Consider the following 230,686-nt stretch of genomic DNA (forward strand, 5'->3'; position numbering starts at 1 on the left):
GATAGCCCGGGACAACCGGGCGTTCCTGTCACGAGTCGTCGAGCTTCTCGCGCGTCAAGGCGTGCGGCAGTTCCTCGACATCGGGTCGGGGCTGCCGACGCAGGACAACGTGCACCAGGTCGTCCATCGCGTCGCGCCGGAGAGCCGGGTCGTCTACGTCGACAACGACCCCATCGTCATGGTGCACGGTCGCGCGCTCCTGGAGGACAACGTCTTCACCTCGGTCGTCCAGGCGGACATGCGAGAACCCGAGAGGCTCCTGGCGCACCCGCAGATCGAGGGCGCCCTCGACTTCACCCGGCCCGTCGCCGTGTTGATGATCTCGATGCTGCACTTCATCCCGGACGAGGATCTGGTCACCCGCATCATGGCCGTGATACGCGAACGGCTTGTCCCGGGTAGCTACCTGGTCATCACGCACGCCTTCGCGGCCGACGTCAGCCCCGACTCGTACGAGGCCGGACAGGAGGTCTACCGTTCGACCAGCGCCGGAGCGCTCACCTCGCGTGGCCCGGAACGGTTGGCCGAGCTGATGAGGGGATCCGAACTGCTGGAGCCCGGGGTCGTTCCCGTGGAGGCGTGGCGGCCCGAAGGCAAGGAGGTCACCGCCGACTTCACCAAGGCCGGCATCCTCGGCGTCGTCGGGCGGCTCTGACCGTCCCCGTCGGCTCCGATCCGGCCTTGTTCGTCCCGGTCCCGCCCACCTCGACGGCGTCATGGTCCGGCGGAGAGGATCCGTGATCATGATCTTGATGGCCCCGTTCCGGTAAGGCCCTTCTCGCTTTCGCACGCCGGGCACGTGTCGGAGGGGTGAAACCTTCGCCCGCCGCGCTGGACGCGATCGACTCCGGCCGCGATCCCTGAGTCCGGTCGTGATCCCGGCCGTGATCCCGGTTCCGCCCGCGTCGTCTGACGTCGTCTGATGTCGTCCGCGACTCCCGGGCCGCGTTCCTGCCTCCTGCCTCCTGCCTCCTGCCTCCGGTCCCGACCCTCGTCCCGGCACGTGTCCGGTGTTCCCGGTCGTGACAGCTTCGCGCAACAGGTGCTCGTCTTGGAACAGGACGGTCATCAGCCGACCCGATAGTGATAGATAGATCTCAAAAGATGTTCTATTGACACCAACTGTAACCTGATGTTCAAATGGCAACACTCAAAGGCAAGGTAAGCCCCCCGCTTGCCATTTCTCATCAGGAGCGGCGCGATGAAGTCCCAACCCCTCGCAGCTGGTGTCTCCGCACTACTTCTTGCCGTCGCCCTGACCGCCTGTTCCGGTGGAAGTTCCGAATCGGACAGTACGACCGGTTCCGGTGATGCCCCCGTCACACTTACGTACTGGGCGAGCAACCAGGGTGCGAGCCTGGAGAACGACAAGGAGATCCTGACGCCGGAGCTGGCCAAGTTCACCCAGCAGACCGGGATCAAGGTCAACCTGGAGGTCGTTCCGTGGAGCGACCTCACCAACAACACCCTCGCCGCGGCGGTGAGCGGGCAGGGGCCCGATGTCCTCAACATCGGGAACACCAACGCGACGACGTTCCAGTCGACCGGTGCCTTCCACCCCTTCGACGACGCCGCGCTGCAGAAGATCGGCGGCAAGGACCGCTTCGTCGAGAGCGCCTTCGCCACGGCGGGCCCGCCCGGAGCGGCCCCCACCTCGATCCCGCTGTACAGCCAGGTGTACGCGCTGTACTACAACAAGAAGACCTTCGCCGACGCCGGGTTGCAGCCCCCCACGACCTGGGAGGAGCTGGTCTCGGCCGCCCAGAAGCTGACCGACCCCGCGAAGAAGAAGTACGGCATCGTCATCCCCGGCGGCACCGTCAACGTGAGCATGCACTTCTCCTACATCTTCAGTGAGCAGTACGGCGGCTCGGCCTTCGACCAGGCGGGCAAGCCGTCCTTCACCTCCCCCGGGATGATCAACGGCGTCAAGCAGTACGTCGACCTGATCGGCAAGCACCACGTCGTGAACCCGAGCGCCGCGCAGTACACCGACTCCGCGCAGGCCGCCGGAGACTTCGCCCGGGGCGACGCGGCCATGTACATGGCGCAGACCTCCGGGATCAACGTCCTAAAGCAGAACGGCATGGAGCCCGACCAGTACGGCATCGTGCCGATCCCGGCGCCCGCGAGCGGCACCAAGATCTCAAGCTTCGTCGCGGGGACCAACCTCTCCGTCTTCAAGAACACCAAGCACCTCGACGCCGCGCTGCAGTTCGTGAAGTTCATGACCAGCGACGAGGAACAGCAGATCCTCAACAAGGCGTACACCACCCAGCCCGCGGTCAAGGGCGCGTCCGCCGCGTTCACCGACGACCAGGAGAAGCTGGACGCCTTCACGAAGATCCTGGCCGAGCAGGCGAAGCCGTTGCCGCTCATCCCGGGGATCCAGGCGTTCCAGGCCAACGTGGGTGGCGAGGTCGTCGGGCTCATCGCGAAGGCGGCGACCGGGGCCACCATCGGTGACGCCGAGATCAAGGCCGCGCTGGAGCAGGCCCAGCAGAAGATGGGCGCCAGCTGAGTCCCGTCCGGCACGACAGACTCCGGCACAACCGACAGAACTGACAGCACCCACCGAACCACGGGTTGGCATCGTCCCACGTCAGCCCAGCACCCGGGACGATGTCACCCGAGGAGAACGAAATGGCAGTGACGTTCCCCAGGAGCTCCGCGCAGGGGCCACCGGGCGAGCAGGAGCCGGACACCGACCAGCCGCAGCGCACGAGAAGGTTCAGCTGGGCGCAGGCCGCGCCCTACCTGCTGATCCTCCCGGCGGTCGCGTTCGAACTGCTCGTCCACGTCATCCCGATGGTCGTCGGGATCTTCATGAGCTTCATCCAGCTCACCCAGCTCTACATCACCAACTGGTCGGCGGCGCCGTTCGCCGGTGCGGGCAACTACGGCGTCGCGCTGGACTTCTCCGGCCCGCTCGGCTGGCAACTGCTGCGGTCCTTCGGCATCACCCTCGGCTTCACGGTGCTCGTCGTCGGCATCTCGTTCGTCTTCGGGATGTCGGCGGCGCTCGTGCTGCACCGCCTGGGACGCGGCCGGGGTTTCCTGCGCACCCTGTTCCTCATCCCGTACGCGCTGCCCGCCTACGCGGGCATCATCATCTGGAAGTTCATCCTCCAGCGGGACAACGGGCTGCTCAACCAGCTGCTCGTCGACGGTCTGCACCTCGCGAACGAACGGCCGTTCTGGCTCATCGGCGGCAACGCGTTCGTCTCTGTCGTGGTGGTGTCGATCTGGCAGCAGTGGCCCTTCGCGTTCCTGATGTCGATGGCCGGTATGCAGGTGATTCCCGAGGAGCTCTACCAGGCCGCCGCGATCGACGGGGCGAGCACCTGGCAGCAGGTCCGCCACATCACGCTGCGCATGATGCGCCCCATCAACGCCGTCCTGCTACTGCTGCTGTTCCTGTGGACGTTCCGCGAGTTCAACACCCCGTACGTGCTGTTCGGGCCGACCCCGCCGGAATCCGCGGACCTGCTGACCGTGCACATCTATTCGAGCTCGTTCATCACCTGGAACTTCGGCCTGGGTTCGGCGATGTCGGTGCTGCTGATGCTCTTCCTCGTCGTCGTCGCCAGTCTGTGGGCCCTGTGGAACAGGAGAGTGAACCGCGATGCGTGAGCAACTGTCGTTCCGCGTTTTCCGCTGGGTGGTGCTGGTCCCCCTCGCCGTGTTCACGGCCGTCCCGCTCTATGTGATGGTCACGTCGTCGCTCAAGCCGCTGCGGGACGTGCAGGGTGAGTTCCAGTGGTGGCCGACGAACCTGACGTTCGACCCCTTCGTCGACATGTGGACGACCGTTCCGCTGGCCGACTACTTCGTGAACAGCCTGCTGGTCACCAGCGTCGCGACACTGTTCAGCGTCGTCATCGCGATCTTCGCGTCGTACGCCATCTCGCGCTACCGGTTCCGCGGCAGGGGCGCCTTCTCCGGGGTCGTCCTGTCGACGCAGATGTTTCCCGGCGTGCTCTTCCTGCTGCCGTTGTTCATCATTTTCGTCAACATCGACAGAAGCCTCGGGATCCCGTTTCTCTACCAGACCAGGATCGGGCTGATCGTCACCTACCTGACGTTCACCCTGCCATTCTCCATCTGGATGCTGGCCAGCTATATGGACGGCATACCGCGCGCCCTCGACGAGGCCGCGAAGGTGGACGGCACCACGGCACTCGGCGCGCTTTTCCGGGTCATCCTGCCCGCCGCGCGACCGGGAATCATCGCGGTCGCCGTCTATTCCTTCATGACCGGCTGGGGGGAAATCCTTTTCGCCTCGCAGCTGACCAACAGCGCCACCCGCACCCTCTCGGTCGGCATGCAGAGCTACGCCACCGAGACGAATGTCTACTGGAACCAGGTCATGGCCGCGGCCCTTGTCGTGAGCGTGCCGATCGTCGCCGGATTCCTGGTCCTGCAGCGATATCTGGTCACCGGCCTCACGGCCGGAGCGGTAAAGTAGGGGCGCGGGAAATGACATTGGATGTCATCTGCGTCGGAGTTGTCACCGTTGACACGATCGCCATGGTCGAGCGCATGCCCGCCGAAGACGACCGCGTGCTCGGCGAGCCCTTCGTGGTCGCCGGGGGCGGTCCCGCCGCGACCGCGGCGGTCACCCTCGCCCGGCTGGGCGCCTCGGTCGGTTTCTGCGGTGTGGTCGGCGACGACGCCGCCGGAGAGCTCAGCCGACGTCTCCTGGACGAGGAGGGCGTCGACACCCGCTGGCTGCGGACGCGCCCCGGCGTACGGACGCCGCAGAGCATGATCGTGGTGTCCCGCGCGTCCGGTTCCCGGTCCATCGTCACGTCGCCCTCGGTGCCCCCCGATCCCGGTTCCGTACCGGTACGCGCCTCCCGGTGGCTGCACGTCGACCAGACCGGATACGGCAGCGCGCGGGCCGCGCTGCGGGGCGAGACGGACGCGGCCTCGCTGAGCGTCGACGGCGGCAATCCGATCCCCGGGCTCGACCTCGAAGACGTCACACTGTACGCGCCGACCGTCGGCGCGTTGCGTGACGCCTTCCCGGCCGAGGACGTGCCCGGAAGCCTGCGGGCCGCCGCCTCGGCGGGTGCCCGCCAGGTGGTGGCGACCGAGGGTGGCGACGGATGCCAGGTGCTCGTGGACGGCCGGGCCGTGCGCGTCCCGCCGGTGGTCGTCGACCCGGTGTCCACCATGGGAGCGGGCGACGTCTTCCACGGCGCCCTGCTCGCGGGGCTGGTCGAGGGCATGTCCCCGGTGGAGGCGGCCTGGCGGGCCAACGTGGTGGCGGCGCTTTCCTGTCGTTCCCTCGACGGCAGAAGCGGCATCCCCGACGCCGCCGAGACCGGAAAATACCTATCCACGATGCGACCCGCATCGCGGATTGATGAATACAGGTGAACGGAGAGAGATGTCTGGGAACCGTGTGGCCCCGGATGGTCAAGCGATAGACGAGCTGGTGGCGCCGCTGAGGTCGGCCGAGGGCGGTTTCGCCATGCTCGCGCTGGACCAGCGGGAGTCACTGCGCCAGATGTTCCCGCTCGTGGACGGCGACGAGGTCGGTGACGACTCGCTGCGCCGTTTCAAAGACATGGCGACACGGGTGCTGTCACCGCTGGCCTCCGCGGTCCTGCTCGACCGCCCCTACGCGGTCACCGACGCCCGGCCCGCCGGCCTCGCCCCCTCGAAGAGCCTGATCCTCGCCGCGGACGTCCTGGACCAGCCACGGGGGCAGGGGGTGATCACCACGACCCTCGACCCCGCCGTCACCCCCGAGTTCGTCCGGCGGGTCGGAGCCGCCGCGGTGAAACTCCTGGTCATCTGGCGGCCGGACGAGGGCGGGGAGGAGAGGACACGGCTGGTCCTGTCGTTCCTGGACGTCGCCCGCGCCGCCGGGGTGCCGAGCCTGGTGGAGGCCGTCGTACGGCCCGCGATCGGCGGGGAGTGGGACGGCCCCGACGCCCGCCACGAGGCGATCCTCCAGGCGGCGCGCGAGGTCTCGACCCTCGGCGGGACGATCTACAAGGCGGAGCTGCCCGGCTACCTGCCCGGGGACGTCTCACGCGTCAGGGAGCACGCCGAACGCATGTCCGCCATCGTCCCCGTCCCCTGGGTGGTGCTGTCCAACGGCGTCGACCGGCCCGACTTCGCGCCGGGCGTCCGGGAGGCGTGCCTCGGCGGTGCCGAGGGTTTCCTCGCCGGGCGCGCCATCTGGGGGGACACCGTCGCCGACCCCGACACGTTCGGCGCGCTGTCCCAGCGATCGGTGGACAGGCTGCGCGCGCTGACCGCCATCGTGGCCGAGTCCTCGCGGTCAAGGGGCCCGCGAGGCCAGGCCCTCCAGGCTCCGGGATCGGACGCGGAAGCGGAGGGGGTACGGAGATGACCGAGGAGAACTTCAGATACACCTCGGCACCGGAGCGCCGCGAGCGGCTGGTGCAGTTCATCTCCGAGCAGGGGTACTGCACGATCACGGAGCTGTCGAACGCCTTCGCCGTCTCCGAGATGACGATCCGGCGCGACGTGCTGCGGCTCGCCGAGCAGGGCAAGGTACGGGCCTTCCGCGGCGGTGTCGGCTCGCTGTCCAAGCAGGAGATGGAGGGCAGCGACTACCGCCTGCGGGACATGAAGATGGCCGACGCCAAGCGGGCCATCGCCCTCAAGGCGATCGGCATGGTGGGCATCGGCTCGGTGGTGGCCATCGACGCCGGGACGACGGGTCACCAGGTGGCCGAGCTGCTGCCACCGGACCGCAACGTGACGGTCGTCACCCACTCCTTCCCCGTGGTGTCCAGCCTGATCGGCCGTACCGGCACGGAGGTGATGTGCCTGGGCGGCCTGCTGCACCCGGAGTCGCTGTCCTTCGACGGACCGGCCGCCCTCGCGGCCATCTCCAACCTCAGGGTGGAGACGTTCTTCCTCGCCGCGAGTGGCATCGGGGAGCGGGGCGCCTTCTGCGGCAACGGTTTCGACGCCATCACCAAGCGCGCGCTGATCGAGGTCGCGGAGCGGGTGGTGCTGCTCGCGGACTCCTCCAAGTTCTACGCCTCGGCGATGGTGAAGATCTGTGACTGGGAGGTCATCGACCGGATCATCATCGACGACGGCATCTCCGAGGAGCAGAGGCAGGTGCTCGAACAGCAGGACGTGGACGTGGTGACGGTCACCGCCACCCCGCAGGACATCGGCTCCACCGCGGACGCCGCCTCGTGAACGGTGTGAGTGGTACGAGCCGTCACTTGGATGCGGTCATCGCGGGTGCCGCCTCATGAGCGGCGCGAGTGGTGTGAGCGGTGTGAGCCGTCATCGGGTCGCGGTCATCGCGGGCGACGGCATCGGCCAGGAGGTGATGCCGGCCGCCATCGACTGCCTCGACCTGGTGGCCGGTCTGCACGGGCTCGACCTCGACTGGCACCACCTGGACTGGGGCTCCGACCACTACCGTGCCCACGGCCGGATGCTCCCGGTCGACGGTCTGGACATCCTGGCCGAGCATGACGCCATCTTCCTCGGCGCGGTCGGAGTCCCGGACATCCCGGACGTGGAGACCCTGTGGGGCCTGCTGATCCCGATCCGCCGCCGCTTCGAGCAGTACGTCAACCTCCGGCCGGTGAGGACCCTGCCGGGCGTGCGCCCGCCCCTCGCCGACTCCGGCCCGATCGACCTGGTCGTCGTCCGCGAGAACAACGAGGGCGAGTACTCGGAGATCGGCGGGCGGATGTACCGCGGCCTGCCCGAGGAGTTCGCGGTGCAGGAGGCGGTGTTCACCCGGCGCGGTGTGGAGCGGGTGGCGCGGTACGCCGCGCGGCTCGCCGCGAGCCGGGGCGGGCGCCTCACCTCGGCCACCAAGAGCAACGGGATCGTGCACACGATGCCGTTCTGGGACGAGGTCGTCAGGGAGGCGCTCGCCGACTTCCCCGAGGTCGAGCTGCGCAGCGAGCTCATCGACGCGCTCGCCGCGAGCCTGGTGCTGCACCCGGCCCGGTACGACGTGATCGTGGCGTCCAACCTGTTCGGCGACATCCTCTCCGACCTGGCCGGTGCGATCACCGGATCCATCGGGGTCGCGCCCAGCGCCAACCTGAATCCCGAGGGCCGCCACCCGTCGATGTTCGAACCCGTCCACGGGTCGGCACCCGACATCGCCGGGCAGGGCGTGGCCAATCCCGTCGGCCAGATCTGGAGCGGGGCGATGATGCTCGACGCCCTGGGACATCCCGCCGCCGCCGCGCACCTGGTGGCGGCCTTCGAGGCCGCGCTGGCGGGAGGGACCCGCACCCGCGACCTGGGCGGGCGGGCCTCGACGACCGCGTTCACCGAGGCGGTACGCGGGCACGTCGAGGACCTCGCGAGGACCGGGGAACACGCCGGCCCCGCGGACCCGGGCGGGAGCTAGCACGATGGAGAACACGTCGGCACCGGAGATCCGGTCGGGAGCCGGAGCGGGGGCCGTGACGAACGCGTCGGCACCGGAGACGCGGGCGGGGGCCGGAGCGGGAGCCGGAACCGTGACGAACGCGTCGGCACCGGGTATCCGGCCGGAGGTCGGCGCCATGAGGAACACAGCGGAACACATCGGCGTCGGAGACGCGGGCGGGAGCCGGAGCGTGGTGAGTCGCGACCAGTCGCTGTACATCGACGGGGCCTGGGTCGAGGGCGCGGGCTCGCGTCCGGTCCGGGACCGCTGGACGGGCGAGCGGATCGGCACGGTCGCGGAGGGCCGGGGCGAGCACGCCGTCCGCGCCGTCGACGCGGCCGAGCGGGCCATGGCGCGGGGGCTGCCCGTGCCGGAACGCGCCCGCGTGCTGGCGACCGCCGCACGGCTCGTCGAGGAACGCGGCGAGGAGTTCGCCCGGTCCATCACGGCGGAGACCGGGAAGCCGATCACCGCGGCGCGCGGCGAGGTGGGCCGCGCGGTGCAGACGCTCGGCTGGGCGGCGGAGGAGACCAGGCGGCTCACCGGTGAGACGGTCCCGCTGGACGCCGTCGAGTCGGGCGCGGGCACCATCGCGCTGACGGTGCCCGAGGCGCGCGGCATCGCCGCGGCCGTCACCCCGTTCAACTTCCCGCTCAACCTGGTGCTGCACAAGGTCGCTCCGGCACTCGCGGCGGGGTGTGCCGTGGTGCTCAAGCCGTCCGACAAGGCGGTGCTGGTCGCGGGCCTGCTGGTGGAGGTGTTCGCGGAGGCGGGCCTTCCCGCCGGGTGGCTCAACCTAGTGACCGGCACACCCGCCGACGTCGTGGAGCCGTGGATCGACGACCCCCGGGTCGCGGTGATCAGCTTCACCGGATCGAGCCGGGTGGGCTGGGACCTCAAGGCGAGGTCACCGCGCAAGCTGCACGTGCTGGAGCTGGGGTCCAACACCGCGATGGTCGTCACCGGCAACGCCGACCTGGAGCGTGCCGCCGCCGACGCGGTGACCTCCGCCCTGGCCAACTCGGGCCAGGCCTGCGTCTCGCTGCAGCGGGTGTACGTGACCCGCGGGGTGGCCGACCGGTTCGTCACCCTGCTGGGCGAGGCGTTCGGGGCGGTGAGGTACGGCGATCCGCGCGACGACGCCACCGTGGTCGGGCCGCTCGTCACCACCGAGGCGACGGAGGGTCTGAAACGCTCGATCGACGCCGCGGTGGCCGGTGGCGCGCGGCTGCTCGCGGGCGGCGAGGTGGTCGGCGGGGTGCTGGAGCCCACCCTGCTGGCCGAGGTCGATCCTGACAGCGCGCTGGTCTGTGAGGAGGCGTTCGGCCCCGTCGCGAGCGTGCTCGTCGTCGACGACCTGGACGAGGCGATCCGCGGTGTGAACTCCTCCGCGTACGCGCTCAACTCGTCGATCTACACCGGTGACCTCGGCGAGGCCATGGAGTACGCGGCTCGCGCGCAGGCGGGCAGCGTGCTGGTGAACATGCCCCCGTCCTACCGCGCCGACCACATGCCGTACGGCGGGGTCAAGGACTCCGGGCAGGGCACCGAGGGCGTGAGGTACGCGGTCCACGAGCTGCTGCACCACAAGCTGGTGGTTCTCAAGCCGTAGCCGGTGCCGCTCGAAGCGTGGCCCCGGCCGGGAGGCATGGTCCCGGCCGGGGCCATGCCTTTTCTTCGTCTTTCCGTCTCTTCCCGGGCGTCGGCCCCGGGCGGGATCCCAGCACGTCGGGCCCGGCTGGGATCCAGCCGGGCCCGGTTGGGGTTCCAGCGCCTCAGGTCGTTCCAGCGCCTCAGGTCTGGGTGAAGGCCGTGTCGAAGCGGGCGTGGGGCTGCTCCCAGAGCAGCGACCGCACGAGCGCGAGCGCCCTCGGCGCTCCGTGCATCCGGCTCATCCCCGCGTCCTCCCACTCGATGGATATCGGCCCGGCGTACCCGATCGACTCCAGGGCGCGGAAGGCGTCCTCGAAGGGGACGTCGCCGTGGCCCGCGGAGACGAAGTCCCAGCCGCGCCGGGGGTCTCCCCAGGGGAGGTGGGAGCCGAGCCGCCCCGCCCGGCCGTCCTTCGCGCGGATCCGGGTGTCCTTGCAGTCGACGTGGTAGATCCGGTCGGCGAAGTCGACGATGAAGTTGGCGGGGTTGATGTCCTGCCACATCATGTGGCTCGGATCCCAGTTGATCCCGAAGGCGTCCCGGCGGTCGATGGCCTCCAGGGTCCGCGCCGTCGTCCAGTAGTCGTAGGCGATCTCGCTCGGGTGGACCTCCAGGGCGAACCGCACCCCTTCCCCGTCGAAGACATCCATGATCGGGTTCCAGCGGGCGGCGAAGTCGGCGTAGCCGTCGTCGATCACCTCCTGGGACACCGGTGGGTACATCGCGACGTACCGCCAGATCTTCGACCCGGTGAACCCGGTGACCACCGAGGCGCCGAGCTTGCGCGCCAGGATGGCGGTCTTCTTGACCTGCTCGGAGGCGCGGGCGCGGACCCCGTCCGGGTCGCCGTCCCCCCAGGTGCGCGAGCCGACGATCGCCTGGTGGCGGAAGTCGAGCGGGTCGTCGCAGACGACCTGGCCCTGCGCGTGGTTCGACAGGGCCCAGACGCCGAGTCCGTAGCGGTCCAGGATCTCCCGCCGGGAGTCGAGATAGCCCTCGTCCTCAAGCGCCCGGTCCACGTCCAGGTGCTGTGACTTGCAGGCGATCTCCAGGCCGTCGAACCCCCACTCGGAGGCCAGCCGGGCCACCTCCTCGAAGGGCAGGTCTGCCCACTGCGCGGTGAACAGCGTTACGGGGCGGGTTGACATGGGATCTCCTTCACCTGGGGGCGGCTCCGCTCAGGGATCGGCCTGCAGGAATTCGAGCTGGTTGCCGAAGCAGTCGTAGGTGTGGAAACGGCGATGTCCGGGGAAGCGGTCGTCGGTCTCGACGACGGCGCCGTGCCCGGCCAGCCGGGCGGCGAGCGCGTCCAGGTCGTCGACCAGGATCGCCGGGTGGCCGAGCCGGTTCGGCCGGAAGTCCTCGTCGGGCAACCCGTGGATCTCCACGCCGCCGGTGCCGAACCAGCAGCCGACCGGCCGCATGGTCGCCGGCTTGGGCACCTCCGTCATGCCGAGCACGCCGCCGTAGAAGGCGCGGGCGCGGTCCTCCTCGCCGACCGGCATGGTGAAGGTGGCGTGGTGCAGGCGTAGGAAGGCGACGGGGTTCCCGGTGTACGGGGCGCTTGTCCCGGCGTCTGAGGCGCTTGTCCCGGTGTCCGGGCGTGCGGTCGTGTGTTGACCTGCTTGTCGTTCGTCCGGGGTGGTCACGTGCTGACCGGGGTGGCGTGCACGCGGGCGATCGCGTCTCCGAGGATCCGGGGCAGGTCGCGTTCCGGGATGGTGAACGACGTCTCGTCGTCGATGGCCAGGGGGGCGCCGAAGACCACGACGCCCGCGCCGATGGCCGGGCAGCCGACCGCCTGGTCGATGGAGAGCCCCCCGACCGCCTGCACCGGGACGGTCGTCGCGGCGACGATGCCGGGCAGGTCCGTGAGCGGGGACAGCTTGAGCTCCCGGTGCATGTTGCGGTGGTCGTGGCCGATGTGGTGGATGACCATGCCGACCCCGAGGTCCTCCAGCCGCTTCGCCTCGGCCACCCGGTCGTCGGCTCCCATGTCGTCGCCCATCACCAGGACGCCGAACTCCTCGCCCGCCTCGCAGACGCGCTGTACCGTCGCGTCGTGGGCGCGGCCCATCACGACCACGGCGTCCGCTCCGGCCTCGGCGAACATGCGGGTCTCGCCGTAGCCGCCGTCCATGACCTTCAGGTCGGCCACCAGCGGATGGTCCGGATACTCCTCGCGGAGGGTGCGTACGGCGCGGAGGCCCTCCGCCATCACCAGCGGGGTGCCGATCTCCAGCCAGTCGGCACCGGCCTCGACCGCGATCGCGGCCATCCGCAGCGCGTCGTCGAGGGTCTTCAGATCGAGCGAGACCTGCACGATGCCATGAGTCAGATCGGATCGCCGCAGACCTCGGATCGATGGGCTCATGTCGTGTTCCTCCTGCTTGGGGTGTTCCCCGGCTCTGGTTCCGGGTGTTCCTCATCGGGCGCGCGGGCCCGGCGGTTCGGCGCCGTACGCGGGCGTACGGCCGGTGGTTCAGCCGCTGTGCCCGGCCGCGTTCCTGGCGACGTCGTGGCTGCGCACCCGGACCGCCGTCGATCCGCCGAACCAGCGGTCGCGCGCCATGCGCAGGAAGTCGGCCGAGGCGCGCAGCTCGTCGAGGCCGTTGACCCCGTCCTCGATGCTGATCCAGCCGTCGTAACCGGCCTCCACCAGGATCGGGAAGATGCGGTCGTAGTCGTTGAGGCCCTGCCCGATGACGCCGTGCTTGAGGGCCGGTGAGTATCCGATGGTGCCGTCCGCCTGGCGCAGGTCCTCCAGGGTCGTACCGGCCTGCAGATAGCGGTCGGACGCCTGCATGGTGACCACCCGGTCGACCACGCGCCGCAGGAACTCGGCCGAGTCGACACCCGCGACGATCGCGTTGGAGGGGTCGTACTGCACCCCGAAGTTGACGCGGTCGGTGATGCTGTCGACCAGCGAGAGGAAGACGTCGGGCGACTGCGCCAGCTCCGGATACGTCCAGGTGGTGGCCTTGTAGTGGTTCTCGATGGCGAGGGTGACCCCCAGCTCGGCGGCGAGCGGGAGGAGGGACTCGATCGCCTCGGCCGCCCATTGGACGCCCTGCTCGACGGGAACCTGCGGGTAGGCCTGCCCGCTGAGCACGCGGCAGGTGGCTCCCGGGCCGCCGAGCGCGGCGGTGACGCGGACGAACTCGGCCTGACGGTCGATCTCCCGCGCGCGTACCTCGGGGTCGGGGTGGGTGAAGTCGGGGGAGGCGCACATCATCGGCATCTGGAATCCGGCGTCCGCGAGGGCGTCGCCGATCCGCCGGATCTCGTCCTCGGCGGTGGACCAGAAGAAGCCGGTGTGGAGTTCGAGTCCCTCGACACCGAGCGTGCGGGCCTCGTCGATCCACTCGAAGACGGACTTGGTGCGCCGGACCACCATCTCTTCGAGGTAGCCCTTTGGGAACGCTGCGATCCTCACGTCCGCTCCTCACCGACTCAGCAGGTGAATCGATACGTTAGCACCAAAGTATGGGAGATAGCATACAGACTTTGAGCGGATTCTGAACTACTGTTGGTGTGGAGCGAGCATTTCTTGAACCCGCCGCACCCTGGGAGCTCGTCCCGGGTGCTCCGGAAGCCCCCGCTCGGTCGAGAAAACTACGAGCTGGAGGAACGCTGTTGAAAGCGTTGGTCAAGTACGCGGACGCCGACGGCGCGCTGGAGGTGCGCGACGTTCCCGAGCCGGTGGCCGGGCCGGGAACGGTCCTCGTCCGGGTACACACGGTCGGCGTGTGTGGATCCGACATCCACATGTGGCACAACACGCAGAGCAAGAGTTCCAAGGGCGTGTTGCCGATCACCCTCGGGCACGAGTCCGCCGGTGTCGTCGCCGCCGTCGGTGACGGCGTGACCGGCTGGTCCGTCGGAGATCGCGTGGTGTGCGAGACCGCCGCGTCGATCTGCGGCGTGTGCGGCCTGTGCCGCAGCGGACGCTACAACCTGTGCCCGTGGCGCGAGGGCTACGGGCTCAAGCGCGACGGCGCGATGGCCGAGTACGTGGTGGCCGAGCCCCGCGTGCTGCACAGGATTCCGGACAACGTCAGCTTCGAGACCGCGTCGATGACCGAGCCCTACGCGGTCGCGTACAACGCGGTGGTGGAGCGCGCGCCGGTGAGCCCCGGTGACCTGGTGGTCGTCCAGGGGGCCGGGACGATCGGGATCCTCGCCCTCCAGATGGCGATCCTCCGCGGTGCCGCCACGACGGTCGTGCTCGGTACCGAGATCGACACCCACCGGCTGGAGAAAGCCAAGCGACTCGGCGCCGACCACGTCGTCGACATCTCCCGGCAGGACCCGGCCGAGGTGGTCTCGGGGCTGCACGACGGGCTCGGCGCGGACCTCGTGGTCGACGCGACCGGAGTGAGCGCCGCGCTGAGGCAGAGCATGGAGCTCGTCCGCCCCGCCGGGGCGATCGCGAAGGTGGGCTGGGGGCCGCAGCCCCTCGGCTTCACCCTGGACCCGCTGGTCAAGAAGGCCGTGACGCTCTACGGGTGCTACTCGCACACCTGGAACACCTGGGAGAACGTGCTGCGCCTGTTCAGCCAGGGCAAGTTCCGTCCGGAGCTGATCCTGGGCGGGGTCTACGCCATCGAGCGGTGGGAGGAGGCGTTCTCCGCGATGCAGCGGGGAGACAACGTCAAGTCCGCGCTGCGGATGCCCTTCGGGTTCGAGGACAGCGGGCCCCTGGGCGGCGAGTCCCACAGCGGCGGGTCTCTGGACAGCGGGTCTCCGATCAGGGGATCCCTGAGTGACGAATCCCTGAGCGGTGGATCCCCGGCCGCTGGGTTTCGGGCCGCTGGGTTCCGGACCGGCGAAACGACGAGCTGAAAGGTCAACGGCGTGTCCCCCTCACCCATCCGTCTGGGGATCCTCGGGCTCGGTGCGGTCGCCCAGGCGGTCCACCTGCCGCTCCTGGCGAAGCGGCCGGAGCTGTACACCGTCGCCGGTATCTGTGACCTCTCCCCCGAGGTCACCGACGCCATGGGCCGACGGTACGGCATCCCCCAATCCCGGCGGTTCTCCCATTTCGACGACCTGCTCGACGCGGGCGGTCTCGACGCCGTGATGATCCTCTCCCGGGGGTCGCACACCTCGGCGGTCCGCGCCGCCTTCGCCCGGCGGCTGCCGGTGTTCTGCGAGAAGCCGCTCGCCTACACCACGGCCGAGGTGGACGACCTGATCGCCGCCGAACCCGACCTCGGGCACCCGGCGATCCTGCTCGGCTACATGAAGCAGTACGACCCCGCGGTCATCGAGGCGGCGAGACTGCTGGAGGACGTCGACGACGTCCGCAGCATCGAGGCGAGCGTGCTGCATCCCACCGGAGCCTCCCAGCTGGCCCTCGCCCGGCTGGTCGGGCCGAGCGGGCCGCCACCGCCGCACGTACAGGCCGAGGCCGACGCCGAGGACCTCGCGCTGTGGCGTACCGCGGTGGGCGACGCCGACGAGGCGCTGTGGCGCACCTACCGCGGCGCGCTGGTCAGCAGCCTCGCGCACGACCTGTCGATCATGAGGAGCTTCGGCTCGCCGCCCGCCACCGTGGACTTCGCCGACATCTGGCGGCAGAGTTCCCGGTACGCCCGGCGGGACGTGGGGCGCGACAGGAAGTCCTTCGGCGAGCACCCCCCGTCGATCTCCGCCACGGGCACCCTCGCCGGTGGCGGCCGGTTCGGCCTCTCCTGGCACTACCTGCCCGACTTCCCGGCCTACCGGGAGATGGTACGGGTGGTGCACGGCCGGGGCACGGTGGAGCTGACCTTCCCCTCCCCGTACCTCCTGCACGCGCCGACGGAACTCGTCGTCACCTCCCTCGACGGCGACGCGGAGCGCAGGGTGCAGCGCCGTAGTGTGACCGAGGCGTTCGAGACCCAGCTGGAGGCGTTCCACGCGATGGTCCGCGAGGGGATCGAGCCCCGGTCGGGGCTGGACGCCGGGAGGGCCGACATCCTCGACTGCCAGCGGATCGTGGCGAGCTTCGCCGCCAGGACCGGGACCCCGGTGGGCGGCGAGGTGGGCCGTCTCGTCGGCGGGCCGGCGGGCGTGCCGATCCCATGACACCAGAAAGTACGGCCGATTCGATGACATCCGGAAGCGCCGATCCGGCGACCTCCGCACCGATCCGTACCGCGATCGTGGGATACGGCCTGGCGGGCAGCGTCTTCCACGCGCCGCTGATCAGCGCCGACCCCGCGTACGCCCTGCGCGGCATCGTCACCGGCGATCGGGAGAGGGCGCGGGCCGCGACCGAACGCTACCCCGGCGTCCGTGTCCTCCCCAGTGTCGAGCACCTGCTCGCGACGGACGAGTACGACCTCGTGGTGATCGCCTCCCCGACCCCGAGCCACGTCGAACTCGCGGAGCGGACGCTGGAGCTGGGCCTGGCGACCGTGGTCGACAAGCCGCTGGCCGTCAGGTCCGCCGACGCGGAGCGGCTCATCGCACTCGCGGACAGCCGGGGGGCGGCCCTGACCGTGTTCCAGAACCGGCGGTGGGACGGCGACTTCCTCACCGTCCAGCGGCTCGTCGAGGAGGGCACGCTCGGGGAGGTACGGCGCTTCGAGTCCCGGTTCGAATGGCTCAACCCCCGGCCCCGGCCGGCCTGGAAGAGCGGCACCACCGGCCGCGACGGCGGCGGCATCGCCTACGACCTGGGCTCCCACCTCATCGACCAGGCCGTACGACTGTTCGGGCCGGTCGAGGAGGTGTACGGAGAGCTGGACCGTCGCGGGGCGAACGCCGTCAACGACGACGACAGCTTCATCGCCCTCACCCACACCTCGGGCGTCCGGTCACACCTGGGGATGAGCAGCCTCGTCGCGCGGCGCGGATTCCGCTTCCGGGTGCTCGGTTCGGCGTCCGCGTACACCAAGTGGGGTCTGGACCCGCAGGAGTCGCAGCTCGCGGCCGGGATGTCCCCCCTGGACGAGGGCTTCGGCGTGGAGCGGGCCGAGTCCTACGGGCGGCTCGGGCGCGACGAGGACGACAGGCCGGTACCGACCGAGCGCGGCGGCTACCGGCGGTTCTACGCGATGCTGGCCGAGGCGCTGGCCGGTCGCGGCCCGCTCCCGGTGGACCCCCGGGACGCGCTCACGGCGATCCGCGTCGTCGAGACGTTGCAGGCTCAGCAGGGCGGCTGATCCGGCGCGGGACTCCAGGTTCCCGCGGAACGGAGAACATGGACGGCGCCCGCCATATGGCGGGCGCCGTCCGTGTTGTCTCGCGGTGTTCCGTGGCCTTCTCGGATGAACTCCGGGGGTTCCCCGGGCTTCTTCTCAGAGGGTCCGTGCGTAGGGATCCCAGTCCTCGGTGACCGGCTTCGTCTCCGGGGCCGAACTCCGTACGGGCACGACCTCCCCGCGCTCGATCGACTCCGAGACCGCGGCCATCGTGTCCAGCACGTGGTAGGCCAGCTGCCCGGAGGCCCGGTGCGGTGTCCCGGCCCGTACGGCGCGGGCGATGTCCAGCGTGCCGAGCCCGCGGCCTCCCACCGGGCCTGCGGCCGGTACGGTCGTCCAGTCGTCGTCACCGGCGCGCCGGATGTGGAGGTCCCCGTCGAAGTGGTTCGGGTCCGGGACGGACAGCGTCGCCTCGGAACCCACGATCTCCACGTGACCCACGCGGCGATGCGGGGAGTCCCAGCTCAGCACGGTCGTCGAGGACTGCCCGGCCTCGAACTCGGCGAGGACGCCGACGTGCGTCGGGACCTGCACGGTGATCTCCTGTCCGGCCTTGGGGCCGACGCGCAGGACGCGGGTGGGCCGCGCGATCCGCCCGGTCGCCACCACCGAGCGGAACGAGCCGAAGAACTGGGCCAGCGCGGTCAGGTAGTACGGTCCCATGTCCCACAGCGGGCCCGCGCCGCGCGAGAGCAGCACCTCCAGGTTGCGGTGGTCGTCCACCGGGCCGGGCACCTCGAACAGGGTGAGCCCGGTGAGTGGCACGCCGATGTCACCCCGCTCGATCATCCGCCTCGCCGTCTGCAGCCCGGCACCGAGGAAGGTGTCGGGCGCCCCGCCGATCCGGAGACCCGCGCCCTCCGCCTTCTCCAGCAGCTGCAGGCCGGTGGCACGATCCAGGGTGAACGGCTTCTCGGTCCACACGTGCTTACCCGCGCCGAGCGCCGCCATGGACACCTCGGCGTGCGCGGCCGGGATCGTCAGGTTGACGATGATCTCCACATCGGGATGCTCCAGCGCCTGTTCCGGGGTGCCCGACTCCGGCACCCCGTACGCCGCGGCCTGCTCGGCGGCCCGGTCCGGATAGAGGTCCGTGACGATGCGGACGTCCAGGTCCGGGAAGCGGGTGAGGTTCTCCAGGTACTGCTCGCTGATCTTCCCGGCGCCGATGACGCCGACCCCCATCGGGCCGGAACCGCTCACGCCGCTCACCTTTCGACCTTCGGGTTCAGGTAGGCGAAGCTCGCGGCGATCGCCTCGAAGACGTCCCCGCTGTAGTCGTCGAACTCGACCGCCCCGGCCTCCAGGTGCGGCACCGCGTCGAGGATCTCGGGCCAGGGCAGCTTGCCCTGACCGGCGGGCAACTGTTGGGTGTTCTCCCGGTTGACGGGGCCGTCCTTCAGGTGCAGGAAGCGCACGCGGTCGCTCACGCGGCCCAGCAGGCCCAGCACGTCCTCGCCTCCCACCGCGACCCAGTAGGCGTCGACCTCCAGCACCACCTCCGGCCGGAGCCGGTCGGCCAGGGTCTCCAGCGCGGTGCGGCCGGAGAACCGCCGCTCAAGCTCCCACCAGTGGTTGTGGTATCCGACCCGCAGGCCGTAGTCCGCGGCCTTCACCGCCGCGGCGTTCAAATGGCCGGCGATGCGGGTGACGTCGTCGTCGGTGGTCCAGAACTCCTCCGGGATGAACGTGTCCACCACCGTGTTCGCCCCCAGCCTGTTCGCCGCCGAGAAGATCGCGTCCAGGTCGACGTCGATCAGCGAAGAGGTCATCGTGGGGGAGACGAAGCCGTTGGCGGTGACCGCGTCGAGGAACTCGGGACCGCGGGAGTACAGCTTGTACGAGGACTCGATCTGCCGGTAGCCGATCGCGGCGACCCTGGCGAGCGTGCCCGGCAGGTCCTCGTCGATGGCATGCCGGACGCTGTAGAGCTGGAGGGACAGCGATCGGAGAGGCACGGTGAACCCTTCGCCGGTTGAGGCGCGCCGTCCACCCGTCATGCTCGATACCGATCATCGGGGGGTCGCGTACGCCATATCTGTTACTAAAGTAACGAATATATGTGAACTACACATCATGTCAAGAGCGTTACGCGCGCATTCCAGACGTCTCCCGAACAGTTCGCCGCAGGGTGCTCGGGTCCGTCACCCGGAGGTGGGAGGTGGGAGACGGTCTGGCGATCCGCGTTAGCCGGGATCCACGTCCGTGACGGTTGTGGGCGCGGTTGTGTCGGAAGTGGGGAGGTCGGAGGTGGGGAGGGAGGCGAGGAAGGCCGTGACGGCGGGGCGGTGGCCGGTACACCCTGCTCGCCGTCGTCCCCGGCGGGCCGGGCCGGGTGGTCGCGGAGCACGACTTCGCGACCGGTGGCGGGGGAAGGGAGCACTTCACCTACGACTGCGCCGTGTCGGAGAACCGCTTCACCGACTGCGTCGGCCGCTATGTCGGCTGACGCGTGACGTCGCGGGCACGGCCACGTTCGAAGGATCGATCCGTCGGCCCAGGGAAAACCCGATGGTCGTTCTGTCGGGAAAAAGACCGGTGGATGATTTCGTGCGGGGAAAGCGGTTCCACGGTGAGAACGCTCATCCCGGCGAAGCCGGTGGGCCGTTATCGCGAACGCGGGGATGCGCCGGGACGACCGGGCAGGAACGGGACGTCGAACCGGACGGCGAGGGCGAATCCACAGGTTGTCGAATTGCCGGGGCGGGTAAACGGGGAAGGCTCACCCCAATCGGCCCGGTGGCGAAGGCGAATGTTTCTCGCAGCCCGATCGCGCACCCCCTACGGCGAGAGAGATCGTCAGGCAGCCGGACACCCATTACCGGACCGTCCCCGAACAGTTGTGCGGACCGAAAAGGTGAATGGCTTTTCAATCTTATCCGGGGGTGTTTTCCCGGAAAACCGTGAACATTGGCGGTGGCAATTCTCATATGGTCGTCGTGATGGTGAGAACCGTGACCCTCGCCATCCGGATCCGGTGATTCCGACCTTGGAGGATGGGTGACACGGCGTGCGGTACGGACCGAATCCCTGGGGATGGTCGACGAGGCGACGGCGCAACGCCACGACCGGGCGCTGGCGGTCGTGCAGCGGCTTCTGATCGAGCGGGGAATCCGCGCCCACCGCCACCACCCGATCAGCCTGGGGGTCTTCGCCACCCAGCCGGGTGCTCCCGCTCAGCCGGGCGTCACTGCCCAGCCGGGTGCCCCCGCTCAGTCGGACGCTTCCACTCAGCCGGGCGCTCCCGCCCGGCCCGGGGGGCCCGTCTTCCGCTCGCGGGCCGATCGGCATCCGCCCGAGCTGGCCGTGATCGCCCAGGGTCGGCGCGCCGCCACGGTGACCATAGGTCCCCGCTCCGGCTGCTACCTGGTGTCCGTCCGCCGTGGCGGCCCCAACCTGCACGCCGTCGGGCGGGAGCGGCCCCACCGGGTCGTGGAGCTGATCGTCACGGACCGGCTGGACGAACGGCCGTGATCGCCGGTCTGCGGCTCGTCCCGTTCCGGGAAGGGCTCAGCACTCCTCGGCGACCATGGTCTCCAGGACGGGCAACGCGGCGGCGAGCGTCGCGCGCTGCTCGGGGCTGAGCCGGGCGAGCCGCGCGTCGAGCAGCGCCGCGCGCCGCGAACGCACCTCGGCGAGCACGCGGACCCCCTCGGGCGACAGCGCCACCCGGACGGAGCGCGCGTCCTCGGCGTCGATCGTACGGACGATCAGGCCCCGATGGCCGAGCGCCATGAGGACGCGGCTCATGGTCGGCGCGGTGACGGCCTCGCGCTGGGCCAGCTCACCCAGGCGCAGCGGGCCGTGGTTCTCGATCGAGACCAGGGTGGACAGCTGCAGGGGAGGCACGTCGTTGGTGGCGATCCGGACGCGCCGGTGCAGCCGGCCGACGGCGAGGCTCAACCGGCTCGCGAGGTGCGCGTCGCCGGACACCGTTGCGCTCATCGTTTTTCCCATCCCTCGTGAATTTCCTCGTGGATGTAGAGATCACCGCGGAACAGCGAGACCACGGCCCCCACGGCCGCCAGGACGGCGGCGAGGACGAAGACCACGACCAGGCCCTGATGGAACGGCCCGGACAGCAGCATCGGCAGGAAGGTCCTGCTGGTCAGCGTCGTCACGGTCGAGGCGGGCAGCTCGTGCAGCACACCGGCCGCGTTCAGCAGCGAGGAGAGCGGGTTGCTGCCGAGGAACGCGGCGAACATCATCCCGACCGGGGGGATGACGGAGACCGCGTTCACCGCGTGCGCGGGCACGCTCTGGGCGGTCAGGCCCGCGTGCAGCGCGCCGGGCAGCGACTGGGACAGCCCGGTGACCAGGAGCGAGAAGAACACGCCGATGGACAGCACCATCCCGGCGTTCTGGAAGGTGGCCCTGATGCCGGAGGCCACGCCGCGCTGGTCGGCGGGCACCGAGTTCATCACCGCCGTGGTGTTCGGCGCGGAGAACAGCCCGGAGCCGATGCCGTTGAACAGCAGCAGGAGCGCGAAGGCCGGATAGCCGAAGACGACCGGCAGCGCCAGCAGGCCCAGGAAGGTCACGGCCATGAGGAGAAGGCCACCGGTGGCCAGGAGCTTCGCCCCGTACCGGTCGGACAGGTAGCCGGAGACCGGCCCGGCGACGAGGAAGCCGAGGGTGAGCGGGCCCAGGTAGATGCCCGCCCACAGCGGGGTCTCCGCGAAGTCGTAACCGTGCAGGGGCAGCCAGATGCCCTGAAGCCAGATGATCAGTATGAACTGCAGCCCGCCTCGGGCCGTCGCGTTGAGCAGCGCGGCCGCGTTCCCGGCCCAGAACGCCTGGATGCGGAAGAGCCCGAGGTGGAACATCGGCTGCGCCACCCGCGTCTCCACCGCGCAGAACACGGCCATCAGGACGAGGCCGCCGACCAGCCCCGCGATGACCAGCGGGTTGGTCCAGCCCTCGGTGTGGCCGCCGTAGGGCTGGATGCCGTACGTGATCGCGGCCAGCGACACGGTCAGGCCGAGGGCGAAGGTCAGGTTGCCCCACCAGTCGATCCGCAGGTCGTGGCGGCGCGCCGCCGTCTCGTGCAGGTTGCGGTACGCCCACCAGGTGCCCACCAGGCCGATGGCCGCGCTGACCCAGAAGATCGACTGCCAGTGCCACGCGGACAGCAGCCCGCCCGCCATCAGCCCGATGAAGGTGCCGGCGAGCCCGGCGACCTGGTTGACGCCCAGCGCCGTGCCGCGCTGGCGGGCCGGGAACGCGTCCGTGATGATCGCCGCGGAGTTCGCCATCAGCATGGCGCCGCCGACCCCCTGCACCAGCCGCCAGCCGATCAGCCACAGCGCGCCCGCCCGGCCGCCCGCCGGGACGAGCGCGAGTGCCACCGAGGCGACCGTGAACACGGCGAAACCGGCACTGTAGACGCGCACCCGGCCGTACATGTCTCCCAGCCGTCCCAGCGTGACCACCAGCACCGCCGTCACCAGCATGTATCCCATGAGCAGCCACAGCAGGTAACTCACGTTCGCCGGTGCCAGCGGGTCGAGACGGATGCTGGTGAAGATGGCCGGCAGCGAGATGATCAGGATGGAGGCGTTCACCGTGGCCATGAGCATGCCCAGCGTCGTGTTGGACAGCACCGACCACTTGTAGGGAAGGCGCCCGCGCGGGCGGGATGGTGGCCGGGCCTGGACGATGATGACGGGGCTGCGCATGAACCCTCCAGATCGGCGAATCTGGCGGAAAGTTACTTGACGCATGCTAAGTATACGTGCCGCGATTCCCGTTCCAGACGTCGCGCCCCAGGTCAGAGGTGGTACGCGCCGACGCGACGGCCGTTTCCTCGACCGTGGGAACCGGCCTGGGGACCGGCTGTGGAAACCGGCTGTGGGAGCCTGCCTGGAACCGGATGGGTGCCGATCGCGGGAACCGGCCTGGGAAGTGATCGCGAGAATCAGTCTGGGAACCGGCCTGCGCGCCGACTGAGGGAACCGGTCTGGGGATCGGCGTGAGTGCCGGCTGCGGGAACCGGCCCGGGAACCGGCCGTGGGATGTCGCCGCAGCCGTACCGCACCGCCCGGGAGATCAGAAAAGGCAGCCGACGTGTGCGAGGGCCTGCTTCAGCAGGACACCCTGTCCGCCGAGCATCTCCTGCTGTACCAGGGGGGACGAGGCTTCCTCGGGGGTGAACCAGACGAGGTCGAGGGCGTCCTGCCGGGGGCGGCAGTCACCCGCGACCGGGACGACGTAGGCGAGGGACACCGCGTGCTGCCGGGGATCGTGGTAGGGCGTGATGCCCTGGGTCGGGAAGTACTCGGCGATGGTGAACGGCTGCGGAGAGGCGGGGACGCGGGGCAGTGCCGTCGGGCCGAGGTCCTTCTCCAGGTGGCGCATGAGCGCGTCCCGGACACGCTCGTGGTGAAGCACGCGGCCGGAGACGAGGGCGCGGCTGACCGCTCCGTCCGATCCGATGCGCAGCAGCAGGCCGACATGCGTGACCACTCCTGTCTCGTCGACCCGTACCGGTACGGCGTCGACGTAGAGGATCGGCATCCGCGCGCGGGCCGACTCCAGTTCTTCGGGAGCGAGCCAGCCGGGCGTGGTTTCGGTCATTTCGGTCATTGACCGATCGTACTTCGCGGTTGGCTTGGAAACGCGTTCCCTCCCGGCAACCGGCCCATGGAACTCATGGAACTCACGAAACCTACGGGACTCGTGGCCTTCATGGACCTCGCGGGACTCACGAAATTCACAGGCTTCATGGAGCTCGCGGAACTCAAGGACTCGCGGGGCTCGGAGAGAGGGGCGGTGGAGGGCGAGCTTCCGGAGGGGGCACCTTCGAAGGGCCTCAGGGGGCCGGTGAGAAGAACGGCCGGTGAGAAGAACGAAGGGCTCCGCGCGGCGCTGTCCGCCGCGTGGAGCCCGCCGATCATGGCCGCGCTGGAGGTCTGGATGTGCTGGAGGTCTAGACGTAGAGCGTGTCGGGTTCGAGCCCGCACAGGATCCGGCCGTACAGCTCGGCGTTGGTGTCGGGGTGCATGAGGGCGTGCAGGTTGACGGCGGCGATGTCGCGGGCGATCCGCTGGATCGGCACGTCGCTGTAGATCGAGGAGCCGCCGCTGGCCTGGGCCAGGATGTCCACGGCCGCCTTGCCGCGCCGGACCACGCCGCCCATCTCGGCCCGCGCCCTCACCCGCTCCGCGACGCTCCACGGCTCGCCCCGCCCGGCCTTGCCGTCCACGAGCTCGGCCAGGCGGTGGGCGTGGAACTCGGCCTCGTCGATCTTCATGGCCGCCTCGGCGACCTGGAGGTGGGTACGCGGTGCCGCAGCCTGGCTCTCGTACCCCGTGTACGTGATCTTCCGGTTGGGCAGCCGCTCCAGGAACGCCTCCATGGCGCCCCTGGCCATGCCCAGGACCGAGCCGACGGACGAGGCGGAGGCGACCGGCAGCAGCGGGGCGCGGTAGATCGAGGCGCCTGCGTTGGCCTGCGAGGCCGACTGGCCGCCGAGGATCGCACCCAGCGGCAGCACGCGGTCGGCGGGGACGAACACGTCCTGCGCCACCGTGCTGACGCTGCCGGTGCCCCTCAGCCCCGAGGTGTCCCAGTCGTCCACGATCCGCAGGTCGGCCATGGGGACCAGCGCGAGGATCGGCATGGGCGTACCCTCGGCGTCCACCTGGATGGCCACGATCTCCTGCCACTGGCTGTGCCAGGCACCGCTGATGAACCCCCACTTGCCGTTGACGATCACGCCGCCGTCGGCGGGGGCGGCCATGGCGGAGGGGCTGAGCGTGCCGCACACGCGTACGTCCGGGGTCGAGAACACCTCGTCCTGGACGTGGTCGGGGAACAGCCCGACCATCCACGTCGGGATCCAGTAGACCGACGCGGTCCAGGCGGTGGAGCCGTCGATCCGGCCCAGCTCGGCGGCCACGTCGACGATCGTGCGGGTGTCGGCCTCGTAGCCGCCGAAACGGGTCGGCACGCGCAGCTTGAAGATCCCCGCACCCGCGAGCGCGTCGATCGTCTCGTCGTGGAGACGGTTGTTCTGCTCCGCCCACGCGGCGTTCCCGCGAATGACGGGCGCCAGGTCGGACACACGACGAACAAGTTCTTCCCGCGTCGGAATTTCGGTCGTCAGCACCATTTTCCTCCTCGTCGCCGGTCGACGAGACACCACGGTTCACGCAGGTGCTCATCTCGACATGAGAATCACATCCACGCCGTGCCCGCCGCACCTTTGTGGTTGCTTAGTCAGGACGTCGCGGGCGGGATGTTCTGGTTGACCCGGAAGACGTTGCCCGGGTCGTAAACGGCCTTGATCGCCGCCAGCCGTTCGTAGGCGCCGCCCGGGTAGGCCACCCGGACCCGCTCGTCGCCCTCGTCGGCGAGGAAGTTCACGTACGCCCCCTGGTCGTCCTGCCGGACGGCGGCGGCGAACTCCGCCACCCACGCCCGGTGGAGCGGGGACTCGGCGGGGTCCTCGTAGATGGCCGCCAGATTGACCATGATCCTGCTCTGGCGGTGCGGGAAGGCCGTGGCGTCGGCGGGGATCCGCGCCATCGCGCCGCCGAGCACGCGGAGCTGGGCCGCGGGCAGGGTCGCGGTCGAGGTGTTCAGGTAGTGGACGATCGTGGTGGCGGTGTCGTGGTCGACCCGGTCGATGAACATGTTGGTGAAGTCGGAGATCGGGTGGAGTTCGTCCTCCGGGGGGTACATCCCGGCGTACGGCATCTCCCCCAGCAGGTCGGCGAGGGGCGGGGCGATCGCGCGGAAGCGGTCCATGACCCGCGGGCCCTCCTCGGCCGGGCCCGCGTGACACATCATCGCCATGATGACGGGCCTGCCGTGGTGTTCTTCGGGGACGAACGGCATGGGTGGTGCGGGCATGATGTTCGCGATCGTCGAGAGTTCCTCGGGGGCGGCCTGTGCTTCGGTGACGAAGGAGACGATCGCCTCGGGGGTGGCGGGCAGGATCAGGAGGCCGCCGTAGACGCGGTCCAGTTCGTGCAGGCGGAATCTGAGGCGGGTGGCGACCCCGAAGTTGCCGCCGCCGCCGCGGATGGCCCAGAACAGGTCGGGGTGGTGGTCTGCGTCGGTGTGCAGGATCGCGCCGTCGGCGGTGACGATCTCGGCGGCCAGCAGGTCGTCGACGGTGAGCCCGTGCTTGCGGACGAGGTAGCCGACGCCCCCGCCGAGAGTGATACCGCCGATACCGACGGAGGCCGTGTCACCGAACCCGGTGACCAGGCCGTGGGCGCCCACGGCCGCGAGATACTCGCCGCAGGTCAGGCCCGTCTCGGCCCACGCGGTACGGCCTTCGACGTCGATGTCGATGCCCTTCATCGCGCTCAGGTCGAGGACCAGGCCGTCGCAGACGCCGTGCCCGGCGTTGCTGTGCCCGCCGCCGCGTACCGCGAGGGGGAGGCCGGTCTCCCGCGCGACGGCGATGACCCGCGCGACCTGCTCCGCGTTCGCCGGGCGGAGGATGGCCGTCGGCCGGCGGTCGGCCGTTCCGCCGTACACCACCGCGCGCGCCTCGTCGTATCCGCTGTCGCCCGGCGCGACGACCCGGCCGTCGAACTCCCGGCGCAGCGCGCGTACGAGGGCGGTGGTGCGGTCGATGGACATCGTCACGGGCGGACTCCTTAGCGGTCTTCCGGGAGTCGCGGGTGGACTCCTCGGTGGTCTTCCGGGAGTCACGGCTGGACTCCTTGATGGGTATTCGGGAGTCGTGGGCGGACTCCTTGATGGGTTTCCGGGAGTCATGGGTGGACTCCTCGGTGGTCTTCCGGAAGTCGCGAGTGGACTCCTTGGCGGGTTTCCGGGAGTCGCGGCCGGATCGGCGGCATCCCCGGTCCGGATGCGGGGATCACCCCCGATCCTCGGCCGGGGCCGCCCGCCGGACATCTTCGACGGTGCCCTCCGCGAGATTCCGCCGTTGATTTTCACACCGCGCGGCGGCCCTTTCTTCTCCCGCCGTGCGCACTGTTCTTCCGCCGTGCGTACCGCTTCGCAGCCCCGCGCACCGTGGGAATCGCTCAGCATTTCCAGAGATGCGTGGTGGTCCGGCGCGGCCGAAGCTTGCCGCATGAGCGAATTCGCGGGCATGACCGTTTTAATCACCGGTGGCGGGAGCGGCATCGGATTGGCGACGGCCCGGCGCCTCGTGGAGGGCGGCGGCGAGGTGGTGCTGGCCGGGCGCGACGCCGCCCGGCTGGAGGCGGCGGCGCGGGAGCTGGACGGCGGCGACCGGGTGCTGACCGTACGGGCGGACGTCTCCCGGGTCGCCGACCTGGACGGGCTGACGGACGAGATCGGCCGGCGCTACGGCCGCCTGACCGGCGTGTTCGCCAACGCGGGGGTGCCGCACGCGGGCCGGGTCGCCGACGTCACGGAGGACGACTACGAGACGGTGGTGGGCGCCAACCTCAAGGGCACGTTCTTCACCGTCCAGAAGGCGCTGCCGCTCATGGAGGACGGCGGGTCGGTGGTGCTGAACGGGTCGTGGCTGGCGCACCGGGGCGCGGCCATGGGCTCGCTGTACGCCGCCAGCAAGGCGGCCGTGCTGAGCCTCGCCCAGACTCTCGCCCCCGACCTGGCCGAACGCGGCATCCGCGTCAACGCCATCACGCCCGGCCACGTCCAGACGCCGATGCTCGACACGGTGACGATGGGCAGCGACCAGGTGCGTGAGTTCTTCCGCAGCCAGGTCGCGCTCGGCCGGATCGGGGACCCGGCGGAGATCGCGGAGACCGTGATCTTCCTGCTGTCCAAGCGCGCGTCGTACATCACCGGCCAGGAGTTCATCGTCGACGGCGGCCTCGTCAACTCCATCCCCGCCTGACGGCGCGGGCCGGGACCCTGGCCACGACGTCCCGTACCCCGCCCCCGAGCGCCCTGTACCCCGCGAGCGTCCTGTACCCCGCCCCGAGCGTCAGCCGACCGGTCACCCGCAGGGCCCGGCCGCGGGGCTCGACAGTCATCACACTGGAGGAAACATGTCACCGTCCACCACCACCGTCGACGACGCGGCCGTCCGCGAGGTCCCCCAGCGCGTCATCAGCGCCTGGGCGGACAACGACCCCGACGCCTTCGCCGCGGTCTTCGCCGCGGACGCCACCATGGTCCTGTCGGGCGGCGTGTTCGCGGCCGGTCGCGACCAGATCCGCGCCTTCATGGCCTCCGCCTTCGAGGGCCCGTACCGGGGCACCCGCGTGACCGGCCAGCCCATCTCGGCGCGCTTCGTCACCCCCGACACGGCCGTCCTGGTCACCAAGGGCGGCGTGCTGGTCCCCGGAGAGACCGAGGTCGCGCCGGAGCGCGCCATCCGCGCCACCTGGGTGCTGGCCAAGCAGGACGGCGAGTGGCTGCTGACCGCGTACCAGAACACCCCCATCGGCGCCTGAGCCCGGGTGCTCCCGCGGGAGGTCACGGGGTCGCCGTCGTCACGCCTTGAAGGTCCGGCCTCGGACGGGGCCCGGACACCCCCAGTGCGGAAGGAGGGCGCATGGAACGGCCCAGGACGCGTCCGATGAACGGCGCCGAGTATGTCGAGAGCCTGCGCGACGATCGCGAGATCTACCTGTACGGCGAGCGCGTCAAGGACGTCACCTCGCATCCGGCCTTCCACAATCCGGTGCGGATGACCGCGCGGCTGTACGACGCGTTGCACGATCCGGAGCGCAACAGGGAGCTGATCGCCCCGACCGACAGCGGGGGCGACGGGTACACGCACGCCTTCTTCACCACGCCCCGCTCGGCCGAGGACCTGGTCGCCCACCAGCGGGCCATCGCGGCCTGGGCCAGGATGAGCTACGGGTGGATGGGCCGCAGCCCCGACTACAAGGCGTCCTTCCTCGGCACGCTGGGCGCCAACGCCGACTTCTACGAGCCCTTCGGCGACAACGCGCGCCGCTGGTACCGGGAGTCGCAGGAGAAGGTCCTGTTCTGGAACCACGCGATCGTGCATCCGCCCGTGGACCGCAACCGGCCTCCCGACGAGGTGGCCGACGTCTTCGTCCACGTGGAGCGGGAGACCGACGCGGGCCTGGTGGTGAGCGGGGCCAAGGTCGTGGCGACGGGGTCGGCGCTGACCCACTACAACTTCATCGCCCACTACGGCCTGCCGATCAAGGACAAGAAGTTCGCGCTGGTGGCGACCATCCCCATGGGCACGCCGGGGCTGAAGCTGATCTGCCGCCCCTCCTACAGCGCCGCGGCGACGGTGATGGGCAGCCCGTTCGACTACCCGCTCTCCTCCCGGCTGGACGAGAACGACACCATCCTCGTGCTGGACAAGGTGTTCATCCCGTGGGAGAACGTCTTCATCTACGGGCACATCGGCAAGGTCCAGATGTTCACCGGCCGCTCCGGCTTCCCCGAGCGTTTCACCTTCCACGGCTGCACCCGCCTGGCGGTCAAGCTGGAGTTCATCGCCGGCCTGCTCGCCAAGGCCGTGGAGATCACCGGGACGAAGGATTTCCGCGGGGTGCAGAGCAGGCTGGGTGAGGTGCTCGCCTGGCGCAACCTGTTCTGGGCTCTCTCCGACGCCGCCGCGCGCAACCCGGTCCCGTGGGTCAACGGCGCGGTCCTGCCCAACCCGCAGTACGGCCTGGCGTACCGGTGGTTCATGCAGATCGGCTATCCCCGCGTCAAGGAGATCATCGAACAGGACATCGCGAGCGGCCTGATCTACGTCAACTCCAGCGCCGACGATTTCAAGAACCCCGAGATCCGCCCCTACCTGGACAGGTTCCTGCGCGGGTCCAACGGCGTCGACGCGGTCGAGCGGATCAAGGTGATGAAACTGCTGTGGGACTCCGTGGGCACGGAGTTCGGCGGACGACACGAGCTGTACGAGCGCAACTACGCGGGCAACCACGAGAACACCCGGGTCGAACTGCTGTCCGCGCAGCTGGCCGGCGGACAGGTCGACGGCTACAAGAGGTTCGTGGACGAGTGCCTGGACGAGTACGACCTGGACGGCTGGCGGGTGCCCGACCTGGCCTCCTTCGACGAGTTGCGGCAGCTCAGGAACGGCCTGTTCAGCGGCCAGGACCTGGCGGGCCGGGATTGAGTCTCGTCCCACCCTCCAGGCCGCACGGGTGTTCAGGACGAGGATGGATCGGTCCCGTTCGACGGCGCCTTCGACGGCGCCGAGGAGGACTGGGCGCCGTACCCGGGAATCTCGATGGGGAGGTCGATGCCGTCGAGGGCCCTCGTGCACTCGCAGGTGCGTTCGGCAGGAAGCCGCGCGACCGTCGACAGCACGAGCGCGCGCAGGCGGGGGAGGTTCGCGTCGAAGATCTGGAAGACCTCGTCCTGCCGCACGCCCGACCCTATGCCCAGACCCGCGTCCAGGTCGGTGACGAGCGCGATGGGGACATAACACATCGCCAGCTCGCGTGCGAGCGCCGCCTCCGGATACCCGGTCATGTTGATGAGCGCCCAGCCCTGCGCGGCGTACCACTGGGACTCGGCGCGGGTGGAGAAGCGCGGTCCCTCGATCACCACCATGGTTCCGCCGTCGACGCAGTCCTCTCCCGCCTCGGCGGCTCCCCGGAGCACGACGTCCCGCCCGATCTGGCAGTAGGGGTCGGCGAAGGGGACATGGACCGCGGAGACGTCGAAATAGGTCTGGGCGCGCCCGCTGGTCCTGTCCACCAGCTGATCGGGTACGACCACCATGCCGGGCCCCAGTTCGGGCCGGAGCGATCCAACGGCGCAGGGCGCGAGGATCTGCCGGACCCCGAGGGAACGCAGCGCCCACAGGTTCGCCCGGTAGTTGATCCGGTGCGGCGGATGGCGGTGATCGCGCCCGTGCCGTGGGATGAAGGCGACTTTCCGGTCGGCGATATCGGCGAGGACGATCGGGTCGGACGGCTCGCCGTACGGTGTGGAGAGCGTGACCTCCTGAGCGCCGTCGATGAGCGAGTAGAACCCGCTGCCTCCGATGATCCCGATCTCCGCGCTGGGTTCAGCCATGATCAATCCTTCGTGGTGGTCAGAGTGGCTGTGGCCTGAATGGGTTGCCTTCATCGTGTGGAAGGCCGGCCGTACCGGCGTCCCCGCGGTCACGGAGGGCGACGCCCGGGGCCGCCACCATCCTCGGCCCGCGTCGCAGGTTCGGCCTCATCACTGGATCATCACGTCCGTCGCGCTGGCCGGTTGGTGCCAGAACGGCCGGACGGGCCGTCATCGTCCCCCCGGCTCGCCGTTCGCCGCGTAGGCTCAGCGGTCACCGAATTACACGGCCCGGTTCTCGGTGGGGTCGGGGAATCCGGGAGACGTGTATTCGGAGAACAGGACGTCGATGACGACCCTCGCCTCGGGCACGGCGCGATCCTTTCCGGAAAAACCTGTCAGCCCGGCCGCAAACTACCACGACCGGGCTCACAATGGACGAAACTGCTCGAAAAGCCAATTCTTCCAGCTCTACCGAAAAAAGACATCTCTTAGGTTGCTCAATAAGGAGCACATCCGGAGATGCCGAGGGTGCTCCCGCGCGGGCACGCTTGTCACAGTCGGCGGGGGACGACGAGGCCGTCTCGCCCCGATCCGCGAGCTTCACGGGGACGTCCATGCCCGGTGGCGGGGTCACCGGCCATGCCGGGGCAGGTCGTTCGGGTCGCACCCACGCTTTCCGTGCATCGGGGTCCGGAGTCGCACCCACACTTTCCGTCATATCAGGGTTCGGAGTCGCACTCACGCCTTCCGATGTATCAGGGTCCGAGTCATATATACCCGTACCGCTCGCCGTGTCAGGTCGTTCGAGTCGTGCCCGCGCTTCTCGCCGCGTCAGGGTTCGAGTCGTGTCCACGCCCCCGCCGAAAAGTCGTGTCCACGCCCCCCGCCGAAAAGGAGTCAGTCTCGTGACGACGTTCATCGACCGCGTGCCCGCCGCGATCGACCGGCTCGACCCCGGCCTTCACGGCCTGATCATCATGCCCGGCGATCCCGGGTACGACGCGGCGCGCGCCGTCCACGCCGGTGGTGTCGATCACCGGCCCGCGGTCGTCATCAGGCCCGGCGACGCGACACAGGTCGCGCGGGTCGTGACCCTCGCCAGGGAGACCGGGCTGGAGCTCTCGATCCGGAGTGGCGGGCACAGCGGTGTCGGCCACGGCGTCTCCAACGGCGGCATCTGCCTGGACCTGGCGGGCATGAGGAACCTGGAGATCGACGTCGAGGGCCGGACGGCCTGGGTGGAGACCGGCATGAAGGCCGGTGAACACGCCATCGCGACCTCGGCCCACGGCCTGGTCACCGGGTTCGGTGACACGGCCTCGGTGGGTATCGGCGGTATCACTCTCGGCGGGGGTGTCGGCTACCTCGTCCGCAAGCACGGGCTCACCGTCGACGACCTGCTGGCCGCCGAGATCGTCACCGCCGACGGCGCGATCCTGTACGCCGACGAGGACCACCACCCCGACCTGTTCTGGGCCATCCGCGGCGGCGGCGGCAACTTCGGCGTCGCCACCCGCCTCAGATTCCGCCTGCACCAACTGGACCGCGTCTACGGCGGCCTCCTGATCCTGCCCGCCACCCCCGAGGCGATCGTCTCCTTCGTCACCGAAGCACAGGCCGCCCCCGAGGAACTCTCGACGATCGCGAACATCATGCCCGCACCACCCATGCCCTTCGTCCCCGAAGAACACCACGGCAGGCCCGTCATCATGGCCACGATGTGCTACGCGGGCCCGGCGGAGGCCGGTGAGCGGGCCCTCGCGCCGTTCCGGGCGATCGCCCGGCCGCTCGCCGACCTGGTCCGGGCCGTGCCGTACCCGGGCATGTATCCGCCGGGGGGCTCCGGGGCGCGCTCCATGGCCGCCGCCACCACCATGTTCGTCGACCGCGTCGACCTCGCGGTGGCCGGGAACATCCTGGGGCGCATGGAGTCCTCCACCGCGGCGATGACCGTGACACAGCTGCGCGTGCTGGGCGGGGCCATGGCGCGGGTGCCCGTCACGGCCACCGCGTTCGCCCATCGCAGGAGCCGCGTCATGGTCAACCTGACCGCCGTCCACGCGGACCCCGCGGAAGCCGGTGAGCACGCCGCCTGGGTCGCCGCCTTCGCCGCCTCGCTCAGGCAGGACGACCCGGGCGTCTACGTGAACTTCATGCTCAACGAGGGCGAGGAGCGGATCAGGGCGGCCTACCCCGGCGGCGCCTACGAGCGGCTGGCGCGGATCAAGGCGAGGTACGACCCGGAGAACCTGTTCCGCCTCAACCAGAACATCCCGCCCGCGACCGGCTGAGACCCCGAACGGCAGGGGACACGCGCGCCCGTCTGCGCGCCGTGGCTCACACCGCGTGGCTCACGTGTGGGGACGTCGAAAGACTGCGAGGGACGGCGAGGGACGGCCAGGGACGCGCCCGTTCAGCCGCGTGGTTTGCGCGCGGCGACGATCACGTAGCCGACCTGGTCCCGGCGGGGGGCGAAGAAGCCGAGGTGCCTGCTGGCGAACTCGCCGAGCGCCTCCTCGCCGAACTTGGCCAGGAGCTCCTGTCTCCGGCTCATCGCGGCCTTGACGTACTTCGACCTGCGCCCGAACACCCGAGGGCCGCACTGGGTGTACTCCTCGACCTCGAACCCGGCGTCCCCGGCGTACTCCAGCCACTCCCGCAGCGTGGGCAGCCGTGGCAGCTTCAGCGCGGACATGAAGGTGGCCAGCCGCTTCGGCTCGGCCGAGGACTCCAGGCTGAAGTCGGAGAAGGCGATCCGGCCGCCGGGGCGGAGCACCCGGAAGAACTCGGCGAAGACCCGGACGGGATCGGGGGCGTTCTGCAGCGACTCCAGCGCCAGCACGGCGTCGAAGGAGCCGTCGGGAAACGGGAGCTCCATGTAGTCGCCGTACTGGAAGCGCGCGAGCTCCTCCATGCCGTTCGACGCGGCCCGCTCGTTGGCCCGCTCGATCTCGTAGGCGCTGAGGGTGATCCCGGTGACCCGCGCGCCGTACCGCCTGGCGAGGAAGACCCCGGTCTCGCCGGGGCCGCAGCCCGCGTCCAGCAGCCGCTCGCCGGAGCGGAGCCCGAGCGTGTCGGTGACCTTCCGGGTGATCCGGCGGACGGCCTCCGTCAGCGTCGCCTCGTCCTGCTCGTCGTACCAGTACCACATGTGCACCTGGCCGTCGCGCAGTTCGTCCGCGATCGGAGAACGCTCGTCGTAGTGCGTGCCGATATTCGCCGCGCCAATACTTTCCACGGTCCTGAATTAGTTCCCGGAATCGCCGCCGCCGCAACTCCCCGCTTGCTGACTGGTACGCACGCAGAAAGATGCCGTGGAAAAACACGGATGTGAGGATGAGGCACCTGGACGTTTCCCGAGAGGAATCCATGACATGAGCGTTTCCACCGCGCGCACCAGTGACGCCGGGCTGGTCGTGGAGTTCGTCACGGCGCCGCCCGGCCTGGTCGAGGAGAGGTACCGGCGGCTGGTTGACGAGTTGTGGCACGAGGGCGTCGCCACCGACCTGGCCCTGCCCGCGGTGCCCGAGCTCGTGGCGGCGATGGGACGCGCCGACGAGGACAGGCAGGGCTATCTGGCCATCCTGCTGGGACTGCTCGCCGAGTCCGAGTATCCCGTCGTCGACGACCCGCTCTCCTCCGCCGTACGGCAGGGTATGGACCTCTACCTGGACCTGCTGGCCGAGGGCGGCGAACGGCGGCCGCGCACACTCGCCCTGCTCTACCTGCTCTCGCACTTCCCCGACGACCGCGACCGGATCATGGCCGCCGTCGAGCCGCTCGGCCTGGACGAGGACGACCTGAGCAGGCTCGACCGGAACCTGCGGGACCTGGACCCGAAGGATCCCGGCCTGGGCCGGGTGTGGCCGTCGCCGTCGGTGTGGAAGCTCACCGAGGAGGAGCTCCGGTACGACAGGGAGCGCATCAAGGGCCTCACCACCCGGCAGATCATCACGAACTGGGAGAACGACACCCGGACCATCCTCGGGTACTCGGGGGCCAAGGCGTATTGGGCCGTCCGGCACGGCACGCCGGCCCCGCTCCCGCCGGAACCCGGCTCCTACGACCCGCCCGCCGCCCCCGAACTGGGCCTGGAGGCCTTCACCCGGCACGCGGACCTGCTGCTCTGCCCGGCCTGTCACGGCGGCCTGACGTTCCGGACCGGCCACGGCCGATGCGACGCCTGCTCCGTGACCTACCCCGTCGCGCGGGGCATCCTCGACCTCTCGGCGGGCGTCAAGGACACCACCTTCGGCGCGGAGGCCGCGTCGGACGAGGCGACGGCGGACCTGCTCCAGAAGCTGTCGGAGATGCCCAGCATGGGCCTGTACTACGAGGCCGTGCTCCGCCCGGCCTTCCTGCGGATCGCCGGTGCGAACTGGGGCGACGCGATGACGCCGGAGGACGAGGACGACCACATCACCCGGCACCTGTCCGGTACGGAGGGGCCGGTGCTCGACCTGGCCGCGGGCGCGGGCAGGTGGACCGCGGTGGTGGCCAAGGTGGTCGGCGCCGACCGGCTGATCGCGCTGGACATGGGACTGCCGATGCTGACCGTGTTGCGCGGCAGGCTGCCCGAGGTGCCCGCGGTCCGGGCCAGCGCGCTGCGGCTGCCCTTCGAGGACGCCTCGATGGGCGCGGTGAACTGCTGGAACGCCCTGCAGGCCTTCCCCGACGACGCCGCGAAGGCGATCGCGGAGGTGGGCCGCGTCCTGCGCCCCGGCGGGATCCTCACGATGATGACCTACCTCTTCGACCCCGACCCCGTCGCCCGGCACTTCCAGGCCTCCCACTTCTTCCCCAGCCGCCCCGAGGGGATGCTGCTCTTCGAGCGCGAGGAGATCCGGGGCTGGCTGGCCGAGGCGGGCATGAGGGTCCGGCACATGTCCGGGCCGGGCACCTTCGTCCTCGTCACGGCCGAACGGGAGGGCTGAGTCACGGCGCCACGCGCGACGGCACCTTCGTCGCTTCCGCCGTGGGTTTCTTCGTCGTGACCTCCGTTGCCGTACCTCCGCCGCCGTGACCTCCAGCGGCGTGACTTTCGCCGTTGTGGCTTCGCCGCGTGAGAAAGACCGAGGGGTGTCTCTTTTGTTGCGCCGCTTTTCCGGGAATTCGGCAAAGCATTTCCAGAGATGCGCCACCGGGCGCCGGAGCCGGACGATAAGCGCGATCGCGGTTCGGGAAAACGCGAAAAGACATTCGGCCGCCGACCCCGCTTTCCTGAGAGGATCGCACGTGAGCAGGCCAGTCCAAGAATTGGTGGAGCCGCACGCCAGGGAGCGGCCGGAGACGGTCGCGGTGGACGAGGGCGGCACCCGCCTCTCGTACCGCGAGCTCGGCATCCGGTCGGCCGCCGTCGCCCGCGCGTTGCGCGCGGTGGAGGGCAGGCCGGTGGCGGTGCGAATGCCGCGAGGGGCGGGACAGGCCGTCGCGGTGCTCGGGGCGCTGAGGGCCGGCGCGTACGTGGTCTGCCTGGGCGCGGGCGACGTGGGTGACCGGGGCAGGGCGATGCTCGGCGAGCTCGGGCCCGCCGCCCTGGTGGGAGCCGACGACGCGCTGGCCCGGTGGTTCCGGGACGAACTGGGCGGCAGGGTCGTCGACCCGGCCGACCTGGTCGAGGCTTCGGTGGTGTCGGCCGGGCGTGGCTCGGTGGACCTGGCCGAGGCTTTGGCGGTGTCGACTGGGCGTGGTTCAGTCCACCCGGCTGAGGCTTCGGTGGTGTCGGCCGGGCGTGGCTCGGTGGACCTGGTCGAGGCTTTGGCGGTGTCGACTGGGCGTGGTTCAGTCCACCCGGCTGAGGCTTCGGCGGTGTCGGCCGGGCGTGGCTCGGTGGACATGGTCGAGGCTTCGGCGGCGCCGATCGGGCGTGGCCCGGCCGACCGTGCCTACGTCGCCTACACCTCGGGGACGACCGGCAGGCCCAAGGGCATCCCGCACACCCACGGGACCCTCTCCCAGTTCGTCACCTGGTTCGCCGGGGAGTTCGGCATCGGCCCCGGGGCCCGGGTGGCGCAGTGGGCGATGCCCGGGTACGACGCGAACCTCATGGAGATCTTCGCCGCCCTCGCGGCGGGGGCGACCCTCTGCCCGGTGCCCGAACGGACCAGGACCAGCCCGGAGCGGATCGTCGACTGGCTCGCGGCCGAGCGGATCACCCACTTCCAGACGGTTCCCAGCTTCGCCCGTACCTGCCGCCACGTCCTGCGGGAACTCCCCGATCTCGGCCACCTGCTGCTCGCGGGGGAGCCGCTGAGCGGGGAACTGGCGGGCGAGCTGCGCGCGCTCCTGCCCGCCGTACGCCTGGTCAACCTCTACGGCCCGACCGAGTCGATCCTGGCCACCTGGTTCGAGGTGGACGGACCGGTGCGGGGGACGGTACCGATCGGCGGGCCCGTCCCCGGACGGCGGGTGCTGGTGGTGGACGGGGACGACGGGCCCTGCCCGCCGGGTGTCACCGGGGAGATCGTCGTCCTCGGTCCGCACGTCACGCCCGGCTACGTGGGGGCGTCGGCAAAGGAGCGCTCCGCCTTCCGGCCGCTCGCCGGTCTGCCGCTTCCGACCTATCGGACCGGCGACCGCGGCCGGTGGCGGGAGGACGGGGTGCTGGAGTTCCTCGGGCGCGGGGACTCCCAGGTCAAGTTCAACGGCAGCCGCCTGGAACTGGCCGACCTGGAGGAGACCCTGGCGGCCCAGGGTTCGGTGGCCGAGTGCGCCGTGCGCGCCGAGGTCGACGCCGACGGGCTGGTGACCCGGCTGGTGGCCTACGTCGTACCGCGCGATCCGGGGGCGGCGCGGGCCGCCTGGCGGGGCGCGGTGCGCCGGACCTTCGGCGACGCCATGCCGCCGCTGGTTTTCAAGATCTTCAAGGAGCTGCCGCGCAACGCCGGTGGCAAGGTGGACCGCTCACGATTGGAAAAGAACGGTGACCCTGCTCGAAACTGAACGGACAGTCGACTTCGACGGTGAGACCCTGGACATCGCCGGGGTCCAGCGGGTCGCCGAGGAGGCCCCCTGCGTGGTGGCGCCGTCGGCGCTCGCCAAGGCCGCCGCCAGCAGGACGCTCTTCGAGGAGACGGTGCGGCAGGGCATCCCCGTCTACGGCGTGACCACGGGCTACGGCGAGATGATCTACATGATGGTGGACGTCTCGAAGGAGGTGGAGCTGCAGACCAACCTGGTCCGCAGCCACGCCGCCGGCGTCGGCCCGCTGTTCGGCGTGGACGAGGCCAGGGCGATCCTCGCCGCCCGGCTGAACGCCCTGGCCAAGGGCTACTCGGCGGTTCGCCCCGAGCTGCTGGAGCGCCTGGCGCTCTACCTCAACCTGGGCATCACGCCGGCCATCCCCGAGATCGGCTCCCTCGGCGCCAGCGGTGACCTGGCGACGCTCGCGCACATCGCCGTCACCGTGATCGGCGAGGGCTACGTCCTGCGGGACGGCCAGGCGGTGCCGACCGGCCGGGTGCTCAGGGAGATGGGCATCGAGCCGCTGGAGCTCCGGTTCAAGGAGGGCCTGGCGCTGATCAACGGAACCTCCGGGATGACCGGCCTGGGCTCCCTGGTGGTCGGCCGCGCCCTGGACCAGGTACGGCAGGCGGAGCTGGTGACCGCGCTGGTCGTGGAGACCATGCGCGGCTCGACCAGCCCGTTCCTGGCCGAGGGGCACGACATCGCGCGACCGCACCGGGGGCAGATCGACACGGCCGCCAACATGCGCGCGCTGCTCACCGGCAGCGGCCTGTCCGTCGAGCACGCGGAGCTGCGCAAGCAGGCACAGGCCCAGAAGACCAACGGCGGGGTCTCCCGCACCGGTGTCTACATGCAGAAGGCCTACACGCTGCGGGCCATCCCCCAGGTCGTGGGCGCGGTCCGCGACGTGCTGTACAACGCGCGGCAGACGCTGGAGACGGAGCTGAACTCCGCCAACGACAACCCGCTCTTCTTCGAGGGCAAGGAGGTCTTCCACGGCGCCAACTTCCACGGCCAGCCGGTCGCCTTCGCCATGGACTCGGTGACCATCGCGCTGACCCAGCTCGGCGTCTTCTCCGAGCGGCGTACCAACCGCCTGCTCAACCGGCACCTCAGCGGCCTGGCGGAGTTCCTCGTCGCCGACGAGCCCGGCCTCAACAGCGGCTTCGCCGGTGCGCAGTACCCGGCGACCGCGCTGGTGGCCGAGAACCGGACCATCGGCCCGGCGAGCACGCAGAGCGTGCCGTCCAACGGCGACAACCAGGACGTGGTCAGCATGGGCCTGATCGCGGCCCGCAACGCCCGCCGCGTACTGCGGAACAACTACGACATCCTGGCCGTGGAGTTCCTCTCCGCCGCGCAGGCGGTCGACCTGTCCGACAGGTACGACGGGCTCAGCCCCGCGGGCAAGACCACCTACGACACGGTGCGCGAGCTGGTCCCGACGCTGCACCACGACCGGTACATGGCCGACGACATTGCGGCGATCTCGGACGCGCTGTCGCGCGGGCGGTTCCTCAAGGGGATCGAGCTGCGCTGACGAGTCCTCAAAGAACCCCAGAGGACCCCGGGGGATTCCAAGGGATTCCAGGGACTCCGGGGACTCCGGGGATGGAGCCGCGCCGATGGTCTCTCGGCGAAACCGCGTGAATCCCCAGGGCGGCGACCCCGTGAGGGGGCGGGCCGCGCCGACGAACCCTCACGGGATCGAGCCGCGTGAACGGAGCGCCCTCGCTCGACCCCGATCACCCCGATCATCCCGATCACCCAGGAAGGAAACAGGAGGACACCGGACATGAGCCTCGGATTCCCGGAGCATCTGAGCTTCCCCGAGATCCAGAAGAAGGTCGAGGAGATCTGGACGGGGGTGCTGGGCGTGCCGGAGGGACAGGAAGGTGCCCCCTTCTTCGAGCTGGGCGGCGAGTCGGTGGGCGCCGCCAGGATCGTCGCACGCGTGGAGGACGAACTCGGCGTGTGGATCGAGGTCGGCGACATCTTCGAGGACGACCCGACCATGGCGGAGTTCGTCCGCACGGTCGCGGCACGAGCCAACGTGGCACAGCTTTGAGCGGGGCTTCGGGCGAGGCTCCGGGTGGGGCGCCGACGACCGGCCTGACCCGGGTGAGGCCCGACGCCGACCTGGACGACGTCGTCGGCATCCTGACGCGCGACGGAGCCGTGATCGTCGAGGAGCTCGTGAACGACGAGACGCTCGCGCGGCTGTGGGACGACCTCGGCCCCGCCCTGGACGCCCACGACTTCAGCGGGGACTGGTACAACGGCAAGCGGACCAGGCGCGTCTCCTCGCTGTTCGCCAGGACCACCCGGCTGACGCCGGTGGTGACGCACCCCCTCTACCTGGGCGCGGCTCGCAGGATCATGCAGGAGCCGACGCACATGTGGATAGGGAGGGCCAGGGTGGAGATGGTCCCGAGCATCCAGATCAGCGGCACCCAGCTGATCCAGATCCATCCCGGCCAGGGCAAGCAGCCGCTCCACCGCGACGACGCGCTGCACCTGCGCCGCCATCCCGGCCCGACCAGCCGGGTCCAGCTGATGCTGGCCATGAGCGAGTTCACCGCGGCGAACGGCGGGACCATGGTCATCCCCGGCAGCCACCACTGGGACGACGAGCGTGCCCCGCGCGCGGAGGAGGCCCTGCCCACGGAGATGCCCGCGGGTTCCGGTCTCATCTGGCTGGGCGGGGTCTACCACGGCGGTGGCCACAACGCCGCCGACACCCCGCGCACCGGCCTGACCATCGCGCTGGACCTGGGCAACCTGCGCCAGGAGGAGAACCAGTATCTCGCCGTGCCCATGGAGGCGGTGCTGGCCTACCCGGAGGAGGTACGGCGGCTGCTCGGCTACGACCGCTGCTCGCCGGGCCTCGGCTGGTACGAGATGGAGGATCCGTACGTCCTCCTTGAGCGGGCGGAGGCCGCCACGAAGTCCGGGTGAGTCGCTCGTAGCCACCCGGTCGCGAGCCACCCGGTCGTAGCCACCCGGTCGTGAGCCGCGCGCCGGTGACCCGCGAGCGGCTGCGGACCGCGCGCCGGTGACCCGCGAGCGGCTGCGGACCGCGCGCCGGTGGCTCACGAACGGTCATGAGCCGCGTACCGATGACCCACGAATCGAAGGAACGGGCCGGATGATGAAGGGAATCGTTCTCGCCGGCGGCAACGGTACTCGACTGTTCCCGCTGACCTCGGTGACCTCCAAGCAACTGCTCGCCGTCTACAACAAGCCGATGGCCTACTACCCGCTCTCCGTGCTGATGCTGGCCGGAGTCCGGGACATTCTGATCATCTCCACGCCGTCCACCGTGCCGGTCATGCGGAACCTGCTCGGCGACGGGTCGCAGCTCGGCCTGAACCTGTCCTACGCGGTGCAGCAGGAGCCGCGCGGCATCGCCGAGGCGTTCCTGATCGGTGCCGACCACATCGGCGACGACAGCTCGGCGCTGATCCTCGGGGACAACGTCTTCCACGGTCCCGGGTTCGCGGAGCTGCTGCGCGAGGCCAGGGAGTCGCTCGACGGCTGCACCCTGTTCGGCTACCCCGTACCCGACCCGGACCGGTACGGCATCGGCGAGGTCGACCGCGCGGGCAGGCTCGTCTCCATCGAGGAGAAGCCGCCGCGCCCGCGTTCCAACACCGCGATCACCGGCCTGTACCTCTACGACAACGAGGTCGTCGAGATCGCCCGGGGGCTCGCCCCCTCGCCCCGAGGCGAACTGGAGATCACCGACGTCAACCTCGAATACCTCCGACGGGGCCGGGCGAAACTCATCGGGCTGAGCCGTGGCCACACCTGGTTCGACTGCGGCACCCACGACTCCCTGCTGGCCGCCGGCCAGTACGTGCGGTTCGTCGAGAAATACCGGGGCGAGCGGGTGGCCTGCCTTGAAGAGATCGCCCTGCGGATGGGCTTCATCGACGCCGAGGCCTGCTACCGGCTCGGCGCCGGCATGCGGCACTCGACCTACGGGCGGCACCTGACAGAGATCGCCTACGCGCTGGACTGAGCCGTTCCGTCCCGTGCGCGGCGCGGCGACGGGCACGTCACCCGGCACGGCAGCCATCACCGACCATCGAAACGGAGAACCCCGATGCGGATCCTGTTCGCGACCCTCCCCTTCCGAGCACACCTGTACGGACTGGTGCCGCTGGCGTGGGCGCTGCGCAGCGCCGGACACGAGGTGTGCGTCGCCGGATCGCCCGACATCATCGACGACATCGCGCAGATCGGACTGTCCGGCGTATCGGTCGGCGACAGGATCTCCCTCAAGGAGAGGATGGCGAAGGTACCGATCGAGTGGCCGATGAAGATGGGGCGGCCCGCGTCGGCCGACGAGTCGCCGGGGCCGTGCGACCCCAGGGGGCAGCGCACCGGGAAGTCGCTGCAGAGCGACTACGGCTGGGGCGATCCGCACGTCGAGCTGGAAGACGTCATCGCGGGCATCAGCTCGACGTTCTTCTCCGACGCCTCGTTCGACGACCTGGTGGCCTTCGCCCGCGTGTGGCGGCCCGACCTGGTGATCACCGACATCAGCGCCTTCCCCGGCGCGGTGGCGGCTCAGGTCGTCGGCGCGGCGCACGCCCGGCTCTCGCTCGCCGTGGACAGGATGGCGCAGCTGCGCGCGGCCTGCCGGGCCCGGTTCGACACCGAGGGTGACCCGGTGCGGGACTGGCTGCGGCCGATCCTGGAACGGTACGGCCACGACTTCGACGAGACGACGGCGCTCGGGCAGTGGACCATCTCCGCCACGCCGCCGTGGATCTGGCAGCCGGAGGGTGTGCACTACCTGCCGATGCGCAACGTGCCGTTCAACGGTCCCTCGACGACGCCGAGGTGGGTGTACGAGGAGCCCGCCCGCAGGCGCGTCTGCATCTCGCAGGGCATCTCGCATCGGGACGTCACCCTTACCGGCGGGTCGTCGTCCCGTGATCTTCTTGAGGCGGTGGCCGACCTCGACGTCGAGGTGATCGCGACCCTCAACGCCGACCAGCTCGGGTCGGTGACGCTCCCGGACAACGTTCGCGCCGTGGACTTCGTCCCGTTCACCGAACTGCTGCCCACGTGCTCGGCGATCGTCCACGAGGGCGGCGCCGGGAGCTTCGCGTCGGCGCTCGAACACGCCGTCCCGCAGGTCATCGTGCCCGGCGACTTCAAGACCGAGAAGTGGTGGGCTCCGGTGACCATCGCGAACGGGCTGGAGGACCGCGGCGCCGGGGTGTACGCGGGCAACGCCAGCACCTTCACCGCCGACGTGCTGCGCGACAGCCTCAAGCGGGTCCTGGAGGACCCGTCGTACGCGAGGAACGCCGCCCGGCTGCGCACCGAGGTGAGGGCGATGCCGAGTCCGAACGATCTCGTGCCGACGCTGGAGAGGCTCACCGCCGAACACCGCGCCTCGCGTCGTTGACCCCCTTGACCCCGTTGACCCCGGAACGCCGTGGCGGGCGGCTCATGCGCATGTTGGGAGATGCGCCGCCGTCCCCGCGAGAACAGGCTGGGGCGATGGACCCCCGGACGGTGTTCCCCGAGCGGCCGGCGACGGCCGACGCCACTCCCACCCGCGACCACACGGAGGAAAACATGACCGAAGAGCAGCGGTTCCGCCCCGAAACGGGGGGTTTCTGATCATGGATGGGCTCTCGCCGGTCTACTCTCACGCCGAGGTGTACGACGCCTTCTACGAGGGGCGCGACAGGCCGTACGAGGCCGAGGAGGCGTCACGCTCCCGGATGATGGCCAAGCACGTCAAGGAGCGCAACGCCTCCGCGTCCTCGCTGCTGGACGTGGCCTGTGGCACCGGGAGGAACCTCGGCTACTTCGCGGAGGCGTTCGAGCACGTGGAGGGCATGGACCTGTCCGAGGACATGCTCCGGGTCGCAGGGAAGAGGCTGCCCGGGGTGCCGCTGCACCGGGGCGACATGCAGGACTTCCACCTCGACCGGCGGTTCGACGCGATCACCTGCCTGTTCAGCTCGATCGCCTACCTGGACGACGCCGAGCAGCTGAACACGGCGATGCGCTGTTTCGGCCGGCATCTCAACCCGGGCGGGGTCATCGTCCTCGAGCCCTGGTACCTCCCGGAGAAGGTGCAGGCCGGGCGCGTCACCAGTGACGTCGTCACGATCAACGGGCAGACCATCGCCCGGGTCTCCCACACGGTGCTGGAGGGCCGGGTCTTCCGTATGGACGCGCACTTCGTGGTGGCCGACTCCGAGACCGGCATCCAGCACTTCACCGACCTCCACCTGCTGACGATGTTCACCCGGCAGGAGTACGAGACGGCCGTCGCCGAGGCGGGCGTCGCCTCCGTGGAGTTCGTCGAGACCGGCCAGGGCGGCCCGGGTCTCTTCATCGGCGTCAAGCCCTCCTGAGGCGGGGCACCGGCGCGTGCCCGGCGGACGCCTCCGGAGGAGGCCGTATCCGGTGGGACGCGTGCGGGTGCCGCCTGGGAAACGAGGGGCGGGAGTGGCCCGAACGGAATTCGTTCGCGCATTCCAAAAGATGCGGCGAAGGCGATTCGGATAAGACGCTGAGGTGGCACTGAATCCCGCCGGGGGAGGGTTCGACAATGTTCTGTGCATTCGAGCAGGAGGTCAGACATGACGGAGACGGATCTCGGCGCTCCGGATCGCCGGGCCGGTGAGCCGGTGGAACCCGGTGCGGAAACCCCCGCGCCGGGCACCCGGCCGAGACGGCAGCTCAGCAATTATCTGCTTGTGCCAACGGTGGCCTTCGCCGTTGTGTTCCTCATCTTCCAGCTCCCGAAGTACTCCGCCCTCGACCCGAACCAGGCGCAGCGCCCCCTGGAGTCGGTGACGCAGTACTGGCTGCTCGTGGGACACGTCGCGGCCGGTACGTTGTCGCTGGTGACGGTCGTCCTGCAGCTCTGGCCGTGGCTTCGAAGGCGCTACCCGGCCTTCCACCGGTGGTCCGGCAGGATCTACGTGTTCGTCGGGGCGATCCCGACCTCGATCTTCGTCCTCCTCATGCTTCCCGTGTCCATCCCGGCCGGCAAGGTCGGCGGCGCCGTGGCGGCCATCCTGTGGACGGCCACGGCGTTGATCGGGTGGGTCAAGCTGCGCCAAGGCCGGTACGCCGAGCACCGGCGCTGGATGATCTACAGCTTCGCGATCCTGTGGGGCACGCCCGTCTGGGGGTTCTTCATCGGAATGGGCTGGATCTGGTGGTCCCCGTGGGTCGAGCAGATCGACTTCAACTACATCCTGGAGGGGATCAGCTGGGGCGGCTGGATAATCAACCTGTTCATCGTCCAGTGGTGGATCGAGAAGACCTCCGGGCAAAAGCTCAAGCTGCCCCGCGGGGAAATGGCCGGGATGGGGCGCCGCGCGTAGGGGGCGCGGGAAGAACGGGTACCGAGAAAAAGACCGTCCGCTCGCACACCCGCGATCGGACGGTCATCCAGGACTCCACGGTGACCACGCCGACCGCTTCACGTGAAAGCCCGACGAGGGCAAACGAGAAGAAGCGGGCTCCCGGCGTGGTCACTAGGGTTGGAATGGATATGCGGGCTCAGTGCCGGCATGTTCTGAAATCGAAATTCCGGCTCCGGCGACGAGAAATCCAGAAAGGACGGTGCGATGACCGAGTCATCGTCTCCCCCCGAGATCAGGGTCACCCGCACGTTCAACGCTCCCCGCGAGAAGGTGTACGAGGCCTGGACCGAGCCCGAGCGCTACCGCCAGTGGTGGGGCACCCCCGACTCCATGGAGGTGAAGATGGACGTCCGCCCGGGCGGACGGTGGAGTGCCCCCATCGAGTACGAGGGCGACGAGATGCCGTTCCACGGGTACTACTTCGAGGTGGAGAAGTACGAGCGGCTGGTGTTCTCCCTCTCCAACGACCCTGACTTCGAGGCGAAGCAGGCGGCGGACGCGAGCCAGGAGTCGCTCAGCGTCGAGTTCACCGCCGTGGGCGACAAGACCGAGATGACGTTCATCCAGAAGTCGTACCTCCCCGAGGACCAGGTCGAGGAGGTCAAGGCCGGATGGAACGGCTGGTTCGACGCGCTTGAGGAGTATCTCGCGAAGGCTTAACGAAGGCTCCGGCTGTCGAGCGGGCGAGGCGGTCTCGCCCGTGCCCGCTCGACGCTCGCCGAACGTGCGGCGTCGTCTCCACCGAGACGACGCCGTTTTGGTTTTGCCATCCGCTGCCAGGCCCGGTCCGGTCTGGTCCGGCCAGGCCAGGTCTGGCCAGGTCTGGTGTCCGGTCCGGTGCCGGGTGACGGGCCGGACGTGGAACGGCGGCGCAGCACTGTCGCCCAGCCCGGCCGCCTTGACGCCCGGCCCCTCGACGCCCTGCCGCCCCGACGTCCCGCCGTCTTGACGATCCACCGCTTCGACGTCCCGCCGTCTTGACGATCCGTCGTCTCGACGACCCGTCGGCCGAGAGCCGCGATGTCACCCCGGCCCACGCGCGCACCGTGTCGTCGTCGCACACGTGACGCTCGTGACCGAGCACGGCCCGCGGCGCGGCCCCCAGGGTGAAGATGCCGTCGACGGGCTCGCCGCGACCGGGCGGGCAGAAGGCGGTTCTGACACCCTCGCCGACGCCGAGGAACGCCAAGGAACATCGTTCCACCTCTGTCCGCGTCCAGGTCGTCGCGCGGCTCCGGGACGACATCCCGGCCCTCGGTGGCCAGGGCGGGGGACCGGCTGCCCTCGGAGCGGGAGCCGGTCGCGCGACACGAGGTGTCGCGGGACGCACTGTGGGCCGGTCCGGTCGTCGCGCTGTTCGAGATACGGCGACCGCGTTTCCTCGGCGGCCTCGTCGTCGTACCGGAGCACGGCCGGGTGCCGTCGCCGGAGTCCCGCGCCGACCGCACCGGCCTCGCCGCCCCGCCACTCCACGCGCCCCTGTGAGGCTTTGCCGCTATTCCACCACCGGCCCGCGGTGGCAGGTCGCGACGGAGAAGCCCCGTGCCCGGTGAGGGGATCCCCTCACCGGGCACGGGGCCGGTCGTCCGAGCGCGCGATGGGCTCACTGGCTCGGCGCGGGCGCGCTCGCCTCCTTACCCGCCTCGGCGGTCTTCCCCGCCTCGGCGGGAGCGTCGTCGGCCTGCCCCGCCTCGGGGACCTCCCCGGCGTCGGTCGGGCCGATGTGCCGGAGCATGGTCAGGACGAAGACGATGACGACCACCAGCAGGGCCGCGCTGACGATCGCGGTGACGTGCATGCCCTCGATGAACGCCGTACGGGCCGGGTTCAGGAGCGCGGCCGCGAACTGGGGCAGCTGCTCGGCGACGGTGACCGCGCCGACGAGGGTCTCCTTCGCGGTCTCCGCGGCGGCCGCGGGGAGCCCCGGGGGGATGAAGCCGGCTACCTGAGCGCTGTAAGCGGCGGTGCCCACCGTACCCAGCACCGCGATGCCGAGCGCGCCCGCGACCTCTCCGGTGGTCTCCGCCATGGAGGCCGCCGACCCCGCCCTCTCCATCGGGGCCGAGCTGATGACCAGGCCGTAGCCGACCGCCATGAGCGGGCTCATCCCGAACCCGACCAGGGCGTGGGCGGCGATCATCGGGGGGATGCCGCCGGTGACCCTGGCCATCAGCACGAGGCCGACCAGCGAGATCACCAGCCCGCCCGCGATGAGATAGGCCGGGCGGATCCGCCGTGCGATGACGGGGGCCAGCATCGTGCCGCCGATCATCACCAGCGCGTTGGGCAGCACCCACAGGCCGGTCATCAGCGGGGTCAGCCCCTCGATGGTCTGCAGGTACTGCACCACGAACAGCCCGATCGCGGACACCGCCATGAAGCCGAGCAGCATGCTGCACAGCGACACGCTGAAGGCCCGGGTGCCGAAGAGGCGCATGTCCAGCAGCGGATCGGCGAGCCGCCGTTGGCGGAGCACGAAGGCCACCCCGACGGCCAGGCCGACGACGAGGAGCAGCATCGGCACCGGCTCCAGGCCGACCTTCGGCAGCTCCTTGATCGCGTAGATGGACGCCAGGATGGCGACGAGCGACAGGGCGACGCTGGCCAGGTCCGGGCGACCGGCGTCCGGGTTGCGGTACTCCGGCAGCAGCCTCGGCGCGACGGCGACCAGCAGCAGCATGATCGGCACGTTCACCAGGAACACCGAACCCCACCAGAAGGTGGTGAGCAGTGCCCCTCCGAAGAGCGGTCCGACGGCGGCACCGGCCATGAAGCAGCTCATCCAGATCCCGATGGCCGTGCCCATCTGCTTGGGATCCTTGAACATGTTGCTGATCAGCGCGAGGGTCGACGGCATCAGCGTGGCGCCGGCCATCCCCATCACCGCCCGCGCGACGATGAGCATCTCCGGTGAGGTGGAGTAGGCCGCGAACACCGACGCGACACCGAACGCCGCGGCGCCGATCATGAGCAGGCGGCGGCGGCCGATTCGGTCGCCCAGGTTGCCCATCGTGATCAGGAAGCCCGCGATGAGGAACCCGTAGACGTCCAGGATCCACAACTGCTGGGTGCTGGACGGCGCGAGCTCCGCGGTCAGCTGTGGCAGGGCCAGGTAGAGCACGGTGAGGTCGATCGACAGCAAGAAGGTGGGCAGGGCCAGTACCGTGAGCCCCAGCCACTCCCGTCGTCCGGCTCGGACCCCCGAACCGGCTTCGGTACCCGCGTCCATGGAAACTCCTTTCCGACTTGGGATATGCAGGTCACGAGCGCGGCACAATGAATGGGCCGAGACCGCGTAAACCCTTCCTACCAGCAGGACGTTCGGCGCTCCTTCTTCTCGATTGCGCATCGATCGCGCGGCGGGATCGGCCCGACGCGGTGTTTACTCGCTTTGTGACACGGAGTTAATTCGAGTCTGACTCGGCCTTCTCCGTTACCTGGAAGCACCCGGAACCACCCGGAACGTGAATTCTCGTCACCGCGTCCTTTCCATGAATAAGCGAGCACCGGGGGAGAGGGCAACATGCCTTCGCACGGGCGAAGATGCGCACGCAGGCGGTGGGTGCGACCGTCGGTAGGGGCGCGACCGGCGGGGTGAGGCGCCCCCTCCCGCACGGGCGACCCGCTCCCCCCACGGACGACCCGCGCGCCGGGCGCGGTGACGGTTCCACCCGAGCCCCACGTGAATGGCGCGCGTGCTCCCCGGCGAGGTCCACGCGGGACGTACGGGCCGGGGCGCGGGTGGCGTCGGCGCCGTGGCGGAGGACGCGCATCACCACCGGACACACGCGGACACACGGAGGAACGAGACATGAGTGGTCAAGCGGCACCGACGTCCGAGGAAACCAACAGGTTCTACGAACTGACCAACCAGGTCCTCCTCGACATCTGGGGCGAGGATTTCCACCACGGGTACTGGCCCTCCGAGGAGGACCAGAGCACGATCCCCGAGGCGACCGACCGCCTCACGCGGCTGCTCATCGACAAGACGGACTTCGAGCACGCCACCACGATGCTGGACATCGGCTGCGGCATCGGCACACCGGCCTTCCGCGTCGCCGGGGTGGCGGACGTGAGGATCGTCGGCGTCTCGAACAACCAGGAGCAGCTCGACGAGGCGAACCGCAAGGCCGCCGAGAAGGGCCTGGCGGAGCGCGTGAGGTTCGAGTACGCCGACGCGATCGACCTGCCCTATCCCCGCGACGCGTTCGACGTCGTCTGGGTCTTCGAGGCGATCATGCACATGGACCGGGCACGGCTCCTCCGCGAAGCCCTCCGCGTGCTGCGCCCGGGAGGCCAGCTGATCGTCACCGACCACCTGCGGACCGGGCCGATGAGCGAGGCCGACGACGAGCTGGTGCGCCATCACATGGAGGCCATGCACGCCGGTCCGGTGCTCGACGCGGACGAGTACCGCGCGCTGGTGCGGGAGTCGGGCCTTGAGCTCACGGAGCTCCTGGACGTCAGCGAGCACACGCAGCAGACCGCCCGCCGGGTGATCGCGACCGTGGACAGGCGGTTCGACGAGCTGGTGGCGCGGTACGGCGAGGAGGTCATCCCGGTCCTGAAGGTTTTCAACAGCCCGGTGGCCTACGTACGGGAACTGGGATATCTCGTCGCCGTCGCCCGTAAGCCCGTCTCCGGGTAGGCGTGCCGCCGGAGACGCGACAACGACAACACCGTCCATCCCTGGGGGATGGACGGTGTTTCTCTGCTCCCACCCGGTTCGGCGGCCTACGCCGCGGCCGGTTCGACCACCACCGGCACCCCGTTGAACACCGCGTTGCCCGACGCCGGATCCACGACCGTGTCATCGGTGAGGGCGTTGGCGTTCACCCCCGGGTGTCCCGCGGCGACCCCCTGGGTCGTCCCGGCGTGTCCCCACCCGTGGGGGAGGCTGACCACGCCCGGCATGATGGACTCGGTCGGCTCGACGTCGGCCACGACCTCCCCGGCCGCCGACCGGACGAGCGCCCGGTCGCCGAGACCGAGCCTGGCCACGTCGGCGGGGTTGACGTGGAGCGTGCACCGGTTGCTGCCGCCGGTCAGCGTGGGGACGTTGTGCAGCCAGCTGTTGTTGGAGCGGAGCTGGCGCCTGCCGATCAGCACCATGTCGGCGGCCGGTTCGCCGAGCCGCTCGCGCAGCCGTACGACCTCGTCGGCCAGCGGCAGGGGGGCGAGCCGCACGCGGCCGGACTCGGTGCACAGGAGCTCGTCCAGCCGGGGCTTGAGCGCGCCCAGGTCGATGCCGTGCGGCCGTGCCCGCAACTCGGCCAGGGACAGCCCGTACGGGGCCAGCCTGAGCATGGCGTCCAGGATCCGCTCCTCGGGGCACTCGCCGTCGAGCGAGGCCCGCAACTCCGTCGCGTCCTGGCCCTCGTACGGGGATCCGGGGGTCGTGACGGCGGCGGTGAGCATCCCGCCGAGCATCGCCTCGCTCAGCGCCTCCGGATCGGCGTCCGGGCCCTGTCCCGACACGATCTGGACCAGCCTCGCCATGATCTCCCCCTCGGAGGGACGTCCCGGCTCGAGCGGCAGGATCGCGGGGGAGAACCTCGCGTAGTTGCGCACGGTCACCGTGAGCAGCAGGAAGTCGTAGTGCGGCATCTGCAGCATGCGGGGCGGCGGGAGGATGACGTCCGCGTGCCGGGTGGTCTCGTTGAGATAGGGGTCCACGCAGACCATGAACTCCAGGTCCCGCAGCGCGCGCTCCAGCCGGGTCCCGTTGGGCGCCGACAGCACCGGGTTGCCGGCCACCGTCACGAGGGCCCTGACCTGCCCGTCTCCCGGGGTTTCGATCTCCTCGGCCAGGACGGCGAGGGGGAGTTCGCCGAGCGCCTCGGGCAGTCCCCGCACCCGGCTGCGCCACCGTCCCATCGCGAAGGGCTCACCCGTCCGCCACGGTTCGGCCGTGGCGGGCCTGGTGAACATCACCCCGCCGGGCCGGTCGAAGTTGCCGGTCAGGATGTTGATCGCGTCGACCAGCCACTGGATCACGGTCCCGAACTCGGTGGTGCAGGTCCCCACCCGGGTGTAGACCGCGGCCGAGGGCGCCGATGCCAGCTCGCGCGCCAGCCGTACGATCACGTCGCCGGCGACGCCGCACACCGGGGCGACGACGTGCGGCGGGAAGTCTATGGCGAGCCGGCGCAGCTCGTCCAGGCCCTCCACGTCGAGGTCGACGGTGACGAGGTCCTCGGCGAAGAGCGCGTGCACGATGCCGAACAGCAGGTGGGCGTCCGTGCCCGGCCTGACGAACAGGTGCTCGTCGGCGACGGCGGCGGTGCGGGTGCGGCGCGGGTCGACCACGACCAGCCTGCCGCCGCGCTCGCGCAGCGCCCGGAGCCGTCCGGGGAAGTCGGGGGCCGCGCAGAGCGAACCGTGCGACTCCACCGGGTTGGCGCCGAGGACGAGCAGGTAGTCCGTACGGTCGAGGTCGGGAACGGCGATCGACATGGCGTCGCCGAGCATCAGGCCGCAGGCCACGTGCTTGGGAAGCTGGTCGATGGAGCTGGCGCTGAAGACGTTCGGGGTGCCGAGGGCCTGCGCGAGCGGGCCGCGGAAGAGGATGCCGGCCATGGTGTGGAAGGTCGGGTTGCCGAAGTAGGCGGCCGTCGCCTGGCGGCCGTGGGACTCGATGACCCGGGTGAGCCCCCGGTCGACCGTCGCGAACGCCTCCTCCCAGGTGACCTCGTGCCACTCGCCGTCCTTGCGCACCATCGGGGCCCTGAGCCGGTCCGGGTCCTCGTCCAGCTGCCCCAGGCTCGCCCCCTTGGGGCAGATGTACCCCTTGCCGAAGGGGTCCTCGGTGTCGCCCCGCACGGACGCGACCTTCCCGGTGCCGTCGAGGGTGAGGCGCAGGCCGCAGACGGCATCGCAAATGGGGCACGTCCGGTACGCGGTTCTCGTGGGTTCCGCGCTCCCTGTTTTCCACGTAGCCGTTTCGGTCATCCTCGCCCCGTTTCCCTGCCGCCATTTGGATTCGCGTCGAGCTTAAATGCGGAGTGTCCTCGTGACTTCCGCGTTCATGCGCAATCGAGCGCGGCTCGATAAGCGCGAAAAGCGCCGGGGCGACGGCTCGCGGCCCACCCGGCTTCGTGTTCTCGCAGTTCAAGGGGGTGAGGGACGGCCATCCGCCCATCCCGGTTTCGCGAGCGGAGTATCCCCCGATTGCCTCCGGAATTCTTATCGCATATTGCCGGGTTTCTCGTCCGCCGCGACGGATATCGCAACTCCGGAGATGTCGGGCCACGGCCTTCCCTGTGAGGCTACCCATCATGACCAATCAGGGTTGAGGGGGCCAACGATGACTCTTGCCACGGATGCCCGAGCCCAGGGTTTTCCCGATCCGCCCGAGCCGGATCTGCGGCCCGCCGATGTCGTCAAAAGGGCCGAGTCCATCGCCCGGGAACTGGTGGGACGCCAGGCGGAAACCGAGGAACGCACGTTCTACGCCGCGGACATTCACGACCGGTTCGTGAAGTCCGGCTTTTATCGAATTCTGGTGCCGCGCCGTTACGGCGGTTACGAGTTCGGCATCGAGACCTTCATGCGGGTCACGCTGGCGCTGACGCGCGGGTGCCCGTCGACGGGCTGGATGTACTGCCTGGGGCACGCGCACGCCCACGCCGTGGCCACCCTGTTCGGCAGGCGGGCCCAGGACGAGCTGCTGTCGCAGGGGGACTTCATCTGCCCGGCCACGGTCGTGCCGTCCGGTACCGCGGAGCGCGTGGACGGGGGCTGGGCGCTCAACGGGACCTGGGGTTACTGCTCCGGCTCCCCCTACGCCGGTCATTTCATGGGCCACACCCTCGTCGAGGGCGAGCCCATGCTGTTCGTGGCCCCCCGCAGCGAGTGGGAGCGCCTGGACGACTGGGGGGCGCAGCTCGGCCTCAAGGGCAGCGGGTCGCACAGCATCGCCGTGTCCGGCTTCGTGCCCGACCACCTCACCCTCGGCAAGCACCTCAGCCAGCTCACCGTCACCGACGGCACACCCGGTCTGGAACTGCACGGCAACCCCGAGTACGGCGGGGGACCGCTCAGCTTCATGGTCCTGGAGGACGCGGTGCTCGCCCTGGGGATGGCCCAGGGGGCGCTGGACGCCTACGAGGAGCTGATGCGCACCCGCACGACCGGCTTCCCGCCGATCGTCCCCCGGACGGAGGACCCCGACTTCCAGCGCTGGTACGGCGAGGCGACGGCGCTGATCGCGACCGCCGAGGCGGCCTTCTGGAACGCCGTCGACCAGTGGCGGGACACGTGCGCGCGGGGGCCGGAGGCGTTCACCACCGAGCGCGAGATGCGCATCGCCCTGATCTGCCGCGAGGTCGTCGAGCTCTGCTGGAGGGCGGTCGAGGGACACCTGTTCCCCACCGCCGGATCGAGCTCCGTGCGCCGTGGCGAGCGCATCGAGCGCGTGTGGCGCGACCTGTCGACGCTGCACAGTCACGCGGGTGTCGCGGTCTTCCTCACCGCCATCGCGAAACGCGAGTACGCCAGGGCGCGGTTCGGCGTCGAATAACGAAACTGTGGAGGTAGCCGAAAAATGGGTGACACGACTGGGACCCGCGCGGTTGTGCTGGGCGGAAGCCTGGCGGGACTGTTCGCGGCGCGGGTGCTCTCCGACGCGTACGACGAGGTGCTGGTCGTCGACCGCGACGAGCTGCTCGGCGTGGACGGCATGCGGCGGGGCTGCCCGCAGGCCCGACACATCAACGGCCTGCTCGCCCGCGGCCAGCTGGCCATGGAGGAGCTGTACCCCGGCATCACGGAGGAGATCTTCGCGGACGGCGTGCCGACCGGGGACCTCGCCGGCGACGTGCGGTGGTACTTCAACGGCAAACGGCTCAGGCAGCAGCACGCCGGGCTGGTCTGCGTGGCGGCGAGCCGCCCGATGCTGGAGAAGCACATCCGCGAGCGGACGAGCGCCATCCCCAACATCTCCTTCGCCGAGCGCCACGACATCCTCGGCCTGGAGACGACGCCCGACCGCAGCCGCGTCAACGGCGTGCGCGTGCAGCCGCACGGCCGTGACGAGTCCGAGGTGATAACGGCCGACCTGGTGGTCGACGCCACCGGCAGGGGGTCGCGGACCCCGATCTGGCTGGAGGACCTCGGCTACCCGCGGGTCAGGGAGGAGCGCAAGAAGATCGGCCTCTGCTACGTGACCCAGCACTACCGGCTGACCAAGGACCCCTACCACGGCGACCTGTCGATCAACCCGGTCGCGTCGCCCGCCCTGCCCAGAGGCGCGATCTTCACCAAGACGGACGGCGGACGCGTCGAGCTGACCACGTACGGCCTGCTCGGCGACCACCCGCCCACCGACCAGGAGGGCTTCTACCGGTGGATCGAGTCGCTGGCGGTCCCGGACATCCATGACGCCCTGCAGCACGCCGAGCCGCTCGACGAGCCGGTGGCGTTCCAGTTCCCGACCACGTTGCGGCGCCACTACCAGGAGATGACGCGCTTCCCCGACGGGCTCCTCGTCACCGGCGACGCCGTCTGCTGCTTCAACCCGGTCTACGCCCAGGGGATGACGGTCGCCGCGCTGGGCGCCCTGACGATGCGCGACCACCTGCACACCGGCTCCGCCCCGCAGCCGCGCCAGTTCTTCCAGGACCTCGCCCGGGACGTCATCGACGCGCCCTGGGAGATGACGAACATCGTCGACCTCAGCTTCCCCGGGGTGGCGGGCGAGCGGACCCCGCAGGTGCGGGTCGCCCAGGCGTTCCTGAAGCTGGTGCAGATCGCGGCCACCCGGGACGGCAAGGTGACCGCCGCGTACATGCGGACGGCCGGGCTCGTGGAGCGGCCGGAGTCCCTGCAGCGGCCCGGCATGATCCTCCGGGTGCTGTGGAACGCGCTCCCGCGCCTCAAGGGTTCCAACGGCCGCGCCGCCGCGTCCGGATCGGCGAAGCGGGGCAAGGTCGCGGTCCGGTGAGAGCCCGACGAGCCCTCGACGAGAGCTCGATGAGTTTTCGATGAGCCCCGGCGGGAGCTCGATGAGCCCCGACGAGAGGCCGATGAGCCCCCGACGAGCCCCCGATGAGTCCCCGCCCGGAGCCGCGCCGGTTCGCCACATCCGAAGGAAGGTCAGGCAAGTGAGCACCGAGACCACGACCGAGCGCGTCACGCTCTCGTTCAACCAGGAATTCCTCTGCATGTTCGACAGGGGCGACGAGGAGGGGCCGTTCGGCCCGGAGTACATCATCGTCTGCGGCTGGCGGGTCCACGGCGCCGTCGACCCCGAGAAGCTGCGGGGCGCGCTGGACGACCTGGTCGAGCGGCACGAGTCGCTGCGCACGCTGGTCGTCCGCGACGGCGAGACCCGCTACCAGAAGGTCCTCCCGCCGGGATCGCCGCACCTTGAGGTACGCGACCTGCCGCCCACCGAGCCCGCCGAGCGCGAGCGGCGCGCGGAGGAACTCCTCATCGAGATGGAGTCCGGGGCGTACGGGGTCTCCGAGCCGCCCCTGATCCGGGCGGTGCTCGCGCGGTTCGACGCGGAGGACGCGGTCCTCGTGCTCATCGCCCACCACTCGGCGGTCGACGAGTGGTCGACGCAGCTGATGATCCGCGATCTGGCCGCGTTCTACGCCGAGCGGAGCGGGCACGGGCCGAGGGAGCTGCCGGAGACCGTGCAGTACCCGGAGTACGCCGTCTGGGAGCGGGCGAACTCCGAGACCGAGGCGACGGCGAAGGCCCGCCTGTACTGGCGGGAGAAGCTGCGCGGGGCGCGGATCTTCCCGATGCGCACCGACCACCTCCGCTCCGAGGGCCTCCCGAAGGGGACCTCGGCCCACCGCTTCCTGATCGACAAGGACCTGACGACGCGGGCCCTGGCGATCGCCAGGTCGATGCGGAGTTCGCCGTTCATCTTCATGCTCGCGGTCTACAAGGTCCTGCTGAGGGAGATGTTCGGCAGCACCGACATCACGGTCCCGACCCTGACCCTGGGCCGGGGCAAGGCGCGGTTCCACGAGACCGTGGGGTCGTTCTTCAACTACGTCCCCCTCAGGACCGACCTGGAGGGCTGCGAGAACTTCCGCGACGTGCTCGCGCGGACCCGGAAGACCTGCGTCGAGGCGTACTCCAACGACATCCCGTTCGCCCAGATCGTGGCGGAGGCGCCGGACATCACCGAGACCTTCGTCGGCGACGACCGGGCGGTGTTCGCCTTCCAGGTCCACCAGTTCCCGTTCGTGATGGAGCGGGAGCGCATCGGCGACCTGGAGTACTCCGACCTGCGCAGGCGGGTGCTGTCCCAGGAGGTCAGCACCGACATCCCCGACGGCGCGCTGTGGACGCTGGGCGTCGACCCCTCCGGCGAGATCATCGGGAACCTGGGGTTCAACAACAACCTGTTCGACGAGAGCACGGTCGTCGAGATCGCGCAGAAGTACTGCCGGCTGTTGCGCGAGCTGGTCGACGACCCGGATTCGTCCCTGAAGAAGATCTGACCCGAGGAGACATCCGTGAATGAACGCTGCCCGTTCGTACTCGACGTGACGGGGCGGGAGGTCCACGACCAGGAGGCCCGCGTGCGTGAGCGCGGACCCGCGACGATGGTCGAACTGCCCGGCGGTGTCGCCGCCTGGTGGGTGAACGGCTACCAGGTCTCCCGGGCGCTGCTGACCGACCCCCGGATCACCAAGAGCGCCCGAGCCCACTGGCCCGCCTTCAGGAACGGGGAGATCCCCCCCGACTGGGAGCTGATCAGCTGGGTGGCGATGGACAACATCTCCACCGTGCACGGCAAGGACCACATGCGTCTGCGCAGGCTCGTCGGCAAGGCCTTCACGCCCCGCCGCGTCGAGGCCATGCGGCCGCGCGTCGTGGAGATCACGAAGGACCTCATCGAGGACATCGCCACCGCCGCGCCCGGCGAGGTGGTGGACCTGAAGAGCAGGTTCGCCAAGCCGCTGCCCGCCCGGCTGGTGGCGCACCTGATCGGCCTGCCGGAGGAGGCGCTCCCGGGGGTCATCGAGGTCATCGACATGATGGCGGACACCACGGTCAGCCCCGCGCAGGCGCAGGCGATCCTCGCCGGCTGGCGGGGCGCGATGGAGGAGTTCGTCGCGTCCAAGCGGCAGAACCCCGGCGAGGACATCACGAGCTACCTGATCACGGCGAGTGACGACGAGGACGGCTCACGGCTGAGCGAGTCGGAGCTCACCGACACCGTCTTCGCGATCCTCGGGGCGGGGTCGGAGACGACGATCAACTTCCTGGACAACGCCATCACCGCGCTGCTGACCCACCCGGAACAGCGGGCGATGGTCGTCGGCGGCGAGGCGTCCTGGGACGACGTCATCGAGGAGACGCTGAGGGTGCAGGCGCCGCTGGCCAGCCTGCCCCTCCGCTTCGCCGCCGAGGACGTCGAGCTGGACGGCGTCACCATCCGCCAGGGGGACCCGGTTCTGATCAACTACCACGCCCTGGGACGCGATCCCGCGCTCCACGGCGACCCCGAGCGGTTCGACGTCACCCGCGCCGACAAGGAGAACATCTCGTTCGGGTACGGCCCGCACTTCTGCCTCGGTGCCGGTGTCGCGCGGCTGATCGGCCAGGTCAGCCTGTCGATGCTGTTCGACCGCTTCCCCGAGATGGCGCTGACCGTGGAGCCGGACGAGCTGGAGCCGATGCCGACGTTCATCATGAACGGGCACCGGAGCCTGCCGGTCCGCCTCACCGCCCCGGTGGCGGCCGCGGCCTGACCGCCCGACCCGCGAGGAGGGACCCGCCGTGCCCGGCACGGCGGGTCCCTCCTTTCTCGCGTCACCTCTCGTGTCATCGAGGTTCGTGCGTTCGTGAAGCGGGCCGGTCTGATCCGGTTCCGGGGGTCCGGCCGTCCTGGCGGATCGCGGCACCGTTCACGTTCCGGAGGGAACGGGCGAGGACACCGGCCGACCACGACGTGTGGCCCCGCCGAAGACGGGGCCACACGTCGTGTGCCGGGGTTCCCGGCTTTCCGGGAAGGGTTCAGTGGTTCAGCGGTTCGCCTTCACGGCTTTCTCGAGGTCCGCCGCCGTGTAGTCGCGCCCGGCCATGGCCGCCGCGAAGTACTCCACGAAGTGGCTGGTGTGCGGACGCGGGCCGCCTCGGAGGGCGTAGGCGTTGTAGCCGTCGAGCAGCCGCTGGGCCTCGGCGTCGGCCTCCGCGAACCGGGTGCGCGGATCCGCTCCCAGCGCGAGCACGTCCCCCATGGCACGTGTCATGACGTCCTGGTTTCCCGCGAAGTCCCCGAACAGGGCGCCCACCGACGGCGGCACGCCGTTCGCCCGCCGCTGTTCGGCCGGTACGCCGCTCGGGTACCGGCTGACGTGGTTGACGGCCACCCGGTGGTAGGGGTGCAGGTCGAACCAGCCCTCGCGTTCCAGCAGTTCCAGCGACGCGTGGGTGATCGGGACGAAGCTGTTGGCCTTGTGCCGCTCGGCGGCCATCCGAGGGCTGTGCAGGAACATCAGGAACGCCAGCGCGGCGTCCCGGGTGGCCTCGTCGAGGCCGTTCGCCAGCCAGATGGAGGTGCCGGCGACGGCGTTGCCCGCGTAGGGGACCTTGTCGTTGTAGGGGAAGATGCCCACCTCGATGCCGAACCCGTTCGCCTTCGCCCCCCGGACCATGTAGTTCACGTCGTTGGAGGACGAGATCCGCACCGCGACCCGCTGCTCGGTGAACGCCCGCAGGGTCCCCGCCCAGTCCGGGATGGAGCCCGTGTAGAGGTAGTGGCCCCTGCCGTGGAGGCGTCGCCACCATTCGGCCCAGGCCAGCATCTCGCCGGACGCCAGGTTGCTGCGCTCGGCCCGTCCGGCCCGGCCGTTCTCCTGACCGACCAGGTGCCCGCCCTGCACGGCCACCGCCTGCTGGAAGAACGTGCCGTGGTTCGACCAGGTGATCGCGTGGTCGGGGCCGCCCGGCAGGGCGGCGATCGCCTCGCACACCGAGTCCACCTCGTCCCAGGTCGTCGGGAGCTCGGTGACGCCCGCGGCCCGGAGCAGGTCGGTGTTCGCGTACAGGAGGCTCGTCGTGCCCACCGACGGCATGGACGTGAGGTCGCCGTCGAGGCTGTAGTACTCCCGGAAGACCGGGAGCACGTCGTCGATCACGACGGGCTCGCCGAGGATCTCCGACCGGCCGCCGATCGCCTTCTCCACCGAGGTGAACAGCGGGGAGCCGTCACGGGCCCGTTCGTCCCTGGCCACCTGCCCCATGTAGAAGTAGTACTCCGCGAGCGCGGGCGCGCGTCCCTCCGCCGCGGCCTTGGAGACCTCCAGCGGGAACGTCCAGAAATCCTTCCCCTGGACCCTCACCGTGCATCCCGGATGCGCCGCCTCGAACTCCGCCGCCTGCTGGTGCCACCGATCCATCCACCCGGGGAAGGTGAGATCGGGCACCCAGACATCGACGACGACCTCTTTCTTCATACTCTTGCTCCTCCAGTCGTTTTGACAGCGCGACAGCGCGACGGCGGGGCGGGCCACGGGGCGCGTTCTCCGCGCACCGGATCTCCTGCCGCCCGGGTGGCCGCGATCACGTTTCCCGCCGGTCCGCGGTGGTCGCGGCCGCGTTCCCGCCGGTCCGCGATGGTCGTGGCCGCGTTCCCGTCGGCCTGCGGCGGTCGCGACCCCGTTCCGGCCGGTCCGCCGGTGGTCGCGCTCGCGTTCCCTTCGGCCCGCAGTGGACGTCAGCGTTCCGCGGCCAGTTTCTCCAGGTCGGGGACGATGTCGGCGGGGCTCGGCTTGGACAGCCACTCGCGGTGCAGGGCGGCCGCGCCCTCGCGGTAGGAGGGCCCGTCCAGCACCTCGGCGATCTGCGCCCGCATCTCCTCGACCGACTGCGTCTGGTGGTCCAGGCGCAGCCCGGCTCCACGGTCGACGACGAACTTCGAGGAGATCCACGAGTCGGGGGCCCGCTCCGTGACCTTCTCCTCCGCGTTGTCGGCCTGGGCGCGGGCCGCCGTGGTCTTGTTCTCCGCGTTGTCGAGGTCCAGGCGATGGCGGTCGCCGGTGTCGGTGATGAGCTGCGGTATGTTCGCCGCTATCGACGCCCAGAGGCTGCCGCTGGAGCCGTGGCTGATCACCGCGGAACACGTGGGGAGCAGCTGGGACAGCGGCAGGTAGTCGACCGTGCGGACGTTGCCGGGGATCCGGTCGATCCCGACGAGCTGGTCGCTGTTCAGGGTGGCGACGACCTCCACGTCCAGGCCGGACACGGCCTCGAAGATCTTGGGGGTACGCCACTCGCCCTGGTCGAACGCGCGGGTCGAGACCCCCACGGTGAACGCCAGCCGAGGCCGTTCGGGCCGGCCGTGGAGCCACGAGGGCTTGGCCATGCCGCCGTTGTAGGGGATCCAGCGGACGGGGATGTCCGAGGGGCCGGTGGTCAGCCGCAGCTCCGGCGTGAGCGGGTCGATCGTCCGCTGGCCGTTCAGCAGCTCGTCGTCGACGTCGAAGCCGTAACGGTTGGCCAGCCGCGCCACCGTCGACGGGTAGGGGTTCTCCAGCGACGCCGCGCCCGCCCGGCGCTGCCGCTCGGCGAACCTCTCGGCGCTCCACATCCCGTAGTCCGGTCCTATCACCACGCGGGCGTGCGCCGCGCCACAGGCCCGCGCCGCCACCGCGCCCGCCGGGAACCAGGACTCCCAGAGCACCAGGTCCGGCTTCCAGGCGCGGGCGAAGTCGACAAGCTCCTCGATGTCCTTGCGGGGCTTGCGCGGGATGTAGAACCGCGTCGCGAAGACGAAGAACTGGTAGAAGACCTCCCAGTGGTCGCGGTCCGCGGCGTTGTGGAAGCCCAGCTCCTCCGCGAGGCGGTCCATCTCGTCCAGGTCGGGGGCCTCCATCGCCGCCCAGGTGTCCACGTCCACCTCCTCGGCCCTGCCGGTGGTCACGGCGGTCAGCCCGGCCGAGGTGATCAGGTCCTCGACGCCGCCGGGGCACGCGACGCACACCTCGTGGCCCGCGTTCTGCAGCGCCTGGGCGTACGGCACGAGCGGATAGATATGCGTCGGTTGCGGGAAGCCGGTAATCAGGACACGCATTAACGATCTCCTTTGACGGCGTTTTTCCCGAAAATGGCATCGGGCGGGGAATCGGCCCCGCGACCATCGTCATCCGCCCGTCACACGGGTGCATCTCCAAGGGTGCGGATTTGGCGGGGAAACATCCGGGCCGCTGCGATCGCAAAAGCCGGCAGGGAAAAGCCGGGGAGGTCGTCGGATGTGGCTTTGTCCGACGTTCCGCGTCATTCAGCGGACGGGGAACCCGAAATCGGTGTCCGGGCCGGAAACGCTGTCCAGGCAGAGAAGCAGGGTTCTGGCCTCGATGCCGAGATAGTAGCTGTGCCGTTGTAGCGCGTGGAGTTGTTCGACGGAGATCCAGGCGAAGTCCGGAGGGGCCGACAGCGGGAAGTCGTCGGTGGCCTCGACGATGAGATAGCGCGTCCGGGCGTGGCGGAAGCGCCCGCCCTCCTCGGACTGCACGACGTCGTAGCGGACGCTGTGGCGCGGCGCCGACAGCAGGTGGTCGAGGAACTCCGGGCGGTGCTCCGCCGGGGTGGTGGGATGGTCGGTCATCATGAACCGCACGGTGGGGCCGAGTTCGATGGTGTCGCGGTAGCCGGGCAGGGCCTCGGCGCGGACCAGGGCGTGCAGCCGCCCGTTCATCCGCCGGACGACCAGCCCGGCCAGGGTGAGGCCGTGCGGCGCGAGCAGCGGCTGTTTCCAGCTGGTGACCTCGCGGGTCTGCGCGCGGACGCTGACGCCGACGATGCTGAAGGCGCCGCCGTCGTCGCGGGCGATCCTCTCGTCGTCGCGGCGCCACCCCACCAGGCGGTTCAGCGGAACCAGCCGGGCGGACAGGTGCTGGCGGCTCTTGTGGCCGGTGAACCAGCTGAGGATCTCCGTCATGGTGTGGACGCCGACGGGCTCCGAGACGGTGCCGGGCAGGCATCCCACGACCGTCCTGGTGTCCATGTTGACGACGTTGGGCCGGTGGAGCAGCCGGTGGATCTGCCCGAGCGTCAGCCAGCAGAAGTCGTGGTGGACGGGTACGTCGCCGGTGACCTCGATGACGATGTTGCGGTTGCGTTTGTGGTGGAACCAGGCGCCCTGCTCCGACTGCAGGGTGTCGACCAGGACCCTGCCCCGGCCCGGCTGGGTGAAGTACTCCACGTAGCGGGCGGCCCTGCCGCGGTGCACCTGGGTGTAGTTGCTGGAGGTGGCCTGGACCGTGGGCGACAGCTGCACCATGTCGATGTTGCCGGGCTCCATCTTGGCCTGCAGCAGGAAGTGCAGGACGCCGTTGAACTCCTTGGCGATGATGCCGAGGATGGCGATGTCCCGCTGGACCAGGATGGGCTGCCACCACTCGGCGGGGTGACCGCGTTCGGCGGTGACGTGGAGCCCTTCCACGGTGAAGAACCGGCCACTTTCGTGGTGCAGGTTCCCGGTGTCGGGGGCGAAGCGCCATCCCGGTGACCGGGTCAGTTCCTCCAGCGTGATGTCCGCGCTCTCGAACGGCTGCCGCCTCTTTCCCCGGAGCCAGTCGTCGATCTCGGGACTCATCGGAGACGAGGTCATCCGCGCCGAGGCGGCGATACGGGAGGCGAGGTCGACGGGCATGACCATGTCCAGCTGATTCAATCGCGCAGGCACCGCAGGGCTCCCCTTTTGAGGTCGGATGACTGCGTGCATCGTGCTACGACCGGATGGGCGACGCACCTTCGGGAATGCGGCACGAAATCGTCCGGATGGCAATGGCATAACAGGAGATGCGCCTCGAACGCGTCGATTGGCACGCTGTTCATGCGCCGCCCCGTTACATCCGGAAAGTGGGTGACCCATGAAATTCTTGCCTGATCAGGGAAATGCCTCCGCCGCGGTCATTGGAATGGGTTATGTGGGATCGACCGTGGCGGCGGTCCTCGCCGGCGAGGGCGTGGACGTCGTGGGAATCGACGTCGATCCGGAGCTGGTCACCCGGATGGAGCGGCGCCGTCACCGGCTCGCCGAGCCGGGACTGCCCGAGTTGCTGTACGGCGGCCTGGACTCGGGCCGGCTGCGGGTCACCACCGACTACGACCCGGTCTCCGACGCGGACGTGGTGATCATCGCCGTGGGGACGCCGGTCAAGGACACCGAGCTCGTGGACGTGTACCTGCGGGCCGCGTGCACGGAACTGGGCAAACGCCTGCGCGCGGGCCAGCTCGTCATCCTCAAGAGCACGGTGCCCCCGGGCGTGGCGAGGAAGGTCGTCGCCCCGCTGCTGGAGAGCGGCGGGCTGACGGTGGGCGAGGACTTCGGGCTGGCCTTCTGCCCCGAGAGGCTGTCGGAAGGGCAGGCGCTGCGCGAGCTGAGGGCGTTCCCGATCGTCGTCGGCGGCTGGTGCCCCGACAGCGCGGCCGCCGCCTCGGCGTTCTGGCGGCGGACGATCGGCGCCGAGATCATCGACTGCACGTCGCTGGAGAGCGCCGAGGTGGTGAAGCTGGCGAGCAACTGGTGGATCGACCACAACATCGCGATGGCGAACGACCTGGCCAAGCTGTGCGACGTGCTGGACGTCGACGTGCTGGAGGTGATCGCCGCGGCGAACACGATCCCCAAGGGCACCGGGAACGTCAACATCCTGCTGCCGAGTGTGGGCGTCGGCGGGTCGTGCCTGACCAAGGACCCGTGGATGGTGTGGCGGGCGGCCCGCGACCGTGACCTCGAACTGGACACGATTCCCGTCGCGCGGGAGGTCAACGACTCCATGCCCGCGTACACCGCCGCCCTGATCGTCGAGGAGCTGGCCAGGCTCGGCAGGCGGCCGGAGCGGGCGAGGGTCGCGGTGCTCGGCGTGGGGTTCAAGAACAACACCGGCGACCTCCGCGCGACGCCGGTCCTGCCGGTCGTGGCCGGGCTGCGACGGGACGGGGCCGAGGTCGTCCTCCACGATCCGCTCGCCGACCCCGGCGAGGTCGAGAAGACCTTCGGGCTGGCGCCGGTGGAGACGGCGCGGGAGGCGCTGGCCGGTGCCGACTGCGTCGCCGTGCTGGCGCGGCACGACGAGTTCGCCGAGATCGACCTCGTCGCGTTCCGGGAGGTCGTGGCGCCCTCGTGCGTCATCGTCGACGGCCGCGCCTACTACTCGCGCGAGACCATCGACCGGTTCCGGCGGCACGGTTACGCCTACCGGGGGATTGGCAGGTAGCGGTCGCCGTGCCACAGTGCGGTGCGGCCTCCCGCGCCGGGTCCGGGATCTCGCGCGAGGCGGTCCGAGGCATCGACGACGGTCGGCGAGAGGAACGGTGGTCCCCCGATGATCCAGCCCGAGGAGCCCCTGCCCGGCACCATCCGGACGGTCTCCTCCCGCGAGGTGTACCGCAACCCGTGGCTGTCGCTGCGCGAGGACGTCGTGGAGCGCCCGGACGGCACCCGGGGCATCTACTCGGTGGTCGACCGGCCAGACTACGCCGTGGTGATCGCCGCCGACCGCGACGGGTTCCACCTGGTCGAGCAGTACCGGTACCCGACCCGCGGCCGGTACTGGGAGTTCCCGCAGGGCTGCTTCCCCCAGGGCCGCACCGGCACCGCGGAGGAGCTGGGCCGCGCCGAACTGGCCGAGGAGACCGGGCTGAGCGCGGCGTCGTGGACCGCGCTCGGCACGCTGTACGGCTGGCACGGCGCCAGCGGGCAGTCGTTCACCGTGTTCCTCGCCACCGGCCTGATCACGGGCGTTCCCCGGCGCGAGCACGAGGAGCAGGACATGCGCCAGCGCTGGGTCCCGCGCGCGGAGTTCGAGCGGATGATCCGGGCGGGCGAGGTCCGCGACGACTCCACCGTCGCCGCCTACCTCCTGCTGCTGATGCACGAGCGGGCGACCGGGTAACGCTTCGACCGCACGGCCGCATTCTGCGAGATGCGCGGCCCACGCGCCGATGCGACGGTTGGGGCGGCGTCCTGCCGTGCCCGGAGATGCTGAGCCAACGCCAAGGAGTTCCCATGGAACACGTGATCAACGTCGTGCAGCCGTCACTGGGCGAGCGCGAGCTCGCGGCGGTGCGGGAGGTGTTCGAGAGCAACTGGGTCGGCCGAGGCGCCCGCACCAGCGAGTTCGAGGCGGCCTTCGCCCGGCACCTCGGTGTCGGCCGCGAACACGTCACGGCGACGAACTCGTGTTCCTCGGCCACGTTCATCGCGATCGAACTGCTCGGGATCGGTCCCGGAGACGAGGTCGTGCTGCCGACGGTGAGTTTCGTGGCCGTCGGCAACGCGATCGCCGCGCGCGGCGCGCGGCCGGTCTTCTGCGACGTCGACGAGGCCACGCTCAACCCGAGCGTGGCCGACATCGAGGCGGTGCTGACCGAGCGCACCAGGGCCGTGGTGATCCTGCACTACGGCGGCTACCCCGGCGCGGTCGCCGAGATCGCCGAGCTGTGCCGTGAGCGCGGCATCCGCCTGATCGAGGACGCCGCCCTCGCCGTCGCGTCCACGGTGAACGGGCGCGCCTGCGGCACCTTCGGCGACATGGGCCTGTGGAGTTTCGACCACGCCAAGGTCGTGGTCACCGTGGACGGCGGCATGCTGTACGTACGCGACCCGGAGCTCGCCGCCCGCGCACCCAAGATCGCCTACCTCGGGCTGGAGCAGCGCGCCCCCGGCCGGTCCGGGTCGGCGTCCTTCCACAGCGGCTACGACCAGGCACTGCGCTCGAAGACCCGCTGGTGGGACTACGACGTCTCGTCGTTCTCCGGCCGTTCCACCACCAACGACGTGCTCTCCGCCATCGGCATCGTCCAGCTGAGCAGGCTCGGCGAGTCCATCGCCCGCCGCCACGAGGTCGCGCGGGCCTACGACGCGGGCCTCGCCGACGTGGCCGGGCTGCATGTGCCGCCGCCGCTGCCCGCCGGTCACACGTCCTCGTACTTCATGTACTGGCTGCGGTTCGAGAACGGCATCCGCGACCAGGTCGCGCGCGACCTCTACGAGCGCGGCATCTACACGACCTTCAGGTACCCCCCGCTGCACCAGGTCGAGGCGTACGGCTCGGACGCCGTGCTGCCCCGGGCCGAGGCCGCCGCGGCGAACACGCTGCTCCTGCCGATCCACCAGTCGCTCTCCGACGCCGACGTCGACCGGGTCATCACCGAGGTACGCGACCGCACCGCCGCGCGGCTCGGCGAGACCCGGGCGGCCTGACCCGGGGCCGCGCGACACACCGGAAAGGACCCGCGCGGGAGGCCGCGCGGGTCCTTTCCGGGTGCCGGGGCCCGGCCGCTAGATCCGGTGGGCGGTCTCGTCGATGTGGGCGACCAGTTCGGCGGTGCGGACGACCGTCGCCGACCACTCCCGGTGGCCCGGGTCGTGGCCGTGGGCGCGGGCGGCGTCGACCGCGGCCACGAAGGCGCCCACGGACGCGCTGAACTGGTGCTCGGCGGGCAGGGTGAGCTCCTCGACCCGGTCCTGCGACACGACGCGCAGGGTCGGCGCGTACCAGGAGGGCGGCAGGAAGGCCCGCTCGACGGTGAGCTGACCGGTGCCGCCCCAGAGCCGGTAGCGGGAGCCGAAGCCGTGCTCGAAACCGAAGTCACCGGTGGCGATCACGCCGTCCGGCGAGCAGGCGACGAAGCTGCCCGAGACGTCCACGCCGGAGACCGGGTCACGCCGCAGCACGGCGCCCACCACGGTCAGGTCGTCGCCGAGGAAGAACTGCGTCGCCCGCAGCGGGTAGACGCCGAGATCGAGCAGGGCGCCGCCGCCCAGCTCGGACCGGTACCTGACGTCGTCCTCCGGCAGGGGAGGAAAGCAGTAGGAGCTCGTGAAGTGCCGCAGCGGGCCGATGCGGCCCTCGGCCACCAGGGACCGCACGCGCCGGTGCTGGCCGTGGTGCAGGAAGCCGAAGTTCTCCCGCAGCACCAGGCCGCGGGCGGCGGCGGTCCGGGCCAGCTCGACGGTGTCCCGGACCGTGGTGGTGAGGGGCTTCTCCCCCAGGACGTGCTTGCCGCACTCCAGCGCCGCCAGCGCCATCTCGTGGTGCAGCGCGTTGGGGAGCGCGATGTAGACGGCGTCGATGTCGTCACGGGAGAGCAGGTTCTCGTACCCCACCACGGGGTCGCAGCCGAACCTCCCGGCGAAGGCCGCCGCCCTGTCGCGGTCCCGGCTGGCGACGGCGGCCAGGTGCGCGGCGGGGGTGTCCCGGATGGCGGGGAGCATGGTGCGCGCGCCGAACGACGAACAGCCGATCACGCCGATGCGCAGGGCGCTCACCGGGCCGCCGCCGGGGAGCCGCCGGATCCGCCGGGCGGGCTGACGGGGAAACCGGGCGGGCTGACGGAGAAGCCAGGCGGGCCGACGGAGAAGCCAGGCGGGCTGACGGGGAAACCGGGCGGGCTGGTGGGGAAGGTGTGCGCGGGCACCGCCGCTCCTGTTCTCTGGGGGGTGAGCCTTCTCTGGGGGTGAGCCGGGTCAGGCCGCCGAGACGGACGGCAGCGGGAAGACCATCTTCCCGCCCCCCGCCAGGAACTCCCCCTCCCGCTCGACGAACCCGTTGCGGTGCACCCACGGGAGCACCAGCAACTGGTCGGGGCGGCGCGCCTTGGCATCCTCCTCGGAGACGATGGGGATGCCGGTCCCCGGCGTGAAGCAGCCGTGCTTGCCCGGACTGACCTCGCCGATGCACGGCAGGTCCCCGGAGTCGATCCCGCAGTACTGCAGGACCACGTTGCCCTTGGTCGACGCCCCGTACCCCAGGGTCAGCTTCCCTGCCGCCCGCGAGTCGTCGAGGAACGCGCGCAGCTCGTCGCGGTGCTCGCGGACGCGGCGGGCGAAGGTCTCGTACGGGGCCATGGTGTCCAGTTCGAGATCGGTCTCCCGGCGGCGCATCCGGTCGATCGAGGCGGCGTCGACCTTGTGCCGGGCCGGGTCCTTGACCAGGGTGAGGCACAGGCTGCCGCCGTTGGCGTCGGTGTGCTCGGCGGACGTCAGGGTGAGACCGACGCGTTCGGCCATCCACTCGATCTGGCCCAGCGCGTAGTACTCCAGGTGCTCCTGGCACACCGCGTCGTAGGCGAGCGTCCCGAGCATGGAGGCCAGGTCGCTCATCTCGACCATCCACACGCCGTCGTCGGTGAGGATGTCGCGCACGTCGGCCATGAACCCGACCGGGTCGGGCAGGTCGTAGAACATCGCGATCGAGGTGACGATCTTGGCCTTGCGGTCGCCGTACCGCTCGGCGAAGACCGCCTTCGAGAAGAAGTCCGGGATCAGCTCGATGTGGCCGGGGTAGTACTCGCGCCACTTCTCGCCGGTGGGGTCGATGCCCACCAGGGTGGGGCCGTCGGCCGGATACCCCCGCAGCAGGGTGGAGTCGTTGCTGCCGATGTCGAGGACCAGGTCGGAGCTGCCGAGGTCGACCATGCCGGTGAGCCTCGCGACCTTGCCGTGCAAGTGGTTGATCATGTAAGGCCGGATGCCCGAGCGGTACCCGTAGTTGTCGCCGTACATGAGGGAGAGGTCGGCGGTGTGCCGCAGCTGCACCAGCCCGCAGCCGTCCGGGGAGCACTTGACGAGCTCCAGCGGGGCGGTCGGCACGACCTGGTCGAGGCTGGCGGGGAAAACGCCGGTCAGCGCCTGGGTGCCCAGGTCGAGTACCGGCAGCAGGGTGCGGTTGCCGCAGATGCGGCACTCGGTGCACTCGGTGATCTTCATACGCCTTCCCCTCGGTTGTCGTTCGGGTCGGGCGTGAGGCGCGGAGCCCCGCGTCCCGGGAATCCGGCGGCGTACGCCCGCCGGCCACCGCCCGCGTCGGTGGACACCTCCCCGGCCGGCGTGACACGCCGTCAGAACCCCGCGGAAGGCGGATCCACACGCGCCACCCAGTGTGCCGCCGGGCCTCGCCGCGAACGTCTTCCAAATTGCCCACCTGCCCCCGTGGCCGTCCGGAGACGATCGGCCAAGGCCGTCCCCATTCCGGAAACGCGCACGACGGAAGAACCCCGCGATTCCCTCCGGAGCTATCCTCGGAGGAACTTTCGCCAGACAGATCACCGGTTAGATCATCGGAGATGGAAGTCCAGGTCGAATGGTGGATGGTCTGACGTTCCACGGACCGGCGCGCATTCCGGCCGCCGACATTCGAACGGAGCCGTCCCATGCGCCGAATTCGCATTTCCAAATCCAAGCCGAAGAGCGCGAGCATACCTCCTGACCTGCGCACTCCGTCGGGCCGCCGACTGCCCTACTAGAAGGCCCCCGTACCCCGCCTCCCATTCCGGTCCCGCGGACCGTCCCGAAAAGATCGCCGATATCGCCACCGCGCCGACGGTGCGGTGAAACCCCGGCGACCGCGTGATTTCCCGCCGAACTCAGCAATATCGAAGATGCGTCGCGCGAACCGTCACAGGACCCTGATCCAGGGAGGTTCGCGATGACCACACAGACAACGACATCACGTGGCTGGCTGACGACACTCAACACCCGGCACCACAGGACGGCACTCAACGTCTACCTGGCGCTGGTGGTGGCGCACTGGGCCGAGCACATCCTCCAGGCGATCCAGATCTACGCACTGGGCTGGCCGCTGAAGGAGGCGCGCGGGGCCCTCGGCGTGCCCTTCCCCTGGCTCGTCACCTCCGAGTGGATGCACTACGGCTACGCGCTGCTGATGCTGGTCGGCCTGATCCTGCTGAGGCCCGGGTTCGTCGGCAGGTCCCGGGTGTGGTGGAACATCTCGTTGGGTATCCAGGTCTGGCACCACCTGGAGCATCTGCTGCTGCTCATCCAGGCGCTCGCCGGCGCCAACCTGCTCGGCAGGCCGGTCCCGACGAGCATCATCCAGCTTGTCGTGCCGCGAGTGGAGCTGCACCTGTTCTACAACGCCCTCGTCTTCGCGCCCATGGTCGTGGCGATGGTCCTGCACCGGCGGGCCCGTCAGGACGAGCGCGCCCGCATGCGCTGCACCTGCGCGCTGTCCCCCGCCTGATGACCGCGGGCAGGGGGCGCTCGCCCGCCTTCACCGTCGTGCTCACCCTCTTCGCCGGTCTCCTCGTCTACCTGGCCGTTCCCAACATGGGTACGGTCATCCGCGCCGCGCGAGCCGACGGGACGCCCGGCGTGTTCGTCCCGCGCGAGCTGTTCTGCGTGCAACACCCGGGACACGAGTCCTGCGTCTGGACGGGCGAGTTCCGCTCGGCCGACGGCATGACCCGCCGGGACGAGGTCGAGATGTACGGCAGCGATCGCGTCTCACACCGGGAGGGCGAACCGGCACCGGCCGTGGACGTCGGCGCCGCCAGCCGCGTCTACGGCCCGGGAGGGTCGAACGAGTGGGTCTTCACCGCGCTGCTGTTCGCGGCGGCGCTGGCGATCGTCTGGTTCCTGTACGGCGGGCCGCTGCGCCGGGCGCTCGGTCAGCGGTCCCGCCCGGCGATGCGCGCCAGGAGGTCGGCGAGCGGTCCCGGCACCGACACCATGGGCCAGTAACCGGCGTCCAGGGTGTGGAAGTCCCAGGTCGGAACCGCTCGCATCGCCGCGACGTCGGCCGCGACGCAGCCGTTGACGTGGTCCCTGGAACAGATGACGTAGCTGGCCCGCTGCCGGGCCAGCGGCCCCTCCAGCACGACGGGCTCCGTGACGGTGCGGCCGGGGTGGCCGACGAGGCGTTCGGCCAGCCGGCGCGCCTGGGTCCGGGTGAGGTCCTGTCCGTCGCCCACCACCGTGTGGTCGGGAGCGGGCCAGCGGCCCCCGTTGGCGTCGATGAGCCGGAGTTCGAGCGCGCGCTGGCGTTCGGGGAAGGCATGCAGCATGGAGCGCCCGTGGTGGGGCAGGAACGCCTCGACGAACACCGTGTGCGCGACGCGGTCACGCGCCCGATCGGCCACGAGACCGGCCACCAGGCCGGAGTAGCTGTGCCCGACGATGACCATCTCGTGGAGGTCCTCGGCCCGCAGGAGGGCGAGAACGTCGTTCACATGGGTCTCCAGGCCGACACCGGAGACGTCGGTCAGGTCGGTGCACAGCCCGCGCAGCGTGACGGCCCGAGCCGGGAAGCCGCGCCGGCGCAGGCGCCGCACCACCGGCTCCCAGATCCACGCGCCCGACCAGGCGCCGGGGAGGAGAAGGAGCCCTCTCTTCACGACGACTACCCTCGCACGGCCGGCGACGGGACGGCGCCGGGAACGGCCGCCACGCGGGACTCCACGACCCTGAGGGCCGGACCGGTGGAGATCACCGCCAGCGCGGCCACGTAGCCGCGGCCGGGCTCCAGGGACCGGAGCCGCACGTGGCCGGGAGGGATGTCGAGCGGCCAGCCGAGCAGCTCGGGATCGTCCGAGGGACCGCTCACCTCCACCCCGCCCGGCGGGACGCGCAGCCCGTGCCCGGTCGCCTTGAGAGCCGCCTCCTTGCGGACCCAGACCGTGGCGAAGGCCTCGTACCTCTCCTTCGGCGGCAGCGCCTCCACCGCGGACCGCTCGTCCTCGGTGAGGGCGGACCAGGCCGGGCCGTCCACCGGCGAGGAGGGCACGGCCTCCACGTCCACGCCGAGCGGCCCCTCGGCGGTGAGGGCCACCACGACCCGGTCGCCCGAGTGCGACACCGAGACGTGCAGCGGAGGGCCGTCTGTTTTGATCCGGGGTTTGCCGTGGTACCGGGTGCAGTCGGGGCAGGACCTGTCCACCACGACGTCCCCGGGACCGATCCCGAGCCGGGCGGCGACCACGGTACGCAGCAGCCAGGACCCGGTGAGGAAGCGGCGGCGGTCGGGCTCGCGGCGGAACAGCGCCGCCCGCTCCAGCTCGCGCTCGCCGAGCACCGGGACCAGGCTCTCGACCGGCCGGTCCCCCGGGGCGGCCCACCACACGTGGCACTCGCCGCTTGACATCATCATTGGAACTCCCTTGGCGGTGTCGAAGGCGGTGTCGAATGGCGATGGTGCCGGATCCGGTTTCCGCGCGAGCCGGGTGCGGCGGGGACTCGCACCGGTGCCGTCGGCGGGACCGGGACACGCGGAAACCCCGCAGGAGGTGCCTGCGGGGTTTCCGAGGGCTGCCAGGGCCCCGTACGGGACAACGGGGTCAGGTGGCGGTGCTGGATCCGGGAGTGCCGGTTTCCTCGGGGACGCCGGGGGAGATGTACAGCTCCGAGGTGCCCATCGTTTCCTCCTCGGGTTCTGCCGGTTGTCTCCAGTTAATGATCGGCGGCCGTTCCGTGTCACCTCCTGCAGTGCTTCACCGGATGACCCGCCCGGCGCCGCACCGGCCGTGCCCCGGTGGCGGCGTGCCACGCGAGGGCCGGACCGCTGTCAACGCGCGACCGACGCCCAACGCGATCGGTGCTCATCACGCGATCACTGTCCGGTACGTGATCGGCTGTCCGGTGTGTGATCCGCCGCTCAGCGCGCGGTCCGGGCGAACTGTCCGGGTCGCCGACCGGCCCCCGCCGGTCCCCGGTACGCCTGGGCGATGTCCAGCCAGCGGTCCGCCTCCTCGCCGACGGCCGTCACCGCCACGTCGGCGCGGTGCCGCCGCCGGGTCACCAGGAGGCAGAAGTCCTCCGCCGGCCCGCGGACCTGCTGGGGGGAGTCCTCCGGCCCGTAGGCCCACAGCTCGCCGGAGGGGCCGGTGATCTCGAAGCGGAACTCGGCCGGCGGCGGGGTCAGCCCGCGCGAGAGATAGCCGAAGTCGCGGGTGAGGACGGCGAACACGACCAGGTGCCTGAGCCGGTCGGTGCGCTCCGGCGTCACGCCCAGCGCGTCGGCGATGTCCTGCCCGTGCGCGAACTGCTCCATGATCCCGGCACACGCCAGCACGATCGGCGGCAGCGGGTTGACCAGCCACGGCACTGTCTGGCCCGCGGGCACGGCCGCCAGACCGGCGATCGCCGCCTTGCGCTCGGCCCGCCACTTGGCCAGCAGCTCGTCGGGGGTGTCGTTCGCGTAGGGCTTGAGCGCGGCGTTCACCGCGCCGTCGAAGTTCTGCTGCGCCCCCGCCGTCATCGCCTGGAACCCCTCGGGGTCGGTGGCGGACGTGGCGGCCAGGCGGAAGATGAAGATCAGGTGGGCGATCTGGTCGGCGATCGTCCAGCCGGTCGCGGGCGTGGGCAGGCGCCACCGCTCGGCGTCCAGGTCCGCCACCATCCGGTCCAGCTGGTCGCCGTCCGCGGCCAGGTCGTCGAGCACAACCTCAATCTCGCTCACGTGCGCGTCCTTTCACTTGGAGATCGGTTCTGTCTGCGATGGCTCGGGCGGACCACGTGCCCACCCGGCGGGCGGCCGTCAGGCTCGCCCAGGCGGTGACCTCGACGAGCGCCCGCTCGTCGGGTGTCGTGCGAAGGAACTCCTCGACCGCCTCCCGGTCCACCTGGTAGGAGGCCAGCGCCACCAGCAGGGCGAGGCGGGCGGCCGGGCGGTCCGCCTCGGGCAGCCCGGCGACGGCCCGCGCCGCCCAGTCGCGGCCGAGACCCGGCGGTTCGCCCTCCCAGGCGGCCACCCGGTCGGCGACCAGCGCGCGGACCCGTCCCGGCAGCGAGCGCCGCCCGCACTCCTCGACCGCGGCGGCGGCCCTGGCGAACGCCCCGGCCAGGTGGGGCACACCGGCAGCCCAGGACAGGTCGGCGGGCAGCGGCGCGACGGGCAGCAGGCCGAGCGAGGCCCCGGGGACGGCGGCCCGCCGCGCGGCCGGCCGCATGAGCGCGCCGAACAGCCGCATCGCGGGCCCGCGCGCGCCCCGGGGCAGCTCCGGCGGCAACGGCGAGTCTCCGAGGAACACGTTGACCATGCGGTTCAGGTACTGGAAGGTCACCGCGACCGCGACGAGCTCCGCGGCCCCGGACCCGCCGTCCCCGGCCGGTGGCTCGTCCCACGCCGTCGCGGCGGTCCCGCTCGCCCGCGCCCAGGCGGCCAGCGGCGCGAGCCGAGGATCCCGCGCCGCGCCCAGGCCGCGCAGCGTCGCGCCGTGCACGTCCACGCAGTACGGGCACGTGTTGCCCGCCGACACCTCGGCCGCCACCGTCTCCTTGGCCGCCCGCCCGGCGGTTCCCGGCACGAGCAGCGACTCGCGCAGGATGCTCCAGCTCGCCGCGAGGGCGGACGGCGCGGGCGAGTGCAGGATCACGGGCGGGGCGAGCATGCCGAAGTCCCGCGCGGCCTGCGCGTACACCTCGGCCACCAGCCCGTGCGCGGCGGCGGGCCGCACCGGGGAGACGTGGCGGACCTGGGCGAGCACCCCGGGCGCGGTGATCCGGCTGAGCATCCCGCTCACGGCGCGTTCCCCTAGTCCCGCAGCAGGGTGGGCACGAGGGGAGCGGTGGCCCGGCGACCGGCGGTGGAGCCGTCCGGCGCGGGTGCCCCGTACGTGACCCGGACGCCCCGCTCCCGGGCGGCCCGCACGATCCCGGGTACGGCCCGCTCGGCCAGCGCGGAGATGGTCATGGCCGGGTTGACGGTGAGCGCGCCCGGCACGGCCGAGCCGTCCGTGACGAAGATCCCCGGATGGCCGCGCAGCTCGTGCAGGTCGTCGAGGGCCGAGGTGTACGGGTCGTCGCCGATGCGGCAGGAGGCGAGCGGGTGCACCGTGTACGCGCCGACGAGGTCGTTCGTCCAGGGCGTCACGGTGGCGAGCCCGTCGCGTTCGAGGATGTCCTTGCACTCGGCGTCCGCCAGCGCCCAGGCCCCCAGCGTGTTGGCGGTCGGCTTGTAGCTGAGCCTGCCGACGCCGAGCATCTGCTGCGAGATCCGGTCGGCGTTGCCGCGCGCGGGCGGCGGGCCGAACACGCCCTCGTTGTCGTCCTCGATCATCTGGAAGATGATCAGCCAGGACCGCCAGTGCCGCAGCATCTCCTTCTTGTCGAGGCCGAACCACGTCGGGTCGGTCCCCCCGGCCAGCGCGAGGATGGTGCCCAGGCCGGGCGGGAAGTAGAGCTGCTCCAGTGAGTAGCGGGTGTACTCGGGCAGCGACCCGTCGAGCCGGTCCCAGTTGGCCACGGTCGGGCCCTTGCCGATCTGGTTGGCGGCGTAGGCCAGGCCGTCGCCCCGGTCCAGGCCGAGCACCTCGCGTACCCGGTCCTCGTTGAGCACCGCGGTGTTGAGCCGCTCGCCGTTGCCGGAGAAGTAGCGGCCCACCGCGTGCGGCATCGGCCCGAGCGCGGCCTCGCTGCGCTGCAGGATGACCGGGGTGGCGGCGCTCCCGGCGGCGAGCACGACCACCTTGGCGTCGATCGTCCCCTCGCCCGTCGTCAGCCGGTAGTCCTCGTCGTGCACGGTCTTGTAGTGCACGCGGTAGCCGCCGTCGTCGGTCCTAGTGATGCTCTGCACCTCGTGCAGCGGCCTGATCTCCGCGCCGTGCGCCACGGCCGCGGGCAGGTAGTTGAACAGCAGCGACTCCTTGGCGTCGAAGCGGCACCCGGCCATCATCCAGTTGCAGTTGACGCAGGCGCTGGTGTCCACCGCGGCGGGCACGGGGTTGGCGGTACGGCCCGCGTGGTGGCAGGCCGCCGCCCACAGGCCACCGGCGTAGGACACGTCCTCCCAGCCCTGCTGGGTGATGGGGATGGACTCGGCCACCCGGTCGTACCAGGGGTCGAGCGTGTCGCGGGTGATCGAGGACGGCCACATGCGCCGGTGGATGCTGCCGCGTCGCTCGAAGACGAAGCGGGGCGCGCGCGGCATGGCGGCGAAGTAGACGACGCTGCCGCCGCCCACGCAGTTGCCGCCCAGCACGCTCATCCCGTCGCCCACCACGAAGTCGAAGATGCGCGTGTAGGAGGAGCCCAGCTTGAAGTCGTGCTCGTACTCGTCGGTGGTGAGGTGCGGGCCGCGTTCGAGCACGACGACCCGCGCGCCACCGGCGGCCAGGTGGTAGGCGGGGATCGCGCCGCCGAAGCCGCTGCCGATCACCACGACGTCGGTGCGTTCGACGCTGTTCATGCGGGGCTCCCTGAGGGTGTGGTGTCGGGGCGCGGCCGGGCGAGCGGGCGGCCGTAGGACCAGGCGGAGAAGCGCAACAGACCGTCGGCGTCGGGGCGGGCCAGGCCCATCGCGGTCAGGCCGGGGTGCCCGGCGGCGACGGCGTCGGCGGTGTGCAGGTGCGCGGCGGAGTCGTAGGCCATGTAGCAGAACAGCGCCAGCAGCACCCACAGCGCCTTCTCCGGGTGGCCGGGCGCGGTCAGCACGCGGACCAGGGCGGTGCGCTCCTCGAACGGCAGGCCGACGAACGCCGGTACCTTCTCGTCGACGAGCAGCCCGCACCGGTCGGCGTGGACGTGGGCGTGGCCGTTCAGCGAGCGGGCGTAGTCGTCCAGGCCGTCGGTGAGGCCGGTGGCGTCCCATTCGAGGAGGTCGACGGCGCCGGCCGCGACCGCGCCACCGGTCGGGCTCATGTCCGCCACGGCCAGGTCTTGGGGGGAGCGTCTGTTCCCGGGCACGATGGTGTCCGCGAACGCCTCCAGGGTCACCCTGCTTGTCTCGTCCAGCATGTGTCTTCCCTCGTTGCCGTGTCCTCGCAGGGCCCCTCGCGGGTCTCCTGCGTTTCGAGCGCGGACCGCAGGATGCTCAGCGCCCTTACGGTCTGGCTCCGCACCGTGGACGACTCGTTGCCCATGACGCGGGCGGTGTCCTCGACGCTGCGGTCCTCCCAGAACCGGAGGAAGATCGTGGCCCGCTGCCGAGGCCCGAGAGTGGCCAGCGCGTCCATCAGCACCATGCGCTCGTTCACCAGCGCGCAGGGGTCCAGCGCCGAGGTGGGGTCGGGCGGCGCTCCGATGAGCACCTCGCGGGACCAGCGCATCGCCCTGCGGTCGCTGATGAGCAGGCGCCGCATGATCTGGCGCGCGTACGCCTGGATGTGGTCGCGACGGTCGAGACCGTCCCAGTGCCGGTGCAGTGCCAGAAGGGCGCGCTGGACGAGATCGTCGGCCTCGTACCAGTCCCCGGAAAGCCGGAACGCGATACGACGCAGCATTGGCCTGGCCTCTCGCGCGAAATGCGCGAATTCCTGTTCAGGCGCGTCAGATATAATCCACCCCCGGGGTTCCGAAAATTTCTCTCCACCTTCCCGGTGCGCGCAGCACTGAATGCCCCGGTACGCACAGAATTGAATGGCAGGGGTCGTTGTAACAACCCCTAGTGACCGCGTGTGCGCCCTTATTTGACTGGGTCGGTCAAGAAAGGCAAGAATTCGGTGGTGCTGTGACGCCGGAGTTTATTGGGGCGAATGAGATCGGATGGCCGGGAGGGGTTCGGGAGGGGGGGCGTTCACCGGCGGGTGAGCGGGCGTCGCCGGTGCGCGGTTTCCTCGGCCGGGTGAACGCACCGGCCGAGGGGTTCCGGGCCGCCGTCCGGGGCCGGGATCGTCCCCGGTGGGGAGCTCCGGGGCACAGGGTCCGACCTGCGCCTTCGCCGACGCGCGGACCCGCCGGACATCTGCCGGGGACGTGCGCCGGTCCGCTCCCGGGATTCCGCGCCGTGCCGTGGTACGCCCCCTATTCCGGACCCCCGAACCCCAGTTAACGTGCCTGGCGGCTGTCCGGAACGCTCCCGCCTGCATACGGTCGCGGCATGAGCATGACTGGGGCTCTGCTGGCCACCAGCGATCTCCATGTCGGGTTCGCCGAGGACAGGGCGATGGTGGTGGGCCCGCGCCCTCGCACGGCGGCCGACGCCGTCCGGCGGTCCGGCACGTTCGAACGAGTACCGGTACCCCTCGAACCGGTACCCCTCACGCTGACACCCCTAAAGTCGACACCCCTGAAGCCGGCACCCCTCGGGTCGGCACACCCTGGGGCGGCGCCGCTCAAACCGGCACATCTCATGGCGGAACCGCCCAGGTCGACACCCCTCAGGTCGGCCTCCCTCCCGTCGGCATTTCTCCTGCCGGAACCATCCGGGCCCGTATCTCCCAAGGGGCGTTTCGCCACCGTGGTCCGGGCGCCGGAAACCCGTGGGGCCTGGACCGTTCCCGGTGATCCCGAGTCGCGCGGCGACGAGCCGGCATGACGGGGTGCGGTCCGAGGAGGTGTCCTCGGCCACCCGCGCGAGCGGCGCTCGCACCCCCGGCCGGGCGGGCCGTCAGGGTGGCCCCCGCCGCCGTACCGGGAATGGGCCCGATAATTCCGCACTCTCGGATAAATGTGAAGATTTTCAAATTCTGTGGCATTTCGTGCAGCACCGGGCGCCCCTGAAGGCGTGTAGCAGATGGCAACGAAAGGCATTTTACCCAGGGTGTCCGAGGAAAGGTCGCAAACTCGAAGAGGCAATTATCACTCGGGTTTGCCCGACCGGGTCCTCCGGATTCCGGGAGGCCAAATGTATGACGTCATCGAACGAGCGGTCACGCGGGTCATCGAGAGCATGCACGAGAACCACGGCGAGCAACTCACCATCGACGACATGGCGCGCACCGCGATGTTCAGCAAGTTCCACTTCTCGCGCGTCTTCCAGCGGGTGACCGGACTGTCCCCCGGCCGGTTCCTGTCGGCCGTGCGGGTACGCGAGGCCAAGCGGCTGCTCGCGTCCACCTCGCTGAGCATCACGCACATCAGCCACCAGGTCGGCTACTCCAGCGTCGGCACGTTCAGCTCGCGCTTCACCCAGAGCGTGGGCCTGTCGCCCAGCAGGTACCGCCAGGTCATGAGCATCACCGCGCAGGACCTCACGGACGGGGGGAATCCGGTGCCCACGTGGCCGACGGTGACCCTGCACGGCACCGTCACCTCCCCGCTGCCGGACCGGCCGATCTTCGCCGGTATCTTCCCCCGTCCCATCCTCGAAGGCCGCCCGGCCAGCTTCACCCTGATCAGGCGGCCCGGCCCGTACGTGATGAGGAACGTGCCCGAGGGGCACTGGTACCTGATCGCGCAGTCCGTGGCCGAGTCTCGCGAGGACGCCATCCACTACCCGCCCGGCGGCGACGCGGCGCTGTGCATCGCCCGGCAGGGGCCGATCGCGATCGGCCCCGAGGGGGGCTCGCAGCGCGCCGACATCCGGCTCAAGCCGATGAGCCTCCTCGACCCGCCGGTGCTGCTCGCACTCCGCGACCCGCTCTCCTCCTGGAGCGCCGGGGCGGACGCAGGCGCCGACGAGCGATGAGCGGGGAGCCCCCGCACCGGTGAGGGATGAGCCTCGGCACCGGGAGGGATGAGCCCCGGCACCGGTGAGCGGCGGATCCCGCCGCTCACCGGCAGGGTGCCGACCGGCTCACCGCTCACCGGCAGGGTGCCCTCCGGCTCACCGCTCACCGGCGCGGTGTCAGGCCGGGCTCACGGTCGTCGGCGGTCATCGGCGCGATGTCAGGCTCACCGTCATCGGCAACCCGCCGCGTACCCGCAGCGACAACATGGGCTCCGGCACCGCCCGGCGCCCCGGCAGGCCGGTGAGCCGCAGGTCGCGGGTGACCATGGCCAGCACGAACGTCGCCTCCATCATCCCCAGGTGGTTGCCCACGCAGAAGCGCGGGCCCGCCCCGAACGGGATGTAGGCGTACCTCGGCCGGTCGGCCGACGCCTCGGGGGCGAACCGCTCCGGCCGGAACCGATCCGGCTCCCGCCAGTAGGCCGGGTGCCGGTGCAGGGTGTACGGGCTGATCAGCACGTCCGCCCCCGCGGGCACCCGGTAACCGCCCACCTCGTCCTCGCGTTCGGCCACCCGCGTCAGCGCCCACACCGGAGGGTAGAGGCGCATGACCTCCTCCAGCACCATCGTCGTGTAGGTGAGCCGGTGCAGGTCCTGGTAGACCGGCGGCCGGTCGCCCAGCACCGAGATGGCCTCCGCCCGCACCCGCTCACGTACCTCCGGGTGCCGGTCGAGGAGGTGGAAGGCCCACGACAGGGTGCTGGCGGTGGTCTCGTGCCCCGCCAGCAACACGGTGATCAGCTCCCCGCGCAACCGGTCACGAGCCTCACCGTCAGCTGAGTGGCCGGTACGACCGCCGTCCGCGAGACCGGTGCTGGCGATCAGGCGGGACAGCAGGTCGTTGCCGTCGGTCGGATCGCGGCGGCGCCCCGCCACGAGGCGGTCGACGATCCGGTGCAGTTCCCCCCGGGCGCGGCGAAAGCGCAGGTGCAGCGGCAGCGGCAGCCACAGCGGCACCATGGCCAGCGTGACCATCTCGAACATCGCCTGGTCCTGGACGCCCTCGAAGGCGTGCCCGAGCGAGGAGTGCTCTTCGAGGTCCGCGTCCAGCAGGGTGCGGCCCAGCACGCCGAGCGCCAGGCCGGTCATCTCCTTGGACACGTCCACCGGCCCGCCGCCCGCGTGGGCCCGCAGCCGCTCCACCAGCCGCCCCGCCTCATCGGCGATGACCGAGTCCAGCAGGGCGAGGCGCTTGTTCTGGAACAGCGGCTGGATGGTCGTGCGCTGCTGCCGCCACACCTCGCCGTGGCTGGTCAGCAGTCCGTCGCCGATCACCCGCCGTGCCTCGGTCAGCCCGATGCCCTTGCGGTAGTCGCCGCTGTGGTCGGCCAGGACGTGCTTGGCGTGGTCGGGGTGGTTGAACAGGTAGATCGCCTTGGGGCCGATGGTCATCCGCACGGCGTCGCCGTACCGGGCGGTGGCCCGGGTCAGCAGTGTCAGCCGGTCGGCCACCAGCCGGCGGTAGAGGGCGGGGGCGGCCCAGGGGGGCGGGCCGGGCGGCACGGCGCCCCGCCCGGTCCGCCGGGGGCGGTCGCCGACCGCGCTCACGCCGGCACCTCGCGCAGCTCGAAGGAGATCTTCGCGAACCGGCCCCGGTAGAACAGCAGCGCGCCGCAGTCGTTCAGCCGGCTCAGCGACACGACCTGGCCGACGAATATCGTGTGATCTCCTCCTTCGTAGATCCGCCAGACGTCGCACTCGAAGCAGGCCGCGGCACCGGCGACGAGCGGCACGCCGGTGGCACCGCCCGGCACCACCTCGATGTCGGCGAACTGGGCCGGGCCGATCGCGCGGTAGCGGTCGGCGAAGTGACGCGCCGTGGCCTCCTGGTGCGCGCCCAGCACGGACACCCCGAACGACTTCGCCGCGCTGAGACACTGGTGCATCACCGCCCCCTTGCTGACGCAGACCAGGATCAGCGGCGGGTCGAGGGACACCGACGTGAAGGAGTTGGCCGTCATCGCGTGGGGAACGGCGCCGCCCGTCGTGATCACGGTGACGCCGGTGGCGAAGGTCCCGAACGCGCGACGCAACGCCTTGGAGTCGTCGACTCCCAGCGACGGGGTTGATGGTGGGACTTGCACGCTGGCCTCCTGGATCCGCGTCTAGGACACGTACGGTTCGAGCGCCCTGACCAGGGACTCGGGAACCCTCGCGGGCACGGTCTTGGTGTTCGGCCCGCGCATGCAGGCCACCCGCTGCCTGCCCCGGGCGATGAGGTTCTCGGTCCCGTCGGGGTTGACCCGCACGTAGTCGAAGCCGAACTCCAGCTGGGTCTGCGCCAGCTCCAGCAGGCGCATCCTGATGGACAGTTCGTCGAAGGCCGTGATCTCCGCGAAGAGTTCGCAGTCCACCCTGAGGGTGAACAGCTTGAGGCCCTCCTGCAGCTCGGTGAGCACGTCGCGGGCCCGCTCCTTGAGGAACATCTCCCGGCATCGTCCCTGCCAGCGCAGGTAGTTGACGTAGTAGATGTTCCCCATGATCGAGGTTTCCTCGAAGCCCACCGTGTGGAGATACTCGTAGTACGTGCTCATGGGCTATGCCCTTCCTTCGGTGAGGATGGCGACGACCACGGGGCCCTGGACGTCGCGCACGGTGGTGGCCAGGGTGGCCACCGGCAGCCCGGCCGCGGACAGGACCACCCAGCCGTCCGTCGCGGCCCGCAGAAGCGTCGGCGGCTCCTCCGCGACGACCCCGGCACGCCGGGCGCAGGCCACGGCCGCCTGGATCCTGGCGGTGGAGGTGGACGGGTTCTCCGCCGCCTGCGCGGCGATCGCCTCGGTGAGCGCGTCCTGCGGTCCGGGCGGCCGGGCCGTGACCGGCACGATCGCGCAGCCCACGGCGCCGTCGGCGGCGACGCAGAGCGTCAGCCCCGGCACCCCGGCGCTCATGTGCCGGGCCGCGTGTTCGGTGCCCAGGCGGCGCAGGGCCGTCTCCTCCCGGCCGTCTCCCGGCTCGACGGCGACCGCGACCCGGGCGCCCGTCAGGTCCTCCAGCGTCCGCTCCAGGTACGGGCCGAGCAGCGGCGGCCACCACGGCCCGTGCCCGCCGATCTTGCGTACCGCCTGAAGGCGCAGCCCGTCCCAGCGTTCGACGACCTCGCCGTCCGCGGTGCGCACCGCGATGTCGTAGATGTAGGCGTCGCCGTCCCTGCCGCGTTCGGTGGCGCGGTAGCGCACCTCGCCCGCGCCGGCCAGCGCGGGGCCGCCGGGGTGGACGCGTTCGACACCGGTCGGCAGCAGTGTGGCGTCCGGTACGCACACCTGGTTGCCGTGCATCAGCGCGTCGCGCATGCCGGGGTCGCCCAGCAGCAGTTCCCCGGGCAGGAAGCCGGCGAACCAGTCGCCCTCCTCCACCACCCCGAGGTCGGCGTCCACGTCGCGGGCGGCCGCCCGGTGGTAGCGGCGCAGCCGGTGGAAGCGCCTGCCCTGGAAGAGCATCTCGCCGTACATCTGGGTGGCCGGGTCGAGCGTCACCGGCGGCACGTCGCCGTCACCCTGCTCGGGCGGACCGGCGGGCACGGGCTCGCCGGACAGGTTCAGCACGGCCGTGAAGTGGTCGACGTCGAAGCCGGTCTCCTGACTGCGGATGGCCACCGCCAGCGTGTCGTCGCCGGTGACGGTCGCCGCGATCCGCAGCCTGGTGCTCCCGTCGGGCGGCACGATGATCGGCCGCACGAACTCGGCCCGCTCGATGACCGGCGTCTCGTCGCGGCCGGTGGCGGCTCGGGCCACCTGGGCCATCGCCTCCATGCCGAACACGGCGGGGAAGAGCAGGTTGCCGTCCAGCAGGTGATCGGCCAGGTACAGGTCGGTCCCGGCGTGCACCTCGACCTCGCTGACCAGCTCCACGCCGTGGTAGCGGACCAGCGGCCTGCCGACGAAACGCAGCAGCGGCAGCTCCGGCAGGTCGCGGCGCACGGTGTGGATGCCCTCGGTACGCCCGCTGACGACCACGACGCCCGGGGTGTCGGGGTCACGCACCAGACGGCGCATGATCTCCACCCCCTCGGCCGCGGGGATCGGCGCGATGCCCTGTTCGGCCAGCCGGTCCACGACCGACAGCCGCTCGCCCATGCCGACCTCGGACCAGACCGACCACTCCACGCAGAGGCTCCGGCAGCCGGGGTGCCGCTCGCCGACCTCGCGGGTCAGGTCGGCGAGCCACTCGTTGGCGGTGGCGTAGTGCGCCTCGCCGTGCAGCCCGGCCCGGCCGATGATGCTGCCGAACGTCACCAGCAGCCGCAGCCGCCCCGGCTCCACGGCCGCCAGCACGTTCCGCAGGCCGTCGATCTTCGGTGCGAACGTACGGCGGAAGGCGGCCGGGTCGAGCCCGGCGATGCCCTCGGGCTCGTTGCGTCCGGCACCGTGCAACACCGCGGTCACCGGCCCCAGCGCCCGCTCGGCCTCCGACACCGCCCGCCGTACCTGGTCGGCGTCGGTGACGTCGGCCCTGGCGTAGTGGACGGTGAGTCCCAGGTCGGCCATCCGCCGCAGGTTGGCGGCGAGCTCCGGGTCGTCGGCCGGGTCGGAGCGGCCGAGGACGGCCAGCTTGGCCGCGCCCGCCGTCACCATGGCGCACTCGGCCGTGATGCCCTTGCCGCCCCCGGTGACCAGCAGGACGTCGGAGCCGGACAGCGGCTCCTCCTCCCGGGCGGGCCGCACCGGCAGCGCCCGCAGCGTGGGCACCCGCCGCACGCCGCGCGCGTCGTAGTGGACCTCGGTGAAGTCGGCGGTGGCCGCCGCCTCCGCCGCCACCCATCCGGCCGCCTCGGGGACGTCGGGCACGTGCGCGACGGTGGTGCGCAGCCCGGACTCCAGGTGGAGCGTCTTGGCCAGCCCGGCCGCGCCCCGCCCGTGCTGGACCAGCACGAACCGGGTGCCCGGCCCCTGCGCGAGGGCGGCCTTGGCGCCGAGCAGCGCCCGCTCCAGGTCGTCCGCCGGGCATTCCGGGGGCAGGCAGACCAGGACACCGGGTCCGATCCGTTCGCGTTCGAGTGCCTCGCGGAGCGGTTCGGCGAGGCCGGACCCGGCGGGCGCGTACACCTCCCACCGCCCGGCCCGTTCCTGGTCCGCGCGCCGGGGCCGGGGCAGCTCGTCCAGGTCCACGGCGAACGCGCGCACCCAGGGCGCGGCTCCCGCCACACCGCGTGCCGCCTGGCCGCGCGGTTCGGCGGCGAGCCGGTCCAGCGCCTCGCCCAGCTCGCGCAGGTTCGCCGTGGCCACGTTGGCCGGCGCCTGCCCGGCCGGTACGCCGAGTCGCTGGATGGCCTGGTCGATGATGTGCATCACGGTGACCGAGCTGAGGTGCAGTTCGTCCAGCGGCTTGCTGTCCTCGGTCACCATGTCCAGCGGCAGCTCGGCGCGTTCCGCGGCCAGGCGGCGCAGCAGTTCGACGGTGGACTCGCCCGGCTGCCCGGCCTGCCCCTCGGGGGCGACGGGCTGCTCGGGGGTCGCGGGCCGTTCGGCGGGGACCACCGCGGCCCTGTCCTTGATCCGCACCTGCGGGGCCTGTTCGGCCGGGCTGGTGAAGAAGGAGAACTCCGCGCCGATCTCCAGCGGCCGGATCAGCCGGCCGTGGAACAGCTCCTCGTGCGTGATCGGCACGCCCGCGACGTGGGCGGCGCCGGCCACGCCCAGGAGGCTCACCAGCGACTCGTCGTCGGTGTCCAGCGAGACGGCGGGCACGTCGGTCAGCTCCGCCGCCAGCCTGCCGAGTACCCGCCCGGGGCCCACCTCGACGAGCAGGTCCACGTCCTTGGCGACCGTCTCCATGGCCTGGGTGAACAGCACGGGGGCGGTGATCTGCCGGTGCAGCAGCGCGGCGACGTCGGTGCCGGGCGTGAGCGCCGTCCCCGTGACGGTGGAGACCACGCGCCGCCCGACCGGGCCGAACCGCTCCTCCCGCAGGTGACCGGCGAGGGCGGTGGCCGCGGGGGCGACCAGCGGGGAGTGGAAGGCGTGCGAGACGTTCAGCCGGGTCCAGCCCAGCCCGGCCCGGGTGGCCGCGCGCCCGAGTTCCTCGACGGCCTCGACGGGCCCGGCCACGACGGTCTGGTTCGGCGCGTTGTACCCGGCGATCACCACGGGCAGGTCGCCGACCAGCTCCAGCACGGTGTCGGGCGCGGCGCGGACTCCGGCCATGGTGCCCGAGGCGCTGTGCTCCTCCATGGCCAGGCCCCGCTTGGCGGCCACCCGCAGCAGCGCGGCCTCGTCCAGCGCGCCCGCCCAGTGCAGGGCCGAGATCTCGCCCAGGCTGTGCCCGACCGCGACGTCCGCCTCGACACCGAGCAGCGACAGCGCCCGCAGCCCCGCCAGGGACCCGGTGACGATGCGCGGCTGGGCGACCGAGGTGGCCACCATGTCCCCGGTGGCCGGCAGGTTCGCCGTGGCGTAGACCTCGGCGACGTCGGCGAGGCGCCGGCGCAGCGCGCCGCCGCCGGTCCCGCGCCCCGACCCCTGGCCGGGGAAGAGGTAGCCGATCCTGGGCTGGGTGGCGGCGTGCCCCAGGAACACCCTGCCGTCGTTGCCGGGGAGCCGGACCTCCTCCGACTCCAGCGCCGTCAGCAGGCGGGTGAGCCGGAGCTCGGCGTCGTCCGGCGAGGACACGACGGCCGCCGCTCGGTACGGCAGCCCGCGCAGCCGCCCGCGCAACGTGGCGGCCAGGTCGGCGAGCTGCCCGTACGAGAGCTTTGGCACGAAGCCGGTCAGCTCGGCCACCAGCTCCCGCACCTCGCCCCACGAGGCGCCGTCGATCAGCAGCAGCTCGGCGTCCTGGTACGACGCCGCGAGCAGCCTGGTCCGGCTGGACATCCGCCGCCGGGGCCCGGCGCCCTCGACCACGACGTGGGTGTTGATGCCGCCGAAGCCCATCGCGGTCACGCCCGCCCGCAGTTCGGCCCCCTCGGGCCACGGCTCGGCCACCCGCAGCGCCCGCAGCGCCGCGGGCTCCTCCGTGAGCACCTGGTGCGGCTCGACGCAGCCGATCGTGGGCGGCAGCACCTGCTCGTGCACGGCCATCGCCGCCTTGATGAGACCGGCCACGCCGGCCGCCGCCTTGGTGTGGCCGATCATGCCCTTGACCGAGGTGACGGCGGCGGGCGGCGCGGCGGGGTCGGCCTCCGCCCTGGCCCGCGACAGGGCGGTCAGCTCGGTCGCGTCGCCGAGTGCCGTGCCGGTGCCGTGGCCCTCGAAGAGCGCCACGGTGTCGATGCCGAACCCGGCCCGCTCGTACGCGCGGCGCAGGGCGAGCCGGTAGCCGCCGATCTCCGGGCGGGTGATGCTGCCCCTGCCGTCGGAGGAGACGCCCCACCCGGGGATGGTGGCGTAGATCCGGCGACCGGCGGCCAGCGCGTCGGACTCGCGCATCAGCACCACGATGCCGCAGCCCTCGCCGGGCCAGAAGCCGTTGGAGTGCCGGTCGTACAGCCGGAAGTCGCTCTTGGCCAGCGCCCCGGTCTTGGCGAAGCCGATCACCTCGAACGGGTCGATGGACAGGTCCACCCCACCGGCGATCGCCACGTCCAGGTCGTGGTCGGCGAGCGCCTTGCCGGCCGTCACCACCGACAGCAGCGACGAGGAGCAGGCCCCGTCCACGATGTAGCCGCCGCCGTTGAGGTCGAAGTGGTTGCAGATGCGCCCGGCGATCGTGTTGGCCAGCCCGCCGGCGAGGGTGTCCTCGTCCACCGGGGGGAAGGCGCTCTTGTAGGAGTCCTCGTAACCGGCGAGGAACTCCGCCACCCGGTCCTCGTCCCAGCCCTCCTCCCCGAGCGCCGCCGCGAGGGTGCGCCGCACGTACGGCCAGCGCAGCCGCAGCGTGTTCGCCCGGGTGAACTCGCCGGTGAGGGTGTTGCCCACGACGACGCCGGTGCGCTCGCGCGGCAGCCCGTCCCCGTCGGGGAACCCGGCGTCGGTGAGGGCGAGCCCGGCGACGTCCAGGGCGAGCCAGTGGGTCAGGTCGGTGGACCGGTAGGTGCTGCCCGGGATCCTGTGGGCGAGCCGGTCGAAGGCGTAGCCCTCGATGACCGCGGCGGTCCGCGTGTAGAAGCGGTCGGGAGTGGCCGGGTCGGGGTCCCAGTAGTCCTCCAGCCGCATGCGCTCGTCGGGCAGGCGGCGGAAGGCCCGGCGGCCCGCGACGGCGTTCTCCCACAGCTCGCGCGGTGAGGTGGCCTCCGGGTACCGGCAGGCCATACCGACAATCGCTATCTTCGTCATGCCTTCGCGACCTCTTGCTGGGCGGACTTGAGGGCCTCGTCGGCCGCGGCGCTGACCTTGGCGGCGTCGATCTCGCGCGCTTTGGCCACGAAGTGCAGCGACCAGAGGAAGCCACCGCGGATCAGGCAGACGATCGCGGTGGCGAAGAAGATGCCGTAGGGGATGTTCATCCCCATGAGCAGGCCGTACACCACGGCCACGCCGCCGCCGAAGGCGATCTGCGACAGCGGTTTGGACGGGGTCGTGCCCGGGTCGGTGATCATGTAGTTGGTGAACAGGATGAACGCCACCCCGGTCATGATGGCGAGGCCGCCGAGGATCGAGATGTCGTCGATGAAGATCCCGCGGAACACCGCCTGAAGGGCGAAGACCCCCACCCACCCGGCGATGAGCCACATCCGGCCGGTCAGCATGCCGTTGATCATGCTGCCGCCGAGGATGATGACGGCCGGGATGATCCAGTCGATCGGGTTGGTGACGTGCTCGGTGAAGTGGTACGGCGGCGCGATGCTGGCCCACGGGAACAGCAGCAGGATCACCGTGATCCCGAAGTTGGACGGGTTCATGAAGTGCCGCAGCCGGCCGCGTACGGGCGCCCTGAGCACCCACTTGGCGCCCACGGACACGATGACGCCGAACATCATGACCAGGACCTGGTCGTTGACGTAGATCAGCATGTTCAGGGCGAGGGAGGTGATGTGGGCGGGGAAGAGGAACTCGATCACCCCGCGCGGGCCGTTCCCCAGGAACCGGGGCGCGCGGCCCTCCGCGCGGGCCCCGATCAGCTCCAGGACGATCTCCGTGGTGTAGCCGGTGGCCAGCGCCACGAACGGCCAGGACCACGGCTGCTCGAACCCGAACAGGGTGTATCCGAGGAGGTTGAACACGGTGATCGAGATGGCGAACCTGCGCAGCGCCGTGATCACCTTTGGATCGTGACGTGGCGGAGTAGGTGCTTTGGGAGCCATGTCGTCACTTCTCCTTCGCTTGGGAGCCGAGCTGGAGGGTGTGCCAGCCGGGGGTGAGCTGGAGATCCTGCCGTCGCTGCTGTCCGGTCCGGTCGCGCCAGCTCACCTGCACCCGCAGGGGACCGGTCACGTTCTGGCCGAGACCGATGTGGACGGCGTGCGCGCGCTTGCCCGAGTGGCCGCTGCCGCCGTCCACCCGGCCGATGTAGCTGCGTCCGGCGGGGGTGGTCACCGTCACCTGCGCGCCGATCACCGGCGACCCGGCGGCGAGCGGTGATCCGGTGGTGGTGGAAGCGGTGGCGGGGGAGGCGGCGGGTGTGTCGTGCACGAGCCGCAGCCCCAGGAAGGAGCCGGGCGACGTGCTGGTGTTCAAGTAGAAGATCGGCGCGTCGAACTGGCGGGCCACCGCGAAGTCGATCAGGCCGTCGCCGTTGGCGTCACCGGTCGCGATGCCGCGCGTGGGGATGGGCGCGTCCAGGCCGAGCTGCTCCGACAGGTTGGCGTAGCGTCCGTCGGGCCCCTTGGAGAAGAAGGCGAGCGGCTGGCTGCCCGCGATGTCGCCACCCTCGGTGACGTTGGGCCAGGACTTGGGGTTGCTGGTCACGCCGTCGTTGGAGGCCGCCAGCTCCTGCAGCGTCGGCCAGCGGTTGACGTCGCCCTTGACGAACCCGATCGCCTGGACGATCTCCAGCTCGCCGTTGTTGTCGAAGTCCTCGATCTTGGGGTCCCAGCCCCACCCGGACCAGGCGGTGCGCAACTCGGCGCTCATGTCCTTCCAGGGCGCCTCGCCGTCGCGCAGCTTGGCCCGCAGTTCGGCGCGGTCCTTCGCGGTGGACAGGAAGTGGAAGTTGCTCTCCTGGATGCCGTACGGCGTGGTGATGTTGCTGACGAAGAAGTCGTAGATGCCGTCGTGGTTGAAGTCGCCCGCGTCCGACCCCATGCCCTTGAAGGAGTCGTCGCCGAGAATCTTGGACTTCGGGACGTCGGCGCTGCGGACCCCGCCGACGCGCGAGAACGCGATCTTCCCGGGCGACGAGGTGTTGTAGAGCAGGTGGTCGGCCCCGAAGTCGTTGTTCAGCATCAGCTCGGGCAGCGCGTCCCCGTCGAGGTCCACCGAGGTCGCGCCGAGCTCCCAGCCCGTGGAGATCTCGCCGGGCAGCACGTTGTCGACCCTGGTGAACGCGCCCCCGCCGGTCCCCCGGAAGAAGTAGTTCCGGCCGCCGTTGACCGCCTTCGACAGCGAGTCGTTCATCTCCACGCCGCCGTCGACGCGGTGGTCGAGGATCGGGCTGCCGTCGGGGAAGTAGTTGCCGACGAAGATGTCCTGCTTGCCGTCACCGTCGAAGTCGGCGACGGTCGCCACGTTGCTGTTCCACCGCTCGCCCTCGTAGGAGGAGCCGCCGGAGTTGGGCACGAGCTCGGTCGCCTCGAACGCGGCGGCGTCCAGCTTGGCCGCGTCCGGGCGCTGCAGGTGCAGGGTGGGCGTACGGCCCCACCAGTAGACGAGCAGGTCGACGCGGCCGTCGTCGTCGTAGTCGCCGGGCACCGCCCCCATGGGTGCCATGGCCTCCTTCACTGGCAGCGCGCCGTAGGTCAGCGCGAACGGCTGGTACCGCGCCGGCCCGCCCGGCACCGGGGTGACGACCACCTGGTCGGTGCGGGGGTCGACGACGACCAGGTCGTCGTCCCTGCCGTTGCCGTCCAGGTCGTTCATCGCGATCGCGGCGCCCACCGAGGAGATCCACGCGTCGATGTGCTTGAAGGCCTGGTTCACCTTGCGTACGGTCTGCTGCGGGCTCCCGCCCGGCAGCGCGATGCTCATCGGCGTGAAGCCGTACGAGCGAGCCAGCTCCGTCCTTTTCGCCTCGGAGGCGAACGTCGGGCTGCTCACCACGAACATGGCGATCACCAGCGCGAGGGCGACGACTCCCGCCATCTGCCTGCGCAGCCATGCGGCTACCGTGGTCACGAGGCAACACCTCCATGGAAGACGAACGTGTCGGCGATCCGGCGCCGCCACACCTCGTAGGCGGGCGACGGGCCGGGTTCCGTCCCGGTGGGACGGGTCTCGCGGCTGATCTCGGCCGCGCGCTCCGCCGTGGTGTCGCAGAGCACCTGGGCGGCAGACTCGGTGTGCGGGAAGAGCAGTCCGGCGCGGATCCTGGCCTCGGCCGCGAAAGCGCTGCCCTGGGCGAGCTGGGGACGGTGGGCACCGGCGCGGTCGCACAGCTCCCGCAACTCGGACTCGTCGGCGCCACCCGCGTAGGTGGCGGCCAGGCCGACGCCGCCGTAGAGGTCGGCGCGGCGCGCCTCGGGGAACCGCTCGACCAGCTGGACGACCCGGTCCACGTCGGTGCCGCCGACGAACCACAGGGCCCGGCCGACGCCCTGGTCGATGGCGCGGGCGGCGTAGGCGTCCTGGCCCGCGGGCCAGGAGAAGCGGTCCTCGCGGGCCTGCCGGTGCACGTACCGCTCGGTGTGGAAGTACGCCTGGTGGAAGCCGTACCCGTCGTGGACCAGCCACAGCAGCAGCGGGTCGAGCGACTCGCTCCTCGGCCACAGGAAGCGGGGCAGCCGGGCCATCGCCCAGCCGACTCCCACGTAGACCATGTAGTTGTGACGGCCGCCGCGTCCCCCCAGGAAGGTCTTCACCCGGCGCAGGCCGCTGAAGGTCATGCCGTCCAGGACGGCGAAGCCCATGCCCGCGCCCTCGTAGGCGAAGCCGCGGAACCTCGCGGGGACCTCCTCCAGCCGCGTCTCCGCCTCGGCCGGAGTGCGCGACTCCACGGCGTGGGCGTAACCGGTGAGGAAGTACTCGCCGACCGTCTCCAGCAGCTGGGCGGACGCCGCGTCCTTCTCCTGGAAGCCGCGCTTCTTGAGTTTCGTCTCCCCTATGTCCGGCACGAGAATTCTGCGCCTCAATAACCGCAACGCGCTAGACAAATCAGCCTCCGCCGCTGATAGCCAATAATTCTTGTCCTATTTACGCATGTCACGCTGTGACCGAACAACTTCGGCTTTGCTCAGCTGGGAGGCCCTTTTCGGGCAGGCCAAAGCGAAATGCGGGTGCTTTTGGGGTGTGGCGGGTGGGACTAATTCACCTGGGGGCATGGCGAGTGGTGGGACCAATTCGCCGAGGGGATGACGGGTGGTTAGGGCTAATTCGCCAGGGGTGTGACGGGGGTGGGGCTAATTCGCCGGTGGTGGGGCTGATTTCCGCTACTTCACCTCTACCGCGAAATGGGCGCGCACCCGCCCCCGCCAGATCTCGTACGCCGGAACCGGCCCGGAGGCGCCGGGCTCGACCGCGGTGCCGTCGGCAAGCGCCACCGCGCCCGCCACGGACAACCCGGTGAGCGCCGTCCCCGCGGCCTCGGAGTGCGCCGGGACGAACCCCGAGTAGTGCCGCGCCTTCGTGGCGAAGACCGAGCCCTGGGCCAGCTCGGCGCGGTACTCCCCGGCCTCCTCGCGCAGCGCGGCGGCCGCGCCGCCCTCACCGCCCCCGGCGAACGTCGCGGCGAGCCCGACGCCGCTCCACAGGTCCGCCTGCCGGTGCGTGGCGAACGCCCGCACCGCCGCCGACACGTCGGCCACCCGCCCGCCGTGGATGAACCACAGCGCCCGCCCGATCCCCTGGTCGACCGCGCGCGAGAAGTAGCCCATGTCCCCCTGCCACGAGTAGGCCACGGGCACCCGCTGCTCGCCGACCCAGCGCGGGGTGTGGAAGTAGGCCAGGTCGAAGCCGTACCCGTCCACCGCGAGCCAGCTCATCGTGGGATGGTAGGGCGTGCCGTCCAGGTCGGGCAGCACCTTCTTCCACAGCGGCCTGGGCAGGCGGGCCATGGCGAAGCCGATGCCGATGTAGGCGAGGAAGATGTGCGGCTGGCCGGGCCCCAGGAGCAGCTCGCGGGTGCGGTGCCCGCGCCCGCCTGCCATCGCGTCGAGCACGGTGAAGGCCATCGTCGCGCCCTCGTAGGCGAAGCCCCGCAGCTCGGTGTCCACCAGGGCCAGCCTGCGCTCGACCTCCCACTGGTCGCGGGCGTCGATCCCCCACTCGAAGCCGCACACCACGGCCTGCGGGATCGCCTCCAGCCGCTCGGTCAGCGCGGACGGGACCACCGTGAAACCGCGCCCGGCGAACGTCACGTCGGCCAGGGACGGCGCCAGCACGAGCCGGCGAAGGGAACCGAGAGCTGTGGACATCCGAACTCCGCTCAAGACCAGACCGATGACGAGGAGCAGACCGATGACGGGAACCGGACCGATGATGGGAACCGGACCGATGACGAGGACCGGACCGATGACAGGAACCGGACCGCCCGGACGCCCGCCCGCCGGTCGTCGCGATCGCACGGAAGCGGTCCACGGACGTGACCGGGCGATCCCATCCGCCAACCGGTGTGCCGACCGGGCGATCCCGTCTGCCGGTCGTCGTGATCGCACAGAAGCGGCCCGAGGACATGAGCGGACGGATCACACCAAGCCAACTCAGTCCAAGACGACTCAGAACGAGACGACTTAGACCAGGTCAACTCAGGCCGGGCCAACTCAGACCGGGCCGACGGCGCGTGCCTCTCCGCCCGGGTCACCCGCTGGGCGATCGCCGCGGCGATCGTCCCCGGTTCCTCTGCGGTCGCGTGCCCCCGGACCACGACGAGTTCCATGCTCCGACCCTCGCCCGCGCTCGCGGGCACACGCAACTCCGTGGATGCCCGATCACGACTCCGCCTGGTCGTCGAACTCCAGCACCAGCGGCAGGTCGGCGCGCCGGCTGATGTTCAGCTTCCGGTACGTGCGGGTCAGGTGCTGCTCGACCGTGCTGATCGTGATGTAGAGCTTGGCCGCGATCTCGCGGTTGGCGTAGCCCGCCGCCGCCAGCGCCGCCACCCGCCGCTCGGCGCCGCTCAGCACGCCGAGCAGCTCGCCGGACAGCGGCGCGGGCATGGCCTCGGCGGTCGTGGCCCGGCTCAGCACGCCCGCCATGGGTTCGGCCCTGCACTCCCAGGCCGCCGCCTGCGCCCGGCCCGCGACCGTCCTGGCCCGCCGGTACTCGCCCACCGCGTCGTAGGCCTCGACGAGGTCGAACAGCGCCCTGGCCAGCTCGTACTTGTCCCCGGCGAGCTGCAGGAACTCGGTGGCCTGGCGCAGCAGCGCCGGGCGGCGCGCCGGGTCGGAGATGGCCGCCTTCAGCCGCATGCCGATGCCCCGCCCCCGGTACGCGTCCGGGCCGCAGGCGTCCAGGTGGGCCATGATGAGCTGCCTGGCCTCCTTGATCCGGCCCATCCGCAGGCACGCCTCCCCGGCGTCGGCCTGCCACGGGATCAGCGCCGGGTTGTCCAGGCCCCAGGCGGCCATCAGCTCGCCGCAGCGCAGGAAGTCGTGCATCGCCAGCGCGAACGACTCCTCGGCCATGTGGTGGCGGCCTCGTGCGTAGAGATAGTGCAGGCCGTACCGGGTCTGGAACATCGCCTCGTCCACCGGCCGGTCCAGCGGCTCGCGTACGGCCTCGTACCGTCCCATCGCGGTCAGCGCGATGATCAGACTGGCCAGCGGGCCGCCGATGGCCACGCCCCAGCTGCTCATCGGGATCGTGTCAAGGGCGACGCGAGCGTGCTGCTCGGCGGCGGGCATGTCGCCCTGCCGGATCGCGATCTCCGCGCGGATGGCCGCCAGCCGGGCCAGCCTGCTGGGCGCCCGCCGGGTCGACGCCTCGGCGCTGAACACGTCGCACAGCGGGGCCGCCCGCTCGCACCGCCCCGCGTACGTGAGGGCCAGCAGGGAGTTCTCCACCACGTCCAGGGACATCTCGTCGAGCCTGGCGTTCTCCAGGATGCGTTCGACGGCGTCGAGGCTCGGCTCGCGCGGCCCCCGCGTGAGCACCTCCGCCAGCGCGAGCGTGGCCTCCAGCCGCCTGCTGACCGCGACCGACACCATGGAGGCCAGGATGTGCTCCCTGGGCCGGTTCCCGGCGTGGGCCATCAGCGGCGGGTGGGTGACACGGAGCCAGAGCTGGGCCACGACCAGCTCGGCGATCGTCTCGTGGTCGGAGGCCTCCCGGTTGAGCCGCTCCAGCACGTCGCGGGCGTCCTCGAAGCGGCCGTGCCACAGCAGCGCCCGTGCCAGCACGACCGCGTCGGTGCCGCGCAGGCTGCCCCGCCGCATGGCCTCGGTGAGCTGGTCCAGGTGCCCGGTGGAGGCGGCGGGGTTGATCCGCCACTCCGCCCGCACGAGCATCGTCATGATCTTCGTACGGCGCTGCTCGTCCGCGCACTCCCGCCAGGCCATCTTGAGATAGGCCACCGCCGACTCCACCTCGCCCCTGCGCAGCGCGGTCCGCGCGGCCTCCTCCAGCGTGGGCACCACCCAGGGCGCCTCCACCTTGGTGGCCTGCAGCAGCCAGTCGGCCACCACGCGGGGCGACATGCCCCTGGTGTAGGCCAGCTCGGCCGCGCGGCGGTACAGCTCCCTGCGCTCCGGCAGGTCCATCCCGGCCAGGACGGCCGACCGCACGGCCTCGTGCCGGTACGCGCCCGCGTTCAGCAGCCCCGCCGCGCCGATCGTGATCAGCTCCCTGCTGACGTCCACGGCCGGGAGCTCCAGCATCTCCTCAAGCCCGTCGGGCCCGCCGAGGACGGCGAGGCCGTGCGCCACCCGCATCGTCCGCGGGTAGCCGCGCCGGAGGCTCTCCTGGACCGCCCGTACGAACCGGTCGCCGACGACGACCTCGCGGGGCGGCTCCTCCGCGGTACGCAGGAACTGCCGGTAGTCCGCGGCCAGCTCACCGGCGAGCAGCGGATTGCCGCCGCTGATCGCGTACCAGTCCTCGGCGAAACGCTCGGCGGCCCCGAGCCCCACCCGCGCGGCCACCAGCGCCGCCACGCCCTTGCGCGACAGCGGCGCGAGCCGCAGGCGGCGGCAGTGCGGCAGGCGCAGCAGGTCCGTCTCGAAGTGGTCGTCGGTGTCGTACCGGTCGTCGTGCGCGAACACGGCCACGACGCGGGCGTTGCGGACCCGCCGCGCCAGGTAGGACAGGCACAGCAGCGAGGTCCGGTCGGCGTGGTGCACGTCGTCGACCACGATCACCAGCGGATAGCGTTCGGACAGCCGCAGCAGCACCGTGACGAGCGCGTGCACGACCTGCGCGTCGATCGGCTCGGCACCGGCGCTCGCGGCCGTCGCGGCCCGTACGCCCTCCTCCAGCGTGTCGCGCTCCTCCTGCGCCAGCGGGGCGTCCTGGATGAGCTGGCGCAGCACGCCGAGTTGCAGATGCCGCTCCGCCCGCGATCCGGTGGCGGTCACCGACAGCGCGCCCAGCTCGATGGCCTGCTCGGAAAGGGTGCGCAGCAGAGCGCTCTTCCCCGTCCCGACCGGTCCGCCGACCAGCGCGACCCTTCCCCGGCCGAGGATGGCGTTGGCGACGAGCGACTCGAGACAGGAGGTCTCCTTCTGCCGTTCGATGAGGGCCATGGTCGTTCTCCCGATCGGTGACCGTATGGCACTCACGCTAGGCCGGGGCGGTATTCGCCACCTATCGTCGCGCTGTCGGTCCCATGCTCCCGCCCATGGCCGGGCGATGTCCCGCCTCCCGAGGGGAGCGCGGTAGCGGAACCGCGCGTCGCGGCCCTGGTCACGGCCGAGCCGACGGCCGCCAGCGCCGCCTCGGCGACATCGTCCCCCACCCCGACCCCCCAGACCGTGCCGCCGCCGTTGTCGCCGCCACGGTCGCTGTCGCCGCCGTTCAGCTCGCACTCCGCGTAGACGACCACCCGGCCGCCGGGCGCCTCCGCCGCTTCTGCTGCTTCCGTCGCCTCGTCGATGCGACGCACCACCCGGATGCGTACGTCGCCGCGCTGGAAGGCCGCGCGCAGCGCGGCGACCGCCCGCGTCCAGCCCGGCCCCTCGCCGTGGCCGTCGATGTGGAGCGTGACGACCACCGCGCCCGGTACGTCGAAGGGCGGCGCGGCGCGGCGGAGGTACTCCTCCTCGAACACCTCCCTGATCCGCTCCGGCGCGATCTCCCCCCGGCCGCCCTCGGTCAGCGCCTGGACGACCCGGGCGAACTCGATCTGCAGCCCCCTGGGCAGGTCGAACCCGTACCGGCTGCTCAGCAGGTACGCCGGGCCCGCCTTGCCCGACTGGCTGGTGACCCGCACCACCGCCTCGTAGGTCCGCCCGATGTCGTGCGGGTCCACCGGCAGGTACGGCACCTCCCACGGCAGCAGCGCGTGGTCGGTCCCGGTGCGGGCCGCCTCCCGGCCCATGGCGTCGAACGCCTTCTTGATCGCGTCCTGGTGGCCCCCGGAGAACGCGGTGAAGACCAGGTCGCCCCCGTACGGATGCCGTGGCGGGACCGGCAGCCCGGTGCACTCCTCGACGACGCGGCGGACCCGGTCGAGGTCGGTGAAGTCGATGCCGGGGTCGATGCCCTGGGCGGCCAGGTTCAGCCCCAGCGTGACCAGGCAAACGTTGCCCGCCCGTTCCCCGTTGCCGAACAGGCAGCCCTCGACCCGCTCGGCGCCCGCCAGCACCGCCAGCTCCGCCGCCGCCACCCCGGTGCCGCGGTCGTTGTGCGGGTGCACCGACAGGCACAGGTGCTCCCGGCGGGACAGGTTGCGGTGCATCCACTCGATCTGGTCGGCGAAGACGTTGGGCGTCGAGCGCTCGACCGTGGTGGGGAAGTTCAGGATGATCGGCCGGTCGGGCCCCGGCTGCCAGACGTCCATGACGGCCTCGCAGAGCTCCAGGGAGAAGTCGGGCTCGGTGTCCTGGAAGTGCTCGGGGGAGTACTGGAAGCGGAGGTCGCAGCCGTCCAGCAGCCTGCCGGCGTGCTCGACGACCAGGCGGGCGCCGCGGACGGCCAGGTCCCTGCACTCGTCGCGGTCCATCCCGAACACCAGCCTGCGCATGACGGGCGAGGTCGCGCTGTAGAGGTGCAGCAGGGCCCGGGGCGCGCCGCGCAGGCTCGCCACCGTCCGCTCGATCAGCTCGTCGCGGGCCTGCGTCAGCACCGAGACGCACACGTCGTCGGGGATGCGCTCCCGTTCGATGAGGAACCGGACGAAGTCGTGGTCGTCCTGGCTGGCGGCGGGGAAGCCGATCTCGATCTCCTTGTAGCCCATGGCGACCAGCAGCTCGAAGAGCACCAGCTTGCGATCGAGGTCCATCGGCCGGGGCATGGCCTGGTTGCCGTCGCGCAGGTCCGTGGACAACCAGCGCGGTGGCGCGCCGACAGCGGCGTTCGGCCATCGGCGGTCGTCGAGCGGCACCAGAGGAAAGGCCGGATAGCGGCTGATCTTCATGGCGGACCTCACTTGTCTGCACTCGTCTGCGCGCGGGACCTCTGGCTGAGCGGGTCTGGCCAGGCACGCCGGACCCCTGGCTGAGCGGGCCGGGTGCGGCGCGCGGGACCCCTGTCGGGGCGGGCCGGACCTGGCACGCCGGACCTCCGGCTGAGCGGGCCTGGCCAGGCATGCCGGATCTTGCGCCTGACCTCTGGTTGAGCGGGCCGGACCTGGCACGCCGGGCCCCTGTCGGGCGAGCCGGATCCGCCGCGCGGGCCTCTAGCTGAGCGAACCGAAATAGGCGGAGAACGAGTGCGGCGAGAGGAGCACGAGGATGTTGCCCACGGCGGTCTCGTCGAGCACGCGGAACGTGACAACTATTTCGGGGTAGGCGGCCCTCAGCCCGAGGCCGACGAAATAGGGGTCGGTGCCGAATACGATCCGGTACATCCCGCGGTCGAGCTTGCGGTCGCACCACTGGTTCACCGCTCCGTCGTGGTCGGTCTGCGCCTCGGCGTCGAGCGTCCATCGTCCGTCGTCGGTGTGTTCGAGGCGTACGTGGAGGCTGGCGGCCCCCCGGCCGTAAACGGTGTCCTGCGCCTGTACCGCGATACCCATCTCACCTCACCTGACACGATTGTCTGCAGGGGCATGGCCACCCGGGTGACCACGACCCTCGCTCGTGCCACCCGGGCTTGTACGCCAGCCTCCCGCCCTTTCCTATCTATGGGCCTTCGGCCCGCTATCGGCCTGCTACCGATGCCTGATAGGAACCCGACAGCCGCTATTCCTGCGCTTTCCGAGCGTCGGCGCGGTCCGGGCGCGCGGCGTTTGACGTGCACTGATGGTGGACGAAAAGAATCGCGATACTAGGTCAATTGCGCACCGTGTGAGCATCCTTGGCGAGCGGGAAAAACAAAGCCGCCGACGCCCACACGGAGGTAGATCGAATGAACGTCAGCCTCATCCGTAAGACGGCTCACATCCGTATCTCCATCACCATCGCGCTCGGCACGATCCTGGGCGTGTGCGTCGCCGCCACTCTTCCTTCCGCCGCCCACGCGACCACTGTCGCGCAGGATGCGCGGCAGCCGGCTCTGTCCGCTATCCACGATTTCCCCTGGGGATATCACACGCCCCTCGCGCCCCTGGCACCCCTCGCGCATCACGCGTACCACGCGTACCACGCGGACTTTCCCTGGAGCTGACTCCGGTGAACTAACGGCTCACAGGTCACACGACACCGGGCCGATCGGAATCTGGTCAGTGATCCACTGGCGATGTAGTCTCCATATGAACCGCGACAGAACGTCATCAAACTAGACAGAACGCCGCAGGGGGTCAGCGCAAGTCCAGGCCTTCACCATGGCATTCACGCCCCGAACGCTGCCTATCAGAGCTGCCTATCAGAAGAGAGATTCTTGACCACGGGCAATGATTTCTTCGAGGAGATGCTTGTGGAGTTTCGTGTACTGGGCGCACTTGAGGTCACCGCGAGCGGACGACAACTCGATCTCGGAGGATCACGGCAGCAGATCGTCCTCGCCGTCCTGATCCTGAATGCCAATCACTCGGTCACACTGGACCGCCTCGTGGAGGCGATCTACGACGACGACCCGCCCGCCACGTCCCGGGCGCAGGTACAGATATGCATCTCCGCGCTACGACGCCTGTTCAGCGCGCACGGCCACCCCGAGATGATCGTCACGACCCGGCAGGGCTACGTGTTGCGCGTCACCGCCGACGCGATCGACGCGCGCCGTTTCGAGAGCCTGGTGAGCCGGGCGCGCAAGGCCAGGAACGGCCGCTGCTACCAGGAGGCCATCCAGCACTACCGCGACGCCCTCGCCCTGTGGCGCGGCCCCGCCCTCGAAGGCATCGAGAGCAGGCTCGTGCGATCCCTCGCGAGCTGGACCGCCGAACAGCGGATCACCGCGAACGAGGACTGCGTCCAGCTCGAACTCGACCTCGGCCGCCACCACGAGCTGGTCGGCGAACTGGTCAGGCTCGTACGGGAACACCCGCTGCGCGAAGGGCTCATCGGGCAGCTCATGCTGGCGCTGTACCGCTCGGGCCGGCAGGCGGAGGCGCTCCAGGCGTACCGCGACGCGCGGCAGCTCATCGTCGAGGAGCTGGGGATCGAGCCCAACGAGCGGCTGCAGCAGCTCGAAGCCGCGATCCTCACCTCCGAGGAACTCCTCGACCCGCACCCGCCGCCCGCGGAGGTGCCGGTCGAGACACGCGCGCGGGCGCCGTCGGTGCCGGGCATGCTCCCCGCCGACATCGCCGACTTCATCGGCCGCCAGGAGCAGATCGACGTCATCAGACGGCGGCTGACCGTACCGCTGGAGGGCGCGGGCCGCTTCGCCGTACCCATCGTCACCGTCGCCGGCCGGGCGGGCATCGGCAAGACCACCGTCGCCGTCCACGCCGCGCACAGCATCGCCTCCCACTTCCCCGACGGGCAGCTCTACGCCGACCTGCACGGCGGCGTCTCCCGTCCGGTGAACCCCATGCAGGTGCTCGACCGTTTCCTGCGGGCCTTCGGCGTACCGGGAACGGCGCTGCCGGAGACCCTGGCCGAGCGGGCGGAGATGTACCGCATGCTGCTCGCCGACCGCAGGGTGCTGATCGTCCTCGACGACGCGGCCTCCGAGAGCCAGGTGCTGCCGCTCCTGCCGGGCAGCCCGACCTCCGCCGTCATCGCCACCAGCCGAGGCCGCCTGGGCGGCCTGGCCGGCGCGACCACCGTCGACGTCGGTCTCTTCGACTCCGCCCAGTCGATCGAGATGCTCTCCCGCATCGCCGGCGCCGAACGCGTACGGTCCGAGCCGGAGTCCGCCGCCGCGCTCGCCGAGCTGTGCTGCTACCTCCCGCTGGCCCTGCGCATCGCGGGCGCGCGCCTGGCCGCGCGCCCCCACTGGACCGTGGAACAGCTGGTGGACCGGCTCGCCGACGAGGCCCGCAGGCTCGACGAGCTCAAACACGGAGGCATGGGCATCCGGGCCAGCCTCGCGCTCACGTACGAGGGCATCAGCGAGCAGGCCCGCTGCCTGTTCCGCCGTCTGGCGATCCTCCACTCGCACATCTTCTCCGCCTGGACCGGCACCGCCCTGCTGGACCAGCCGCTCGCCGACGCGCAGGACCTCCTCGACGACCTGGCCGACGCCCAGCTCGTCGAGGTCGTGGGCATCGGCAGGAACGTCGGCGTGCAGTACCGCTTCCACGACCTCATCCGCGTGTACGCCCGCGAGCGCCTGGCCGAGGAGGAACCGCCCGCCGAGCGCACCGCCGCGCTCGCCCGCGTACTGCGTTCGCTGCACTGCCTGACCCAGGCGGCGCGCAACCGCGAGTACGGCCCGCCCACCGGCCCCCACCCGCTGCCCGAGATCACGTCGCCGCTCCCGGCCGAACTGGTCGAACGGCTGGTCGCCGAGCCGATCGCCTGGTTCGAACGGGAACGCCCCGTCCTGCTGGCCGGTATCCGCCAGGCGGCGCAGGCGGGGTTCGCGGAGCTGTGCTGGCGGATGGCGATGAACGCGGAGGCGTTCTTCGAGCTCCGCGTCTACCTGGACGACTGGCGCGAGACCAACGAGATAGCTCTGGAGGCCGCACGCAACGGCGGCGACGAGCGCGGCCAGGCCGAGATGCTGTGCGTGCGGGGCGCGCTGGCCCAGACCGAGCAGCGCTTCGACGACGCGCGACGCGACTACCTGGCCGCCCTCCCCCTCTTCGAGAGGACCGGCGACGTGCTCCAGGTCGCCCGTTCCCGGCGCAACCTGGCCTTCCTCGAACGCATGAACGGCGAGCTCGAAGCCGCCGCCGGCCACCTGAAGCAGGCACTGGCCATCTTCGTCGAGATAGGCGACCAGATCTCGGCCGCGCACACGCTGGACAACCTCGCCGCGATCCGCGCCGAGTGCGGTGACATCGACGACGCCAAGATCATGCTGGCCGAGGCGCTGGTCCGCGGCAAGAGCGGCGGCAGCAGACGGGTGATCTCCCAGGTCCTGCACCGGATGGGACGCGTGCACCTGCAGGCGGAGGAGTTCGCCCTCGCCGCGGGCGCCTTCGAGGAGGCGCTGACCCTCGTCGAGGAGATGGGCGACGGCATCGGCGAGTCCTTCGCCCTGCACGGCCTGGGCATCGCCCAGCTGCGGCGCGGCAAACCGGCCGAGGCCGAGTCCCTGCTACGGCGTGCGCTCACCACGGCCGAGAGCTCGCAGCACCGGCTCGCCGAGGCCCACGCCCTGTCGGGACTGGGCGAACTGGCCATCGCGACGGAGCAGTCCGGCGACGCCGTCGGCCGCCTGCGCAAGGCCGTCACGCTGTTCCGGCAGGTGCGCGTCCCGCTCTCCGAGGCGCAGACGCTCATCATGCTGAGCGAGGTGCTGCAGGCACTCGGCGACGACTCGGCGGCGGACCGGGCGCTGGCGCGCGTGCACGAGCTCGCCGACGAGGTGGACGACTGGGCGGGACGGTCGCTGCGCAAGCACCTGGAGTCGATCGGCGGCTACGCCCGCCCGGCATCCGCCGTCCCCCTTTCCGGGGGTGCCGGATGACGTTTCCCGGGGGTGCCGGATGATAGGGCGGGCCACCCGCTCCGGCCCGGCGCCCCCGGACCGCGCGGGGACCGACCGGTACGTGCCGCCCGTGGCCGGGCGACACGCGGGTGGAGGTGAAGGACCCTGATCGGGCACCGCCGTGACGGACGACCGGTCTCGTCGCGGCGTGGGTGCGGTCAGCGGCGCCGTGCGCTACTTCGGCCTGTAGCGGCGCGGTACGCGAGCGCTACTTCGGCTCGTAGGAGCGCGGTGCACGAGCGTCACCTCGGCTCGTGGCGGCGCCGTGCGCGAGCGTTACTTCGGTTCGTAGACGAGCACGATGATGCCCGAGGCGAAGGTGGTGGACTTCACCAGCCCCAGGTGGGTCGTGTCGATCCCGTCGAAGATCCGCTGGCCGCTTCCGGCGATGACGGGGAACATCCAGAAGTGGTACTCGTCCACCAGCTTGTGCTCAAGGAGCAGCCGGTCGAGCTCGCCGGTCCCGTACTTCAGGATGTTCTGACCGGGCTGCTCCTTCAGCTTCGTGATCCCCTGGGCGACGTCACCCTCGATGATCGTGGCGTTCCAGGTGGCCTCCTTCAGGGTGGTGGAGGCGACGTACTTGGGAAGGGCGTTCATCCGGCCGGCGTCCTCGTCCCCGGCCTCCTCCATCTTCGGCCAGACCTGTGCGAACGCCTCGTAGGTCACGCGACCCAGCAGGAGGGCGTCGGACGCGGCGAAGAGGGACTCACCGTACGCGGCGTGCTCCTTGTCCCAGTACGGTGAGCCCCACTTCTCCGGCGACCCGATAACTCCGTCCAGCGTCACGAACGTCGACTCGATGAGCTTTCGCATTCATCCTGCCCTTCATCCCGGTAGGTCCATTGCGGCGAGTGTCCACTCGTCCCGTGCTCAGGGTAATAAACTTTCTGGACACTTCACGCGGCTTTTGACACCCTCTTCCCCTATCCGGCCAGAGAATGCGCCGAGCGTCCCGAACCCGCTTCGCGGCGCGGGCGCCGAGCCATGGACGAACGCCGGGCGGACGACCGGGCACCGAAGGTGCCGGCGATTCATCGACGCAGGTCACAGTGCTGACGGACGGTTATCCAGCGCGAATCCCGAAACCCCGAGCCCGGATCTCCCAGCGAACCGCCCCGCTTTCCCCCGGCTCACCGATGTTCTCGGAGACCCCCGACACGCGCCTTGACCCACCCGCCTGACTGACCGGCACCCACGGAGTCCTCAAGACGCCCCAAAAACGGTCAGTAAACAAAAAACATGGACACTCAGGGACACTCGTACTATTCCACGCAGTTATCACGTGCACGCGTCTTGTCAAGCAACGGACACGGCCAGGCCGAGCCGCACCGGGAAATCCGGGTGATTCAGACGGTCCTCGGCCACTTCCGGTTCACCGGCATTGCCGCGTCCGCAGTCCTCTCGGTTCCGATCGGTATCCGGGTCAACCACATCGGCACTGCCTCCCACGTGTGATCGCCGCCGGCCTCGTGGGCCGGTGGCGATCACGTGCGGGTCAGCCCGTGAAGGTCACCAGGCCGAACTGGTAGTTCGTGGTGCCGTTCTCGTCACCGGAGTGGCTCCGCCCGGTCATGACCTCGCCGGAGCGGGCCTGCACGTTGTGGCTGCTCTCCTTGACTCCGCCACTCCAGCGAAGCGAGGTGATCCGGACCTGGCGGCCCTGCCAGTAGAGGGCCGCCGTGCGGTAGCGGGTGAGGCCCCTCTCGTCACCCTGGTGCCAGCGGCCGACCAGCACCTGGTCGAGCGGGGCGATGAAGGTCGATCGGTTCTCGTTCACCCCGGTGGACCAGTCGCCCCAGTGCACCTGAACCTGAACGCCGTCGATCAGCACGCGGCTGCACCAATAGGTGGTCGGGTTGTTCTCGTCGCCGGTGTGGGCGCGCCCCGTCATCACCATGCCCTCGGGGCAGCTGAACTGGCCGCCGCTCTCCGGTACGGTCCGGCTGTAGATCTGCTCGACCACGACCGTGGCCGCGGAGGCCGGGGACGTCACGGCCAGCGTCGCCAGCCCGGCCACCACTGCGGCCGCCGCAGCGATCTTCTTCATGTCTTCGCTTCCCCTTCTCTGTTTTCGGGTACGGCGAGACGCGTGAGGATCTCCATCGAAAGCCCCGTCGCCTCGCGTTCGAAGTGCTGATCAGCCTTCGGCGTACAGGACCGCCGTCTGGTAGCGGGTCGTGCCGTTCTCGTCCCCCTGGTGCGAGCGCCCGATCATGACGTGGTTGGCAGGGGCGTGGAAGACGTGCTTGCTCTCCTTGAGACCTACCGACCAGCCCTGCGTGTAGACCGTCACCTGCTGCCCCCGCCACCACAGCGAGGCCGGCCGGTAGCGGGTCTGGCCGTTCTCGTCGCCCTCGTGCGCCCGACCCACGAGCACCCGGCCAGGTGGCGCGGTGTAGTTGGACTTGCTCTCCTTCTGGCTGGAGCTCCACGGTTCGAGCCCCACCATGGCCTGCTCCTCGTTGATGAAGACGAAGCCGCAGTGGTAGGTCGTCCACCCCCCTTCGTCCCCCCAGTGCTCCCGCCCGGTGAGGACCATGTTCGTCGGGCAGGTGAACTCCGACAAGAATTCGGGAACCGCCTCGGAGTAAGCGAGCTGGACCCTGATAGCCGCGGCCTGCGCCGGGACGCTCACGGTCGTGACCGCGAGCACCGCCGCCAATGCGACGGACAGAACTTTCCGCATCCTTTTACGGTTCCTTTCGTCCGGAAAAACGAGCGATACGCGGAACCAAGTCTGTGAGGACGGGAAAAGCCTGTCGTCAGCCTGACAGCGGAGTGCCCCTCATGCCCGTGGCTGACGCCGGACTCCACCGGAATGGGGACGGGCGTACGGAATTCCAAGGTCAGCGGGCGTGCGCGGTACCGATTTCCGCCCTTCGGGTCGGCGCCGCCGAAAAGCGTTCCGTTCGGCATGACGTCGATGAGATGGGCGTGGCCGAAACCGTCCCCGTACCTCTCCCGAACAATCCGGCGACCTCTTTGGACAATTCCGCCCTCCAGGAAAGGCCGTCCTCGATCACGACGACATGGTCGTCGGTCCGCCGGGTCTCGAAGCCGGTCTCCGAACCGAAGATCCAGCGCGCCGCGTCCAGGCCGGCGAGCAGGGCGTCGTGCACGGCGATCTGGAACAGCGGCTCGTGCTCGCAACCTGTTTTGGACCGCTGGGGTTCAGAGCCAGTTCCAGTCGACTTTCGCGGTGGCGCGTCGCATGGTCATGTATGCGGTGAAGGCGGCCCGGCCGGCGGCGGCCAGCGTCGCCTGGTTCGGCTCGGCGGGGTGCCGGCGTCGCACGACGCCGAACAGGAACGCCTCCCCGAACGGCAGGGGCCCCACGCAGGCGCCCTGGCCCGCTGTCCGCAGGGGTTCAGGCAGTTCCACGGCAGTACGGTCGGCCACGTGCACCGCCAGGTCGGCGGACGGCTCGCTGATCGCCGAGGTGAGCGCGGCGACGGGATCGGGATGCTCGGCCAGCAGGGCCAGTGCGTCACCCGGTCCCACAGCCCAGACGGCGGCGACCCGGTCGAAGTCCGCTGTGTGAGCGGCGAAGTGGGCCGCGGCGAGCTCGGCCTCTTTGCGTGCTCGGAACCTGCCGGAACGGGCGAGCGAGTAGATGTGGTTCTCGTAGGCTTGCGTGGTCAGGCCGACCTCGTCCAGCCAGTGGCGCATGTCCTCGGCGTTGTGCAGGCCGCGGCGGCGGCGGAAGCCGTCGGAGGCGCTCTGCAGCTCCGCCTGGGTGGGGTCGGGCTCGTGCCGGGTTTCCAGCAGGAGCACGCAGTAGTCGATCAGGTCATCAAGGAGGAGGCGGTGCCGTTCAGCGTAGGAGCGCATGGACAGCAGCGCGGTGGGGATCTGCAGCTCCTGGCCGTCGACGGTGAGCACGGTGCCCGCTGCCCAGTGGTGGGAGTGGTCGATCGCCCAGGGTACGCCGTCGTCGGCGGGTGCGGAGATCGCGATGGTGCCGCCGTCGGGGTGGTCGAGCAGCAGGTCGTAGTCGACTATGGGGGTGCCGGGCCGGACGTCCACGACGAGCTGCGCGCCGCTGCCGGGGTGATCGGCGATCCATCCTGTGGCCGTGCTGCGCGCGTCCCTTACAGAGTCGCGGTTGCGTGGCAGGCCGCGCAGCAGTTCGACGGCAGAGGCTAGAGTCTGGGGGTAGTCCTTCATGCGCGGGCTCGTTCGGTGGTGGGGTGCTCGTTGACGGCCAGCCAGTCGGCGATCGCCGCGGCGATGGGAAGGCCGGTCAGTTCCTCGACCCAGGCCCACTGACCGGCTGGGTTCAGTTCCAGGTACACGTACTCGCCGTCCGGGGTGAGGATCACGTCGATGCAGCCGAAGGCCAGGCCCAGCGAGCTGACAAGTTTGACGCAGCGCTCTGCCACCCGCGCCGGAAGCTCGTAGGCCGAGTAGCCTGTGAGGCTGCTTTGATGGCGGACGTCGTCGCGGGTCGTCCGCGAGTCCCCGGAAGTGATCGCGGCCGTGAACACCTGGTCACCGACGACGGTGACGCGCAGCTCGACGGCCTTGTCGATCCTGGGCTGAAGGATCATCGGCGAGTGCGCGAGCCGGTGACGGCTGGTGAGGTGCCGGCGGGTCACCGAGGTGGTGTAGAAGGCATGATCTTCACCGTTGACCTGATAGGGCACCAGTTCGACCTCCTTGGCGATGAACTGGCCGTCTGTCCGCTCCCATGCGACGGCCAGTTCCCCCGGGTCGTTGGTGACGGTCGTCTGTGGCACGGTGAAGCCGACCCGGACTGCCGCAGCGAGGTTGACCAGCTTGTTCTGGGTGAGGCGGAGCGCTTCGGCGCGTGCGGGGAACCAGCGGGCGTCCAGGGTGTGCTGCCAGCCGGTCATGAGGATCTGCCCGGTCCGGGTGACGAAGTCACGGTAGGCCGGGTCGGTCACGCTCGACGCGGCCTGCGGCTCGCCTGGGCGGCGCAGCCAGATGCTGCCGACGGTGGCCGAGTCGATCTCGGCGTCGGGTGTCACCAGGGTGTGCCGCCAGGAGGAGCCGGTCAGCCGGGAGGTGAAGCGGGCGGACGCGGGGTAGTCAGCTGGGTCCCACCGGTAGACCTCGAACCCGCGCTGGAGCAGTTTCGGAATGACGAGGTCGACGGAGGGGTCATTTCTGTTGGTGAGGATGAGGATCATCAAGGTCTCCAGATGACAGGGCGGCGCCCCGCGGTGGCCCCGCGGTAGCCCCGAGGTGCCCCGAGGCGGCCCCGCGGTGGCGCCGTGGTGGCGCCGCCCTCTCGATCAGCGCGTCAACCGGCGCGGTTTAGTACCACGGGTCCCAGCACTTCGGCGGGTTACTGGCGGTGCAGACCTTCATGCTGGGGGGCGTCATGGGCGGCCGGCCGCCGACGACCGTATCCAGCGTCTCCTCAGGCAGCTCAGCGCTTTCGGACAGGTCGTCGATACGAATCCTCATGGCGCCTCCTTTCTCTCGTTGTGTTTCCTGGTTCGTGGTGGGAGGCCCGAACGCCACATGGTCACGCCCCGCCTTCCCGGCCACGTCACGAAATCTTGAGGCAGCCGTCTTGCAGGGGACTGCCGGATGGCTTGGACCTTGCTGTGGTGGCCCCAAACAGTGAGTCGCGCGAACTCCGCCATACGGGGCGCATGGCCCGTGGCAGGCCTCTCCGCCAGAGGTGGTTGGCCGGCGGCCGCAGCCGATCACAAGCCCGTTGAAAGAGCGCGGCCTTAGCGTTCCCCCGGGACCTGCGCTCAAGTTCGGCCACCGGAGTAAGAAGGGCCATGTCGAAGATCTCGGAAGGCGACTCCGACGACGCCACCCGCTACGCGACCCTGTGAGCTACTGCGCCCCACGTCGGAGAAGGTCTCACCCTGTCCGTGAGTCCCCGTGATTTCCCCTTGTTCCCCGGCCTTACCGGCATGCGAATGGCACGGCCTGAGAACCGTGCGGACACACACGCCTCCCTTGCCGGGAAGATCCGGCCCCCAGTCACTACGAACCTGGCTCTTGCTCCTGGCGATCATCCTGGGGCCGGAGTGCCCCCGCCGGAGGCTCTTGCTTTTTTTCTCGCTGTTCGATGATGGCCAGGGCAAGCGCGCCAAGCATCAGGCCGATGCCGACCAGGGCGAAAACGATGGGCCGTCCAGGGGCGTATCTTCCGGCGCTGCCTGCGGCTTGGCACCCGCCGATGAGAAGCGCGAGTGAACCCAGTATCAGAAAAATTCGGGGGCCAAACATGGTGAGCGACTGTAAGCCATGAGGGCGGTAGGACACTAGACGGAAGCGGAGCGAAAGAAAAGACTATCGCCGAAATCGACGCGCCGACCGGTGAGGACAACGAGATTGAGCCGCTGCCCAGGGAAGAGGCTCAAGACCTCTTGGCCGTGGTCAAGGATCGCCGGAACGGTACGCGCTGGTCGGTGGCGCTGGCGCTGGGACTTCGGCAATCGGAGTCGCTGGGTCTGCGGTGGAAGTACGTGGATCTGGACAGGGGCGTGATCCGGGTGTTCTGGCAGATCAAGCGGCTTCGCTACCGGCACGGTTGTAAGGACCCGCACACCTGCGCTGTCCGCCTCCACCGCTACCCCTGCCCGAAGGACTGCCCCAAGGCCAAGCGCACCTCTGACCGTCGGCACGTCTGCCTCACCGCGTGTCACAAGAACTGCACCAAGCACGAGGGCGCGTGTCCGAAGTTCTGCGCCGCTGACTACGCCAAGCACGCTCTTGCCTGCCCGGACCGTGCCGAGGGCTGGACGTTCACCAAACCGAAGGGCAAGGGCAAACGGTCCCATCGCCCTACCTCCTCCCCTGATCGTTCTCCTCAAGCTCCACGAGGCACAGAGGCTCGAACGGGAAGCGGCGGGGGACAGGTGGCGGGAGTGGGATCCCGTCTGGTGCACGCCGGACGGAAACCCGATCGACGCCGGGGACGACTGGAAACAGCTGCTGCAACTCGCCGAGAGCGACAAGGACGCCCGCGTTCACGACGCGCACCACACCGCCGCGACGCTCCTGCTCGAACAGGGGGTGGACATCCGGGTGATTCAGACGGTCCTCGGACACTCCCAGCTCACCACGACCAAGCGGTACACCCACATCACGAGGACGCTCGCGACCGAGGCGGCGGCCCGGACGAGGCGGGCACTGCGGGACGGCTGACGGCAATGGCCTCGGCCATAACCGCAACTGGAAACGCGACCGGACAGACTCCCCGATCACGAAAAAGGGAGAGTCCGCCCAGGTCTTTGAGGTAGGGCGCCTGGGACTCGAACCCAGAACCTACGGATCAAAAGATCGGCTTCGCGCTGTTCCGAACAGTTCTATGCAGGTCAGCGGACGTGTTCGGTCCATCCTGAACGGCTCTGAACGCCCCTGTATCGCAACCCAAAGTGCAACTCCGGCGTCCCTTGGCCGTCCAACGGACAGGATGTCCCGGCTATCGTGCACGGAGCGGACGCGGAACCAAATCAAGGAGCGAACCGGTGAACAGGGAGCTGGCGACCAACCCGGCAGCGCTCCAAAGCGCCGTGAATGATGAGCTGGCAAGCACGGCAGGAGCATGGGCCGGCGGGGCTACCTCCGTGGAAGGGTTCCTCCGGCGGGTTGTCGTCGGTCTCGACCGGATGCCGTCGTTGAGCGTCTACCACGCCGAGTTTCGGCATTACAGCTCTGGATATGCGTCCTACATCGATGTCTTCATCACCAAGCGCGACGGTTCGATGCGTCGTTCCGTGGACGGCTGGACGTACGTCGAAGGATTGTCTCTGGCACTGTGTCGGCTTGCTCCATTGGCATCGCTCTTCGAGCCCAGCATCCGATCTTCGGGGCCTGACGGTACCGGTAGTTATGGTCTGCCTGAGCTGTCGCGGGTCGCGGATGCCAATCTTCCAGGATGGGAGGAGGAGTGTCGGCAGATTGGCCAGCTGCTTGATCAGCACGGCATCGTCTTACTCGGTTCGCAAGTCCTCAGCTTGCCGTTGGAGGCTGGACTTCAAGTAAAAACGATCATTGGCAATCCGCCGTACAGCGTGTTCGATGCCTGGTTCCACTGGATGGATTGATACATTGATTCCCCGCCATCAGTTTGAGAAATCTCTATCGCACCTGGTCGCTGGGCTGGGAAGATGCTGACCCGCGGGGAAATGGGTCGAGGGACCGTGATTCCCTGTGAGTCCCCCTTGATCACCCTCCTGACGGGCATGCGAGGGGCACGGGGAACGTCTGCACCTTCGTCGCCCTGGTGCTCGGTGGGTCGAGGATGAGGAACGAACCTCCGGACCGTCGATCGCCTCCAACCTTGATCGGAGACCAGCCGTCATCAGGCGATCGTCGGGCGCAACCATCCCAGACCTGACCTTGATCTTTTGCTCGTGCATTGTTGGCGAACTATCCCCGGCACCGATGAGGAGACATGGGGAGCAGGCTGGACTATGCCTCGGGCTCCGCTTCAGCTCGAAGATATCGGCCCCAGATCTGGGCCTTGCGGTAAGGCCCGCAACCGTCGCTGTCGTATTGAGGCGCATCGAAGGTGACCCAGTACGTCAACTCCCCAGGAGATGCGTGTGGATGCTGAACGGGCTCAGGCGCGCCCATGGCGTCGATCGTCCCCAGAAACTCGCTCTGCCACGGCCCGTCCATGACCGGGTCACGCAGTACCGTGACCCGATTTCCTGGGACCAGGGCACCCGTCGGCCATGACCGATTCAGTGAACGGCCGAGAAGGTGTTCGACGGCTTTCCGGTCTCGTGTGCTCGCCGAATCATCAAAAGCGGGGGTGGAGGTCACATGCTCATCCTCCCCGCACGACTCCTTCGACTCCAGTGGCTCAAGAAGTGGGTCTAGTGGCTCAAGAAGTGGGAACGCGAAAGGTCAACGCTGACGGTCGATTCTCGGGGGGCGGTGCGGTCCCGGTACGGCGGCCGATGGGCTGGTACGGCGGGCGGGTGGTGCGTGGGCGGCCCATGGTCCCGCCGCGCCGCCGCTTGATTACCCATAAGAACAATTCGGCAAGTTACTCGCTATGCTCGGTGGCCTTGCGCGCCTCGGTGATGAGTTCAATGAGATCAACGAGGATTTTGGGGCTCGCCGCGATGGTGGCTGCGGAGTTCATGGTGTGTGGGCTGCCGTCCAGGTCGACGACGGTGGCGCCGGCCTCGCGAGCGATGAGTACTCCCGCGGCGGTGTCCCACGGTTTGTTGCTCATCATGATGAGGGCGTCGACCTTGCCTTCCGCCACCCAGGCGAGATCGATCGAAGCTGCTCCGAACATCCGGATGCGTTGCACGCGGGTGACGAGTTCGTGGGTGAGTGCCAGGCGGAGACGGTTTTTCGTTTGCGCGTCGCTGCCTACGGCGTAATCACCCATGGCGATCACGGCGGCGTGAAGGTCGTCGGTTTCGCTCGCGTGGATCTTGTGTCCGGTAGCGTGGGCTCCGTGTCCTTCGGCTGCGCTGTAGCGGGAGCCGAGGAAGGGCAGGTCGATCACGCCGAGGGTTGGCATGTCCTTGTCGACCAGGCCGAGGGAGACACCGCACAACGGGAGGCCGTGCAGGAAGTTGGCGGTCCCGTCGACCGGGTCGAGTACCCACTTGAGGCCGCTTTCGACAGCGGCCGTGGCCCCCTCCTCCTCGCCCACGAACCCGATCTCGGGTGTCTCACGACTCAAGAAGTCACGGACCGCGTGCTCTACGGCGTAGTCCACTTCGGTGGCCATGTCGCGGTCGCCTTTGGCGGTGACGGCTCCGGGAAGGCGGGTCTTCACGATCTCGCTGGCGATGGTGACGGCCTGCTCGGCGATCGGCAGGAGTGCGCGGGTGTCGACGGTCATACGGGGCTGCTCCGCTCCCACATTGAGGTGAACACCTGGTCGAAGACGGGGAACAGCCCATCGGCGGCCGTGTTGTCATTGATCACGATGGTAGGTGAGTCGACTCCACGAGCGTGTGGGAGGTAGGGCTGGACCACGCATGTGGTCCCGTCCACGATGAGGATGTTGAAGCGGATCGTCTCGTCATAGACACGCAGCTCAAGCAGCTCGGCCGCTTCCGGAGTGAGCTTTTCCTTGAGGCGGTTCAGCATGCTGATGTTGAGGGCGGTCAGCGTGGTGAGTGTGCCGTCTGTGTAGCGTTCCTCGTCTTCGCGGGCGCGGATCGCCTTCCCCTGGGGGTCGAGGAACAGGCATCGAATCCTGGTCCCGCTTTCGAGGAGTTGCTTGAGCCGGTGGTCGGGGTAGTTCTGGCAGAGCACGTTGAGTGACAACCCGGCGGCATTGATCTCTTTGGCCGTGTCGAACAGAGCCGAAGGCGGATAGGCGGATGCGAAGGCCGACCGGCTACTGAACACGGCTGCCACGTCAGCCATCTGGGATGTAGGACAGCTCTCGGTGACGTGGCCACCGCTCTTTGTCGGCTCGGCTGTGACCAGCGGCGCGGGAATCCCGCCATCGCTCAGGGAGAACAGCTCTTCGACGGACCGGCCGGGAAACATCGCTTCCAGGACTCGGCAGTGATCGGAGTACGGCAGACCTTTGAGTTCTCCGGAAAGCCAGCGGTGAAGCTGAGCACGACTCGGCCACCTTCCTTGCAGTGTTGAATCAACCACTTTGGCGGCTTTATCGTACTCCTTGCAGAAAGTCTTACATGTCTGCCAATGGCGTTGCTGTAACAGTGTCTTCAGCACGATCTGTCGACCAGTCATGATCAACGCCTTGAGGAGGAAGGAACTCTTAACGCCAGGCTATCCGTGAATGCGAAGCGATAGGAGACATAGAAGAGACAAAACGAAACGCCATGATCGAAGACGACACATGAACGCTGTCGAGACGTGACGCGGCCTCGGGAAATCCTGGCGTCATGGCTGAGCAGTGCATTTCGTGCGGCGGACGAGGTTGGAAGTGCGTGAGCTCTCGACGTGGGCTGCTCGCCGGTTCCGGCGAGACCGCGTCCCCGTTCCGTGTTCGTGATCGGTGCTCGATGTGCTGGGGGCCGCGTTCCGTTTCCGGCGCGTTGCACGGGCAGCGGGCATGAGGGAGGTGGCCGGGCCTTCTGAGCCGCTGATTCCCACGGGTATGTCTCCGCTGGAGACGGCGGAAACTCTTCGGGCCCGGCTAGCTGATCGGGAGATCGCCTGTGATGTCCATGATGGGTACGGGCTGGCATTGGTGTCGGTCTGGGTGGGCCTGGTGGTCTGGTGCGACGGTGACCGGTTCTGGTGGCGTACCGGCTGGAGCGTCCAGCGTGGTCGCTTCGTCTACGCCTGGCATCCGGCCACCGAACCCGAACAGGCCGCGCATCGCGTCGCGCTTATGTACGCGGATCTTCGGGAGCGGCACATGCCGTCCTGGCTGGTCCCGGAGAGCGTGGAGGTTCATCATGGGCCGCGCTGAGTGTCAGGCGCCGCCGGATGCCGGACCTTCCGAGGTGTGCCGGGCCGATGAGTTGCGGGGCGGGGAGTATCTGGCTTTCACCTACGGGCCTGCGGGGGGTCCGCCGGGGTTCGGGATGGCTCCTGTCCGGGGTGGCGACCACGGGCGCGAAGGTCTGGCGCGGGGGTGGGTGTGGGGGAGGGTCGCCGAGGTTGGCGAGCAGTTGTGGCATGGTTCGCCGCTGATGGGGACACGCAAGGTCTGGGTGCTGTGTGAGTTCGGCGATCAGTCGTCGATCATCACGACCGTTCCTCACGGGGACATGATCGTAGTGCGCCGGTTGCCCACATAGAGCCGGTTGCCCACATAGACGGGTGCGGCGGCGTTCGGCGGTCGAGGTCCGGGAGGGAAACCTCGACACTGGCCAGTGCCGCCGCACCCCCTCGCAAGGAGCAAGGAGGGGTGCGGCATGCAAGCTGGGCACGGATGTCCATGCTGACGGTGAGTCGAGCGTCGTATGGGCTTCGCCGTCCCCGGAATCGTTCCGCGAGCTTCCGGAACGCTCGTGCTGACCTGGGGAAACGCCGGTGGTCCCATTCCGCGTATATTCCGGGACCACTGGCAGACGGCTGCGTCCAGCTGCATGGACGGTGTAAGATCAACAAGAGCAAAGGCCCAGGTCAGAGCCTAAGTTCCTGGTCGGGAGTGGTAGGGCGCCTGGGACTCGAACCCAGAACCTACGGATTAAAAGTCCGCAGCTCTAACCATTGAGCTAACGCCCCGCAGGTGACAGCGTACCGAGGATAGTGTCCACTAACGTCCGTCGCCAGGCCCATTCATGGTCATCTGTTTGCGGAACACCCGGTGGGGGGCGGGAGCGGCTCCTAGAGTGGCAGGCATGACGAGCTCGGGGCTTGAGCCCGCCCTCTCCTCCCATGTCTCCATGCGCCCAGGGTATGTCGTGGTCGACGTGGAGACCACAGGTTTCTCGCCGTCGAGGGGAGACCGGATCTGCGAGATCGCGCTCGTCTCGCTGGACGCCCGCGGCGAGACGGTGGACGAGTGGCACTCGCTGGTCAACCCCCGGCGCGGCACCGGGGCGGTCCACGTCCACGGCATCACCAACGCGATGGTCCAGGACGCGCCGGTGATCGAGGAAGTGCTGGACGAGATCTGGCGGCGGGTCGCCGGGCGGGTCCTGGTGGCCCACAACGCCTCCTTCGACCTGCGCTTCCTGCGGAGCCTTCCCGGCAGCGAGTGGGTGACCGAGACCCTGTGCACGCAGCGGCTGGCGCCCGCCTTCATCCCCGACGGCAGGTGGACCCTCGCCGCGTGCTGCGAGCGCGCCGGAATCCCGCTCCTCGGGGCCCACGCCGCGCTGGCCGACGCCCGCGCCGGAGCCGAGCTGCTCCGCTTCTACCTGCGTACGGGCGTCTCCTGGGAGGAGGAGCTGGGCAGGGCGGCCCAGGCCCCCGAGTGGCGTCCCTCCGGGCTTCCCCAGCGGCACCCCCGCCGGAGATGAACCCCGGAGCGGGTCAGCGGTAGGCGGGGATACCGGTCAGGGCCTCGCCGAGCACGAGCGTATGAATCTCCTCGGTCCCCTCGTAGGTCAGGACGCTCTCCAGGTTGTTCATGTGCCGGATCACCGGATATTCCAGCGTGATGCCGTTGCCGCCCAGGATGGAGCGTGCCTGGCGGGCGATGTCCAGGGCGGCCCGGACGTTGGCGAGCTTGCCGAAGCTGACCTGGCGCGGGGTGAGGGTTCCCGCGTCCTTGAGGCGGCCCAGGTGGAGGGCGGTGAGCTGCGACTGCCCCACGCCGACGTACATCCAGGCGAGTTTCTCCTGGGTCAGCTGGAAACCGCCGATCGGCCTGCCGAACTGGACGCGGGAGGCGGAGTAGTCGACGGCCGACTCCAGGCAGGCGCGGGCGGCGCCCACCACGCCCCACACGATGCCGAAACGGGCCTCGGACAGGCACGACAGCGGCCCCTTCAGGCCACGCACCTCCGGCAGTACGGCGGACGCGGGCAGGCGGACGTCGTCGAAGTACAGCGACGAGGTCACCGAGGCCCGCAGGGACATCTTCCGGTGGATCTCCGGGGCGCTGAAGCCCGGGGTGTCCGCGGGCACCACGAAGCCGCGGACGCCGTCCTCGGTCTGCGCCCAGACCACGGCGACGTCGGCGACGGAGCCGTTGGTGATCCACATCTTGGAGCCGTTGAGGATCCAGTCGCCCGAGGGGTCCTGTTTGGCGTGGGTGCGCATGCCCGAGGGGTCGGAGCCCTGGTCGGGCTCGGTCAGGCCGAAGCAGCCGATCGCCTCGCCCGCGGCCATCCGGGGGAGCCACTCCTCCTTCTGCTCCGCGGAGCCGTACTTCCAGATCGGGAACATCGCGAGCGAGCCCTGCACGGACACGAACGACCGCAGCCCGGAGTCCCCCGCCTCCAGCTCGCGGCAGGCCACGCCGTACGAGACGGCGTCGAGGCCCGCGCAGCCGTACCCCTCCAGGTGCATGCCCAGCACGCCGAGCGAGCCGAGGGCCGGGGCGAGCTCGCGGGCGGGGAAGACGGCCTCCTCGAACCAGTCGCCGACGCGGGGGAGGATCCGGTCCGCGACGAACTCCCGTACGGTGTCGCGGATGAGGCGCTGCTCCGCCCCGAGCGTGTCGTCGACGCGCAGGAGATCGTCCATGAGATTCCCTCTCTCTTCGCCCCTGTCAGGGTATTACCGGTGCGGGTGGGACGGAGGTCAGGGTCGCGTACGGTCGCGGGAGGGTACAGGTCAGGGTCGTGCCAGGGGGAATCCCGATGTGAGGAAGGCGCGCCCTCGGGCAGTCTGAGGACATGAACGAAAACGACTTCACCGGCGTCAAGAAGCTCCAGCGGACCAGGGACGGGCGCATCATCGCGGGTGTGGCCTCCGGCATCGGACGCTACATCGGGGTGGACCCCAACATCATCCGCGCGGCCCTCGCCGTCGCCACCTTCTTCGGTGGCCTCGGGGTGGCGGTCTACGCGATCGGCTGGGTGCTCCTGCCCGACGAGCACAAGGACAGGTCGGTCCTTCAGGACGTGATCGACAAGAACAAGGACAACCCGATCTGGGTGGACGCCCGAGCCAAGGCCGAGCAGGGCTGGGCCAAGGCGACCAACCGGCACAGCGCGTCGCACGGGCCGACGACCCCGACGACCCCGGAGTACCCCACCCACCAGGCTCCCTTCCCGCCCGCCGCCCCCCAGGCCCCGTACGGCACGGTGCCGAGGCAGGACGACGACACCCGCCCCCAGGCGTGAGTCAGGAGGTCGCCTCCGCGCGTACCCTCTCGATGATCTCCCTGCGGGATTTTCTCCACAGCACGGCCGGTACGGCCGCCACGACGAGCCCGGTGGCACCGGCCAGCGCCACCACCAGTTCGGGGCCGAGGTGGTCGGCCGCGGCCCCGCCGACCAGGATGCCGACGCCCTGGGAGGCCAGCAGGCCGGACTGGACCAGGCCGAAGGCCTGTCCTCGCTGTTCGGCGGGGACGCACTGCACGAACGCGGCGTTGGCCGCGAGCTGGTAGGCCCCGCCCAGGCCCGAGACGAACCACAACAGCAGCACCACAGGAAGCGGTGGCTGCGCGGCGCACAGGATCAGCGGCGCGCAGGTCAGCATCGCCATCCAGCCCATCGACCGCAACCGGTTCGATGGGCTGACGTAGCGGCTGTACAGGAACGCGCCGACGACCGTACCGGTGGGCATGGCGCCCATCAGCAGGCCGGTGACCAGCGAGAGCCGCTGGGGATCCCCGGTCAGCTCGGCGGCGTAGGGGGTCGCGATCCCCTCGGGCAGCACGTAGAAGCCACAGAGCCAGGCGAAGAGCACCAGCGTACGCAGCCGGGGGTCGCCGAAGACCAGCCTGGCGCCGGTGCGGGTCATCGTCCACATCGAGGGACGGCTCTCGTCGGCGGGGACGGGGGCGGGACGCCGCCGTACCCCCGAGACGATGATGAGCGCGGAGGCCAGGAAGGTCGCCGAGTCCAGCGCCAGCGCGCGGTACGGCCCCATTCCCATGATCAGGACGCCTCCGAGGGCGAAGCCGAGCATCTGCGCGCCCTGGTTGGTCATGTTCTGCAGGGCGGAGCCCGCCACGTAGCGGTCGCCCTGGAGCAGATCGGGCAGCAGGGCCGCCCGCGCAGCGGAGAACGGCGCGCTGAGCAGCACCACGCAGAAGACCAGCACGCACAGCATGGCGAACGAGACGCCGGGAATCGCCATGAGCGCGACCAGGGCGGCCCGGAGCAGGTCACAGGCGATCATGATGCGCCGGCGGGCGTAGCGGTCGGCGAGCCCCGCGAGGAGCGGCCCGCCGATGATCGGCGGCAGGTAGGTCAGGGCATAGACCGAGGCCGTCGCCAGGGGCGAGTCCGTCCGCTCGAAGACCAGGACGGAAAGCGCCACTCGTGAGAGCTGGTCGCCGAGGAGGGAAAGCCCCTGGCCGAGCCAGAGCGCGCGGAACTCCCCGATGGCGATGACCTCGCCGTAGGTCGCTTGGCGTTCCGCCGGACGGCGGTGCCGCCCGGGTAGTCGGCCGGACTTTGTCGCCGCCATAGGACTCCGCTGAGCTCGCAGGCACACTGACTGTGGGTGTTCACTGTGTAACCTACGGTGCCTGCTGTACGGCCTACGCGCAACCGAAAGCAATCAAGCGCATGCAAACTGTAATGATAAGCCGCGACATTCCGGAAAGAAGGTCTTTGACGTGCTCTGCGGGGCTACTTACCAGCCCAGCTCGTGCAACCGGTCATCATCGATACCGAAATGGTGGGCGATCTCATGGATAACCGTTATCTGCACCTCTTCGATGACCTGCTCCTCGGTCTCGCAGATCGAGCAGATCGGCTTGCGGTAGATCTCGATCCGGTCGGGTAGCACTCCTGCGTACCACTCGCCCCGCTCGGTGAGCGGAATACCCGTGTAGAGACCTAGAAGATCCGGTTCGGGGGGATCGTCGACGACGACGAGCACCACGTTGTCCATGACTTTCGTCAGCTCGGGGGGAATGGTGTCCAGAGCCTCGGCCACGAGTTCCTCGAACTTCTCCCGCGAGATCTCGATCACACCCGTCATTCTGCCCCGTGACCCCGGGTAGAGGTGGAGGCGCATGAAATTCGCTGATTGGACCCAGGGTGCCCGTCGTCTCGCCACCGGGCGCGTCGCCCTCGGCGTGACCGTCGCCGCCGTCGCCCTCGCCGGCGCGTGGCTCGGCATCATGCTCGGCGGGGCCGTACGATCCAACGTCGGCCCGGTGGAGCTCGGCATGTCGGCGGAGCCCTCGTGGGCCGGGGAGACCGTCGTCGACGCTCACCCTTTCGGCACACTTCTGTTCGACACCCACGACGCCCCCGTCAGCCTCAGGGTGACCCTGGAGAACATCAACCCCGACCGGGCCCGCGGATTCCTGGACGACCCGAGGTTCTCCGCCGACCGGCTCCCCGCCCTCCTCGAGGAGGAGCTGGGCACCGGCGTCAGGACGCTGGTCCTGCGCGCCGCGCTCTGCGGCCTGGTGGGCGCCCTGGTCACGTCCCTGATCGTCTTCCGCCGTCCGGGACCGGCCCTGGCGGGCCTGCTGGGCATCACCGTCGCGATCGCCGGTACGGGCGCCGCCATCGCCCTGACCTTCCGGCCCGACTCCGTGGTGGAACCCAAGTACACCGGCCTGCTGGCCGGCGCGCCGTCCCTCGTCGGCGACGCCGAGTCGATCGTGACCAGGTTCGAGTCCTACCGGATCCAGCTCGCCAAGCTCGTCAACAACGTCTCCCAGCTCTACGACGTCGTCTCCGCCCTGCCGGTCTACGACGCCGACCCCACCTCGATCCGGGTGCTGCACGTCTCCGACATCCACCTCAGCCCCATCGCCTGGAACCTCATCCGCTCGGTCACCGCCCAGTTCAAGATCGACGCGATCATCGACACCGGCGACCTGACCGACCACGGCACGGGCCCCGAGGACAGGTTCACCGAGGAGATCGGCACCTTCGGCGTCCCGTACGTCTTCGTCAGGGGCAACCACGACTCCATGACCACCCAGCGGGCCGTGGCCAGGCAGAAGAACGCGGTCGTCCTCGACGGCGAGGCCAAGACCGTCGCGGGGCTGCGCATCTACGGCATGGGCGACCCCCGGTTCACCCCGGACAAGTCCGTCTCCGTCGACTCCAACCTCGAATCGCTCGACGCCCTCGGCCGCGCACGCGCCGCCGAGCTGGCGCGGATGCCCAAGCAGGTCGACCTGGTCGCCGTCCACGACCCGACGATCGCGAAGGGGTTCTCGGGCGCGGTCCCGATGGTCCTCACGGGCCACTCCCACGAGCGATCCACCGAGCTGCTGCCCTCGGGCACCCGTCTCCTGGTCCAGGGATCCACCGGCGGAGCCGGTCTCCGGGCCCTCGAACACGACGAACCCACCCCCGTCGCCGCCTCCGTTCTGTACTTCGACGCCGACACGCACCGCCTGCGGGCCTGGGACGACATCACCCTGGGAGGGCTCGGTGAGCAGTCGGTTCAGATCCAGCGTCACGTGGAGACCGACCCTGGCCGTACAATTTCTCCTGTGCCGACGATCGACCCGTCTCCAACGGCGTCTGTCACCGTCACACCGACGCCGTAAGCCGCAAACCGCTTTGGCATCGGGGGCAAAAGTCCCCTATGCTTCAGAGGTCTCCAGCGGAAGACGGCAACGGAACGAGACGAGAGTCTTGAGCCCCCATCGTCTAGTGGCCTAGGACACCGCCCTTTCAAGGCGGCGACACGGGTTCGAATCCCGTTGGGGGCACGGCCGAGCCAAGGCTCGCCAGGGAAACGGCAGGTCGAAGACCTCCGGAAAACTGGTAGGCTAAGCGAGGCAAGAACGACCGGGACAAAAGCCCCGGAAGCAAGGTCCTGTAGAGCAGTTTGGAGTGCTCGCCACCCTGTCAAGGTGGAGGTCGCGGGTTCAAGTCCCGTCAGGACCGCTCTGGTAGGTGTTCGATCCACCACCGAGGTCAGGTAGCTCAGTTGGTACGAGCGTCCGCCTGAAAAGCGGAAGGTCGGCGGTTCGACCCCGCCCCTGACCACAGCAACTGAGCAGCACAAACGCCCCGAGCCAATCACGGCCCGGGGCTTTTTGATGTCCGGTGACAGCAACGTCATTCGATTACCGGTGAGCGTGAGACACGTGGATGATGTCCAGCTGAAATTCCTGCTGACTGACGCGGATGGGCAAATCTGTGGCTCCTGTCTTGATGCCGAACGCGTCTTCGTCGAGGCACCGGAGGACGATGAACGTGGGACCGTCGACATCCTGGGATGCCTTCCCTCCCAGCGACTGCGCGACTACCTCAACGAGTCCAAGCGCCACCGCCGGAGGAATCCGCTGGGGCCGGGTGCGCTCCGGATGCTCGATACGGCAGGGAATCCGCTCGCGGAGTTCTGGATGGGCGAGATCCTCGACTGGCGGCCCTCACCGCTTGGCCGTGAACGGGTGGACCTGGTCGCCCACTGCGAGGATTACGTCCCCTCTTCTCATACGCGGCATGTCTGGGAGCGTTGGCGTACGGCCAGGCCCGACCGGATCAACCAGTGGGCCGGTTACGTGGGGGCGGACAGAGAAGAGTGGCTGACCGTCGTCTTCCACAACAGTCGCTGGCGGTCATCACACCTTGATCGCCCAGCGAGGCGCACCTACGATCTCGACGGAACGCACGTCACCGACAAGGCGAGCTTCTACCTGGCGATCGGGGAAGCGGTCAACGGGCCCGGTGGTTACTTCGGTTGGAATCTCGACGCGCTGAGCGACTGTCTGGGTGGGCATTCCGGGGCAGAGGCACCTTTCACGCTGGTCTGGCACTGTTCGCATATTGCTCGGGAATCTCTCGCCTTCTCAATCGAGGGAGCGGGTGCCAACTCGACCTACTTCGATGTCATCCGTACCGTCTTCGAGGAGAAGGGGGTAGATGTCGTGCTGAGGTGATCCTCTGCAGCCCAGATGTTCATCACTCTACGGGCCGATCCGAGATTGCCGTCTAACGGCGTGATGTCCCGTCCTGATTTAAGGACAGGACATCAACGGTCGGTTGATTCAACCTAGGGTGTCTCCGAGCTTCCCAAAGGCGTTGCGCTTGTCGTCGAGGGAGACACGGGCGTAGATGGTCATGGTCACCTCGATATCGCCGTGGCCGACGATGTCTCGGACGACCTGGGGCGGCACGCCGAGGTTGAGCGCAGGTGTGGCGGAGATCGTGAAAGCGCATGTCCCCTAGGCCGGCGGCCTTGCGGATCGCTCCCCAGCTTCGCCGGAGGTTGTCCGGCTCCATGGGTGTCCCGCGCCGGGACGGGAAGACCAGGCCGTGTTCCTCCCAGTCGTCCCAGCGGTCGGAGCGTTCGGCGATTCGACGACCGGCAAGAACGATCAACGAATCTCTGTTAAGAATCAGATAGTCTGATTTCATGAAGGTGATGACTGCTACCGAGGCATCTCGAAGCTTCGCGGTCGTTCTGGACGAGGCGGAGCGGGGGGAGACGATCGTGGTTACCCGGGGGGGGAAGCGGATCGCGGTGATCGGTCCCGCGCCCACGGCGCCGGGACGTATGGTCAAGGCCTTCCTGGCCAGAGCCGCGGGAACGCTGGACGCCGATTTCGAGGCTGATGTCACGGCAGCCCGGGAAGCGGTCGACGACGAGATGAGGGACACGTGGCCCGACGCCTGATCCTGGACACCGGCGTGCTGATCGCGGCGGAGCGGGGCAGGGCCTCCGTGGACGCGGTGATCGGAGATGCCGACGACGTGGCGATCGCCGCGATCACCGTGGCCGAGCTGCTCGTCGGCGTGGAGCTGGCGGACGCGGCGCGCCGTCCCGGGCGACAGGCCTTCGTGGATGAAGTCTTGGCGTTGATTCCGGTTGAGGAGTACACGGTGGACGTTGCCAGGGTTCACGCTCGTCTCCTCGCGCATGTGCGCCGGTCGGGAAAGACACGGGGAGCGTACGATCTGCTGATCGCCGCGACGGCGGCCACCACCGCCAGAATCGTGATCACGATGGATTCGTCCGCCGCGTTCGACGACCTGCCGGGGGTTCGGGCGCAGGTCGTTCCCCGTTGAACGCCGACGACAACGGTGACGACAACGTCGACCACCGCGAGCACACGTCGGCAGCCGTCCACGGCCTTCTGACCTCGCGCCCGTCGAGAGGGGCAGAGTGATTGGTCCGTCTGAAAAGCGGAAGGTCGGCGGTTCGACCCCGCCCCTGACCACAACAACTGAGCAGCACAAACGCCCCGAGCCGATTATGGCCGGGGCGCTTTTCGTTGTGTGTGACGACAACGCGCTTTTCATCAAAAGGGTGAGTAATGGGCTGGCGGCTCCTGAACCGCGGTGCGCTATCGGATGGACTGCGAGGGTTCATCGAGATACGCGCCACGACGCACATTGTGCGCCGGGAGGCGCAGGGTGAGGGTTTCGGCGACCCGATCGGCCGAATCGACCGCATAAGAATGATCATCGATATCTGCCACACCCTTCCGGCCAACTTCAGACCGACTCCAGGCCGACTTCAGGCTGGGAAGTGATCGGGAGCGAGAGCGGCGAGCGGTTGAGAGCCTGCGGTTTCACTGACGGGAGCTTGAGCCTGATGATCATGGGGCTCAATAGGTGCACACAGAGTTGGATCATCTCGGGGGCTGCCCTCCTCCCAGAGAACGTAAGGGCGCGGCTCGCGCAACAGTGAACGCCCGGAACGGATAGTCCCGGGCGTTTCTGTACCCCTTCCCGAAGAGCGCACGTACTTTTTCTACACTCCAACTCGGTCGGCGAGTTCCCGCAGCTCAGGCGAGGGTGGGTCTTGCATGGTCAGCAAATCGGACACCAGCTGGTAGGTGATTCGGTGGTTCCTTATCTGCTCCGGTGTGATGGCCTCGGCTTCCAGTAGTGCGGACACGGCCTCTTCGACCTGACGACGTTGGGCGTGCGCGCGGGCAAGGTCTATCTGGAGCCGAGCGCGTCGCTCACTCGAAAGCGGCGAGGTGTCGACCGCCGTTCCGACCCGGAGTGCGTGACCGGCGTCTCCCAGTTCGACCGCCACCGCCACCTCGTGAAGCGCGACGTTGGCCGGACCGAACTCGGTGTTGTAGTCGTTGCGCCCCTCTCCCAGCCGCTCCGCGACCTCCCGAGCCCGCGCCAGGTGCTGGTACGCGGTGTCCGCCTCGTTCAGCCGAGAAGCGGCCACGGCCCGCTGCAGGGTAAGCCCACCCCACAGCGACATGGCCTCGGGCTTGCCCTCGTCGACCATGAACCACAGAGCCTCGGCGGCCGTACTAGCCGTCTCCTCCACCTGGTCGAAGTGACGCGCGCCCAGGAAGACGAAGCCGAGCCGGAAGGCGCCGGCCGCCATCATCAGTGGGTTGCCCGCCCGTTCCGCGGCGACGATCGCCCGATCGGCGGCGATCCACGCGGCCTCTGGTTCGCCGAGCTTGGCGAGCGCGGCCGAGCACGCCTGGTAGGTCACCGCGAGCAGTTCGAACAGCTCCGCCCGCCGCTCCTCGGGAGCCGATCGGGCAGCGGTCTCCAGCGCGGGTATCAAACCCCGCAGCAGATCGGCCAGCTCTACGTACCGGCTCTCGTGCGTCAGCTCCCAGGCCCGATCAACCCGCGGCTTGATCTCCGCCGTGGCCGGGACGGGTGCCGAGTGCAGCATGGCCCGCAGTGAGTGAGCCCCCGACAGCACCAGGCGCAGACCGGCCGTTCCCGGGATCTCCTCGGCGGAGGCGGCGACCACCGGTGCCTCTGCGGCCAGTTCTGAGAGCGGTATGTCGAGGGCCTCGGCGACCTTCTCCAGGACCGACATGCGATCGACTTTGCGGACCCCGCGTTCCACCTGCGAGATCCACGCCACCGACCGATCGACCAGCCGCGCCAGCTCCGGCTGTGACAGGCCGCGCCGCTTACGTTCCTGGGCGATGCGCCGTCCCAGGGCTCTCTGGTATTCGGTGCTCACCCTGCCGTTCCCTTACCGGTCTGGAGGGTCAGCCAGTCGACCTCGGTCGAGGCCAGCAGTGCTTCCCGAGCGGCCAGGAACCGCCGGGTGTGCTCCTGCTCTTCGTGGGTGTCGAAGGCCGCGCGGTCCCGGTAGAGCTCGTAGAAGATCCGCTGGAGCGGCTGGCCGTCGACCCGGTGCGATGCGTACACCAGCGTTCCCGGCTCACCGTCGCGGATCTTCTCGATGGTCTCGCCGACCAGCTGATCGAACGCCTCGGCGGTTGCCTCGTCCTTACAGGTGAATCGGACCATCAGACCGAACATGGGTGCCCTCCTTCGTCGGAGCCTCTACGAGATCAGTACTTATTGTGCGGTGCAAGTACCCCAAGTGGCTTGCACTACCTGTTCTCTTCTGATGTGGGTGTCTCGCGACGAAGTGCTTTCGTGAGGTGGCATTTTGCAACAGCTCGGGCTTTTCGACCTGGACAATATTCTCGTCAACCTGGACTAGGATTTCAAATATGGGTTGAGAATTTTCCAAGAAGCACGATTTAGGCTGCGAAGCGGTTGACTGGATAATAGCTCTCAACCAAGCTGGCTATTCACGCAGTGAGGTCATCTTCACTAAAGTGTGTGACCATTTTGCCCTACCCGAATTGGTTAGTAAACTGTGGAGCCGCTGCCACCAGCACATGCCGTACCTCGTTCACTGTCGCCCCGAGATGATGGACAGCTATCTCGACTCCGCGCATCGGGCTGAAAAGTGGTGATCGTCACCAATGGGACCGTAGGCAACCACTTCGGAAGGTCCGGCAGGTAGGGTTTGCCGAAGCCGTTGACGCTTACGCGCTTTCCTGGGGCTTAGGCGTCCGTAAACCCGACATCGGTCTTGTAGCCCAGCACTGCGATTCTCCCCGATGGGGATGGGCGGTCGTTGACAACCTTGTTGCCGATATCGGCGGAGGACATGCAGGTGTTCTGCGCACGATCTGAGTCGACCGAAGCACGTGGGTCAGCCACGAGCACGGTCTTGACTTGTTGGAGCATCCGTGATCCGTCGCGCAAGGATGGCGCCTGGTGGGACGGTGATCGCCGCAGGCCGTACGCGTTCCGCGAGGAATATCCAGTACGGCGATGCGCCGCCACTATGGTGTTGCTGGGCAGGCATCTGAGACCGGCGAGAGTGGGGGTGCGTAGCGATGCATGACGCCTTCGCGGCACCCCTGGCGAAGGGATCCACCTTCAAACGGAGCTCGGCTATTACCGTAGCGCACATGTTTAACTACAGTATTTCGTTCCGTATGCCGTGCGGCATAGGGAAGACGGCGATGCTTGCTTACTTCTTTCTGTCTGCTAATGCTAGTGCGGCCCGGGTGGCTCCCCGGCGGAAAGACGAGTGTCGTCGCTGTGGTGAAAGCAACGACCTGGAGTCCCTCCTCGGCGAATTCCGACGAAGTGTTGTTCCGGCCGTCTGGCAATCGCGATCTCTGCTTCTTCTCAAGGGGCGCGACCCACTTCAAGGGACCGAATCTTCGGCAAGGAATCACGTATGGGGCGTCGGGCCTCTGATTCATGATAGCGCTGAGAGCAATCTCGTCCTCGCAGCTATCGGAGAGCTTCCTCAACTCGTCTCGTCGGTTCAATGCGTCAGCAAGGTGAAGCCCCTACTGTTATTTCAGATACTTCATTGCGATCATGAGGCGGCACTATTCCGCTTCTTGGGTAGAATCCTAAAGACTTTTCGCCTGTTGCTTGCGATCGTACTCGCGCTTCTATCTCACATGGCCGATGTGCCGACGTTCGGGCTCGTCATAATGGCCGTGTATATGAGGTATGGGCGCCGTCAAGACTCCGGAGATAACCGTTCATTGCTTCTTCGTCGACATCAAAACTCGGCGGGGAGAGTGGCGGCCGCCTGGTAATGCGCACTCCCCGCTTCCTGCGGAAGATGGGAATGCGTCTATATGGAGACCCTGCTTCGTTTCCTGGTGGAGATGGTTCCGGCAGTGGGGTGGATCGGCATATTCGTGGCGGCGGTAGTTGCCATGTTTGTGCTTTACGTGGGGATCGCGATGGTCGCTACTCTAGTGACACGCGATCAGAAGCGCATCAGGGTTCGGTATCAGGTCTTCCGCGAACTACTGTGCCTATTCCACCGGAGTCGCAGATGAGCGAGATCGGCTCTCGCCAGGCGTCGCCGGATTCCCGACAGCGAGGACGTCCACCGTCCTGCCCGCCTGAAGTTCTCAAACAGATCATCCTGCTGCGTCTGCGCGGGCTCAGTCTGTCGGCGATCAGTGCGGCACTCAACGCCGAGGGGACTCGAACTCCGGGAGGCTGCCCACGATGGCAAAAGTCCTACGTGGACCGATTGCTGCACACACGCCACGCTCAAAAGATGATCAATGAGCTTGTGGCCACGTCAGCAGATCGATCATGAAAGCCACAAAAGACATGATCGAGGGCGGCTCGGCAGAGGTGGGGGTGGTACCGCCCGCATGATCACACCGTGATGGGAGCAACATCATCGGGAGCGCTGCGTTAGACCGGAAACTACATCTTGTGTCGCATGCTCCGTGAAGGACTACATCTTGTGGGCACAGCTTGCCTTCATGGTACGGCCGTGCTCTACTTGGATCACTAAAAGATCAGGCCCCATGCTGGGGCCATGACAAGAGGTCAGGGCTGCCCAGCGATGGGGCCTAGATGCGTTGCTACCGCTCTAGGACCATACATCGGAACGCTCGTCTCCCCAAGACGGAGCTTCCAGGTTGTGTAGCCTCACCTCGGAGGGTGAGAAGAAATGGCAGGTCAGGCCAACTCTCGCGATGTTGTACAGCGAGATGACGGGACCTGGGCGGTTACAAAGCCTAATGCCGCGCGTGTGAGCGCAACGGCAGAGACTCAGGCGCATGCGATCCAGCGCGCAACCGAGATCCTTACCAGGGATGGTGGAGGAGAGCTGCGTATTCACGGTACGAACGGACAAGTGCGCGATCAGCGGACCATCGCACCGGGGAACGACCCTCACCCGCCCACGGGCTGAGCCACGACAGCCTGACGACTGGGGCCGCTTCTACATCGGGTGGAAGCGGCCCCCTTCGTATTCTTCCGGCAAGCGCGACACTGCAGCAGGGACGCGACAGCCCTTGCGAGAAGGATGATCGGATCACGATCGTCCGGCACACCTACCGCACCTCGGTCCCGCGCGGCGTGCTGCCCCTCTACCGAGACATCGCGCTCAAGGACGGAGGGAGGCCCTCTCCGGCAGGTGACGACGAAGGGGTGTACTGCTTCAGCAAGTCCGTCGAAGGAAGGGGCACTGAACTCTCGGTGGGTTTGTGGATTCGACAGCAGAGGGGTACGGCGACGACTGCGAAGTGCTCGTGAGCACTTCCGCAGTCGGTTGGAGCATGGAGTCTTTAACCTTCAGTGCCAGTTACGGGGTGCGGGGCTGACGACAACGGTGACGACAACGTCGGCCACCGCGAGCACACATCGGCAACCGTCCACCGCCTTCTGACCTCGTGTCCGTCGAGAGGAGCAGGGTGATCGCTCCGTCTGAAAAGCGGAAGGTCGGCGGTTCGACCCCGCCCCTGACCGCAGCAACTGAGCAGCACAAACGCCCCGAGCGATTATCGTTCGGGGCTTTTTTGGTCTTCGGTGACAGCAACGTCGATCGCTGGATCGAGGCATCTTCACTGCCGCGCGCAAGATTTGACGCGTAGATTCGCACGCAACGTGAGTCTTGCGTGTTCGCATGCAACATGGTTCGCGCTCGGGCTACGCTAAGTACCTGCAAGTCGGAAGCGGTACCGATTCCGACGGCAGAGAAGGGGCCCGACCTGATGAAAGCCAGGCCGGACCCCGGGCTACATGGGATGGTCCGTCCGCTAGCTCCTGAGAGCTAGTACAGCCGCCGCCAAGGGCATCACTCTCGATGCGACGTCTAGGACGGGCCACACCCACGCCCACGATTGCGGACGTCGGTGTCTTCCAGCCACACGTATCACCTCCCTCGCTCTCGGAGTCCTGAAACAGACACTCGATTGCAAGGCGTAGGGAAGTGACATGAATTGCTGTCCCACTTGATGCAGCCGTCTCAGCCTAGAGGAACGGACCATGCCGCATCCTGGTATGTGTCGAACTCCTGAAAGGCCGTGGTCGGTCAACATAATTGCCTCGGCCGAGGGCGGCCGAGGCGATCTGAGACCTTGCTTTAACCGAGGGCATCGCCGAATTTGCCGAGGGCATTGCGTTTATCGTCTAGGGAGACGTGGGCGTAGATGGTCATGGTCACCTCGATGTCGCTGTGGCCGACGATGTCGCGGACGACCTGGGGCGGTACGCCGAGGTTGAGCAGCAGGGTCACGCAGGTGTGGCGGAGATCGTGAAAGCGCATGTCCCCGAGGCTGGCGGCCTTGCGGATGGCTCCCCAGCTTCGCCGGAGGTTGTCCGGCTCCATCGGAGTTACCGCGCCGGGACGGGAAGACGAGGCCGTGTTCTTCCCAGTCGTCCCAGAGGTCGGAGCGTTCGGCGAACTGCTGCTTACGATGCGCTCGGAGCGCTTCGACGCAGATGGAGGGGAGCGGGACGGTTCGCTCGGAGTCGTTGGTCTTGGGCCGGACGAACTGGAGACGGCCCTCGACACGCTGAAGGGTCTGGATCACTTCGAGTTTCGCGCCGTCGAGGTCGATGTCCACCCAGCGGAGCCCGAGCAGCTCCCCGCGTCGCAGCCCGAGGCAGAGCGCCAGGACGTAGAGGGCCGACAGCCGGTGCTCGTGAGCGGCCTTGAGGACCAAGCGAGACTGAGGGACGGTCAGGCCGCGGTTGACCTTGTACTTGGGCACCGGGACCTTGACGAGCTTCGCCGCGTTACGCGGAATGATCTCCTCACGTACCGCAGACTCCAGGGCGTTGCGGAGTACGGCGTGCACGGACTGAACCATGCGGGTCGACGGCCGGGACTCGCAGGATCGAGGCAGCGGCTATGAGCACCATGAGGGCCGCGAGAACGATACGTCGGTTGCTGAGCACGGCCGTGATGACGTGGTCCAAGCCGTCGGGGTCGGCAAGTTCGTCCAGCGAGATGATCAGCTTTGGCGGGTGCCGTCGAGGGTCTCGCGGATGATGTCCGCGTGTCCGCCGTGGCGCGCAGTCTCTTCGATCATGTGGAACAGAACATAGCGCACATTGCACTCGATGATGTCTTTGCGCGCACAGGGACTGTCAAGATCCATCGAAGCCGCGATAGCGCGGGACTCCTCGATCTGCTCCCGGTAATACGAGACCCAGTGCTCCACCGTGTCGTTCTCGTCGACCATCATGTCGGCGTCGTGAGGATCGGTTTTGACGGCGGGCCAGTTCTCGGGAAGCTCGCGTCCGGCCATGATGACTTGGAACCAGCGGCGCTCCCAGGTCGCGGCGTGCTTAATCAGCCCTAGCAGCGACAACGAACTCGCGGTCGGTGCCTTTCGCGCCGCGGCGTCGTCGAGCCCTTCGATCGTCAGGAGCAACCCCTCGCGTTGGTAGTCGAGGAAGCCTTCCAGAGCCTCGCGCTCCGAGGTGTACGCAAATATCGCACCCTTGTCATCTGACATGCGTGGATGCTAACAGCGGCGAGGGCTGCGGAGGTGCCGCGCGGCCACTACTACGATCACGATGACCTTCCCATGCCTGCCTCACCTACGGGAAATCGTCATCCGCCGGTGTGCGGTGGTGCGGCGGGTAGTCGCACCGTGACGCGGAGCCCGCCAGCGGGGCGGGGGGTGAGTGTGAGGGTTCCGTCGTGTGCTTGGGCGATGCTTTTGACGATTGCCAGGCCGAGGCCGATACCTGCGTGGTCGGCGCGTATGCGTTCGGTGCCGCGCTGAAACGGCTCGACAAGCGTGGAAACCAATTGTGGGGCGAGCTTCTCGCCGGTGTTCTCGACAGTGAGCACCACAGTCTCGGGGTGAACGGTGGTCGTGACCCACACGGTGCCCTGTTCAGGCAGGTTGTGGACGATCGCGTTGTGCAGGAGGTTCGTAGTCATCTGCAGCAGGAGCGCGTGTGAACCGATGGTGGGGGTGATGCCGCCGGAGGTCTCGATGGTGAGGCCGCGTTTTTCCGCGAGGGGGAGGAGCGTTTCAGTGGCTTCTTCCGCTATCAGGGACAGGTCGACGTGTACTCGGGTGTAGGACCGTTGGTCGGCGCGGCTGAGCAGGAGCAATGCTTCAGTGAGGTCGATCGCTCGGGTGTTGACGGCGTGGAGGCGGTCGACAAGTTCGCCGGTGTCGCGGTTCAGGTCGTTGCGGGCCACGTCGAGAAGTGTTCGCGTGATCGCCAGTGGGGTGCGCAGTTCGTGGGAGGCGTTGGCTGCGAATCTCTGCTGTTCGGCGACGTGTGCTTCGAGCCGTACGAGCATGGTGTCGAAGGCGTCGGCGAGTTCGCGGAACTCATCTCGGCGGCCCTGTAACCGGATTCGGTGGGAGAGTGATCCGTTGGCGGCCCTGCGTGTGGCGTCTGTGATGCGAGTCAGAGGGGTGAGCATGCGGCCGGCGAGAATCCACCCTCCCGCGAGACCGAACACCAGCAGGAACGCGAAGACCGCGGCTGCCGTCGGAGCGAAAGCGTGCAGGGGGTCGGGCCGGTTGGCAACAAAACGACCGGGGGTGAAGAGCACACCGTCGGACACATAACGCCGAAGGAACACCCACACGGCCGCGAGTAGCAAGGCACCTGCAAGCGTGACGAACCCGGCATAGCTGAGGGCGAGTTTGAGACGAACGCTCAAACCAGGCGCCCTATCCACGGTTCCCTCCCTCACGTCCGGTGCCGGGTGCTGTGTCGACGCGGTAGCCGACGCCGGCCACGGTGGCGATGATCCCGGGTTCGCCGAGCCGTTTGCGCAGTGCCGAGACAGTGATGCGCACGGCATTGGTGAAGGGGTCGGCGTTCTCATCCCACGCCCGCTCCAAGAGTTCTTCGGCGCTGACGGCACCGCCCTCGGCAGCGACGAGGACTTCGAGCACGGCGAACTGTTTCCGGGTGAGCGCGACGTAGCGGCCGTCGCGGTAGACCTCGCGGCGGAACGGATCCAGACGCAGCCCTGCGATCTCTCGCACGGGTGGTCTGCTGTGGGCGCGCCTGCGGTCGAGTGCTCTGAGACGGAGCACGAGTTCTCGGAGTTCGAAGGGTTTTGTGAGGTAGTCGTCGGCGCCGAGTTCGAACCCGGAGGCCTTGTCGTCGAGCCGGTCGGCAGCGGTGAGCATGAGGATCGGCATGCCGCTGCCGGAGGCGACGATGCGTTTGGCGATCTCGTCGCCGGAGGGGCCGGGGATGTCTCGGTCGAGGACGGCGATGTCGTAGGCGTTGATGCTCAGCAGTTCCAGAGCGGTGTCACCGTCACCGGCGATGTCGGCGGCGATCGCTTCCAGGCGTAGGCCATCGCGGATGGCTTCTGCCAGGTAGGGTTCGTCCTCGACGATCAACACACGCATGCTCTCGATGCTAGGAGCCGGAGCATATCGTCGGCATATCGAAAACCACATACGTGCTGACAACACCACGCTGCCTTGACTGGCGGCATGACGACCACCACCCGGCAAGCCACTCAGGAGTCCGTGGCCGCAAGCGCGCGGGGCCTGACCAAGACGTACGGCAAAGGCGATGCCCAGGTGCATGCCCTGCGGGGCATCGACCTCGACCTCCCACGAGGCGGGTTCGCCGCGATCATGGGGCCGAGTGGGTCGGGCAAGTCCACGCTGATGCACTGCCTGGCCGGACTCGACCAGCCCAGCGGCGGCACCGTCACCGTGGCCGGCACCGACCTCGGATCACTCGATGACGACGCGCTCACGATCTTCCGCCGCGAGCACATCGGCTTCGTGTTCCAGTCGTTCAACCTGCTGCCGATGCTCACCGCGGGCGAGAACATCGTGCTCCCGCTTGAGCTGGGTGGTCGCCGGATCGACGACGCGGCACGGGAGCGCGCGCGCATGCTCGCCGATGTCCTCGGCGTGACCGACAGGCTCGGCCATCGGCCCGCGGAGCTGTCCGGCGGTCAGCAGCAGCGGGTCGCGATCGCCCGAGCCCTGATCACCCAGCCGGACCTGCTGTTCGCCGACGAGCCCACCGGAAACCTGGACAGCACCACGTCGGCGGAGGTGCTGGATCACCTGAGCCAGTCGGCGCGTGAGCTCGGCCAGACCGTCGTGATGGTCACCCACGAGCGGGACGCGGCGGCGTACGCCGACTACGTGGTCACCATGCAGGACGGGCGGATCGTCTGATGCGTACCGTTTTCCTCGCGTCGCTGCGCACCCACGTCCGCAGGTACGTCGCAGCGGCGATCACGGTCGCCGTCGCAGTCGCCTTCGTCGTCGTGGTCGGCGTGCTCACGTCCGGGGCACATAGCGGACTCATGAATGGCCTGGGGGCGCCGTACCGCGATGCCGACCACGTGGTCTCGGCGGCGAGGTGGCCATCGTCCGAGCTGGACCCGAAGGCCGCGATCGCATTCACCGAGCGACACGGTGAGAACGCGGCCGCGACCGGCCGGGCAACGCTGCCGGGGCGCGCGAACGGCCGGCGGCTCTCCGAAACGACCGTGGGGCCGATCGCCACCTTGGAGGAGTGGCGCTGGCAGCCGCTCAGCTCGGGTCGCTTCCCAGCCCGCACGGGCGAGGCCGCGGTGGACGTGTATTTCGCCCTGGCCGAGAATATCGCGGTCGGCGATCGGGTTCGGATCGGCGAGGGCGCCGCCGCGACCGACGTACGAGTGGTCGGCCTCGTGGAATCGCCCTCGCCCCCGGCCCAGGCCTCGATGTACGTCACCTGGCCGCAGTTGCTGCGGTGGCGCGACCGCATCCATCTGAACGCGGTGGCGGTGCGCGGGGAGGTAGGTCGGCTCCCGGAAGGCGCGAAGGCGCAGTCGCCGGAGGGGTTCGCCGCGGAGCGGCTGACCTATGTCCAGAACAGGGTGAACAGCTTGTCGGTGATGTTGCTGTTGTTCGCCGGCATCGCGCTCTTTGTCTCGGTCCTGGTCATCGCGAACACGTTCTCCATCCTGTTCGCGCGACGACTCCGCGACTTCGCACTGCTGCGCTGCATCGGCGCGACCCGGCGGCAGGTGGTGCGTTCGGTACGCCGCGAGGCGGCCGTCGTCGGGGTGCTCGCGTCGCTGACCGGGACACTGGTCGGCGTCGGTCTCGGCTACGGGCTGATCGCCCTGATCGACGCCCTCACACCCACCGTCCCGATGGGCGCCGCCGAGTTGCCCACGCTCTGGCTGCTGGGGGGGTTCGCCGTCGGCCTGGTGGTCACCGTGGTCGCGTCCTGGTTGCCGACCCGGCGTGTGGTCCGGGTGAGCCCGCTGGCGGCGCTGCGCCCGGATGCCGCGGTCGACGTACACACGGCCACCGGCCTGGTGCGGCTGGTGCTCGCTGCGATCCTCCTGGTCACCGGGCTGGCCCTGCTCGGGGTGGCGATGGTCCAGGGCAGTACGGCGCTCATGGTGGCAGGCGGAGGATCGGTGTTCGCCGGTGTACTCCTCTTCGGGCCGGTGCTCGTTCCCCGCCTGGTTCGGATCACCGGCGCGCTGCTCGGCCCCGCCGGGCGGCTGGCGACCAAGAACGCTGTGCGCAATCCGCGGCGGACCGCCACCACCACTGCCTCCCTGCTGGTCGGCGTCACCCTGACGACCGCCGTACTCACCGGGATGGCCGCGTGGAGTTCGTCGTTGGATGAGCAGATCGGTAGGGACCACCCCATCGATGTCGCGCTCACCTCGCCCAAGGAGCCGGTCACCACCGGCCTCCTCAACCGGGTACGTCACACTCCCGGTGTGGAGCAGGCCATTCCGGTGGACGGCGCCGTGGCCCGAGTGGCCGGGCTCGACAAACCGATCCCGGTTGTCACCGCGCCGGCCGCGGTGCAAGTGGCTCGCGACGGCGGGGCGTTCGCCCGGGTCGAGCCGGGGAAGATCAGAATCGATTCCGAGGCCTTCGGCAAGAACCTGAGTCTCCGGCCCGGTGACCGGGTCACGGTGCGCGTCGGCGACCGGCGAGCCCAGTTGCGGGTCGCCGTCGGCACCGGCTGGGGCCCGGCGGGCGTGGTCGCGCCCGAGACGCTGGCGACGCTCACCGACGTCCCCGAGCCGCATGCCATCTGGATCCGCGCCTCTTCCGGCGCCGACCCGGCTCAACTCGGCAGTGACCTGGACGGGCTGGCGGATCCGGTTGGCGCGACGATCGAGAACGGGTTGCGGACCTGGGAGTCGCTGAACCAACAGCTGGGAATCTACACCTGGTCAGCGCTCGGCCTGCTCAGCATCGCCGTCGTGATCGCCCTGATCGGGATCGCGAACACCCTGGGACTCTCCGTACTCGAACGCGCCCGCGAACACGCGATGCTGCGCGCGCTCGGGCTTACCCGCGGGCAGCTGCGGCGGATGCTGGCGACCGAGGCAGTGCTGCTGTCGGTGGTGGCCACCCTGCTCGGCACCGTGATCGGCGTCGGGTTCGCCTGGGTCGGCTACGAGACGATTGTGAAGCGGGCTCTCAGCGACGCCACCATGCAGGTCCCCTGGCTATCACTCGGCGTCGTCGTCCTCATCGCCGCCCTGGCCGGACTCCTCGCCGCTGTTCTCCCGGCACGCCGGGCCGCCCGGGTGACTCCGGCCGCAGGGCTATCTCTCGACTGATACCTTCATCAATCGCTTGGCCGGCGGCTGATGAAGTCCGCCAGCCAAGCGCGGCACTGTGTACGCGACGTGTCCATGCTCGGGTGCACAGGCGAGTCCCTTTTGGAGAAGAAGGTCCCGTGCCCGCCCAAGTGACGTTGGAGTCCTCCCCAGACGGCGGCGACCTCTGAAGACCGGCTCGGGCCGTCGCCATCATGGGCCAGCCGCCCACAAGTAGTCTCGCTGTGAGCGCTTCCAGTCACGCCGCCCCATGACCAAACCTCAACCGCGGCGATGACCCGTATGGGCGAACCACCTATGCCCGTTGTGTCAGTCGCTGCTGAGAGCATGACGAGATGATCACAAACCCTGCCGACTACACCTGGCTCGTCGAAGCGGTGGACGGCGCCTGTCTCACCTATGTTCACGGCCTGACACCCGAGGAAGTGATATCCCGGCGCGGTGGCCGGCCGGAAGACTTCACGCCCATGTCGTACTGGGACCTGGGCGGCGCCGTCGAGTCCGGCGTGTCCCTCGGCGTGACGACGATCGGCGACTGGGTATTGACCATCGAGCCTGGTTGGAACGGCATCGCCGAAGAAGTGATCATGCCGTTGTCGGCGGGCACCCGCGTCGTGTCCCACTACTTTCTCAGTATCAAGGACCTCGACCACTTCTACTGGATCGAGGACGGCGAGCTCCGGTTCTGCTTCATCGCCCAGGAGGGTTACAGCGAGGAGGTGCCGGATGAGCTCGTGGAGACCATGGAGCGGATCGATTCCCTCTATCCCTCGCTTCCTGACCCCCACAGCGGGCCGATGTTCCTTCTGGCTGAGCGCCTCACCGGGATCACGCTGACAGCACAACTACTGGAAGAGCCCACATACCTGGGTGGAGCCGTTCCTAAACCCCGGTCCTGGAGGATGCCCTGGCCGCAATGAGCCGGACGCGGCAGCGCGGCGTTGACCGTGTCTTTCTTGGACGAGGTGCCGAGCAACTTCGCGGCCTCGGCCAGGGCCTCGTCATCGAGGTCGATCAGGGTCTTGGTCATGGCGCCCTCGCCTGTATATACGAATTGAGATTCGTATATCAACGATGTTGATCTGGAGACGCTGTTCGCAATCTGAACGCGCGAAAAAGAGGATCAGGTTCTTGCTATGAGGGCGTCGGCCAGGTGGGGCGGGGATGAGACGACGACCGAGCTGTTGATGCCGGCCATGTGCTTGCGGCTTTCACGCAGGCCGGCGATGCCGATCGCCTGGGTGCCGAGGTCCTCCGCGATCATCATCGCCTGGACGGAGGCGCCGACCACCGTACATTCGGCGGGGTTCACGGCCAGCGCCTTTCTCGCCTGACGTACGAGGACGGCTCCCATCGGTCTGCTCGAAGGGCGGCGGTGTTGGTACCCGATGACCGGTCCTACCAGCTGCCGTAATTTGTGGTGGTTCAGGGAGGACTCGATGGTGGCGGAGTAGCGGCTGCCCACTACGGCGACGCTTCTGCCGCCCGCCTGGCAGGCCAGCAGAGCCTGGCGTACCCCGGGTACGGGAACGGCTGTCATGGCCGCGGCCATCTCGGCCGCGCGCAGGATGTCCTCCGCCTCGTCGCCGTAGGCGGCGCTGATCTCGTGGGCGTAGGCCACCATCCACAGCGGGTTGGTGGCCATGAGGAAGGCGGTACCGGCCAACAGCATCGAAGGATGTGGGGGTGGGAGGCGCGCGCGGATGTCGTCGGTGATCGCCGACGTGTCCACACCGGCGAACAGGTCGCAGATGACGCTGTCGAAGACGAACACCATGGCGCGGGTGCGTTCCAGCACCCGCGCGACATGGGGACGTACGCGCGTGGCGGACAAGCGGGAACCTCCTGGCCATGATGTCGCGACTGTCCTGACGCGGCGCCGTACGAACCGGGTTTTCTTCCTGTGAAGTGCCCTGCCCTTGCCGGGGTCAGGAAGGCACGGGGAAAGCGGCGGGGCTGCGGTGTCCAGCTTTGTCGACGGCCTGTACACCGAAGAAGACATTGTCCTTGGACAGGTCGATACGTACTTCGGTGACGTCGCCGACCGGGATGACGTGGGTCCAGTCGGGGCTGGTGGTCTCGCGCCAGACGATTTCGTAGCCGGCGAGGTCGGGTTCGGTGCCGCGGGTCCAGACGAGGTCGGTGTCGTTGGTGAGCTGGTTGGTGCGGATCCTGACGTCCTTGGGCGTGCCGGGGGCCTGGGCGAGTGACCAGAGGGTCGCGGCGTTGACGCGGGCGACGCGGGCGATGTAGGGGAAGTCGCAGAATTCGGGGAGGTCGCCGAATTGCTTACCGTTCTCGACGCGTACGTCCTGGTGCTGGTGGTCGAAGTTCTCGTTGGGTTCGGTGAAGCGGGCGGCGGGATAGCCCTGTTCGAGGAAGCCGATGTGGTCTCCGCCGCGCAGGTAACGGTCACGGCGGTAGATGATCCGGACGTTCATGCCAGTGGCCTCGTTGTCGGCGACGTTCGTGACGAAGCGGGCGAGCTGGCGGGCGGGCGAGTCGTTCTCGCCGCCGACCGAGCGGCGGGTGTTCGCCTGAGCGGGGGTCTCGGCAGTGGGCACGCCCTCGGCGAAGAGCCGGACGGTGCGGGGATCGCGGGTGCCGTCGTCGGCGGTGCTGCTGCCGACGATGTCGTTGGTGAACATCGCCTGCACATCGGCCGCCGCGGCCTTGTACTGCCCGGCCATGTACCTCGCGCCGTACAGGTTTTGCTCCTCCCCCGCGACGGCCGCGAAGACGATGGTGGCCTCGGGCCGGCGGGTGGCCATGACGCGGGCGAGTTCCATGGCGACGGCCACGCCGGAGGCGTCGTCGTTGGCGCCCGGCGCGTCCGCGGTGGCGTTCATGATGTCGGTGACCCGTGAGTCATAGTGGCCTGACACCACGTATATCCGGTCAGGGGTGACGGAGCCGCGCAGGGTGGCGACGACGTTGGTGATGGTGGTGGCGGTGGGGATCCGGGTGGCGGGCTGCTGGATGTAGGACTGCAGCTCGACGGTCATACGCCCGCCGGACGCCGCGGCGTACTTCTTCATCTCGGCGAAGATCCAGTCGCGGGCGGCACCGATACCGCGGTGCGGATCGTCCTGGGCGGAGAGGGTGTGCCTGGTGCCGAAGCTCACGAGCTTGCGGATGGTGGCCTCGACGCGTCGCTCGTCGATGTCTCGTAGCAGAGCGCGCAGTTCGGCGTCGGGGCGCTGCTTGGTGACGGGCCTGCCGGGACCGGCTGGGCGAGCCGAGCCCGCTGCCGCCGCTGGGCCTCCGTCGAGGGTCACCCCTGCGGTTACCGCCGCGGTCGCGGAGATGGAGAGGAAGGTACGACGGCTGGCTTTACTGGGGAGTTGAGAATCTTTGTCATCCACATAGTGGGTCTATCCGGACATAGGAACTTTGTCCATGGCCAATATGCCGTGCTTCTGGCGGCACTGGGGGCCGCACCGAGGGGAGGTGCCGGCGAACGGCCCCGGTTCGGCACTCACTTCCCTGGTAAAGATCAGACAGCCTGATTTCGTGAAGGTGGTGACCGCTACCGAGGCATCTCGGAGCTTCGCGGTCGTCCTGGAGGAGGCGGAGCGGGGGGAGATGATCGTGGTTACTCGGGGGGAGGGGGGAGGCGGATCGCGGTGATCGGTCCCGCGCTCGCCGAGCGGGGACGAGCCACGTGCGCCGTGCGGCTCGATGTGATGGGAACGCGGCTCGTTAGGTCGAAAACGATCTACTAAGGATCTCCCTGACGTACACAGCAGTCTCTTTCGAGATACATACCCTTAAGTGGTTGTTCGACGTTCGGGCGGGTCGGACAGGTGGGAGGTAAGGGGGACCGCCGTGACAGCCAGCGACGACCTGGGGTACTGGGCGAGGTACGGGTTCAGCGAGGAACTCGTCAGAGCCCTGTTCCAGGGGCTGCGCGTGGGTCTGTACGTGGTCGACCATATGGGGAAGATCCTCCTGGTCAATCCGTATGCCGAGAGCCTGCTCGATCGTCCCGCACAGCAGTTGATCGGGGTCGACCCTCACGACCTGCTGCACCGCAACGCCGACGGTAGCTCGATCCCCCGCGAGGACTGCCAGATTCTGGCCGCGTTCTCCGAGGGGGTGTACGTCCGCAGCGAGGAGGCGTGGTTCACGCGCGGATCCGGAGGCCTGGTCCCGGTGGGGGTGATGGCGGCCCCGCTTCCGTTGGACGGCGGGAAGAACATGGGCGCGGTGGTCCTGTTCTACGACCTGTCGCGGCACAAGGCCGTGGAACATGAGCAGGCGGCCGCCCTCGCGGCACTGGAGAAGCTGACCGACCGGTTGTCGCTGATGGCCGAGACCAGTACCGTGCTGGCCTCCCCCCTGAAGGTGGATGAGGCGCTGCGGCGGCTGTCTCGTCTGGTGGTGCCCCGGCTGGCCGACTGGGCGATGATCGACCTGCTCGGCCCCAGCGGCGACGGGGTGGACAGGGTGGCGGTCGTGGTCAAGCAGGGCCGGGACGGTGTCGAGTGCAAGCAGTGGGAGGGACCGCTTCCGGCGTTTCCAGAGGCCTCCCAGGCACCGGTGGCGCGGGTGCTGCGCGGCGGCCCCGCGGTGCTGTTCGGCCCTGAGGACCTGGCTGAGCGAATCGACCAGGAGGAGGACAGCGTACAGCGGCGGCCGTACGAGGAGTTGGGTGCCCATTCGGTCATCGTCGCGCCGCTGCGTACGCCGCGCCGGGTGCTGGGGGCGCTCACCCTGGCTCGTTACGAGACCTCCCCGGCATACGACTCAGCCGATCTATCCCTTATCGATGACATTGCCAGCCGGGCCGGGCTCGCTGTGGACAACGCGGACATGTTCGAGGAGCAACGTCGGTTCGCCTCCTCCACCTCTCACGAGCTCAGAACGCCGCTTTCCGGTCTCCGCGCCCGGCTCGAGGAGGCGGTGCTCTACCCCGCCGACATCGACCCGTACGAGACCATCAGGAAGGCGCTGGCGGTCACCGATCGGCTGGAGACGATCGTCGACGATCTGTTGGTGTCGGCTCGGCTCCGTGCCGGAGAGCCGGTCGCGTACGAGCCGATCGACGTCGGCGCGCTGGTGGTGAAGGAGGTGGCGGCCATAGTGGGGGGCGTGCCGGTCCACGTCGACGCTGGCCGGGATGTGAACGTTCTGGGCAACCGGATCCAGCTGATCCGGGTCATCGACAACCTCCTGGTCAACGCCCGGCGGCACGCGGACAAAGAGGTCGAGGTCACCGTGGGACGAGTGGAGGACTCGGCTGTCGTCACCGTGTGCGACGACGGTGCCGGAATCGCGCCGCAGGACCGGGAGCACGTCTTCGAGCGCTTCGTCCGACTGGAGGAGGGGCGGCGCAGGGAGCCGGGAGGCAGCGGGCTCGGCCTGGCCATCTCGCGCGACATCGCCCGTGCCCACAGCGGGACCCTCACGATCGAGAACTCGCTGTGTGGTGCCCGGTTCGTCCTCCGGCTTCCGCTGACGGACAGGCGTCCGTAGCCTTCGCGGACCTCGAACCCCAAGCGGCACCCGCCTGCGCGGCCGCCTTCCAATCCGCCGTTCCAGTCTCGACATTCATCATGATTCCCATTGGTCAACTGAATCGGCAGGGCGCTTAGGGGTGCTACGGAACGGTGTTTCCTGCGTTGTCCAAAAGGAAGAAGTGCGGCTCGCGGCGCCTTTGTTGATCGCCCCAATGGGAATCCCATTCAAGGATCTTGATTCGCAAATCTTGACAATGGTTCACCGGCTCGGCAATATCTCCAGTGCGGGCGGTTTATCGTCAAGCCGCGATTGCGGGATTCTGGGCCACGGTCTGTCTTTTCGGACACCACAGGGAGAATTTCTGTATGTCGGAGTTCATCAACGTCCTCATCGCCATCGACGCGGAAACCATTATCGGAAAATACGGCAAGAACACCGATCCGAACAGTCCCACGTCGATCTCCGACAGTAGCGGCTTGATCTACATGACGACCCGGCAGAACCAGCTCGGGAGTACTCCGGGCAGCGAGTTGACGGTCAACGCCTCCCCTATGGACATCATCAGGTGGCGTGAGACGACACTGTCCCTGAACTCCGAGTACACCAGCGTCCTCTACAGATTCAACGCCCTGTCCGGACAGAATCTGATCAGCACCCCCGTACCGAGGTCGGTGGCCCTCAACGAGCCGCAGCCGAACGGTCAGGACCCGTTGAATCCCACCATCCAGAAAACCAACAGCTACTACTGGGAGTCCGAGGTCCTGGACACGGGGACGGTCACCTACAATTTCAGCTTTATGATCCTGAACCACAAAGGCGAAAAGCAGGGTTACTACTACTGGGACCCCTACATCAATATTCAGGATTGACGGAGCGGGTGCGCCGATTCGCCGGTCCGTGTCCGGTGATATTTCGCCGTGAGAAAACGACGACGGCGACAGCGGCGCTCACCTGACTGAAGCGATGGTGGCTTCATGCCGCCGACGCGCGATGGCTGCCGACCACATGGCTGCCGATTACCTCGTGTGCCACGGATGACCGGCCTCGCCTTGTCCACGCCTCTGGTCGTCCGTCGGTACGAGGATACGGCACAGCACGCCTGAATCGCCCTTCGGGGCCTACTTGAGCCGTGTTCGGAGAGGATTCGCCCGTACGGTTTCGAGGGCCCGCCGCAGCGATGCGGCGGGCCCGCCTGTGTTTGTCACGTGGAGCGGACGCACCCTTCACGCTGGTCCGGCACCGGTCGCACATCATTCGGGAATCTCTCGCCTTCCCACTCGAGGGAGCGGGCGCCGACGCGACCCACCTCGAGGTCATCCACGCCACCTTCGAGGAGCACGGGATGGACCTCGTGCCGGGAGGTGATCCTCTGCCGCCCGGATGCTTACCACCTCGCGGGCCGGTTCGAGATCGCGGTTCGGAGGCCAGGGCGTCGTGACGTAGGGCGGTTTCGGGTTCGCCCTGCCAGGTCTTTCGGTCTGTGCGGCGGGTGCGGTGTGCCGCCTGTCGTGGCGCCGGGCAAGGGATCAGGCGGGATATGCGGGCATTCGAGGAGCGGTCGGCGGTGAGGTGTGGTCCCGACGCCTGTCAAGACGCTGAGAACCTCGCTGATTCGCCCTTTTATGTCCTACCTGAGTGATCTTGTCACGCTCCAATGCGGACGTTTGGATCGAGGGAGTGATCTTCCGCGGCGCGTCACAGGCGGCGGGTTCTGGATATGTCACCCGTGTCGCTGCCTGTCCTGTCCGGCCCGATCCTCTCGCGGTGAGCGGGTCGTCGGCCCGCGCCGCCCTCCACGAGAAGGAGTCGTGACCATGACCATGCTGACCTACACCGTTCTCACCAACCCGGGACCTCTGGAGGCGTCGGCATCTGGACGGCCCCCGTCCACGGGGACGGTGTATCTGCTCGTCACCAACACCGGGCCGCAGACGGCGTACTGGTCCACGATCACGGTGGAGGTGCCCGTTGGCAACGGTGCCGGTGATCTCACCTCGAACTTCGGCACGATCGGTCCCAGGGGTGAGTACGTCACGCGGTCGGGCGCCCGGTCGCCGGTGAACGTCCAGCCTGGGTCAGGGGGTTCCAACTCCTTCCAGATCACCGCCTCCGGCGGCAGAGCAGCTTTCGTCCCCGGTGACCACCTGGTGCTGACGCTGGAGAACGTCACCGTCGCCGCTGCCGCCGGGCTGGCCGTGCTGAGGGTGACCGAGAACACCGGCAGAACCAAGACCGGGCGCCTGACCACCGGCTTCGCGGCGGTGGCGCTGGTGAAGACCGCTTCGAAGGAGATTCCGGCGCCGCGTGACTTCCGCCCGGACAACGCCATGGTGGACGCCGGAACAACGATCACGCTGAGCTGGGAGGGGTCCGACGACTTCGAGTACAGGATCCTGTTCCCGGGTGGGCAGGAGACCGTCCCCCAGGGGGCGCGCTCCTGGTCGCCGACCGCGGGTCCGAGGCGGGCCACCACCTACACCCTCGCCGCCGCGTCTCGCAGCACTCCCGGGCGGGAGCACTTCCTCACCACGACCGTCCAGGTGCGCAATCCCGTCCTGGAAGCCCTCACCGTCACCAACGGTGTCACCACCCCGTGGGTGCAAGGGGTGAACGGCAGCGACGGAACCATCGCCTTCTCCCAGGGCGCGGTGAACGTGTGGAGCGCGCACGGCTCCCAGGAACGGGGGACGGTGTTCGCCGGAAAGGCTGATCTCACCGGGGTGAACACCGAGTGGGTGCAGGGGAGGAGCACTGATGACGGGTGGATCAGTTTTCCCAAGGAGGGGGTGAACGTGCGCAATGGGGGCGGGGCGTGGGGGACGGTGTTCGCCGAGAAGGCTGATCTCACCGGGGTGAACACCGAGTGGGTGCAGGGGAGGAGCACTGATGACGGGTGGATCAGTTTTCCCAAGGAGGGGGTGAACGTGCGCAACGGGGGCGGGGCGTGGGGGACGGTGTTCGCCGAGAAGGCCGACCTCACCGGGGTGAACACCCGATGGGTGCAGGGGAGAAGCACCGAAGACGGGTGGATCAGCTTCCCCAGGTTCGGGATCCAGGTATCCCGGGGCGGGACGGACAGTGCCAAGGACGGCGTTGTGTACACGGATAGCATCTACGCGAACGACAGGGACGACAGTTCGTTCGTCAACCTCCACGAACAGGGGATAACCGTGTACTCGCCCAACGGGAGGAACCGGATCGGGAGCGTGACGGCGCGCATCGACGGGCAGCCGTGATCGAGGTGTGAGACGCGGGCGCGCGGATCGCCGCACCCGGCGCCGAAACCCGCGCGCCCGCACGCCTGTGCTCCCAGCGTTCCCGCCGTCCCGCCGTCCCGGTGTCCCCGGTGTCCCCGGTGTCCCCGATGTCCCCGATGTCCCCGGTGTTCCCGTTGGTCCCGCGCGTCTGCGGCTCGCATACCTGAGGGTCAAGGAGGCGGGCGGCGTTTCTCAGTCGAAGGCGGCGTGCGGTGCGCCGGTGCCCTGTGGCACGCGGAGCGGGCCGGACGCGCTGGGACGGACGTCGAAGTCGAAGATCGCGGTTGGCAGGTAGACGGTGGCGCAGGAGTTGGGGATGTCCACCACCCCCGACAGCCGGCCCTCGATCGGCGCGGCGCCGAGCAGCAGATACGCCTGCTCGGGGCTGTAGCCGAACGCTGTCAGGTAGTCGATCGCGTGCAGGCAGGCACGCCGGTAGGCCAGTTGCGAGTCGAGATAGCGCTGCTCGCCGTCCAGGGTGACGGACACCCCGGAGAAGGCGAGCCACTCGCTGTACTGAGGGCCGGTGCGGCCCGGCATGAAGATGGCGTTTTCGCCGACGCGGTACGTCCGCATGCCCTCCTTGATGACTTCGACCCGCAGGTCGATGAAGCCGCCCATCTCGATGGCACCGCAAAAGGTGATCTCGCCGTCGCCCTGCGAGAAGTGCAGGTCGCCGACCGACAGGTTCGCGCCGGGTACGTACACCGGGTAGAAAACTCGGGAGCCCCGGGTGAGGTTCTTGATGTCCTGGTTGCCGCCGTTCTCTCGTGGCGGCGCGGTGCGGGCCGCCTCGGCCGCGATCCGGTCGAACTCGGACGGGGGGACAGAGCCGAGGACGGCGTCGCGGGGCTCGGGAGGCAGGGCCAGCGGCGGCACTCTTCGCGGGTCCGTGGCTATCAGCGCCGACTCCCGCGCGTTCCATTTCGACAGCAGCGCCGCCGACGGCGCGGTGCCCATGAGCCCGGGGTGGGTGATTCCGGTGAACGACACCGCTGGGATATGGCGTGATGTGGCAATCTGACCGGAGAAGTCCCAGATTGCTTTGTAGGCGTCGGGGAACTGCTCGGTGAGAAACCCGCCGCCGTTCCTGGTGGGGAAGATCCCGGTGTAGCCCCAGCCCTGACCGGCCAGCGGGCCGCTGTCCTCCTGGGGGACGGGCCCCAGGTCGAGGATGTCCACGACCAGCAGGTCGCCCGGCTCGGCCCCCTCGACCGCGAACGGGCCGCTGAGCGCGTGCACCGTCGTCAACGGGGCGTCACGGATGTCCTCGGCGGAGTCGTCGTTGTGGATCGCGCCGTCGAACCACTCCCGGCAGTGGACCCGGAAGCTGTCGCCGGGCTTGACCCATGCCACAGGCGGGATCTCGGGGTGCCAGCGGTTGTGACCGATCTTGACCTGGTCGGTGAACTTCCGCTTCGAGTCGAGCGGGAAAATCAACTCCGGCACGGCTGGGTTCCTTTCGGCGCTGAGAGGCTGAGAGGTTGAAAGACGGTCACGGTCGGGGCAGGCGGCGGGTGGCGGGATGGACGGCCGCCGTGACTCCGGTACGGCGCCGCGGCAGGGACGTGACGACTTCGGGCTCGGAGGCGCTGCGCTCCGCGCGCCGCAACCGAGCGGACACGGCGGCCGGGGTACGCGCCAGCATCGGCGCTGAGAACGCCCGAACCGAGGCCGCGCCACAGTCGGGGCACGGCACCGCGGCGGGCGCGGTGCCGATCGGAAAAGCGATCTCAATTTCAAAGCAGTACTGACACCGATAGGCATATATCGCCATAGTGCACGCCCTTCGAGCGCGTTCGAATCGGGTTTCCCGGCCGTGACCCTCTCTGTCGACGTGATCTCGGGAAATGGTCTCAAAGTCGGATGTATCCGCAATTTAACGCGTGAAGGAAACGTGATCCATCTCGCTTCCGCCAACTTGTTGCATGATGCGGTAGATCACTCGCTTCATAGGCTGATATAAGAAGAAATGTCGCTTGATGCATAAAATATGCGCTGTTTGTCGACTTCGCCCTGCTGAAGCGGGTGCCTCGGGCTCGGACACTCCTCGTGAGGTGGGTGGTCACCGAGCCTCTCGCGCTCCTGATCGCAGCGGCTGAGCGGTACGAAAGCCCCGAGACGATCAAGGATCGGGGATTTTTGGTGTTCTGTGTGACGGCAACGTCGGTTCTGACGTGCCGAGGCGCTGATACGGGAATCGCTGCCAATCTTTTGTGTCCGGTCAAACCGGGCTCGTACAGTCGACTCCCCTTTAGAGTGCGACCGGCTTGGGTTACAGCTGACGCAGCACCCGCATGGCGTCCCTCTCGATGCGCGAGAGATCGTGGAGGATGGCGCCGGCCTGTTCGAGGTACCCCGCTTCGCCGCTCTCGCCAGCCTTCGCGATCAAGGTGGACACCTCCGTCCACCGGTCGGCGGCCTCGGCGTACAGCCTGTGACCGGTACGGAGGTCGCCGTCGTCGATCAGCCGGGTGCACTCGTCGAGGAAGTCGCGATAGAGGGCGCGAAACAGGGCACCGCCGGTGCCGCCCTTCTCCATGAGGAGAGCTGCCTGCGGCAGGTCCCGCCGCGGCTCACCGGCGCGTAGCAGCCACCTGGGCACCTGTTCGCCGGCTTTCTCGATGCCGCGGTGGCCCAGGTTCGCGATGGGAGCGGCGAGGAAGGCGTCGGCGCAGTCTTTGATGGCGGGGATGACCTGGTCCTGCCAAGAAAGCGGGCGAGTCGGCAGGGTGATGGTGAAGGACCGGTTCCTGGCGGTCATCGGGCCGCGTTCGGCGCGCGCCGTGGCGAGACCGGCGCGGCTGGTGCGCACCGCCCCTCCCTGCTGGTCGGTGTCCACAAGGTAGGCGTCGTGCTCGTCGTAGCCGTACATGGCGACGACATGGCCGCCGAAGTGCACCTTGGACCGGAAATAGTCCAGGTGGTAGCAGTCGAGTTGCAGGCCGACGGGCCGACCGGCGTCGATGGGGGCGGCCACGTTCTCCCACGCCTTGCGCGGTGAGGTGGTCTCCTTGGCCGTCAACGTCAGCCCCAGCCTGGCGGCCAGGTTCCTGGTGAGGTCGAAAGGCTTGACGCGGCCGCCGAGAAAGGGGAACGCCGTGTTCTTGCTGTCCCAGTAGATGAAGGACAGGCCCGACCCCAGCCCGAACAGCATGGGCTCGGACAGATCAAGTCCCTCGTGCCGCAGCAACACCCCCAGCGTCGTCGTCTCGCAGTGGTGCGTGCCGCGAGCCTCGATGTCCTTCACGATGGTCATGTGTCGCTCTCCTCAGGCTGACGCGGCGAACGGTCACCCCGTCCCCGTCCCTGACACCTTCATGATCAACCACTGGAAGTAGCATGGGGCCTCCCACAGTGGGAGAGTCCAGCCGAGACCGGGCTCACCCTCGACCGGGGTTGAGTCGCTCTGACGGACAGTGGGAGCCCACGTCCGATGATCACGGGGCTCGATGGACGCGTACGGAGTCGGACCATCTCGGGGATGACGGTTTTCCCTCCGCTCCACGGTGACGCCGAATCCTCTCCACGGTGACGCCGAATCCTCTCCACGGTGATGCCGAATCCTCCGTGGTGACGCCGAATCCTTCACGGTGATGCCGAATCCTCTCCGCGATGACGTCGAACGGCCGCGATGGGCGACTCAGCGGGAAAAGCGGCCGACCAGCAGCTCCAGCCGCCGTTCGTGCTCCTCGTGCCGGAGCCTGCCGTTGCGCATGAGCGTGAGGAGCCCGTGCAGGCCACTCCAGAAGGTCTCGGCGAACGTTTCCAGGTCGTCGTCTCCCGCGTGCGGCCGCAGGGGCTCGCACAGCTCGGCGAAGGCCTCCCGCAGGGCGGCCGGTGTTCCGGTACTGGCGAACGGCAGGTCGACGGTGTGGGTGAACATCGCGTCGTACAGTGCGGATCGCTGCTCGGCGAACGCCATGTACGCCGCGGCGACGTCGGCGATGGCCTGTCGCGGGTCGGTCGCCGACGCGCGTGCCGCGCGCAGTTCGGTGCCGAGGTCGGCGGGCTTGTGGATGGCTCTCCGGTCTCGCCGGAGGTCGTCCGGCTCCGTGGGTCTGCCGGGCCGTCCCGATATAAGAACCCGGCCTCAGGGTCCTGTTTCAGGACTCGGTTTCAGGACCCCGACTCAAGACCCGGTCGCGCTACGTTGAGCGAAGGCCCGTGCGCCCTCTTCCCTTGACAGGCAAGTGGCTACTTGCCTATAACTGTGCCCGTGGACGTAGACCCTGACCTGTTCAAGGCCATCGGTGACACGACGCGACGCATCATCCTGGACGAGCTGACCGACAGGGACGGTCAGACGCTGTTTGAGATCTGCGGCCGACTGGCCATGAAGCATGGCCTGGCCTCCTCGCGCCAGGCCATCTCGCAGCACCTCGCGGTGCTCGAACAGGCCGGCCTGGTGCACACCCGGCGGCAGGGCCGTTACAAGTTCCACCACATCGACACGAGCCCGCTGCGCTCGATCGTCGAACGGTGGCCCATCAACCGAGAGGAATCGAACCCATGATCCGCATCCACATCACCAGCGTGCTCGTCGACGACCAGGCCAAGGCGCTGGCCTTCTACACCGAGAAGCTGGGGTTCATCAAGAAGACCGACGAGCCCGCCGGTGAGGCCCGGTGGCTCACCGTGGTCTCCTCCGCCAACCCGGACGGTGTCGAGCTGCTGCTGGAGCCGGACGGTCACCCGGCGGCGGCCCCGTTCAAGCAGGCCCTGGTCGCCGACGGCATCCCCTTCACCCAGTTCGCCGTCGACGACGTGTACGCCGAGGTCGAGCGGCTCAAGGGGCTGGGCGTCGAGTTCACCCAGGACGCGACCGACCTCGGCCCGGTGGTCACCGCCGTCTTCGACGACACCTGCGGCAACCTCATCCAGATCGCCGCCATGAAGTAGCCGTGGACATCGGGGTCGGCTGGGTCGCGACGGGCGATCCAGGCGATCCGGACGGTCATGCGCGGCTACGCGATCGGTGTGCCGCCGCTGTTCCCCGCTGTTCCCCGCCCTGGCATCGCCGAGGGAACCCGCTGAGCCCGCCGGTGTCGGTGACCCGTTGAATTGCGGTCGATATTCCGATGGGAGAGCTCCGGCAGACCTGGGATCCGCCTCGAAGGGCTCCGAATTACTTTGGAGTGAAATAGATCTTCGCGCGGTATACCGATTTGCCTTCTTGTCTTGCGTGAAACTTTGGCGGAAGAAAGGCAGGTATGGCCGGTCGGCCCTCCGGTCCACATGGGCCGGGAATTCAGGGGGATTGGCGCTCTCTGTCGAGGTGAGGCCGGTGTTTATCGATCGCGGGCACGGGGATAGCTGTTGTTGCAATCGCCCATTTCGGGCAAATCAACAAATCCGGGAGGCTGGCATGAACGGATACCTACCGTATCGTGACTCCGGTCCGGCGGCCCGTGTCGGGACCGTGCGCGGCTGGCAGGCGGACATTCTTCGCGGCGAGTCGTAGCTGAGTAATAGAGGTACTGCGGTTGTGTGCGGACCGCAGTGCCTCCACCTGTGCAGGCGGGGCGACGCATCAGGGGCATGGCATCAGGGGCATGTGGGGGGCGTTCATGACGCGGTTGTTCTACCCTGCCGCCTGGCGCAGCGACGTGGTGGAGGATCTGTTCGGACTCCCGATCTCCGATCCCTACCGGTGGCTGGAAGACAGCGACGACGCGCGCGTACGGGACTGGACGGCGGCCCAGGACCGTCTCTTCCGCGCCTGTCGCGCCGGATGGCGGGAGAGGCGATCGTGGGCGTCCCTGGTGGATCAGGTGTCGTCCTTCGGCGTGTCGGAGCCTCCGATGGCGCGTGGTCCGTTCATGTTCCTCGCCGAGCAGCTCCGCGAGGACGAGCAACGGCGCCTGCTCGTCGTTGACACCGAGGGGAACAGGCGGGTGCTGGTCGATCCGGCGGAGATCGATTCGTCCGGCCACACCGGGCTGTACGCCTGGTGGCCGTCGCGCGAGGGCGAACGTGTGGCCGTCCAGATGGAGGTCGCCGAGCAGCCCGGCAGCGACATCACGGTGCTGGACGCGCGTACCGGTGAGACGGTGGACGGGCCGTTGCCGCGCGCCCGCAACACCTCGCTCGCCTGGCTGCCGGGAGGGGACGCGTTCTACTACGTCAGCCGGGTCCCCGACGAGGAACTCGCCCCCGACGACATGCGTCCGCAGCGCCGGGTGAGGTTGCACCGGATCGGTTCACCCTGGCAGGCCGACACGGTGGTGTTCGGCGGCGACGACGCCCCGGACCACTACTACGGGCTCACGGTCAGCGCCGACGGCCGTTACCTGGCGATCACCGCGATGGCCGGTCTCACCTCGCACAACGATGTGTACGTGGCCGAGCTCACCGATCCGGAGGCCCCGCGTCTCACCAAGGTCGTGGACGGGCACACCACGGGTGCCCGCGTTCTCCCGCGCTTTTTCGCGGACGGGGACTTGCTGCTGGTCACCGACCACCAGGCCCCGTGTGGTCGCGTCTGTGTGGCGCACCGGCACGACACCGGCCCGGCCGCCTGGCGCGAGCTGGTGGCCGAGGATCCCCGGGCGCCCCTGGACGAGTGTCTGGTCCTGGACGACCCGGCACTTCCTCGGCCCCTCCTGCTGGTGGCTCGCACCCGCCACGGCGCCTCCGTCCTGACGGTGCACGACCTGGCGAGCGGCCGGCCGCTCACCGATCTGCCCCTTCCCGGCGCGGGCGTCGTGTCATCGCTGCGTACGAACATCCCGCACGGACGTCACGCGTGGTTCAGCTACTGCGACGCGACCACGCCTCCCACCATCTATCGCTACGACGCCACCAGCGGGCGGACGAAACAGGAGACCGGCGCCACGACAGCCGGACACACCCCGGAGATCCGCAGCGGCAGCGTTCGCTATCACGCCGGAGACGGTACCGAGATCACGCTGTTCCTGTTCACTCCGGCCGAGGAACATCGGAGTCCCCGCCCCACCCTCCTCTACGGCTACGGCAGCTTCGGCATGCCGATGCGCCCGTGGTTCCTCCCCATGGCGGCCGCGTGGGTCGGCGCCGGCGGCACCTACGCGGTCGCCTGTGTACGCGGAGGCGGAGAGGAGGGCCAGCACTGGCACGACGCCGGTCGCGGACCACACAAACACCGCGCGGTCAGCGACCTCAACGACGCCGCGACCTGGCTCATCGACACCGGCCGGACCACCCGCGACCAACTGGCGATCCACGGCCAGTCCGCCGGAGGGCTCCTGGTCACCGCCGCCGCCACCCAGCGACCGGACCTGTACGCCGCGGTCGTCGCCGAAGGCCCGCTCTGTGACATGGTGCGCTACGAACACTTCGGCCTGGGGTGCACCTGGACGGATGAATTCGGTACCGCCTCCCAGCCCGAACACCTCCGATGGCTGCTCGGATACTCCCCGTACCACAACGTCACGCCCGGAGGCTCCTATCCCGCGTTCCTCCTCACCGGTGCGGTGACCGATCTGCAGACCGGCGAGGCCCACGTCACCAAGATGTGCGCGGCCCTTCAGCACGCCACCAGCGGTGACCGGCCGATCCTCATGCGCCGAGAGCCCGACACCGCCCACGCCGCCTTCCCCGCGAGCAAGGAACGCGCCCTGATCGCGGACATCCTGACCTTCGCCGGGAAACACACCGGCCTGTCACCGGAGAAGACGACCACGCGTCTTCACAGGACCGACGAGGGACCACGCCGGGACGGGCTCGTCCGCGAACCCTGACCGGGTGCGGCGGATGCGATCTCGCGGAAGGTGCCCTCACGTCAGCTCACGGTTGCGGCGTGCCCCGCTCCCGAGGACATCGGCCGAGCGGCACGAACGCCCCGAGCCCCACGGCCCGGAGCGTTCTGATCCCCGGTGACGTCTCCGTCGTACGTCTCCCGGGTGACTCGTCACGCGTCCCGAGGTGTTCGGCCCGGGGAGGCCCCGTTCGATCGGTGGTGTTCGCTCAGGCCGTCGGGATGGCCCGGGACGGACAGTAGGACGGGTTGGGCCCGTAGCTCGGCTGGCTGTAGTACCAGGGGTCGCCGTTGTAGGCGTTGTAGCGGCAGGTCATGGTCGCGGTGGAGTCGTAGTGACAGATGATCTGGCCGTACCCCTGCACCCATGAGTGGACGCTGCGGGAGCCGTCGTTGATGAACCACGGGCACATGTAGGGGGTGGTCGGTGACGACGCCTGGGCCGTGCCTGCGGCGAACAGGGGACCGGCCACAGCGAGTGCGACGATTCCCACGGCGGTGGCGATGCGCTTGCGTATCAAAGCCTGTTCCTGTCTTTGCGGGCCGATGCAAAAAACTGACAGCTATAAAGTAACAGGGCGATTACATCACGCAAAGACTGGTGATGAGTTGGAAAAGTTGTTAACGTCGTACGGCCGTCAGGTGTGAGCCCGCCGCCTTCCATCGCGACCTCCGAGCGGTCACCGCGATGAGCCCCATCCGGTTCCGGAGGCGGATCCGGTCGCGGGAGGCCCGGCGCCCGCCTGCCACCCATCCCCGCGCCGTCACCGGCCACGACAGCCCGTCGCAGCTCGGCCGCCAGTACCGCCGCCGGTTCGGCGCGTCACCGGGCGAGGACGTCGCCCGCGCACCGCCCCCGCCCTGGTGTGACGGCCGTCCGGTCACGATGGTGGCCCGTCCGTCATCGGTGGTAATTTGCGATCTCGACGAAGGGGGTGGATGTGGGGCGTTCCTACGTCGTGACGGGAGGCGGTCAGGGCATCGGCCGCGCGGTCGTCGAGCGACTTCTCGGAAACGCGGACAGCGTCGTCGTCATCGAGCTCGACCCCGCGGCGCTCGCGTGGACCCACGACCACCCGGCCGGTTCCCGGGTGATCGCCGTGGTCGGCGACGCCGCCGACGAGGCCGTCACGGAGCGAGCCGCCGATCTGGCGCAGGCCGCGGGCAGGTTCACCGGCTGGGTGAACAACGCCGCGGTGTTCCGCGACGCCTCGCTGCACGCGGTACCGGCCCGCGAGGTCCTGGATCTCATCGCGCTGAACCTCAACCCCGCCGTCGTCGGGTGTGCCACGGCGATCCGCCGCTTCCTGGCGGCTGGCCAGGGCGGTGCGATCGTCAACGTCTCCTCGCACCAGGCCCAGCGGGCCGTTCGCGGAGCCCTGCCGTACGTGACGGCCAAGGCGGCCACCGAAGGACTGACCCGCGCGCTGGCCGTCGACTACGGGCCGCTGGGTATCCGCGTCAACACCGTCGCGCTGGGTTCGATCAGCACCGAACGCTACGAGGCCTTCCTCGGCAGGCAGGAGCCCGCGACGGCCGAGCGCATCCAGGACGAGATGCGCCTGCTCCATCCTCTGGGCAGGGTGGGACGCCCGGAGGAGGTGGCGGGCGCCGTCGCGTATCTGCTGTCGGACGACGCGAGCTTCGTCAACGGGGTGGTCATGCCTGTCGACGGCGGACGGTCGGTGCTCGCCCGCGATCCCGAGGAGACCTGACGACCGGCCGTCGACAACGGCGCCGATGTGAGCTTGTTCATCCTGTTGTCGCAGGTCATCGAGGTTCCTCGGTCGTCGTCGACAGGCACACCTTCGACCGCTGGACCGCCTCGTGGGCTGAGGCCCCGGACTGGCATCGGGTGCTCTTCTTCCGGCTGGACGACCTTGAGCTTCCCCTGCCGCCAGCGCTGTTGACCTGGTCGGCCGCCCGCGAGGGGACGGCGACGCGCCGGTGCCGTGACCTGCGGGGGGGAAGCTCGGAGACGCCGCATCGGCAGGTGATGCGTGGGGTTGGTTTCGTGTCGTGCTGGGGGGTTTGTGTGTCGTAGTGCACGCTCGGCTTTGTGTGTGCGTTTGTACGCAGAACGAGGCTTCTGGCGTGCCTAATGTGAGTGCTGTCCGGAGCGCACAGCACTGAAAAAGCGCACCGGGCGCAGGTCAGACGGGTTGTTCCCGAATACCCTCGCTCAAAGGAAAACTCTCATGCGTAAGCTTCGCAGCGTTCTGGTCGGCACGGCTTTGGCCGGTGCTCTGGCGGCCGGGATCGTCGCGGCCCCCGCTCAGGCCGCCACCACCTCCTCCGCCACGGCGGGTGCGGCCTCGGTCGCCCAGGCGCAATACACCAAGCACTGGTTCTCCGGCTACTCCAGCTTCGGCCGGGGCGAGTCGCGCAGTGAGCGCTCGTACTACAAGGGCTACTGGTACTACTCCAACGGCCGCTACTACTTCGACATCAACACCTGGGACCGCGACCGGGACCGGGAGAACAGCTTCATCGACTTCTACTACCACGACGACCGCGGCTGGCACAACCGCCGCTTCAACACCGGCGGCCACCACGAGTGGAAGTTCAGCTACAGCGCCAAGGGCGGCTTCGACGGCTTCCGCGTCCGCATCGGTGAGGGCCGCTCCGGTGACTTCGACTGGGGCAACTACTACCGTCACTCCTTCTGACCCACCCGTGACCGCCGTGACACGCGGCGGGTGAGGCGAGTCGGCGGAGGCGACCGGCGATCCCACCGGCGCCTCCGCCGACGCCCCCGTCGGCGTCCCCCCTTACGGACCGTCCGGACCTTTCGGACCCCACGGACCTGGCGGACCGTTCGGACCGGCGGCGTCCGTGAGCGGACCGATCAGGGGTGGCGCCGTGGCGAAGTGGCCGGTGGTGGACCGGGGATCAGCGCAGCCCGTCGTAGAAGGTGCGCAGGTCCTCGGCGAGCACGTCGGGCACGATGTGAGCGGCGTAGTGGCCGCCGCGGTCGTACGACCTCCAGTGCACGATGTTCGTGTGGTCGCGCTCGGCGAACGTGCGCATGGACACGAAGTCACCGTCGAACATCGCGAGGCCGGTCGGCACGGTCGTGGGCTCCTTGGGGTGCTCGGCGTGCGCGTCCTCGTAGTAGAACCGGGTGGCCGACGTCGCGGTGCCGGTCAGCCAGTAGAGCATCGTGTTGGTCAGGACGAAGTCGGCGTCGACGTCGGCGGTGTCGCCGAACAGCTGCGAGTTCCAGCCGAGCAGCCCGGCGGGCGAGTCGAAGATCGCGTACGACAGGGTCTGCGGCTGCTGCGAGTGCAGCGTGTTGAACGACATCTTGGTGTCGTGGAACCGTTGCAGCACCTCCAGGGCCTTCCGGTCCTCCTGGGTGATCCTCTCGAACTCGGCGGGGTCACCGGAGGGGAACGAGAAGATCTGGGTGACGTGCACGCCGACGACGTGCTCGGGATCGATCCGCCCGATCTCGGGGGAGACGAGCGAGCCGCCGTCGTTGCCGGCGGCGCCGTAGCGGTCGTAGCCCAGCCGCCGCATCAGCTCCGCCCACGCCCGGGCGGTGCGGTACCGGTTCCAGCCCCTCTCCCGGGTGGGGCCGGAGAAGCCGAAGCCGGGCAGTGAGGGGATGACCACGTGGAACGCCCGCGCCGGGTCGTCGGGGTCGGTGAGCGACTCGATGACCCTCAGGTACTCCACGATCGAGCCGGGCCAGCCGTGCGTGAGGATGAGCGGCAGGGCGTCCTCGTGCCGTGAGCGGACGTGCATGAAGTGGATGTTCTGCCCGTCGATCTCGGTGGTGAACTGCGGGTACCGGTTGATCCGGGCCTCGTGGGCCCGCCAGTCGTACTCGTGGCGCCAGTATCCGGCCAGATTCCGCACGTACTCCACGGGAACGCCGTAGTCCCAGCCCGCGCCCGGCAGCTCGTCGGGCCAGAGGGTGCGGTCGAGCCGGTCGTGGAGGTCGTCCAGCCTGGCCTGCGGGACGTCGATGCGGAAGGGCTTGATCTCGGCGTTTTCGCTCATGATCGGAACACTACGGACCCTTCCGGTCAACTTCTGTCCTGTAGTCCTGGCAGGCTTGGCACATGTTGGAAACCTCGGCGCGGCTGCTGCGCCTGCTGTCGTTGTTGCAGGCCAGGCAGGACTGGCCCGGCGCGGCTCTCGCGGAGCGGCTGGGCGTGAGCGAGCGGACCGTGCGCCGTGACGTCGACCGGCTGCGTGAGCTCGGATATCCGGTGAACTCGACGCGGGGCACCGACGGGGGCTACCGTCTGGGCGCCGGGTCCGTCATGCCGCCGCTCCTGCTCGACGACGAGGAGGCGGTCGCCGTGGCGGTCGGACTGCGGACCGCCGCCGGCGGCACCATCGCCGGTATCGAGGAGACATCGGTACGCGCGCTCGCCAAGCTTGAGCAGGTGCTTCCCTCCCGGTTACGTCACCGGGTCAACGCGCTGCAGACCTACGTCGAACCCGTGCCCGCGGACGGTCCGGGCCCGGTGGTCGACCCGGGTGTGCTGACCACGCTCGCCGCGGCCTGCCGCGACGGGGAACGGGTGCGGTTCGACTACCGCGCCCACGACGGGTCGGCCGGTGTACGGATCGCCGAGCCGCATCGGCTCGTGTCGTGGGGGCGCCGCTGGTATCTCGTCGCGTGGGACGTCGACCGCCAGGACTGGCGGACCTTCCGGGTGGACCGCGTCGAACCGCGTACCCCCACCGGCCCGCGCTTCCCGCCCCGCGATCCCCCCGAGGGGGGTGCGGCCGCGTACGTCGCGCGCGGGGTCTCGGCGGCGGCCTGGCGCCACTGGGCCCGGGTCGTCGTGCACGCGCCCGCCGACGTCGTGACCGGGCGCGTCAACCCCGCGGTCGGCGTGGTGGAGGCCGTGGACGGGCACACCTGTGTGCTGAGCACCGGCGCGGACAGCCTGCACGTGATCGCCGTGTATCTCGGCATGCTCGATCTGGACTTCGAGGTCACCGGGCCCCCGGAGCTCGTCGAGCACATGCGGGCCCTCACGGCCCGCTACGCCCGCTCCACCCCGGCTCTTACGGACAGGTGACGCCTTCGGAGGCCGCCCGGTTGGTCGGGGCTGCCCGCTGGCGGATTCCGTACGGGTTCCGTGCCGGACCCGCCGGAGTCCCCGGCCACCGGGAGGCGTGTCGCCCCGGTCGTGGCGTCGGGGACTCCGGCCCGTCTCACACGGTCAGGCTCAGGAGTGGGCGCTGAGGCACTTCTTGAGCGACTCCCTGGAGTTCTGCCGCTTCGGCGCGACCTTCAGGAGCGCCGCGTCGCGCACCTGCACGTACTTGGCCCCGGCGGCGTTGTAGGCGTCCACCATCTTCTTCGCGGCGGGATCCAGCGACGGCGCCTTCACCCCGAGCTGCTGCAGGGCCATCTTCTGGGAAAGCTGGTCGATGTCCGCGGCCGCGCCGGCCTTCAGCAGGGCGGCGTGGGCGGCCTTGACCTCGGGCAGGTTGTCGACGTTGGTGAGGGCGTCCTCGGCGTTCAGCATCGCGAGGTATTCCTGCGCGCAGGGGGCCGGGGCGGAGGTGGCCGCGACGGCGGTGGTTGCGGTGGCGCCGACGGTGGCCAGGGTGGCGATAAGGCCGAGGGCGGCCAGCGACGTCACGGTGATGCGGGTGTGCATGGGGTGCTCCCGTTGGTGCTGAGGGTTGATTGGCATGTGACCTCATGCACCGGAATCACTGGGGGTAATCACTCCGTTGCTTCAAGTTAACGTCAAGGGTCGCGGGCCACCGGCCGCACCGGGGCGTCCGGAGCCCGGAGGGTCCTGGAAGGCCCCGGAAAGGCACGGACGCGAACCCCCCGTCCGGAGGGCTCGCGTCCGTGTCTCGCTGCGGTCAGGACACCGTCCACTTCTGGTTCGCGGCGCCGGTGCAGTCCCACAGCTGGAGGCGGGTGCCGTCGGCGCTGGTGTTCCCCGTGACGTCCACGCACTTGTTCGCGGCGGGGTTCACCAGGTCCCTGGTGGTGGGGTTGTAGGTCCACTGCTGGTTGGGACCGCCGAAGCACGACCACAGCTGGAGCCGGCTGCCGTTGGCCGTGCCGTTGTCGACGACGTCCAGGCACTTGCCGAGCACGCGGAGCGTGCCGTCGCCGGGGCGGGTCCACTGCTGCGCGGTGGTGCCGTTGCAGGAGTAGAGCTGGACGGCGGCGCCGTCGGCGCTGCTCGCGCCCGCGACGTCCATGCACTTGCCGCCCAGACCGGTGATGGCGCCGCCGCCCGGGGTGCCCGGGTTGCCGCTCGGGGTGCCGGACCAGGTGAAGGTGGCGGTGGTACGGGCCGGGAGGGAGTACACGAAGGACTGGCCGCCCCAGTTGACCCGGACGGACTGGGCCGAGGTGCCGCGGTTGTGCGCGATCAGGGCCTTGGAGCCGTCGGGGTTGCGCCAGGCGACGTTCTGGATCGTGCCGTTGGCGGTGGAGTCGATCCGGTACGCGCCGGGCTTGACGAACTTCGTGAGGTGGCCGGTCGTGTAGTACTCGATGGTGTAGTCGACCTGACCGGCGCGGGAGCCGCCCTCCTGGACGGTGATCAGGCCGGTGCAGACGCCGCAGCCGCCGTTGTGCGGGCCCATGTTCTGGTTGAGGGCGAGGCTCCACTTGACGAGGCTGCCGCTCCAGTTGCGGGCGTAGTTGACGATGTCGGCGAGGTCCTCGTTGTGCTGGTTGCCGATCCAGGTGCCGCCCGAGTGCTCGGTGCTGAACTGGCGCACGGCCGGGTACTGGTTGTGGATCTGGGTGCCGACCGCCGGGTCCCCGGCGTAGCCGTGCCAGGCGATGCCGCCGAAGAGGGGGTCGTTGCGCACGGCCGCGTCGTTCAGCACTCCGGCGCCCATGGCGGCGTAGTCGCCGTAGTTCCAGTCGTGGACGAGCACCTTGGTCGTGATCCCGGCGGCGCGGAAGGCCGGGTAGACGTGGTTCTTGGTGAACTCGGCGAGCCCGGAGGAGTTCCAGTTCATGCTCGGGTAGTTCGCCGCGGTCGGGTTGCCCGCCTGGCAGCAGTTGGGCTCGTTCTGGACCGAGATGTAGTTCACCGGGATCCCGGCGTTCTGGTAGCTCTGGATGTACTTGACCAGGTACTGGGCGTACGTGGGGTAGTGCTCCCACTTGAGCCAGCCCATCTGGTCCATCCGGCCGTTGTCCTTCATCCAGCCGGGGGCGCTCCACGGCACGCCCTTGACGCGCAGTGCCGGGTTGAGCGTCTTGGCCTGGCCGGTGAGCAGGCGCACGTTGGTGTCGTACCCGTTGGCGCCGAAGTCGTTGAGGTCGCAGCAGGTGTCGTCGAGGGAGACGTGGCCGGGCCGGGAGAGGTCGGAGGCGCCGATCGGGTTGCGCACGAACGACAGGCCGATGCCGTCGGTGGGGTGGAAGAGCCTGCGCATCACCGTGTCGCGGGTGGCCGCGCTGATCGGGCCGCCGCGCAGCAGGTAGGCGGTGGTGTCGGTGATCGAGGCCCCGCCGCCTTCGAACTGCTGGTAGGTGGTGCCCTCGTTGACGGTGATGGTGTGGTTGGCGCTGCCTCCCGCGGGCCCGAAGGCGATGGGCGACTGCTGCTGGAGCCCCCGCGTGACGGTCCGGCCGCCCGCGTCGGAGGTGGTGGTGAGCCAGATGTTCACCGGCTCGTTGGCGGCGAGGGCGGGTGCGGCGGCGACGGGTCCCGTCGCCCACAGGGCGGCGGCGCAGGCCAGGGCGAGGGTGAGGGCCCGGCGAGGTGGTCGGAGCACGACAGGGGTCCTTTCGGGGGGTGCGATCGGGCCCGCGACGCCCCGGGCCTTTCGCGTCGGAGCACGTGCGTCGCCCCGGGAAACGTCGCTGTAACCGATGTAACAGATAAGAAACTTTCCTGTTGCAGGACAGGACAACACACGTGGAAATCGCTTGTCAAGGCTGAGGGAGGTCGGGAAACTCCTGGATCGATACACGGCGTGCGACGGACTGGAAAGTCGACCGCCAATGAAACAAATGAAACAAACGCGCTCAGCGCGAGACGGGCCCGGTGGAGCCCCGGACGATCACATCGGTGCCCAGGGAGACGTGCAGTGCCTCCAGCGTGTGCCGGTTGAGGAGCCGCATCAGCAGCGTGACCGCCATCCGGCCCATCTCCTGCAGCGGCTGGCGCACCGTGGTCAGCGTCGGCCGGGTCGCCCGGCCGAGGTCGAGGTCGTCGAACCCCGCGACCGACAGGTCACCCGGGACGTTCAGGCCGCGCTCGGCCGCCGCCCACAGCGCGCCGACCGCCATCTTGTCGTTGAACGCGACCAGCGCCGTCGGCCGCTCGGGCAGGTCCAGCAGCTCACAGGCCGCCCGGTAGCCGTTCTCCGAGTTGGGCTCCCGCACGCTGCGCAGCAACTCGGCCGACGGCAGGACACCGGCGTCGGCCAGCGAGGCGGTGTATCCCGCCAGCCTGGCCTCGCTGGGCAGCCACTTCACGGGACCGCCGACGATGCCGACCCGGCGGTGACCGAGCTCGACCACGTGCGCCATCAGCTTGCGCGCCCCCGCGAAGTGTGCGGCCGACACCGCCACGATGTCCTTGGGAGGGGGCGTCCTGGGGTCGATCACCACGAAGGGGAACTGCCGGTCGCGGAGCCGTACGAGCTCGTCGCCCGGCTCCGGGGGGAGGATCAGGATCGCCCCCGCGATGTCGGGGCGGTCGGGCAGGCCGGAGAGCACCGGGGTGTGCTGGGCCGACTCTCCGGCGCTCAGCACCATCTGCCCGCCGTGCAGCTCGATGGTCTCGCCGACCGAGGAGACGATGAGCCCGAAATAGTCGGTCAGCAGGTAGGGGCAGCGCACGTAGATCGTGCTCCCGGCCGTCGCCTCCTGCCCGGCGCGCGGCCGGGGCGCCTGGTCCCCGAGGCGGCCGATGGCCCGTAACACCAGCTCACGGGTGTGCGGGGCGACATTGGCCTGCCCGTTCAGGACCCGCGAGACGGTGGCGATCGACAGCCCCGTCTCCGCCGCGACGTCGCGCACGGTCGCGCGCGTCCCGGGCCGAGCCATGTGCGCCCCCTGACAGCCGTGTCCCTGCCGTCAGCATAACCAGCGTCGGCGGGAGGTCGTGGCCGCGTCCATCTCAACCATCGAGCAGCCTGCGGGCCCGTTCGACGACGGGCTTGTCGATCATCTGCCCGTTCAGCGTGCTCACCCCGCCACCGGCTGCGGACACCACTGCCTCGGCCCAGCGCAGGGCCTCGGCCGACGGCGCGAACGCCGCGCGCACCGGCTCGACCTGCCGGGGGTGGACGCACAGCTTGCCGGTGAAGCCCAGGCGCGCCGCGTGTTCCGCGTCGGCCACCGCGGCGGCGTACTCCTCGACGTTCGTGGTGACACCGTCCAGGGGCGCGGCCACCCCCGCCGACGCGGCGGCGAGGACGAGCGTCGAACGGGCGTGCAGCAGCGCGGTACGATCCCCGGGGTCGATACCCAGCTGGGCGGCGAGGTCCACGCTGCCGAAGGCGGGCCGCGTCACCCCCGGGGCCGCGCACAGCCGTCTCGCCCCGAGGACGCCGGTGGCCGTCTCCACCAGCGGGACGACGCCGTTGCCGCGAGGCAGCCGGTCGACCAGGGCGGCGATGTCCTCGGGACTCTCGGCCTTCGGGAGCATGACGCCGCAGCCGTGCCGTCCGGCCAGCTCGACATCGGCGTCATGCCACGGGGTTCCCCGCCCGTTGATCCGTACGACCGCGTCCCCTCCGGCTTCGAGCCACCGGCGGACGTTGTCGCGTGCCCGGTCCTTGTCCTCGGGGGCGACGGCGTCCTCCAGGTCGAGGACGATCGCGTCACCGGCGGCCCGTACCGCCTTCTCGAAACGCTCGGGGCGATGTCCGGGGACGAAGAGCAGCGCCCGCGCGCGGGCCAGCGCGTCCGGGTTCATCGGTTCCTTCCCGCCCCGGCGACGGTCACCGGGGGATCTCCGGCAGCAGGAGCCGCGAGGGGCGGTCCCCGCCGGTGTGGAGGGTGATCCGGCCGCCGAACACCTCGGCGGGACGGTTGTGGGGGTCGTCGTGGACGAACGGCCCGCACCCGGTCATCTGGTTCCTCAGGTTGGACAGGCGGGTCGCGGGCCCGTCGTGGACGTAGTCCCGGCCCCGTACGGCGAGCGCTATCCGGTAGCCCTCGGGCACCACGAGACAGGTCGGCAGGATCTCGACGTCGAGTTCGTACACCGAGCCGGGCACCAGGGGGGAGGGGTCGTCGTGCGTGTGGTACGGCTGGTACGGCCGGGAGAGCTCGTCGTCGAGCTTGCGGTGTGAGGCGCGCAGCCATCCCTGCGCCACCGGGGTGTTCGGGTCGAGGGCGCCCTGGAAGGTCACCTCGGTGCCGTCCGGCGAGAACACCCGCACGACGAGGAACAGGTCGGCGTCGGCGGTCGAGGACTCGACGAACAGCTTGGCCGACAGCGGGCCGGTGATCTCGGTGTCGGCGGGCAGCGGCGGGGTCTCGAACATGACCCCGTCCCCCATGCCGTCGTAGCCGACGCTGCCCGGCGTCGCGGGGGGCTCGGGGGTGAGCGACCCGTGCGCGGCGTCGAGATAGAGGGAGGTCCAGCGGGTACGGGGAATCGGCCACGCCTCCTCGTGGCGCAGCGTGAACGTGCTGTCCACGTGGCGGATCTGGAGCTGCACCGGCGGCTGCTCCTTCCACCCCGTGTCCTCATTTTTCAGGAAATGACCGAAGAAGCGCTTCTGCAGGGAGACGCCGTAGTCGGCGTAGAAGAGCGACCAGTGCGTGTCGCCGTGCATCTCCAGCCACTTCTCCTGGGACGCCGCGCGGAGGTAGCCGTGGGTGTTGCCCCGCAGGTGCAGGCCCTGGCCTCCCCAGTTCCCCGCGGACAGGACCGGGACGGTCACGTTGTCCCAGTCCGGCGAGCGGTCCCGGTGGTAGCCGTCGTCCAGGGGGTGCTCGCGGATCGACGCGCCGAGGTCGACGCGGTTCGCCGCCCGCTCCTCCTCGCTCAGGTTCTCGTCCCCGCAGACGTTCACCCCGGTGTTCGGGTTACGCGGACCGGCGTCCCCGAGGCCGTACTGGACGGAGCTCACCTGCATGCCGTACCAGTGGTCCCAGAACGTGGTCCGGATGCCCCCGTGGTAGGTGGAATCGCGGTACCAGTCGGCCGCCCCCTCCCACACGCAGACGGCGGCCAGGTGGGCCGGTCGCCGCGAGGCGACGAGCCACTGGTTGATGGCGAAGTAGGAGATGCCGCAGAGACCGACCTTGCCGTTGCTCCACTCCTGCTCGCCCGCCCACTCGACGCAGAGCACGTGGTCCTGGACCTCGCGTGGGGAGAAGACGTCGATCACACCGGGGGAGCGGCCCGCGCCTCGCGAGTCGACGCGGACGCAGACGTAACCGTCGGGCACCCACTTCTCCGGGTCGACCACCTCCCAGTTCTGGTAGCGGTTGGTCGATCCGGCGACCGCGTCCGGATGGTCCGCCGCCATCTTCTCCCAGGCGCTCGGGTAGCCCTCCTGGAACGACAGACCCTTGGCGTACGGGCCGTAGGTGAGGATGACGGGATAGCGGCCCTCCGCCTCAGGCCGGAAGACGTCCGCGCGGAGCACGGTCCCGTCGTCGACCTCGATCGGGACGTCCCATTCGACCAACATGCGACAAACTCCTGTCTGTACAGGTAAGGGGTTATTCGCGGCCCGCGTGCTGCCACGGGGCCACCCGCCGCACGAGGCGCTCCGTCCCGGCGCGGGCGAGGACGCCGAGGAGGGCGAGGACGGTCACGCCGACGAACGCCTGGTCCTGGGCGAAGGATCGGGCGTTGGTGAGGATGAACGTGCCCAGGCCGTCCAGGTTCGCGAGGAACTCGACGGCGGCCGCCCCGACCAGCGCCCGGCCGACGGCCACGTGGACGCCCGCCACCGCGAACGGCAGCGCCGACGGCAGGACGAAGTCCGTGACGAATCGGCGCCGTGGCACGTTGAGCACCCGCGCGACGTCCGCCAGGTTGCCGGGCAGCGCCCGCGCCCCGTCGGCGGTGCTCACGGCACAGGGCAGGAAGGCGGACAGCGCGACGACGATGACGCGGGTCACGTCGTTGTAGCCGAACCAGATGGTCGCCATCGGGACGATGGCCAGCATCGGCATCGCGTACAGACCGCTGATGTAGGGCGTGCTCAGGTGGCGCAGCCAGGCCACCCGCCCGATGAGCAGACCGGCGACGATCCCCGGGACGCAGCCGAGGAGCAGGCCGAGGGCCACGGCCGAGACGGTCTCCCACACCGAGCCGAGGAAGCTCGCCGAGGTCAGGGTCGGGATCGCCTGCCCGAGGACGCCGAGGGGGGTGGGCAGGTAGTCGGGCAGCCAGGCCGTACCGGCGACCTGCCACACCAGCAGGACCGCCGCCGCGGCCACGAGCTTGCCGGTGACGTCGCGCGACGGCCCGCCGGAGGACACGGCCGGGGAGACGACCGCCGCGGTGGGGTCAGTGGTGGGGTCGGCGGTGGTGCCCTGGGTGGTCCTCACCTCGTGCTCCCTTCGGGCCGTGGGGTCAGGGTCGGGGTGGTCCTCACTCCGTGCTCCCCTCGCGCCATGGGGCGAACGCCCGTTCCAGGACCTGACCGAGTGCCATGAGCATCGCCGCCAGCACCGACACCAGCACGGTGAGTCCCAGCACGGTGGCGGAGTCGAAGCGCGAGCTGGCCCCGAGCAGGAGCCCGCCGATCCCGGTCGCCTCGAGGAAGAACTCGGCGATGAACGTGCCGACGAAGGCCATCGCGATCCCCTGCCTGATGCCGCTCATGGCGTACGGCATCGCGTGCGGCAGCAGGACGTCGCGCCACAGGGCCCACTCGCCGCTGCGGTGCACGCGGGCGACCTCCAGCAGGGTGACGGGGGTGTGCCGGGCGCCCTCGGCCGTGTTGATCAGGACGGGGAAGACCGCGCTCAGGAACACGACCAGCACCTTCGCCCAGAAACCGAAGCCGAACGCCGCCAGGATGAGCGGCGCGAGCGCGACGATGGGCACCGACTGCACCGCGAAGACCAGCCACTGCGTACTGGTGCGAAGCCGCCTGGACCGGGAGAGGACGAGCCCGTAGCCCACCCCGCCCACGACGGCGGCGGCGAGCCCGGCCAGGAACAGCACCCCGGTGTCGGCGAGCGCTCCGGGAAGCGTGCCGTCGCGGGTCATGGCGGCGAGCGACTCGAAGGAGCGGACCGGTGTCGCCAGCAGCACCGGATCGCGCTGACCGAGCACCTGCCAGGCCAGCAGCCCGGCGAGCAGCCCGATCAGCGAGATCGCCACGCCCTTCAGCCTGGCTCCGGAGACTCCGGAGCCGGGGTCACTTGGCGAGGGCATCGCGGAACACCGTGGCGTCGACGAACTGGTCGTACTTGGGAGTCTTGTCAGCTGGAACGTTCCCGGCCTTCACCTGGTCCTCGATCGCCTTGTCGACGCGCTCGCGGGTGAGGCCGATGTCGGTGGGCCAGAAGCCGAGCTTCACGTAGTCGCCCAGGGCCACCTTGGCGATCTCCGGGCTTCGCTTCGTCATCCGCGCGGCGATCGCCGTCACGTCGTCGGCGTTGGCCGGGTCGTTGATGTACGTGATCGCCTTGTGCAGGGCCGCCACGGTCTCGACCCACGCGGGCCGCTTGCCGCCGTCCTTCAGCTCGTCCTCGCGGGTGACGAGCATGGTGTAGTGCGACTTGGGGTCGACCTTGGCCAGCGCGACCACCTCGTGGGTCTCCTTAGACTGCTGCACGGCGGCCAGCTCGTCCGGGTGCAGGACGGCGGTGTCGACCTGGCCGGCGATCATCGCGTCGACGCTCTGCGGCCCGCCCACGTTCACCAGCTTGACGTCCTTGACGGTGAGCCCGCAGGAGGCGAGCATCGTCCCCACGCTCAGCGCCTTGGGGGCGCCGACGCCGTCCACCGCGATCGTCCTCCCCTTCAGTGCGGCGCAGTCCTTCACCGCCGCGTCGGAGGAGGCCACCAGGTACGAGGGGTTCTCGTTGCCGAGGACGGCCACGACCGAGCCGCCGGAGGCCCGCAGCGCGACCGCGCCGGAGGTGCCCACGATCCCGCCGTCGAGTTCGCGGCTCTGGATCGCGCGCCCCACGTCCGCCCCGGTGGGCAGCGGGCGCAGTGTCACCTTCACCCCGTTCGCGGTGAAGTAGCCCTTCTCCTCGGCCACGTAGGCCATCAGGTTGACGAAGACGGGAGGGATGCCGGGGATGCCCATCGTGATGGTGGGCGTGCCGCCCGCGGAGGGAGCGTCGCCGCCGCAGGCGGTGCCGAGGGCCGACAGCGACACGAGGGCCAGGACGGCTCCTCCGATGCGTTTGATCATTTGCACTTGCTGTCCTCTGGGGATCGCGACCACCCCTGCCGGAGGGTCTGCCACTTACTGGATGGGTTTCACCTGGTCCGGTGGGTGTCCTGGGACATCACCAGGGACCAGACACGTTCACGCAGGGCGACGAACTCCTCCGACATCGCGACCGCTCTGTCACGCGGCCGGGGCAGGGCGACGTCTATCACCTCGTGCACCCGGCCCGGACGGCCCTTCAGCACGACGACCCGGTCACCGAAGAGCACGGCCTCGTCGATGGAGTGCGTGACGAACAGCATCGTGATCGGGTGCTCCTCCCACATCCGGAGCAGCTCGAACCGCAGGACCTCGGCGGTCTGGGCGTCCAGGGCGCCGAACGGCTCGTCCATGAGCAGCACGCGGGGGCGCACCGCGAGGGCGCGGGCCAGGCCGGTCCGCTGCTGCATGCCGCCGGAGAGCTGGTGCGGGTAGGACCTCTCGAAACCGGAGAGGCCCACCATCTCGATCAGCTCACGCGTGCGGGAGGCGATCTCCTCCCTGGGCAGGCCGCGCAGGCGCAACGGGTAGGCGATGTTGGCCTCGGCCGTCTTCCACGGGAAGAGGCCGAAGTGCTGGAAGACCATGGCGACGCCGTCGGGGGTCGTGCTCACGGTCTCCCCGTCGACGCGCACGCGTCCCTCGGCCGGTGAGATGAGCCCGGCCACCGCGCGCAGCAGCGTCGTCTTGCCGCATCCCGAGGGCCCGACGATCGAGACGATCTCACCGGGTCTGACGTCGACGTGGATGTCCTCGGCCGCGTTGCGGTCCCCGAAGCGCATGGTGACGCCGTCGATGTCCACCGACGCGCTGCCCGAGGCGGGCGCGGCGGTCGAGGTGCGAGAAGGACGGGAGGAATCCCTGAGCCTGTCGAGCAGTGACATGGGCCATACTGTTGCATGATGATGCCTTCTGTACAAGAGTAATGTGTCATGGAGATTAATAATGCATGATCCGTCCAACCCTGTTCTGCTCCTGCACACCCTCGGAGGCAACGCGCGCACGTGGGCGCCGGTGGTGGACGCGGGGGCCGATCCCGCGCGCTTCCTCGCGGTCGACCTGCCCGGCCACGGCGTGCGCGGGGAGGACCCCTTCGACCCGGCCGCCGCCGTGGCCGTGGTCCACGCGGCGCTGGACGAGTGCGGTACGGCACCCGCCCACCTCGTCGGCTCGGGACTGGGAGCCTTCGTCGCGCTGCGGGTCCTCGCCGACGCGCCGCACCGCCTGGCCTCCCTGCTGCTCGCGGGCTTCCCGCCCGGCGGGGACCCGGGCCGGCTGCGCGCCACGGCCGACTCGCTGCGCGCGACGGGGATGGCCGGGTTCGCGGCCGGGTACCTGGCCGCCACGGTGGTGACCGACGGCGGCCCCTGCGGTGACGTCGGCGTGGCGGAGCTGACCGCGTCGATGACGGGCATGCGACCGGAGGCGTTCCTCGGCGCCCTGGAGGCGGCGCTGGGCTGGGAGGCGCCGGTGTCACCGGGCCCGGTGCCGTGCCGGGTGCTGCGAGGAGAACACGACGTCCGGGTGACCGAGCAGGCGGCGCGATCACTCGCGACTCGTCTCGGTGCCGACTACATTGGTGTTCCCGGAGCCGGTCACATCGCGTACGTGGACGATCCCCGAGGTTTCCGTGAGCTGATGGACGCCTTTCATCGGGTCGTCGAGGCGCGTACGGCCGTGCCGGACACCCTCGGTGCAGGATCTCCTGCTGAGCCCGTCCTCTCGCAGGAAGGAACTTGATGGCCAAGACCTCTTCGTCCGCCTCGTCAAGTGGATCCGCCGACAGCCCGCGCACCAAGCGCGACCGCATCGTCGCGGAGCTGCGCCGCATGATCGCGGAAGGCGAGCTGGCGCGTGGCAGCAGGATCAGGCAGGACGTGATCGCCGCTCGCTTCAAGACCAGCATCACCCCCGTCCGCGAGGCGCTGCGGCTGCTCGAGGCGGAGGGAATGCTGGTCAGCGAGCCGCACCGGGGAGTCCGCGTCGCGGACGCGGACTACGAGCGGGTCAAGACGGTCTACCTGCTGCGAAGGCTGGTCGAGCCGTACGCCATGCGCCGGGCCGCCCGGCGTCTCTCCCCCAAGGACCTCGACCTCGCGCAGCGGCTCGTGGACGACATGGAACGCGTCGCGGCCGAGGGCGACCGCGCGACGCTGAACGAGAAGAACCGGCGGTTCCACTTCCTGTTCTACGAGAGGACGGGCAACGAGGGGCTGACCGAGGAGGTGGCGCTCCTGTGGCAGCAGTTCCCGTGGGACGTGCTCCAGGTGCTCACCCACCGTGCCGAAGAGGTGTCGCAGGAGCACCGGGCGATCCTCAAGGCCGCCCAGGACGGCGACCCCGACGCGCTCGCCCGCGCGACGGAGGAGCACCTGGCGAGCAGCTTCCTCGCGCTGGCCCGCCATCTCACCGGCTACGAGGTCACCGATCCCTTCGAGATCGACAACGACTGACGGCAGACGCCGGCGGCGAGCAGGCCGTCGATCTCGGCGTCGGGCACGCCGAGTTCGCGAAGCACCTCCACCGTGTGCTCCCCGAGGGCGGGCACGGCCCGCTCCTCCTCCTCGACGTGCGCCGGATGGAACGGCGACGTCACCACCGTCGCCGTCTCGCCGTCCGGCAGGACGGCCGACGACCATCGGCCCGTGGAGCGCGCCTGCGGATGCGTGAGGACCTCGGGGAGGCCGTTCAGCCTGGCGTGCGGCACATCCGCCAGGTCGAGCCGGGCGACCAGCGTCTCCGTCGGCAGCGCGCGCAGCGCCGTCTGGATGAGGGGCTCCAGCCGCGCCCGGTTGCGCAGGCGGTCGCCGTTCGAGGCGAAGTCCGGATCGGTCGCGAGGATCGGATCCTCGATCACCCCCACGCACAGGCGGCGCCACTGCCCCTCGTTCTGCACGGCGATGAGCACCTGGTCCCCGTCCCCGGACAGGTAGGGGCCGTACGGGGCGATGCTCGCGTGGCTGAGGCCGGCCGGCTCCGGTGCCGTGCCCGCGTGCGACTGGGCGAGGAGCAGGGGGCTCATCCATTCGAGGAGCACGTCGAACATGGCGACGTCGATGCGTCGGCCGACGCCGGAACGTTCCCGCGCGTAGAGCGCCGCGTTGATGGCGGCGAGGGCGTAGGTGCCACCGGCCAGGTCCGCCAGGGACACCCCGGGCTTGGCCGGCTGCGCCGGTGTGCCGGTCGCCGTGACCGTGCCCGCCTCCCCCTGGATGAGCATGTCGTACGCCTTGCGGTGGGCGTAGGGACCCTGCGTGCCGTAGCCGGACAGGAAGCACCGGATGAGCCGGGGGTTGAGCGCGACGAGGTCGTCGTCGGTGAAGATCCGCTCGAAGGCGCCGGGCGCGAGGTTGCACACCAGCACGTCCGCGGACCGCAGCAGCTCTCCCAGCAGCCGCTTCCCCTCGGGCGTCTTGAGGTCCAGGGCGACGCTTCGCTTACCGCGGTTCAGCCAGACGAAGTGGCTGGAGTACCCCTGGACGAAGTCGTCGTAGTCGCGGGCGAAGTCGCCGCTGAGCCGTTCCACCTTGATGACGTCGGCCCCGAGGTCGGCGAGGTGGCGGGAGCACAGCGGGACGGCGACGGCCTGTTCCACGGCGACCACGCGCACGCCTCGAAGGTCGTCCCTCACCGCGCACCCCCGCCGAAGCGGAACACCGTGCCGACGGCGGGCTGCACGTAACGGTCGTGCAGTGACGCCGACATGTGCGCGTGCGAACGCAGCCCGCTGCAGTGCATGGGCACGACCGTGGCGACGTCGAGGTCCCGGAAGGCGTTCGCCGTCCGCTCGACGTTCTCGGCGGGAGTCGTCGGGAAGCCGAGGTGGAAGCCCCCGATGACGGCCCTGATCGGCCGGTCGCCGCAGACCCGCCGGGCCTGCTCGATGGTGTTGACCACGCCGGCGTGCGCGCATCCCGTCAGCACGATCAGGCCCTCCCCCTTGACGTCGATGACGAGTCCCATCTCGTCGATCACCTCGTCCCGGCGCAGGTCACCCTCCCGCGACACCTGGTACAGGCCGGGCGCTCCGCGCTCGAACGGCTGGGAGACCGACTCGAACGGCACCTCGCGCGGGATCTCGCCGGTCGTCCACACCCCCCAGCCCAGATCCAGCGGGTCCCTCGTCAGGACGGGCGCCCCGCCGGACGCCTCCACCTGCTCGAAGGTGAACGCGGAGTTGTAGACCGAGGACGTCCGCCCGTCGCCCATGACCGCGTAGCGCGGCAGCTCGGCGTCGTGGTGCGTGGCGACCGGGATCCGGCGGCCGGCCAGCCCGAGGAACCGGTGGACACCCCCGAAGTGGTCGGGGTGGCCGTGGCTGATGACCACGTGGTCCATGCCGGACGGGTCGACGCCGAGCACCCTCATGTTGTGTTCGAGCACGGTGCCGGTGAGGCCCACGTCGAACAGCACGCGCAGGACGTGCCTGCCGCGGGTGGCTTCGACCAGGAGACTGATCCCGTTCTCGGCCTGCGGCGGGACGCGCTTCCCGTCGAAGTGCTCGATCAGCCCGTAACGGCTGACGCAGTGGTCGTCGGACCCCAGTGGACTCGCCTGGTCAGGCAGCAACATGTCCACCCAGTTCTCCACGAGGACCGTGATCGTAACGGACTCGGCCTGGAACACGAGGCAGCTCCTTCCTTTGTACAACCAGGAAGGTACGTTACATTAGCTGGACAGATAATGCATCATATACAAGATCGTGTTTTATTTACTGGATCGATGTGATCGGGAAGGTCGCCGGGCGGGCGGCGAGGGCGGGGGAAAGGGGGGCACCGGTGGTGAACCGGGCCGTCCAGGACACCGGTGTTCGGCGTTCGGGACGTACGCCGCGGGGGGCGGGATTCTGGCCGGTGGGGAACGGAGGGCGGACGGGAGATTGCCGGTGGGTGAATTGACGACCCGTGATCTCACAGCCCCGAGGCCCGCGGCTTCATTATTGAGTGGTTGATGGAACCGCGTCTCGCCCCGGGCTTCGGAAGAGGTGGGAATTGCCTCGTACCGAACCAGGTGATCCGGGCGACCTCGGACAGGTGGGCGACTACCGGCTGACCGCCCGGATCGGGCACGGTGGCCAGGGCGAGGTCTACCGGGCGGTGACCCCGTCGGGTGCCGATGTCGCGGTCAAGGTGCTGCACGCCCGGTTCTCCGGGGATCCCGACGCGCGCCGCCGGTTCTTCCGCGAGGTCGAGCTGGCCCGGCGGGTCGCCCCTTTCTGCACGGCGCGGGTGCTCGACATGGGACTCCACGGTGAACGGCCGTACATCGTGAGCGAGTTCGTCGCCGGAGCGTCACTGCAGCACGTCGTACGGCAGGACGGCCCGAGATCGGGCGGCGGGCTGGAACGGCTCGCGGTCGCCACGGCGACCGCGCTGGCCGCGATCCACCGGGCCGGGATCGTGCACCGCGACTTCAAGCCGAGCAACGTCATCATGGGTCCCGAAGGCCCGGTGGTCATCGACTTCGGGATCTCGCGCGCCCTCGACAACACCGCCACGCAGTCGGGGGCGATGGGTACGCCCGGCTACATGGCGCCGGAGCAGATCGGTGCGGGGCCCATCGGCCCGGCGGCGGACGTGTTCAGCTGGGCCGCCACGATGGTCTACGCGGCCACGGGCCGACCGGCCTTCCCCGGAGCCTCGGTTCCCGCGATGCTGTACGCGATCATGCACGGCACCGCGGACCTCTCGGGCCTGCCGGAAGGACTGCGGTCCCTGGTGGCGGCATGCCTGGCGAAGGATCCCGGCAGCCGTCCCACCGCCGCCGCCCTGGTCCGAACCCTGACCGGCGAAGACCTCCCGAGCCCAGGCCGAGGCCCAGGTCCAGGTCCAGGCACAGGCCCAAGCCCGAGTCCAGGCATAGGCCCAAGCCCAGGCACAAGTCCGAGTCCAGGCACGAGCCCGAATCCGGATCCAGGCATGAGCCCAAGCCCAGGTTCGAGCCCGAGCCCGACTCCGGGTCCGGGCACGGTTCCGGGCTTGAGGCCGGGGCCGGGCCTCGGCCCACGTTCGGACCCGAGCCCGAGTCCGAGCCCGGTTTCGGGGGCGGACGGTGACGCGACCGCCCCGGCCGGTGCCGGGCGTGCGACCGAGGCCCTGCCCGCACCGGGTACGCGTGCGATCCCGCGCCGCGCACTGGTCGCGGCCGGACTCGCGGCCGTCCTGGCGGCGGGGGTGTTGACCGTATGGTTCTGGCCGCGCGGTACGGACGACACCGGCGCGGACTCCTCCCGGACGACCACCACCCTCACCGGCACACCGGGGACATCGGGCGGACCGGGCGCGTCGGGTACACCGGGTACGTCGGGTACACCGGGTACGTCGGGTACGTCGGGTACACCGAGCGTCGCCCCGTCGTCCTCGGTACCGTTCGGTGCCCCGGTCGGCGAGCCGATGACCGCTCACGCCAACGACGTACGGGCGGTGGCGGCCGACGTGCTCGACGGCACCCCCGTGGTGGTGAGCGGATCCGACGACGAGAGCGCCCGCGTGCTGGACCTCGCCACCGGTGAGCAGCGCGGTGCGACCATGTCAGGGCACACGGAATGGGTCCGGGCGGTCGCGGTCGGCCGTCTCGACGGCGTTCCCATCGCGGTGACCGGCAGCGACGACGACACCGCCCGGGTCTGGAATCTGGAGACCGGCCGGCGGATCGGTCCCGTCCTCGCCGGGCACACCGGTGACGTCAAGGCGGTGGCCGTGGGCGAGCTGGACGGCGTCCCCATCGCGATGACCGGCGGCGCCGACGAGCGCGCACGGGTGTGGAACCTGCGCACCGGCCGGGAGTCCGGTGTCCCCCTCGCCGGGCACAGGGGTACGGTGTGGGCGGTGGCCATCGGCGAACTCGACGGCTCACCGATCGCGGTCACCACCGGCGACGACGGCACCGTCCGCGTCTGGGACCTCACCACCAGGAAGCAGATCGGCCCCTCCCTGACCGGACACACCGGCTGGGTCCGGTCGGTGGCGCTCGGTCAGCTCGACGGGAAGCCCGTCGCCGTCACCGGCGGCCAGGACAGGACCGCCCGCGTCTGGGACCTCACGACAGGGAGGCAGCTCGGTGCCTCCCTGTCCGGGCACACCGGCTGGGTCTGGTCGGTGGCGTTCGGCGAGGTCGGCGGGAAGCCCGCCGCCGTCACCGGCGACGAGGACGGAACCGCTCGCGTCTGGGATCTCGGCACGCGAAAGCAGCTCGGCGGACCTCTCTCCGGCCATACCGACTGCGTGTGGACGGTGGCCTTCGGCGAGCTCGGCGGGCTGCCTGTCGCGGTCACCGGCAGCAAGGACGAGACGATCCGGGTGTGGAGTCTCGGCCCGCCCCTGCCCTCGCCGGGGTCCTGAAGGGCTGTCCACCGATCCCGGCAGGCGAGGTGTGACACCTTCGGCACGCGGTCGATGGCGGCCGACGGGCGATGCCGGTCCGGTGGCGGAGTTCCGGTAGGGCGGTCGTGACGCCGTCTCGACGACGACCGTCGCGGCGGGAAGACGGCAGGAAGAACGCGCGAGCCGCCGGTCACCACGCCGGGGTCCCGGACCCGCGGCCCGTTCACTCCGGGCCGACGCTCTCAGAAAAGGGCGAAACCGGTCGATTCCATCGGTGTGACGGCGTCATCCCCCGGCGCTCGACAAGCCATCCGACTTGCTGGGATCCAGTTTGCCGTTAGCAGGTATGGCCGGTGCGAGCATCGTCGGAGAGTCAGAACCGATCATGACATCTGGGGGAAAAATGCGTCGAAAACTGGTCCCGATCCTGGTCGCGATCGTCGCGGCGGGGTCACCGGCCATCGCGACCGAGGCCTGGGCGGACATGGCGCGGACCGCTCCGGCGGCCCGGTCGGCCGCCGCCGCGCAGACGGCCGGTACGTGCGCTCCGGGGTCGCCGTGCGCGGCGGTCAACTGCGGTCCCGGCCGCGTCTGCGTCCCCTCGCCCAAGCAGTGCTTCACCCAGCCGTGCCCGCAGTACGACTGTGTGCCCGCGTCGGGCTACCCGGGCGGGTATCCCGGCGGGTATCCGGGCGGCTACCCCGGCGGGTATCCGGGCGGGTATCCGGGGGGCTACCCGGGTCAGTGGCGGCCTCCCTACCCGGGCTGGCGGCCACCGTATCCCGGCTGGCGTCCTCCGTACCCGAGCGGTTACCCGGGCTGGCGTCCTCCGTATCCCGGCTGGCGGCCACCGTACCCGGGCGTGCGTCCTCCCTATCCGGGCGTGCGGCCTCCGTACCCGGCTCCGCTGCCTCCCGGCCCGGGGCCGAGGCCGCCCTTCCACCACTGGCGGACGGCGAGCCAGCCGGGGAGCGCCTCCGTCGGCGGTTCCTGACCTCCGGCGGGTGCCGTGCGGGCCGGGCGCGCAGCGACCCGGCCCCCACCTCCCACCTCCAGCGGCGACTCGTATGTCACGTTCATCGACCCCGCGACGGCTTGTGGTGACACCGGGTGAGCTGGTCTGATGTGCGAAGGATGAGGTGAGGCCGGTACGGAGGGGTTGCTTTCTGCCGTGAAGGCGTCTGTCGAGCAGCTGGTCTACGTCCGCGAGGACGAGTACACGATCGCGCGGATGAGCGCCGAGGGCATGCCCGGCTTCGTCGCCTCCGGCCGGGCACTGGGCGGGGTCCAGCCGGGGGAGACGCTCAGGCTCGCCGGAGAGTGGGGCGAGCATCCGCGGTACGGCAGGCGCTTCGAGGTCGTCGCGTGTGAGCGGCTGGTACCGGCCACCGTCCGGGCCATCCGCATCTATCTGGGCTCCGGCCTGATCCGCGGCATCGGGCCGAGGCTCGCCCACGCCATCGTGAGCCACTTCGGCGAGGCGACGCTGACGGTCATCGACACCGAGCCCGGACGTCTCACCGAGGTCGTCAACATCGGTCCCGCGCGGCAGGCCCAGATCGCCGACGCCTGGGAGGAGCAGAAGGCGATCGCCGAGCTCATGGTGGTCCTGCAAGGTTTCGGGATCAGCCCATTGCTCGCGGCGAAGATATACCAGGTCTTCGGGGCCGACTCGGGGGAGGTGCTCACCTCCGACCCGTACCGGCTCATCGGCAAGGTCAGGGGCATCGCGTTCGCCACGGCGGACAGGATCGCCCTGCGGTCGGGGGTCTCCGAGCACAGCCCGCAGCGGGTCAAGGCGGCGATCCTGGACAGGCTGGAGACGGCGGCGAGCCGCGACGGGCACTGCTATGTGCGGCTGGTCGCGCTGGTCGCCCAGACCGTGGAACTCGTCGAGCAGGACCACGACCTCGTCGGCCGGATGGTCGACGCCCTCGTCGCCGACCGCCGCGTGGTCGTCGAGGCGTCGCCCGACGGCCAGGGGACGGCCGTGGTCTACCTGAAGGAGACCCACGGCCGCGAGCTCACGCTGGCCGCCCAGCTGACCAGGCTCTGGGAGGCCCCCTCGACGCTGCCCATGCGCGCCTTCCAGGAGGATCCCGGGCTGGACGAGGACCAGCGGGCGGCGGTGAACATGGCGCTGACCAGCACCGTGTCCATCCTCACCGGCGGCCCCGGCTGCGGGAAGAGCCACACCGTCAAGACCATCGCGGCGACCGTGCGGGCGATGGGCGGCACGGTGACCCTCACGGCGCCGACCGGCAAGGCGGCCAAACGCCTGTCGGAGCTCACCGGCCTGCCCGCGATGACCGTGCACCGGATGCTGGCCCACCAGCCCGATCCCGAGAGCGGCACGCTGTTCGAGCAGATGCCCGCGCAGGCCGACCTGATCGTGGTCGACGAGGCGTCCATGCTGGACCTGCACCTGGCCACCCGGCTCACCGCCGCCATCACGCCCGGCAGCCACCTGCTGATCGTGGGCGACAGCGACCAGCTTCCCAGTATCGCCCCCGGCAGCGTGCTCGCCGACCTGCTGCGCGTCGAGACGATCGCGCGGATGCGGCTGACCAGGGTCTTCCGCCAGGCGGAGGGCAGCGGGATCATCCGGGCCGCCCGCAGGGTCAGGGCGGGCGAGGTGCCCGCGCTTCCCGGCGGTGGAGGTTTCTGGTTCGAGGAGGTCGACGATCCCGAGCGGGTCGCCGAACGGGTGATGCACCTGGCGACGGTGGCGATCCCGCGCAAGCAGGGGGTGAGCCCGGACCAGGTCCAGGTCCTGTGCCCGATGCGCAGGGGCCTGACGGGGACGGCCGAACTCGGCCGGATGATCCAGGAACGGCTCAACCCGGCCCGCGAGGGGGTCGCCGAGCACTGGTCGGGCGCCTCCGCCTTCCGGGTCGGCGACCGCGTCATGCCGATCCGCAACAACTACGACAAGGGCGTCTTCAACGGCGACACCGGTACGGTCACCGCCATCACCCCGGAGGAGAGGATCGTCGAGATCCGCACCGACGACGGGCACACCGTGAAGTACGGCTTCGGCGAGCTCGACGAGCTGACCCACACGTACGCCATCAGCGTGCACCGCTCCCAGGGCAGCGAGTATCCCTTCGTGGTCGCGCCGCTCGTCACCGAGTCCGGGGGCGTCATGCTGCGCCGCAAGCTGCTCTACACCCTGCTCACCCGGGCGCGGTCGTGGGTGGTCGTCGTCGGCGAGCGCAAGGCCCTGGAGATGGCCGTCAACCGGCTGGACCACCGTCGCAACACGGGGCTCGCCCGCAGGCTCGCGCTGAGCCTCGGCGCGGACCTCCACTACGAGACCGCCCCCGCCGCCGACTGACACGGCGGGTTTCCCGACGGTGCGATCTTCTTGACAATTTTTCTTCACATAACTTGAATTAAGTCAGACAAAAAACCGTCCTCGGCTTGCCGAAGTTGTTGGTAACGCCGGTCTCCGTTATGCCCGTGGGCGGGGCGGGCTTCGCCTTTGTCGCTTGTCACCAGACAGAGGAAACCTTCATGACCGGTGAGAACATGGTCGGCACGATGCGAAGGACGTGGGTGCGGCTCCTCGCCCTGCTCGCCGTCGCGCTCGGCCTCACGGCCCTTCCGGCCGACGGGAGCGCGCGGGCGTCGGCCGCCCCGAGCTTCAAGGTGATCGCCTTCTACAACGGGACGTGGGACGCGGCCCACATCAACTTCGTCCAGGAGGCGAACCGCTGGTTCCCGCAGATGGCCGCGCAGCACAACTTCTCCTACACCGCGACCAACAACTGGAGCCAGCTGAACGCGAGCAACCTCCAGCAGTACCAGGTGGTGCTCTTCCTGGACGACCTGCCGCAGAACGCCGCCCAGCGGTCGGCGTTCGAGCAGTACATGCGTAACGGCGGGGCGTGGATGGGCTTCCACGTGAGCGCGTTCAACACCAACGCGCAGAGCTGGTCGTGGTACCACAACGAGCTCCTCGGCACCGGGGCGTTCAGGTCCAACACCTGGGGACCGACCTCGGTGGTCATGCGCACGGAGGGCGGGGCGCACCCCTCCACGGCGCGGCTGCCCGCCACCTTCACCTCGTCGGTCAGCGAGTGGTACAGCTGGACCAACGACCTGAGGAACAACCCGAACATCAGGATCCTCGGGTCCATCGACCAGTCCAGCTTCCCGGTCGGCACGGACCCCAACCAGACCTGGTACAGCGGCTACTACCCGCTGATGTGGACCAACCGCAACTACAAGATGCTGTACGCGAACTTCGGCCACAACGCGATGAACTACAGCAACAACACCCCGCTGTCGTCCACGTTCGCCAGTGAGGTGCAGAACCGGTTCGTCATCGACGGTCTGCTGTGGCTGGGCGGCGGGAGCACCCCGCCCCCGTCGGACACCATCTCGCCGACCGCGTGGTACAGCCTCGCCAACCGCGCCAGCGGCAAGTGCGTGGACGCGCGGGCCGCCGCCTCGGCGAACGGCACCGTGATCCAGCAGTACACCTGCAACGGCACCCTCGCCCAGCAGTTCCAGGTCCAGCCGACCAGCGGCGGCTTCGCGCGGCTGAACAACCGCCTCAACAGCGCCCAGGTCGTCGACGTGACCAACGTCTCCACGGCCGACGGCGCCCCGCTCCAGCTGTGGACGTACTCCGGGGGCAACAACCAGCAGTGGCAGGCGGTCTCCGAGGGCGGCGGTTACTACCGCTTCGTCAGCCGCCTCAGCGGCAGGTGCCTGAGCGTGCCGGGCTCCTCGACGGCCGACAGCGTCCAGCTGGTGCAGAGCACCTGCAACGGCGGCGCCGCCCAGTCGTTCCGGATCACCCAGCAGCCGTAGCGTGCGGCGAGCATGAGTGAGGCCCAGGCCGGTGATCCCGGCCTGGGCCTTTCGGATGTCGCGGGCTTCCGCTGGACGAGTGAGCCCCAAGTCGTCTGGGACGCGGGAACGGCGAAGGGTGCCGAGGATCGATGTGCGACGAACGACCTCGACACCCTTTTCGCCGTCCTCGGGCCGCCGGCGCTACCGGATGACCGGTACGAACGCTCCCAGGCCCGAGCCGCTCGCGCCGATCGACCGGTGCCGCGCCGAGGGGTCTGGGATCGGGGGCTATGCCTCCCCGCCGGGGGGCGACCAGTGGCCCACGAGGCCGGCGTACTCGCGGTTGCCCGCGAGGAGTTCGGCGTGCGTGCCGAGGGCGGCGCGCGACCCGTCGAGCAGCAGGACGCGGCGGGCGCGGTAGGCGGACGCGAGGCGGTGCGCGACGACGACGAGCGTGCCGGGCCTGGTGGCGAAGGCCGCCTCCGCCCGCGCCTCGGCGACCGGGTCGAGATGGCAGGTCGCCTCGTCGAGGATCACCACCCTGGCGGGCGACAGATGGACCCTGACCAGGACGAGGAGCTGGCGTTCGCCGCTGGACAACCCCGTGGCGGGATCGTCGATCTCCGCGTCGTACCCGCCGAGCCGCTCGACGAGTTCCGTCGCTCCCAGCGCCCGCGCCGACGACGCCAGGTCGGCGTCTTCGGCCGCCGGGTTGAGATAGCACAGGTTCTCGCGCACGGTCCCGGCGAAGACGTACGCCTCCTGCGGGACGAACGCGATCGTCTCGGACCGGACGCGCCGGCCGACCTCGCCGACGGGCACGCCGCCGATCCGCACCTCCCCCCCGCCGGGGGTCCGCAGCCCGGCGAGCAGGGAGGCCAGGGTCGACTTGCCGATGCCGCTGGCGCCGACGACGGCCAGGTGGTCGCCGGGCGGGATGGTCAGCGACAGGTCGCGCAGCACGGGTTCGGCGTGCGGGCCGTACCCGAAGGTGAGACGGTCGGCCTCCAGCCCGGTCCCGTCGAGGACCTCGATCCCGGCGGACTCCGGCTCCCGCGCCGGGGCGGTCGCCGTGGCCAGGCGCGCGAGGGTCGTCGCGAGCTGGGCCCAGTACTCGCCCACGGAACCGGTCAGGGTCTGCAGGGCGGGCACCAGGTGACCGGTCACGTAGGTGACGGCGCCCACCAGCGCGCCGGCGGTGATCCCCCCGTCGGCGACCATCAGGGAACCGGCCACCAGCAGCGCCAGCATCGGGACGTGACCGCCCAGGAGGACGATGAGAACGCGTACGACCCCGAAGCGTGCCACCGCCACGCCGGCCGACGTGTACTCCCGCGCCGCCGCGCCGACCACCCCGGCCGCGTGCTCCCGGGCGCCGAGCGCGGCGACGTCGCGGGTCGCGCCGAGTACGGCGCCGATCTCCACCGACACCCTCTCCTCCGCGATGATCACCTCTCGCCTGCGGCGCATCACGGCGCGCAGCGACAGCGGGAAGACCGCGAGCGCGACGAGGAGCGGCGGCAGCACCAGCAGGGCCGCGACGGGGCTGAGCGTGGCCAGACCGGCGATCGCGGCCAGCAGCGTCACCGCCAGCGGGCGCGCGGTGCGCAGCAGGGTTCCCACCAGGCCGCGGACCGACTCGACCTGGCGGGTGAGCCGGGAGACCCCGGCGGAGTCGAGGGCCAGGCCGCGCCCGGCGGCCTCGGCCAGGGTGGCGCCGACCAGGCGTCGGACAAGGTGGTCGCGGAGGGGCTCGACGATGTCGGCGAGGTGGGGGAACATCGCGCGCTCGGCCACCGCCCGCACCAGGTACAGCACGCCCAGCAGGGCGAGCCAGGCGACGCCGGTCACCGGCCGGTCCGCCAGGAAGCCCCGGTCCAGCGCGGCGGCGGTCACCCAGCCGGAGACCAGCGCCGGAGCCGCCTCCAGCACCGACCAGCCCGCGATCCGCGTGGCCGGGGCACGGCTGCCGCGCAGCCCGGACCGGAGCAGTCTCAGCCCGTCCGAGGACTCTGAGGGCTCCGGGGCCTCCGGGGTCGTCGGAGCCGCCGGGGCCGCCGTCGTGCTAGGCATGTGCCGCCTCCTGCATGGATTCGTCGCGGGTGCGGACGCGGGCGTCGGCGTCGGTGTCTGCCTCGGTGTCGGCTCCCGCGCCGGTGCCGGTGGCGGTGGCGGTCTCGGCGGAGTCGCGGCCGAAGACCGCGCGGTAGTCCGGGTCGCGCCACAGCTCGGCGTGCGGGGCGAACGCCCTGACACGGCCCGACTCAAGCCAGGCGACGAGGTCACACCGGGCGGCGGTGGCGGCCCGGTGGGCGACCACCAGCCGGGTCCGGCCGGTCAGCCGCGTGGTGATCGCCTCGCTCACCTCGGCCTCGGTGACCATGTCCAGCCCGGAGGTCGCGTCGTCGAGCACGTACACGCGGGCGGGACGGGCCAGCGCGCGGGCCAGGCCGAGGCGCTGGCGCTCGCCACCGGACATGGGCGCCCGGTCGAGCGGCGTGTCGTAGCCCTCGGGCAGCCTCCGGACGAACGCGTCGGCGCGTGCGGCGAGGGCGGCCGAGACCACGTCCTCGCGGGACAGGCCGGGACGGCCGTAGGCGATCGCGTCGTGCACGGTGGTCCCCGGCAGGGCGGGGCGGTCGAAGGCGTACACGACGTCGCGGCGGAGGTCGTCCAGCCGCAGGTCGGCGACCGGTACGCCGCCCACGGTCACCTCGCCCCCGTCGGGGTCGGCCAGGCGGCCGATCAGCGCGGCGGCCAGGCTCTTGCCCGCCCCCGAGCGGCCGACCAGCGCCACCGCCGTCCCGTCCGGGATGTCGAGGCACAGGTTCCTCAGGACGGGCTCGCCGTCGCGCGTCACGGTGACGTCGCGAAAGACCACCTCTCCGGACGGCACCGGACCCGGGCGGGTGCCGTCGGCGGGCTCCGGGTGGTCGAGGACCTCGGCCAGGCGGGCGGTTCCCGCGCGGACCTGGGCGATCTCCAGCAGCACGTCGATCTGGCCCAGCGCCCCGATGGCGATCCCCAGGTAGCCGACGACGGCCAGCAGCTGGGCGGGGGCGATCCGGCCGCCGGTCACGCTCAGCCCGGCGACCATCAGGACGGCCACCTGGGTGAGCGGCGTGAGCAGCTTGAACTGCCACACCGCGCCGCGTTGCAGCCGCCACAGCTCCCGTCCCGACTCCGACATCTCGGGCAGCGATCGCAGCACCCGGTCCACCTCGGCGGAGACCGTGCCCGCGGCCTGGATCGTGCGTGCCCCGGCGAGCGCGGAGAGCAGGCGCGCGGCGATGCCCGACTGCGCCCGCAGATACCGCGCGTGCGCCGTGGTCGCTCCCCCGATGAACCGCCTGGCGATCAGGACCGCGACGGGCAGCGCGATCGTGAAGACGAGCCCGGAGCGCCAGTCGATGGACCAGAGCACCACCAGCGCGATCACCGAACCGACGAGGGACACCACCGAGCCGGCCACCGTGATCGGCAGACCGGCCGCGCCGGGAGCTCCCTGCATCACCCGGGCGGTGGCCTCCCCCGGGGACAGCGGCGACCGGGGGCCGAGCGCGAGCAGGTGCCGTACCGTCCGGGTCTGCAACCACACGCCCGCCACGCCCACCGTGGACACGCCGAGCACGGCGAGCGCGACCTCGAGCGTCCCGCCGCCGACGGCGAGCAGGCCCAGCGCGGTCACCGGCCAGGTCACGTCGGCCCGGTTCAGTGCCGCCTCCACCGCGGCCGCGAGCAGGGCGGGCGCGGCCAGCGTCGCTCCCACCCGCGCCACCAGCAGCACGGCGACCACCGCCAGCCGTCCGCGCACCCGTGCCGCGGTGGCGGCGAGCAGTCTCAGGCTCCCGTCACCGCGCGCCTTGGCCGTCTCCTGTTCACTCATCGCCGGACGCTCTCCTTGCGGGGTCGAAGTCTGTCTCCGTGCCGGACCGCCGCCGTACCGGGCGAGACCGGATACGGTCGGACGCGGCCTCCCGGGGCCGCCCGTACGGCGGCGCGGCCCCGGGACGCCGGGTGGTCGCCGGGGGTGGGTGCCTTCCACCCCCGGCGACGGGCAAATCACGCGGATGCCGGTCCCGGTCTCAGGGATCGGTGACGTGGCAGGTGTACCAGCAGCCGTCGCCGTCGCCGCCGCTCGCGGTGCAGGTCACGATGCACCCCGGTTTGTTCTCCTCGATGATGGCCAGCCGCGCTTCGTCGTCCGCCAGCATCTGCAACGCCTCGATGTCCAGTTCCATCTCTCTCACCTCCTCGCGGTTCTCGTGGTCTTCGCGGTCACGACGTGGCCCCGCCTCTCCCCACGTCCGCCGGACCGTGCCGCCGGACGCCGTACGGGGCGAGGCGAAGGCTCGGGAACGGCCTCACCCGGCGCCGGAGCGGGTGGCCGTACGCGGGTACCGGATGACGGCCCGCGTCCGGGCGGCTAGAAGGTTCCGCCGCACCCCGTGATGTCACAGCTCTTGTCGCACGAGAACACGCAGCTGAGCATGCAGGTGAAGGGGCAGGAGTTGTCCGGCCCGGGGGGAAGGAACAGGGCGCGCTCGTCGAGCATCTGCAGCGCCTCGATGTTCAGTTCCATCGTTGTCATCTCCGAGAATCGGTCATCGCCTCCGGGACGGGCCCGGAGACAATCAGTTGTTGGTGACGATGCAGGTGAGGAAGCAGGTCACCTCACAGCTCGATCCCTTGCAGGTCCACCCGCAGTTGTTGCCCGGCGTCGGCACCTCCAGCGCCTCCTCCATGGGGCTGAGCAGCTGCAGCGCCTCCAGTTCGAGTTCCATTCGTCTCACCTCCTCTCCGGTCGTGTGGGTCCGTCGCGAGGCGGCGTCTCACGCGCGCCCGCGGCGGAAGGTCCGTCCACGCTTCGTGGACTCATCTCGCCATCGGCGCCGCCGCCTCCGCGGCGCGTGCCCGATGGCCGTCTTGGGTGAGGAACGCGGTGATCTCACGCGCCAGCGGGTCACCGGAGTGCGTTCCGATCGCGATGTGCCCCCGGTTGGGGAGCTCGCGGTAGGTGACGTCCGGGTGTCCCGCGGAGATCAGCCGGTCCACCAGCTCGCGCGACTGGGTCACCGGGATGGTCTCGTCCAGCAGCCCGTGGGCGACGAACACCCTCGCGCGGACGCGGGGGGCCAGCGAGGCCAGGTCCCGGGGGCCCAGCGCGTCGGCCACCTCGCCCAGGCCGCCCAGCCGGTCGATGAGGTTGCGCACCGGCTGGGCGGCCCGCTCGTACAGCGACGCGGCCGACCGGAACGGGGCCACGGCCGCGCAGGCCGACCAGGCGCCGGGATCGGCGGCGGCGGCGAGCAGCGCGAGGAACCCGCCGTAGCTGGTGCCGTAGAGTGCCGGGGCCTCGGTGCCGGAGGGCCGCCCGGCGACGAGGATCCCGCACAGGGCGCGGACGTCGTCGAGGTCGGGGCCGCCCCAGGCGCCGACGATGGCCTCCGCGTGCGCCCTGCCGTATCCGGTGCTGCCGCGCTGGTTGGGCGCGACCACGCTCAGGCCCGCGTCGGCGAGCATCTGGAAGAACCCGTCGAACGCGAGGTTCCAGTGCCGGTCGGGACCGCCGTGCAGGGCCACCACCACCCGGCCGCCGGCCCGCCAGTCCGGCCCGTACACCACCGCCTCGATCGGCCCGGCCGGACCCCGGAAGGTCTCCAGCCTGCCCGGCCACCGGGCGGACTCCCGGAACGGCCCCGGCTCCTCGCCCATCCGGACGCTTGTCTCCCCCGTCGGCAGCCAGCCGAAGCCGGACGGCCGCGTCGACGAGGAGAACGGAAACCACAGCCCGTGCCCGGTCCACGCCGCGGGCGAGGACAGCTTTCCCCTGGGGACGGCGACCCGCCGGAGCTCCTCCGTCCCGGTGTCGTACAGCGCGAGCTCCGACCGGGCGCCGCGGGTGACGGTGAACGCCACGTCCGTACCGTCCGGATCCAGCGCGACCGGGGTGACCACGCCGCCCAGCTCGTCGAGCCCCTCCAGGAGGCGTACGGGACCGGGTCCGCGGCCCTCGGTCAGCCCCAGCCGCTGCCCGGCGCCGGTGGAGACCGCGAGCAGGACGCGACCGGCGGCGGCCAGCAGGACGTGGCACGCTCCGTCCGCGGGCGGTTCGAGGAACGGGCCGGTCTCCCCGGTCTCCGGATCGACGACGATCGGCGCGGGCGTGCCGCCGGCGACCGCGGTGACGACGAGCCGTCCGGCGTGGAGCACCGCGCCGCCCAGGCGGCCGGGAATCCGCGCCACCGGTGCCAGCCAGGGCTCCTCCCCGGTCATCCGCTGGACGGTCGAGGAGCCGTCGGCCTCGGCGCTCACGGCGGTCGCCTGCCATCCCCGGCGGCCGAGGCCGGGCAGCAGCCGCAGCGATCCCCGGACGGTGGCGATCGTGCGCCCGTGCCCGTCCGCGTCGAACAGCCGGACCACCTGGTGCTCCGGCCTGTGCCAGGAGATCAGCGTGCCGCCGTCCTCCAGCGCGACGATCTGGGACATGGCCGCCTCGCCGTCGAGCCTCGCGCGCGTCGTCACCCGCGGGCCGTCGGCGGTCAGCTCCCAGCCCTCGACGTACTGCCCGCCCCGGTCGTCGGACGCCAGGCAGGCCGCTCGCGTCCCTCCGGCGGAGAACCTCGCGCCGCTGCGCGACACGATCGACGGAACGGTCACCGCGGCCCGCCCACGAGGTCGGCGGCCGGGCGCGCGCCCGCCAGGGAGTGCGGCCACCCGGCGTCGGCCATCAGCATGCGCGGCCCGCCGTGTCGCAGGCGCAGCAGGAACCCGACGACGCCGGTCAGGCCGACGCCGTAGTCCACGGTGACCTGCGTGCCCGACTCGTCCGGCACGACCATCCGCCCGTCGCGCACGGCGTGCCTGGCGTGCAGGCACGCCGCCAGCTCCTCGGCCCAGCCGTGGTAGGGCCCGCCGACCGCGTCCGCCATGTCGAGCAGGAAGTCGCCGTTGCCGGCGAGTCCGTGGCAGATGGCGGATCCGCTGGCCCAGCGGGTCCGGTAGACCGCGCTCGCCGCGCCCTCGGCCAGCTCAAGGGCGACCGGGTCGCCGGTGGCACGCCAGAGCCTGAGCAGGAACGTGCCGACGCCCGACGCCCCGTTGCACAGGTTGTAGAGCATGCCCTCGCCCGGCCCGCCCTCTCGGTCGGTGCGCCAGCGCGTGCCCCAGGGACCGTGCTCGGCCGCGTCCGCGAGGGTACGGCCGGCGGCGCGGGCCGTGTCGAGGTAGTCCTTCTCGCCGGTCGCCTCGGCGGCGCCCAGCAGGAACGTGCCCACCCCGGCGACTCCGTGGGCGAACCCGAGGTGGGTGATCCCCGCCAGCATGGAGTCGAAGTCCGGCGGAACCTGCCAGAACACCCCGTCGTCCGCGTGCCCGGCCGCGGCCAGCAGGCCGTCCGCGCAGTCGGCGACCCGGTCGAGGAACTCCTGCCGCCCGGTCTCCCGCCAGAAGTGGAGCTGGGTCAGGCCCGCCCCCGCCGCGCCGTGGAAGAGATCCGGGTTGGGCCAGCGCACCGGCAGCTCCAGCGCGAGCCGTACGGCCTTCCCGGCGAGGTCGTCGTCGCCCAGGTACCCGGCCGCGTCGTACAGGGTCCACGCGGTTCCCGCCCGGCCGAAGTACAGGCCGGGCAGCACGCTCGGCGCGGCGGTGTGGCTCGCGTCGATCCAGGCCGCCACGCGGGCGGTCGCCGCGCGCAGGTCGTCCCGGTCGAGGACCCGTCCGGCCCGGGTGAGGACGCCGAGGACCCCGGCCGCGCCGTGCTGCACGGCGCACGCGTCGGTGCCCGTGCCGAACGGCGTGCTCGGCCACAGCCGGCCGGTGTCCCGCCCGGCCATCGTGGCGAGGACGTGTCCCAGGCCGTCGTCGATCATCCGTTCCTGGAGCGTCCGGCCGAGCCGGGAGGCCGGGAGGCCGGCGGCCGGGAGCGGCGATGGCGGCGGGGTGCCGGTGGACGCGCCGGTGGACGTGCCGGTGGACGTGCCGGTGGACGTGCCGGTGGACAGGGTGCCGACAGGTGCGGACGGCCCGGTCGACGAGGCGCCGGTGAGCAAGGGCTCCGGGAACTCAGAGGACCGGGACCGCGGGGACTCCGGGTCGGCGAGGAACGCCGTGAGCCGTTCCCGTGACCAGCGCCGCGCCGGATCCTGGGCGCACAGGCCGCGGATCGCCGGGGCCAGCAGCCGCGCGGAGTGGTTGAGCCCGCCGATCGGGGACAGCAGGCCGTCCAGCCGTTCGACGGCCGGGCGAGGTTCCGGCCGGTCGGCGGCGAAGGCGGCGTTGAGGCCGGTCACCAGGTAGAACAGCATCGCCCCGAGCGAGAAGAGGTCGGCGGCCTGGCCGGGGGCGGGCCCGTAGGTCGCGGTGGCCGCGTACTCCGGCGCCCCGTAGCCCGGGGTGTAGGCGCGTCGCCCCCACTGCCCGGCCCTGGTGACGAACTCCGGGTCGATCAGCCGCAGCTCGTCCTCGGGGGTGACCATCACGTTGTTGGGGCTGAAGTCGCGGTAGACCAGCCCCCGGTCGTGGACCTCGGCGACCAGCGCGGCCAGGCTCGCCGCCATGGCGAGGACGTCCTCGGCGGGCAGGCCCAGGTCGCGGTCCTCCAGTTCGCCGAAGCGCCGCTGCACCCAGTGGGCCAGCGTGAGGCCCGGGACCACGGTCTCGACGAGGAAGACGTGGTCGTCCTGCTCGAAGACCTCCACCAGCTCGGGGCACAGGCCGGAGAGCGCGCTCAGCGCCGCCGCCTCCTCGCGCAACCCGTCGCGGGCGTCGCGGCCGGTGAGCCCGCCGCCGACGTGCGCGCGGGCCTGCTTGATCACGACGTCCCGGTCCGTCTCACGGTCGACGGCGCGGTAGACGCCACCGCGCGCGGAGTGCCGGATCGCCTCGCTGACCACGTACCTGTCGCGCAGGAGGACCTGCTTCGGCGTGGCGGGCGCCCCGTCCGCCCTGCCCTCGGGGCCGGGGATCGGCAGCGTGGCCCACGGAGGCGGGCAGAACCACGGCTTGCGCGCGTCCTCGACCGCAGTGCCGTCCGGCGCCCGCAGCCGCGCCTCCCGCACGCCCTCGTGGCTCACGTACGGCACCCCCCTGAAGGCGCCGTAGCGGTAGTGGACGACGCTCCCCTTGCGGTACGGCCGGTCGGAGAGGATCGCGGGACCGGGCAGCCCGGCCGTCGCCAGGTCGAGCGCCTCCGCCAGCACCCGGAAGTGGTCGTCGTCGCGGGGGTAGGCGGTGACGAACTTGCCGCACTGCGCCCGGTCGTACCGGGCGGAGGTCAGATCCTCGACGTATTCCGCGCGGGCCGCGAACTTGAACGGGCATCCGTGATGGACGAGCACATGCGCCGCCCGGTGGAGCACCTCGGGAGCCGACAGCGGGGTGGCCGAGACGTGCAGTTTCCAGCCCTGGACGCGAGAGGGGACCTCCGGCGGGGTGACGCGGCACCAGAAGTCGTCCTCGACCATCTCCCAGTCGTCCGCGCCCCGGTCGGAAAGAACCAGTCGCACGAGCCCCTGGAGGGGGAACCCGGCGGCGGGGAGGATCCCCTTCTCGCCGATCGGCATGGCAACTCCCGTCGATATCGTCTCGCGGTTCCGCCACGACGTGGCGGCGCGGCGGGCCGTTCCGGAGTGGACTCAGAACGGGCCGGCAGGAGTAGACCTTCACAGAGACCCGAATTCGCGTCGTCCGTTAAACTACGTATTCGGGGTACGTAACCTCTTTTCGGCCACGTTTTCAGGGTGGATAACCCGATCTCACAGATCATTACGTGTGCGGGTGCTGAAAACGGCCACGTGGAGTCCGAGGGCCGCAGCCGGGCGGACACGTCGTGGAGCGGCCAGCGGCCAGCGTTCACTGGGCAGTGGGCAGCGGCCAGCGGTCAGTGGTCAGTGGGCAGCGGCCAGCGGCCAGCGGTCAGTGGGCAACGGCCAGCGTTTAGTGGCCGGTGGTCAGCGGCCCGGCGTGCCGGGGTCCTCGTCCTGGCCGATGGCAACCGCCAGGGCGACGCGGGAGGAGACCTGCAGCTTCCGGTAGATCCGCGCGAGGTGGGTCTCCACCGTCCTGGGGCTGAGGAAGAGCTCCTCGGCGATCTCCCGCGAGCGCTTGCCCGTCACCGCGAGGCGCGCGATCTCACGCTCCCGGCCGGTGAGCAGTTCGAGCGTGCCGGGTGTCCCGGGCGTGCCGGGTGTCCCGGGCGCGCCCACGGGCGGCGCGCTCTCCTCACGGACCGCCGACGCGCTCCGCACCCGCGGTTCCTCCTCGCGTACGCGTGACACCTCCTCGCACACGCGCACCGCCCCGCAGCCCTCGGCGACGGCCATGGCCGAGCCCAGCCAGCCCGCCGCCACCTCCGGCCCGCGTGCCGCCGCCGCCGAGCGGGCTCCGGCCACCAGCGTCCACGCGTGCTGCACCGGCAGCCCCGCGCGGCGGAAGCCGTCGGCCGCCCGCTCGAACAGCGTGGCCGCCGCGTCGTGCTCGCCGTTCGCCAGATGGATCAGGGCCTGGGCCCGGTGGGCGTACGCCCGCTGGGCGGGCAGCCCGAACCGCTCGGCGTCGGCGTCCGCGACGTCGGCCGCGCGCCGGGCCAGGTCGCGCTCCCCGCACCGGGACGCGGCCGTCGACAGCAGCGCCAGCATCGAGGGACGGAAGACCGGCTGGAGCAGCGGCAGGTCCTCGCCGCCGCCCTCCTCCAGCAGGACGCGCACGCACCCGGAGGCGTCTCCGTCCATCAGGCGTATCTGGGCCAGCGACCCGACCGCGGTGCCCGCCCACCAGCCCCGGACGGGCAGGGTCCTGCGGACCCCCTCCTCGGCGAGCGCGACGATCTCGGCGGTGTCCCGCCACCCCCGTGTCCACACCAGGGCCCCGGCCCGCATCGCCATGGCCAGTCCCACCGCGTTGTCCGCGCCGATGCCGCGGGCGAGCCGTTCCGCCTCCAGCGCCCGCTGCCGGGCCCGCTCCAACTGGCCGGTCCACTGGTGGAGGACGGAGAGCGCGAGCAGGCAGTGCACCGCGACGTGCCGCTGCGCGCCGCCGCTCGGACCTCTCAGTCCCCGGTGCAGGTGCCTGAGGGCGTCCGCGAAGCGCTCCAGATAGATCTCCGAGCAGCCGATCATGGCGAGCGCCTCGGGAACGCGCGCCACCGCGGCGTCGGGCAGCCCGTCGACCAGCCGGACACACCGGTCCAGCTCGGGCACCGCGGTGGCGATCTCGCCGACGCAGGTGTCGCCGAACGCGGAGAGGATCCGCAGGCCGAGCAGCGCGGCGTCGTCCTTCCCGTCCGTGACCCCGCCCGTGATCCCGTCCGCCCTCCCGCCCGTTCCGCCGTGCGGTCCGCCTTCCGTTCCGCCTCCCGCCGACCACGCGACCTCGCGGACCAACGGGCGCGCCCGCCGGAAGGTCCCGCGCACCATGTGCACCAGCCCGTACTTGAACGTCAGGTCGGCGGTCCCGGCGGGGAGCGGGTCGGGCAGCGGGCGCGGCAGCGCCTCAAGGGCGGTCTGCGCCACCGCCTCCGCCTCGTCGTACCGGCCCAGCAGGCGCTCCACGTCGGAACAGACGGCGTGGGCCCTCAGGCGGAGGTTCACGGGGAGATTCCCGTCGTCGCGCAGCACCTCGTGGACCAGGTCCCTGGCCTCTTCGAGTCGTCCGGCGGCGATCAGGGCGCGGCAGCGGGTGAGTGTCAGGACGACGCGGAACGTGTTCGGGCGATCCGTGCACGGCAGGGCCTCGGAGGCCAGGCGCAACCAGCGCGCCGCGGTGAACGGCGCCTCGGCGATGGCCTCCTCCGCCCCGTCGACCAGCGTCCGCAGCGCCAGGGGCTCGCCCGTGCCCAGGACGTGCTCGGCGTGCCGTGCCCGCGCCACGGCGGAGGCCCCCCGCGCGGTGAGCAGGTCCAGCGCCCGGCGGTGGGCCGACAGCCTGAACGAGAGATCGGCCCGCTCGTAGGCGACGTGTCCCAGCAGGGGGTGGCGTACGGCGAAGCGCTCACCCGACGCGGACGGCCGCACGACGTCGTCGCGGGTGAGCTCGGCGAGGGCCGGCAGGGTTCGTTCCAGGCCGAGGCCGGAGACCTCGGCGACGTCCTCCAGGCTGAACGGGGCGGCCAGTACGGCGGCCGCCTCGACGACCAGGCCGGCGTCGGGCGTGAGCGCGTCGATCTCCACGGTCAGCCCCGCCGACGCGCGGAGCAGGCCGTCCCGATCGGTTCCCGGGCGGTCCGGCCAGAGGCCGGGATCCCAGCTCGCCGCGAGCAGTATGTGTACGTTGCGGGGATTGCCGTCGGCGGCGGCACGCAGCCGCTCGGCGTGCTCACGGGATCCCGCGTCGTCACGGGAGTCGGTGTGATCGTGAAGTTCGGCGTGCTCGCGTGGGTCGGCGCGCGGCGGGAGTCCGGCGTGCTCCGCGGTGCCGCCGGCCGTGGGGAAGGCGGCCGGTCGGCCGCCCTCGACGAGGGCGGCCACCGCTCCGGTGTCCAGCGGCCCCGGCTCGACGCGGATCACGGTCCCGGCCTGTGCGCCGTGGTCCAATGCCTGCAGCAGCACGTGCGGGGTCCGCCGGGGGCAGTGGGCCACGGCGAGAACGAAGGGGCCCGCCACCGGGCTGCGGACGAGGTGGGCCGCGAGCCGCGCGGACTCCTCGTCGCACAGGTGCAGGTCGTCCAGGATCAGCACGCCGCCGGAGCCGGATCCCCAGTTCGCGAGCAGTTCGCGGACGACGACGCCCAGCTGGAAGAGGCGCGTGGGAGTGCAGTCCAGCGTGTAACACGGGACCGGATCCCGGCCCGGCTCCGAGGGCTGGGAAATCTCGATCCCGGGCCGGTCGCCCCAGGCGTCCATGAACACCTGGAAGGCCACCTTCATCCCCCGTACGGCGTGGGCGTGCAGCACCCGGACCCCGCTGTCGGCCGCCCGCGCCCTCAGCACACCCAGCAGACTCGTCTTGCCGACCCCCGGATCACCGGTGATCTCCAGCACCGTGCTCCGGTCCTCGGCGAGAGCCTTCAGCGCGTCCTCGATCCGCGCGATCTCCGCGTCTCGCCCGACCAGTCCCGTATGCGATGGCGCCGCGTACATGTATGCCCTCCCCGACAACGTCCGGCGGGTCCCGCGGCCGTCAGCCGACCTTCGCCGTCGCCGGACGGGCCGCTTCAGGATGATCGGATCCCCTGCACTCACCGAGGACGGTAAATGTACCCACCGACAGGACTCGCGGGGTTCGGAACGTCGCGGCGCGGCCACCGGGGTGCTGTGGCTTTCGGAGGAGGCCGCCCGCCTCGAAAGGGAGACCCCGGTCACCAGAAGGTGACCGGGGTCTCCCGAGGGTTCGGCCGATCGGCCGGTGGACGCGGGCGTTCACGCCCGCGTCGCCGGTGACCGTGGAGGCCGGTTCGAGCGTGCGCGGGGCACCGCCGCCGGGGACCACCGGCGTGACCGCGAGCCGGAACTCGTCGGCCGGGCCCGCATCGCCCAGCGCGTCCCCGCGACGACCGCCGCGATCCGGCGCGACCGCGCCACCGGCCGGCCCGTCACCCGATCATTGATCGCCTACGGCCACCGACCGGCGTCGGGACTCACTCGTCTAGGAGGCGTACACCTCGAACTCGGAGAGCTGCGCGGCGGGCCAGCCGGTGTTGGCGGTCACGTTGACCCGCAGGTAGCGCTGGCTGGAGGCGGGGAAGGTGATCGTCACGGTGTTGCCGGTGGCGGGGTTGAAGACGCGGGGAGCGGAGGCGGCCAGCGTGGTGAAGGTGGAGCCGTTGGTGCTTCCCTGGATGGAGAGGGTCTGGGTGCGGGTGGCCCAGGCGGCGGCGGGCGGCAGCTTGAGGGTGACCTTGCTGACAGTGGTGGCGGCGCCGAGGTCGACGGTGGCCCACTGCGGGAAGGCGTTGTTCGTGCTCTCCCAGTAGGTGTTGGCGTTGCCGTCGACGACGTTGCCGGAGCCGTAGTTCTGGGTCTGGCCGCTCGCGGTGGTGTTCTTGCCCCGGGCCAGGTTGCCGGTCGGGTTCGGAGTCGGGGTCGGGGTGGGAGTGGGGGTCGGGTTCGGCGAGGGGTTGCCGCCACCGCCCGGGTAGATGTAGTTCGGCGGCGGCCAGGTGCCGGTGCAGACCTGGTCGCTGGGGCTCCAGCCGGTGTTCCCGGCGCCCGTGGTGATCGCGAACGCCGTGCCGGTGCAGTTGTGGATCGCCCTGCCCGCGCCGAGGTGCGCGGCCCTGACGTTGGTGAACGACACGTTCGCGCCCGCCTGCGCCTGGATCATGTACGTGCCGGTGCCGTCGATGTTCACGTTGTTGAAGTTGACGGTCCTGGTGCTGCCCTCGATGAAGTGGATGGCGGCGTACGAGCTGTCCAGGATGTCGGTGTCGGTGACGTTGATGGTGGCGTTGACCTGTTCGTTGAGCCCGCTGAACCAGATGGCGCCGACGCCGAAGTTCCAGTTGAAGTCGGAGTTGCCCGCCCTGATGAGGGTGTTGCGGGCCACGGTGTGGGTTCCGGCGACCGCGGTGCCCTGGCCGGAGTTGACGCCCGGGTAGCGGTTCGCGATGTGGATGCCGCCGCCGTTGGTCACGCTGTCGGCCACCACGTTGTCGGTGATCTGGATGTCCCTGCCGCCGTACGTGACCAGGTGGTTCGCGAGCAGCGTGACGCCGATCGTGTTGAAGGTGAACTTGTTGCCGACGTTCTGCACCCGCTCGGCCCACATGGCCAGGGCGTCGTCACCGGTGTTGCGGACGAAGGTGTTCGTCACGGTCGAGTTGGTGACACCGATGTGGAAGTTCACGCCGTCGGCGGTCTGGTCGAGGATGCGGCTGTTCTTGATGGTGAAGTTGTTCATCGGGCCGTCCATCCAGGCGCCGACCTTGGTGTGCTGCATCCACACGTTGTCCACGACGGAGTTGCTCATCGCGCCGCCGATGGCGTTGACCTGGTCGTTGTCGACGCGCTCCGTGATCTCGCCGATGATGGCGAAGTCCCTGAGGTTGACGTTGACGCTCGGGCCGCCCTCGCCGACGTACTTGCCGTAGACGCCGACGGCCTTGTTGCGCTGCGTGGGGTGGCGTCCGCCCAGCACGCTGTACCAGGGACCGGCTCCGCGCAGGGTGACGCCGTCGACGATCACGTGGTCGTAGAGGTTGTACGTCCCCTCGGGGATGTACACCTCCTTGCCCTGGGCCTTTCCGGCGTTGACCGCGGCCTGGAAGGCGGCGGTGTTGTCGACGCCGGTGTTGTTCTTGACGGCGCCGAAGTCGTCGACCGACAGCGAACCGGCCGGGCGGGCGATCGGGGCGCCGACGAGCTCGAAGTCGGCGAGGTCCACCGTGATGGAATTGGTGACGGCGGTCGTGGAGACCTGGATGCGCACCTTGGTCCCGGCCGGAACCGTCGAGCCGAACATGGTCCGGGCCTCGTCGTAGAAGTGGTGCGGGTTGCTGCCGCCGGGGGTGTTGTTGAACGGGTAGCCGCCGTAGTACCAGCCGTACTTGGACGTGAAGCTCATGTCCTTGAGGTGGGAGCCGTTGATCCGGAGGCTGACGGGGGTGGTGAGACCCGTTCCCGAGGCGTTGTCCGGCACGCTGTAGCGCACGGTGACCGCGTTCGCGGGCTTGGTCAGCGTGAACTCGACGTACTCGCCGACGGCGTCCAGCTTCACCGCCCTGCGCCCCGATGCCTCGGAGGGAAGGCGGCCGTAGATGCGGTCAGGCCCGATGACCTGGCCGTTCGTGGTGGCGTGGGCCGGGTCCTCGGCCTCGAACTCGGTGAACGGGACGGTCGCTCCGCGGCCCGGGATGTCGAAGATCGAGTCAACCGCCACCGCGGCCGACGCTCCGGTCGTCATCGCGGCGGGGACTGCCAGTGCTCCCGCGGCCAGTGCCAGGGCCGTGGCCATCGGCCAGCCGCGTATCCTGCCGGTTTTCCTCATCGGATGACCCTTCTTGGGGGAGAAGAGCCGGACCTCGTCACGGTCGGGGGCGCGCTGACCGCCGCTTGCCCGGCAGAACTGCCCACACCATAAGATGACCAACAGATTGCCGCAATGTTTCAACGAAAACATGCAAGGTAACGACTGCATTACGGCATTTCGTGAGTCACCGAGGGCCAGGTCGACGCCGGATCGGTGGTCGCGTCGGGGTCGAGCGCGGACCGCGGGCGGCTCGGGCGGGCTTGACAGCTCCCTTTACTATAGACGGCCATCCGGTGACGGTCGTGGTCAAGCCTCACGTCAGCGAGGCTTCCGTCAGTCAAGATCATCGGAGGGGAGGTGTGCCTCTCCTCGGGGTTCGCGGCCGGTCTCACCGTGCGGGTCGTTCCGGGAGGAGTTCCGGGAGGAGGGGGTGGCCTGTCCTGACCGATGGCCTGTGGGCGTGCGGGATTAGAATTCCGTGCATAATCGCGATAAATATGGCGACTTTCTTTCAATAAAAAGTATGTGTTTTGCGGCCCGATTTTGGCGGGCCGTCGTTCCCGGCGGGGTGTTCCCGGACTCCCGGGACGTTGTCCCTTCCTTGTGGCCTCTCCCGGTGAGGGGATCCGGATCGGGGCTCTCCCGCGAGGGTTCCCTCTGTTCCCTCCTGCTCCCTCCGTGAGGCGAGGTCGGAGGGGGGATCGCGCTGACGGCGTGATCGTTCATATCCCGATGGGGTTCCGGACACCTTGGCAGAGGATTACGGCGATGGCCACACGTTGTGAGTCCCTCCCGGGGAAGTGGGATCGGTCTTTCAGCGCCTGTCTTGAAATCTCCGGCGCCTACCTTGAAATACGTCTAAATGCGGCAAAGGGTTCAGAGTGCCGTTCCTTTCCTCCTGGGCCCTCCGCAGGGACCCGCGGGCGGGGTTCCGCCCAGACGGTGTTCCGGTGTTCCGGTGTGAACGTGACTTCGGTGAGGGGAAAGGGTCCTTCAGGCCGTCCGGGCTCGCAGGGGCGGCGACGGAACGGTGAATCCCGGTGCGACTGCCACGGGTCAGGGGCATATAGGCGTGATTATGCGAAGGTATGGTGATTGTTCGTGACGACGTTTCGGATCAGCGAGGCCGCCGCGCTGCTGGGGGTGAGCCCCGACACGGTCCGCCGGTGGGTGGACGCCGGACGGCTCGCGGCCCGGCGGGACGAGCACGGCCACCGGATGGTGGAGGGTGTCGACTTGGCGGCGTTCGCGCGTGCCCAGATCGAGTCCGAGGACGGTACGGGGCACTCCTCGGCCAGGAACCGCTTTCGCGGAATCGTGACTGAAGTGATCAAGGACGCGGTGATGGCCCAGGTGGAGATCGCCGCGGGCCCGTACCGGGTGGTGTCGCTGATGAGCCGCCAGGCCGCCGACGAGCTGGGCCTGGAGGTGGGGGTGACGGCGGTCGCCGTGATCAAGTCCACCAACGTGGTCGTGGAGATCGCCGACCACGTTCGTACGACGAGTTGACGGCGCCGTGAGCGGTCCGTCCGGTGGAGTGGCGGGACGCCTGCCCTGGGTGCTGGTGCTGCCCGCCGTGGCGGGCATGGTCTTCCTGACGCTGCCGCTGGCCGGACTGCTGGTGCGCGCCCCCTGGTCCACCCTGGTGGAGAGGCTGGGCGAGCCTCGGGTACTGGAGGCGCTGCGCCTGTCGCTGGTGACCGCGACCGTGGCCACGCTGGTGTGCCTGCTGCTCGGCGTGCCGCTGGCGTGGCTGCTGGCCCGTGTCGTCTTCCCCGGCCGCCGCCTGGTGCGGGCGCTGGTCACCGTCCCCCTCGTGCTGCCCCCGGTGGTCGGCGGGGTCGCCCTGCTGCTCGTCCTGGGGCGGCGCGGCCTGGTCGGCCAGTGGCTGGACTCCACCTTCGGCGTCACCCTGCCGTTCACCACGGCCGGGGTCGTCGTCGCCGAGACGTTCGTCGCCATGCCGTTCCTGGTCATCAGCGTCGAGGGCGCGCTGCGCGCCGCCGACCCGCGCTTCGAGGAGGCCGCCGCGACGCTGGGCGCCTCGCGCTGGACCATCTTCCGCCGCGTCACCCTGCCCCTGATCGCCCCCGGCGTCGTCGCGGGAGCCGTGCTGTGCTGGGCCCGCGCGCTGGGCGAGTTCGGGGCCACCATCACCTTCGCCGGAAACTTCCCCGGCCAGACCCAGACCATGCCGCTGGCGGTGTATCTCGCCCTGGAGACCGAACCCGAGGCGGCGATCGTGCTCAGTCTCGTCCTGCTCGCCGTCTCGGTGGTCATCCTGGCCAGCCTGCGCGACCGGTGGGTGAGCGGCCCGTGACCCTGGACGCCCACCTCGTCGTCACCCGGCCCCGCTTCCGCCTGGACATCGAACTGGAGGTCGCCGCCGGTCAGGTCGTCGCGCTGCTCGGCCCCAACGGCGCGGGCAAGACCACCGCGCTGCGCGCGCTGGCCGGGCTCACCGCCCTGTCCGGCGGGCGGATCCTCCTGGACGGCGAGGCGCTGCACACCCTGGCGTCCGAACGCCGCCCGATCGGCATGGTCTTCCAGGACTACCTGCTCTTCCCGCACCTGTCCGCCCTGGACAACGTCGCCTTCGGACCCCGCTGCAAGGGTGCTTCCAAAGCCGAGGCGCGGCGCGGTGCCGCCGCCTGGCTGGAGCGCGTCGGCCTGGCCGGGTACGTCGCGGCGAAACCCCGGCAGCTGTCGGGCGGTCAGGCCCAGCGCGTCGCCCTGGCCCGCGCCCTCGCCGTGGGGCCCCGCCTGCTGCTGCTGGACGAGCCGCTGGCCGCCCTCGACGCCCACACCCGCCTGGAGATCCGCTCGCAGCTCCGCCGCCACCTGGCCGACTTCGGCGGCGCGACCGTCCTGGTCACCCACGATCCCCTGGACGCCATGGTGCTCGCCGACCAGCTGGTCGTCATCGAGAACGGCGCCATCGTGCAGCGCGGCACCCCCGCGGAGGTCGCCCGGCGCCCGCGCACCGACTACGTCGCCCGTCTGGTCGGCCTCAACCTCTACCGAGGCCTCGCCGCCGGACGACAGGTCACCGTCGGCGAGGTGGGTTTCAGCGTCGCCGAGCATCTGGACGGTCCCGCGTTCGTCGCCTTCAGGCCCGGCGCGGTCGCGCTCTACCGGACCCGCCCGGACGGTACCCCGCGCAATCTCTGGGAGGCCACGATCGAGGGCATCGAACGGCACGGCGACAACGTCCGCATCCACCTGGAGGGGCCGATAACCGCCTCGGCGGACGTCACCCCCGCCGCCGTCGCGGATCTCGACCTGACCCCGGGACAGCGGATCTGGGCTGCCGTCAAGGCCACCGAGACGCACGCCTACCCCGCCTGAACCCCGAGGCCCACGTCCCGGCTCCTGGGAACCCCCCCGTTCCTCTGAACGGGCTGCCGCCTCTTTCCGGCCGGTGGACCTATCACGCCGCTCACCCGTACGACACCTCACGGTGCCGCCGTCACCCGCGTGGCGGCCCGAGCCACCACGGGTCGCGGGGGCACAATGGCGTGAGGGGGGATGATCTATGCACGTCGCTGTACTCGGGATGGGCATGATGGGGCGGGCGCTGGCCCGGCGGCTGTTGACGCGCGGGTTCCAGGTCACGGTGTGGAACCGCACACCGGGGCGGGCGGAGGAGGTGGTCGGCCTCGGCGCCGTCGAGGCGGCCTCGCCCGCCGAGGCCGCGCGGGGGGCCGACGGGGTGCTGATGTCCCTCGCCGACGACCGGGCGGTTCGCGATGTGATGTCCCAGCTGACCGGGATCGGCTCCGACGGGCTCGTCGTGGCCGACATGAGCACCGTCGCCCCGGACACGACCCGCGCGCTGCGGGACATGGCGCCCGGGGGCCGGTTCGTGGCCGCGCCCATCATCGGCTGGCCACCGGCCGTCGCCGACGGGCAGGCCTCGGTCCTGCTGGGGGGCGAACGTGACATCGCCGACGTGCTGAAGCCGGTGTGGGCGGAGGTGTTCGCCTCCTACTCCTACTGCGGCCGGGACCCCGGTGCGGCGCTCGCCTTCAAGCTGCTGAACAACTACCTGCTCATGGCGGGGATCGCCGCGCTCTCCGAGGTGGCCGCCACCGGTCTGGCGGTGGGCCTCGACGAGACGCTGCTGCACGACTTCTTCCTCAGCTGGCCCACCGTCGCGCCCGCCCTGCACAACCGGGTCGACGACATCCTGGGCGGCGGCCACCGAGGGTGGTTCACGACGAGGCTCGCCGCCAAGGACGTGCGGCTCGCCTCCGAGCTGGCGGCGTCGGCCGGTCTCGACCTGCCGATCGCCCGGCTGGTCGAGCGGCGCTACGAGGAGGCGGCCGAGCGTGGCTGGGGCGACGCGGACATCGGCGCGATCGTCGAGCTGCTGCGCGGGAAGTCGAGCTAGGGCGCACCGCACCGCTCCGGTCGGCGGTGGGGACGGGCGACGACCACGGTCACTCCCTCTGGTCACCTCTCCCGTGTCGCCCCCGCCCGGCCGGGACCTTCCCGGTCACCACCTCCCGGCCGCCCCCCCACCCGCCGGGATCCCCGGTCACGACCCGTTCGGGAGGCCGGTGCGCCCGTACACGACGAGGGCCCAGGCGAGGCAGCCGAAGGCGGCCACGCACGCCAGCGTGCGGATGAGGTTCCAGCGGACCCACGCCGCTTCGAACCGCTCGCGCACCGCCGCGAGGTCGGTGATGCGGTCGGGGTCCCCGGCCGCGTCGAGCGCGGTGTTGAGCGGCACGTGGATCACCATCGTGATGACGAGCATCACCACGTACAGGACGAGCGCGGCCACGATCCAGGGCAGCACCGGCCGCCCGTCCTCCCGGAGGTGGAGCACCGCGGCGAGGGCGGTCAGCACCAGCGCGCCGCCGAAGCAGACGGCGAACCAGCCGTTGAGGATCGCTATGTTGATCTGCTGCATCGTGCTGATGAGGGTCCGGTCGTCCGTCCGGGCCAGGCCGGGCATGACGGAGCAGGTGTAGGCGTAGAAGAGACCCGCTACGAGTCCCATGGTGATGATCGCCGCGATCAGCGCGACGCCTCGGAAGACCAACATCACATTCTCCTTGCTTGTCGTGGGAACCCCGATGGCGGCGGGCGGGTCGTGATCACCGCCCGGTGCCTGGTGACCGTAGAGGGGGTGGGACGCGTGCGCTAGCCGTTCCAGACCCCGGTGGCGGCGGCGTCCCGCGCGTAGTCGCCGAAATCGCGGGGTTCCCGGCCGAGGGCGCGCTGGACGCCGTCGCTCAGGTGGGCGTTGCGGCCGTCCAGGACGGTGGTGAACAGCTTGGCCAGCTGCACGGCGTACTCGGCCGGTATGCCGTGCTCGACCGCCCCGGCCACGTACTCCTCGACGGAGATCGGCACGTAGTGGATCTCCCTGCCGGTCGCCTTGGAGATCTCCGCGGCGGCGTCGGCGAAGGTCAGCAACCGGGGACCGGTCAGCTCGTAGAGCTCGCCCGCGTGTCCGTCCTCGGTGAGCGCCGCGACCGCGACGTCCGCGATGTCGTCGGCGTCGACGAACGGCTCGGCCACGTCCTTCGCCGGGAGCGCGATCTCGCCGGAGAGGACCGGCTCCAGCAGGTAGTCCTCGGTGAAGTTCTGCGAGAACCAGGACGTCCGTACGATCGTCCACTCGACCCCGGACTCCTGGACCGTCCGCTCGCTCAACCGGGCCTCCTCCTCACCCCGGCCGGACAGGAGCACCAGCCGCCGGACACCGCTCTCGACCGCCCGCGAGACGAACGAGTGGACCGTCTCCACCGCACCGGGGAACGCCAGATCCGGGTAGTAGACGACATACACCGACGTCACATCCCGCAGCGCGGGTCCCCACGTCCTCTGGTTCTCCCAATCGAACGGCGGCTTCCCGGAGCGGGAGCCGACCCGCACCGGCAGGCCGCGCGCGGTGAGCCGCTCCACCACGCGACGGCCGGTCTTGCCGGTGCCGCCGAGGACCAATGTCGTGTTCTGCTGCTGCGTGTTCTTCGTCATACGAACAGTGAACCGGCCAGGCGTGAGACGAACCATGGTTGAGAAGCGCAATTCCATGTTTCAGCGTCTACGTTTCAGCGTCTACAGTGAGGGCGTGGACGCACTCACCGACTTGCTGGACGGTCCGAGGGCCAGGGGAGCGTTCCTGCTCCGCTCGGTCCTGGCCCCACCCTGGTCCCTGCGGATCCAGGACCGGGCGCCGCTCGCCCTCACGGCCATGGTGCGGGGCGAGGCGTGGGTGGTCCTCGACGACGGCGACCCGGTGCGCCTGGGCCCCGGGGACGTCGCGATCGTCCTCGGCCCCGATCCCTACACGATCGCCTGCGATCCGGCCACACCACCCGACGTGGTGATCCATCCGGGCCAGCACTGCACCACCCTCGACGGGCGAAGCCTCGCCCAGGAGATGGACCTGGGCGTCCGCACCTGGGGCAACAGCCCCGACGGGTCGGCGGTGCTCCTCACCGGCGCCTACCAGATGCGCGGGGAGATCAGCCGCCGTCTGCTGGAGGCGCTGCCCCCGCTGCTGGTCCTCCCCGGGGACGCCTGGGACTGCCCCATCATCCCGCTGCTCGGCGACGAGATCGTCAAGGACGAGCCGGGGCAGGAGGCCGTTCTCGACCGGCTGCTCGACCTGCTGCTCATCGCCGTCCTGCGGGCCTGGTTCTCCCGCCCGGAGGCCGGTGCCCCCGCCTGGTACCGCGCCCACAGCGACCCCGTGGTGGGTAAGGCCCTGCGCATGCTGCACAACAACCCGGCCCACCCCTGGACGGTGGCGACGCTGGCCGCCGGGACCGGTGTCTCCCGCGCGGCCCTGGCCCGCCGCTTCACCGAGCTGGTGGGCGAGCCGCCCATGGCGTTCCTCACCGGCTGGCGGCTGGCCATGGCCGCCGACCTGCTGCGCGAGACCGACGCCACGGTCGGCGCGGTGGCCACGCAGGTCGGCTACGGCAGCGCGTTCGCGCTCAGCGCCGCCTTCAAGCGCGAACGCGGCATCAGCCCTCAGGAGCACCGCGCCGGGGTTCGGGGACTCCGGAGTCCCCGGCGTGACCACGCGGTCGGCGCGCTCGCGCGGTAGGTCCCGGCGGGCTTGACGGTACGGGGACCGGTGGCCGGCGCGCCCGGAGACTCCGTGGCCGTCGTGGCCGTTGAGGCCGTCGAGGGCGTAAGGGGCCGAGCCGCCGGAGCCGCGTTCACACCGGGCCCGCGACGGGCCGTGTTCACGTCGGGCCCGCGACGGGCCGCGTCATGCCGAGTCCGCCACGGGCCGCGTTCACGCCGGGGCCGCGACGGTCAGAACAGCCAGTCGAGCAGGCCGCCGCCCCCGCCGCCGCCCGAGTTGTTGTTCGATCCGCTGTCCTGCTGCTGCGGCGGCGGCGGTGCCGTCGTCGGCTGCTGGCTCGGCGCGGCGCTCTCGGTGGGGGCCTGGCTCGTCGGCGAGGGCTCGGGCGCGGGTTCGGAGGAGCTGACCCTCGGCCGGGAATCCGAATTCTCCAGGGAGGTCTCCTCCTGCTCGGCCTCATCGGCGGGCCGCGTCGGGCGGGTCTCCTTCGGCGGGGCGCTGCGGGTCGGCGACGGCCGGGCGGAGGGCTCCTGGGTCTGGGGGGCCCTGCTGGGAGCGGTCGTCGGCTCGTCGGCCGTGGTCGGCTCGTCGGACGGTCCCGCCGTCTCCTCCTCGGGCGAGGGCGTCGGCGTCTCGGAGGGGATCTTCGGCAGGTCGGCCACCGAGCACCGCACGCCGGGGGAGCACGTGGCGCCGGTCTGCCCGTCCATGGAGGCGGAGAGCATCCAGCCGCCCGCGACTCCCGCGATCACGACGCCGCCCACGACCGCCAGCAGGATCCTGCTCTTGCTCTTGCCCTTGCGGCGGCGCTCCTCGTAGGGGTCGGGGTCCTCCCGCCAGCCCGACCCCAGGAAACCGCGTGACGACGTCGTCTCCTCCTCGTCGCGGTAGAGGGGGCCGTCGGACGTGATGTCGGTGTCCCCTATCTCGCGACGCTCGTCGAGATAGACCATCTCCCGGGACCCGTCGGCCCGGATGATCTCCCGGGACCCGTCGACGTGGACGATCACCTGGGACCCGTCGCCCACTGCGGGCTCCGGAAGGTCGATGTCGTCCCATCCGTCCGACAGCACGTCGCCGGCGGGGCGTTCGGGTTCCTGCTGAGCCGGTCCGAGGGGACCGGTTTGCTCGCGAGGATCTTCTTCGTATGATCCCTGGATGTCGTCGCGCCCCACGATGACCCTCTCTGACGTAAACCTTGGTCGGGCATCTTAATAGCAGATCCGACACCGACCTGTCCGAAAAGTTCACATACAGCTGGGAATAATGTGACTTATGTGACCTTGTTGGTGATCAGCGCTGGACCGGGCCATCGCTCCCTGAGCGGCGGATATCCGGGACGGGGACGAGGTTTCCGTACCGACGGGGAACACCGGACGTCACGCGCGCCGGTAACCGCGGTGAGGGGTCCTGTCGCGTGGAGAGCGGGGAGGAAAACGCGCGGGTACGCCCGGCCGGGCGAAAGACGTGCCTGAACCCGGCGACCGGGGTAGGAAGGGCGCCTAACGTTCTTCTCCGTTCGAAGGCGGAGGTCTCCACACCCAAGGAGAACTGATGACAGCGGATTCACCGATGGACGCGCTGCCCGGCCCCTCCCCTTTCCCGCCCATCGCCGACTACGGGTTCCTCTCCGACTGCGAGGTCACCGCCCTGGTCGCCCCGAGCGGGAACGTCGAGTGGCTCTGCCTGCCCCGGATGGACTCCCCCAGCGTCTTCGCCGCCATCCTCGACCGGAGCGCGGGGGGCTTCCGGCTCGGCCCCGCCGACCTGAGGGTGCCCGCCGCGCGCCGCTACCTGCCCGGCACCATGATCCTGGAGACGAGCTGGGGCACCCCGACCGGCTGGATCATCGTGCGCGACCTGCTGCTCATGGGGCCCTGGCACCACGACGAGGAGCTCTCCCACACGCACAGGAGGGCGCCGACCGACTACGACGCCTCCCACGTGCTGCTCCGCACGGTGCGCTGCGTCAGCGGGGAGGTGCAGGTCACGCTCGACTGCGAGCCGATCTTCGACTACGGGCGCAGGCCCGCGCACTGGTCGTACACCGACAGGGGCTACTACCAGGGCGTCGCGACGGCGGAGGGGGAGAGCCTGGAGCTGCGGCTCACCACCGACATGCGGCTGGGGTTCGAGGGAGGGCGCGCGACGGCGCGCACCCTCCTCAAGGAGGGCGACACGCGCTTCTGCGCGCTGTCGTGGACCCCGCACGAGCCGCCGTACACCTTCCAGGACGCCTACGAGCGGCTCGTGTGGACCGCCCACCACTGGCAGCACTGGCTCGCCAGGGGCGCCTTCCCCGACCATCCCTGGCGGAGGTATCTGGAGCGCAGCGCCCTCACCCTCAAGGGCCTGACCTTCGCCCCCACCGGCGCCCTCATCGCGGCCGCGACCACCTCCCTGCCCGAGACCCCGGGCGGCGACCGCAACTGGGACTACCGCTACGCCTGGATCAGGGACTCGACCTTCGCCCTCTGGGGGCTGTACACGCTGGGCTTCGACTGGGAGGCCGACGACTTCTTCTGGTTCATCGCCGACGTGGCGGAGCGGGACGAGGAGCTCCAGGTCATGTACGGCATCGACGGCGAGCGCGAGCTGGACGAGTACGTCCTCGACCATCTCTCCGGGTACGAGGGCGCCAAGCCCGTCAGGGTCGGCAACGCCGCCTACCGGCACCGCCAGAACGACGTCTGGGGCGCCGTCCTCGACTCCTTCTACATCCACACCCGGTCGCGGGATCGCCTGGACGAGCGGATCTGGCCCATCCTGAAGCGGCAGGTCGAATCCGCCATCAGGAACTGGCGGGAGCCCGACCGCGGCATATGGGAGGTACGCGGCGAGCCCCGGCACTTCACCTCCTCGAAGGTCATGTGCTGGGTGGCGGCCGACAGGGGCGCCAGGCTCGCCCGGCTCAGGGACGAGCCGGAACTGGCCGCGCGCTGGCAGGCGGTCGCCGACGAGATCCACGCCGACGTGTGCGCCGAGGGGGTCAGCGAACGCGGGGTCTTCAGGCAGCACTACGACACCGACGTCCTGGACGCGTCGCTCCTGCTCATCCCGCTGGTGCGCTTCCTGCCGCCCGGCGACCCCAGGGTCCGCGCCACCGTGCTGGCCATCGCCGACGAGCTGACCGCCGACGACCTGGTCCTGCGCTACGAGACGAAGAACACGGACGACGGCCTGGACGGGGAGGAGGGCACCTTCGCGATCTGCTCGTTCTGGCTCGTCTCGGCACTGACGGAGATCGGGGAGCACACCCGCGCCCGCAGGCTCTGCGAGAGGGTCCTCTCCTTCGCCAGCGCCCTCGGCCTCTACGCCGAGGAGATCGACCCGGTGACCGGGCGGCACCTCGGCAACTTCCCCCAGGCGTTCACCCACCTGGCGCTCATCAACGCGGTCATCCACATCATCCGCGCCGAGAGCGGGCAGTTCCCCCCGACCAGCTGGCCGTCATGACCCCGTACCTCCCCGGTGTCCCACCGCGCGCTGCGGTGCGGAACCACCCGGGCGCCTGGCTAGGCTCTCGGGTATGAACCGTCGGGTGATTGCCATAGTGGTGCTCGTCGGCCTGCTCGCGACGAGTGGTCTGTCCGTGGTGCTGGCCTGGGGACTGAGCGGCTGACCGCCGCTTCCCAGGTCGGCCAGGGAACTCGGCGGCCGGACGCCGCCTCGTGACGCCGGCCCGGGGGCTGGATCCGGCGGAGTGCGCCGGAACCCGGGAGCGTGTCCTGGCCAGGTGAGGTGCCGTCCCACGCGGGCGTTCCGGGCCGTGTGGGTGGCGGCCCGCGAGGCCGCCGGAGCGGCGCGCGGGTGCCGAGGGCCGAGCCGTCGCGTGCGCCCCCCGACGCCGCGACCGCTCCCCCGGAGGATCGCTAGGCGACCACCATCGAGTTCTGGCCCGCGGGCTGCGCGCTCTGCTGCTGGGGGTGGGGGTGGTGGTGGGTGGGCTGCCGGTGCACGATGGGCTGCTCCACGGGCTGGGGCTGCTGCTGCGAGTGGGCGGCCTGCTCGGCGGGGGCCTGCTCGGCAGGGCAGGTGCAGTAGCCGTTGGCCAGGATCAGGCGTCCTCGCTGCGCCGTGTAGGTGCGGGAGTCGGTGGCGAGGAGAACACCCGTGCATTTATGGCAGACGACGGACTGGTGATCCATGGGCCGGCTTCCTTCCGTGAGGGTAGCCGTCGAACGTCTCTCGGTCCGGCCGGCTGGCTGCTCTTGCCCCGATCGGAAGACGTGAATCTCCCTAACGGGGTTTCTATCTTACTTCGTGGCACTGAGTGATCTTTGAGCCGCACCGGGTGACAGATGTGAACCCTGGTGGTGCTGCTTCACAACGGTCTCATGTGAAGCGACCCGGCGGGTGGGGAATGTCCCTCTCTCACCCCCGCCGATCACCCCTCCAACGATCTCCGCGACCCCTGGATCCCCGATGCGGACGGGGGTCACTACGTGCTCAGGACTTTTTTCTTTTTCTCCGCCACCACCGGCCGGAACAGCAGCGCGTTGGCGGCCACCGCGATGCAGACCAGGCCGAGCAGGAAGCCCCAGCTCACGTCGCTCAGGTGGTGCATGCCGCGATACATGCGCGAGAAGGCGATGCCCACGGGGATACCCAGGCCGATCACCCACCACAGCACGTTCAGGATCTTGAAGCGGTGGGTGTGGATGGTCAGCACCAGGGCGACGCCGCAGTAGAAGGCGACCGCGGCGCTGGTGTGCCCCGAGGGGAAGCTGGAGGTGGGCGGGGCGGGGTCGAGGTGCTCGACGGCGGGCCTCTTGCGTTCGGCGAAGACGGTCGCCAGCAGGAAGATCGCCGACTGGGAGAAGACCGCCAGGGCGAGGAAGATCGACTCGTTCCAGCGTTTGAAGGCCAGCCGGAAGCCGATGACCAGCAGTGCGGTGGCAGTGATGATCACCGGGGTGTCGGACAGACTCGATATCACGTCGGTGATCGAGCTCCAGTAGGCCGTACGGTCTCCGGCCAGTTGCGCGTTGACCCCCTCGTCGTTCGCGATGAGGGTCGTCGTCTGCAGGACCTTGGTGATGAGGAGCCCGACGCCGATCGTCAGCACGGCCATGATGGCCAGTGGCGCCAGGATGAGGCGCGACACGCCCTTGAAATCCACCGACATTTTCGACATGGCGCGCCAGCTACCCCGAATGGCTCCCTCGGAACGCCTCGGGTTCGACGCCTTCCACGTGAGGTTCGGCGGGCTCGCGGCCCTCTCCGCGGCGCCAGGTCTCGAAGCCCACGGCCGCCGCCACCACGACCACCACGCCCAGCGCGACCCCCGCGATCACGTCACTGGTCCAGTGGACGCCGAGTGCCACCCGGCTGTACGCGACGAACACCATGATGGCCGCCGCGACGACCCAGACGACGATCCGCGAGGTCATGCTCCGCAGGAAGGGCAGCAGGATGAGCACGAGGATGCACGCGCCCAGCGCGGCTCCCATCGCGTGCCCGGAGGGGAAGGAGGCGCCGGGCGCCGAGGCCACGGGGTCCGGCAGGTCGGGCCTGGCCCGGTCCACGATTCCCTTGAGGGCGAGGTTCAGCAGGCCGCCGAAGGTGATCGTGGCGACCGCCCAGACGGCGAGGCGTGGCGCGCCCCGGCGCCAGAGCCAGAAGGCGGTCAGCACCACCAGCACACGCCACGTCCAGGGACCGAAAACCTCGGTCGCCACGTTGAGGAAGGCGATGTAGCCGGGGTTCTCCAGCGCGTGGGCGTGCAGGCTCAGGGCGATGCCCTCGTCGAGATTCGTGAGAGAGGGGGAGGAGGTCTTCACGAGCACGAGCAGGATCACGAACGGCACCGTGAAGATCGCCACTGCCACCAGCGCCATCGTCAAGCGCACACTCAACCGCAGGTCAGCGGCGTGATCGTCGGAGTTTCCGTGAGGCGGGGACTTACCCTCGACAAATCTGACCATCATTCATGGCTACCCGATCCCTCGTGAATATTCCCCGCGCGGCAGGTGGGAGATCGGGCCGGAGGGGGTCCCGGACCGCTGAAATCCAATCATGTGACGGGGTCTTCGCGGGACCCGCCGGGGTCGCGTGACGGGCTCCTCAGACCACGTGGCGGGCTCCTTGGGGCGTGTGGCCGTGGGTTCGCGCCGGGGTTCTCGGGCCGCGCGCCGGTCCCTCAGGCCGCGCGGCGGCGGGGTTCGCGGCGGGTCGTCCAGCGCAGGACGTCGCAGTGCCGCCGTTCGGCCTCGGCGAGCGCCGCGTCGTCCGTGTAGGCGTCGAGGACGGCCCGCAGCCACGGCATCTGCTCGGTGACGTCGTCCCACGCCTGGGAGGGGTCGTCGAGGCCCAGCTCGATCAGCGCGTCCAGGTGCGCGGCGTAGGCCGTCCACCACTGGCGGCTCAGCTCGGCCAGGAACCCGCCCAGTCCGTCGAACTCCCGCTGGATCTCCTCTTCCCACCAGGCGGGGACGGTGACGTCACCGGTGTCGGCGAGGTCACGGAGCACGAGGTTCGCCAGGGTGCGCCGTCGTCGGGCGACGGCCGAACGTGACAGGATGTTCATACGCCTACCCTGCCGATCCTTGTTTGCCGAGCGCTTAACGATGTATTGACGGTGATGTGCGGCCCCTGCGATCCGGCCAAGGCGGGGAACCGCTTGGCCGGAGTCATCGGGCAGCACTAGGCTCTGATCCGCAGATCATTCCGCCCTGTGTCCGCGGAGCTACCTCGACGTGGAGGAAGCCCGCCCATGACCCAGGTCCTTGAATTCTCTCAGCTCGTCGACCGTACCCTGAGCGCCCTCGCCGACGTTCTCGGCTCCGACGGGGCGGCTCTCATGCTGATAGACGACCACGACCGCTTGCGCGCGATCGGAGGGTCCGACGACCGGGGCCGGCAGCTGGAGCTGATCCAGGAGCAGATCGGCGCCGGGCCGGCCATCGAGACCCTGAACCGCGGCGAGGACGTCGTGGTCGACGACCTGCGGGCGGCCAGACCCCTCGGCTTCCCCGGCGTGGCCGCGCGGGTCTCGGAGGTCCGGGCGGTGCTCTCCGTGCCCCTACGGGCGGAGGAAAGGCTGATCGGCACCCTGAATTTCTACGACCGGACAAGTCATGAATGGCAGCCCGCGAAAGTCCGGACGGGAGAACGTCTCGGTGAGCTTATGGTGATGGTCCTCCAGACCATGGCTCATAGATCCCCTTGTTCAGGGAAGTCGTAGTGTGCACGTCAAGTAACCAGGTCGACGCTGAAAGGCGCTCCACATATGACTCACATTGATCCGGAAGCGCTGGTCGCGAGCCTGAGAAGGCTCCAGACGACCTCGTCCACCACAGGCATAGTCCATCAGTTGGAGCGTGCCGTGGATGTGGTGAACTCGCTCTTCGGATATGCGGGTGCGGGTCTGATGTTCGCGGAAGAAGGTAAAGATCTCCGCTATTTGGTTGCCACCGATGAACGGGGACGCAGTCTTGAGGGCGCGCAACTCCATCTCGGTCAGGGACCGTGCGTTTCCGCGTACGAGGAGAATTCCGCGGTGACGTCAAGCGATGTGCGTGTCGACCCGCGCTGGCCGAAGCTCGCCGATCGGCTCCACCCGGAGGTGCGGGCGGTGGCCGGCGTGCCGGTGCGGCTTGGAGACGAGCCGGTGGGCACGCTGAACGTCTACCAGGCCCGGTTTTACGAGTGGGACGAGTCGGACGTCCAAGCGCTTTACGGCTACGCGGACGTGATCGAGCAGCTGCTCACCGTGGCGATGGCCGCCGAGGAGAAGAGCGCCCTGGCCGACCAGCTCCAGTACGCCCTCGACTACCGCGTGGTCATCGAGCGGGCGATCGGTTACCTGATGGGAAAGCACGACCTGACCGCCACCCAGGCTTTCACCGGTCTGCGCAAGCAGGCCCGTGACACCCGCCGCCGCGTCGCCGACCTGGCCGCCGAGGTGCTCGGTGAGGGGGCGGGCGAAATACGGTGATTCTGCTCACGTCGCCGGAGCCCTCCGAGAACAGGGACGAGATCACCGTTTACGGTGATCTCGACGCCGTTAGGGGCGTCGAGTTGCGGCATGTCCTCGGCGCGCTCACCACGGCGACGGCGGAGCTCGACCTGGCTCACGTGGGCTTCATCGACTGCGCGGGCGCGCGGACCCTGCTCCGGGCCGACGAGCACCTGCGCGGCCTGGGCCGCGAAATGATCATTTTGCGGCCGTCGGACCCGGTGCTCCGGTTGCTGCGGCTGCTGGGATTCGATCGATACCTCCTGATCAGGCATCCCGGAGACGCGGTCGGCGCGAGTCGCACCCCGTCGGGGCACTAACCTGATCGGTGATGTATCGATTCGTCTTCTCGCAGGTCCTCAGCCGCCTCGACCCGGAGGACGCGCACCATCTGACGGTGCGCGCCCTGCGCGTCCTCTCGGTGACGCCCGTGGTCAGGCGGCTGCTCCACCGCCGTCTCGCGCCACGCGACCCCGCGCTGCGCGTGCAGGCCTTCGGCGTGCACTTCCCCGGCCCGTTCGGGCTGGCGGCCGGCTTCGACAAGGACGCCGACTGCGTGGAGGCCATGTCCGCGCTCGGCTTCAGCCACGTCGAGGTCGGCACGATCACCGCCCACGCCCAGCCGGGCAACGCCAGGCCCCGCCTGTTCCGCCTCGTGAGAAACCGGGCGATCATCAACCGGATGGGTTTCAACAACGCGGGCGCGCCCGCCGCGGCCCGGCTGCTGGCCAGGCCCCGGGGTGTCCCCGCGATCGTCGGCGTCAACATCGGCAAGACCAAGGTCGTGCCGGAGTCGGGAGCCGTCGCCGACTACGTGGCGAGCGCCAGGGCGCTCGCGCCGCTGGCCGACTACCTGGTCGTCAACGTCAGCTCGCCCAACACCCCCGGCCTGCGCGATCTGCAGGCCGTGGAGTTGCTGGGCCCGCTGCTGCGGGCGGTGAAGGAGGTCGCCGACGCAACGCCCAAGCGCACCCCGCTGCTGGTCAAGATCGCTCCCGACCTGGCGGACGCCGACGTGGACGCGGTCGCCGACCTGGCCCTGGAGCTCGGGCTCGACGGCGTCATCGCCACCAACACCACGATCGGCAGGCAGGCACTGGCCGTCGCGGAACCCGCGGGCCGTGACCACGGCGGCGAGAGCGGCGGACTGTCGGGACGCCCGCTGAAGGCCCGGTCGCTGGAGGTCCTGCGCAGGCTGCGCGCCAGGGTGGGCGACCGCCTGGTGCTCGTCTCCGTCGGCGGCGTCGAGGACGTGGACGACGTCTGGGAGCGTCTGCTCGCCGGGGCCACGCTCGTCCAGGGCTACAGCGCGCTGATCTACGAGGGGCCCTTCTGGGCGTACCGCGTCAACCGCGACCTCTCCCGTCGCCTCCGCCGCCACGGCGTGGTCGACCTCCGCCAGATCATCGGCCGCACCGCGGACCGGAGCACCGCGGCCTGACCCGGTTCGTACCGCGTCCGGGTCGCGGCCCGGCCCGGCCATTCGATCCGGTCCGGCCGCCGCTCGATCCGGTTGTGACGCGATCCGGCCGCCGCTCGATCCGGCCGCAGTCGCTTGATCCGGTCATGGTGCGATCCGAGGTGTCGCGGTCCCGGCCCTTTGCGGCAGGGCCTGATTCGTCACCCTCAGCGGGCCGTAAGGCGGCCGACGTTATACCCTGGGTGGGTAACCTCAGGACACTGGAGGCACGATGAGCACGACCACATACACCGTCACCGGCATGACCTGCGGCCACTGCGTGAGCTCGGTCAAGGAGGAGGTCGGCGAGGTCCCGGGTGTCACCGATGTCGACGTCGACCTTGAGACCGGCAGGGTCGACGTCTCCGGTGACTCCTTCGACGACACGGCCGTCCGCGCCGCCGTCAAGGAGGCGGGGTACGAGGTCTCCGCCTGATCGGACGACCTGGTCGAACGACCTGGTCGGACGTCCGATCGGACGACCCGATCGGACGATCGCGCCGGACCCCGCCTCGTTCTCCACCCCACCGGCGGGGATCGTCAAGGGCGGGAGACCGTCACATGCTGGGACGGGTCGAGTCGGCCTGGTGGGTCATCTCCTCCAGGTGCTTCATGACCTCGTCCACCTTGACGACCCCCGGCCGGTGGCGCCGGTGGCCGGTTCCGCCGACCTGCCAGGGACGCGGGCCGGTCAGGGGCCGGTACTCGACGCCGAGCGCGTCGAGGCGGCCCAGATGCGTCTCCAGCCGGGCGTCGAACCCGGCCCTGGCCGAGCCCGACCAGGTGACCTCGGCCAGCGCGCACCCCCGGGGCCAGGCCCGGTAGTCCACCGCGCGCCCGTCGGGCAGCCGCTCGCTCCACAGCTGGAACTGCGCCCCGAGCACGTGCTCCCGCTCCTCGGCCGTCCACGACTCCGGTGCCGGGGCGTAGGCCGCGACGTCGGAAACGGTGATCGCGTCGCCGATCGCCACGGGCTCCTCCTCGGAGGAGGCCTCGGCGTAGTCGAAGTACAGCGGGAAGACCGGGGTCTGCACCACGTCGTGCCCGGCGGCGGCGGCGCGCCTGGCCACCCCCGGCCCGCGCCAGGGCATCACGATCGTGTCGGGCCTGAGCATGCCGCTGACGAACGCCTCGTCCCACACCACCGCCCTGCTGCCGCGTTCGGCCAGCTCGTCCGCGAGCCGGCGCAGAAACCAGGCGTGCAGGTCGCTCACGCCCTCCAGCCCCAGCTCCGCCTGGAACGCGACGATCTCGGGGGAGGCGGCCCAGTCGTCGAGCACGCACTCGTCCCCGCCGATGTGGACGTACGGGGTCTCGCCCAGCGCCTCCACGATCTCCTCGATCACGTCGGTCAGGAAGCCGATCGTCTCCGGCAGCGGGGACAGGATGGCGGGGGAGATGCCCCAGCGTTCCAGGACCGTGAAGGGCTCCGGCCGGCGCCCACCGGTGGCGCGGGCGTCGAACTCGGGGTAGGCGGCGAGGATCGCCGAGGCGTGTCCCGGTACGTCGATCTCGGGCACGACCGTCACGGCGCGGGCCCGCGCGTAGGCGCCGATTTCGGCGAGGTCCTCCAGCGTGTAGTAGCCGCCGTGCGGTACGTCGTCGAAGGTGAGGTCCTCCCGGTAGTAGCTGGTGGCCGTGCGCGGGCGGTGCGCGCCCACCTCGTGCAGCCGAGGGTGCCGGCGGCTCTCGACCCGCCATCCCTGGTCGTCCACCAGGTGCAGGTGGAGGCGGTTCAGCTTGTGGACCGCCATGGTGTCGACCATCCTGAACACCTCGCGCTTGGGCATGAAGTGCCGCGCCACGTCGAGGTGCACCCCGCGCCAGGAGAACCGGGGCGCGTCCCGCACCCGGCCGAGGGGGACGCTCCAGCTCGCCCCGGCACCGGCCACCGCGCGGAACGCCGCCGCAGGCAGCAGCTGCCGCAGCGTCTGGCCCGCGTAGAAGGCACCGGCCCGGTCTCCGGCCGCGATCCGCACGCCCCCGTCCGTCACGTCCAGGACGTACGCCTCGGCGCCGAGTGAGGCGTCGGACTCCACCGTGATCGTCCCCGCCTCGCCGGGGCGCGGGTCGAGGACGGCGAGCGCGAGGCGTACGGCGTCGACCAGCTCGGCGGAACCGGAGACGACGACTCCGTGGGGAAGGCCGAGGAAACCGCTGGCAGGGATAAAAGCGGAGGGAAGCGGCAGGAGGTCAGTCATGGTTTGAATCATTCCAAATCACCAGAGAAATAAGCCCTTTAGGCTGGCGACCCCGGACACGGAACCAAGAACCGCCCAAGTACCGCGCGGGAGAACCGGGGGAGACCCCTCGCGCGGACATGCTGCTGCTCATGTTCCAAGCGTCCAGGCACCCGGCCCGCACACCACTGGCGACCCTGGTGACGATACCGGTGGCGATCATGCTGGCCGCCGGGTGTTCCGCCACCGTCGACCGCCCCGCCGACCCGCCCACGCCCACTCCCTCGCCGTCCTCCTCCGCGGTGCGGAGCGCCGAGGGGGACAACGCCACGGTGGCGGAGAACGCCGGGAAGGGCGATCCCGGCTGGCGGGTGCGCCGGCGCGGCGCCGAGCACGAGATCGAGGGCTTCGCCGACCGGGTGAGCGTGCTGCCGGGCGAGAGTTTCCGGCTGTACGTCTCGACCACCGCCGGCCGCTACACCGCCAGGGCCTTCCGGATGGGCTGGTACGGCGGGGCCGGGGCCAGGCAGGTCTGGCGGGCGACCGGCCTGCCCGGTACGAGGCAGGCCCCGCCCAGGACGATCGCCGCCACCGGGACGGTGACCGCCGCCCACTGGAAGCCCGGCCCCGAAGTGGACACCTCGGGCTGGCCCGAGGGCTCCTACCTGATCCGGCTGGACGCCGCCACCGGGGGACGGCGCTACGTTCCCCTCACCGTCAGGTCCGCCTCCACCCGGGGGCGCCTGGTCGTCGTCAACGCGGTCACCACCTGGCAGGCGTACAACGACTGGGGCGGACGCAGCCTCTACATGGGCCCCGGCGGCTTCGAGGACAGGTCCCGGGCGGTCAGCTTCGACCGTCCGTACGACACCTCGGGGGCGCGGCTCTTCCTGGACATGGAGCGCGACGCCATCGAGCTCGCCGAGCGCCGGGGCGTACCGCTCGCCTACGTCACGAGCCTGGACCTGGACCGCGACCCGCACGTTCTCGACGGGGCGAGGGGACTGGTGTCACTGGGCCATGACGAGTACTGGTCGCCGGGCATGCGCCGCACCGTCGAGACCGCCCGCGACCACGGCACCAACCTCGCCTTCCTCGGCGCCAACGCCGTCTACTGGCGGATCCGTTTCGCCGCGACGCCCCTGGGCCCCCGCCGCCTGGTGGTCTGCCACAAGGACGCCGCCGAGGACGCCCGGACGGTCCTGTGGCGCGCCACCAGCAGGCCGGAGAGCTCGCTGACCGGCCCGATGTACGACTGCTTCCCCTCCGAGTCCGCCTACGTGGTCAGGCGCCCCGACAACTGGATCTTCAAGGGGACCGGGGTGCGGCGCGGCACCACCTTCCCCGGGATGGTGGGTGTGGAGACCGACAGGGTCGGCGCGGGCGTACCGCGCCCGATGGAGGTTTTGTCGGTCTCCCCGGTCAACTGCGCCGGTAGGGCCACGGTCGCGCACAGCGCCTACTACACCGTGCCGAGCGGCGCCGGTGTGTTCAGCTCGGGCACGATGCGCTGGGTGTGCGCCATGCGGGGCGCCCGCTGCGGCCACGGCGTCACACGCGAGGCCGGGGCCTTCGTCCGCAGGGCCACGGGGAACGTCCTGCGCGCCTTCGCCGAGGGTCCGGCCGCGCGCAGCCACCCGGCCCGCGACAACCTCGCGCCCCTGGGCCTGGGCCGGGACCTGGGATCGAACGGCCCGGCGGGCCGCTGAGACGAGCCGTCCGCCCCGGCCGGATCCGGTACGCGAGCCGTCCGGGCGGGCCTTTCCGCCCGGAGCCCGGACTACTTCAGGTACTGCTGCAACCCGTTCGCCAGGGCGAGCGCGATCCTCTGCCGGAACGCCGGCTGCTGGAACTTGGCCGCCTCGGCCGGGTTCCGCATGTTGCCCGACTCGATGAAGATCTTGGGAACCGTGGAGAGGTTCAGGCCACCGAGGTCGTTACGGTAGTCGAGGGCGTCCTTGCCGATGTAGGTGGAGTACGACAGGCCGGTGCCGCGCCTGAAGGCGTTCCGCACGTCCAGGCCGAGCTTTCTGGAGGCGTTGACCACCGGGTCGACCGGGCCGCCGATCTTCTTCGGCATGATCACGTGGAAGCCGTGGTTGGCGGGGCTCGACCCGTCGGCGTGGACCGAGATCGCCGCGTCCGCCTTCGCCCTGTTGCCGATCGCGGCCCGCTGGGTGATGCACGGCCCGACGCCGGAGTTGCTGTCGCGGGTCAGCTTCACCGTCGCGCCGCGGCTCTTCAGGATCTTGGCCAGACGCTGCGAGACGTCCCAGGTGAAGGCCGCCTCGCTGTAGCCGTTGTCGGTGGCGGTGCCCGTGGTGTCGCAGGCCTTCGACTGGGTCAGGACGTCGACCTGCTTGTTGATCTCCGCGGGGTGGCGGTAGTTCTGCCCGTTGTGGCCGGGGTCGATGACCACGACCTTGCCGCTGAGCGGCCTGTCGCCCTGGTCGCCCTGGCCGCTCTGCCCGGTGGCGGGACTCGCCGTGGGATCGCTCGCCGCACCGGCCGCCGGGCGGGACAGGGCGTCGGACGCCGGAGCCACTGGAGCCGCCGCCGTGCCCGCGGCGGGAGGGACGGGTCCGCGCTCTCGCGCGAGGTCCGCGCCCGCGGCGGTACCGCCGCAGGCGGCGGCGCCGAGTCCGCACAGGACAAGGGTCGCCGCGAGTGCTTTGCCGGTCACGCTCATCGCCCCCAAGGAAGTCGTCAACCACCCAACCTACGTGGCCCGGAAGCGTGTTTCGGCCGTTGTCGCGATATGTGCCGGCCCGTCACGAGGCATGGTGTGCTCTCCCGTCACGGGACGCGACATGTGCCCACCCGGGAACAGGAGGCGCGTACCAACACGCGACGTCACCAGGCGTGCTCGCCGACCTCCTGCTTCTGCAGGAGCGAGGCGAGCTCCCTGGCGTCCTCGGCGTCCAGCCCGAGGACCACGCGCGGCCGTCCCCACGGGTGGTCGATCGAATGGGCCACGTAGCTGGCCACGGACTCGGCTCCGGCGTCGCCGTTGCGGCCCCGGGCGGCCCGCCAGTGCGCCCACGCCCGTTCGAGCTCGGCCGCGGCCCGCTGGGCGCATGACACCAGTTCCGGATCACGCATTGTTACCCCCCTCGTCTCGGCCAGAGTCAACACCGGCGGCGCGTCGCCGTCCGCGATGTTGACCCGCATTTGGGGAGGCCATGGAGCCTGCCTGGGCGTGCTGTAACGCTCCAGGCAGGCTCTTTAGCGTTCGGCGGGGCTCGTGCTGTGCCGTACGACCAGCTGTGGCGCGACCTGGCGCAGGCGCGAGGCCTTGCCGGGGTCGCCGATCCGGTCGTTCAGCAGCGCGGCGGCGGAGCGTCCCATGGCGCGGCGGGGCTGGTCCACGGTGGTCAGCGAGATCGGCTGGGTCCCCGCGCGGTGGATGTTGTCGTACCCGACCACGGACAGGTCCTCGGGAACCCGCAGGCCCAGCTCGGTGGCCGCGGAGAGCACGCCCATGGCCACCCGGTCGTTGGCGGCGAAGATCGCTGTGGGCCGGGGGTCACGCGTGAGCAGGCTGTGCGCCGCCCTGGCGCCGCCCTCCTCGCTGGACTCGCCCTCCTCGACCATGATGTACGGCGCCAGGGAGTGCCTGCGCATCGCGACCAGGTAGCCCTCGCACCGGAAGCGCCCGGAGGAGATGCCCGCGCCCTCGATGTGGGCGATCCTGCGGTGGCCGAGCTCCACGAGGTGGTCGACGGCGAGGCGGGCGCCGAGCTGGTCGTCGTCGACGACGATGTCCACGCCGCCGAGGTCGATGTCGCGCTCACCCACCACCACGGTCGGCGTGTAGCCGGTGGCCTCGATGAGCGTCCCGCTGGTGGGCGCGATGCCGAGCAGGACGAGCCCGTCGACGCGCAGTTCGAGGAACGCCTCGACGGCCTCGTCCTCGAAGGCGGGGTCCCACTGGCTGTTGCCGATGAGAAGCCTCAGCCCGTCGCCGTGCAGGCTCTCCTGGAGGCCGTCCAGGAACTCCGCGTAGAACGGGTTGTGCAGGTCGGCGACGAGCGCCCCGACCAGGTGGGTACGGCCCTCGACCAGGCTGCGCGCGACGGCGTTGGGCCGGTAGCCGAGGTCTCTGGCCGCCTGGAGCACGGCCTGCCTGCGATGTTCACTGACGTGGGGCGATCCGCGCAGGACGAGCGAGACCAGTGATTTGGAGACACCGGCTCGTTCTGCCACGTTGCGGATCGTGGGTCTCGGGCGTGGCCCGCCCCCGTCGGACATGACGGGTTCGGCGAACCCGCGGGCTCGGGTGACGGTGGTGTTGACCGGCGGTCCTGACATGGCTCTCCCCCGTGATGGTGGATGGGCACCTGTCACTCAAAACGATCGAGTTCCGAATGGGGTACGGCTTGGGCGGAAGGGAACTGCGATCTTGACCAAGCCGCCGGCGGAACGGCTCCGATAGTCTTCGCGGTGTGGGGTCGACATCCGGAGCCGCCGAACGGGCGAAACCCGTGGCGGGGGGCGTGCGACCGGCGCGGCGCAGGCTCAGCGTCGACCGGCGCCGCGAGGAGCTCATGGCGGCGGCCCTGGAGCTGTTCGGCAGGCGTGACGCCGAACACGTGTCGATCGACGACGTGGCCTCCGAGGCCGGCGCGTCGCGGGCCCTGGTCTACCACTACTTCGGCGGCAAGCAGGAGCTCTACGTCGCCGCGCTGAGGAGCGCCGCGGCCCAGCTGGAGGCCAGGCTCGGACCCCGGGGGACCGGCACCCCGCTGGACGAGCTGGCCGGGGGCCTCACCCGATACTTCGACTTCGTCGAGGAGCACGCGGCGGGCTTCGCCGCGCTGCTCAGGGGCGGTCCCGCCCATCGCGGCGGCGAGGTCGGGCAGGTCGTCGACTCGGTCAGGCACCGGCTGCTCAGGATGATCATGAAGCAGATGCGGGTCGAGGAGCCGGGGCCCGCGCTCCGGGTCGCGTTGCGCTCGTGGATCGCCTCCGTCGAGACCGCGGGCCTCGACTGGCTGGAGCGCCGTGACATCGAGCGGCCGGCGCTGGAGCGGATGCTGATCGGTCAGCTGACGGCGCTGCTCGGCGTGGCGGCCGGACACGACGCGCGCGTCGGCGAGTTGCTGGACGGCCTGATCAGAGACCAGGCGAGCCGCCCCGCGGACCAGGAGAGGCCCGGGGCGGACGGCTGACAGACGGCTGACAAAGGCCCCTCGGGACACTGCCGAGGGGCACTGCCGAGCCCTTCGGGAGGGCGGGGCAGGTGCTGGGGCGGCGCCGGGCGGGCGACGCCGCTCCCCACAAACCCGTGTGGCCTACACGCTCAAAGGGTGAGCGCGCACCAATCCCCCTAGGTCAGTGACGGCCCCCGTCTTACTCTGAACGCTGCTGCGGAATCCCCGCGAGCAGTGCGCGAACCTCAGTCTCCCGGTACCGGCGGTGTCCACCCAGGGTGCGGATGGACGTCAACTTGCCCGCCTTCGCCCACCGGGTCACGGTCTTGGGATCGACGCGGAACATGGTTGCGACCTCCGCCGGGGTGAGCAGCGGCTCTGCCTCGGGTGTACGAGCTGACATTTGTGCGGCCTCTCCTCCATGTGGACCGGCGACAGCGATCCTGCGACTTGACGCTTGTCACGGATGTCCGCCTATGGCCCTTGCGTGCGGCTGTTTGGGCCATATGCGGCATCACCCGATGTGACCATACAGCCACGTAGAGCGATTGGCGAGCCTTTGAGCGACTCATCTCTCTTGTGCACGTGTTGTTGTCACGCTCGGTGATTCTAGCGACACGTTTCGTGGTATCGCAGTGAAAACGGCAAACTACTCAGTTCGTAGGTGCATCCCCGGTCATCGACGGACCTACTTACGCAGGTCGAAGGGATGATTTGCGACTCAGTTTGCTGATTCGAGAAGTTGTATTGATCGCCAGCGGAGGATGACGCGCTGGTACATGGCGAACGCCAGTTCTTCCTCGCCTTTTTCCAGACCTGTCAGCGCCGCCGCGAGCTCCGCCACGGATTCGTCGGCCTGGAGTGTCTCGTCGTCCATGAGGTTGACGATGCCGCCGTAGTCCAGCTCGACCAGCGAGTGCGGGTGGAACTCCTCCAGCCAGCGCGCCACGTCCTCGACCTCGGCGGTGACCGAGACCTCGCCCACCTGCCTCCTGATGATCTGCAGGGCTCGGGCGCTGCGGCGCCTGGCGTGGGCCATGGACGTGACGTAGATCAGGTTGCGCGTGGTGGTCGTGCCCTTCTGGCCCTCGTCGCCGTCGATGACGAGCCAGCGCTCGTTGCCGTCGAAGGGGACGAACCACGAGGTCGGAACGTGCCATGTGGAGCCACGGATGTGCGTGCGCAGCGCGGTGGAGTCGGTGCGGCGCTTGAACCGGTCGAAGTCGTCGGCCGTCTGCTTCGCGACGGCGGGCGGGACGAAACGCTCCATGAGCTTGGGCGGGGTCGCCCCGCGAAAGCGCGAGAAGGCGAGCCACGACCTCAGCCTGCTCTGCCACGGACAGACGTACAGGACCTCCTCCACGCGCCTCAGATAGGCGTTGGGGCTCTCCTGGACGGGGGCCGGGGCCGGTGGCACCCCGAGGAGGCGCCGCACCGCCTCGCCGTGTTCGGCGTGGAGGGCGCTCGCTCGGCGCGGTCGGTCGGCCGTCTCGGCGTAGGCGGTCCACGAGACGCGCTCCGCCGGGGCGAACGCGACCAGCGGTTCGTAGACGCGGAGGTACGCGGCGTAGGGCAGCACGACCGCATCGTGTCACGAAGGACCGGCCGTTGTCCGTAGCGGGCACGCTTCCGCGCCGGCCGTCTCGGACACTGAGATGGGACGTTCGCGCACGTCGTCCCTGTTACGCACTTGTGGTTACGCTGAGGGTGATCTCCGCCGCGACGGAGCGGCGGGAACGGACGACTGGGAGTCACCACAGTGACCGACGTCTTCGGGCTGTCCCACAAGGACGCGGGCCCGGCAACCGGCCAGGCGAGGCACGAGCAGGTCGTCTTCTGCTCCGACGAGCGAAGCGGCCTCCACGCGATCATCGCCATCCACAACACCGCCCTCGGCCCCGGCCTGGGCGGCACCAGGTTCTATCCCTACGAGAGCGAGCAGGCCGCGCTGGCGGACGTGCTCAACCTCTCGCGGGCGATGGCCTACAAGAACGCCCTGGCGGGACTCGACCTCGGTGGCGGCAAGGCCGTCATCATCGGCGATCCGGCGACGGACAAGAGCGAGGCGCTGCTGCGCGCCTACGGCAGGTTCGTCCAGTCGCTCGGGGGCCGCTACTACACGGCCTGCGACGTCGGCACCTACAGCGAGGACATGGACATCGTGGCCCGCGAGTGCTCGTACGTGACCGGCCGCACGCTGGCCAACGGCGGTGCCGGCGACTCGTCGATCCTCACCGCCCTCGGCGTGTTCCAGGGCATGCGCGCCGCCGCCGAGCACGCGTACGGGACGCCGACGCTGCGCGGCAGGCGCGTCGGCGTGGAGGGCGTCGGCAAGGTCGGCCACCGCCTGGTCGGCCACCTGATCGAGGACGGCGCGGAGGTCGTGGTCTGCGACGTGAGCGAGCGGGCCGTGGAGCGGCTGCGGCGGATCCATCCCCGGGTCGAGGTCGTCGCCGACCGGCTGGAGATCACCGCCGCCGACGTCGACGTCTACGCGCCGTGCGCCCTCGGCGGGGCGCTGGACGACGAGACGGTGGCCCGCCTGCGCGCCACGATCGTCTGCGGCGGGGCCAACAACCAGCTGGCCCACCCCGGCGTGGAGAAGCAGCTCGCCGACCGGGGGATCCTTTACGCGCCCGACTACGTGGTCAACTCCGGCGGCGTCATCCAGGTCGCGGATGAGATCAGGGGGTTCAACATGGAGCGGGCGCAGGCAAAGGCCACCCAGATCTACGACACGACTCTCAAGATCTTCTCCAGTGCGGCGGAGGATGGCGTTCCCCCGGCCGTCGCAGCCGATAGGCTGGCTGAGCGCAGAATGTCGGAAGTCGGGCGAATTAGGGGCATTTGGCTGGGCCACTAGCCCCACACGCCCATACGACGTACCGAGCCGGGCGTAAAACGGGTACGGTTGTAGGCGAACGAGAGCTGACGCCTCAAGTCAGGTGGCGTCAGTGCGTGGTGCGTTAGCGACGAGGGGTCGGGCACGACCCCACACGAGGGGGTCGAGCCAATGGGGCGCGGCCGAGCAAAGGCCAAGCAGGTCAAGGTTGCTCGCCAGCTGAAGTACAACAGCGGTGGCACTGATCTTGAGCGTCTGCGCGACGAGCTCGGAGTCAGAGACGACTCCAACCACAATGACGACTCCAACGACGCCTACGACGAGCTGGCGGATCGGTACGCCGATTACGCCGATGACTTCGGCTCCGGAGATGACCGCGACGACGGGACATCCGGCCGCCGCTAGGCGGATTTCAGGTTGACGTGAGCAGGGCACCCGGCGGTGAGCACAAGCCGCCGGGTGTTCTTCTCGCTACGAGTCGAAAATACGCGGCGCTCCGGTGGTCCGGAGCGCCTTTCGCCGTACCCGCCGCGCATCCGGCCGCATCTGGTCACACTCGGCCACATCCGGGCCACATCCGGCGCGTCCCGCCCGGCCGGTGGCACCGGCCGGGCGGGACGAAGGCCGCGCGAGGTGCTTTCCCAGGGGGTTCTTTCCCGGAGGGAAGGGCGCGGATCAGCGGAAACGGGCCTGGCCCGAACCCTCGACGATCTCGCCGAGCACCCAGGCGGGCAGGCTCCGCTCGCCGAGCAGCGCGAGGGCGGGCTCCACGGCCTCGGCGGGGACGACCGCGGCCATGCCCACGCCCAGGTTGAACGTCCGGTCCATGTCGGCCTGGGCCACCCCGCCGTGCCCCGCGAGCACCTCGAAGACGGCGGGCGGGGTCCACGACGAGCGGTCGAGCAGCGCGTCCAGCCCGGGAGGCAGCGAACGGGACAGGTTGCCCGCCAGGCCGCCGCCCGTGATGTGGGCGTACGCGTGGACGTCGACCGCGCGGGCCAGCTCCAGGCAGTCGAGCGAGTAGATCCTGGTCGGCTCCAGGAGCTCCTCGCCCAGCGTCCGCCCCAGCTCGGGCAGCTCGGCCTCCAGCGAGAGCCCGGCCCGGTCGATGATGTGCCTGACCAGCGAGTAGCCGTTGGAGTGCACGCCGGAGGAGGCGAGCGCGAGGACCACGTCGCCCGCGCGGACCCGGTCGCGGCCGAGCATCCTGTCGGCCTCCACCACCCCGGTCGCGGCGCCCGCGAGGTCGTACTCGCCCGCCTCCATCGCCCCGGGGTGCTCGGCGGTCTCCCCGCCGACGAGGGCGCAGCCCGCCAGGCGGCACCCCTCGGCGACACCGCCCACGATCTCGGCGATCCGCTCGGGGACCACCTTGCCGCAGGCGATGTAGTCGGTCATGAACAGCGGCTCGGCGCCGCAGACCACCAGGTCGTCGACGACCATGCCGACCAGGTCGATCCCGATCGTGTCGTGCTTGTCCAGCCGCTGGGCCAGCATGACCTTGGTGCCGACGCCGTCGGTTGACGTGGTGAGCAGCGGCCGCCGGTACGACAGCAGGGCCGAGGCGTCGAAGAGCCCGGCGAAGCCGCTGGCGTCGTCCACGACCTCCGGCCTGCGCGCCCGCGCGACCTTCGCCTTCATCAGCTCGACGGCGCGCTCACCCGCGTCGATGTCCACCCCGGCGGCCGCGTAGCTGGTCATGAAGCCTCTCTCTGCGCGCCCGGCCCGCTCAACGCTTGGCCTCCAGCACGTACTTGCCCACGTTGTCCTGGTCGATCGGGATCGGATACTCGCCGTCGAAGCAGGCGCGGCAGAGCCGGTCCGCGGGGATCGTGGTGGCCGCGGTCAGGCCCTCCAGCGAGATGTATCCGAGTGAGTCGGCGCCGAGTGAGGCGCGGATCTCCTCCACGCTGAGCGAACCGGCGATCAGCTCGGCCCGGGTGGCGAAGTCGATGCCGTAGAAGCACGGCCAGCTGACCGGCGGGGAGGAGATCCGGACGTGCACCTCCGTGGCCCCCGCCTCGCGCAGCATCTTCACGATCGCCCGCTGCGTGTTGCCCCGCACGATCGAGTCGTCCACGACCACCAGGCGCTTGCCCGCGACGACCTCCTTCAGCGGGTTGAGCTTCAGCCGGATGCCCAGCTGGCGGATCGTCTGGGACGGCTGGATGAAGGTCCGGCCCACGTAGGAATTCTTGACCAGACCTTGACCGTAGGGGATCCCGCTCTCCTCGGCGTAGCCGACGGCGGCGGGGGTGCCCGACTCGGGGGTCGGGATGACCAGGTCGGCCTCGACCGGGTGCTCGCGGGCCAGCACGCGGCCGACCTCGACGCGCGTGGTCTGCACGCCGCGCCCGGCGATCGTGGTGTCGGGGCGGGCGAGGTAGACGTACTCGAACAGGCAGCCCTTGGGCTCGGCGAGCGCGAACCTGCGCGAGCGCACGCCGCGCTCGTCGATGGTGATCAGCTCGCCCGGCTCGATCTCGCGGACGAACGTGGCGCCCACGATGTCCAGCGCCGCGGTCTCCGAGGCGACCACCCAGCCGCGCTCCAGGCGCCCCAGGACCAGCGGGCGGACGCCCTGCGGGTCGCGGGCCGCGTAGAGGGTCTTCTCGTCCATGAAGACGAGCGAGTAGGCGCCTCTGATCTGCGGGAGCAGCTCGGCGGCGGCGTCGTCGATCGATTGGCTGCGGTCCTGGGCGAGGAGCGTCGTCAGCACCTCGGTGTCGGTGGTCGCCCGGGTGGACCCGGGGGCCAGACGTTTGGCCAGCTCCGGGGTGTTGATCAGGTTTCCGTTGTGGGCGAGCGCGAGCCCGCCGGACTCGGTCGAGCTCAACGTCGGCTGCGCGTTCTCCCAGACGCTCGATCCGGTCGTCGAGTAGCGGCAGTGGCCGATCGCCAGATGGCCGCGGAGGGTCCCGAGCACGGACTCGTCGAAGACCTGGGCCACCAGGCCCATGTCCTTGTAGACGAGGATCCTGCTGCCCTCGCTGACCGCGATGCCCGCGGACTCCTGGCCGCGATGCTGCAACGCGTACAGCCCGTAGTAGGTGAGTTTGGAGACTTCCTCCCCGGGGGCCCACACCCCGAAGACGCCACATGCGTCCTTCGGAGGCCGGTCGTGGGAGTCGAGGTCATGGCTCAGATGGCCGTCGCCCTTCAGCACATGCTTCATTCTAGGTCGGCTTCTTCCCTGCTCGCACCCAGGGTCCGTTCCGTGGCATGTCGCACCCTGACCGAACGATCATCGGTGTTTTGCCGTGTCAGCCTGTTTCGCCGATGGTCCACAGGGGAGTGTGAGATATCCGGCATGCCCGAGCGTCGGGAGAAGAGACGTGACAACACCTGTGGACCCGAACCAGCCCGATCCCCGGCGAGTGCCGCGGGACAGGCCCTCCGACCAGGAAGGGTCCGGCTCGGAGGAGCCGCCGGGCACCTCCGAGGAGGCGGCCGTCCCCGGCGAACGCGAACACGAGCCCGGACCCGCCGCCCCGGAACCGGCCGCCTGGCCCGTCCCTCCCTCGAACGAGCCGCCCACGTGGCGGCAGCCCGCCACCCCGGCGGGGGAGCCCACCCGGTGGACCGAGCCTTCCGGTTCCGGTGAGCCCTCCGGCCGGGCCGAGCCGACCGGATGGACGGAGATCCCCGGCCGGGCCGAGCCGCCGGGCCGGGAGACCGGGGAGGGGCCCGTGTGGGGATCGGGGGCGTCGACGCCACCGACCCCGCCGCCGCCGTCGGTCCCCGAGCCGTGGGAGGAGCCGGATCCCGAGGCGCCCGTGCCCGACCCCAACGAGCCCTCGACCTGGCCGCCGTCCTCCGTGCCCGCCGAACCCCAGGTTCCGCCGCACCCGGACACGCCGTCCGCGCCGGAGGTGCCCCCGCCCGACCAGGCGGGGGGCAGGTACGCCACGCCGGGGTCCCCGGGATCTCCGGGGTACTCGGGGTCTCCCGGGTCTCCCGGGTACGGGGCGCCGGTGTCCGGGGCGCGGGCGCAGGGAGCACCGGGCGGCCCGTCGCCGGAGGGAACGCCCGGGGGAGCGCCCGAGGGGGCCGGGGCGCCTGAGGGGCAGCCCTACATGGTGCCGGGCACCACGCCGTCGGCCTATCCCGGCTGGGAGGGCACCTCGGAGGCTCCCGGCGGACCCGAGCACCCCGGGGCGGACCGTCCCAGTACGTCGGCCGCCCCCACCCCGCCCTCGCGCTACGAGCCGCCGACGCCCTCCGAGGAACCGACGGCTCCGCAGTGGGCAGCCGGGGCGGCTGGGGCCGCCGGGGCTGCTGCCGGGGCCGCCGGTGGTTTCCAGTCGGAGCGGCCACCCACTCCGGGCACCCCGGGCCAGCCGGGCCAGCCGGGGCGAACGGGTGAGCGGGGGTACGGGGAGCAGCCGAGATACGGGGAGGCGCAGCAGGCCGGGCAGCCCTACGGCGGTCCCGGGGGGCCACCGTCCGAGGCCGCCTCCCAGCCGCCCCAGGGCGGCACACCGTACCCGGCGCAACCGGGCACGCCCGGCTATCCGTACGCCACGCCCTATCCGGGTTATCCGGACGAGGGGCGCAGGTCCGGCGGTGGGCTGGGCACCGCCACGCTCGTGCTCGGGATCGTCGCGATCCTGTCGCTCGTCATCTGCGGTCTCGGCGTGCCGATCGCGATCGTCGGCCTGATCGTCGGCATCATCGCGCTCGTGAGGAAGTCCAGGCCGCGCCGGGCCTGGGTGGGGATCGTGCTGAGCCTTCTCACCCTGGTGATCGCCGCGGTGTTCCTGAGCTGGCTCTACAGCAAGGTCGGCGACTGCGTGAACCTGCCTCCGGAGCTCCAGCGGCGCTGCGTCGAGGACAGGTTCGGCGTCCAGCTCCCGCCCACCTCGTAACAACGGCCGGGGCTCATGGCGTGTCCGGGGCGGCTGTCGGATTCGGCGTCCGGACCGCGTCCGCCTCGTAACGGCGGGCGGGGCTCATGGCGTGTCCGGGATGGCTGTCGGATTCGGTGTCCGGATCGCGTCCGCCTCGTAACGGCCGGTGGACCTCACGGCGTGTCCGGGGCGGCTATCGGAGAGGCAGGTGGCCGGACAGGTCGGCGCGGGCCCCGCTCGCCGCGATCTTTCCGGCGGCCATCGCCTCGGACCAGGTCAGCCCGCCGGTGGCGAGCTCCAGCCAGGTGCGCGCGTCGGTCTCCACCACGTTGGGCGGGGTGCCCCGGGTGTGGCGGGGACCCTCCACGCACTGCACCGCCGCGTAGGGCGGGACCCGGACCTCGACGGTTCGGCCCGGAGCGGCCGTCGCCAGCTCGTCCAGCAGGTGTCGTACGGCGAAGCGGGTGATCTCCCGTTCCGGGCGGATCCCTCGCCCGAAGGCTCGCAGCACCACGCTCACGCAGGCGCCCAGCAGCGCCGCGAGCCCGCCGGGCCCGTCGTAGGGCGGCTCGTCGAGGGCGCTCAGCTGGGTGTCGAGGGCGGCGCGGACCTTGGTCGTGTCGGGTTTGTGAGGTGGCACGCCCTCCATGATGCCCGCCGGAGCCCCACCTCCGGACAACGTGACCCCCGCCCCCTCCCGGGCGGCCCGTCCGGGAGGTACGGGCGTGCCAGGCGACTCGTACCTCCCGGGTGGTGCGACGGTTCCGTGTGACGGTTCGTGCGAGCGGCCCGTCCGGGTGGTGCGACGGCTCGCACGGGCGGCCCGTCCGGGGGTGTGAAACCCACCCGAACAGCTCGTTCGGGTGAACGGTTCATCATGCGGGCAAACGTCGTTCACCTCCGGTTCGGCTGGCACACGTAGCCTCCGGGCCGAAAGACCTCGCCCCTTTTTGGAGGACCCTGTGGCGAACACGTCGCCGCGCCGACCGCTTCCCCTGCTCACGAGCCCGCACAAGGGTGGACGCAGCGCGCTCACCTGCCGGTTCCGCTGCGGTGACCAGTGCGCCCACGATGTGACGAACACCAGCGACAACACCTACTTCGGTGACGTGGTCGCCGAGGCGATGACCCGGCGCGGCATGCTGCGCGCCGGTGCCCTGGGCGCGATCGTCGCCGGGGTCGGGATCGGCACGGCGCTCCCCGCCCTCGCCGACCCGGACGTGGACGCGAACAGGTCCGGCCACGGTCACGGCAACGGCCATGGCAACGGGCACGGCCAGAAGAGCGGCCTTCGCTTCACCGCCATCGCGCCGAACACCGACGACAAGGTGACGGTCCCCGCGGGCTACCTGTCGGCGGCCGTGGTGCGCTGGGGCGACCCGGTGCTGCCCGGCGCCCCCGCGTTCGACTTCGAGAAGCAGACGGCCGCCGCGCAGGCCAAGCAGTTCGGCTACAACTGCGACTACGTCACCCTCTTCCCGATGGGGCACAACCGGGGCCTGCTCTGGGTCAACCACGAGTACACCGACGAGAACCTGATGTTCCGCGGTTACACGGACGGCAACTCCGCGACGGAGGAGCAGATCAAGATCGCGCTGGCCGCGCACGGCGGCTCGGTGGTCGAGATCGAGCGGGTCGGCGGGTCCGGTCAGTGGAAGCTGGTCACCCGGGGCTTCCGCCGCTACAACCGCCGCATCACCGTGCGTACCCCCATGAAGTTCACCGGCCCGGCCGCCGGCAGCGCCCTGCTGAGGACCGCCGCCGACCCCAGGGGCACCACGCCGATCGGCATGCTGAACAACTGCGCGGGCGGCACCACGCCGTGGGGCACGGTACTCAGCGGCGAGGAGAACTTCAACCAGTACTTCGTCAACGGCAACGGCGTGCCCGAGGCGCAGAAGCCGTACCTCACCCGGTACGGGGTGAGCACCACCACGGGCATCCCGAGCGGCAACCGCAGGTTCGACCGGGTCGAGGAGCGTTTCGACCTGGCCAAGCACCCGAACGAGATCAACCGCACCGGCTGGATCGTGGAGATCGACCCGTTCGACCCCGACTCCACCCCGATCAAGCGCACCGCCCTGGGCAGGCTCGCCCACGAGGGCGCCACCACCTCCCTGGCCGCCGACGGCCGGGTCGTGGCCTACATGGGCGACGACTCCCGGTTCGAGTACGTCTACAAGTTCGTCTCCCGGGAGCGCTACATCCGGGGCTTCGACCGGCACAACCGGACCCTGCTGGACGACGGCACGCTGTACGTGGCGAAGTTCACCGGCGACAGCCCGGCCGCCGAGATCGACGGCACCGGCAAGCTCCCCGCCGACGGGCAGTTCGACGGCTCGGGTGAGTGGATCCCGCTGGTCACCGGCAAGGTCTCGCACGTTCCGGGGATGACGGCCGCCGAGGTGCTCGTCTACACGCGTATGGCGGCCGACAAGGTCGGGGCGACCAAGATGGACCGTCCCGAGGACGTGGAGCGCAACCCCGTCACCGGCGGCGTCTACGTGGCCCTGACCAACAACACCAACCGGACCCCGGCCCAGGTGGACGAGGCCAACCCGCGCCCGGCCAACAAGCACGGTCACGTCCTGGAGATCGTCGAGCGGCGCAACGACGCCGGGGCCACGACCTTCGCCTGGTCCCTGCCCCTGGTCTGCGGCGACCCGAACGACCCGGCGACCTACTTCGCGGGGTTCGACAAGACCAAGGTCTCGGCGATCTCCTGCCCGGACAACGTCGCCTTCGACGCCGACGGCAACCTCTGGATCTCCACCGACGGCAGCCAGCTCGGCGCCCACGACGGCCTGTTCGCCATGCCGGTCCGAGGTTCCGAGCGCGGCTACCTGAAGCAGTTCCTGAGCGTGCCGGTCGGCGCGGAGACCTGCGGCCCGCTGGTCAGCGAGGACCAGCGCAGCGTCTTCGTGGCCGTGCAGCACCCCGGTGAGACCACCGGCGCCACCCCCGAGGCCCCCACCAGCCACTGGCCCGACGGTGGCGCCTCCCAGCCCCGCCCGTCCGTCGTGGTCGCCTGGCACGCGAGGGGCGGCAAGATCGGTTCCTGACCCGGCCACGGGTCCGCGTCGGTCCGTTAGTTCGTGTCGGTTCGCCGGTCCGCGCCCGCTCGGAAGAGCGGGCCGGTCCCCGGCCGGGGCACCGGCACGCATCCGCTCGCGGCACCGGCTCGCGTCCCCCCTCCGAGACGCGAGCCGGTGCCGTTCCGCGTGCGCGGGGGTTCTCCGCGCACGGGGGAGTTTCCTAGCCCACCGCTACGGGCGGACGCTCCTCGGTGGGCACCGGCGGGTTCGCGGCCCGGGAGGTCCGCAGTGACAGCAGGCTGACCGGCACGCCCACCAGCACGATGGCCGCGGCGACGACCAGCGTGTACTGGTACGCGTCCAGGAAGGCGGCGAGCTGCCCGGCGCCCTCCGCCAGGAGCGAGGACTGCCGCGCGTTGAGGATCGCCCCCAGGACCGTGATCCCGAGCAGGCCGAAGACCTCGCGCGAGACGTTCAGCACTCCCGAGGCGACCCCCGTCCTGCCCGTGGGGAGCGCGCCCAGGATCGCCGTGGTGAGCGGTACCAGCATGCCGCCGCCCAGCCCGTAGACCAGGAACCACGGCAGCAGGTCGCCGAACGAGCCGCCCTCCCCGACGAACGAGATCCCGAACACCGACACGGCCATCAGCAGGAGCCCGGCCGCCACGGTCCGCGCGGTCCCCAGGGCCCTGTCCAGTCTCGGGGCGAGGGCCGCGGTGGCGGCCATCACCAGCGCCATCGGCACGAACGCCGCCCCGGCCTCGATCGGCGAGAAGCGCAGCGCGTTCTGCAGGTACAGCGCGGTGAAGAAGTAGATCCCGAACACTCCGAAGGACCACAGGCCCATCGACAGCGCGCCCCCGCTGAACACCCGCGACCGGAACAGCGACAGGTCGATCATCGGCTCCCGGCTCCGGCGCTCGATCGTCACGAAGGCCAGCGCCGACACGGCCGCGATCCCGAAGGCGCCCAGGATCTCCGGCGAGGTCCATCCGGCCCCCGCGCCCTCGATGAGCGCGTACGTCAGCGCGACCAGCGCCAGGCTCGATGTCACCAGGCCGGGGACGTCGAGGCCGCGCCGTGCCGTCTCCCGGGGGACCGTCCTGATCGCCCAGAGTCCGAGGCCGAGCGTCGCGATCCCGATCGGCACGTTGATCAGGTAGATCCAGCCCCAGTGCCAGCGCTCGCTGATCAATCCGCCGGTCAGCGGGCCGAGGGCGAGGGCGAGCGCGCCGACCGCGCTCCACAGGCCGACCGCCGTCGCGCGTTCCCTGGCGTCGGGGAAGGTCGAGGTGAGCAGCGCCAGCGCCGTGGGGGTGAGGAACGCCGCCCCCACGCCCTGCACCGCCCTGGTGGCGATCAGCACGCCGCCGTCGGTCGCCATCCCGGCCGCGAACGACGCCGCGGTGAACACGACGAGGCCGATCAGGAAGACGCGCCGCCGCCCGAAGACGTCGGCCAGGCGCCCGCCGACGAGCATCAGCCCGGCGAACACCAGGATGTAGCCGCTCACGATCCATTCCAGCCCGGAGATGCTCAGGTCGAGGTCGCGCTGGATCGTCGGCAGCGCCACGTTCACCACGTTGTTGTCGAGATATGTCATGAAGGTG

Annotated in this window: 188 protein-coding genes, 5 tRNA genes and 3 pseudogenes (2 of these 196 running past the window's edge); 92 read left to right on the forward strand and 104 right to left on the reverse strand. The window is 70.0% G+C overall.

Features of this window, described 5'->3' with window-relative positions; translation table 11 throughout:
- The 9 genes from ABD817_RS21920 to ABD817_RS21960 all read left to right on the forward strand — a co-directional run.
- A protein-coding gene (locus tag ABD817_RS21920) for an SAM-dependent methyltransferase (RefSeq protein ID WP_344919941.1) crosses the window boundary here: on the forward strand, positions 1-655 show its 3' portion. It extends 152 nt beyond the left edge of the window; only the last 655 of its 807 coding nucleotides appear in the window; the start codon falls outside the window, past its left edge; its stop codon occupies positions 653-655.
- Positions 656-1,201: 546 nt separating this feature from the next.
- Complete coding sequence (locus ABD817_RS21925; RefSeq protein ID WP_344919942.1) at positions 1,202-2,521, forward strand: ABC transporter substrate-binding protein; 1,320 nt, start codon at positions 1,202-1,204, stop codon at positions 2,519-2,521.
- Positions 2,522-2,643: 122 nt separating this feature from the next.
- Positions 2,644-3,633 (forward strand): carbohydrate ABC transporter permease, encoded by a 990-nt coding sequence (locus ABD817_RS21930; RefSeq protein WP_344919943.1) that lies wholly within the window; start codon positions 2,644-2,646, stop codon positions 3,631-3,633.
- Positions 3,626-4,468 carry a carbohydrate ABC transporter permease gene (locus tag ABD817_RS21935; protein WP_344919944.1) on the forward strand — a complete coding sequence of 281 codons (843 nt, stop codon included), beginning with the start codon at positions 3,626-3,628 and terminating at the stop codon, positions 4,466-4,468. Before ABD817_RS21930 ends, ABD817_RS21935 begins: the two co-directional genes overlap by 8 nt.
- Before the next feature lie 11 nt (positions 4,469-4,479).
- Positions 4,480-5,385 (forward strand): carbohydrate kinase family protein, encoded by a 906-nt coding sequence (locus ABD817_RS21940; protein ID WP_344919945.1) that lies wholly within the window; start codon positions 4,480-4,482, stop codon positions 5,383-5,385.
- A 10-nt stretch (positions 5,386-5,395) separates the two neighbouring features.
- Complete coding sequence (locus tag ABD817_RS21945; RefSeq protein WP_344919946.1) at positions 5,396-6,370, forward strand: hypothetical protein; 975 nt, start codon at positions 5,396-5,398, stop codon at positions 6,368-6,370.
- Entirely contained in the window at positions 6,367-7,197 is an 831-nt protein-coding gene (locus tag ABD817_RS21950; RefSeq protein WP_344919947.1) for a DeoR/GlpR family DNA-binding transcription regulator, read from the forward strand. The genes ABD817_RS21945 and ABD817_RS21950 overlap by 4 nt, the downstream gene beginning before the upstream one ends.
- An 82-nt stretch (positions 7,198-7,279) precedes the next feature.
- A complete protein-coding gene (locus ABD817_RS21955) occupies positions 7,280-8,380 on the forward strand; it encodes a tartrate dehydrogenase (RefSeq protein WP_344919948.1) in 1,101 nt (366 codons plus the stop codon).
- Between the two features lie 157 nt (positions 8,381-8,537).
- The gene (locus ABD817_RS21960) at positions 8,538-10,013 is read left to right on the forward strand and encodes an aldehyde dehydrogenase family protein (protein WP_344919949.1); all 1,476 of its coding nucleotides are present in this window, start codon (positions 8,538-8,540) and stop codon (positions 10,011-10,013) included.
- 181 nt (positions 10,014-10,194) lie between these two features.
- On the opposite strand, the gene ABD817_RS21965 is transcribed toward ABD817_RS21960, so the two are convergent.
- From ABD817_RS21965 to ABD817_RS21980, 4 genes are all read right to left on the reverse strand, one after another.
- The gene (locus ABD817_RS21965) at positions 10,195-11,202 is read right to left on the reverse strand and encodes a sugar phosphate isomerase/epimerase family protein (RefSeq protein ID WP_344919950.1); all 1,008 of its coding nucleotides are present in this window, start codon (positions 11,200-11,202) and stop codon (positions 10,195-10,197) included.
- Positions 11,203-11,232: 30 nt separating this feature from the next.
- On the reverse strand, positions 11,233-11,703 hold the full coding sequence (locus tag ABD817_RS21970) for a VOC family protein (RefSeq protein ID WP_344919951.1): 471 nt from the start codon (positions 11,701-11,703) through the stop codon (positions 11,233-11,235).
- Positions 11,700-12,428 (reverse strand): orotidine 5'-phosphate decarboxylase / HUMPS family protein, encoded by a 729-nt coding sequence (locus ABD817_RS21975; RefSeq protein ID WP_344919952.1) that lies wholly within the window; start codon positions 12,426-12,428, stop codon positions 11,700-11,702. Before ABD817_RS21975 ends, ABD817_RS21970 begins: the two co-directional genes overlap by 4 nt.
- A gap of 108 nt (positions 12,429-12,536) precedes the next feature.
- Complete coding sequence (locus tag ABD817_RS21980; RefSeq protein ID WP_344919953.1) at positions 12,537-13,490, reverse strand: sugar phosphate isomerase/epimerase family protein; 954 nt, start codon at positions 13,488-13,490, stop codon at positions 12,537-12,539.
- 200 nt (positions 13,491-13,690) lie between these two features.
- Between ABD817_RS21980 and ABD817_RS21985 the strand changes: the two genes are divergently transcribed.
- The 3 genes from ABD817_RS21985 to ABD817_RS21995 are packed head-to-tail and all read left to right on the forward strand — an operon-like array spanning position 13,691 to position 17,208.
- On the forward strand, positions 13,691-14,899 hold the full coding sequence (locus ABD817_RS21985) for a zinc-binding dehydrogenase (protein ID WP_344919954.1): 1,209 nt from the start codon (positions 13,691-13,693) through the stop codon (positions 14,897-14,899).
- A gap of 12 nt (positions 14,900-14,911) precedes the next feature.
- A complete protein-coding gene (locus ABD817_RS21990) occupies positions 14,912-16,126 on the forward strand; it encodes a Gfo/Idh/MocA family protein (protein ID WP_344919955.1) in 1,215 nt (404 codons plus the stop codon).
- Between the two features lie 23 nt (positions 16,127-16,149).
- Positions 16,150-17,208: a Gfo/Idh/MocA family protein gene (locus tag ABD817_RS21995; protein WP_344919956.1), complete on the forward strand. Its 1,059-nt coding sequence runs from the start codon at positions 16,150-16,152 to the stop codon at positions 17,206-17,208.
- A 135-nt stretch (positions 17,209-17,343) separates the two neighbouring features.
- On the opposite strand, the gene ABD817_RS22000 is transcribed toward ABD817_RS21995, so the two are convergent.
- On the reverse strand, positions 17,344-18,450 hold the full coding sequence (locus ABD817_RS22000; protein ID WP_344919958.1) for a Gfo/Idh/MocA family protein: 1,107 nt from the start codon (positions 18,448-18,450) through the stop codon (positions 17,344-17,346).
- A 5-nt stretch (positions 18,451-18,455) separates the two neighbouring features.
- Complete coding sequence (locus ABD817_RS22005) at positions 18,456-19,205, reverse strand: sugar phosphate isomerase/epimerase family protein (RefSeq protein ID WP_344919959.1); 750 nt, start codon at positions 19,203-19,205, stop codon at positions 18,456-18,458.
- A gap of 1,042 nt (positions 19,206-20,247) precedes the next feature.
- Between ABD817_RS22005 and ABD817_RS22010 the strand changes: the two genes are divergently transcribed.
- Complete coding sequence (locus tag ABD817_RS22010; protein WP_344919960.1) at positions 20,248-20,721, forward strand: hypothetical protein; 474 nt, start codon at positions 20,248-20,250, stop codon at positions 20,719-20,721.
- 36 nt (positions 20,722-20,757) lie between these two features.
- Here ABD817_RS22010 and ABD817_RS22015 read toward each other — a convergent pair whose 3' ends face one another.
- The 5 genes from ABD817_RS22015 to ABD817_RS22035 form a co-directional block, all read right to left on the reverse strand.
- On the reverse strand, positions 20,758-21,192 hold the full coding sequence (locus ABD817_RS22015) for a MarR family winged helix-turn-helix transcriptional regulator (protein WP_344919961.1): 435 nt from the start codon (positions 21,190-21,192) through the stop codon (positions 20,758-20,760).
- A complete protein-coding gene (locus ABD817_RS22020; protein ID WP_344919962.1) occupies positions 21,189-22,925 on the reverse strand; it encodes an MFS transporter in 1,737 nt (578 codons plus the stop codon). The genes ABD817_RS22015 and ABD817_RS22020 overlap by 4 nt, the downstream gene beginning before the upstream one ends.
- A 370-nt stretch (positions 22,926-23,295) precedes the next feature.
- Positions 23,296-23,832 (reverse strand): NUDIX hydrolase family protein, encoded by a 537-nt coding sequence (locus tag ABD817_RS22025; RefSeq protein ID WP_344919963.1) that lies wholly within the window; start codon positions 23,830-23,832, stop codon positions 23,296-23,298.
- Positions 23,833-24,175: 343 nt separating this feature from the next.
- Positions 24,176-25,312 (reverse strand): acyl-CoA dehydrogenase family protein, encoded by a 1,137-nt coding sequence (locus ABD817_RS22030; RefSeq protein WP_344919964.1) that lies wholly within the window; start codon positions 25,310-25,312, stop codon positions 24,176-24,178.
- 155 nt (positions 25,313-25,467) lie between these two features.
- Positions 25,468-26,844 (reverse strand): FAD-binding oxidoreductase, encoded by a 1,377-nt coding sequence (locus ABD817_RS22035; protein WP_344920160.1) that lies wholly within the window; start codon positions 26,842-26,844, stop codon positions 25,468-25,470.
- A 460-nt stretch (positions 26,845-27,304) separates the two neighbouring features.
- On the opposite strand from ABD817_RS22035, the gene ABD817_RS22040 reads away from it, so the two are divergent.
- The 3 genes from ABD817_RS22040 to ABD817_RS22050 all read left to right on the forward strand — a co-directional run bounded on the left by ABD817_RS22040 (position 27,305) and on the right by ABD817_RS22050 (position 30,292).
- Positions 27,305-28,060 carry an SDR family NAD(P)-dependent oxidoreductase gene (locus tag ABD817_RS22040; protein ID WP_344919965.1) on the forward strand — a complete coding sequence of 252 codons (756 nt, stop codon included), beginning with the start codon at positions 27,305-27,307 and terminating at the stop codon, positions 28,058-28,060.
- A 154-nt stretch (positions 28,061-28,214) separates the two neighbouring features.
- Positions 28,215-28,622, forward strand: a complete 408-nt coding sequence (locus tag ABD817_RS22045; protein ID WP_344919966.1) for an SgcJ/EcaC family oxidoreductase — start codon at positions 28,215-28,217, stop codon at positions 28,620-28,622.
- Positions 28,623-28,723: 101 nt separating this feature from the next.
- Positions 28,724-30,292, forward strand: coding sequence for a 4-hydroxyphenylacetate 3-hydroxylase family protein (locus ABD817_RS22050; protein ID WP_344919967.1), 1,569 nt, complete (start codon positions 28,724-28,726; stop codon positions 30,290-30,292).
- Positions 30,293-30,324: 32 nt separating this feature from the next.
- On the opposite strand, the gene ABD817_RS22055 is transcribed toward ABD817_RS22050, so the two are convergent.
- Positions 30,325-31,200 (reverse strand): S-methyl-5'-thioadenosine phosphorylase, encoded by an 876-nt coding sequence (locus ABD817_RS22055; protein WP_344919968.1) that lies wholly within the window; start codon positions 31,198-31,200, stop codon positions 30,325-30,327.
- An 887-nt stretch (positions 31,201-32,087) separates the two neighbouring features.
- Here ABD817_RS22055 and ABD817_RS22060 point away from each other — a divergent pair.
- Positions 32,088-33,473, forward strand: coding sequence for an FAD-binding oxidoreductase (locus tag ABD817_RS22060; protein WP_344919969.1), 1,386 nt, complete (start codon positions 32,088-32,090; stop codon positions 33,471-33,473).
- Between the two features lie 122 nt (positions 33,474-33,595).
- Here the strand turns inward: ABD817_RS22060 and ABD817_RS22065 are convergent, their stop codons facing one another.
- Positions 33,596-34,420: an SAM-dependent methyltransferase gene (locus ABD817_RS22065; RefSeq protein ID WP_344919970.1), complete on the reverse strand. Its 825-nt coding sequence runs from the start codon at positions 34,418-34,420 to the stop codon at positions 33,596-33,598.
- A 136-nt stretch (positions 34,421-34,556) separates the two neighbouring features.
- Here ABD817_RS22065 and ABD817_RS22070 point away from each other — a divergent pair, with 136 nt between their 5' ends.
- The 11 genes from ABD817_RS22070 to ABD817_RS22120 all read left to right on the forward strand — a co-directional run bounded on the left by ABD817_RS22070 (position 34,557) and on the right by ABD817_RS22120 (position 47,045).
- A complete protein-coding gene (locus ABD817_RS22070) occupies positions 34,557-36,116 on the forward strand; it encodes a methyltransferase domain-containing protein (RefSeq protein ID WP_344919971.1) in 1,560 nt (519 codons plus the stop codon).
- Between the two features lie 301 nt (positions 36,117-36,417).
- The gene (locus tag ABD817_RS22075) at positions 36,418-38,124 is read left to right on the forward strand and encodes an AMP-binding protein (protein ID WP_344919972.1); all 1,707 of its coding nucleotides are present in this window, start codon (positions 36,418-36,420) and stop codon (positions 38,122-38,124) included.
- Positions 38,105-39,688: a tyrosine 2,3-aminomutase gene (cmdF, locus tag ABD817_RS22080; protein WP_344919973.1), complete on the forward strand. Its 1,584-nt coding sequence runs from the start codon at positions 38,105-38,107 to the stop codon at positions 39,686-39,688. The genes ABD817_RS22075 and cmdF overlap by 20 nt, the downstream gene beginning before the upstream one ends.
- 255 nt (positions 39,689-39,943) lie before the next feature.
- Complete coding sequence (locus ABD817_RS22085; protein ID WP_344919974.1) at positions 39,944-40,216, forward strand: phosphopantetheine-binding protein; 273 nt, start codon at positions 39,944-39,946, stop codon at positions 40,214-40,216.
- The gene (locus ABD817_RS22090; protein ID WP_344919975.1) at positions 40,213-41,106 is read left to right on the forward strand and encodes a phytanoyl-CoA dioxygenase family protein; all 894 of its coding nucleotides are present in this window, start codon (positions 40,213-40,215) and stop codon (positions 41,104-41,106) included. The genes ABD817_RS22085 and ABD817_RS22090 overlap by 4 nt, the downstream gene beginning before the upstream one ends.
- Before the next feature lie 193 nt (positions 41,107-41,299).
- Positions 41,300-42,172, forward strand: a complete 873-nt coding sequence (rfbA, locus tag ABD817_RS22095) for a glucose-1-phosphate thymidylyltransferase RfbA (protein ID WP_344920161.1) — start codon at positions 41,300-41,302, stop codon at positions 42,170-42,172.
- 84 nt (positions 42,173-42,256) lie between these two features.
- Positions 42,257-43,573: an activator-dependent family glycosyltransferase gene (locus tag ABD817_RS22100; RefSeq protein ID WP_344919976.1), complete on the forward strand. Its 1,317-nt coding sequence runs from the start codon at positions 42,257-42,259 to the stop codon at positions 43,571-43,573.
- Between the two features lie 220 nt (positions 43,574-43,793).
- Positions 43,794-44,537: a class I SAM-dependent DNA methyltransferase gene (locus ABD817_RS22105; RefSeq protein ID WP_344919977.1), complete on the forward strand. Its 744-nt coding sequence runs from the start codon at positions 43,794-43,796 to the stop codon at positions 44,535-44,537.
- Between the two features lie 228 nt (positions 44,538-44,765).
- Positions 44,766-45,518, forward strand: a complete 753-nt coding sequence (locus tag ABD817_RS22110; RefSeq protein ID WP_344919978.1) for a DUF2306 domain-containing protein — start codon at positions 44,766-44,768, stop codon at positions 45,516-45,518.
- 246 nt (positions 45,519-45,764) lie between these two features.
- Positions 45,765-46,220, forward strand: a complete 456-nt coding sequence (locus ABD817_RS22115) for an SRPBCC family protein (protein WP_344919979.1) — start codon at positions 45,765-45,767, stop codon at positions 46,218-46,220.
- Positions 46,221-46,817: 597 nt separating this feature from the next.
- Complete coding sequence (locus ABD817_RS22120) at positions 46,818-47,045, forward strand: hypothetical protein (protein ID WP_344919980.1); 228 nt, start codon at positions 46,818-46,820, stop codon at positions 47,043-47,045.
- 118 nt (positions 47,046-47,163) lie between these two features.
- Here the strand turns inward: ABD817_RS22120 and ABD817_RS22125 are convergent, their stop codons facing one another.
- Complete coding sequence (locus tag ABD817_RS22125) at positions 47,164-48,789, reverse strand: MFS transporter (protein ID WP_425583396.1); 1,626 nt, start codon at positions 48,787-48,789, stop codon at positions 47,164-47,166.
- A 582-nt stretch (positions 48,790-49,371) separates the two neighbouring features.
- On the opposite strand from ABD817_RS22125, the gene ABD817_RS22130 reads away from it, so the two are divergent.
- Positions 49,372-50,208 carry an SAM-dependent methyltransferase gene (locus ABD817_RS22130; protein ID WP_344919982.1) on the forward strand — a complete coding sequence of 279 codons (837 nt, stop codon included), beginning with the start codon at positions 49,372-49,374 and terminating at the stop codon, positions 50,206-50,208.
- Between the two features lie 86 nt (positions 50,209-50,294).
- Here the strand turns inward: ABD817_RS22130 and ABD817_RS22135 are convergent, their stop codons facing one another.
- Entirely contained in the window at positions 50,295-52,511 is a 2,217-nt protein-coding gene (locus tag ABD817_RS22135; protein ID WP_344919983.1) for a molybdopterin-dependent oxidoreductase, read from the reverse strand.
- A 355-nt stretch (positions 52,512-52,866) separates the two neighbouring features.
- On the opposite strand from ABD817_RS22135, the gene ABD817_RS22140 reads away from it, so the two are divergent.
- From ABD817_RS22140 to ABD817_RS22155, 4 genes are all read left to right on the forward strand, one after another.
- Positions 52,867-54,081 carry an acyl-CoA dehydrogenase family protein gene (locus tag ABD817_RS22140; protein ID WP_344919984.1) on the forward strand — a complete coding sequence of 405 codons (1,215 nt, stop codon included), beginning with the start codon at positions 52,867-52,869 and terminating at the stop codon, positions 54,079-54,081.
- 24 nt (positions 54,082-54,105) lie between these two features.
- Positions 54,106-55,503 (forward strand): FAD-dependent oxidoreductase, encoded by a 1,398-nt coding sequence (locus tag ABD817_RS22145; protein WP_344919985.1) that lies wholly within the window; start codon positions 54,106-54,108, stop codon positions 55,501-55,503.
- Positions 55,504-55,663: 160 nt separating this feature from the next.
- A complete protein-coding gene (locus tag ABD817_RS22150) occupies positions 55,664-57,022 on the forward strand; it encodes a condensation domain-containing protein (protein WP_344919986.1) in 1,359 nt (452 codons plus the stop codon).
- A 15-nt stretch (positions 57,023-57,037) separates the two neighbouring features.
- Positions 57,038-58,279: a cytochrome P450 family protein gene (locus tag ABD817_RS22155; RefSeq protein WP_344919987.1), complete on the forward strand. Its 1,242-nt coding sequence runs from the start codon at positions 57,038-57,040 to the stop codon at positions 58,277-58,279.
- 273 nt (positions 58,280-58,552) lie between these two features.
- On the opposite strand, the gene ABD817_RS22160 is transcribed toward ABD817_RS22155, so the two are convergent.
- The 3 genes from ABD817_RS22160 to ABD817_RS22170 form a co-directional block, all read right to left on the reverse strand.
- Positions 58,553-59,986, reverse strand: coding sequence for an extracellular solute-binding protein (locus ABD817_RS22160; protein WP_344919988.1), 1,434 nt, complete (start codon positions 59,984-59,986; stop codon positions 58,553-58,555).
- Positions 59,987-60,246: 260 nt separating this feature from the next.
- Positions 60,247-61,602, reverse strand: coding sequence for a nucleotide disphospho-sugar-binding domain-containing protein (locus ABD817_RS22165; RefSeq protein ID WP_344919989.1), 1,356 nt, complete (start codon positions 61,600-61,602; stop codon positions 60,247-60,249).
- A 207-nt stretch (positions 61,603-61,809) separates the two neighbouring features.
- The gene (locus tag ABD817_RS22170) at positions 61,810-63,216 is read right to left on the reverse strand and encodes an NDP-hexose 2,3-dehydratase family protein (protein WP_344919990.1); all 1,407 of its coding nucleotides are present in this window, start codon (positions 63,214-63,216) and stop codon (positions 61,810-61,812) included.
- A 187-nt stretch (positions 63,217-63,403) separates the two neighbouring features.
- Here ABD817_RS22170 and ABD817_RS22175 point away from each other — a divergent pair, with 187 nt between their 5' ends.
- The 3 genes from ABD817_RS22175 (at position 63,404) to ABD817_RS22185 (ending at position 66,741) form a co-directional block, all read left to right on the forward strand.
- A complete protein-coding gene (locus ABD817_RS22175; protein ID WP_344919991.1) occupies positions 63,404-64,753 on the forward strand; it encodes a nucleotide sugar dehydrogenase in 1,350 nt (449 codons plus the stop codon).
- Between the two features lie 108 nt (positions 64,754-64,861).
- The gene (locus ABD817_RS22180) at positions 64,862-65,431 is read left to right on the forward strand and encodes an NUDIX domain-containing protein (RefSeq protein WP_344919992.1); all 570 of its coding nucleotides are present in this window, start codon (positions 64,862-64,864) and stop codon (positions 65,429-65,431) included.
- 113 nt (positions 65,432-65,544) lie between these two features.
- Entirely contained in the window at positions 65,545-66,741 is a 1,197-nt protein-coding gene (locus tag ABD817_RS22185) for a DegT/DnrJ/EryC1/StrS family aminotransferase (RefSeq protein WP_344919993.1), read from the forward strand.
- Positions 66,742-66,819: 78 nt separating this feature from the next.
- Here ABD817_RS22185 and ABD817_RS22190 read toward each other — a convergent pair whose 3' ends face one another.
- Together ABD817_RS22190 and ABD817_RS22195 are read right to left on the reverse strand one after the other, a co-directional pair.
- Positions 66,820-67,809: a Gfo/Idh/MocA family protein gene (locus ABD817_RS22190; RefSeq protein WP_344919994.1), complete on the reverse strand. Its 990-nt coding sequence runs from the start codon at positions 67,807-67,809 to the stop codon at positions 66,820-66,822.
- A 198-nt stretch (positions 67,810-68,007) separates the two neighbouring features.
- Positions 68,008-69,249 (reverse strand): class I SAM-dependent methyltransferase, encoded by a 1,242-nt coding sequence (locus ABD817_RS22195; protein WP_344919995.1) that lies wholly within the window; start codon positions 69,247-69,249, stop codon positions 68,008-68,010.
- Between the two features lie 718 nt (positions 69,250-69,967).
- Here ABD817_RS22195 and ABD817_RS22200 point away from each other — a divergent pair.
- Complete coding sequence (locus tag ABD817_RS22200; protein WP_344919996.1) at positions 69,968-70,522, forward strand: hypothetical protein; 555 nt, start codon at positions 69,968-69,970, stop codon at positions 70,520-70,522.
- Positions 70,522-71,022, forward strand: coding sequence for a hypothetical protein (locus ABD817_RS22205; protein WP_344919997.1), 501 nt, complete (start codon positions 70,522-70,524; stop codon positions 71,020-71,022). Before ABD817_RS22200 ends, ABD817_RS22205 begins: the two co-directional genes overlap by 1 nt.
- On the opposite strand, the gene ABD817_RS22210 is transcribed toward ABD817_RS22205, so the two are convergent.
- From ABD817_RS22210 to ABD817_RS22240, 7 genes are all read right to left on the reverse strand, one after another.
- Positions 70,950-71,675, reverse strand: a complete 726-nt coding sequence (locus tag ABD817_RS22210) for an alpha/beta fold hydrolase (RefSeq protein ID WP_344919998.1) — start codon at positions 71,673-71,675, stop codon at positions 70,950-70,952. The genes ABD817_RS22205 and ABD817_RS22210 overlap by 73 nt on opposite strands.
- 5 nt (positions 71,676-71,680) lie before the next feature.
- Positions 71,681-72,427: a 4'-phosphopantetheinyl transferase family protein gene (locus ABD817_RS22215; protein WP_344919999.1), complete on the reverse strand. Its 747-nt coding sequence runs from the start codon at positions 72,425-72,427 to the stop codon at positions 71,681-71,683.
- A 504-nt stretch (positions 72,428-72,931) separates the two neighbouring features.
- The gene (locus tag ABD817_RS22220) at positions 72,932-73,735 is read right to left on the reverse strand and encodes a TIGR03084 family metal-binding protein (RefSeq protein ID WP_344920000.1); all 804 of its coding nucleotides are present in this window, start codon (positions 73,733-73,735) and stop codon (positions 72,932-72,934) included.
- Positions 73,722-74,789, reverse strand: coding sequence for a carboxymuconolactone decarboxylase family protein (locus tag ABD817_RS22225; RefSeq protein WP_344920162.1), 1,068 nt, complete (start codon positions 74,787-74,789; stop codon positions 73,722-73,724). Before ABD817_RS22225 ends, ABD817_RS22220 begins: the two co-directional genes overlap by 14 nt.
- Before the next feature lie 20 nt (positions 74,790-74,809).
- Positions 74,810-76,462, reverse strand: a complete 1,653-nt coding sequence (locus tag ABD817_RS22230; RefSeq protein WP_344920001.1) for a GMC family oxidoreductase N-terminal domain-containing protein — start codon at positions 76,460-76,462, stop codon at positions 74,810-74,812.
- Positions 76,459-77,010, reverse strand: a complete 552-nt coding sequence (locus ABD817_RS22235) for a DUF5987 family protein (RefSeq protein WP_344920002.1) — start codon at positions 77,008-77,010, stop codon at positions 76,459-76,461. Before ABD817_RS22235 ends, ABD817_RS22230 begins: the two co-directional genes overlap by 4 nt.
- Positions 76,986-77,609 carry a SigE family RNA polymerase sigma factor gene (locus ABD817_RS22240; RefSeq protein WP_344920163.1) on the reverse strand — a complete coding sequence of 208 codons (624 nt, stop codon included), beginning with the start codon at positions 77,607-77,609 and terminating at the stop codon, positions 76,986-76,988. The genes ABD817_RS22235 and ABD817_RS22240 overlap by 25 nt, the downstream gene beginning before the upstream one ends.
- A gap of 1,229 nt (positions 77,610-78,838) precedes the next feature.
- Between ABD817_RS22240 and ABD817_RS22245 the strand changes: the two genes are divergently transcribed.
- A complete protein-coding gene (locus ABD817_RS22245) occupies positions 78,839-79,621 on the forward strand; it encodes a helix-turn-helix domain-containing protein (protein ID WP_344920003.1) in 783 nt (260 codons plus the stop codon).
- Positions 79,622-79,807: 186 nt separating this feature from the next.
- On the opposite strand, the gene ABD817_RS22250 is transcribed toward ABD817_RS22245, so the two are convergent.
- The 11 genes from ABD817_RS22250 to ABD817_RS22300 all read right to left on the reverse strand — a co-directional run bounded on the left by ABD817_RS22250 (position 79,808) and on the right by ABD817_RS22300 (position 98,743).
- Entirely contained in the window at positions 79,808-81,211 is a 1,404-nt protein-coding gene (locus ABD817_RS22250) for a cytochrome P450 (RefSeq protein WP_344920004.1), read from the reverse strand.
- A complete protein-coding gene (locus ABD817_RS22255; protein WP_344920005.1) occupies positions 81,208-81,747 on the reverse strand; it encodes a flavin reductase family protein in 540 nt (179 codons plus the stop codon). The genes ABD817_RS22250 and ABD817_RS22255 overlap by 4 nt, the downstream gene beginning before the upstream one ends.
- 21 nt (positions 81,748-81,768) lie before the next feature.
- The gene (locus ABD817_RS22260) at positions 81,769-82,197 is read right to left on the reverse strand and encodes an acyl-CoA thioesterase (protein WP_344920006.1); all 429 of its coding nucleotides are present in this window, start codon (positions 82,195-82,197) and stop codon (positions 81,769-81,771) included.
- Positions 82,198-82,200: 3 nt separating this feature from the next.
- Positions 82,201-87,876: a type I polyketide synthase gene (locus tag ABD817_RS22265; RefSeq protein ID WP_344920007.1), complete on the reverse strand. Its 5,676-nt coding sequence runs from the start codon at positions 87,874-87,876 to the stop codon at positions 82,201-82,203.
- Positions 87,873-88,802 carry an enediyne biosynthesis protein gene (locus tag ABD817_RS22270; protein WP_344920008.1) on the reverse strand — a complete coding sequence of 310 codons (930 nt, stop codon included), beginning with the start codon at positions 88,800-88,802 and terminating at the stop codon, positions 87,873-87,875. The genes ABD817_RS22265 and ABD817_RS22270 overlap by 4 nt, the downstream gene beginning before the upstream one ends.
- 46 nt (positions 88,803-88,848) lie before the next feature.
- Positions 88,849-90,813, reverse strand: a complete 1,965-nt coding sequence (locus ABD817_RS22275) for a CRTAC1 family protein (protein WP_344920009.1) — start codon at positions 90,811-90,813, stop codon at positions 88,849-88,851.
- Complete coding sequence (locus ABD817_RS22280; RefSeq protein ID WP_344920010.1) at positions 90,810-91,787, reverse strand: DUF1702 family protein; 978 nt, start codon at positions 91,785-91,787, stop codon at positions 90,810-90,812. The genes ABD817_RS22275 and ABD817_RS22280 overlap by 4 nt, the downstream gene beginning before the upstream one ends.
- 276 nt (positions 91,788-92,063) lie before the next feature.
- Entirely contained in the window at positions 92,064-93,047 is a 984-nt protein-coding gene (locus ABD817_RS22285) for a DUF1702 family protein (protein ID WP_344920011.1), read from the reverse strand.
- Between the two features lie 513 nt (positions 93,048-93,560).
- A complete protein-coding gene (locus ABD817_RS22290) occupies positions 93,561-96,311 on the reverse strand; it encodes a helix-turn-helix transcriptional regulator (protein WP_344920012.1) in 2,751 nt (916 codons plus the stop codon).
- A gap of 32 nt (positions 96,312-96,343) precedes the next feature.
- A complete protein-coding gene (locus ABD817_RS22295) occupies positions 96,344-98,143 on the reverse strand; it encodes a 2-isopropylmalate synthase (protein ID WP_344920013.1) in 1,800 nt (599 codons plus the stop codon).
- 261 nt (positions 98,144-98,404) lie between these two features.
- The gene (locus ABD817_RS22300; RefSeq protein ID WP_329087242.1) at positions 98,405-98,743 is read right to left on the reverse strand and encodes a hydroxyisourate hydrolase; all 339 of its coding nucleotides are present in this window, start codon (positions 98,741-98,743) and stop codon (positions 98,405-98,407) included.
- Positions 98,744-99,075: 332 nt separating this feature from the next.
- Between ABD817_RS22300 and ABD817_RS22305 the strand changes: the two genes are divergently transcribed.
- The gene (locus ABD817_RS22305; RefSeq protein ID WP_344920014.1) at positions 99,076-99,333 is read left to right on the forward strand and encodes a hypothetical protein; all 258 of its coding nucleotides are present in this window, start codon (positions 99,076-99,078) and stop codon (positions 99,331-99,333) included.
- 249 nt (positions 99,334-99,582) lie between these two features.
- Complete coding sequence (locus ABD817_RS22310; RefSeq protein ID WP_344920015.1) at positions 99,583-102,687, forward strand: AfsR/SARP family transcriptional regulator; 3,105 nt, start codon at positions 99,583-99,585, stop codon at positions 102,685-102,687.
- A gap of 297 nt (positions 102,688-102,984) precedes the next feature.
- Here the strand turns inward: ABD817_RS22310 and ABD817_RS22315 are convergent, their stop codons facing one another.
- The 7 genes from ABD817_RS22315 to ABD817_RS22345 all read right to left on the reverse strand — a co-directional run bounded on the left by ABD817_RS22315 (position 102,985) and on the right by ABD817_RS22345 (position 108,144).
- On the reverse strand, positions 102,985-103,524 hold the full coding sequence (locus tag ABD817_RS22315) for a dihydrofolate reductase family protein (protein WP_344920016.1): 540 nt from the start codon (positions 103,522-103,524) through the stop codon (positions 102,985-102,987).
- A gap of 682 nt (positions 103,525-104,206) precedes the next feature.
- Positions 104,207-104,758 carry a hypothetical protein gene (locus tag ABD817_RS22320; RefSeq protein ID WP_344920017.1) on the reverse strand — a complete coding sequence of 184 codons (552 nt, stop codon included), beginning with the start codon at positions 104,756-104,758 and terminating at the stop codon, positions 104,207-104,209.
- 90 nt (positions 104,759-104,848) lie between these two features.
- Complete coding sequence (locus ABD817_RS22325) at positions 104,849-105,397, reverse strand: hypothetical protein (protein WP_344920018.1); 549 nt, start codon at positions 105,395-105,397, stop codon at positions 104,849-104,851.
- 160 nt (positions 105,398-105,557) lie between these two features.
- Complete coding sequence (locus ABD817_RS22330; RefSeq protein ID WP_344920019.1) at positions 105,558-105,830, reverse strand: hypothetical protein; 273 nt, start codon at positions 105,828-105,830, stop codon at positions 105,558-105,560.
- Positions 105,831-105,882: 52 nt separating this feature from the next.
- On the reverse strand, positions 105,883-106,878 hold the full coding sequence (locus ABD817_RS22335) for a TIGR04500 family putative peptide maturation system protein (RefSeq protein WP_344920020.1): 996 nt from the start codon (positions 106,876-106,878) through the stop codon (positions 105,883-105,885).
- Positions 106,875-107,864, reverse strand: coding sequence for an MvdC/MvdD family ATP grasp protein (locus tag ABD817_RS22340; RefSeq protein WP_344920021.1), 990 nt, complete (start codon positions 107,862-107,864; stop codon positions 106,875-106,877). The genes ABD817_RS22335 and ABD817_RS22340 overlap by 4 nt, the downstream gene beginning before the upstream one ends.
- A gap of 127 nt (positions 107,865-107,991) precedes the next feature.
- Positions 107,992-108,144 (reverse strand): hypothetical protein, encoded by a 153-nt coding sequence (locus ABD817_RS22345; RefSeq protein WP_344920022.1) that lies wholly within the window; start codon positions 108,142-108,144, stop codon positions 107,992-107,994.
- 552 nt (positions 108,145-108,696) lie between these two features.
- Here ABD817_RS22345 and ABD817_RS22350 point away from each other — a divergent pair.
- The 3 genes from ABD817_RS22350 (at position 108,697) to ABD817_RS22360 (ending at position 110,750) form a co-directional block, all read left to right on the forward strand.
- Positions 108,697-108,894 (forward strand): hypothetical protein, encoded by a 198-nt coding sequence (locus tag ABD817_RS22350; protein WP_344920023.1) that lies wholly within the window; start codon positions 108,697-108,699, stop codon positions 108,892-108,894.
- Positions 108,895-109,413: 519 nt separating this feature from the next.
- A complete protein-coding gene (locus tag ABD817_RS22355; protein WP_344920024.1) occupies positions 109,414-109,848 on the forward strand; it encodes a tyrosine-type recombinase/integrase in 435 nt (144 codons plus the stop codon).
- 323 nt (positions 109,849-110,171) lie between these two features.
- Entirely contained in the window at positions 110,172-110,750 is a 579-nt protein-coding gene (locus tag ABD817_RS22360) for a hypothetical protein (protein ID WP_344920025.1), read from the forward strand.
- Between the two features lie 950 nt (positions 110,751-111,700).
- On the opposite strand, the gene ABD817_RS22365 is transcribed toward ABD817_RS22360, so the two are convergent.
- Positions 111,701-112,516: an inositol monophosphatase family protein gene (locus ABD817_RS22365; RefSeq protein WP_344920026.1), complete on the reverse strand. Its 816-nt coding sequence runs from the start codon at positions 112,514-112,516 to the stop codon at positions 111,701-111,703.
- Positions 112,513-113,385 carry a DUF5919 domain-containing protein gene (locus ABD817_RS22370; protein ID WP_344920027.1) on the reverse strand — a complete coding sequence of 291 codons (873 nt, stop codon included), beginning with the start codon at positions 113,383-113,385 and terminating at the stop codon, positions 112,513-112,515. Before ABD817_RS22370 ends, ABD817_RS22365 begins: the two co-directional genes overlap by 4 nt.
- A 268-nt stretch (positions 113,386-113,653) precedes the next feature.
- On the opposite strand from ABD817_RS22370, the gene ABD817_RS22375 reads away from it, so the two are divergent.
- Positions 113,654-114,073: a hypothetical protein gene (locus ABD817_RS22375; protein WP_344920028.1), complete on the forward strand. Its 420-nt coding sequence runs from the start codon at positions 113,654-113,656 to the stop codon at positions 114,071-114,073.
- A gap of 685 nt (positions 114,074-114,758) precedes the next feature.
- Here ABD817_RS22375 and ABD817_RS22380 read toward each other — a convergent pair.
- Positions 114,759-114,834 (reverse strand) — tRNA-Lys (locus tag ABD817_RS22380).
- Between the two features lie 116 nt (positions 114,835-114,950).
- Here ABD817_RS22380 and ABD817_RS22385 point away from each other — a divergent pair.
- The gene (locus ABD817_RS22385) at positions 114,951-115,574 is read left to right on the forward strand and encodes a 3'-5' exonuclease (RefSeq protein ID WP_344920029.1); all 624 of its coding nucleotides are present in this window, start codon (positions 114,951-114,953) and stop codon (positions 115,572-115,574) included.
- Between the two features lie 13 nt (positions 115,575-115,587).
- Here the strand turns inward: ABD817_RS22385 and ABD817_RS22390 are convergent, their stop codons facing one another.
- The gene (locus tag ABD817_RS22390; protein WP_344920030.1) at positions 115,588-116,745 is read right to left on the reverse strand and encodes an acyl-CoA dehydrogenase family protein; all 1,158 of its coding nucleotides are present in this window, start codon (positions 116,743-116,745) and stop codon (positions 115,588-115,590) included.
- Between the two features lie 152 nt (positions 116,746-116,897).
- Between ABD817_RS22390 and ABD817_RS22395 the strand changes: the two genes are divergently transcribed.
- Entirely contained in the window at positions 116,898-117,347 is a 450-nt protein-coding gene (locus ABD817_RS22395) for a PspC domain-containing protein (protein ID WP_344920031.1), read from the forward strand.
- Between the two features lies 1 nt (position 117,348).
- Here ABD817_RS22395 and ABD817_RS22400 read toward each other — a convergent pair whose 3' ends face one another.
- On the reverse strand, positions 117,349-118,644 hold the full coding sequence (locus tag ABD817_RS22400; protein ID WP_344920032.1) for an MFS transporter: 1,296 nt from the start codon (positions 118,642-118,644) through the stop codon (positions 117,349-117,351).
- 168 nt (positions 118,645-118,812) lie between these two features.
- Positions 118,813-119,163, reverse strand: coding sequence for a metallopeptidase family protein (locus tag ABD817_RS22405; RefSeq protein WP_344920033.1), 351 nt, complete (start codon positions 119,161-119,163; stop codon positions 118,813-118,815).
- Between the two features lie 34 nt (positions 119,164-119,197).
- Between ABD817_RS22405 and ABD817_RS22410 the strand changes: the two genes are divergently transcribed.
- The 5 genes from ABD817_RS22410 to ABD817_RS22430 all read left to right on the forward strand — a co-directional run bounded on the left by ABD817_RS22410 (position 119,198) and on the right by ABD817_RS22430 (position 122,041).
- Positions 119,198-120,700 carry a metallophosphoesterase family protein gene (locus ABD817_RS22410; protein ID WP_344920034.1) on the forward strand — a complete coding sequence of 501 codons (1,503 nt, stop codon included), beginning with the start codon at positions 119,198-119,200 and terminating at the stop codon, positions 120,698-120,700.
- A 92-nt stretch (positions 120,701-120,792) separates the two neighbouring features.
- Positions 120,793-120,865 (forward strand) — tRNA-Glu (locus tag ABD817_RS22415).
- A gap of 103 nt (positions 120,866-120,968) precedes the next feature.
- Positions 120,969-121,043, forward strand: a tRNA-Asp gene (locus ABD817_RS22420).
- Positions 121,044-121,071: 28 nt separating this feature from the next.
- A tRNA-Phe gene (locus ABD817_RS22425) sits at positions 121,072-121,145 on the forward strand.
- Positions 121,146-121,246: 101 nt separating this feature from the next.
- Positions 121,247-122,041 carry a barstar family protein gene (locus ABD817_RS22430; protein ID WP_344920035.1) on the forward strand — a complete coding sequence of 265 codons (795 nt, stop codon included), beginning with the start codon at positions 121,247-121,249 and terminating at the stop codon, positions 122,039-122,041.
- A gap of 52 nt (positions 122,042-122,093) precedes the next feature.
- Here ABD817_RS22430 and ABD817_RS22435 read toward each other — a convergent pair whose 3' ends face one another.
- Positions 122,094-122,519, reverse strand: coding sequence for a tyrosine-type recombinase/integrase (locus ABD817_RS22435; protein WP_344920036.1), 426 nt, complete (start codon positions 122,517-122,519; stop codon positions 122,094-122,096).
- Here ABD817_RS22435 and ABD817_RS22440 point away from each other — a divergent pair.
- The 3 genes from ABD817_RS22440 (at position 122,518) to ABD817_RS22450 (ending at position 123,322) form a co-directional block, all read left to right on the forward strand.
- Entirely contained in the window at positions 122,518-122,778 is a 261-nt protein-coding gene (locus tag ABD817_RS22440; RefSeq protein ID WP_344920037.1) for a type II toxin-antitoxin system Phd/YefM family antitoxin, read from the forward strand. The genes ABD817_RS22435 and ABD817_RS22440 overlap by 2 nt on opposite strands.
- A complete protein-coding gene (locus tag ABD817_RS22445; RefSeq protein WP_344920038.1) occupies positions 122,763-123,170 on the forward strand; it encodes a PIN domain-containing protein in 408 nt (135 codons plus the stop codon). The genes ABD817_RS22440 and ABD817_RS22445 overlap by 16 nt, the downstream gene beginning before the upstream one ends.
- A gap of 82 nt (positions 123,171-123,252) precedes the next feature.
- A tRNA-Phe gene (locus ABD817_RS22450) sits at positions 123,253-123,322 on the forward strand.
- A 536-nt stretch (positions 123,323-123,858) separates the two neighbouring features.
- On the opposite strand, the gene ABD817_RS22455 is transcribed toward ABD817_RS22450, so the two are convergent.
- Positions 123,859-125,061, reverse strand: a complete 1,203-nt coding sequence (locus ABD817_RS22455) for a helix-turn-helix domain-containing protein (RefSeq protein WP_344920039.1) — start codon at positions 125,059-125,061, stop codon at positions 123,859-123,861.
- Positions 125,058-125,366 (reverse strand): putative quinol monooxygenase, encoded by a 309-nt coding sequence (locus ABD817_RS22460; protein WP_344920040.1) that lies wholly within the window; start codon positions 125,364-125,366, stop codon positions 125,058-125,060. Before ABD817_RS22460 ends, ABD817_RS22455 begins: the two co-directional genes overlap by 4 nt.
- 2,479 nt (positions 125,367-127,845) lie before the next feature.
- Between ABD817_RS22460 and ABD817_RS39635 the strand changes: the two genes are divergently transcribed.
- On the forward strand, positions 127,846-128,088 hold the full coding sequence (locus tag ABD817_RS39635; RefSeq protein WP_386204286.1) for a DUF2188 domain-containing protein: 243 nt from the start codon (positions 127,846-127,848) through the stop codon (positions 128,086-128,088).
- A gap of 1,173 nt (positions 128,089-129,261) precedes the next feature.
- Here the strand turns inward: ABD817_RS39635 and ABD817_RS22465 are convergent.
- The 5 genes and pseudogenes from ABD817_RS22465 to ABD817_RS22485 form a co-directional block, all read right to left on the reverse strand.
- The gene (locus ABD817_RS22465; protein WP_344920041.1) at positions 129,262-129,507 is read right to left on the reverse strand and encodes a tyrosine-type recombinase/integrase; all 246 of its coding nucleotides are present in this window, start codon (positions 129,505-129,507) and stop codon (positions 129,262-129,264) included.
- Between the two features lie 64 nt (positions 129,508-129,571).
- Positions 129,572-129,991: pseudogene (locus ABD817_RS22470) on the reverse strand (site-specific integrase); the annotation flags it as partial.
- Between the two features lie 144 nt (positions 129,992-130,135).
- The gene (locus ABD817_RS22475) at positions 130,136-130,642 is read right to left on the reverse strand and encodes a DinB family protein (protein ID WP_344920042.1); all 507 of its coding nucleotides are present in this window, start codon (positions 130,640-130,642) and stop codon (positions 130,136-130,138) included.
- 98 nt (positions 130,643-130,740) lie between these two features.
- On the reverse strand, positions 130,741-131,817 hold the full coding sequence (locus ABD817_RS22480; RefSeq protein ID WP_344920043.1) for a sensor histidine kinase: 1,077 nt from the start codon (positions 131,815-131,817) through the stop codon (positions 130,741-130,743).
- Between the two features lie 10 nt (positions 131,818-131,827).
- Positions 131,828-132,523: a response regulator transcription factor gene (locus tag ABD817_RS22485; RefSeq protein ID WP_344920044.1), complete on the reverse strand. Its 696-nt coding sequence runs from the start codon at positions 132,521-132,523 to the stop codon at positions 131,828-131,830.
- Between the two features lie 87 nt (positions 132,524-132,610).
- Here ABD817_RS22485 and ABD817_RS22490 point away from each other — a divergent pair, with 87 nt between their 5' ends.
- The 3 genes from ABD817_RS22490 (at position 132,611) to ABD817_RS22500 (ending at position 136,646) form a co-directional block, all read left to right on the forward strand.
- Positions 132,611-133,315 (forward strand): ABC transporter ATP-binding protein, encoded by a 705-nt coding sequence (locus tag ABD817_RS22490; RefSeq protein ID WP_344920045.1) that lies wholly within the window; start codon positions 132,611-132,613, stop codon positions 133,313-133,315.
- Positions 133,315-135,726: an ABC transporter permease gene (locus ABD817_RS22495; RefSeq protein ID WP_344920046.1), complete on the forward strand. Its 2,412-nt coding sequence runs from the start codon at positions 133,315-133,317 to the stop codon at positions 135,724-135,726. Before ABD817_RS22490 ends, ABD817_RS22495 begins: the two co-directional genes overlap by 1 nt.
- A gap of 335 nt (positions 135,727-136,061) precedes the next feature.
- Positions 136,062-136,646 (forward strand): DUF6461 domain-containing protein, encoded by a 585-nt coding sequence (locus tag ABD817_RS22500; protein WP_344920047.1) that lies wholly within the window; start codon positions 136,062-136,064, stop codon positions 136,644-136,646.
- Between the two features lie 23 nt (positions 136,647-136,669).
- On the opposite strand, the pseudogene ABD817_RS22505 reads toward ABD817_RS22500, so the two are convergent.
- The 3 genes and pseudogenes from ABD817_RS22505 to ABD817_RS22515 form a co-directional block, all read right to left on the reverse strand.
- Positions 136,670-136,756, reverse strand: a pseudogene (locus ABD817_RS22505) (type II toxin-antitoxin system VapB family antitoxin); the annotation flags it as partial.
- A gap of 93 nt (positions 136,757-136,849) precedes the next feature.
- A complete protein-coding gene (locus ABD817_RS22510) occupies positions 136,850-137,560 on the reverse strand; it encodes an HAD family hydrolase (RefSeq protein ID WP_344920048.1) in 711 nt (236 codons plus the stop codon).
- 94 nt (positions 137,561-137,654) lie between these two features.
- The gene (locus tag ABD817_RS22515; RefSeq protein ID WP_344920049.1) at positions 137,655-139,004 is read right to left on the reverse strand and encodes a M28 family metallopeptidase; all 1,350 of its coding nucleotides are present in this window, start codon (positions 139,002-139,004) and stop codon (positions 137,655-137,657) included.
- 550 nt (positions 139,005-139,554) lie between these two features.
- Here ABD817_RS22515 and ABD817_RS22520 point away from each other — a divergent pair.
- From ABD817_RS22520 to ABD817_RS22530, 3 genes are all read left to right on the forward strand, one after another.
- The gene (locus tag ABD817_RS22520) at positions 139,555-141,204 is read left to right on the forward strand and encodes an ATP-binding protein (RefSeq protein ID WP_344920050.1); all 1,650 of its coding nucleotides are present in this window, start codon (positions 139,555-139,557) and stop codon (positions 141,202-141,204) included.
- Positions 141,205-141,554: 350 nt separating this feature from the next.
- Complete coding sequence (locus tag ABD817_RS22525; RefSeq protein ID WP_344920051.1) at positions 141,555-142,058, forward strand: inclusion body family protein; 504 nt, start codon at positions 141,555-141,557, stop codon at positions 142,056-142,058.
- A 945-nt stretch (positions 142,059-143,003) separates the two neighbouring features.
- On the forward strand, positions 143,004-144,425 hold the full coding sequence (locus tag ABD817_RS22530) for a hypothetical protein (RefSeq protein ID WP_344920052.1): 1,422 nt from the start codon (positions 143,004-143,006) through the stop codon (positions 144,423-144,425).
- 213 nt (positions 144,426-144,638) lie between these two features.
- On the opposite strand, the gene fmdA is transcribed toward ABD817_RS22530, so the two are convergent.
- The 3 genes from fmdA to ABD817_RS22545 form a co-directional block, all read right to left on the reverse strand.
- Positions 144,639-145,895 carry a formamidase gene (fmdA, locus tag ABD817_RS22535; protein WP_344920053.1) on the reverse strand — a complete coding sequence of 419 codons (1,257 nt, stop codon included), beginning with the start codon at positions 145,893-145,895 and terminating at the stop codon, positions 144,639-144,641.
- Between the two features lie 826 nt (positions 145,896-146,721).
- On the reverse strand, positions 146,722-147,705 hold the full coding sequence (locus ABD817_RS22540) for a BtrH N-terminal domain-containing protein (protein WP_344920054.1): 984 nt from the start codon (positions 147,703-147,705) through the stop codon (positions 146,722-146,724).
- A 384-nt stretch (positions 147,706-148,089) separates the two neighbouring features.
- Complete coding sequence (locus ABD817_RS22545; RefSeq protein ID WP_344920164.1) at positions 148,090-148,527, reverse strand: TetR-like C-terminal domain-containing protein; 438 nt, start codon at positions 148,525-148,527, stop codon at positions 148,090-148,092.
- Between the two features lie 138 nt (positions 148,528-148,665).
- Between ABD817_RS22545 and ABD817_RS22550 the strand changes: the two genes are divergently transcribed.
- From ABD817_RS22550 to ABD817_RS22560, 3 genes are all read left to right on the forward strand, one after another.
- Complete coding sequence (locus tag ABD817_RS22550) at positions 148,666-148,962, forward strand: ArsR/SmtB family transcription factor (protein WP_344920055.1); 297 nt, start codon at positions 148,666-148,668, stop codon at positions 148,960-148,962.
- Positions 148,962-149,348, forward strand: coding sequence for a VOC family protein (locus ABD817_RS22555; RefSeq protein WP_344920165.1), 387 nt, complete (start codon positions 148,962-148,964; stop codon positions 149,346-149,348). The genes ABD817_RS22550 and ABD817_RS22555 overlap by 1 nt, the downstream gene beginning before the upstream one ends.
- A gap of 668 nt (positions 149,349-150,016) precedes the next feature.
- Entirely contained in the window at positions 150,017-152,167 is a 2,151-nt protein-coding gene (locus ABD817_RS22560; RefSeq protein WP_344920056.1) for a prolyl oligopeptidase family serine peptidase, read from the forward strand.
- Between the two features lie 226 nt (positions 152,168-152,393).
- Here the strand turns inward: ABD817_RS22560 and ABD817_RS22565 are convergent, their stop codons facing one another.
- The gene (locus ABD817_RS22565) at positions 152,394-152,705 is read right to left on the reverse strand and encodes a hypothetical protein (RefSeq protein ID WP_344920057.1); all 312 of its coding nucleotides are present in this window, start codon (positions 152,703-152,705) and stop codon (positions 152,394-152,396) included.
- Between the two features lie 420 nt (positions 152,706-153,125).
- Here ABD817_RS22565 and ABD817_RS22570 point away from each other — a divergent pair, with 420 nt between their 5' ends.
- Positions 153,126-153,899: an SDR family NAD(P)-dependent oxidoreductase gene (locus ABD817_RS22570; RefSeq protein ID WP_344920058.1), complete on the forward strand. Its 774-nt coding sequence runs from the start codon at positions 153,126-153,128 to the stop codon at positions 153,897-153,899.
- Between the two features lie 483 nt (positions 153,900-154,382).
- Entirely contained in the window at positions 154,383-154,853 is a 471-nt protein-coding gene (locus ABD817_RS22575) for a hypothetical protein (RefSeq protein WP_344920059.1), read from the forward strand.
- A gap of 223 nt (positions 154,854-155,076) precedes the next feature.
- Here the strand turns inward: ABD817_RS22575 and ABD817_RS22580 are convergent, their stop codons facing one another.
- A complete protein-coding gene (locus ABD817_RS22580; RefSeq protein WP_344920060.1) occupies positions 155,077-156,192 on the reverse strand; it encodes an epoxide hydrolase family protein in 1,116 nt (371 codons plus the stop codon).
- 62 nt (positions 156,193-156,254) lie between these two features.
- Here ABD817_RS22580 and ABD817_RS22585 point away from each other — a divergent pair, with 62 nt between their 5' ends.
- Positions 156,255-157,229, forward strand: a complete 975-nt coding sequence (locus ABD817_RS22585; protein ID WP_344920061.1) for a helix-turn-helix transcriptional regulator — start codon at positions 156,255-156,257, stop codon at positions 157,227-157,229.
- Between the two features lie 150 nt (positions 157,230-157,379).
- On the opposite strand, the gene ABD817_RS22590 is transcribed toward ABD817_RS22585, so the two are convergent.
- The 9 genes from ABD817_RS22590 to ABD817_RS22630 form a co-directional block, all read right to left on the reverse strand.
- A complete protein-coding gene (locus ABD817_RS22590; RefSeq protein WP_344920062.1) occupies positions 157,380-157,817 on the reverse strand; it encodes a hypothetical protein in 438 nt (145 codons plus the stop codon).
- Positions 157,818-158,031: 214 nt separating this feature from the next.
- Complete coding sequence (locus ABD817_RS22595; RefSeq protein WP_344920063.1) at positions 158,032-159,918, reverse strand: ricin-type beta-trefoil lectin domain protein; 1,887 nt, start codon at positions 159,916-159,918, stop codon at positions 158,032-158,034.
- Positions 159,919-160,171: 253 nt separating this feature from the next.
- A complete protein-coding gene (locus tag ABD817_RS22600; protein ID WP_344920064.1) occupies positions 160,172-161,197 on the reverse strand; it encodes a LacI family DNA-binding transcriptional regulator in 1,026 nt (341 codons plus the stop codon).
- Positions 161,198-161,270: 73 nt separating this feature from the next.
- Positions 161,271-162,071 carry an HpcH/HpaI aldolase/citrate lyase family protein gene (locus tag ABD817_RS22605; RefSeq protein ID WP_344920065.1) on the reverse strand — a complete coding sequence of 267 codons (801 nt, stop codon included), beginning with the start codon at positions 162,069-162,071 and terminating at the stop codon, positions 161,271-161,273.
- Positions 162,072-162,096: 25 nt separating this feature from the next.
- Complete coding sequence (locus tag ABD817_RS22610; RefSeq protein WP_344920066.1) at positions 162,097-163,803, reverse strand: CocE/NonD family hydrolase; 1,707 nt, start codon at positions 163,801-163,803, stop codon at positions 162,097-162,099.
- Between the two features lie 31 nt (positions 163,804-163,834).
- Positions 163,835-164,671, reverse strand: a complete 837-nt coding sequence (locus tag ABD817_RS22615) for an ABC transporter permease (protein WP_344920067.1) — start codon at positions 164,669-164,671, stop codon at positions 163,835-163,837.
- Between the two features lie 43 nt (positions 164,672-164,714).
- Positions 164,715-165,506: an ABC transporter permease gene (locus tag ABD817_RS22620; RefSeq protein WP_344920068.1), complete on the reverse strand. Its 792-nt coding sequence runs from the start codon at positions 165,504-165,506 to the stop codon at positions 164,715-164,717.
- Entirely contained in the window at positions 165,490-166,497 is a 1,008-nt protein-coding gene (locus ABD817_RS22625; protein ID WP_344920069.1) for an ABC transporter substrate-binding protein, read from the reverse strand. The genes ABD817_RS22620 and ABD817_RS22625 overlap by 17 nt, the downstream gene beginning before the upstream one ends.
- A 68-nt stretch (positions 166,498-166,565) precedes the next feature.
- Positions 166,566-167,399 (reverse strand): ABC transporter ATP-binding protein, encoded by an 834-nt coding sequence (locus ABD817_RS22630; RefSeq protein ID WP_344920070.1) that lies wholly within the window; start codon positions 167,397-167,399, stop codon positions 166,566-166,568.
- 61 nt (positions 167,400-167,460) lie between these two features.
- Between ABD817_RS22630 and ABD817_RS22635 the strand changes: the two genes are divergently transcribed.
- Together ABD817_RS22635 and ABD817_RS22640 are read left to right on the forward strand one after the other, a co-directional pair.
- Positions 167,461-168,255 carry an alpha/beta fold hydrolase gene (locus tag ABD817_RS22635; protein WP_344920071.1) on the forward strand — a complete coding sequence of 265 codons (795 nt, stop codon included), beginning with the start codon at positions 167,461-167,463 and terminating at the stop codon, positions 168,253-168,255.
- Positions 168,255-168,968 (forward strand): GntR family transcriptional regulator, encoded by a 714-nt coding sequence (locus tag ABD817_RS22640; protein WP_344920072.1) that lies wholly within the window; start codon positions 168,255-168,257, stop codon positions 168,966-168,968. The genes ABD817_RS22635 and ABD817_RS22640 overlap by 1 nt, the downstream gene beginning before the upstream one ends.
- Here the strand turns inward: ABD817_RS22640 and ABD817_RS22645 are convergent.
- Together ABD817_RS22645 and ABD817_RS22650 are read right to left on the reverse strand one after the other, a co-directional pair.
- Positions 168,929-170,125, reverse strand: coding sequence for a CaiB/BaiF CoA transferase family protein (locus tag ABD817_RS22645; RefSeq protein WP_344920073.1), 1,197 nt, complete (start codon positions 170,123-170,125; stop codon positions 168,929-168,931). The two genes, ABD817_RS22640 and ABD817_RS22645, sit on opposite strands and share 40 nt — an antisense overlap.
- Before the next feature lie 17 nt (positions 170,126-170,142).
- On the reverse strand, positions 170,143-171,141 hold the full coding sequence (locus ABD817_RS22650) for an MBL fold metallo-hydrolase (protein ID WP_344920074.1): 999 nt from the start codon (positions 171,139-171,141) through the stop codon (positions 170,143-170,145).
- 365 nt (positions 171,142-171,506) lie between these two features.
- On the opposite strand from ABD817_RS22650, the gene ABD817_RS22655 reads away from it, so the two are divergent.
- From ABD817_RS22655 to ABD817_RS22670, 4 genes are all read left to right on the forward strand, one after another.
- Positions 171,507-173,855, forward strand: a complete 2,349-nt coding sequence (locus tag ABD817_RS22655; protein WP_344920075.1) for a serine/threonine-protein kinase — start codon at positions 171,507-171,509, stop codon at positions 173,853-173,855.
- A 385-nt stretch (positions 173,856-174,240) separates the two neighbouring features.
- Positions 174,241-174,831, forward strand: a complete 591-nt coding sequence (locus ABD817_RS22660; protein WP_344920076.1) for a hypothetical protein — start codon at positions 174,241-174,243, stop codon at positions 174,829-174,831.
- A 177-nt stretch (positions 174,832-175,008) separates the two neighbouring features.
- Complete coding sequence (gene recD2, locus ABD817_RS22665; protein WP_344920077.1) at positions 175,009-177,174, forward strand: SF1B family DNA helicase RecD2; 2,166 nt, start codon at positions 175,009-175,011, stop codon at positions 177,172-177,174.
- Between the two features lie 179 nt (positions 177,175-177,353).
- Entirely contained in the window at positions 177,354-178,658 is a 1,305-nt protein-coding gene (locus ABD817_RS22670) for a ThuA domain-containing protein (RefSeq protein ID WP_344920078.1), read from the forward strand.
- 270 nt (positions 178,659-178,928) lie between these two features.
- Here the strand turns inward: ABD817_RS22670 and ABD817_RS22675 are convergent, their stop codons facing one another.
- The 8 genes from ABD817_RS22675 to ABD817_RS22710 form a co-directional block, all read right to left on the reverse strand.
- Positions 178,929-180,713: an ATP-binding cassette domain-containing protein gene (locus tag ABD817_RS22675; RefSeq protein WP_344920079.1), complete on the reverse strand. Its 1,785-nt coding sequence runs from the start codon at positions 180,711-180,713 to the stop codon at positions 178,929-178,931.
- Complete coding sequence (locus tag ABD817_RS22680) at positions 180,706-182,526, reverse strand: ABC transporter ATP-binding protein (RefSeq protein ID WP_344920080.1); 1,821 nt, start codon at positions 182,524-182,526, stop codon at positions 180,706-180,708. Before ABD817_RS22680 ends, ABD817_RS22675 begins: the two co-directional genes overlap by 8 nt.
- A gap of 199 nt (positions 182,527-182,725) precedes the next feature.
- On the reverse strand, positions 182,726-182,881 hold the full coding sequence (locus ABD817_RS22685; protein ID WP_344920081.1) for a hypothetical protein: 156 nt from the start codon (positions 182,879-182,881) through the stop codon (positions 182,726-182,728).
- 185 nt (positions 182,882-183,066) lie between these two features.
- Positions 183,067-183,222 (reverse strand): hypothetical protein, encoded by a 156-nt coding sequence (locus ABD817_RS22690; RefSeq protein ID WP_344920082.1) that lies wholly within the window; start codon positions 183,220-183,222, stop codon positions 183,067-183,069.
- 52 nt (positions 183,223-183,274) lie between these two features.
- Positions 183,275-183,424: a hypothetical protein gene (locus tag ABD817_RS22695; protein WP_344920083.1), complete on the reverse strand. Its 150-nt coding sequence runs from the start codon at positions 183,422-183,424 to the stop codon at positions 183,275-183,277.
- Between the two features lie 91 nt (positions 183,425-183,515).
- Positions 183,516-185,300, reverse strand: a complete 1,785-nt coding sequence (locus ABD817_RS22700; protein WP_344920084.1) for an alpha/beta hydrolase family protein — start codon at positions 185,298-185,300, stop codon at positions 183,516-183,518.
- The gene (gene lanL / locus ABD817_RS22705; protein WP_344920085.1) at positions 185,297-188,203 is read right to left on the reverse strand and encodes a class IV lanthionine synthetase LanL; all 2,907 of its coding nucleotides are present in this window, start codon (positions 188,201-188,203) and stop codon (positions 185,297-185,299) included. The genes ABD817_RS22700 and lanL overlap by 4 nt, the downstream gene beginning before the upstream one ends.
- 387 nt (positions 188,204-188,590) lie before the next feature.
- On the reverse strand, positions 188,591-191,716 hold the full coding sequence (locus ABD817_RS22710; RefSeq protein WP_344920086.1) for a helix-turn-helix transcriptional regulator: 3,126 nt from the start codon (positions 191,714-191,716) through the stop codon (positions 188,591-188,593).
- A 385-nt stretch (positions 191,717-192,101) separates the two neighbouring features.
- Here ABD817_RS22710 and ABD817_RS39640 point away from each other — a divergent pair.
- A pseudogene (locus ABD817_RS39640) lies at positions 192,102-192,197 on the forward strand (IS982 family transposase); the annotation flags it as partial.
- A 24-nt stretch (positions 192,198-192,221) separates the two neighbouring features.
- On the opposite strand, the gene ABD817_RS22715 reads toward ABD817_RS39640, so the two are convergent.
- On the reverse strand, positions 192,222-194,561 hold the full coding sequence (locus tag ABD817_RS22715; protein ID WP_344920087.1) for a galactose-binding domain-containing protein: 2,340 nt from the start codon (positions 194,559-194,561) through the stop codon (positions 192,222-192,224).
- Positions 194,562-195,644: 1,083 nt separating this feature from the next.
- Here ABD817_RS22715 and ABD817_RS22720 point away from each other — a divergent pair.
- The 4 genes from ABD817_RS22720 to ABD817_RS22735 all read left to right on the forward strand — a co-directional run bounded on the left by ABD817_RS22720 (position 195,645) and on the right by ABD817_RS22735 (position 198,936).
- Complete coding sequence (locus tag ABD817_RS22720; RefSeq protein WP_344920088.1) at positions 195,645-196,052, forward strand: TOBE domain-containing protein; 408 nt, start codon at positions 195,645-195,647, stop codon at positions 196,050-196,052.
- A gap of 76 nt (positions 196,053-196,128) precedes the next feature.
- A complete protein-coding gene (locus ABD817_RS22725; RefSeq protein ID WP_344920166.1) occupies positions 196,129-196,863 on the forward strand; it encodes an ABC transporter permease in 735 nt (244 codons plus the stop codon).
- Positions 196,860-197,891 (forward strand): ABC transporter ATP-binding protein, encoded by a 1,032-nt coding sequence (locus ABD817_RS22730; RefSeq protein ID WP_344920090.1) that lies wholly within the window; start codon positions 196,860-196,862, stop codon positions 197,889-197,891. Before ABD817_RS22725 ends, ABD817_RS22730 begins: the two co-directional genes overlap by 4 nt.
- A 187-nt stretch (positions 197,892-198,078) precedes the next feature.
- Positions 198,079-198,936, forward strand: a complete 858-nt coding sequence (locus ABD817_RS22735) for an NAD(P)-dependent oxidoreductase (RefSeq protein WP_344920091.1) — start codon at positions 198,079-198,081, stop codon at positions 198,934-198,936.
- A gap of 147 nt (positions 198,937-199,083) precedes the next feature.
- Here the strand turns inward: ABD817_RS22735 and ABD817_RS22740 are convergent, their stop codons facing one another.
- Positions 199,084-199,596 carry an anthrone oxygenase family protein gene (locus ABD817_RS22740; RefSeq protein ID WP_344920092.1) on the reverse strand — a complete coding sequence of 171 codons (513 nt, stop codon included), beginning with the start codon at positions 199,594-199,596 and terminating at the stop codon, positions 199,084-199,086.
- A 98-nt stretch (positions 199,597-199,694) separates the two neighbouring features.
- Positions 199,695-200,534 carry an NmrA family NAD(P)-binding protein gene (locus tag ABD817_RS22745; RefSeq protein ID WP_344920093.1) on the reverse strand — a complete coding sequence of 280 codons (840 nt, stop codon included), beginning with the start codon at positions 200,532-200,534 and terminating at the stop codon, positions 199,695-199,697.
- Positions 200,535-200,628: 94 nt separating this feature from the next.
- Here ABD817_RS22745 and ABD817_RS22750 point away from each other — a divergent pair, with 94 nt between their 5' ends.
- The gene (locus ABD817_RS22750) at positions 200,629-201,612 is read left to right on the forward strand and encodes an AraC family transcriptional regulator (protein ID WP_344920094.1); all 984 of its coding nucleotides are present in this window, start codon (positions 200,629-200,631) and stop codon (positions 201,610-201,612) included.
- 215 nt (positions 201,613-201,827) lie between these two features.
- On the opposite strand, the gene ABD817_RS22755 is transcribed toward ABD817_RS22750, so the two are convergent.
- On the reverse strand, positions 201,828-202,625 hold the full coding sequence (locus ABD817_RS22755) for a hypothetical protein (RefSeq protein WP_344920096.1): 798 nt from the start codon (positions 202,623-202,625) through the stop codon (positions 201,828-201,830).
- Between the two features lie 526 nt (positions 202,626-203,151).
- Between ABD817_RS22755 and ABD817_RS22760 the strand changes: the two genes are divergently transcribed.
- The gene (locus ABD817_RS22760; RefSeq protein WP_344920097.1) at positions 203,152-205,053 is read left to right on the forward strand and encodes a glycoside hydrolase family 15 protein; all 1,902 of its coding nucleotides are present in this window, start codon (positions 203,152-203,154) and stop codon (positions 205,051-205,053) included.
- A gap of 416 nt (positions 205,054-205,469) precedes the next feature.
- Here ABD817_RS22760 and ABD817_RS22765 read toward each other — a convergent pair whose 3' ends face one another.
- From ABD817_RS22765 to ABD817_RS22780, 4 genes are all read right to left on the reverse strand, one after another.
- Positions 205,470-205,745, reverse strand: coding sequence for a hypothetical protein (locus ABD817_RS22765; RefSeq protein WP_344920098.1), 276 nt, complete (start codon positions 205,743-205,745; stop codon positions 205,470-205,472).
- A 293-nt stretch (positions 205,746-206,038) separates the two neighbouring features.
- Entirely contained in the window at positions 206,039-206,725 is a 687-nt protein-coding gene (locus tag ABD817_RS22770) for a phosphatase PAP2 family protein (protein ID WP_344920099.1), read from the reverse strand.
- A 19-nt stretch (positions 206,726-206,744) separates the two neighbouring features.
- Positions 206,745-207,437, reverse strand: a complete 693-nt coding sequence (locus tag ABD817_RS22775; RefSeq protein ID WP_344920100.1) for a phosphatase PAP2 family protein — start codon at positions 207,435-207,437, stop codon at positions 206,745-206,747.
- Between the two features lie 302 nt (positions 207,438-207,739).
- Positions 207,740-208,126 carry a hypothetical protein gene (locus tag ABD817_RS22780; RefSeq protein ID WP_344920101.1) on the reverse strand — a complete coding sequence of 129 codons (387 nt, stop codon included), beginning with the start codon at positions 208,124-208,126 and terminating at the stop codon, positions 207,740-207,742.
- A gap of 186 nt (positions 208,127-208,312) precedes the next feature.
- On the opposite strand from ABD817_RS22780, the gene ABD817_RS22785 reads away from it, so the two are divergent.
- From ABD817_RS22785 to ABD817_RS22805, 5 genes are all read left to right on the forward strand, one after another.
- A complete protein-coding gene (locus ABD817_RS22785) occupies positions 208,313-208,783 on the forward strand; it encodes a GAF domain-containing protein (RefSeq protein WP_344920102.1) in 471 nt (156 codons plus the stop codon).
- A gap of 45 nt (positions 208,784-208,828) precedes the next feature.
- Positions 208,829-209,536: a GAF and ANTAR domain-containing protein gene (locus ABD817_RS22790; RefSeq protein ID WP_344920103.1), complete on the forward strand. Its 708-nt coding sequence runs from the start codon at positions 208,829-208,831 to the stop codon at positions 209,534-209,536.
- Positions 209,533-209,877: an STAS domain-containing protein gene (locus ABD817_RS22795; protein ID WP_344920104.1), complete on the forward strand. Its 345-nt coding sequence runs from the start codon at positions 209,533-209,535 to the stop codon at positions 209,875-209,877. Before ABD817_RS22790 ends, ABD817_RS22795 begins: the two co-directional genes overlap by 4 nt.
- Positions 209,878-209,888: 11 nt before the next feature.
- Entirely contained in the window at positions 209,889-210,998 is a 1,110-nt protein-coding gene (locus tag ABD817_RS22800) for a quinone-dependent dihydroorotate dehydrogenase (RefSeq protein ID WP_344920105.1), read from the forward strand.
- 250 nt (positions 210,999-211,248) lie between these two features.
- Positions 211,249-211,452: a heavy-metal-associated domain-containing protein gene (locus ABD817_RS22805; protein WP_344920106.1), complete on the forward strand. Its 204-nt coding sequence runs from the start codon at positions 211,249-211,251 to the stop codon at positions 211,450-211,452.
- Positions 211,453-211,573: 121 nt separating this feature from the next.
- On the opposite strand, the gene ABD817_RS22810 is transcribed toward ABD817_RS22805, so the two are convergent.
- Positions 211,574-213,217 (reverse strand): beta-N-acetylhexosaminidase, encoded by a 1,644-nt coding sequence (locus ABD817_RS22810; RefSeq protein ID WP_344920107.1) that lies wholly within the window; start codon positions 213,215-213,217, stop codon positions 211,574-211,576.
- A gap of 131 nt (positions 213,218-213,348) precedes the next feature.
- Between ABD817_RS22810 and ABD817_RS22815 the strand changes: the two genes are divergently transcribed.
- Positions 213,349-214,905: a N,N-dimethylformamidase beta subunit family domain-containing protein gene (locus tag ABD817_RS22815; RefSeq protein ID WP_344920108.1), complete on the forward strand. Its 1,557-nt coding sequence runs from the start codon at positions 213,349-213,351 to the stop codon at positions 214,903-214,905.
- A gap of 71 nt (positions 214,906-214,976) precedes the next feature.
- Here ABD817_RS22815 and ABD817_RS22820 read toward each other — a convergent pair whose 3' ends face one another.
- The 3 genes from ABD817_RS22820 to ABD817_RS22830 form a co-directional block, all read right to left on the reverse strand.
- A complete protein-coding gene (locus ABD817_RS22820) occupies positions 214,977-215,906 on the reverse strand; it encodes an N-acetylmuramoyl-L-alanine amidase (RefSeq protein WP_344920109.1) in 930 nt (309 codons plus the stop codon).
- Positions 215,907-216,049: 143 nt separating this feature from the next.
- A complete protein-coding gene (locus ABD817_RS22825; RefSeq protein WP_329087060.1) occupies positions 216,050-216,298 on the reverse strand; it encodes a hypothetical protein in 249 nt (82 codons plus the stop codon).
- A gap of 123 nt (positions 216,299-216,421) precedes the next feature.
- Entirely contained in the window at positions 216,422-217,507 is a 1,086-nt protein-coding gene (locus ABD817_RS22830) for a LacI family DNA-binding transcriptional regulator (protein ID WP_425583397.1), read from the reverse strand.
- A 134-nt stretch (positions 217,508-217,641) separates the two neighbouring features.
- On the opposite strand from ABD817_RS22830, the gene ABD817_RS22835 reads away from it, so the two are divergent.
- Entirely contained in the window at positions 217,642-218,367 is a 726-nt protein-coding gene (locus tag ABD817_RS22835; RefSeq protein WP_344920111.1) for a TetR/AcrR family transcriptional regulator, read from the forward strand.
- Positions 218,368-218,548: 181 nt separating this feature from the next.
- Here the strand turns inward: ABD817_RS22835 and bldC are convergent, their stop codons facing one another.
- Positions 218,549-218,752, reverse strand: coding sequence for a developmental transcriptional regulator BldC (gene bldC / locus ABD817_RS22840; protein WP_013133571.1), 204 nt, complete (start codon positions 218,750-218,752; stop codon positions 218,549-218,551).
- A 318-nt stretch (positions 218,753-219,070) separates the two neighbouring features.
- Positions 219,071-219,928, reverse strand: a complete 858-nt coding sequence (locus tag ABD817_RS22845) for a DUF8083 family protein (RefSeq protein WP_344920112.1) — start codon at positions 219,926-219,928, stop codon at positions 219,071-219,073.
- A 180-nt stretch (positions 219,929-220,108) separates the two neighbouring features.
- Between ABD817_RS22845 and ABD817_RS22850 the strand changes: the two genes are divergently transcribed.
- Both ABD817_RS22850 and ABD817_RS22855 read left to right on the forward strand, forming a co-directional pair.
- Positions 220,109-221,212 carry a Leu/Phe/Val dehydrogenase gene (locus ABD817_RS22850; RefSeq protein WP_344920113.1) on the forward strand — a complete coding sequence of 368 codons (1,104 nt, stop codon included), beginning with the start codon at positions 220,109-220,111 and terminating at the stop codon, positions 221,210-221,212.
- A 150-nt stretch (positions 221,213-221,362) separates the two neighbouring features.
- The gene (locus ABD817_RS22855; RefSeq protein WP_344747622.1) at positions 221,363-221,596 is read left to right on the forward strand and encodes a DUF3073 domain-containing protein; all 234 of its coding nucleotides are present in this window, start codon (positions 221,363-221,365) and stop codon (positions 221,594-221,596) included.
- Between the two features lie 270 nt (positions 221,597-221,866).
- On the opposite strand, the gene purM is transcribed toward ABD817_RS22855, so the two are convergent.
- Both purM and purF read right to left on the reverse strand, forming a co-directional pair.
- Positions 221,867-222,892 (reverse strand): phosphoribosylformylglycinamidine cyclo-ligase, encoded by a 1,026-nt coding sequence (gene purM / locus ABD817_RS22860; protein ID WP_344920114.1) that lies wholly within the window; start codon positions 222,890-222,892, stop codon positions 221,867-221,869.
- A 28-nt stretch (positions 222,893-222,920) separates the two neighbouring features.
- Positions 222,921-224,366: an amidophosphoribosyltransferase gene (gene purF, locus ABD817_RS22865; protein WP_344920115.1), complete on the reverse strand. Its 1,446-nt coding sequence runs from the start codon at positions 224,364-224,366 to the stop codon at positions 222,921-222,923.
- A gap of 160 nt (positions 224,367-224,526) precedes the next feature.
- Here purF and ABD817_RS22870 point away from each other — a divergent pair, with 160 nt between their 5' ends.
- Complete coding sequence (locus ABD817_RS22870; protein WP_344920116.1) at positions 224,527-226,059, forward strand: DUF4190 domain-containing protein; 1,533 nt, start codon at positions 224,527-224,529, stop codon at positions 226,057-226,059.
- 175 nt (positions 226,060-226,234) lie between these two features.
- Here the strand turns inward: ABD817_RS22870 and ABD817_RS22875 are convergent, their stop codons facing one another.
- On the reverse strand, positions 226,235-226,690 hold the full coding sequence (locus ABD817_RS22875; protein ID WP_344920167.1) for a sterol carrier family protein: 456 nt from the start codon (positions 226,688-226,690) through the stop codon (positions 226,235-226,237).
- Between the two features lie 313 nt (positions 226,691-227,003).
- Here ABD817_RS22875 and ABD817_RS22880 point away from each other — a divergent pair, with 313 nt between their 5' ends.
- Entirely contained in the window at positions 227,004-229,103 is a 2,100-nt protein-coding gene (locus tag ABD817_RS22880) for a PhoX family protein (RefSeq protein ID WP_344920117.1), read from the forward strand.
- Between the two features lie 193 nt (positions 229,104-229,296).
- Here the strand turns inward: ABD817_RS22880 and ABD817_RS22885 are convergent, their stop codons facing one another.
- Positions 229,297-230,686: the 3' portion of an MFS transporter gene (locus ABD817_RS22885; RefSeq protein ID WP_344920118.1), read on the reverse strand. Its footprint extends 47 nt past the window's final position; only the last 1,390 of its 1,437 coding nucleotides appear in the window; its start codon lies beyond the right edge, outside the window; it ends in the stop codon at positions 229,297-229,299.

The sequence above is a fragment of the Streptosporangium oxazolinicum genome, from assembly GCF_039537505.1.
GTDB lineage: Bacteria > Actinomycetota > Actinomycetes > Streptosporangiales > Streptosporangiaceae > Streptosporangium > Streptosporangium oxazolinicum.

Coding starts and splice junctions, on each gene's coding strand:
- ABD817_RS21925 (WP_344919942.1), top strand. CDS start 1,202: ATGAAGTCCCAACCCCTCGCAGCTGGTGTCTCCGCACTACTTCTTGCC.
- ABD817_RS21930 (WP_344919943.1), top strand. CDS start 2,644: ATGGCAGTGACGTTCCCCAGGAGCTCCGCGCAGGGGCCACCGGGCGAG.
- ABD817_RS21935 (WP_344919944.1), top strand. CDS start 3,626: ATGCGTGAGCAACTGTCGTTCCGCGTTTTCCGCTGGGTGGTGCTGGTC.
- ABD817_RS21940 (WP_344919945.1), top strand. CDS start 4,480: ATGACATTGGATGTCATCTGCGTCGGAGTTGTCACCGTTGACACGATC.
- ABD817_RS21945 (WP_344919946.1), top strand. CDS start 5,396: ATGTCTGGGAACCGTGTGGCCCCGGATGGTCAAGCGATAGACGAGCTG.
- ABD817_RS21950 (WP_344919947.1), top strand. CDS start 6,367: ATGACCGAGGAGAACTTCAGATACACCTCGGCACCGGAGCGCCGCGAG.
- ABD817_RS21960 (WP_344919949.1), top strand. CDS start 8,538: ATGAGGAACACAGCGGAACACATCGGCGTCGGAGACGCGGGCGGGAGC.
- ABD817_RS21965 (WP_344919950.1), bottom strand. CDS start 11,202: ATGTCAACCCGCCCCGTAACGCTGTTCACCGCGCAGTGGGCAGACCTG.
- ABD817_RS21975 (WP_344919952.1), bottom strand. CDS start 12,428: ATGAGCCCATCGATCCGAGGTCTGCGGCGATCCGATCTGACTCATGGC.
- ABD817_RS21995 (WP_344919956.1), top strand. CDS start 16,150: ATGACATCCGGAAGCGCCGATCCGGCGACCTCCGCACCGATCCGTACC.
- ABD817_RS22015 (WP_344919961.1), bottom strand. CDS start 21,192: ATGAGCGCAACGGTGTCCGGCGACGCGCACCTCGCGAGCCGGTTGAGC.
- ABD817_RS22020 (WP_344919962.1), bottom strand. CDS start 22,925: ATGCGCAGCCCCGTCATCATCGTCCAGGCCCGGCCACCATCCCGCCCG.
- ABD817_RS22025 (WP_344919963.1), bottom strand. CDS start 23,832: ATGACCGAAATGACCGAAACCACGCCCGGCTGGCTCGCTCCCGAAGAA.
- ABD817_RS22035 (WP_344920160.1), bottom strand. CDS start 26,844: ATGTCCATCGACCGCACCACCGCCCTCGTACGCGCGCTGCGCCGGGAG.
- ABD817_RS22040 (WP_344919965.1), top strand. CDS start 27,305: ATGAGCGAATTCGCGGGCATGACCGTTTTAATCACCGGTGGCGGGAGC.
- ABD817_RS22045 (WP_344919966.1), top strand. CDS start 28,215: ATGTCACCGTCCACCACCACCGTCGACGACGCGGCCGTCCGCGAGGTC.
- ABD817_RS22050 (WP_344919967.1), top strand. CDS start 28,724: ATGGAACGGCCCAGGACGCGTCCGATGAACGGCGCCGAGTATGTCGAG.
- ABD817_RS22055 (WP_344919968.1), bottom strand. CDS start 31,200: ATGGCTGAACCCAGCGCGGAGATCGGGATCATCGGAGGCAGCGGGTTC.
- ABD817_RS22070 (WP_344919971.1), top strand. CDS start 34,557: ATGAGCGTTTCCACCGCGCGCACCAGTGACGCCGGGCTGGTCGTGGAG.
- ABD817_RS22085 (WP_344919974.1), top strand. CDS start 39,944: ATGAGCCTCGGATTCCCGGAGCATCTGAGCTTCCCCGAGATCCAGAAG.
- rfbA (WP_344920161.1), top strand. CDS start 41,300: ATGAAGGGAATCGTTCTCGCCGGCGGCAACGGTACTCGACTGTTCCCG.
- ABD817_RS22100 (WP_344919976.1), top strand. CDS start 42,257: ATGCGGATCCTGTTCGCGACCCTCCCCTTCCGAGCACACCTGTACGGA.
- ABD817_RS22105 (WP_344919977.1), top strand. CDS start 43,794: ATGGATGGGCTCTCGCCGGTCTACTCTCACGCCGAGGTGTACGACGCC.
- ABD817_RS22110 (WP_344919978.1), top strand. CDS start 44,766: ATGACGGAGACGGATCTCGGCGCTCCGGATCGCCGGGCCGGTGAGCCG.
- ABD817_RS22115 (WP_344919979.1), top strand. CDS start 45,765: ATGACCGAGTCATCGTCTCCCCCCGAGATCAGGGTCACCCGCACGTTC.
- ABD817_RS22125 (WP_425583396.1), bottom strand. CDS start 48,789: ATGGACGCGGGTACCGAAGCCGGTTCGGGGGTCCGAGCCGGACGACGG.
- ABD817_RS22130 (WP_344919982.1), top strand. CDS start 49,372: ATGAGTGGTCAAGCGGCACCGACGTCCGAGGAAACCAACAGGTTCTAC.
- ABD817_RS22135 (WP_344919983.1), bottom strand. CDS start 52,511: ATGACCGAAACGGCTACGTGGAAAACAGGGAGCGCGGAACCCACGAGA.
- ABD817_RS22140 (WP_344919984.1), top strand. CDS start 52,867: ATGACTCTTGCCACGGATGCCCGAGCCCAGGGTTTTCCCGATCCGCCC.
- ABD817_RS22145 (WP_344919985.1), top strand. CDS start 54,106: ATGGGTGACACGACTGGGACCCGCGCGGTTGTGCTGGGCGGAAGCCTG.
- ABD817_RS22160 (WP_344919988.1), bottom strand. CDS start 59,986: ATGAAGAAAGAGGTCGTCGTCGATGTCTGGGTGCCCGATCTCACCTTC.
- ABD817_RS22165 (WP_344919989.1), bottom strand. CDS start 61,602: ATGCGTGTCCTGATTACCGGCTTCCCGCAACCGACGCATATCTATCCG.
- ABD817_RS22175 (WP_344919991.1), top strand. CDS start 63,404: ATGAAATTCTTGCCTGATCAGGGAAATGCCTCCGCCGCGGTCATTGGA.
- ABD817_RS22180 (WP_344919992.1), top strand. CDS start 64,862: ATGATCCAGCCCGAGGAGCCCCTGCCCGGCACCATCCGGACGGTCTCC.
- ABD817_RS22185 (WP_344919993.1), top strand. CDS start 65,545: ATGGAACACGTGATCAACGTCGTGCAGCCGTCACTGGGCGAGCGCGAG.
- ABD817_RS22195 (WP_344919995.1), bottom strand. CDS start 69,249: ATGAAGATCACCGAGTGCACCGAGTGCCGCATCTGCGGCAACCGCACC.
- ABD817_RS22200 (WP_344919996.1), top strand. CDS start 69,968: ATGACCACACAGACAACGACATCACGTGGCTGGCTGACGACACTCAAC.
- ABD817_RS22205 (WP_344919997.1), top strand. CDS start 70,522: ATGACCGCGGGCAGGGGGCGCTCGCCCGCCTTCACCGTCGTGCTCACC.
- ABD817_RS22215 (WP_344919999.1), bottom strand. CDS start 72,427: ATGATGATGTCAAGCGGCGAGTGCCACGTGTGGTGGGCCGCCCCGGGG.
- ABD817_RS22225 (WP_344920162.1), bottom strand. CDS start 74,789: ATGCTCAGCCGGATCACCGCGCCCGGGGTGCTCGCCCAGGTCCGCCAC.
- ABD817_RS22230 (WP_344920001.1), bottom strand. CDS start 76,462: ATGAACAGCGTCGAACGCACCGACGTCGTGGTGATCGGCAGCGGCTTC.
- ABD817_RS22235 (WP_344920002.1), bottom strand. CDS start 77,010: ATGCTGGACGAGACAAGCAGGGTGACCCTGGAGGCGTTCGCGGACACC.
- ABD817_RS22245 (WP_344920003.1), top strand. CDS start 78,839: ATGTATGACGTCATCGAACGAGCGGTCACGCGGGTCATCGAGAGCATG.
- ABD817_RS22260 (WP_344920006.1), bottom strand. CDS start 82,197: ATGAGCACGTACTACGAGTATCTCCACACGGTGGGCTTCGAGGAAACC.
- ABD817_RS22265 (WP_344920007.1), bottom strand. CDS start 87,876: ATGACGAAGATAGCGATTGTCGGTATGGCCTGCCGGTACCCGGAGGCC.
- ABD817_RS22285 (WP_344920011.1), bottom strand. CDS start 93,047: ATGTCCACAGCTCTCGGTTCCCTTCGCCGGCTCGTGCTGGCGCCGTCC.
- ABD817_RS22290 (WP_344920012.1), bottom strand. CDS start 96,311: ATGGCCCTCATCGAACGGCAGAAGGAGACCTCCTGTCTCGAGTCGCTC.
- ABD817_RS22295 (WP_344920013.1), bottom strand. CDS start 98,143: ATGAAGATCAGCCGCTATCCGGCCTTTCCTCTGGTGCCGCTCGACGAC.
- ABD817_RS22300 (WP_329087242.1), bottom strand. CDS start 98,743: ATGGGTATCGCGGTACAGGCGCAGGACACCGTTTACGGCCGGGGGGCC.
- ABD817_RS22305 (WP_344920014.1), top strand. CDS start 99,076: ATGAACGTCAGCCTCATCCGTAAGACGGCTCACATCCGTATCTCCATC.
- ABD817_RS22315 (WP_344920016.1), bottom strand. CDS start 103,524: ATGCGAAAGCTCATCGAGTCGACGTTCGTGACGCTGGACGGAGTTATC.
- ABD817_RS22320 (WP_344920017.1), bottom strand. CDS start 104,758: ATGAAGAAGATCGCTGCGGCGGCCGCAGTGGTGGCCGGGCTGGCGACG.
- ABD817_RS22325 (WP_344920018.1), bottom strand. CDS start 105,397: ATGCGGAAAGTTCTGTCCGTCGCATTGGCGGCGGTGCTCGCGGTCACG.
- ABD817_RS22335 (WP_344920020.1), bottom strand. CDS start 106,878: ATGAAGGACTACCCCCAGACTCTAGCCTCTGCCGTCGAACTGCTGCGC.
- ABD817_RS22340 (WP_344920021.1), bottom strand. CDS start 107,864: ATGATCCTCATCCTCACCAACAGAAATGACCCCTCCGTCGACCTCGTC.
- ABD817_RS22345 (WP_344920022.1), bottom strand. CDS start 108,144: ATGAGGATTCGTATCGACGACCTGTCCGAAAGCGCTGAGCTGCCTGAG.
- ABD817_RS22365 (WP_344920026.1), bottom strand. CDS start 112,516: ATGACCGTCGACACCCGCGCACTCCTGCCGATCGCCGAGCAGGCCGTC.
- ABD817_RS22370 (WP_344920027.1), bottom strand. CDS start 113,385: ATGACTGGTCGACAGATCGTGCTGAAGACACTGTTACAGCAACGCCAT.
- ABD817_RS22385 (WP_344920029.1), top strand. CDS start 114,951: ATGACGAGCTCGGGGCTTGAGCCCGCCCTCTCCTCCCATGTCTCCATG.
- ABD817_RS22390 (WP_344920030.1), bottom strand. CDS start 116,745: ATGGACGATCTCCTGCGCGTCGACGACACGCTCGGGGCGGAGCAGCGC.
- ABD817_RS22395 (WP_344920031.1), top strand. CDS start 116,898: ATGAACGAAAACGACTTCACCGGCGTCAAGAAGCTCCAGCGGACCAGG.
- ABD817_RS22400 (WP_344920032.1), bottom strand. CDS start 118,644: ATGGCGGCGACAAAGTCCGGCCGACTACCCGGGCGGCACCGCCGTCCG.
- ABD817_RS22405 (WP_344920033.1), bottom strand. CDS start 119,163: ATGACGGGTGTGATCGAGATCTCGCGGGAGAAGTTCGAGGAACTCGTG.
- ABD817_RS22410 (WP_344920034.1), top strand. CDS start 119,198: ATGAAATTCGCTGATTGGACCCAGGGTGCCCGTCGTCTCGCCACCGGG.
- ABD817_RS22440 (WP_344920037.1), top strand. CDS start 122,518: ATGAAGGTGATGACTGCTACCGAGGCATCTCGAAGCTTCGCGGTCGTT.
- ABD817_RS22435 (WP_344920036.1), bottom strand. CDS start 122,519: ATGAAATCAGACTATCTGATTCTTAACAGAGATTCGTTGATCGTTCTT.
- ABD817_RS22460 (WP_344920040.1), bottom strand. CDS start 125,366: ATGTTCGGTCTGATGGTCCGATTCACCTGTAAGGACGAGGCAACCGCC.
- ABD817_RS39635 (WP_386204286.1), top strand. CDS start 127,846: ATGGCAGGTCAGGCCAACTCTCGCGATGTTGTACAGCGAGATGACGGG.
- ABD817_RS22465 (WP_344920041.1), bottom strand. CDS start 129,507: ATGGAGCCGGACAACCTCCGGCGAAGCTGGGGAGCCATCCGCAAGGCC.
- ABD817_RS22475 (WP_344920042.1), bottom strand. CDS start 130,642: ATGTCAGATGACAAGGGTGCGATATTTGCGTACACCTCGGAGCGCGAG.
- ABD817_RS22485 (WP_344920044.1), bottom strand. CDS start 132,523: ATGCGTGTGTTGATCGTCGAGGACGAACCCTACCTGGCAGAAGCCATC.
- ABD817_RS22490 (WP_344920045.1), top strand. CDS start 132,611: ATGACGACCACCACCCGGCAAGCCACTCAGGAGTCCGTGGCCGCAAGC.
- ABD817_RS22495 (WP_344920046.1), top strand. CDS start 133,315: ATGCGTACCGTTTTCCTCGCGTCGCTGCGCACCCACGTCCGCAGGTAC.
- ABD817_RS22500 (WP_344920047.1), top strand. CDS start 136,062: ATGATCACAAACCCTGCCGACTACACCTGGCTCGTCGAAGCGGTGGAC.
- ABD817_RS22525 (WP_344920051.1), top strand. CDS start 141,555: ATGTCGGAGTTCATCAACGTCCTCATCGCCATCGACGCGGAAACCATT.
- ABD817_RS22530 (WP_344920052.1), top strand. CDS start 143,004: ATGACCATGCTGACCTACACCGTTCTCACCAACCCGGGACCTCTGGAG.
- ABD817_RS22540 (WP_344920054.1), bottom strand. CDS start 147,705: ATGACCATCGTGAAGGACATCGAGGCTCGCGGCACGCACCACTGCGAG.
- ABD817_RS22560 (WP_344920056.1), top strand. CDS start 150,017: ATGACGCGGTTGTTCTACCCTGCCGCCTGGCGCAGCGACGTGGTGGAG.
- ABD817_RS22575 (WP_344920059.1), top strand. CDS start 154,383: ATGCGTAAGCTTCGCAGCGTTCTGGTCGGCACGGCTTTGGCCGGTGCT.
- ABD817_RS22580 (WP_344920060.1), bottom strand. CDS start 156,192: ATGAGCGAAAACGCCGAGATCAAGCCCTTCCGCATCGACGTCCCGCAG.
- ABD817_RS22585 (WP_344920061.1), top strand. CDS start 156,255: ATGTTGGAAACCTCGGCGCGGCTGCTGCGCCTGCTGTCGTTGTTGCAG.
- ABD817_RS22590 (WP_344920062.1), bottom strand. CDS start 157,817: ATGCACACCCGCATCACCGTGACGTCGCTGGCCGCCCTCGGCCTTATC.
- ABD817_RS22600 (WP_344920064.1), bottom strand. CDS start 161,197: ATGGCTCGGCCCGGGACGCGCGCGACCGTGCGCGACGTCGCGGCGGAG.
- ABD817_RS22605 (WP_344920065.1), bottom strand. CDS start 162,071: ATGAACCCGGACGCGCTGGCCCGCGCGCGGGCGCTGCTCTTCGTCCCC.
- ABD817_RS22610 (WP_344920066.1), bottom strand. CDS start 163,803: ATGTTGGTCGAATGGGACGTCCCGATCGAGGTCGACGACGGGACCGTG.
- ABD817_RS22620 (WP_344920068.1), bottom strand. CDS start 165,506: ATGCCCTCGCCAAGTGACCCCGGCTCCGGAGTCTCCGGAGCCAGGCTG.
- ABD817_RS22625 (WP_344920069.1), bottom strand. CDS start 166,497: ATGATCAAACGCATCGGAGGAGCCGTCCTGGCCCTCGTGTCGCTGTCG.
- ABD817_RS22630 (WP_344920070.1), bottom strand. CDS start 167,399: ATGTCACTGCTCGACAGGCTCAGGGATTCCTCCCGTCCTTCTCGCACC.
- ABD817_RS22635 (WP_344920071.1), top strand. CDS start 167,461: ATGCATGATCCGTCCAACCCTGTTCTGCTCCTGCACACCCTCGGAGGC.
- ABD817_RS22640 (WP_344920072.1), top strand. CDS start 168,255: ATGGCCAAGACCTCTTCGTCCGCCTCGTCAAGTGGATCCGCCGACAGC.
- ABD817_RS22660 (WP_344920076.1), top strand. CDS start 174,241: ATGCGTCGAAAACTGGTCCCGATCCTGGTCGCGATCGTCGCGGCGGGG.
- ABD817_RS22670 (WP_344920078.1), top strand. CDS start 177,354: ATGACCGGTGAGAACATGGTCGGCACGATGCGAAGGACGTGGGTGCGG.
- ABD817_RS22675 (WP_344920079.1), bottom strand. CDS start 180,713: ATGCCTAGCACGACGGCGGCCCCGGCGGCTCCGACGACCCCGGAGGCC.
- ABD817_RS22680 (WP_344920080.1), bottom strand. CDS start 182,526: ATGAGTGAACAGGAGACGGCCAAGGCGCGCGGTGACGGGAGCCTGAGA.
- ABD817_RS22685 (WP_344920081.1), bottom strand. CDS start 182,881: ATGGAACTGGACATCGAGGCGTTGCAGATGCTGGCGGACGACGAAGCG.
- ABD817_RS22690 (WP_344920082.1), bottom strand. CDS start 183,222: ATGGAACTGAACATCGAGGCGCTGCAGATGCTCGACGAGCGCGCCCTG.
- ABD817_RS22695 (WP_344920083.1), bottom strand. CDS start 183,424: ATGGAACTCGAACTGGAGGCGCTGCAGCTGCTCAGCCCCATGGAGGAG.
- lanL (WP_344920085.1), bottom strand. CDS start 188,203: ATGCCGATCGGCGAGAAGGGGATCCTCCCCGCCGCCGGGTTCCCCCTC.
- ABD817_RS22710 (WP_344920086.1), bottom strand. CDS start 191,716: ATGTACGCGGCGCCATCGCATACGGGACTGGTCGGGCGAGACGCGGAG.
- ABD817_RS22715 (WP_344920087.1), bottom strand. CDS start 194,561: ATGAGGAAAACCGGCAGGATACGCGGCTGGCCGATGGCCACGGCCCTG.
- ABD817_RS22725 (WP_344920166.1), top strand. CDS start 196,129: ATGGTCTTCCTGACGCTGCCGCTGGCCGGACTGCTGGTGCGCGCCCCC.
- ABD817_RS22735 (WP_344920091.1), top strand. CDS start 198,079: ATGCACGTCGCTGTACTCGGGATGGGCATGATGGGGCGGGCGCTGGCC.
- ABD817_RS22740 (WP_344920092.1), bottom strand. CDS start 199,596: ATGTTGGTCTTCCGAGGCGTCGCGCTGATCGCGGCGATCATCACCATG.
- ABD817_RS22745 (WP_344920093.1), bottom strand. CDS start 200,534: ATGACGAAGAACACGCAGCAGCAGAACACGACATTGGTCCTCGGCGGC.
- ABD817_RS22760 (WP_344920097.1), top strand. CDS start 203,152: ATGACAGCGGATTCACCGATGGACGCGCTGCCCGGCCCCTCCCCTTTC.
- ABD817_RS22765 (WP_344920098.1), bottom strand. CDS start 205,745: ATGGATCACCAGTCCGTCGTCTGCCATAAATGCACGGGTGTTCTCCTC.
- ABD817_RS22770 (WP_344920099.1), bottom strand. CDS start 206,725: ATGTCGGTGGATTTCAAGGGCGTGTCGCGCCTCATCCTGGCGCCACTG.
- ABD817_RS22775 (WP_344920100.1), bottom strand. CDS start 207,437: ATGGCGCTGGTGGCAGTGGCGATCTTCACGGTGCCGTTCGTGATCCTG.
- ABD817_RS22780 (WP_344920101.1), bottom strand. CDS start 208,126: ATGAACATCCTGTCACGTTCGGCCGTCGCCCGACGACGGCGCACCCTG.
- ABD817_RS22785 (WP_344920102.1), top strand. CDS start 208,313: ATGACCCAGGTCCTTGAATTCTCTCAGCTCGTCGACCGTACCCTGAGC.
- ABD817_RS22790 (WP_344920103.1), top strand. CDS start 208,829: ATGACTCACATTGATCCGGAAGCGCTGGTCGCGAGCCTGAGAAGGCTC.
- ABD817_RS22800 (WP_344920105.1), top strand. CDS start 209,889: ATGTATCGATTCGTCTTCTCGCAGGTCCTCAGCCGCCTCGACCCGGAG.
- ABD817_RS22805 (WP_344920106.1), top strand. CDS start 211,249: ATGAGCACGACCACATACACCGTCACCGGCATGACCTGCGGCCACTGC.
- ABD817_RS22810 (WP_344920107.1), bottom strand. CDS start 213,217: ATGACTGACCTCCTGCCGCTTCCCTCCGCTTTTATCCCTGCCAGCGGT.
- ABD817_RS22815 (WP_344920108.1), top strand. CDS start 213,349: ATGTTCCAAGCGTCCAGGCACCCGGCCCGCACACCACTGGCGACCCTG.
- ABD817_RS22825 (WP_329087060.1), bottom strand. CDS start 216,298: ATGCGTGATCCGGAACTGGTGTCATGCGCCCAGCGGGCCGCGGCCGAG.
- ABD817_RS22830 (WP_425583397.1), bottom strand. CDS start 217,507: ATGTCAGGACCGCCGGTCAACACCACCGTCACCCGAGCCCGCGGGTTC.
- bldC (WP_013133571.1), bottom strand. CDS start 218,752: ATGTCAGCTCGTACACCCGAGGCAGAGCCGCTGCTCACCCCGGCGGAG.
- ABD817_RS22855 (WP_344747622.1), top strand. CDS start 221,363: ATGGGGCGCGGCCGAGCAAAGGCCAAGCAGGTCAAGGTTGCTCGCCAG.
- purM (WP_344920114.1), bottom strand. CDS start 222,892: ATGACCAGCTACGCGGCCGCCGGGGTGGACATCGACGCGGGTGAGCGC.
- purF (WP_344920115.1), bottom strand. CDS start 224,366: ATGAAGCATGTGCTGAAGGGCGACGGCCATCTGAGCCATGACCTCGAC.
- ABD817_RS22875 (WP_344920167.1), bottom strand. CDS start 226,690: ATGGAGGGCGTGCCACCTCACAAACCCGACACGACCAAGGTCCGCGCC.